Source organism: Herbaspirillum sp. ST 5-3 (assembly GCF_004804275.1).
GTDB lineage: Bacteria > Pseudomonadota > Gammaproteobacteria > Burkholderiales > Burkholderiaceae_D > Noviherbaspirillum.
In genome coordinates this window covers 1-191,123 of sequence record NZ_STGI01000012.1, presented here as the reverse complement: position 1 = coordinate 191,123, position 191,123 = coordinate 1, and the positions used below count along the sequence as shown (strand labels likewise).

Below are 191,123 nucleotides of genomic sequence, written 5' to 3'. Positions count from 1 at the left end.
GAGCCGGCGCGCTTGCGCGTGGCGCAGTATTCGGGCAGGTAGCGTCCTGCCTGGCGCATGAGCCACAGCGGCGTGTAGTCGGTCGGCTGGCGCAGCAGGGCGCGCAGGAAGGTGTCGTTCTTCAGGGGGGCGAATTTGGATGACATGGATTGGCTTTCGTTAAGCGCTCATTATCGCCGATGCGATGCTTCCGATGAAACCGGTTGCGGAGATGAACGCCATAAATTTTCCGTTTGGCAATGCCATCGAGTTCCGCTTCCGGTCATCGCCGGCAAGATCGGCACCGGAAAATGTCGGGCTGCCCGGCGGAAAGAATGGGCTGGCATTGCGGCCATCGCAGTTCGCCCTGCGCAATGAAGAAACAGAACAATCGTGACAGCCTAAGCTCTGCCCCCCAACCGGCCCTCGATCAGGAATTGCAACGGGACAGATAGGCGTCCGCCAGCAGCTCCGCCCAGGCCTTGCAGCCCTTCTCGGATGGATGGTAACCGTCGGACGCCATCATGCTTCTGTCCCGTGTATCGAGCAGCAGCGGCACATACAGCGCGTGTGGCAAGGCATGCGCGAGTTCGCGTGCCGCGCCGTCAAGCGTTTGCGCCTTCAGGCCCATCACCCAGCGCAGGGGCTGCGGCAGTGCCGGAAAATGGGCCATCGGAGGAACGCCGGAGACAATCACGCACTGCGGCGAGCATCGCGCCTGGACTGCCGTGAGCACATTGCCCAGATCTCGCAGCCAGGACGACAGCGGGCGAAATGCCGTGGTGTCGTTCACACCGAAGGCGACCAGTGCCACATCGACCGCTTCCACCGGGATCTCCGGAACGAGCTGTGCGAGCGCCTCCCGCGCGGTCAAGCCGTTTTTCCCGCAGGCGCGCCATGCGACAGGACGATGCAGTCGCTGCGCCAAGGCATCGGCGAGCTGGCCCGTGATCGCCTGCTCATGGGAATCCACGCCGACCCCGGCGATGGGGGATTCGCCAACGGTCAACAAAGACAGCAGTGCGCCGGAATGCGCAGGCCCCGCGACCCCGGCCGTCGGCCCGGCCGCTTCCGGCAGACGCGGAGTCACCTTGCGTGTATGCCGGCCCTGCGCAATCAGGAAAGGCAGCAAAGGCAAGGCGATCAATTCAGGCAGAAAGCGGCGCATGGAATATCGACAATATCGGCGTTGGCGCGGCGTTAGTGATTAAGGTTGTGTTCGACCTTGATGCATTTGTCCATCACCACTTTCAGTCCGGCGACCTCGGCCTTGTCGGCGGCAGCCTGGTTGATCACGCCGAGCTGCATCCAGACGCATGGCGCCTTGATGGCAATCGCGTCGTCGACGACCGGCATGATGTGCTCCGACTTGCGGAAACAATCGACGATATCGATCCGCCCCCCCTCCTTCTCGACTGCGGCGGCAGCATCGTGCAAGCTTGAATAGCAATACTCCCCGAGAATGTGAGTGCCCGCATACGTCGGATTGACCGGGACGATCCGATAGCCGTGCGATTGCATGTAGTGCGCCACTTCGTAGCTCGGCCGGTCCTCATGCGAGGACAAGCCGACGACGGCGATGGTGTGGCTGGCCGCGAGAAGTGCCGGAATGAAGTCTTCGTTTTGGTCCATGGAAATCCTGCTTCTGGAAATAAAAAAGGCAGCCGAAGCTGCCTTTTCATTCTACTGCCAACATCATTAGCGTTTTTGACGCAGCTTCTGAATTGCCGCCAACTGAGCGACGGCGGCAGCCAGTTCCGCCTGTGCCTTCGCGTAATCGATTTCCGATTCGCGATTCGCCAGTGCTTCCTCCGCCAGTTTCTTCGCTTCGTTTGCCTTCGCCTCGTCCAGGTCGTGACCGCGGATAGCAGTATCGGCCAGCACGGTGACGTTGTTCGGTTGCACTTCGAGGATGCCGCCGGCGACGAAGACGAATTCCTCGTCCGCGCGACCCGGCACCTTGATGCGCACCGCACCCGGACGAATGCGCGTAATCAACGGCGTGTGCATCGGATAGATGCCCAGCTCGCCCGCTTCGCCCGGCAACGCGACGAATTCGGCTTCGCCGGCGAAGATTTCTTCTTCGGCGGAGACGACGTCTACGTGAATAGTGTGTGCCATGTTAGAACCTTTTTTGTTCGTCTGAAGAACAGACCGTTTGCGCGCCCCTGTGCACCAGTCAGATACCGTAGCGCTCCGGTATCCGGGCTGGCGCGCATTGCGCGCTCCCGATTACTGGATCTTCTTGGCTTTTTCGATTGCTTCCTCGATCGTGCCGACCATGTAGAACGCTTGCTCCGGCAGGTGATCGAGTTCGCCGCTGGCGATCATCTTGAAGCCCTTGATCGTGTCCTTCAGCGAAACGTACTTGCCCGGCGAGCCGGTAAACACTTCAGCGACGTGGAACGGCTGCGACAGGAAACGCTGCATCTTGCGAGCGCGTGCCACGACCAGCTTGTCTTCCGGTGCGAGTTCGTCCATGCCCAGAATCGCGATAATGTCGCGCAGTTCCTTGTAGCGCTGCAGCGTGCCCTGAACGGCGCGTGCCGTCTCGTAGTGCTCCGCACCCACGACGTTCGGGTCGAGCTGACGCGACGTGGAGTCGAGCGGATCAACTGCGGGGTAAATACCCAGAGCGGCGATGTCACGCGACAACACGACGGTGGAGTCCAAGTGCGCAAAGGTGGTTGCCGGGGACGGATCGGTCAAGTCGTCGGCTGGCACATACACGGCCTGGATCGACGTAATCGAACCGGTCTTGGTCGAGGTAATACGCTCTTGCAGACGGCCCATTTCCTCGGCCAGCGTCGGCTGGTAACCCACGGCGGAAGGCATACGGCCCAGCAGCGCGGACACTTCGGTACCGGCCAGCGTGTAACGGTAGATGTTGTCGACGAAGAACAGAACGTCACGGCCCTCGTCACGGAAGGATTCCGCAATCGTCAGACCGGTCAGTGCCACGCGCAGACGGTTGCCCGGCGGTTCGTTCATCTGGCCGTACACCATCGCTACCTTCGAATTGGCCAGGTTGTCGAGGTCAACGACCTTCGAATCCGCCATTTCGTGGTAGAAGTCGTTACCCTCACGAGTACGCTCACCCACACCGGCAAACACGGACAGACCCGAGTGCGCCTTTGCGATGTTGTTGATCAGTTCCATCATGTTCACGGTCTTGCCCACACCTGCACCGCCGAACAGACCGACCTTACCGCCCTTGGCGAACGGGCAAACCAGGTCGATAACCTTGATGCCGGTTTCCAGCAATTCCTGCGACGGCGACAGTTCGTCGTAGGCAGGAGCCTTGCGGTGGATCGAAGCGGTACGCTCGGATGACACCGGACCGCGCTCGTCGATCGGGTTACCCAGCACGTCCATGATGCGGCCCAGAGTTGCCGGACCAACCGGCACCGAGATCGGTGCGCCGGTGTTCTGGATCACCATGCCACGACGCAGACCGTCGGAAGAGCCCAGCGCAATGGTACGGACAATGCCGTCGCCAAGCTGCTGCTGCACTTCCAGGGTCAGCGCGGAGCCTTCCATTTTCAAGGCATCGTACACCTTGGGCATAGCATTACGCGGGAACTCCACGTCCACCACGGCGCCGATACACTGAACGATTTTGCCTTCAGCCATTTTCGTTCCTTCAATATAAATAAATTCTTCTAGTTAAACCGCAGCCGCACCGGCGACGATCTCGGACAGTTCCTTGGTAATCGCAGCTTGACGGGTCTTGTTGTAAACCAGTTTCAGCTCGCCGATCACATTGCCTGCGTTGTCGGACGCCGCCTTCATCGCGACCATGCGCGCCGATTGCTCGGACGCCATGTTTTCCGCAACGGACTGATAAATCAGTGCTTCGACATAACGTACCAACAGTTCGTCGATCACGCTTTGTGCATCCGGCTCATAGAGGTAATCCCACGAGTGGGAGTTCTTGTCAGCCTCCATGCGTTCCGACGACAACGGCAGCAACTGATCCATCATTGGTTCCTGCTTCATCGTGTTGATGAACTTGGTATAGAACAGGTAAACCGCGTCGAGCCTGCCTTCCTGGTATTCGTCGAGCAGCACCTTGACCGGGCCGATCAGCTTGTCCAGGTGCGGCGTATCGCCGAGCTGGATGGCTTGCGACACGACTTTGGCACCGATGCGGTTCAGGAAACCGAGACCTTTGTTACCGATTGCGACTGCTTCGGTCTTGATGCCTTGACCTTCGAGTTCGCGCACCTTGTTGGTCACCTGACGCAGCACGTTGGTGTTCATGCCGCCGCACAGACCCTTGTCGGTCGTGACAACGATGATGCCCACCTTCTTCGCTGCGTCCTGCTTGACCAGGAACGGATGCGTGTACTCCGGATTGGCTTGCGACAAGTGAGCGGCGATATTACGAATCTTGTCACTGTAGGGACGGGCCGCGCGCATCCGATCCTGCGCCTTGCGCATTTTGGATGCGGCGACCATTTCCATCGCCTTGGTGATCTTCTTCGTGTTTTCGACGCTCTTGATCTTGCCGCGTATCTCTTTGCCTGCAGCCATGAGTAATTACTCCTTTAGCTCCAGTGATCAGAAGGTTTTCTTGAAGTCGGCGATCGCGGCGGCCAGTGCTGCTTCGCCATCCTTGTCGAGTGCCTTGCTATCTTCAATCTTCTGCAGGAGAGCGCCATGGCTGGTCTTCATGAAGTTGTGCAGGCCCGATTCAAATGCCAGCACCTTCTTCACATCGACGTCGTCCAGGTAGCCCTTGTTCACGGCGAACAGCGACACGGCCATCAGCGAGATCGGCAGCGGCGAGTACTGCGGCTGCTTCAGCAATTCGGTCACGCGTGCGCCGCGGTCGAGCTGCTTGCGGGTGGCTTCGTCCAGATCCGATGCGAACTGCGCGAACGCGGCCAGCTCACGGTACTGTGCCAGGTCGGTACGGATACCGCCGGACAGGCCCTTGATGACTTTGGTCTGGGCTGCACCACCGACGCGCGACACGGAAATACCGGCGTTAATCGCAGGACGGATACCGGCGTTGAACAGCGAGGTTTCCAGGAAGATCTGGCCGTCGGTAATCGAAATCACGTTGGTCGGAACGAACGCGGAAACGTCACCTGCCTGGGTTTCGATGATCGGCAGTGCGGTCAGCGAGCCGGTCTTGCCCTTGACTTCACCGTTGGTGAACTTCTCGACGTAGTCGGGGTTCACGCGAGCGGCACGCTCGAGCAGACGGGAGTGCAGGTAGAACACGTCGCCCGGATACGCTTCGCGGCCCGGCGGACGGCGCAGCAGCAGCGAAACCTGACGGTATGCAACCGCCTGCTTGGACAGATCGTCATAAATGATCAGTGCGTCTTGACCACGATCGCGGAAGTATTCGCCCATTGCGCAACCGGAGTAGGCCGACACGTATTGCATCGCGGCGGATTCGGAAGCGTTGGCGGCAACGACGATGGTGTATTCCATCGCGCCATGCTGTTCCAGCGCGCGCACGATGTTCTTGACGGTCGATGCCTTCTGGCCGATCGCGACGTAGATACACGTCATGTCCTGGCCTTTTTGGTTGATGATGGTATCAACCGCGACAGCAGACTTACCGGTTTGGCGGTCGCCGATGATCAGCTCGCGCTGGCCACGGCCGATCGGCACCATCGAGTCAATTGCCTTCAGGCCGGTTTGCATCGGCTGGGACACGGACTGACGTGCGATAACGCCCGGAGCGATCTTCTCGATCGGAGCGGTCAGCTTGGTGTTGATCGGGCCCTTGCCGTCGATCGGCTGACCCAGTGCGTTGACCACGCGGCCCTTCAGTTCCGGACCGATCGGCACCTCCAGGATGCGGCCCGTGCACTTGACGGTATCGCCTTCGGAAATGTGCTCGTACTCGCCCAGAATAACGGCGCCGACGGAGTCGCGCTCGAGGTTCAGTGCGAGGCCATAAGTGTTGCCCGGGAATTCCAGCATCTCGCCTTGCATGGCGTCGGAAAGACCATGGATGCGGCAGATACCGTCGGTCACGGAAATCACCGTGCCTTGATTGCGAATCTCAGCGGTTTCGCCAAGGCCTTGGATCCGGCTCTTGATCAGTTCGCTGATTTCAGACGGGTTGAGTTGCATGTTAACTCCTAAAATTTTGTATCTCTTACGCTAGCGCTTGGGCCATCAATGAGCCGGCAATCACGACGCGAGGGCTGTATACATCTTCTGCAGCTTGGCGCGTACGGAGGTGTCGAGCACTTCGTCGCCAACTGTCACGCGCACGCCACCGATCAATGAATTGTCCACGGTCACCGACGGCTTGAGCTTGCGGCCGAATTTCTTTTCCAGGGTCGCTACCAGGTCCTTCACTTGGGCGTCGGTCAACTCGAACGCGCTCGTGATTTCCGCATCGGCGGCGCCTTCCGCGGCGTTTTTCAACGCGTGGAATTGCGTACCGATTTCCGGCAACAACGTCAGGCGGCCATTTTCGACCAGCATGCCGATGAAGTTTTTCGCTTCGGGACTGACATTGGACTTCAATAGCGACAGGAACGTTTCGACCACTTGCTGATCCGAATGCTTCGGATTGCCGGCAAATGCCTTCACGTCGGGATGACTGGCAACGACCGCCATTTCCGACACGAGGTCGGACCAGGCGGCGAGATTGCCGGACTTGGCTACACGGAACAGTGCTTCTGCGTAAGGACGAGCAATCGTTGCGAGTTCGGCCATGATTACAGCTCGTTCTTCAGTTGGCTCAGCAGATCGGCATGCGCCGCTGCATTCACCTCACGCTTCAGAATCTGCTCGGCGCCCTTGACCGCGAGACTCGCGACCTGGGCACGCAGTTCGTCACGTGCACGAGTTACTTGCTGGTCTGCATCGGCTTTGGCGGCGGCGACAATGCGCGCAGCTTCTTCGGATGCAGCTTTCTTGGCTTCTTCGATAATCGCCTGGGCACGCTTTTCGGCATCGCCGATGCGCTTCTGACCTTCGTCGCGGGCGGTAGCGAGTTCAGCCTGCGCGCGCTTTTCTGCGGCAGCCATTTCTGCTTTGCCCCGGTCGGCGGCAGCCAGACCATTCGCGATCTTCTCGGCGCGTTCGTCGAGCGCCTTCATCAGCGGCGGCCACACGAATTTCATCGTGAACCACGCGAGGACGAAGAAGACCACGAACTGCGCAAACAAAGTTGCATTTAAGTTCACGGTATTTTCCTTCTCAGAATAACGAGAGCCGAACCGGTTACCGGTCCGGCTGCTGGAAATCAGCTATAGGCTAATTACTTCGCGATGAACGGGTTTGCGAACGCGAACAGCATGGCGATACCGACACCGATCAGGAACGCCGCGTCGATCAGACCAGCCAGCAGGAACATCTTGGTTTGCAGGGTGTTCATCAATTCAGGCTGACGTGCCGATGCTTCCAGGTATTTGCCACCCATGATTGCGATACCGATACACGCGCCGATTGCACCCAGGCCGATGATCAAGCCGCAAGCCAAAGCAACAAAAGAGATGTCAGTCATGAGAATTCCTTCAATAAGTTAAGGTTAAAAACAAAATACAAAAACAAACTTCTTTGCGTACTACTATCTTTCGATTCTTTAGTGAGCCTCGTGCGCCTGGCCGATGTACACCAGGGTCAGCATCATGAAAATGAAGGCTTGCAGGAAAACGATCAGGATGTGGAAGATGGCCCACATCGAGCCGGCGATCACGTGGCCGATGAAGCCGAACGCGGTCGCCATCGAACCCAGCAATGCGATCAGCAGGAACAGCAGTTCGCCTGCGTACATGTTGCCGAAAAGTCGCATGCCGAGGGAAATGGTGCGCGCAAGGTATTCGATCAGGTTCAGCAGCACGTTGAACGGTGCCATGTAGATGCCGAACGGCGCAGCCAGCCACTCGTGCAGCCACCCGCCGACGCCCTTGATCTTGAGGTTGTAATAGATCACCACGGCCAGGACGCCGAGCGCCATGCCGAGCGTGCCGTTCAGGTCGGCGGTCGGCACCACGCGGTGATGAATATCAATGCCGATCAGGCGGAAGATGCTCGAAAATAGATCCACCGGCAGGAAGTCGAGCGAGTTCATCAGGGCGACCCAGACGAACACGGTCAGTGCCAGCGGGGCGATGAAGGTACGGTCACCGTGGACGATGGACTTGGACTGGTCTTCCACCATTTCGACGACCATTTCGACGAAAGCCTGGAAGCGTCCCGGTACGCCGGAGGTGGCACGGCGAGCAGCCATCCACATCAGCAGACAGCCAAACACGCCGGCCGCAAGCGACCAGAAGATGGTGTCCATGTTGATGATCGAAAAATCGACAATCTTTTCCTGGTGATGGGTGGAGAGGTGTCCGAGGTGATGGACGATGTATTCGGACGCAGTGGGTGCGTGTTCTGCTACTTCGCTCGCTGGAGATGACATGTCAGTGCCTAAATAATAAGATGATGTAACTTTTCAGCGCCACGATGAAAGCGGCGATCAGCGCCAGCCAGTTCAAATCGCGGTACAGCCAGACCACCGCGCCCAATAGCGCGATCGTCAATGCAATCTTGATAAATTCGCCGATGAAAAACGTCATCGGATTGACAGCACCCGGCTTGCGCGCGTTAATGAACAAACGCAAGGCAAACAAACCGTTTGGCACCACACAGCACAAGCCACCAAGGAGCGCAGATATTAGCGCGTGTCTCCCGCCAAGCACACCGGCAATCAGTCCGGTGATGACCGTAGTCGACAATTGCAGCAGGACAATGCGTAGCATATCGGTCCGAAGTCATGCAATCCGTCGAGCCTCGAAGGGCTCGGCTACGGGCCGCGGTGTTCCAAGGTGGTGCGTTTTGTGAAACCACGGGATTATAAGTGTTTTCCACAGTCACCGTCAAACCTTTGCTGGCGCGCACTCCCGCGAGAACGCTACGGTAAAACTACGATTGACAAGACTGCAGCTCCTCCAGCCAGGCCCTGCCTTCGGTCCATGTGCCGAGTCCGCTGTCAGCATTGATATGCCCGCGCGGACCGATGTCGTGAAAGCGGGCACCCCAGTCGGCCGCCCAGTTTTGTGCTTTTGATAACGCGCACCACGGATCGTTCGAGGATGCGGCGACTATCGTCCGGAACGGCAAAGCCGTGCGCGGCATCGGTGCAAAGCCCGCGACGAAGTCGGGAAAATCGGCACGTTCGACATCCGGCGGCGCAACAAGCAAGGCACCCTTCACTTTGGACGCATGCGGCTGGTCCCGACATTGGACGGACCACCAGGCGGTCAACGCGCATCCGAGGCTGTGCGCGATCAGGAACACAGGACCGTCGCTTGAGCGGATTGCCGCGTCCAGCACCGCAAGCCAGTCCTCTCGCTTCGGCGCATTCCAGTCTTGCTGCTGCACGCGTCGTGCGTTGGGAAGCATCGCTTCCCATCGTGTTTGCCAATGCCCGGCGTCGGAGTTGTACAGGCCGGGCAGGATGAGCAGAGTGTGCATGGTTAGGTAATGAGCTTGAGAGTAGCTTAGTGAGCGGCTGGCAGCATGCCAATTACCAGCGAGGTAATTGTTTTCGTACAACGCGGGAATACGCCGTTGCGCCGGCGCCGATGTCAGGCGCGCAGTTTCGCGATCAGATCGTCGAGCGCATCGAGATCAGCGAAATCGATGATGAGCTGCCCTTTGTTTTTTGCACCGACCTTGATCAGCACCTGCGTGGCCAGGGCGTCCGACAACTCTTCTTCCAGGCGTGCGATGTCGCGCGACTTTTCTTTCGCGGAGCGCGGCTTGTTCGCGGCGGCTTGTTCGGTCGTGGTTTTGGCGACGAGCTTTTCCGCTTCGCGCACTGACATGCGTTTGGCGACGATCTGGTTGGCGAGCGTGATCTGCGTTGCGGCGTCGACCGAGAGCAAGGCCCGGGCATGGCCCATGTCGATGTCGCCGGCCATGAGCATGGTTTGCACCGGCTTGGCGAGATTGAGCAGGCGCAGCAGATTGGACACCGCGCTGCGCGAGCGGCCGACCGCGCCGGCCGCCTGTTCGTGGGTGAAATCGAAATCGGTGATCAGGCGATGGATGCCCTGCGCTTCTTCCAGAGGGTTGAGATCTTCGCGCTGAATGTTTTCGATCAGTGCCATTGCCGCCGCGGCCTGGTCGTCGACGTCCTTGACCAGCACCGGTACTTCGTTCAGGCCGGCGATCTGTGCCGCGCGAAAACGTCGCTCGCCGGCGATGATCTCGTATCTGTCGCTGCCGTTATGCGCAACCGGCCGCACCAGGATGGGTTGCATCAAGCCCTGCGCCTTGATCGACGCGGCAAGCTCGTTCAATGCACCCTCGTCCATGCGCGTGCGCGGTTGGTACTTGCCGGCTTGCAATTGCGCAACATTCAAGGTCGAGGGCGCGCCCGCGACGTTGGGCACCGCTTCGGTGATGTCGGACGAGCCGCCAAGCAATGCGTCGAGACCGCGACCGAGCCCTTTGGATTTTTTCGTGACCATGTTCTGTGAGCGCTTACAGTGATTTGATGCGTTGGACCATTTCGGCGCCGAAGGCGATATAGGCTTGTGCGCCTTTCGAGGCGGGATCGAAGGACACGCCGGGCATGCCGTAGGACGGCGCTTCGGCCAGGCGTACGTTGCGCGGGATGATGGTCTTGAACACCTTGTCGCCGAAGTGCTGTTCGAGTTGCGCGGAAACCTGCTGCGACAGCGTCATGCGCGGGTCGAACATGACGCGCAGCAGGCCGATGATCTTCAGGTCGGTATTGAGCTTGGCATGCACCTTCTTGATCGTGTTGACAAGGTCGGACAGGCCTTCCAGTGCATAGTATTCGCATTGCATGGGGATGATCACGCCGTGCGCGGCGCACAGGCCGTTCAGGGTCAGCATCGACAAGGCCGGCGGGCAGTCGATCAACACGAAATCGTAGTCGGCATCGACCAGGGCGATGGCATCCTTGAGGCGCTTCTCACGGTTTTCGAGTTCGACCATTTCGACTTCTGCGCCGGCCAGTTCGCGATTCGCGGGCAGCACATCGAACTTGCCCGTCTCGGAATGTTTGCGCGCGGTCTGAATGTCGGACAGGCCGAGCAGCACTTCGTAGACGGAAGCCGTGAGTTCGGACTTGTTGATGCCGGCGCCCATGGTAGCGTTGCCTTGCGGGTCGAGGTCGACCAGCAGCACGCGTTGATCGAGTTGTGCCAGACCGGCGGCGAGATTGACAGCGGTGGTGGTTTTGCCGACGCCGCCTTTCTGGTTGGCGACGCAGAAGATTTTGGCCATAGCTTAATTAGTAGTGAGTTTGATGCCGAAGCCGATCAGGAACATGCCCGCTGCTCTCGATGCGAACGCGGCGATGCGTCGGTTGCGCGCGAGACGCTTGGCGGCCGCGTTGCCGACGAGAACCAGCATGCTGCCATAGAACAGAGTGCAACTGGAAATCACTGCGCCCATCGCCGCAAAGGTCGTGCTGCCCTGATGGGTAGCCGGATCGATGAAAAGCGGGAAGAAGGCCATGTAAAAGACGATGGCCTTCGGATTGATGATGGTAACGAGAAAGCCGCGACGGAAATCGGCGCTATTCGAGAACGGCACGACTGCCCCGCCCTGCTCTTTCTTCGCGGTCAGCAGTTTGATGCCGAGGTAGGCAAGGTAGACCGCGCCGAGATATTGCAAACCCTTGAACAGCAGCGGGTTCGCCTGAAGCAAGGCAGCGACGCCAATGGCGGCGAGAAACATCAATGCAGCGTCGCCCAGCATCAAGCCGAACAGGGAAGCGAAACCGCCGCGCAAGCCGCGCTGACCGGTGCAAGTAAGCACGCAAAAGGTGCCGGGGCCGGGCAGCATCAGAAACACCATGGTGGCGGCAATAAGTTGCCAGACGTCGGTGATGCCGAGAGTATGAAACAGCGCGCTCATACTTGTTCTCCTGCTTCGATGAAAATCAGATGGCGTTCAGCGTTCAGGCCGGGGACTTGTAGCGGCTGCACCTGGGTGACATGCCAGCCTGCCGGCAGGCGTGCCATTTCTTCCGTGGGCACGACACCCTTCATCGCGATGAAGCGGCCGCCCGCCTTCAGCAAGTGACCGGACCAATTGACGAAGTCGGACAGTTCGGCAAACGCCCGCGAAGTGATCACATCGAATTCTTCCGGCGCCTGCAGTTGCTCGACGCGCATGGTGTGCACCGTGACGTTGGCGAGACCGAGTTCCGCCTTCACCTGCGTGAGAAAGGCTGTCTTCTTGTGCACGGTGTCGATCATCGAGACGCGCAGGTCCGGTCGCGCGATGGCCAGTACGATGCCTGGCAAGCCGCCGCCGGCGCCGACATCCAGGACATTTCTTGCGCCAGTGAAAGCGGGTACCGCAGCCAGCGAATCGAGCAGATGCTGGGTCACCATTTGCGCCGGATCCCGCACGGCGGTCAGGTTGTACACCGCGTTCCATTTGGACAGCAGTGCAAGATAATCCATCAGCTGCCCGATCTGGGCATCGCTCAAGTCGAGCGAAAGCGCCCGCGCGCCTTCAGTGAGCGTGCGCGTCAATTCGTCGCGGTGGAATGCGGCCATCGTGCGGTGATCCTCAGGCCGCCACTTGGGCGTTGGCGAAATCTTTGAAACCGCCTTTTTTCAGGTGCACCAGCAGCAGCGAAATGGCGGCGGGAGTCACCCCGGAAATACGCGAAGCCTGGCCGAGCGTTTCCGGGCGGTGCTTGTTCAACTTTTGCCGCACCTCAACCGACAGGCCGCGCACTTCCATGTAGTCAATCTCGGTGGGCAGCTTCAGGTTCTCGTAATAATCATGGCGCTCGACTTCGCGCGCCTGGCGATCGATATAGCCGGCGTACTTGACCTGGATTTCGACCTGTTCCATGACCGCCTCGTCCGCTACACCGGGGCCGGCCAAGTCCTGACCATCCACACCTTTCAGGCTCATCAGGCTTTCATAGCTCACGTTGGGGCGGCGAAGCAGATCAGTAAGCGCATACTCGCGCTCTATCGCTTTACCGAGCACACGTTCGGCTTCCGCGTCAGGAAGCAGGCGGGGATTGACCCAGGTGGATTTCAGGCGCTCCAGCTCGCGCGCAACCGCTTCGCGCTTCGTCTCGAAGGCCGCCCATTGTGCGTCAGACACACAGCCGAGCTGGCGGCCGATTTCGGTCAGGCGCATGTCGGCATTGTCCTCGCGTAGGCTCAGGCGGTATTCGGCACGGCTGGTGAACATGCGGTACGGTTCCTGCACGCCCTTGGTGATCAGGTCATCGACGAGCACGCCAAGGTAGGCTTCGTCACGGCGCGGAGTCCAGGCATCGCGGCCTTGGGTCAGCAGAGCGGCGTTGAGGCCGGCCAGCATGCCTTGTGCGGCGGCTTCTTCATAGCCGGTGGTACCGTTGATCTGTCCGGCGAAGAACAGCCCCTGGATCACCTTGGTCTCGAGCGAGGCTTTCAGGCCGCGCGGGTCGAAGTAGTCGTATTCGATGGCATAGCCGGGACGCAAGATGTGTGCGTTTTCCAGGCCGCGCATCGAGTGCACCAGATCCAATTGCACGTCGAACGGCAAACTCGTCGAAATCCCGTTCGGATAGAACTCGTTCGTTGTCAGCCCCTCCGGTTCGAGAAAAATCTGATGCGAAGACTTGTCGGCGAAACGATGGATCTTGTCCTCGATCGATGGGCAGTAACGCGGGCCGACGCCTTCGATCACGCCTGTGTACATGGGGCTGCGGTCGAGACCGGCGCGAATGATGTCGTGGGTACGCTCGTTGGTATGCGTGATCCAGCATGGAAGTTGCTGCGGATGCAGATCGACCGAGCCCATGACGGAAAAGACTGGGATCGGATCGAGGTCGCCCGGCTGCTCTTCCATGACCGAGAAATCGATGGTGCGTCCATCTATACGCGGCGGCGTGCCCGTCTTCAGGCGGCCCTGCGGCAGCTTCAATTCTTTCAGGCGCGCCGACAGCGAGATCGCAGGCGGGTCGCCGGCACGTCCGGCGGCATAGTTGTTCAGGCCGACGTGGATTTTTCCATCGAGGAAGGTTCCGGCGGTGAGGACGACCGCGCGACTCCGAAAACGGATTCCCACTTGGGTGACGGCGCCGACGACACGATCGCCTTCGACCATCAGGTCGTCAACAGCCTGCTGGAACAGCCACAGGTTTTCCTGGTTTTCCAGGCGACCGCGGATCGCTTTCTTGTACAGAATACGGTCGGCCTGCGCGCGTGTCGCGCGCACTGCCGGACCTTTGGAGGAATTCAGGATGCGAAACTGGATGCCAGCCTCGTCGGTCGCAATCGCCATTGCGCCGCCCATGGCATCAACTTCCTTGACCAGGTGGCCTTTACCGATTCCACCGATGGAAGGATTGCAGGACATCTGACCGAGGGTTTCGATATTATGGGTCAGCAACAAGGTTTTCTGCCCCATGCGGGCGGATGCGAGAGCTGCCTCGGTGCCGGCGTGGCCGCCGCCGACGACAATGACATCGAATTCTGTAGGAAAGAGCATAGTGCGCCTCGGTGAGACGAGTAAGACGGAGGCCGGCGTTACGTGCGCTGAGACACAGTGAAGTGAACGCCGGAGGCGAGATTATAAGGTGTTTTTCGCCTGACCCGCTCGTATCGGCGAGGATTCGCCTGATTTTGTTTCACGTGAAACAAAATCAGGCCGTTTCTCAATGTATCAGGTGGGAGAGTAAAAAACTTCCGATGAAGGCGACGCCAAGACCGATCATCCAATACCCCCAATGGAGGCCTCGCAAGGGGGAGTGGTGCTCCGGCTCAAGTGCGTGCTTCATGCTGATGACCGGATGCCCCACCTTCTCCGTCGCAAGCACGGGACGAAAGACACGGTCCTGGTTGCGTGCCCTCACCTCTCTCTCGACCGTACTGGCCAGTTCGGCAAGTTCAGCGAGTTCATCGAATGTCGTATCGATACCGCTTGTCGGATCTGCAGTCGATTCCGCAATTGCATTAACCGTCGGCCCCTCCTGCTCGAAGGACACGCTGGTGGGCGGCGGCGGGGGCGACGGTTCGGCAGACTTGGAGGCGGGCTTGGATGCGGGAATGCAATTCAGCAAGCCGAGTTGATCTTCAGGATCAACAAAGATAATCGTTACCGGATCCAGAGGATCTTGTTGCAGGAACCGATCAACAACCTCGGTCTCAATCTCGTCGGCGGCTTGCCCCTCGATCGGCATGAAGACCTCGCTTACCAACTCCTTATTGTGCAGGGTGAGCATGGCGCGCTCGAAGCGCTCGTCGGTCAAGGAGGTCAGTTTCTCACGGACTTTCTGGTGGGCGGTGACGCCATCAATCATGATAAGGACAAGACGCTCGCTCTGCGTTAGCCCATGGCTCTTGTTATAGATTTCATCACGGCCACTTTGGGTCCGCTGGAAGATAGTGGTGGGATCGATCATAGGAGCACCCTTTCCGCATGTTTCACGTGAAACATTTGGTGTGTCGATGAACTGGAATAAAACCATCCTAGTCGATTTGCCTTACGGCATGAATTCCCGTTACATTCGGCTACATCTACTTGTCCCACTTTTGCCACAAGTTGTCCGTATTCAGGCCCGTCGCCCGCAGCCACGCTCCTCACTTCAGCTTGCTACAATGCGTTATTACCAAGGAGAGACGATGACCACTTCTGCCATTTCCAACGCTTTCAGCTTCAGTACCGTCCCGCATATCGTGTCCGAGCCGGGTGCCGCCAAGCGCATCGGCGTCTATGTGTCACAACATTTTCCGACTGCTCGCCGGGCGCTGGTTGTCACTGACGCGGGTTTCCTGAAAACCGGCCTGGTTGACGCGCCCATTGCTGCCCTGCAGGACGCTGGATTGACTGTGAACATCTTCTCTGATGTGCTTGCCGACCCGCCAGAGGCCGTGGTGTTACAAGCGGTCGACAATGCGCGCAAGAATGAAATCGACCTGGTGATCGGATTCGGCGGCGGAAGTTCGATGGACGTAGCGAAACTGATTGCTGTGCTGACCGACAGCGAGCAAGAACTGAAAACCATGTACGGCATTGGTAATGTGAAAGGCGTCCGACTGCCGCTGATCCAGGTTCCGACGACCGCCGGCACCGGATCGGAAGTCACGCCGATCTCCATCGTCACGACAGGCGCGACGACCAAGATGGGGGTTGTGTCGCCACAACTATATGCAGACCTGGCCATTCTCGACGCGGAGCTGACCGTCGGACTCCCGCCCAAGGTCACGGCAGCGACCGGAATTGATGCAATGGTGCATGCGATTGAAGCCTATACCACCAAGCTCAAGAAGAACCCGCTGTCCGACATGCTCGCGTCCCAGGCACTGACCTTACTCTCAAACAATATCGTTGCCGCATGTGAAGACGGGAAAAATCTTGCAGTCCGGCAAGCGATGCTGCTCGGCGCCATGCTTGCGGGTCAATCCTTCGCGAATGCACCTTGTGCCGCCGTCCATGCCCTCGCCTATCCGATCGGCGGGATTTTCCATGTGCCGCACGGCCTGTCGAACTCGCTCGTATTGCCGCATGTTCTCCGCTTCAATGCAGCGAGCGCGGCGACACAGTATGCGGAGCTGGCGGAAATCGTGACGCCTGGTGTCACCGGCAGCATCGAAGCGCGCACGCAAGCCTTGATCGACAGAATGGATGAAATCGCCCGGCGCACCGGGATCGAAACCCGGCTGCAGCAAGTTGGCATCAGTGAAGCGGATCTCGATCGGCTCGCCGATGATGCGATGCTGCAGACGCGGCTGCTCACCAACAACCCGCGCGAAGTCACGCGCGCCGATGCGCGTGCGATCTACGCGGCGGCTTTGTAATCGCGGGGAAACCGACTGGCAGGAAAAGCCTGCTGGTCCAGGAAAAGTACGAAAGGCACGAAAAATTCCAAGTGAATTTTCGTGCCTTTCACGTTTTTCGTGGACAACAGCTATTCAGGCTTAATGCGACGCGGATGACCCCGCGCCCGGTCGTTTGAATAGCGCGAGAAACTCGCCAACGATGCCTCGGCGGAATGCCAGTACGCAAACAATAAAGATGAATCCAGTGACGATCGTGACCGACTCGCCGATGGAGCGGAACCATTCGATACTGGTCAGCGTGGCCAGCCAGTTGCCCAGATCACCCAGTTTGTTTTCCAGTGCAATGATCAGGATCGCGCCGACGATCGGACCGATCAGCGTACCGAGGCCGCCGACCAGCGTCATCAGTACCACCAAGCCCGACATTGTCCAGTGCGCATCGGTCAGGGTTTCAAAGCCGAGCACTACGGTTTTAGTAGCACCTGCCAGACCCGAAAGCGCCGCCGACAGCACGAATGCGAGAAGCTTGTAGCGGTCGGTGTCGTAACCGAGCGAGATCGCGCGCGGCTCGTTCTCCTTTACCGCCTTCAACACCTGTCCAAACGGCGAATGCACGGTGCGAACGATCAACGCGAAACCGGCAACAAAGATCGCCAGCACCACGTAGTACAGCGTCATGTCGTTCGACAGATCCACCATACCCAGCAGCTTCCCGCGCGGCACGCCCTGCAGTCCATCCTCGCCGCCTGTGAACGGCGCCTGCAGGCAGACGAAGAACAGCATCTGCGCCAGCGCCAACGTGATCATGGTGAAGTAGATGCCCTGGCGGCGTATGGCAAGCATGCCCATGACCAGTCCGATCAATGACGCAGCGGCAACGCCCGCCACAAGACCGAGCTCGAACGGCAGATCCATGGACTTGATCGCGTAGCCGGCCACATAGCCCGCGCCGCCGAAGAACGCCGCATGGCCGAACGACAGCAGCCCGGTAAAACCGATCAGCAGGTTGAAGGCGCAGGCAAACAAGGCGAAGCACAGTACCTTCATCAGGAACACCGGGTACATGACAAAGGGCGCTGCCAGCGCCACTGCCAGTGCGATTGCATATCCGACTTTGCTATTCATGCGATACCCTCTCTTACTTCTCTTTACCGAACAAGCCCGCAGGGCGAATCATCAGGACGATCGCCATGATGATGAACACCACGGTTGCCGATGCTTCCGGATAGAACACACGGGTCAAGCCCTCGATCACGCCCAGTCCGAGACCGGTGAGGATGGAACCCATGATGGAACCCATGCCGCCGATCACGACCACCGCGAACACCACGATAATCAGGTTGGAACCCATCAGTGGCGACACCTGGATCACCGGCGCGGCCAGCACGCCGGCGAAGGCGGCGAGCGCGACGCCGAAACCATAGGTAAGCGTCACCATCAGCGGCACATTGATGCCGAAGGCTTCCACCAGCTTCGGATTCTCGGTGCCTGCGCGCAGGTAGGCGCCGAGCTTGGTCTTCTCGATGATGAACCAGGTCGCGAAGCACACCACCAGCGATGCCAGCACCACCCATGCGCGGTATTTCGGCAGGATCATGAAGCCCAGGTTGAAGGCGCCGGACAAGGCTTCCGGCACCGAATACGGCTGCCCCGACACACCATAAAACGAGCGGAACAAGCCTTCGACCATGAGCGTGATGCCGAAGGTCAGCAGCAGACCGTACAGGTGATCCAGCTTGTACAGCCAGCGCAGCATGGTCTTTTCAATGATGATGCCGAAGATGCCCACGAGGACCGGGGCGGCGATCAGCATCACCCAGTAATTGATCTCGAAATAGTTCATCCCCATCCACGCGAGGAAGGCGCCCATCATGTACAAAGCGCCGTGCGCGAAGTTGATCACGTTGAGCAGGCCGAAGATGACCGCGAGGCCGAGCGACAGCATCGCGTAGAACGAACCGTTGACCAGGCCAAGCAATAGCTGGCTCAGCATTGCTTGCAAAGGGATGCCGAATATTTCCATAAGCGGAATAAGAAAAATTGCTGCTGAACGAGCGGCGCGGAAACGCTACGCCACCGCCATGAGCGCCCGAATGCGGGGCGGGCTGCGCGAGGGCTGATGCAGGAATGGGCTTCCATGTCCTGACACGCGCCCTCAACTCCTGCCCCTCTCACTTGCCGGAGAGGGGCGTGTACTGCGATTACGTCATGCCTGGATTTCCTGCGGCGAAGCCGCCTTCAGGCTACTTCCACATCGCGCACTTGGATTCGGCCTTGGTAGTAAAGGCCTGGTCGCCCGGAATCGTCTGTGCGACTTTGTAGTAGTCCCACGGATACTTCGATTCCGACGGCTTCTTCACTTCCATCAGGAACATGTCGTGCACCATGCGTCCGTCCGGACGGATCACGCCATTCTTGGCAAACATGTCGTTGACCTTGGTCTTCTTGAACTGGGCAAGGACCTTGTCCGGATCATCGGTGCCGGCGGCCTTCACGGCTTGCAGGTAATGCGAAGCGGACGAGTAGTCGGCCGCCTGCAGCGACGACGGTTCCTTCTTCATCTTTTCAAAGTAGCGCTTGGACCAGGCGCGGGTATCGTTATTCAGATCCCAGTACCAGCTGTCGGTCAGGTACATGCCCTGTGTTAGGTTCAGGCCGAGGGAATGCACGTCGTTGATGAACATCAGCAGGCCGGCCAGCTTCATCGTTTTGGTGATGCCGAATTCGTTGGCTGCCTTGATCGAGTTAATGGTGTCGCCGCCCGCATTGGCCAGGCCCAGGATCTGTGCCTTGGAAGCCTGCGCCTGCAGCAGGAAGGACGAGAAGTCGGATGCCGACAGCGGATGCTTGACACTGCCCAGCACCTTTCCGCCGTTGGCCTTCACGACCGCGGCCGTGTCGTTCTCCAGCGATGCGCCGAACGCGTAGTCCGCGGTCAGGAAGAACCAGCTCTTGCCGCCCTGCTTCACGACCGCCGAGCCGGTGCCCTTCGCGAGCGCGACCGTATCGTAGGCATAGTGCACGGTGTAAGGCGAGCACTCTTCATTGGTCAGGCGGGCCGTGCCGGCGCCGATGGCGATGAAGGGCTTTTTCTTTTCGGCCGCGATCTTGGCCATGGACAGGCTGGTGGCGGAATTGGTGCCGGCAATCAGCACATCGACGCCGTCACGGTCGAACCATTCACGCGCCCGGGATGCGGCGATGTCGGCCTTGTTCTGGTGATCGGCGGTGAGAAGTTCGATTTTCTTGCCGTTGATCGATCCGCCTGCATCGGCGATGGCCATCTTGATCGCTTCGGCGCCGCCCGGACCGTCGATGTCCGCGTACAGGCCCGACATGTCGGTGATGAAGCCGATCTTGATTGTGTCACCGGAAATCTGTGCGGACGCCGATCCTGCCAAGCCCATTGCGAACGTAGCCGATACAGCAACTGCCATAGCTTTCAGTTTCATTACCATCTCCTTGAGTGAATATCCACGTTGGTGTTATACGCCGAGCAGCGAATGCAGCACGGGCATTTTGGAATCCAGTTCTGATGCGGCGAAGGTCTCGACGATCTGACCATGCTCCATCACGAAAAACCGGTCCGCCAGGGGTGCGGCGAAACGGAAGTTCTGCTCCACCATCACGATGGTGTAGCCTTTTGCTTTCAAGGTTGTGATCATGCGCGCGAGGGCCTGCACGATGACGGGTGCCAGGCCTTCGGAAATTTCGTCCAGCAGCAGGAGGCGCGCACCGGTGCGCAGGATGCGCGCCACGGCCAGCATCTGCTGCTCGCCGCCCGACAAGCGCGTGCCCTGGCTCGATTTGCGTTCCTTCAGGTTGGGGAACATCTGGTAGATCTCGTCGATCGACATGCCCTTGTCGGTCTTCGATACGGAAGGCGGCAGCAGCAGGTTTTCTTCGGTCGACAGGGATGAAAAGATGCCGCGTTCTTCCGGGCAATAGCCGACGCCGAGGTGCGCGATCTTGTGGGTCGGCAAGCTGATCGCTTCGACGCCGTCGATCTTGATCGAGCCCTTGCGCGCGCCGGTCAGTCCCATGATGGCGCGCAAGGTCGTGGTGCGGCCGGCGCCATTGCGGCCCAGCAGGGTCACGACCTCGCCGTGGTTCACCGAGAAATTGACGTCATGCAGAATGTGCGATTCGCCGTACCAGGCGTGCAGGTTGGTGATTTCCAATGCCGCTGATCCAGCCATTCAATGCGCTCCTTCCAATGCGCCGGAGGTGGTGCCCATATACGCTTCCATCACCTGCGGATTCTTCGAAACTTCATCGTACGTGCCTTCGGCCAGCATGGCGCCGCGCTGCAGGACCGAGATGCGGTCACTGATGCCGGCGATCACGCTCATGTTGTGCTCCACCATCAGGATAGTGCGTCCCTGCGAGACTTTCTTGATCAGTTCCGTGACGCGATGCACGTCTTCATGACCCATGCCCTGCGTCGGTTCATCGAGCAGCATCAGCTCGGGTACCATGCCGAGCGTGGTGGCGATTTCGAGCGCGCGCTTGCGGCCGTACGGCAGGTCGACTGTCATGGTGTCGGCGAATTGTTCGAGATCGACTTGCGCCAGCAAAGCCATGGCGCGGTCGTTGAGCGCGTTGAGCTTCTTTTCGCTTTGCCAGAAAGCGAAAGAATTGCCGAGCGGCCTTTGCAAACCGATGCGCACATTTTCGAGCACGCTCAGGTGCGGAAACACTGCCGAAATCTGGAATGAACGGATGATGCCTTGACGCGCGATCTGCGCAGGCCGGGCCATCGTGATATCGCGGCCGTTGAACAGAATCTGTCCCGAAGTGGGCACCAGGAATTTGGTAAGCAGGTTGAAGCAGGTCGTCTTGCCGGCGCCGTTGGGCCCGATCAATGCATGGATATGTCCACGCTGAACCTGCAGGCTCACATTATTGACCGCAGTGAATCCTTTGAATTCCTTGGTCAGTTGTCTCGTCTCCAAAACCACGTCCGCCATGGGCTCTCCCTACTGACTATCATCAATGTCCGAATGATTCCGACATCGGAGCGTGTCATGCATAACGATGATGCACAGTACACAGTACGACTGGGGGGGTGGCAATACAAGCGACAACTCATCTGTCGATTGTTTGGCCTGTATCAATCTTGTACATGTCGCTTTATCAGGCAGGGCTGATCTTAGCATGAAGAAAAAATACTTGCTTGTAGTCAAGTCAACCAATTCACAATCGACAGATCAACTGCAAAAAACTATTACATCGCAGGCTCCGCGACGCGAATAACAGGACGGCTTTGCGCACCCTCTTCCTTGCGCGCCGCACGTATCCACTCGGCTGCTTTCTCGGCAATCATGATGGTCGGCGAATTCGTATTCCCCGACGTAATCGTCGGCATCACGGAAGCATCGACCACGCGCAAGCCCTTCACGCCACGCACGCGCAACTGGCTGTCGACGACCGACATCGGATCGTCGGCGCGTCCCATCTTGCAGGTGCCGATCGGATGGAAGATCGTCGTGCCGATATCGCCGGCGGCTTTCGCGAGTTCTTCTTCAGTGCGGTAATGCACACCCGGCTTGAATTCTTCCGGCGCATATTTCTTCAGCGCCGGCGCCTGGACGATGGTGCGCGTCAGCTTGAGCGAATCGGCGGCGACCTTGCGGTCTTCCGGCGTGCTCAGGTAATTCGGCGTGATCTTCGGCGCAGCGAAGGGATCGGCCGAGGCGATGCGGATGTGGCCGCGCGAGGTCGGTCTCAGGTTGCATACGCTGGCGGTGAAGGCCGGAAAGGGATGCAGCGGCTCGCCGAATTTTTCCAGCGACAAGGGTTGCACATGGTATTCGAGGTTGGCCGATGGCTGCGAGGGATCCGAGCGCGTGAACGCGCCGAGCTGCGACGGCGCCATCGACATCGGGCCGCTGCGCGAGATCGCATATTGCATGCCGATCTGCATCTTGCCGAACAGACTGTTGGCCATGGTGTTGAGCGTCTTGACGCCCTGGATCTTGAAAGCCATGCGCAGTTGCAGATGGTCTTGCAGGTTCTCCCCCACGCCGGGCAGGTCGAGCGCAACCGGCACGCCGCTTTTCTGCAGCAGAGAGGCAGGGCCGATACCCGACAGTTGCAGGATTTGCGGCGAACCGACCGCGCCCGCGGTTGAAATCGTTTCGCGCGCGGCTTCCGCATACCATTCGGTGCCGCCGCCGGTGAATTCCACGCCAGTGCAGACCGTGCCTTCCGCCGTTGCCTGCAGGCGCAGGCGTTTGACGTGACAACCGGTCATGATGTCGAGCTTGCCCTTGCGGCTTCCGTTCGATTTCAGAAAGGCTTGCGCGGTGTTCCAGCGCCAGCCTTTTTTCTGGTTCACTTCGAAGTAACTGCTGCCTTCGTTGTCGCCGCGATTGAAGTCGTCCACCTTGGGAATGCCGACCTGTTCGGCAGCATCGCGGAAGGCATCGAGGATCTCCCAGGACAGGCGCTGCTTCTCGACGCGCCATTCGCCGCCCGCGCCATGGAATGGATCGGCGCCCTTGTGGTAATCCTCGCTCTTCTTGAACACCGGCAGCACGTTTTCCCAGCGCCAGCTATCGTCGCCGCACAGTTCCGCCCACAGGTTGTAGTCGCGCGCCTGGCCGCGCATGTAGATCATGCCGTTGATCGAGGAACATCCGCCCATCACTTTGCCGCGCGGATAAATCAGGCTGCGTCCGTTGAGTCCGGCATCGGCCTCGGTGCGGAAGCGCCAGTCGGTGCGCGGGTTGTCGATGCAATAGAGGTAGCCGACCGGAATGTGAATCCAGATGTAGTCGTCCTTGCGGCCGGCTTCCAGCAGCAGCACCGACACATCGGCGTCCTGTGCGAGGCGATTGGCGAGCACGCAACCGGCACTGCCGGCGCCGATGATGATGTAGTCGTATTTTCCTGCGGATTCCACGATGGTCTCCCGATGAATGGTGTGCTGCGATCATCAACCCGCGGGCTGACGGTCGGCTTACGCTGGCAAGAATCTTTTCGTCAAAGGATGTTGTCCGATCGCGCGGGGCGATCGGGCATGCACATCACTTCGCCACAGGCATCGTGAACTCGGCGCCCTTGGCAATCGAATCCGGCCAGCGCTGCATCACCGACTTGTAGCGCGTGTAGAAGCGGATGCCTTCTTCGCCATAGGCGTGCGTGTCGCCGAACAGCGAACGCTTCCAGCCGCCGAAGGAATGCCATGCCATCGGCACCGGAATCGGCACATTGATTCCGACCATGCCAACCTCGATGCGACGCGAAAACTCGCGCGCGGTATTGCCGTCCGAAGTGAACAGCGCAACGCCGTTGCCGAACTCGTGCGCATTGATCAATTTGACGGCCGACGCGAAGTCCGGCACGCGCACCACGCACAACACCGGTCCGAAGATTTCTTCCTTGTAGATCTTCATGTCAGGCGTCACATGGTCGAACAAGGTGCCGCCGATGAAGAAGCCGTTCTCGAGACCCGGCACCTTCAGGCCGCGGCCATCGACCAGCAGCCTGGCGCCAGCCTGCACACCGTCTTCGATATAGCCCTCGATTTTCGCCTTGTGCTGCGCCGTCACCACCGGACCCATTTCGGCATCGGCTTCCATGCCGTTCTTCACCTTCAGCGCTTTCACGCGCGGGATCAGGGCTTCGATCAGCTTGTCGGCAACACCGCCGACGGCAACCGCCACCGAGATTGCCATGCAGCGCTCGCCAGCCGACCCATAGGCCGCGCCGATCAAGGCATCAACCGCCTGATCGAGATTTGCGTCCGGCATCACCACCATGTGGTTCTTCGCGCCGCCCAGGGCCTGCACGCGCAGCGGATAGGCGCCTTTGCGCTTGGTGCCCTCGGTGTAGATGTATTCGGCGATGGGCGTGGAGCCGACGAAGGACACGGCATTCACATCCGGATGATGCAGCAGCGTATCGACAGCGACCTTGTCGCCCTGCACGACGTTGAACACGCCGTCGGGCAGGCCTGCGCGCTTGAGCAGGTCAGCCATCATCAGCGAAGGCGAAGGATCGCGCTCGGAAGGTTTGAGGATGAAGCTGTTGCCGGTGGCGATGGCCATCGGTGCCATCCACATCGGCACCATGAAGGGAAAATTGAAGGGTGTGATGCCGGCGGTCACGCCGAGCGGCTGGCGCAACTGCCAGTTGTCGATGCCACCACCGATGTTGTCGGTGAACTGGGTCTTCAGCAATTGCGGAATGCCGCAAGCGAATTCGACCACTTCCAACCCGCGCGTGACTTCGCCCTTGGCATCGGAAAATACCTTGCCGTGCTCGCGCGTAATCGCTGCGGCAAAGTCGTCATGATGCTTCTCGATCAGCTCCTTGAATTTCGACAAGACGCGGGCACGCTTCAAGGGCGCGGTATCGGCCCAGCCGGGTGCGGCTGCGCGTGCCGCATCAACGGCAGCATTGACTTCTTCGACGCTGGCCAGCACCACCTGCGCGCTCGCTTCACCCGTTGCGGGGTTGAAGACATCCTGTTTGCGGCCACTGGTCGATTCAACCACACGGCCACCGATGTAATGCTGGATCAAAGCTTGCGTCATAAGGATTCCTTTTAGGGATGAGCGGATTTTGACAGCATATCCCGGCCTTCGTGGGGAATCCAATGAGTTGTTATCAAGTCGGATATAAAAGACTCTTATAATGACGGTGATACGGGAGAGCATTCATGGACCTGACCCAGCTTCGCGCCTTCGTGACCGTCGCACGGGAAGGCAACCTGACGCGCGCCGCCGAGCGCCTGCATTTGACGCAACCTGCCGTCAGCCTGCAGATCAAGGCCTTGCAGGCCAGTCTCGACCTGCAATTATTTACGCGCACGCCGTCCGGGATGAGTCTGACGGACGACGGCGCCAAATTGCTGCCTTTTGCGGAACGCGTGATGGAGAGCGTGGCCGAATTCCGCCAGGGCGCCGCCTCCCTGCACTCCACGCTGTCCGGCACGCTCTCGATCGGCACCATCCTCGACCCGGAATTCATCCGCCTCGGCGCCTTCCTGAAGCGCCTGGTGGAAACCTATCCCCAGATCTCGACCCGGCTGCAACACGGCATGTCCGGCTGGGTCATGCAGCAAATCAAGAGCGGCGAACTCGACGTCGGCTACTTCCTCGGCACGCCGGGCAAGGAATTCCATTACCAGACGCTGACTTCCTTTACCTACAACGTGGTCGCTCCCCAGGGCTGGAAAAACCGTGTCGCCGGGCGCGACTGGCCGGCGCTCGCGAAACTGCCCTGGATCTGGACTCCGCCCGAATCCGCGCACAACCGCCTGCTGAGCAAGACCTTCGCGCAATACAAGGTCACGCCGAACAAGGTGGCGCTGGTTGATCAGGAGCCATCCATGCTCGACCTGGTGAAATCCGGCGTCGGGCTCTCGCTGGTGCGCGAATCGGTGGCGCTGGGCGAAGCCCACGCCCACGGGCTGGTGATTGCGGACGCCGTCAGTCTGTCCACCGAACTGTCCTTCATTACGCTGGCCAAGCGCAAGAGCGAACCGGCGATCGCCGCGGTATTTTCTTTATTGCAATCTCTTTGGCGAACCTGATCCGGCCTGTGGGTAATTCCCTGCATATCCGGTGGGTAGTTTGAGGACAAGCGCGGTAAAGCTGCCTTCAGTCATTTTTATCCAAGAAGTTTCCTTCGGTCATACAGGCATTGTTCAGGCCTTATCCATTCTGCAGTGCCTTGATTTCATTGCGCTTAATGCGCTTATCCCCAGATTTGGCACTGCGTTAACTACTATCACTATTCGTATATATCAATCTTTAAGTTAAAACCCGCTGCGCTTTATTTGCCCGGGAGCGCGAAGAAAAAACGCTTTCGCAAACCAGACGGAACCATGGACTGCTAGACAGAAATACAACATCTGAAACCTGTCTTTTATGCAGCATGCCGACAATCGACGATGGATTGCAGAACTGACTGTGGATAAGTCTTTGGAAAAAAGCTTGAGGAGATGGGGACAAGCCGGGAAATCTGAATACGCGTTTTTTTATTCAGAATCTGTCCTTTTGCGATACACCGATTATTCAGCACTTATGCCGAACGTAAACAATTGATCCGATTTTGGTTTACCGGGTTATCCACAGTTTTTGAGGCGCGTTAACACTACTACTATTTATATATATCAACTACAAAGTAAAAGAACCGCAAAAACATCAGTCGTCGGCGCTTGCGCAAAAGCAGCCGGAAGCAATACGCTACGTTATTGCCGTCCCGACTCCAGTCTTTCGATTCTCACCGAGAAAAGTTGCCAATGACATCACAAATTCCCCGCCTTGGATTGATCAGCGCCCTGCACCAGGAACAAGCCGGCCTGATCGAGACCATGCAAGACACCGAAAAGACCAATCGCGGCATGCGTGATTACACGTCCGGCAAGTTATGGGGGATCGATACGGTCTGCGTTTTGTCTCGCATGGGGAAGGTTGCCGCCGCAGCGACCGCAGCAACCCTCATAGAACGCTTTGCAGTCACGCATATCGTCTTCACTGGTGTGGCGGGTGCTGCGGGGAACGAGCTGCGCGTAGGCGACATCGTGGTGGCAGATGAGCTGGTTCAGCACGACATGAACACCACACCGCTGTTTCCGCAATATGAAGTCCCGCTGCTCGGTCAATCACATTTCTCTTCTGACAAGAATCTGACCGATCGCCTGGCTCGTGCCGCATCGGATTTCGCGGCACATGATGCGCAGGGAGCGATTTCAGAACAAGACCGGGAAAGTTTTCACCTTGGCTTGCCGCGCGTGCATCGTGGCCTGATTGCCAGCGGGGATGAATTCGTTCACCGGCAGGAAAGGCGCGATGCACTGAAAGCGGCTTTTCCGCCGCTCCTGGCGCTGGAGATGGAAGGCGCAGCCGTGGCCCAGGTCTGTTTCGAATTCGGCGTGCCCTTTGCCGTGATCCGGACGATCTCCGATAGCGCCAATGAAGAAGCGCCGCACGACTTCATGCAATTCATCGACCGGATTGCTTCGCGTTATGCGTTTGGCATTGTGAAGAGGCTGTGTACACAGGCTTGACAAGTCTTGCGCCAGGACGAAGGCCGTCAAACACTTCTTTCATTTGCCGCTGGTATTCTCAACCTTGCCGCCTGCCGTCGGTGCAACCGGTTTTTCGGTTGCCTGCGCCAGCAAGGCTCCGCATTCACTCTTTTCGCCCGGTCCTACGTTCACCAGCGGGATCAAGGCCGCGGCGACCGGTGCCAAGGCGCCGAGCGCGAGCGCGCTGCCCGCCTTGAGCGCGACCACGCCCTTGTCGACGCCGACCTTGGGTTTCTTGAACGGTCCGCTCACGTACAGCGGGGAACGCAGGGAAATCATGCGCAGGCCTTTGGTATCCGGATAAATGGTCAGGGCCAACAACTCTTTCGCCAGATTGACTTTTCCGTCAACATGAATCGTTGCATCGGCGGTGTCGACGACAAACGCGCGGGTCTGCATCACGCCTTTGCTGATGATGAAATCGGTCGCCGCGCAGTTGAGCTGGATCTGCTTGTCGCCGAACATCTGCGTGACAATGACGCTGCCGATATTCAAACCCATCTTTTCCAGCAACAGCTTGCTGATGGTTCCCTGGTTGATCACGGCCTTGATCTCGCCGCTGGATGAGCCGAGCAGTTCGGCAATCGAGTTGCCGCTGGCCGTCAGTGCGGCATCGCTGTTGATTTCACCCAGGCTGGCCTGCATTCGCTCGAGTGTCGGGAACAATTGCTTGAGCTTCATGTGGCGCGCGGATAATTTCATCTCGGCTTTCACCGGTTTGGTCTTGCCGTTGAGCGTGATATTCGAAACCAGATTGCCGCCTGCGATACCGAACTTGAGCGGCGCGAGCGAAATCACGCCGTCGCGCAGGTGAACACGGGTCACCAGATTGTCGATCGGCAGTTCTTCCTTGCGCACGATGCGGCGGCCGGTGAACTGCACATCCGCGTCGATGCTGTTCCATCGCTCTGTCCGGAAGTTTTCCACCGGCAGCACCTTGTCGGGTGGCTGCTCGCCTTTGGCACCGCGCCGGGCGCGACTCGCCTCCGAGTCGGCGCCGATCAATGGCGACAAGTCGGTGAAATTCAGGAAATCGGATGAGACCGTGCCTTCCAGTAAGGAGCGCGGTTCGCCGCCGCGATAATGCAGGGTGCCGGCCAGGTCGCTCGCTCCCATCTTGCCGCTGAATTTTTCATAGGTCCAGTTGCCGCCGTGCTGTCCTGGACTGCCGTGCAGCCTGCCTTCGGTCACGAAGGGACGCGTCTCCGGAAGCACGACGCCGATCAGCGGATAAAGTTGCGCCATGCTCACGCTGGCGATCTTCAGCTGCAGATCGAGCGCGGCGAGCCGGCGCGGATCGGTCAGGCTTCCCTTGGCATCGATGCTGGTCTTGCCCACACGCACGGTGGCATCGATCGGATACTGCGTATTTTTTTGCTGCAGCGACAGAATGCCGCCGGCGCGCCCCTGCCCGCTGACTTCTTCGCCATTGTAAGTGCCGGCGACACGCCAGCCGAGGCGCAGGTTTTCATCATTGCCATTGCCCAGGGTATCGATTTCGGCTTTCAGATTGGCGTGCTTGATGGCGTCCTTCAGCTGAACCTCGCCCTTGGTCAGGATCAAGCGTTGCAATTCGAATTGCCATTCCGACTTGCCGCCGGATCCGAAGGTCCAGTTGTTGCGTCCGTCTTGCAGACGCTCAAGCGACAATTCGGGTGTACTGAGCGCGAGTGAAGGGATGACGATTTTCTTGCTGAGAAGCGGAAGAGGACTGATCGAGAAGCTGACCTCGCGCGCTTTGGCCATGAAGGGCTTTTCCGTCCAGTCGGGATTGCCGAAACTGACGTCGCGTGCGGCCAGGCGCGGCCACGGCACCCATGCGCGCCAGCCTTGTTCGCCTTGCGGTGCATGCCAGGTCAGGCTCAGATTGCCGCCGATGTTGAATGCGCGCCCTGTCGCCTCAGCGACGCGCGAACTGATCCATGGCTTGGTGCGGTTCCAGTTGAAGTTGAGCAGCGCTGCGACACAGAATGCGAGCACGACAATCAGGCCGCCGGCACTGTAGAGAGCAATTTTTCCTGCGCGGGACATGCCGATAAGACTTGACCGGCATGCAAGAGTTCATTGCGGGCAGTTTGCTCTGCCTTCAGTGCAGTTCAGCCGGCGCTTCGTCCCTGCAAAAATCGCAGGCGCGCTGCGTTGTCTGCGGAAACATGCCGGCGCCGCTGATCTTCACGCGGTCAAGCGAGAAGCGGCGCAGATAGTTGAAAATGTGCTGATGGATGCCGACGGTGGCCTGCATCAGCAAGAGTTCCACGTCATTTGTTCCGGCAGAAATCTTTGTCTGCGAAGAATTTTTCTTGTCGCAGGTCGGCGAGTCCGTCAGTACTGCGCGGAACACATCTTCCAGCGTGATCTCCGACGGCGCACCGGCCAGCAGCCAGCGATCCGAGTCGTCCGGCTGCAACAGTCCGGCGCGGCACAAGTGACGGCAATTCTTTTCCAGCACCTGCGTCGGATAGCCTGTGGCGTTTTCCAAAGCGGAAATGCCGACCGCACGCGGCGCGCAGCGCACCAGCTCCGCAAGGATGCCGGTGCCGACCGCGAGCCGCTGATGCAAGTCCGCATCGCCGAGAAAGTAGTGATCGATATCAGTCATCTTCTTTCCCGGTCGCGCTTACGCACCCATGGTCATCAGGCTTGCATTGCCGCCCGCCGCAGTCGTGTTGACGCACAGTGCGCGTTCGGCAACCAGGCGCCACAAGGGCACCATTTCCGCTTCGCAGGTCTCTATGCAAGGCAACAGTGCGCCGTCGCGTGCAGCAAGCTCCGGCAGAAGACTGCGCATCTTCGGTGCGTCGAGCAGTGCGACGTTGAGCGCTTGTCGGGAAAGTGCATCTTCTTCGACAACCGTTACCGCATTGCGCACAGCCTGCGGCAAACCGGACGGCAAGAGCAGCGAGGATGCGGCATCCATGACGACGCGATTGCCTGTCGCAAGCGCAGCGGCAAGCTGATTCAGCAATCCGCTCACGCTTGTTGCCGCACACAATACCGTGCCGCGCGGAGCAAAGCTGAGCGTGTTGCGCTCGCCGGTCGGTCCCGGAAGCACCAGTGATGTATTCAGCGGCGTTGCATGCGCATAGGATTCGCCGAGGCTGGCGACACGTTCGTGGCCGTGCGTGTCCGCCCATGCGAGCAATTGTTCGAAAGCGGATTGCGCGGATGCCGGTGCCTGTTTCTGATGAATGGTGTGACCGCCGATGGCGACAACCGGGTTGCGTTGCAGGCGCTTCAGGTACAGCGGCCCGCCCGCCTTCGGACCGGTGCCGGATTTTCCTTCACCACCGAAAGGTTGCACACCGACGACCGCGCCGACGATGTTGCGATTGACGTAAATGTTGCCGACGTGCGCACGCGCGGTGATGAAGTCAATAGTTTCATCGATGCGTGAATGAATGCCGAGCGTCAAGCCGTAACCGCTTGCGTTGATGTCTTCGATCAGTTTCGGCAATTGGTCGCGCTGATAACGAATGACGTGCAGCACCGGTCCGAAGACTTCACGCTGCAACTCCGACAGCGATGAAATTTCGATCACGGTCGGCGGAACGAATGTGCCTTGCCGGCAATCCTCCGGCAGCGTCAGTTGATAAAAATCGCGCGCGTGGGTCTTGATGCGTTCGATGTGCAGCAGCAATCCTTTTTGCGCATCCGCATCGATCACCGGACCGATGTCGGTGGCAAGGCGGTCCGGATTCCCGACGCGCAATTCCTGCATCGCACCCTTCAGCATCTTGATGGTCTTGTCCGCGATGTCCGCTTGCAGGCAGAGCACACGCAAGGCGGAGCAGCGCTGGCCGGCGCTGTCGAAGGCGGAACTGATGACGTCCTGCACCACCTGCTCCGGCAGTGCACTGGAGTCGACGATCATCGCATTCTGGCCACCGGTTTCCGCGATCAGCGGAATCTCGCGTGCTTCCTTGACGGACCGCTGTGCAAGCGTGCGATTGATCAACTGCGCCACTTCGGTCGAACCGGTGAAGATCACGCCGCAGACGCGCGCATCGGCAACCAGTTTTGCGCCGACGGTTTCGCCGCGGCCCAGCAGGAGTTGCAACGCGCCGCGCGGCACACCGGCTTCATGCAGCAATTGCACGGCGCGATGGGCGATCAGCGGGGTTTGTTCCGCCGGCTTGGCCAGCACCACATTCCCTGCCGCCAATGCGGCGCTCACTTCGCCGATAAAAATCGCGAGCGGAAAATTCCAGGGGCTGATGCACACCACGGGGCCGAGCGCAAAGGTATTCGGTCCGGTCTGCACCTGTGCGGCGTAATAGCGCAGGAAGTCGACCGCTTCGCGCACTTCCGCAATGGCGTTCGGCAGCGACTTGCCGGCTTCACGAATTGCCAGCGCCATCAGTTCGAGCTGATGCTCTTCCAGCAAATCGGCGGCACGCACCAGTGCTGCAGCGCGCAGCGCAGGCGGCAAGGTTTGCCAGTCCGTCGCATAGGCTTGTGCAGCGTTGAGCGCGCTTTCCACTTCTTCGGCGCCGGCTTCGATCACCTGGCCGACGATGTCGCGATGATCGGCGGGATTGATCACGTTCTGCGGCTGATTCCTGCTTTCCGATAGCGAGGCGAGCAGAGGTGCGGCTTGCCATTGCTTGTTCCCGAAATCCGCGAAGACGGCGTCGACATCGCGCAACACGTTTTCATTGCTCAAGTCCACGCCGGCGGAATTCTTGCGTTCCATGCCATACAAATCGACCGGCAAGGAAATGCCCGGATGCGGTTCACCGCCCAGCGTCTTCGCGACTTCGACGGGATCGGCGATCAGGCTGTCAACGGCGACGCTCTCATCGACGATCTGATTGACGAAGGAAGAATTCGAGCCGTTTTCCAGCAGGCGACGCACCAGGTAGGCCAGCAGCGTCTCATGCGAGCCGACCGGCGCGTAAATGCGGCAGGGCTTGTTCAGCTTGTCATCGCCTACGACCTGGTCGTACAGCGTTTCGCCCATGCCGTGCAGGCACTGGAACTCGTAATCGGTCACGCCAAATTCCTGCGCCCAGATATAAATGGAGGCAAGCGTCTGCGCATTGTGCGTGGCGAATTGCGGATAGATCACGTCGGTGGAGGCGAGCAGCTTTTGCGCGCAGACCAGGTAGCACACGTCGGAATACACCTTGCGCGTGTACACCGGATAACCCGGCATGCCATCGACTTGCGCGCGTTTCACTTCGGCATCCCAGTACGCGCCCTTCACCAGGCGAATCATGAACTTGCGCTGGCTGCGGCGCGCTAGGTCGGCGAGATACTCAATCACGAAGGGACCGCGCTTTTGATACGCCTGCACCACGAAGCCGATGCCGTCGAAACCGGCCAGTTCAGGGTCGAATGCCAATGCATCCATCAAGTCGAGCGACAATTCCAGTCGGTCGGCTTCTTCCGCATCGATGTTCAGGCCGATGTTGTATTGCTTCGCGAGCAGGATGAGTTTCTTCAGGCTGCCCAATAATTCCTGCATGGTGCGATCACGTTGCGCGCGCGAATAGCGCGGGTGCAAGGCGGACAGCTTGACCGAGATGCCGGGACCGTCCTTGATGCCGCGGCCGTTGGAGGCCTTGCCGATCGCATGGATGGCGCTTTCATAGGAACGGAAATAGCGCTCCGCGTCTTCCATCGTCAGCGCCGCTTCGCCCAGCATGTCATAGGAATAGCGGTAGCCGCGCGCTTCATTGTCGCGGCTGTTGGCGAGCGCTTCGGCAATGGTCTGGCCGGTCACGAACTGGTTGCCCAGCATGCGCATGGCGAGATCGACGCCTTTGCGGATCAGCGGCTCGCCGCCCTTGGCGATCAGTTTCGTCAGCGCCGAGCCGAGGCCCTGTTCGCTGCTGGTGCCGACCAGCTTGCCGGTAATCAGCAAGCCCCAGGTCGCGGCATTCACGAACAGCGAGGGCGACTCGCCGAGGTGCTTGCGCCAGTCGCCCTTGCTGATCTTGTCGGCGATCAGGCGGTCGGCGGTCTGGTGGTCGGGAATGCGCAGAAGGGCTTCGGCCAGGCACATCAGGGCCACGCCTTCTTCGGAAGACAGGGAAAATTCGTGCATCAGCGCATCGACGCCGGATGAACGGGTGCGCCTTTCGCGCACGGCTTCGACCAACTCGCGCGCCAGCGACTGCGTGCGTTCTTGCGCGGTCGGATTGACCTTGGCCTGCGCCAGCAGCCATTGCACGGCTTCGCGCTCGTCGCGGCGATAGGCGGCAGTGATGGCCGCGCGCAAGGGTGTCGTTTCATGGGAAACTTCCGCGTGCAGTGCAGCAAATGGAGTCAGAACGGGTGTTACTTCACGGGAGGAAATCAACATAAAAATCCGTACAAAAGAGAAATCGGTCACAAAAAATGATGATTCGATTGTAGTAAGCTTTAGTAAGGATTAATTCTGGAAATCCGGTTCACTATCGAAATTTTGTATTTTGTGGGACAATCGCGCCGAACAAAATTCTTACGAGACGAATGCCATGCTCGACAAAATCAGCAAGAAAATTCTTTCTGAATTGCAGAACGACGGCCGCATCAGCAATGTGGAGCTGGCGTCTCGCGTCAACCTGTCGCCGGCCGCTTGTCTCGAGCGCGTTCGCAAGCTGCAGGAAGCCGGTTACATCATGAGTTACACCGCGCAGCTCAATCCGCAATTGCTCGATGTGTCGCTGCTGGTGTTCATTGAAGTGGTGCTCGACCGCACCACACCGGAAGTGTTCGAAGCCTTCAAGCGCAGCGTTCAGGTGATTCCTGAAGTGCAGGAATGCCACATGGTCGCCGGTGGTTTTGACTATCTGGTAAAGGCACGCGTAAAAGACATGAATGCGTACCGCGAATTCCTCGGCAAGTCACTGCTGCAACTGAAAGGCGTGCGCGAGACGCACACCTACGCAGTGATGGAAGAAGTGAAGAACACTACCAAGCTGCCGATCCGATAAGACTCTCAGTCCCCATCTGTCATTCCGACGGGCGGCATCAAGCCATGTCTGCGTCGGAAAAGAAATGCCGGTTCGCCATCTGCCGCATCAGCTCCATGGTGTCCGCTTCGCTCGCGCTGATCGCGCGCGTTTCGATTTCATCGACCATGCGTTCGAAGATGTCCAGCAGCCCCGGATCGAAATGCTGTTCCCTGCCTTCGCGCATGATCGCCATCGCCTTGTCGCGATGGAACGGCTCCTTGTAGGGACGCCTGGCGCGCAGCGCGTCGTACACATCCGCGATGCAGAAGATGCGCGCGGCGAGCGGAATGGCCGTGCCGGCGAGCTTTTTCGGATAGCCCGAGCCGTCCCACTTCTCATGATGGCCTTCGATCACTTCGCGCGCATTGACCAGGAAGCCGGCCTCCCCCGCAATCTGCCCGCCGAGGTCAACATGCTGCTGCATGATCGCAAACTCCTCCGCGTCGAGCTTGCCCGGCTTGAGCAGGATCGCATCCGGAATGCCGATCTTGCCCACATCGTGCAGGAAGGAGCCGGCGATCAGGTTGCGCATCTGCGCCGGATTCAGTCCGGCTTCCTCGCCCAGCCGCGCGGCAATCCACGCCACGCGGTAGTTGTGCGCGCCGGTGTCGGAATCGCGCTTGGCAATCGCGCGCCCGAGCGCTTCGAGGATGCCGATGTGCGCTTCCAGCAGCGATTGCGCGCGGCGGAAGTTCTTCACCGCCAGATCGGTCAGCAGGGGCGCCAGCACCAGCGCGCATACCAGCACCGATACCGCAGCCAGCAGCGCCGACACGATGGCCGAGTGGCGGATGTTCGACAATTCCACCTCGTCCAGCACGCGCACGCCTTCCAGATGGCCAATCACCAGGCCTGTCGATGAAATCAACGGCGTGAAGACGCGCAATACCTGCTGGCCCAGCACCTGCGCGGAATCGTAACCGCCTCCCGCCGGCGGCGCGCCATGCGGCAGCTTCTTCAGTGCCTCTTCGATGTCGTCGAATCCCGGCTGAACGGCTTCGGCAACCTTCCTGCCATCGGCCGAATACACCTCCGCGACGGCGAAGATGCCGCCCACCATGCTTTCGATCGCCTTTGCCAGCGCCTGCTCGCGTTGCGGCGAGGGCAATTCCAGGATGGCGGCCGGCACCACGCGCCGCGTTTCGATGCCGAGCATGCGCACCGACGCGTCTTCCGCCGATTCACGCGCATGCAGATAACCGAGAACGGCAGCCGCGGCCGCCACGGTGAAGGAAACGGCAAGCACCCGGATGAGCGCGTTTTTCAGCAGACCCCGCAATTTCATGGAAATACCCCTGTTGTTCCAAGGGGCAATAATAACGCTTCTTGATGGCGCGGGGGATGCCGCCGGGGAGCAAAGCGATTGCGGCAAATGACGACGGGTTCTTCGTAATGCGATTCCTGCTGCTTTTACTCTTTCGGCGTCACCGCTCTGCTTCTTGTGGCGATGATGGCCTTACGATTTTCTGGGGCAAGTTACTGCTGCAACTGAAAGGCGTGCGCGAGACTCACACCTATGCAGTGATGGAAGAAATGAAGAACACCACCAACCTGCCGATTTGCTTGCCTATTCATTTTCTGAGCGGAGACCCCTAATACGCGAGGCGCTCCTCTCTGTCGGCATTCAAGCCACGAATCATCTCGTTCTTTTGGCGGAGATTTTTCAGCGCAAAATCCATCGGCTATTCTTGTTTGCTTTTTCGGCGCTGCCTTGGATCGACGCAGGTGGGCTTTCCCCATGCTGGAATATGTCTCAATCCGCGATGGCATTGGTTATTGGATTTCTTTCATTTGCATTGCATGACGACCGCAATGCGCTCGTGACAGCTCGCCATACTCAAACCAAGAGATTCCTCAACATTTCTCAAATCCGCGTTTTCTCCCATAAGCTGGGGATGGATTGAGGTCGGTGATGCGTTACATTTGCCGATCGCAAAGGCAATCTCGTTGCCAAACCAAATCGACTTGCTTTGAAATGCTGTGCAAACAATTCGTCAGTCCCATCCTTTCAACGGGAGCGCAATGATGCATCGATGGATCCCGTCCGCCATGATGGAAATCCTGCCCGAATGAACGGCAATACACAACCACGTCACTCCAATTTCCTCAAGGAGACAGCACCATGACTTCTATATCGAGTACACGCTTTTTATTGTGCGGACTTCTGCTATGCACACTCAGTCATTTATCGTTCGCCGAATCGGTGCTGACTGAAGCGGAAATCAAATCGAAATATCAAAACTGTTCCGATGGTTACTACAGCGGCCCGCGTCCAGGAAAAACGCATTACACCAAGGACGATTACCTCTGGGTTGTTTCGCCAGAATTCGCAAGCAAGTACTGCATGCCACCCGAATTTGTCGATGCAAATCTCAAGGGTGCGGAAGCCGTGGCGTTTCATCTCCTGCAGGAAGGCGCAGAACAATGCGGCTATGGCGGCAACAAGGAAAACTGCTCGCGTCGCATCGCACTGGGATTTGAGATTTATTACAAAAAGGATCTGACGCTGCCCGCGATCAGTGACACGAAATACTCGGTAGGTGCGCTATACATGCTTCCCGTTTCCAAACACCTTCTCTCCAATAACCTGCCTTACAGCGTTACTCGAAAAGACACCGGTTCCACCTGGTCGAATGAGCGGCCTGGGTTTCAAACCAAATTCAAACAATCTTCGTTTGGTCTCGTAGGGGTCAAGGGTGACCGCGTTGTTTGGCCAATTACGGCGCTGGGAGAATTCATGTACATCGAAGAGCTGCTGCCGGGTTACAACTTCATCAGCTTGGAAGGGAACATCGGCTTCTTCACGAATCCACGCATGGAAAAGCAGGGTGTGAATAAATTTGTATTGGTTCTAAGGAAGCCAGAAGTGCAAGGCAGTAATGGGAGGTTGCTTTCAGAGTTTGCCCACGTCATCGAATTGCCGGAGTGGTTCACCGAAAAAGTGCGTGCTGCCGACAAATTGAAGTCTTCCGGGTGGAAACAGTTAATTCAACACACGCTGCCCACGCAATCCAAATAATTTTATCTGCCCAACAGGGAATGAATAATGACAACAACATTTTCGACGTATGGCATTTTTTCGGAAGCCGCGTACAGCACGAATAATAGCGCTAGCGGACAGATCGTTCTCGGCTGGCAACCTGTACTTATCGAAGACTTCCATGCCACCAATTCCAGCTTCGCCGCGCAGTTATACACCGATGGCAATGGCAATTACCGGATCGCATTCCGCGGTTCCGACAACCTAGCCGACTTTACCGGCGCCGACGCTCAATTCGCCGATGGCAATTGGCATGCTCAGATGGCGGACGCGGTGAACTTTGCTGGCGCGGCAATCCTGCAAATCAAGCGTGCCAATCAAACTCTTTCACTGGATGAAATTCGTGCAAGCCTCGACGTCACCGGGCACTCGCTCGGTGGCGGGCTTGCTGAGGTGACTTCAAAATTTTACGGCCTGAATGGCATGAGTATTGACGGTCCCGGGGCGTCGGGACCCACCCAAAGCAACGATTTTGCGACACTCAAACAGTACTGGAAAAGTAACGGCCTCAACGAATTGCAGGACAACTATCAGTTGAGTGCTGGGGCATTCGAGGCCCGTCAGTACACCGTGGTCGGCACTGCTGGGCAGCACTTAAACGATGTCGCGGTCTATACCGCGCCCCCTCTGCAAACCTATCTGCAAAACGTGCACGATACTCCGCCTGCGCTCTACGCACTTGATATCGGAGGTCTAAGCGCCGCGCAATCCGGTCAGGGTATTTTTACGCTTTTTTCACATCCGATGGCACCGATCTTTGCGCAGGAGGGCGTGCCTTCTCTATCCCAGATAAGGGCCTTGGAAGCGCAAAATGCATTCCGCCTGGGCGAAATCACCTTCATGAACACGCACGCCCCCGATGGGTCTGTGCTCAACGAGGTCAACACCACTGTTTACGCTACCGCCACAGCACAACAGATTTGGACACGAGATAGTACAACTGGTCACTATCAACGCGTAGAGACTGTGACCATGACCAATACTGCCGGCGCGCTTACCAACAGCCTGACCGCCATTACTGAATATGACAGCCATGGACACAAGTTAAGTTTCAAGAATTATCTGTTCGACGCAAATGGACAACTTGTTAGCAGCACCAGCGACATACTCAACAACTTCATCACTTCCCTCCAAACATCCTTTCACACCGCCAAGGTCACCGTCAGCCCGCTCATCCTCGACCTCGACGGCAACGGTGTTGAAACCATCGGCAAGTCCGCCGGGATCCACTTCGATCACGACGGTAACCATTTTGCCGAAACTACTGGCTGGGCTGGTAAGGACGACGGTCTACTTGTACTGGACAGGAACGGCAACGGCCAGATCGATAACGGCGGCGAACTATTTGGAAACAACACCTTGCTCGCGAATGGCAGCAAGGCTGCGAACGGGTTCGCCGCACTGGCTGAGCTCGACAACAACCATGACGGCAAGATCGACGCCAGCGACGCTATTTTTTCCGAACTACGCGTGTGGAAAGACGGCGACGGTAACGCCCAAGTATCGAATGGTGAACTGCTGGGACTGGAGGCGGCTGGCGTAACAAGCATCAATCTGACCTATTCAGCGCAGAGTCAAACCGATGCACAGGGAAATCAGCACCTACAGGCTGGGCAATATACGCGGACCGACGGCAGTGTACACGCGGTGGATGATGTGTGGTTTGACGTCGACCTTGTGCGTACGGTGGAGGAGGATTTGGTACCGGTAAGCGACACTATCGCAGCGCTACCGGATTTACAAGGGTTTGGTAACGTGCATAGCCTGCATCAGGCGATGGCGCGGGACACTAGTGGCCAATTGAAAATACTAGTTGAAAATTTCGTTAATGCCGACAGCAGCACTGCGCGTCACGCAGTGCTCGACCAGCTACTGTTTGCCTGGACAGGAAGCGACCAATATGCCGCGAATAGCAGAGGGGATTATATCGATGATGGACGAAAGTTATATACCCTAGAGAAGTTTTTGACCGAAAGCTTTGTGCAAGGAAGTGGCACCAATGAAGGAACCGCAAATCCTGGGCCGAGCGCAGCTGCGGTAATCATGCAGGATTACCAAAATTTAGCGGAGTTTATGTATGGAAAATTGCTAGAGCAAACGCCTCAAATCCAGAGTTTGTATAGCAAAATAGGACTAACGTGGAATTCGACAACTGGTGCGTTTGACTTCGATGTTACTGCCGTTGTTTCTGATTTACAGTCACACTACGTGGCCGACCCGACCAAAGGCGCCAAATTAATCGATGACTTGGCCACAACTCTTTCAAGCGAGGGGTCTGCCGCAAATCAATTGCGGCATGCCCTTAGCCAATACGGGAACGTGGCAGGGCAGGGCTTTGAGTTTTACTTGGCAACAATGGACTACGAGCACACGAGCGGTTCTGCATCCGCCGATACGCTGCAAGGTCTCGGTGGCTATTCGAACAGCATCAATGGCCTGGACGGCAATGACAGCATCTCTGGCGCGGAAAAGAGCGATGTGCTCGACGGCGGGTCTGGCAACGACAATATCAGCGGCGGCGCGGGCAATGATCTGCTGACGGGCGGTACTGGCAACGATACGCTCTATGGCGGCGCCGGCAACGACACCTACATGTTCAACCTGGGTGACGGTGCCGACACGATCAACGACTACGACACTGTTGCCGTCAACGCCGACAAGCTGCAGTTCGGTGCGGGCATCAATGCCAGCGACATTCAGCTCACCCGCAGCGGCAATGACCTGACCCTGAATGTAAACGAGACCGACAAGGTCACGCTGAGCAACTACTTTTATTCAAGTTACGGCGCCAACTACCGGATCGAGACGATCGCGTTTGCAGACGGCACGACCTGGGATGTGGCGACAGTGGCGGGCAAGGGAGCGAATGGCACGGTGGGGGCGGATACCCTGTACGGCATCAGCGGCGTTGCCAACCGCATCAATGGTCTGGGAGGCAATGACAGTCTCTACGGCCAGGACAAGGACGATGTGCTCGACGGCGGGGCTGGCAACGACAATGTCAGCGGTGGTGGGGGCAATGATCTGCTGATGGGCGGTACTGGCAACGACACAATCGACGGCGGCTACGGCAACGACACCTACATGTTCAACCTGGGTGACGGTGCCGACACGATCAACGACTACGACACTGTTGCCGTCAACGCCGACAAGCTGCAGTTCGGTGCGGGCATCAATGCCAGCGACATTCAGCTCACCCGCAGCGGCAATGACCTGACCCTGAATGTAAACGAGACCGACAAGGTCACGCTGAGCAACTACTTTTATTCAAGTTACGGCGCCAACTACCGGATCGAGACGATCGCGTTTGCAGACGGCACGACCTGGGATGTGGCGACAGTGGCGGGCAAGGGAGCGAATGGCACGGTGGGGGCGGATACCCTGTACGGCATCAGCGGCGTTGCCAACCGCATCAATGGTCTGGGAGGCAATGACAGTCTCTACGGCCAGGACAAGGACGATGTGCTCGACGGCGGGGCTGGCAACGACAATGTCAGCGGTGGTGGGGGCAATGATCTGCTGACGGGCGGTACTGGCAACGACACAATCGACGGCGGCGCCGGCAATGACATCTACATGTTCAACCTGGGTGATGGAGTCGACACGATTGGCGACTACGACACTGTTGTCGGCAACGTTGACAAGCTGCAGTTTGGTGCCGGCATCAATGCCAGCGATATCCAGGTCAACCGCAGCGGCAACGATCTGATATTGAACGTCAACACCAGCGACAAGGTGACCTTGTCCGGTTACTTTTATTCTTCGGCCAACCGGATTGAAACGATCGCGTTTGCTGATGGCACGACCTGGGATGTGGCGACGGTGGCGGGCAAGCAGAATGGTACGGCGGGAGCGGACACCATATCTGGTCTTGGCGGCTATTCGAACAGCATCAATGGCCTGGAGGGTAACGACAGCATCTATGGCCAGGAAAAGAGCGATGTATTAAGCGGTGGCGCGGGTAACGACTACCTCAACGGCGGGGCTGGCAATGACATCTACATGTTCAACCTGGGTGATGGAGTCGACACGATTGGCGACTACGACACTGTTGTCGGCAACGTTGACAAGCTGCAGTTTGGTGCCGGCATCAATGCCAGCGATATCCAGGTCAACCGCAGCGGCAACGATCTGATATTGAACGTCAACACCAGCGACAAGGTGACCTTGTCCGGTTACTTTTATTCTTCGGCCAACCGGATTGAAACGATCGCGTTTGCTGATGGCACGACCTGGGATGTGGCGACGGTGGCGGGCAAGCAGAATGGTACGGCGGGAGCGGACACCATATCTGGTCTTGGCGGCTATTCGAACAGCATCAATGGCCTGGAGGGTAACGACAGCATCTACGGACAGGACAAGGACGATGTGCTCGACGGCGGGGCTGGCAACGACAATGTCAGCGGCGGTGGGGGCAATGATCTGCTGACGGGTGGTACTGGCAACGACACCCTGTCTGGCGGCGCCGGCAACGATATCTTCAAATTCGTCACCCCAAGCGAAGGCACAGACACCATTTCGGATTTCACCTCAGGCGCCGACGTCATCCAGGTCATCGGCGGCAACTTCGGGTTGACGCCTGGCGCAGCGGTCACACTGCTCTCGGGTGCATCCACACCGGTCGCATCGGGAACCTCTGCGCAATTCCTTTACAACACTACGACCGGCGCCCTGTATTTCGATCAGGATGGTGAGGGCGCTAACTACGGCGCTATACAAATCGCTACTCTGACGGGGCAGAAAACCCTTCTGGCGTCCGATTTTGTGGTTGCGAGTGCGTAGCTTGCATCAACATAGGCGAGCCTGGCCGGCTCGCCTACCCAATTGTCACAGGCTCTTCCCTACTCCTCCGGCGCTACCTTGTACTGGCTCGCGAGCCGCTGCTGCACCGCCGGCGGCACCGGGTCGTAATGGCTGAACTCGACCGTGTAGCTGCCGCGCCCGCCGGTGGTCGAATGCAGTCGCGACTGATAGCCGTTCAGCTCCGACAGCGGCACCTGTCCGGTCACGACGACTGTGCCGGCTTGCGCGGTTTGCATGCCGCTGACCTGGCCGCGCTTGGATGACAGGTCGCCGGTGATGTCACCCATGTTTTCTTCCGGCGTGACGATCTCGACGTTGACGATCGGTTCCAGCACCATCGGCCGCGCCTTGAGCACGGCGTCGATGAAGGCCTTGCGGCCGGCGGTGGAAAACGCGACTTCCTTGGAGTCGACCGGGTGACTCTTGCCGTCGTAGACGGTGACGCGTACATCCTGCATCGGGAATCCGGCCAGCGGTCCGGCATCCAGCACTTGCCGAACGCCCTTCTCCACTGCCGGGATGAATTGACCGGGAATCACGCCGCCCTTGACCGCATCGACGAATTCGAAGCCCTCGCCGCGCGGTAGCGGTTCGACGCGCAGGAACACTTCGCCGAACTGGCCGGCGCCGCCGCTCTGCTTCTTGTGACGATGATGGCCTTCCGATTTGCCGGCGATGGTTTCGCGATAGGCGATCTTCGGCGGATGGGTGGAGACTTCGATCTTGTACACGTCCATCATGCGCTCGAGCGCCGTGCGCAAGTGCAGTTCGCCGAGGCCGCGCAGGACGGTTTCATTGGTGCTGATCTGGTGCTCGACTTTCAGGCAAGGATCTTCCGCGGTGAGCTTGCCCAGGATTTCCCACATGCGTTGTTCGTCGCCGCGCTTTTTCGGCTCGATGGTCAGGCCGAAGATCGGCAGCGGGAAAGGCAGCGGCTTGAGATGGATGTGATCGTCTTCGGCTGCGTCATGCAGCACGGCGTCGAAAGCGATGTCCTCGATCTTTGCCACCGCGCAGATGTCGCCCGGCACACCTTGCTGGACTTCGATCTGCTCCTTGCCTTGCAACATGTAGAGGTGCGCGACCTTGAAAGGCTTGCGCGCGTCGCCGATATACAGCTGGCTGTCGCGCCGCACCGTGCCCTGATGGATGCGGAACACCGAGAGCTTGCCGACGTAGGGATCGACCGCGATCTTGAACACATGCGCGAGCACGTGTTTTTCCGGATCGGTGACCGCGTGGATTTCGCTGCGCTGGCCGGGCGCGTTGACGTCGTCGCGATAGAACATCGGCGGATTGCCTTCGGACGGATTGGGCATCAGCTTGACGAACACATCCAGCAGCTCGGCAATGCCCGCGCCATTGCGCGCCGAGACGAAGCAGATCGGCACCAGATGTCCTTCGCGCAAGGCTTGTTCAAAAGGGGCGTGCAATTGCTCCGGTTCGATCTCGCCCTGTTCCAGGTAGAGCGCCATCAGATCGGCATCGACTTCGACCACCTGATCGACCAGCGCGCGATGCGCTTCCGCGACCGAGGAAAAATCGGATTCGCCGGACGGATTGAAGAAGCAGTCCACCACCTTGGTGGCGCCGGCCGCAGGCAGGTTGATCGGCAGGCATTCCTTGCCGAATGTTTCCTGGATGCGCAAGACCAGGCCGGGCAGATCGATATTTTCCGCGTCGATCTTGTTGACGATGATCATGCGGCACATGTTGCGCTGCTGCGCCAGCTCCATCATGCGCGTCGTCATCATTTCGATGCCGGATTGCGCATTGATCACCACCGCTGCCGTCTCGACGGCCGGCAACGCGCTGATCGCCTGCCCCGCGAAATCCGGATAGCCGGGCGTGTCGATCAGATGGATGCGCGTATCGCGATGATGCAGGTGGACAACGGAAGAGCTGAGCGAATGCTGGTACTTGCGTTCCAGCGGGTCGTAGTCGCAGACCGTACTGCCGCGTTCGAGGTTGCCCTGGCTGGAGATCATGCCTGCCTGATGCAACAGCGCTTCGGCCGCACTCGTCTTGCCGCAGGCAGTATGCCCGAGCAGGGCGATGGTTCGGATGGCTTCGGTACTGTATGGCATAGCGATTCCCTTTCGAAAGCTAGACAATCCCGCGTTAATCCTGTCGGTTCATTATCGCACCAAGCCTGCGCGCTGCGTCGATGGAACGGTGCTCAAAACGATTGGATAACACTCTCCAGGGATGCTACGGAGCGCCAAAGAAAAATTGATTGACGGACATCAAGGATTGCAAGAAGCGCCAGCCTGAATCGCGCGTGCTTGAATCAGGCCGACATCAATACCGGAATCGTCATGGACTGCAGGACAGTGCGGGTCACGCCGCCAAGCAACAATTCGCGGAAACGGGAATGGCCGTAGCCGCCCATCACCAGCAGGTCGGAGCCGCGACTGTCGGCCAGCGAGAGCAATGCATCGCCCACGCCGCCCTGCGTCGATTGCGGGATCACGTTGACCCGCACGCCGTGACGCGCCAGGTATAAGGCGATGTCGGCGCCCGGTTGATCGCCGTGCCGGCCTTCATTCGCCTCTGCATTGAACACGACGAGATCGACCGCTTGCGCGCGCCGCAGCAGGGGCAGTGCGTTAACCACTGCGCGCGTTGCGCCGATGCTCGCATCCCAGGCGACAAGGATTTGCCTACCCAGCGTGTCGACACGGCGCGCATAGGGCTGGATCAGCACCGGGCGTCCCGAATTCATCACCACGTATTCGGGGAAGTCGGGCATCACGATCGGCGACAACTCATCCGGATCGAATTGTCCGATCACCACCAGGTCGCAGTAGCGTGCCCGCAGGCTGATGCCGGCGCTCGCCTCGTCGTCGATCAATGCGCGCTCAAACGATGCGATGCCCAGGCCGCGCGCCTGTTCCTCGAATGCCTGCAGTGCCTTTTGCGCGCGCTCGCGCAGGGCGTTCACGTGCAGCGCGAGATGCTGCGCGGCGTTGGGAGCGGCTTCATCGATCAGGCCGGTCTGATAGATGTATCTCGACACGCCGCTCGTGGCGGCACCGACCAGGTGCGCCTCCTCCTGCGCGGCAATGCCGGCGGCAAGTCGGATGCGTGCAAGCGCGTGCTTCGATACATCGACATGCACGAGTATCGTCCGGTAAGACATATCAGGCTTTCTTCAGGCGGAACACGAATACCGGAATGTCGCACAGCGCGAGTACCTTGGTGGTGACACTGCCGAGCAATAATTGCCCGAGGCCGCTGCGCCCGTGCGAGCCGATGAAAATCAGATCGCATTGCTGCTGCTGCGCGATCTCCACGATCTTCAATGCGGTCTGTTCCGAGTAGGCGATGACTGAGCTGTATTTCAGTCCGGCGGCTGTCGCCGCTTCCCGCACACCTGCAAGGTAGGCTTCGCCGGTGCGCGCGATCGACACCTTGTACTCCTCTTCGCTCGGATAGCTGGGCGGGATGATTTCCACGCCGATCGGATAGTGGTAGTCCGGCGCAATGAACACGCCGACCACCTCGGCTCCGCACTGCCTGGCGAATTCCACGCCGGCCTGCGCTGCTGTCGTGGCCAGCGCCGAGCCGTCGGTGGGGATCAGGATTTTCTTGAACATGATCGTCTCTTCAGGGTTGATGCAACAGGGTTGATAAGGTGCGCTGCATCGCGGTCACATATTCTGGCGAATGACCAGTACCGGAATGGTCGAGTGCGCCAGCACCTTTTGTGTTTCGCTGCCGAGCAGAAGTTCGCTCAGCCCCTTGCGGCCATGCGAAGCCATGAAGATCACATCGCAGCTCATGTTGCGCGCGGTATCGATGATCTTCTCGTACGGCGAGAAGGATTGCTCGACTACGGTCTCGCACGGCACCTTCATGGCCTTTGCCGCATCGGCCACCTTCTGCACGTTCTGCCGCGCCCGCGCCAGCATCTGGTCTTCGTAGTGCACGCATTCCTCGGTCATCGCGCTTTCGGACAGCGGAGAGAACGGATAGGGCTCCGCCACCGAGAGCCCGACCACGTAGCCATCGCTTTCCTTCGCAAACTCGACGGCTGCGTGGATTGCTTCATCGGCCAGCGTTGAACCGTCGGTCGGCACCAGAATCGTCTTGAACATGATGTTCTCCTTCACTGCGTGAAATGGCGGCAGGCGCGCCCACTGCGTGGAACGAATCGCACCCGCCTAACTCATGTACTGTCCTCCATTCACAGAAAATGTCGCGCCGTTGATGAAGCCCGCCTGCTCGCTCGCCAGAAAGGCGACCACGCGTGCCACGTCGTCCGGCGCGCCCAGCCGCCCGACCGGGATGCCTGCGATGATCGTCTTGAGTATGTCCTGCGGAACGGCGGCCACCATCTCGGTATCGCAATAGCCCGGCGCCACCGCATTCACCGTGATGTTCTTGCGCGCGCCTTCCAGCGCGAGCGCCCTGGTGAATCCGAGGATGCCCGCCTTGGCCGACGCATAATTGGTCTGGCCGGCCTGGCCCCTTTGTCCGTTGACCGAACTGATGTTGATGATGCGTCCGAAGCTGCGTTCGCGCATGCCTTCGATGACGTTGCGGCACATGTTGAAGACCGAGCCGAGATCGTTGTCGATCACGCGCGCCCACTGCTCCGCCCTCATGCGATGCAGCATCGCGTCGCCGGTGACGCCGGCATTGTTGACCAGGATATCGACCGGCCCGAGGTCTTTTTCCACCGCCGAGACGCCCTCGCGGCAGGCGTCGAAATCGGACACGTCCCACTTGTACGAACGCATGCCGGTCGCCGTGCTGAAGGCCTGTGCCGCGCCGACGTTGCTGCAATAGATTGCGGCCACCTCCACCCCTTGCGACTGAAGCGCAATGGAGATTGCCTTGCCGAGGCCGCGTGTGCCTCCGGTGACAATTGCGGTACGTCTCATCGTCGATCCCCCGCATGCGGCCGGAACAAGGCTGTCGTGCGATGCGACAGGCTCCAGCGCTTAGAGCCCATTTCGGCAGGCACCGCCCGCAGCTTCAGACCAGGAACGACGGATACGGCGTTGCTCGTCGTTGCCATAGCACCGCTATGTCGCCTCCGCGCGCCTTGTCTGCGCCGTTCCTGGTCTGCAATCCGCAGGCCCTGCCTGCCGAAATGGACTCCTATTCAGAGTAGACGAAGACCCAATGGACTGCACCCGTTCACGTTGATCTGAGTCAACGAAATCCGGAAAAGTCATGCGTCGCCCGAACAGCGTGTGATGACGCCGTTGATGCGCGTCAAGCACTTATCGACTGGAAATATTCTCCTCGTCATCATCGCGCTGCCGGCAAGAACCAAGTTGCACGGCGCCGGTCGAAAAACAACATTGCACTTCTTTGGCATCGCATTGCAGGGACTCGTGCCTTCTTCGCGTTATCGCCGGATCGCTGTGCGAGGAGGCATGGTGCAGTCAATTATCGATACCAACAGGATCATTGCAGATCATGCGGTCGATCCTATCTTCTTTACCGACGCCCAGGGCTGCGTCATCTATGCTAATCCTGCCGCCGAAAAAGCATTCGGCTACGCCGCCGCGGAATTCGCCGCAAAAAACCTGCATGACCTGATTCATCATCATCGCCCCGACGGCACATCCTGTTCCGCCACCGACTGTCCGTTCCATCGAAGCTATACCAGCGGCGAAGTCATCGAAGATTGGACCGACACCTTTATCCGCAAGGATGGCACCGGCCTCATCATGTCCGGGTCTTCGGCTCCGGTCGAGATCGATGGCAATCGCGTCGGCCAGGTGGTGCTCATGCGCGACATCAGCCGCCGCGTGGCAGCGGAGAACGCGTTGGCCGAAAGCGAGCGGCGCTTTCGCCTGATCACCGATTCCATGCCGCAACTGGTGTGGGCGCTGGCGCCGGATGGCAGCATCGGCTACGCCAATGCGCGCTTCCGCCAATATTTTGGCACTGACCTGCACACCACCAGCGAGTCGCTCCTGCTCGTGCATCCCGATGACGTGGCGCGCACCAGGGCCGCGCTTGAGGAGGCGCTGCGTACAGGCATAGAATATCGCGTCGAGCAGCGCCTGAAGGCGCCCGATGGCGGCTATCGCTGGTTTCTGTCGCACGGCATTCCGCTCAAGGATGGCGACGGCAAGATGCTTGCCATGTACGGTTCCTCCACCGACATCGATGACATGCGGCGCGCCAGCGACGCATTGCGCCGCAGCCAGGAGACATTGCGGCTGGCGGCGCAGGCGACCCATCTCGGCTTGTGGGAATACACCGAATCCGGCGATCTGATCTGGGATGAGACCAACCGCCGCATCTACGGCCTGCCGCCGGATATTCCGATGACTTACGAGATGTTCGCGGAGCGTATCCACCCGGAAGACCGGGCGCGCATCGACGGCAGGGCCAGAAGGATCGCCCTGAATGGCGCAGCCGAGCATTTCAATGTCGAGTTCCGCATCATCCGTTGCGGCGACGGCGCGGAGCGCTGGATAAGCGTCAACGGCCAGTCGCTGGTCGACCCCGACGGGCACTTTCGTTTCGTCGGCACCACACTCGACGTCACCGATAGCAAGCTCACCGAGCAGCACATCCGTGAAGCCTCTCAGCGCGACGCGCTGACCGGCCTGCCCAATCGCGCGCTGTTGTTCGAATACTGCGAGCATCTGCTGGCCATCGCGCAACGCACCCACAGCAGCGGTGCGCTGCTCTTCATCGACCTCGATCATTTCAAGCCCATCAACGACACCCAGGGGCATGACATCGGCGACCAGGTGTTGAAGCAGGTCGCCAAGAGGCTGCTTGACTGCACCCGGCAGGAAGACATCGTAGGCCGCCTCGGCGGCGATGAATTCGTGATCGCCCTGCCGCATCCGGACGATGCGCACGGCCCGACCACCGTGGCGCAGAACATCGTCGAACGCATCAGTGCGCCCTATTACATAGGGTCCTTGCAACTGCATGTCTCGCCATCGATCGGCATCAGCATGTATCCGCGCCACGGCGACAACCTGGACGCCTTGATCAAGTGTGCCGACATCGCGATGTATGAAGCGAAGAAGGCCGGACGCAAGTGCTACCGCTTCTACACGCCCTTGCTGGAGCATGCGTCGGACCGCCATCTCGCGATCGAGATGCGCTTGCGGCATGCCCTCGAACATGGCGAGTTGCTGCTGTACTACCAGCCGGTCATGGAGCTGGAAAGCGGCAGTGCAATCGGCGTCGAAGCGTTGCTGCGACTGCCGATGCCGGGCAGCGAACCGCTCGGCCCGCCGCAGTTCCTGCCCGTCGCGGAAGCGGCCGGACTGATCAACCAGATCGGCGACTGGGTAGCGCACGAGGCGTGCCGGCAGCATCGGCAATGGCGCGAGGCAGGGCTGCCGAACATCAGCATCGCCATCAATGTCGCCCGGCAAGAGTTCCGGCAACGCTCCTTCGTCAGCAACCTGGCGAGCTGCGTGGCGCAGAGCGGCATGGACCCGGGCAGCCTGCAGATAGAGCTGAAGGAAAGCACGGTGCATGAAGACCTGCACGAGACCATCGCCGCGCTGCAGGAGCTGCGCTCCCTCGGCATTCGCATCGCGCTCGACGATTTTGGCGTTGGTTACTCCAGTGTCGGCCTGTTGACCAGCCTGCCGCTCGACAAGCTCAAGATCGACCAGTCCTTCATCAATCGCATCGGGCGCGATGCGAAAAGCCGCGCCATCACCGATACCGTGCTGGCGCTCGGCCGTTCGCTCAAGCTGGAAGTCGTCGGCGAAGGCATCGAGTCGGAAGACGAAGTCGACTATCTGCGCGGACACGGTTGCGACCAGGCGCAGGGTTTCTATTTCAGCAAACCGCTGACCGCCATGGAATTCGAGCACTGGTTCCGCCACGCCTTTTCGGCGCGTTGCACCGTGCATTGATTATTCGATCCCCCTGGCGCTCGGATCGCACAAGAGGAAGACGTGTGAAGGGCTCGCTGTGTTTCACCATGCGATATTGACCAAACGCAAAAAGTGTTTGGAAATTGGTCATCACGCATTGCTGAAATCGGCCGGTTTGCGAGAATACCTGCCGCCAACCTCAACCACCTGAAAAGTCAGCTCCCATGCCGTTCTTCAAACCGCGAACCCGCAATGCTCCCGCCCACGCCGAGGCTGCATTCGCCGCCGACACTGCCGCCGGTTCTCCGGCATGACGACGACATCGTTTCAGGTTCTTGTCGTCGAGGACAACAGCGACTTTCTGCAGATCTTGTGCGAGATGCTGGAGACGCTCGGCCATCGGCCGCACGGCGTGTCCAACGCCGAGGACGCCGTCGCCTGGCTCGGCACGCAGCCCTTCGACGTATTGATCGCGGACGTGCAACTGCCCGGCATGTCCGGCATCGACCTGGCCAAGATCGTCGCCAGGAAGGCGCCGGAAGTAAGAATCGTTTTTTCCTCCGGCTTCGGCTACCTGCTGACGGACAAGCTGGATTTCAACTTCGTCGTGCTGCACAAGCCGTATTTTCTTAACCAGCTCAAGCACGCGGTGGAGCACAACGACAGCGAGCGGCGGACAGTCCGGCAGCAGTAATGTCCGTGCGGCCGCCGTGTCCGCCCGCAGTGTGCGCGCTGCCGCCATGCAGGACACGCTTTCCGCTCGGCAGTGAGCGTTCTTGATTATTCTGCGATGCTTGTCTGATCCTTGACCTGAGTCAAAGGGCCTCCCTTCCCAAATAAGGTAAAACAGAATACACGCTGCCAGCACTGGCGGCGAACATCCCGGGAGGTCTCGCGATGATGTGGCATCATGGAATAGGCTGGCACTGGCTGGGAACGCTTGCAATGATCCTGTTCTGGACCTTGATCATCGTGCTGGCGCTGGCCCCGATCAAATACCTGCGCGCGCAGCTCGATTCGCCCGAACTGGGCGATGCCGGGCGCGACGAAGTCCAGGCGGACGGCAAGCGCAAGCCTGCCGCCGAAACGCCGCGCCGCTGAGACCGGCCGCAGTCTTTCATCAAAGCTTCATGCACGCGTCATGTCCGTGTCACATGCGGCGCGTAGCATGCCGCGCATGGAGAACAAGCTCATTCCCGATATCGTGATTGTCCGCGACGGCGAAGCCTATCGCCTGCTGCACGGTCATCTGCGCCTGGCCAATGTGCTGCGCACCGCCGATGCCGTGTCGGTTGAAGTCAGGGGCGAAGGAAGCATCACCGTGATCAAGACGGCTGCCGGACTGTGCGTCGGCAAGGACGGACAGCAGCTGCCGCTTCACCGGCATTGATCGCCTGCGCAGGGCCAACTCTGTCAGCGTGCGATGCCCGTTTTCGCAAAGGTGTCGCGCGTGGTTCCGCTCAGGTGTTCGCGCAGCCATTTGTGGGCCGGATTGCGCGTGTCGCGCTCATGCCACAGCATGTCCACGTGCACATTCGGCAGCGCAAACGGCAGCTCCTTGGTGATCAGCGCGCCGGTGATGCCGGTGGACGCGATCAGATGGCGCGGCAGCACCGTGATGAGGTCGGAGGTGGCCACCACCCGGCCGGCGGTAAAGAATTGATTCACGGTCAGGAGAATGCGGCGCTCGCGCCCTATCTTGGCCAGTGCTTCGTCCACCAGGCCGTTGGCACGGCCGGAGAAGCTGACCAGCACATGATTCGCTGCGCAGTAGTCGTCGATCGTCAGCTCCGTCTTTGCCAGCGGGTGATGCTTGCGCATCACGCATACGTAACGGCCTGAGTAGAGCTGCTCGTGGCGAATCGGCGTCACCGACGCCTGTCCGCCCGCCAGCTGCGCCACCACGCCCGGAAAGAACCCGACCGCCAGATCGATGTCGCCGCGAAGCAGCATCGGTCGCGGCTCGCGTGTCGTCAAGGGAACCATGCGAATCGTCAGGCCCGGCGCATCGCGCTCGATCGAGCGCACCAGGGCCGGCAGCCACAAGGCGGCTGTGGCATCGGCCATGGCCATGCGGAAAGTACTCTGCGCGGTGGAAATATCAAAGTGTTCTTCCGGCGCAATCGCTTCTTCCAGTCCCGACAGCGCGCGCCGCACCGTCGGCCACAGGCTTTCGGCGCGCGGCGTCGGCTTCACGCCATGCGCGGTGCGAATCAGCAACTCGTCCCCGAGCGCATCGCGCAGCCGGCGCAGCGCATTCGACACGGCGGGTTGTGTCATTGCCAATCTGTTGGCTGCACGCGTCAGATTTTGCTCCGTCATCACGGCGTCAAAGACGCGCAAGAGATTCAGATCCAGGGTCAGGAAGCTCATGTTTTAGGGCGGAAGCGGGTGGTGGGAATGGCAAACAGGAAAGACCCTGTTATTCACATGGAGTATAGCTGATATGTAAAACGGAAATTGGTTTTATAACTGTGAGCAACTTATACTGCAATGCAGCAAAAGCGAAAAATCGAATCGAGTGAATCTTGTTTTGGAGTAAATCATGTCTATCTTAACTATCGCCATCCCTGCAGAATCCGCCCTCCCCGCGTTACAGGTGCTCGTCGCCAACGCGCTGAATGTCATCCGCCCGCTGCTTGGCGTCGGCGTACTGGCCGCCGTGCTGGTCGCTTTCAAGCCCTTGCTGATCGGACTGCTGCGCGCTGCATTGCTGGTCGTCAAGCCGCGCCGCTCGCTGGCAGAGCGTGAGGAGCGCCGCCAGCTGAAGAGCATCATGCAGATCAACCGCATGGCGCGTGAAGTGGAAAGCCTGCATCCGAGCCTGGCCGCCGAGCTGCGCTCGATCGCATCACGCGGCAACTAGGACGCCAAACACTTTCGACGAGGTGCCATCATGAGCGCAGTCAGCCATTCCTTCCACCCCAATCTCCTGGATCAGGTCGCGTCCTATGTGCGCCGTTCGCGCAGCCTGGCGTCGATGCTGCCATCCCTGGTGCTGAGCGGTTTGATCACGCTGGTGATCACCGCGGTCATGCATGCGATGTGGTCGGGAGCGACCGAAGGTTTCTTCGGCGCGTGGCTGGAAAGCTGGCTGACCGCGTGGCCGATCGCCTTCCCGGTGACCTATCTGGTCGGTCCGACACTGTTCCGCCTGGCCGCACGTGCGCCGGCGGTTGCCGTGCCGATGCCGGTCCGGCGTCACCCCGGGCTCGCGTTCGACGACATTCTCAAGGCCTCGGAACGCGTCACTGCGCGAAACGGACTTACCGCCCTGCGCGGACTGAAGCCGAATCCCGACTTCAGCGCCGTGTAAGGCCTGCCCGTTGTCTCCTCCTCCCTGCTAAGGAAGGATTTATGCCCCGCAAGCTTCGGCTTGGCGGGGCTTTTTTATGATGCACTCTCTGACCGCTGCCGCAAAGGTTTGAGCAGGGACGACAGGCCGTTGTGATCGATCTCGTGCATCAGCTCGAGCAGACGGCCGATCTCGCCCGGAGGAAAACCTTCGCGCGCGAACCAGTTCAGGTAATGACCGGGCAGGTCGGCAATCAGGCGGCCCTTGTATTTGCCGAAGGGCATGGTGCGGTTGACGAGCAGTTCCAGGTCGGCGGGGTTCATGGTGCGGGCAGGTCTCTCAGTGCAGGGATAGCGCGCAATTTTATTCCGACGGAGGAATGCTGCGCTCGATGGCCTGCCGGATTTCGTCCTTGTTCGCGGCGTCCTGCCCCAAGCCATCGGGAGCCTGCCCCACGCGCCGCGCCTGGTCGGACTGCGCGTCGAAGTTCTGCTCTTCGGCGACGGAAAAGCGTTCATCACCGCTGCGCTCGGCGGAGGCTTGCGACAGCGAAGCCTCGGACTGCGTGCTGCGCGCGGCCTCCCCGAGCGCAGCGGCCGGCGCACCATTTCCCACGTCGCGGCCTTCGACATAGGCTTTGAAGCAAGCCAGATCCTGCTCCAGCCTGTGCGTCATCACGGCCTCCGTGTCGCCGTCGGGCGCAACCAGGATCTCATTCGGCTCGCATTCCATGGTCAGGGTGACGCGCGCCTTGTCTGCGCCGACCGCCTGCAGCTCTAGCCGGCCGGCATTGGTCGGGCCGCTGGTGTTGCGCCAGGCAATGCAGCGGTCCGGCTGCTGCTCGGTGATCTCCGCATCCCACTCCATGGTCTGGTACGACAGCTTGCTCGACCAGTGCAGGTGGGTGTCGTCGAGCTGCCGCACCGTGTCGACATCCTGCATGAAACGCGGATAGTCCTCGAAGCGGGTGAGCTGGTGGTAGGCGGCATGCAGCGGCACGCCAACTTCAATCGACTGCTGGATTCTTGTCATGATGCATCTCCGTCTCTCGTGTGCTGGACTGCAGGTCCGCTGGCCACAGGGGCAAGCGGACCTGCATTGAGAGCTCAGAGTGCAAGGCGGATAACAAGTTGCGGCGATTTGCGCGTCGCGCCGACGCTACTTCGTGACGCGCAGGTCTTCGCGTTCCGGCTGGTCGTTCCCAGCGGCGATCCCGGGCACGACGAAATCGAAGTCGAGCGGCGCGATATCGGGCTCCGCGCTGTGCGGCTTTGCGGGCTCTTCCGGGATCGGGATACTGGGCAGGACGAAATCGAAGTCGATGGGGCCGGTTTCCGCCACCGGTTCCTCCGCTTTTTCCGCGGCGGGCAGTTCCGGCAGCGCGAAGTCGATCGGACCGGCTGCGGCTTGCGCTTCTTCCTCGGCCTTGTTCGGCTGCATGCCGTCGAGGTCGAAGTCCAGGTCATTTGATGTGAGCTGCGCGGCGGCTGGCGCTTCTTGTGCCGGCATAACGGCGGGCAATGGTGCCGCCTGCGTCGCGTCCACTTCATCGGAGGCTGCAGACAGCGTTTTCTCCTCGGTACCGTCTTCCAGCGCCGGCAAGGCATCGTCCAGATCGTGCGCTTCGGTCGATGCCATGATGATTTCCGGCTGCGCGAGCGTCTTGCCTTGTGCGTACAGGGGATTGCCCGGATCCATCTCGATGCCCATTGCGGCCGCGTGCATCCAGTCCTCGCCTTCGCCCTTCGTCATCCGGTACAGCTCGCGCGCCAGCGATTCGTAGGCATGACGGTCCTTGCGGCCGGCGTAGATGCTGAGCAGCTTGACGCGCAGCGCATGCCGCTCGGGCTGCTTGAGCAGCGCATCCTTTAGCACTTCCTCTGCCTGCACGTCGCGACCGTAGGCGATGTAGACATCCGCCTCCGACATGGCGTCGACCTCGCCGTCGCCGCCATGGGAGGGCGTGCCGAGCAGCGTATAGCCGGAATTGAGCGTGCCGGTATCCAGGCCCTGGGTGCTGGTGTTTTCCACCGTGTTTGTCATGGCGTACGTCGCCGCGTCGAACGGCTTCTGCTCCCTCCTGCGCCGCAGGTAAAGGCCGGCTGCGCCCAGCGCCACGAGCAGCAGCCCGGCGCCGGGCAACAGCAGCGAATCGTCGAACCAGCCCGGCTCGGGTGGCGGCGGGGGCGCTGCCGGCTTGGGGCGGGCGGGCGCTGCGACGGCCGGCTTGACTGGCACTGCAGGCGTATCGTTCTTGAACTCGGCGGGTTTCGCCTCTGCGCTGGCGGACGGTGCGGCGGCACTCGCGGCAAGCGGGGCGGATGCCGTCGTGGCCGCTTTGGTCAGTGCGTTCTGTTTCTGCAATTCCGCCAGCAGGCTGTTGGTCACTTCCAGCAGCTTCTGCAATTCGCCGACCTTGACCTCCAGCGCCTTGACGCGCGTGTTGGCGTCGGCCAGCGCCTTTTCCATCGAGGCGTACTCTTCCCGATCGACCATCGCGGCGGCATCGGGGGAGGACACCGCGTTGACGCTCGACAGATGCAGGCGAGGCTTTCCGCCGGTGGCGGCGTTGGCGGCCGGCCTGACTGCGGATTCATGCGGCACGCTGGCTTTCGCTGGTGCCGGCACTGCGCTCCTTGATGCCGGCTGGGCGGGCGGAGATGGCGGGGCCTTTGCGGCTGCGTGCGCGCCGGCGGTCGCAGCCTGCGCGACCACGCTTGCGCCGGACTTCGGCGCGGCCTTGCTGTCCACGGGCGCGGCGGCGGTCTGCACCGGTTGCAGACTCGTCGGGTCGAGCAGGAAGACATATTCGCGCACCATGCGTCCGCTGCTGGCCGTGACTTCCAGCAAGAGATCGATGAACGGTTCGTTCATCGCCTGCGACGACGCGACGCGGATGATCTGCCGGTTGTCGCGCTGTTCGATCGCAAAACGCAGCGAGAGCAGGGCCGGATTGAACTCGATATTGGCCTGGCGATAAGCGTCGAAGGATGCGAGTTTGACGCGCAGCGCGCCCTCGTCGTCTTTCGCGGGACCGACCAGTTCGATTTCGGCGCGCAATGGCTGTCCAAGGGAAGACTGCACGCTGAGGTCGCCGAGCCCGACGGCATGAGCGTGGGCAAAACAGAGTGTCGAAAGAACCGCTGCGCTCACGGTTTTCAGGCGGAGCGCAGTCCATCGGAAGGGCAAATTGGAAGACATTGTCGATTGCTGCAGTGAGGCGGTGAAAGCCCATGCTATGACGCAACTTGCACTACGTCAATTTTCTTGTTGATTGTGAACAATATTGCTTGACGCATTGGCAAGGGTCGGGCGCCGACTGCATTCGGTGCATGAACTTGCGCAGGCAATCATCAGCTTGCTCTCGTGTCGGTGGAACACGATGCGGCGAATCGTGTCTACCTGACATGGACAAAATCATAATCGCATGAAAGACAGCGTATGAGATGGCGCGATCCAACCGCATCGATGTGGGATGAAGCACTGGAATTGCTGGAGCATGCCGACAGGCTGCATCGCCAGTTCTTTCAGCTTGAAAACCGCCGCAGCCAGCCGCCGGCCTGGCAACCGCCGGTCGATATTTTCGAGACGGAATGGGAAGTCGTGGTGTTTGTCGCCCTGCCCGGGGTCGCGGCCGAACAGCTCGAGGTCTCCGTGGACGGGACCGCGGTGATCGTGCGAGGCCAGCGCGCGATGCCGGGCATTTGCCGCAGCGGAGCGATACGCCGGCTGGAGATTCCCTACGGCCGCTTCGAGCGACGGATCGAGTTTCCTGCGCAGCGTTTCCAGCTCGGACAACGCCTGCTGAAGGACGGCTGCCTCATGCTCACCTTGCAGAAGACCGGATGACCCATCATGACTGCGAACGCTGAACAAGGCGGGCACCGCGAGCTGCCTGCGCACGACGACAATGCCGCCATCATCGAAGCCACGCAACCGGCGCTGCCTCAGGCGCAGGTCCTGCCCGACGATGCCTTGATCATCATCCCGGTGCGCAACCTCGTGCTGTTTCCCGGCCTGGTGGTGCCGATCAACATCGGGCGCGAGAAGACGGTCGCCGCCGCGCAGGAAGCCGCGCGCAGCGAGCGCCCGGTCGGCATTCTCCTGCAACGCGAGGCCGAGACGGAGGCGCCGCAGGCGGAGCATCTGCATCAGATCGGCACCACCGCCAGCGTGCTGCGCTACGTCACGCAAAACAACGATCACTTCATCGTCTGCCAGGGCCATCAGCGTTTTCGCATCGTCGAATTCCTGCAGGGATATCCGTTCTATGCCGCCCGCGTGCAGATCCTGCCGGAAGCCGAGGAGAGCAGCGCCGAAGTGCAGGCGCGCCTGTTGCAGCTGAAGGAGCGCTCGGCGGAAATCCTCGGCATGCTGCCCAATGTCTCGAAGGAAGTCGTGGCCGCCGCGCAGAACATCACCTCGGCATCGGCCTACGCCGATTTCGTCGCCGGCCTGATGGATATCACGGTGCAGGAAAAGCAGGACATCCTCGAAACCATCGATCTCCCGCAGCGCCTCGACAAGGTCCTGAACTTCCTGGTGCGCCGCATTGAAATCCTGCGCCTGTCGCAGAAGATCAACCAGGAAACCAAGGAGCGCATGGATGAACGCCAGCGCGAATTTCTGCTGCGCGAGCAACTGAAGACGATCCAGAAGGAACTCGGCGAAACCGATGAGGCCAATCCCGAGCTCGAGGATCTGGCGGAAGCGATCGTCAGGGCCAAGCTGCCGCCCGAGGTGGATGTGCATGCGAAGAAGGAACTCAGACGGCTGGAAAAGATGCCCGAGGCCGCGGCCGAGTATTCCATGCTGCGCACCTATCTCGAATGGTTGTCCGAGCTGCCGTGGTCGGCCATGACCGAGGACAAGATCGACCTGGACGAGGCCAGCCGCATTCTCGACCAGGACCACTTCGGCCTGGAAAAGATCAAGCGCCGCATCCTCGAATACCTCGCCGTGCGCAAGCTCAACCCGCAGGGCAAGAGCCCGATCCTGTGCTTCGTCGGGCCGCCCGGCGTGGGCAAGACCTCGCTCGGCCAGAGCATCGCGAAAGCGACCGGCCGCAAGTTCGCGCGTGTCAGCCTGGGCGGCGTGCACGACGAGGCGGAGATCCGCGGCCATCGGCGCACCTATATCGGCGCGCTGCCCGGCAACATCATCCAGGCCCTGCGCAAGGCAGGCGCGCGCAACTGCGTGATGATGCTCGATGAAGTCGACAAGCTGGGCGCCGGCATGCACGGCGACCCGGCCGCCGCCTTGCTCGAGGTGCTCGATCCGGAACAGAACGCCACCTTCCGCGACAACTACCTCGGCGTGCCCTTCGACCTGTCGAAAGTCCTGTTCATCTGCACCGCCAACATGCTCGACACCATTCCCGGCCCGCTGCGCGACCGCATGGAAGTCATCTCCTTGCCCGGCTATACCGAACAGGAAAAGGCGCAGATCGCACGGCGCTATCTGGTGCAGCGCCAACGCGAGGCCAACGGCCTCACGCCGCAGCAATGCGACATCAGCGACGAAGCATTGCACACCATCATCCACGATTACACGCGCGAAGCCGGCGTACGCAATCTCGAGCGCGAGATCGGCAGCGCGTTCCGCCATGCCGCGATGCAGATCGCGAAAGGCAGCGTGCAGCAGGTGCACATCGAAGCGGCCGATCTGCACGCCATCCTCGGCCCGAAAAGATTCGAGAGCGAACTCGCGATGCGCACCAGCCTGCCAGGCGTCGCCACCGGGCTGGCGTGGACGCCGGTGGGCGGCGACATCCTGTTCGTCGAGGCCAGCCGCACGCCGGGCAACGGCCGGCTCATCCTCACCGGCCAGCTCGGCGACGTGATGAAGGAAAGCGCGCAGGCCGCGCTCACTCTCGTCAAGGCGCGCTCGGAGGACCTGCACCTCGCGCCGGAGATTTTCGAGAAGAGCGACATCCATGTCCATGTGCCGGCCGGCGCGGTGCCCAAGGACGGCCCCAGCGCGGGTGTCGCCATGTTCGTCGCGCTCGCCTCGCTGATGATGAACCGGCCGGTGCGCCACGATCGTGCCATGACCGGCGAGATCAGCCTGCGCGGACTGGTGTTGCCGGTGGGCGGCATCAAGGAAAAAGTGCTGGCCGCGCTGCGTGCTGGCATCGCCACCGTGCTGCTGCCTGCACGCAATGAAAAGGAACTCGAAGAGATTCCGGAAGAGGCGCGCCGTCAGCTCCAGTTCGTGTGGCTGGAAACGGTGGACGATGCCGTGCGCGAGGCGATCGGCGAGACGCCGCAGCCGGCCGCGCCGAATTCCGTCGCCTAGACATGCATGTGTCGTGCTCGGACGAACACCTGCGTCAACAGTGTTGTGTGAACTCCGGCACTACGCATGCGCGCGGCCGCTTGAAACGCCGCTTCCCCCCTGTATTGTCGCGTCGTCGGCGACTTTCCACGACTGGCACGCTCCCTGCAATGCGATAGACGAGCGCAAGCATCTGCACTCCATCGAACCCACCTCATACCGCAAGGAGAATTGCCATGAAAACCCTGAGCATCAAGGATTTGTCGAAGACCGAAGAACTGGACCGCGAAGCGATGGCGGACGTGCACGGCGGCCGCATGAAGCTGCCCCTCCAGCACGCATCCACCGGAGGCCTGCTGACCTCACCGGACGGCGAGCCGGTGTCGGTCTATGTGGACGGTGTGCTCGTCAACTCGGTGACCGACGGCTACGTGCACGTCTGAGGCGTCGCCGCGCCGATTTGGAAAAAGCCGTTCACCGGCTTAAAATTCAGCGATCCACAGGCGCGGCCCCGGTCGCGCCTGTCTTTCCATCCATCGGCCGCCGCTTCTCCCATGCAAATCGACAGTATTCGCCAGCGCCTGCGCGCGCTCGGCGCCAAACCGGAACACGAACAGCGCGTGCTGCGGGACTGGATACAAGGCCGTTCCCACGATCAGGGGCGGCGGCGCGCGCAAGACTATTTGCCGTTGAGCCTGCGCGAGGCCTTGCCCGCGCTCGATGCCGAGCTGCGCGGCATGGCGCGCCTGATCGCCTCGCATCCGGCCGAGGAGGGATCGGCGCGGCTGCTGGTCGGCTTGAACGACGGCCAGACGGTCGAGAGCGTGCTGCTGCCGCGCGGCGGATTGTGCATTTCCAGCCAGGTCGGTTGCGCGGTCGGTTGCCAGTTCTGCATGACCGGGCGCAGCGGCCTGATCCGCCAGCTGACGAGCGGCGAAATGCTTGCCCAGGTTGCGCTGGCGCGCACGCAACGCGCGGTGAAGAAAGTCGTCTTCATGGGCATGGGCGAGCCCTCGCACAATTTCAACAACGTCATGGACGCCATCGAAGTGCTCGGCACCGAGGGCAACATCGGCCACAAGAGCCTGGTGTTCTCGACCGTCGGCGATACGCGCGTGTTCGAGCGCCTGCCGCAAGGCGTGGTCAAGCCCGCGCTCGCCTTGTCCCTGCACACCACCAAGGCCGACTTGCGCGAGACGTTGCTGCCGCGCGCGCCGCGCCTGACGCCGCGCGAACTGGTGGAGCTGGCCGAAGAATACGGCCGCGCCACCGCCTATCCGGTGCAATACCAGTGGACCCTGCTCGAAGGCATCAACGACGGCGACGACGAAATCGAAGGCATCGTCGAACTGTTCAAGGGCAAGTACGGCGTGCTTAACCTGATCCCGTACAACAGCGTTCCCGACCTGCCGTTCAGCCGGCCGCAGGTGGAGCGCGCACGCGAAATGGTGCGCATACTGCATCGTCGCGGCATCCTCGCCAAGCTGCGCGATTCCGCTGCGCAGGAAGTGGATGGCGGCTGCGGACAGCTAAGGGCGCGCAGCATCAAGATTCACGCGGCGTGACCACGCCAACAGGACCGACTGGAGCATCAGGCATGAAAAGCTACCGCAAGGAACTCTGGTTCAACACGCCCACGCGCCGCGCCTTCATCAACATCACGCCGCAGGTCGAAGCCTGCCTGGCCGAGAGCGGCATCAGGGAAGGCATGGCGCTGGTCAATGCGATGCACATCTCCGCCTCGGTCTTCATCAACGACGACGAGCCGGGGCTGCATCATGATTTCGAGGTGTGGCTGGAAAAGCTCGTGCCGCACGCACCGATCAAGCAGTACCGCCACAACGACACCGGCGAAGACAATGCCGACGCGCATATCAAGCGCCAGGTGATGGGACGCGAAGTGGTGGTGGCCATCACCAACGGCCGGCTCGACTTCGGCCCCTGGGAACAGATCTTCTATGGCGAGTTCGACGGTATGCGCAGGAAGCGCGTGCTGGTGAAGATGATTGGGGAATGAGGCGGGCGGTTTGTTCAGCGCGGTCCTAATTCTTGTCGTATCGAATGACCGTGCCGGAAAATGTACTTGTCGGTGAAAACCATATGCTTGTATTGGCGCTATTAAAACCGGCAAATTTGAAATCAGCTTGACCGATATCCGGTAGTTCATCTGCATTTCCACTGAACCGGGAGTTTGATTGTTGCGCGATACTTATTGCCTTGATCAAGCCTATGCGTAGCGGAACAATAGGTGTCACACCTGCCGATTGACCAGGAATAGATTGTGTACATGCCGCATCCGAAAAGGCGCCGACGATACCAATCGCGGGAGTGAACAGCAAGTCCGTACCAGACAAGGAAAACGAAATGTTATTCCGGATGAATTGACCATTGGCTTGCGCAGTGCAAGAGGACCAGGAGCCTAGGTATTTGGTCTGAACGCCGTTGGAACTTGCAAGTTCTTGCATGAGTATCTGCGAACCGGCACTCGCACTACTGCCACCTCCGCATGCGCCGAGCAATAGACTTGCGCACAAAATGCTTATTTTACGAATCACGACGACTCACTTTCAATTTAACGCTGCCCGTGTTGAGCGGCGAGTTAAACATCATTTGCGCCTTAAAAATTATTCGAATACCGGCCGGAAGAAACTGCGCTCATAGCTCATGATGCAGCGTGTCTCTTCCGCATACTTGAACGCAGCCTGGCAATCGGGATCATTGAGAGACTTTGTCCGGTATTCCTCATAACTGGCAAGACTCGGAAACGTGAACAGCGCAAGCGCAATATTGTTTGCCCCTTCAGAAGGCAAATAATATCCATGGTGCTTGCCGCCAAACTTCTCTACCAGCGGAATCCAAAGCTTCCCATAGTGCTCAAATTCCTTGAGCTTGAATGGATCAACAACATATTTCAGATAGCAAGTGATCATGTGTGCCTTTATGTTTGACGATTAGGTTGACCGGCGCGTAGCGTCGGTGTCGACCTGGGAGTTATGGACTGCATTACTGACGCATCTCCAAACTGGCCACTTGCATTGAGGCCTCATCCACAAAAACAGTGGGTGTACCGCTAAGCATGTTATCGGTGAGATACCGACCTTAGAACGCGAAGCCAGTGCAGGAGGTTCTCGTAAAGAACCATTCCAGCGAATCGCGTTTCGCGTCATTGGCACCACTGGCGTCTTCAGGGAAAGCTACGCGAAAAAGCCCTGCCTTCTTGTCGATCACGTATGTCCTCGCAAACTTCTTTTCGCGAACAATCATCAGCCCACATACACCCTTACCCAAAGGAATAATCGACACCTCACGTTCTCCTGCTGTTGGCGTGACCTCGACAACAGAAGAGGTTTCGTCTCTGACGATTTCTTTGAAGGTCGCCTTTTGCTGCACTCCGGCTTGGTCGAAGTAGTTGCCGAACTCCTGGCGATATAACTCTTCTGCCGTAACGGGCACGCATAGAAATAAAAAAATACAAGTAAAGAAACGCTTCATAGCTCGATACACTGAATGAAATCATGAGACATAACGGCTAAGCTGAACGGCGCGTAGCGCCCGAGTCCATATACGACGAGTTAGCGACATCAAATGTGCCCGCCGGATGGCTGATCCTTCCATCCCCGTACGTACGAATGACCTCCGACACGATGACTTGATACCCATCTAGCCACTTCCCCTGCGCTCGCTTCTCCTCAACGTGCTTCGGATGCTTCATTAAGGCCTGCAACGATTCAAGCGACTCCAAGTAGTACACATTCGAGATCAGACCTGTTGTTTGATTCTCCCAAGTCTCCTCGCCAAGATAGCCCGGAATTTTCTTTGCTGCTTCGGCAATGGCTTCATCGAGTCGGAAAAATTCGTCGTCGTATTGCCCTTTGGCGAAAATGAAGGTCGATGAGTACATAAGTTCCTAAAAATATTTTTATCGAGGCTGCTAACTGAATATTTATCAGACTCGGCCTGTCCGTTATGCGCACCAGCGAGCCGTTATGCACGGACGCATGAACGCATGCCAAGCCGCATGCAGCGTGGCTTTCGGCGGGCCAGCCGATTTAACAGGAAACATAAAAAACCGGGAAAGACGGACTCCACTGGAGTCCGATCATTTGGCACTCAGTGTAGGTGAAGATTGTAATATCGGCAACAAACGGGAGGCTCGAAGAATTCACATGGCCGCTGAGGGCAACGCTAGGCGGCAGTGCACAGCCCACAGTTGCGCACAAGGCGCACACCACACCCGTCCATTTCCAATTCCCGAGAAAACTCCTTTCCATTTCGAGGAAAAAATCACCCTCGACGGCTTCGCGCATATCCGATAGCGCGCCATTGCGGCCGTTAGCGCTGGCTCCGCGCCGCGTCGCCGCTTTTCCAACAAGCATTGCGACATGGCACCGCTTTTGCTCTACAGCATATGAACACCTCCCGACATTCGCGCAGCTTGAGCGGCGTGCGTTGCGGCGAGCGAAGCAGCACCCGATCTTAATTGGAAGGAAATGTCATGGACACCTGGATGATCAATGGGGCCTTTGCCCTGTTCATTGCTTTGAGTTTTACTGCCCTGTTCTTTTTTGTCTTCACGCGCGGCGCACTGGTCGTGCGCGGGCTCGTCCCCGCATGGCAGAACGAGACCTCACATGTGTATCCGGTGTATTCGAACATGCGGCTTATCCGGGCCATCGATTTCCAGCCGATCATCTCGGCTATCCTGTTGTTCCAGTATCGCCGCCTGGTCTCGAAGATCGTTGCTGAAATCCGGCAGATGGATCTGCGCAACAAGAAGCTGCTGATCACTTCCTGCGCCTTCGGCAATGTGATGCCGCGCGTGGTGAAGGCGGCGTTGCAAGCCGGCGCCGAGCGCGTGCTGATTGCCGACATTATTCCCAATGAACTGGAACACGCCAAGGAGAAGCTCGCCGGCTTTGGCGACAAGGTGGAGTTCATTCGGGAGAATGCTACCCGCATGCAGCAAGAGGATGGCGTGGTGAATGCCAACGTCATCTTCTTCCTGCTGCATGAGCTGCCGCATCACTTGAAGGGGCAAGCCCTGAGCGAAGCAGGTCGCTTGATTGCGCCCGGCGGCAAGCTGTTCCTCGCCGAGTTTCATCGTCCCAGCCTGCGTGTGCTGCGGGCGCTGAGCTGGGCTTATTTCAAGGTGTTCGAGCCGCTCGGCCTTGCGCTCTGGGATACGCATGACCCGATCAGCTATCTGGAAGAGACCGGCCACTGGACGTGCGAGCGCACCACCTGCTTCTTCGGAAACTTCCAGGTCATCACCGCAACGAAACAATAGGGAGGCTTGATCCGTCCGGCGCGTTTCTGTCATTGCGCCGGACGACGATCGAGATGCCGCTAGCGACAAAAGAGGGCGGGCGCCCGTTGCCGGACGCCCGCCCTTTGCTTGCGCGTCAATCAGACTTTAATGACGTCGGCTTCCGCCCACGCGCTCGGCACCGTAGCGCACCGCGTCCTTCACCTTGTCCCAGGTGCTTTCCGGATGCTGGCGCTCCCAGTCGCTGCGCATGTCGGGCTCGACATCTTCCCAGCGATAGTTCTTGAAACGCTCGCTGCCCGCCATGGTGGAGCCGTAGCGATAAGCGGCATCGTAGTCTTCGTAGCGCCCGCCTGAACTGCCATAGGCGGTCTGCCAGTGACGGCGGAATGCGTCGTCATCGCCCTTCACCATGCCGGTCGTGCCGCGGCCGGTATCCGATGCGCCGAGCTGCTCGACTTCGACATCCGTCTTGCGCACGGTGTCGTTGATTTCCTCGGTCTTCTGGCTCACTTCCTTGCCGATGGTGACTTCCTCGATCACATGCGCGGTCTTGGACACCACCGGCTCTTCCGCCATCTCGCGCAGCTCCACCGAGCCTTCCTTGAAGGCGGCGAGATCGGCTTCGCTGGCCGGCTGGTCGACGGCGTGCCGCTCGACCTTCACATGCTCTTGGCGCAGTTGTACCGATTCATGCACCGGCTTTTCCGTCACGTGGCGGAAGATGCGGATGCCGCCGCGCTGCACCAGCCGCTTGCCGACCTTGAATTCTTCCTCGATGACGGGAAAGGTCGATTGCTCCGTGGTGCCGGCCTGCGTCGTCGCCGGACGGTAGCTGCTGCGTTCCTTTTCAATTTCCTTTTGCGACAGCTTCGGCGCGGCAGCTTCATAGCCAGACCAGCCTTGCTGCTTCCATGCGCCGGCGCGTTCATCGATATTGACCGGATTGAAGCGATTCATGATGTCGGACGCGCGCTCGGCCTCCCGATGGTCTTGCGCTTCGAACGTCAGCACGTAACTGCCGCGGCGCACCGATTCCGCGTACACATCGTGATGCTCCTTGTGCTCTTCCGTGCCGAACAGGGAGCGGAAGAAACCGCTGATGCCCGCCGCGCCATGCTCTGCTTCCGCTTTTGCCACTTTTGCGGCCTTCGCAGTCTTCCCGCTTGCAGGGATTTCCGACTCGGGCTGCAGATGGATGCGCGAGCGTTGAATGCCGTCCGCCGTCAGCGCCTGCACCGCGCCTTCGGCATCCGCATAATCGTCATACACGCCGATCACGCTGGTGCGACCGCTGTCGGCTGTCTGCGCCATGCGGCCCGGCCGGTAGACGTCCTGTGCATTGAGGCTGCGCCAGCGTTGTTCGATGTAATCGGCATCCTCCTCGGAACGCGGCCTGACGCCGATCATGATGCCGCCGCCTTTCAGGCCGCTCTCGTAGCGCTTGACGTTCTCTTCCGGAATGCCCCAGCCGACCAGCGCGCCGAGCAGTCCGCCGGTGGCGGCACCTGCGCCCGCACCCGCCGCAGCATCAGCCAGAGGGCCGGCCACCACCAGGCCGATGCCGGGCAGCGCAATGCTCGCGCCGGTGGCCATCGCGGCAGCGATCACCGCGCCCAGCGTGCCGCCGATCGCGCCGCCGACACCGGCGCCTTCCGCCGCCTTGCTGCCAAGCTCCGTCTGCGCCGTGCCTTGCTGCGCAAAATGTTTCTTGCGTGTGTCATCCGACATGACCACATTGATGTCGTCCTTCGTATAGCCGCGCTCGGAAAGGACTTGATACGCTTGCTCGGCGCTGGCGTGATCATTGAAAAGCGCGGTCAGCATGCCGGAATCATTTCTTGAAACTGAAGCCATGATGCATCTCCTTGTTCGTTCCATGCGAAAAGCGTCAACACAATGCAGCGAGCTTCTTCATCGCGATGCAGTCAACCATGCGGGGAGTTGATGTGCGGCGGCGCCTCGCAGGAGGCAGAATTGAAGGTGAGCCGGGGTTGCTGCACTGTTGCGTAGGAAGGGGGCTTGAGCGCTTTTCAGCATATTAATAAAACCGCAATAGGCTTGTAAGAAGCCTGTGCGCGCGATTAGTTCCATGCGTGGAAGCGCAGCATTTCAAGCGGTAAATCACGGCCGGAAGCCGCGTGAACGCAAGGCCGATGGAAATCACTCACGAACTTAATGACAAGCTTCGTTGTCAGTGAATCACGATCTGCATGAATCACTTTGCGCGATGCGCAAGACAACTTTGCTCCACGAACAAGCCTTACTCGAAAGGAGATGCACATGAACATGAACAGAATCCTCGCCGTTGCCGCGCTCGCCGCGGGCGGAGTTATCCTGTCGAAACAGCTGAAGAAGACCGGCGTCATGCGAAAGACGTCGTCGTCCACGCAGGAATCCATCGACGTGGATGTCCCGGTCAGCGCCGCGTACAACCAATGGACGCAGTTTGAAGATTTTCCGAAGTTCATGGACAGCGTGCGCGAAGTGCGCCAGCTTGACGATACGCATCTGCACTGGCGCGCCGAGGTGGCCGGCAAGGAACAGGAATGGGATGCCGAGATCACCGAGCAGATTCCCGACAAGCGCATCGCATGGCGCAGCATCGGCGGCGTCCGCAATGCCGGCGTGGTCACCTTCCACAAGCTCTCGGACGGAAAGACGCGCATCATGCTGCAAATGGATTACGATCCGCGCACCATGGATGAAAAAATCGGCGATGCGCTGGGTGTCGTCAAGCTGCAGACGAAAGCCAATCTCAAGCGCTTCAAGGACATGCTTGAAACCCGCGGCAGGGAAACCGGGGCTTGGCGCGGATCGGTTGCGCCGCATTAGGTTGTGGAACTGATCCTTCTCAAGCGCAACTCGAATATTCTTCCCGCGTAGCGCCCTCTATCAGAACGTCGCGGTAAAATCGGACGAGTGATGCCCGGTCCTATCTGATAGAGGAGGAATGCTATGCCTTCCGGAAAAATCCTGGTGGCGCAAGGGGGCGGTCCGACCGCTGTGATCAATCAGTCGCTGGTCGGTGTGGTGCTGGAGGCGCGACGATTTCGCAACGTCGAACTGGTCTACGGCGCGCGTCACGGCGTGCGCGGCATCGTGAATGAAGATTTCCTGGATCTGACGCAGGAGACCAGCCACAACCTGGAACTGGTGGCCAACACGCCTGCGTCGGCGCTGGGTTCCACGCGCGACAAGCCGGACGTCAAGTATTGCCAGGAAATCTTCAACGTACTGCGCGCGCACCAGATCGAGCAGTTCTTCTACATCGGCGGCAACGACTCGGCCGATACCGTGCACATCGTCAGCCAGGAAGCGCAAAAGGCGAACTATCCCTTGCGCAGCATTCACATCCCGAAGACCATCGACAACGACCTGGTCGGCAACGATCACACGCCCGGATTTCCATCGGCCGCGCGCTTCGTCGCGCAAGCCTTCGCCGGTGCCAATCTCGATAACGCGGCGCTGCCGGGCGTCTATGTCGGCGTCGTGATGGGACGTCACGCCGGCTTCCTGACTGCGGCGTCCGCGCTCGGCAAGAAATTCCCCGACGACGGACCGCATCTGATCTACCTGCCCGAACGCACCTTTGTCATCGACAAATTCCTGTCCGATGTGAAGCGCGTCTTCGATCGCTACGGACGCTGCGTGATTGCCGTGTCCGAAGGCGTGCATGACCTGTCGGGCGCGCCCATCGCGAGCCTCCTGGCCAAGGAAGTGGAGCGCGACGCGCACGGCAACGTGCAGCTTTCCGGCAGCGGCGCGCTGGCCGATCTGCTGTGCGATGAAATCAAGTCCAAGCTGAAGATCAAGCGCGTGCGCGGCGACACCTTCGGCTATCTGCAGCGTTCCTTCATCGGCTGCGTCTCCGATGTCGATCAGCGCGAAGCGCGCGAGGTCGGCGAAAAAGCGGTGCAGTACGCGATGTGGGGCAATCGCGACGGATCAGTGGCGATCAATCGCACCGGCTTCTACTCGGTCGATTATGAATTGCTCGACCTCGAAGTGGTGGCCGGCAAGACGCGCGTGATGGACGACGAATTCATCGCCGAAAGCGGCACCGACATCACCGATGCCTTCCGGCTGTATTTGCGCCCCTTGCTCGGCTCGGGCATGCCCGATGCATTCCGCCTGCGCTACTATCCGGTGCCGAAGGTGAAGAACGCGACGCGCTAGCAAGTAGCGAGTGTCCATGGAAAACACGGAAGGCACGGAAAAAAGCATTTGTTATTCCGTGTTTTCCGTACCTTCCGTGGACAAGGTTTCCTCTTTATCCCGCCTCTTTCTCCATCTCTCGTGCATAAGCGCCTGCGCGTGCCAGCCCGTTCAGCCGGCAACGCAAGAGGAAGGCCTGCTGCGCCTTTTCCACCCGGCTTTCCTGCCCCTGCCATGCGGCGAGGACCGGCGCCTGCAGCGCGCGGCCGTAGGAGAAGCTGAGCTGCCACGGATGCGGGCCCATGTTGTTCATCGCGTTCAAATGGTCGGTTGCATCTTCCGCGCTCTGCCCGCCTGACAGGAACACGATGCCTGGCACGGCGGCGGGAACGTAGCGCTTGAGGCAGCGCACCGTCGCCTCGGCAACCTGTTGCACACTGGCCTGTTGCGGGCACTTCATGCCGGGGATGATCATGTTGGGCTTGAGCAGCAGGCCTTCGAATGCCACGCCATGCGCGTCCAGTTCCCTGAACAATTTGCCCAGCACGCGTGAACTCACTTCCTCGCAGCGCGCGATGCCGTGCGCGCCGTCCATCAGCACTTCCGGTTCCACGATGGGCACGATGCCCTCTTCCTGGCATAGCGCGGCGTAACGCGCCAGCGCATGCATATTGGTCCGTATGCCGCAGCCACTTGGTATCGTGTGCTCGTCGATCTCGATCACCGCGCGCCACTTCGCGAAGCGCGCGCCCATCTGCCGGTATTCGACGAGGCGTTCGCGCAAGCCGTCCAGGCCTTCGGTGATCTTCTCGCCGGGATGCAGGGCCAGCGCCTTGCTGCCCTTGTCCACCTTGATGCCGGGAATGATGCCACGACGCGACAGCAGTTCGGCAAAGGGTATGCCGTCCTTGCTGGATTGACGCAGGGTTTCTTCGTACAAAATCACACCGCCGAGATACTGTTCGACGTCCTCGGTGGTGAACAGGATATCGCGATAGCGCCGCCGGCTTTCTTCGCTGGACGCCAGCTGGATCGCGTCGAAGCGTTTCTTGATGGTGGGACCGCTTTCATCCGCCGCCAGGATGCCTTTCCGGTCGGCGACGATGGCGCGCGCCACCTTGTTGAGCTCGTCGATGTTCATGGTCGATCACTCCCATTCAGGACAATGGCTGAAATCATGCTGGCATCAATGCACCGCGACCGCAATGGCGAACTGACATGATTGCTGTAAGGCTAATCGCCGGTAGGCGAAATCTGAAAGCACTTCACCTGCTCCAGCGACAGCAAATGCGTCGACAGCACGGACATGTTCCTCACGTCGGAGGTGCGAATCACCATGCGGTATTCAAAATGCTGGCCATCCTCGGTAATGCGATAGCTCATGTTGGCGATATTGAAGCCGTGGTTCGCCATGATCTTCCTGACCTCGGCTTCCGAAAGCACCTGGTCGCGCTCGAAGCGCAGCGCGTGGTGCGCATAGGACTGCGACGGCATCCTCGCCTCGATGCGGCGGAACAGCGACAGGATGCCCAGCGTCAGCGCGGTCGCCAGAATGGCCGGGTAATAGAATCCCACGCCGATCAGGATGCCGATGGCCGCCGTGATCCAGATCGATGCCGCCGTGGTCAGGCCGCGCACGCTCAGCCCTTCCTTGAAAATCACGCCCGCACCGAGAAAACCGATGCCGGTCATGATGCCCTGCGCCATGCGGGTCGGATCGGTCCTGACGGTGTCGTTTGCCGCGCCCGGAAGCCATTTCCATTGGTACAGCATCACCAGCATGAGCAGACTGGAGGCAACACACACCAGCGCATGCGTCCTGAAACCCGCCGGGCGGCCGTGAAAACTGCGCTCCAGCCCAATGATCCCGCCGGCGCAAAGCGCGCCGAACAGGTGCAGGGTGATCACCACATAATCGGCATCCATCGTGAAGTCCATTGAGCAACCGGTGCGTCGGGCGGTACCGTGTCATGCCTGGCATGCAACAAGTTTGACCGGAGCGCATATCGTCTGTTGCCGGAAATATCAAGAACTGTCCATGCCGGCAACACATGGTTTGCTTCAGGTCAGGAAACCTGCGTGCGTCCGGCTCTGGCGCTTCTTTTGCTGACCGGCAACTGATAAACTTGGAAGCATGAAACGTATCCTCTCCCTGTTACTGCTCTGCCTCGCCGGCGCGGCATCCTCCGCGTTCTCGAAGACACCCGGCGAAGTCGAGATCGGCAGCGTGCTGCGCGAAGCGCAAATGCAGGGCCTGTCCGGTCCCGCCAAAAAGCTGTCGGCCTATCGGGGCAAGCCGCTGGTCATCAATGTCTGGGCCAGTTGGTGCGGCCCCTGCCGCGCGGAAATGGGATCGCTGGAACGCCTCGCGAAGCGCTATGGCGGCAAGCAGTTCAACGTGATCGGCGTCTCCACCGACGACTACCGCGACCGCGCGCTGGCCTTCCTGCAGCAATCGAAAACCAGCTTCAGCAATTACATCGACAGTGAGCTGTTCCTGGAAAACATGCTGGGCGCCGACCGCATTCCCCTGACGCTGCTGGTCGATGCGCAGGGCCGCGTGGTCGCCAAGTTCTATGGCGCCAAGCAATGGGACAGTCCGGAAGCGGTGGATGTGATCGGCAAGGCGTTTCGCGTCAAGATGTAGACGCTATACCAGCCCGATATCGCGGTCTTTCACGCCAGTAAAGACGCGCTCCAGCTGCGCCGAGCGCAAGCCATACATGCGCGCAAACAAGCCGCCCAGCACTGCGCGGTATTCGTTGAGTATCGGATAATCCCGATCCTGGAACAGCGTCGTTTGTTCCACCCGCACTTGCTCGCCGGCGATGCGCCCGCCGCGCACGCTGCCGCCCAGCACCCAGTACACCGTGCCGTGCCCGTGATCGGTGCCGCGATTGCCGTTTTCGCGGAAGGTGCGGCCGAATTCGCTGATGACCACCGTCACCGTGTCGCGCCACGCGCCGCCCATTTCCTGCGCGAAGGCGGCCAGCCCGCGCCCCAGCGCATCGAGGCGCCCGGCGAGCAGGCCGCTCGCACCGCCCTCGCCCACATGCGTGTCCCAGCCGCCGACATCGACGAAGCCGATGTTGTACCTGTCGCGCATCAGCGTGGCGATGCGGCGCGCAACCGACTCGAAACCCCTGGTTGAAATCGCATTGCGATTGGCGGCCTCCATTTCACGGCCCATGATGCCGCCCATCTCCTGCATGAGTTCGTCGCGCAGATGAAAACCGTCGTTGACCTGCTGCTCCAGTTCCGTGCCCCGATACATCGACGCGATCAGGCTGCTCTGGCGCGCGTCCACATTCGTCCTTGCCGCCGCGCGCAAGGACGCATTCGGCACCTGCGCGCGGCCCTGCAGGATCAGCGGCAGGCGATCGGTGAAGGCGATGGCATCCTTGCCGTTCAGTTCCATCACCAGCCGGTTCAGAAAACCCGACTGGAAATCGCGCCCGCGTCCCGCCGGCTGGCCCAACTCGATCGCGTCCTGTGTCTCGAAATGGCTGCGCGAGGTGTCCTCGGTGCCCGCGAACGGAATGAAGGCCGCCTGCCCCGCGCTGAACAAGGGATGCACCGAATCGCGCAGCACCGGATGCAGGCCCCAGTCGGCGTCGAGCGGCAGCGCCGCATTCAGATCCGGACCGGGACGCGCAATCGCGATGTTGGGCCGCGCCTCGTAGTAGAACTGGCTGGAGACCGGCACCAGCAGATTGGCCGCATCGTATCCGCCGCGCAGGAACACCAGCAGCAGCTTGCTCCTGGCAGCGGGTGCGGCAAACAGGCTGCCCGCGGAGCCGGCGAGCGGCAGGGAAGCCAGAACCTTGAGCACGTCACGACGTTTCATTTCTGCTCCTAACGATGCATCATTTCGGGAGACGCCAGCAGCAGCATGTTCCACTCCTGGGGCGATGCCGCCTGCTCCAGCGCGGCGCGCGTGGCAGGGTTCAGGCCCGCTTGCAGCGACTGGTAATACAAGGCATTGGCGAGTTGCGGAAAGGCCGGCCGTTCCTGCGGCAGCATGTCATCCGTCCTGAACAGGCCGGCGCTGCCCGCACCGATGGCCTTGGCGATCTCGAAGCGCGTCGTCATCTGCCCCGCGCTGTTCCAGGCCGATTGCGTCAGGGGATAGCCGTCGGGCGTCTGGCGGCCGTACAAGGGCTCGCCCATGCGATTGAGCCAGTTCAGCATCGGGCCGGCATTCAGGATGGGCTTGTCTTCATAGGCCAGCCGCACCGCCGACACCACATAGTGCACCGGGTCCTTGAACTTGCGGCCGAGCGACTGCGCGAATTCGGGCGAATCGAACAGGGTTCTGAGCGTGACCGCGATATCGCCGTCGCTGCGCAGGAAGCTCTGCGCCATGCGTTCGACCAGTGCGGCGGGCGGATCGTCCGACACGAAATACAGCGCCAGCTTGCGACTGATGAAGTGCGCCGTCGCCGGTTGGCGGCTCAGCAGATCGAGCGCCTCGTCCAGTTCGGCCAGGCCGCGCCCGCGTATCGTCCTGCCGAGCAATTGCTTGTCGCCGTAATCGTGCCGCCTCGGATTGAATTCGAACAAGCCCTGCCGCACATACTGTTGCTGCAACGCGGGCCGCCCGAACCGCATCTGTTCGCCGCGATGGATGCCGACGCCGGTCAGCACGCGCGCCAGCTCCTGCACATCGCGCTGGCTGTAGCCGGCATCGACGCCGAGCGTATGCAGTTCCATCAGCTCGCGCGCATAGTTCTCGTTGATGCGGTCGGCCGCGTTGTGCTCATTGTCGAGGTAGCGCAGCATCGCCGGATGGTGCGCGGTGGCGGCCAGCAGGTCGCGGAATTTGCCGAGCGCGTAGGGCCGTATCGCGTGCTCTTCGTAATCGCCTATCATCGCGCGCAGATCGTGCTTGCCCTGGTGCACATTGAAGTGATTCATCCAGAACCAGGTCATCTGCTCCTGCAACTGGTTGGGCGAATACAGCGCGCGCAATAGCGACCGGCTCGCCGCCTCGCGTGCAAGACGGTTCAGGTCCTGCTGATAGGCTTGCTTCGCGGCCTGCTTCTGCGCATCGCTCATGCCTTGCGCATCGCGGCGGCGCTGTTCGAAATCGTGCTCCAGCTGTTCCAGCGGACGCTGCGAGATGGTCATCGCGTCGATCTGCGCTTGCACTTGCACAGGCAAGTTCGCGGGGCCGGGGTGCAGCTGCTGTTCGAGGTAACGGCCCAGGCCAAGGGCATTGGCCTGGCGCAGCGCCTCGCTGTTCGCGCCCCAGGTGATGCGGTTAAGTACGGGCAAAGTGAGCAAGGGATCGGTTCGCGGGGCAGCAGTCGCGGTGCAGACGATGAACAGCGCCGCAAGTGGAATCCGTGCAAATAGGAAATTAGCCATGCCGCCGCGCCTCCGGACTTGTTCTTGATTGTGCAGGTTAACGTCCGCTTGGCGGCAGAAGAGGACAAGGGCAATCACTGGAAATGGTAACAGCGTGTAAGAACCCAAGTCGTGGCTATAATGCTTGCCAAAAATACAAAACCAAGAATCTGCGGACGCACAGCATGAAACACAACAAGACGGGCAAGATCGGCGCGATGTGCGCCATCGGCGGCAGCATCCTGCTGCTCGCCGGCACACTTTTGCATCCGATGGAAGCAGACCCGGCCGACGCGCTGGCCGCCTTCACTGAGTATGCTGCCGACCACCACTGGATCGCCAGCCATTTGACGCAACTGGCCGGCGTGACGCTCATGGTGTTCGCACTGATATCGCTCTCGCAACTCTTGCGCGAGTCGCAAGGCGAAATCTGGTCTCGTCTCGGTTACGGCGCGGCGATCGCCGGCCTGGGTGTTGCCGCCGCCTTGCAGGCAGTCGACGGCATCGCGTTGAAATCCATGGTGAACGCATGGGTCGCTGCACCGCCTGCGCAAAGGGACGCGGTTTTTCAGGCCGCCTTTGCCGTTCGCCAGATCGAGATCGGGCTGGCCGCCATGCTCAGCCTGGTGCTGGGTCTTGCTGCGAGCCTCTACGGAATCGCCATCTCGAAAGCAAAGAAATATCCGGCGTGGCTCGCTTTCCTCGCCTGCCTGGGCGGCCCGTCCACCATGGTCGCGGGCGTCGTGATCGCCTATACCGGCTTCTCCGAAACAGCCATGACAGTGAACATGCCGGCGAATATTCTGCTGCTGGTCTGGATGGCCTTGCTCGGTGTCTTCATGTGGCGCAGGGGGTAAGAACCTGTTTAGTGTCTTTTTGGCAGGCGCGTTCTACCGGGAAGGGATGCAGGGCAAGGCGCGCCGCGCTGCTCAGACTGGCCGTCTGTGCAAGCGGCGCAACGCCGCAATGCGCCCTTCCCGGCAGAACCCTTTGGGCAGCGTTCTGATCCGGCCGCCTACGTTGTTACGGCTCCTTGCCGTAGCACCGCTACGTCGCGTCGCCGCGCCTAGTATCCGGCCGGATCAGAACGCTGCGCGCCTGCCAAAAAGACACTAAACAGGTTCTAAGCCACTCGCCCGCGCCGCCGCCGCAGGATCGAATTCTGCGCCTGCAAAATCGCATCGACCCGCTCGGACGCCTCGCGCGCCAGTTCCTGCGCCAGCTCGCCGCTGGGGAAGAATTCCGGACAGCGATAGCCGAGCCAGGCATAGGCGGAATACATCCTGCACATGTCTTCCACCTCCTGCAGATTGTGACGCGATAGAGAGACCAACTCGTGACGCAGCGCGCTGACCTTGTGCTTGGCGAGCGCACGCGCCCAGTCCTGCCATGCAATATGCAGCGACGGCACGCGCGATGAAATCGGCACCAGCGAGAGCGTGAACTTGTCGGCTATGGACAGTGCGAGCGTATCGAGCCACAGCGCGCGTTCGGCTTGTTCATCGGTGATGCGCGGGAAGAAGAAGCCATCCGGCACGTCGATGTTGTGCACGAAGCGCTTGAACAGTCTGGTCAGCGATTGCTCGCCGGTGACCGCTGCGATCCGATGCAGATGCTCCAGCGTGGGCGCCACCGAAAAGCCCGCTGCCGCCACCGGCGGAACCTTCTCCTTCAGCAGCGAGCGCATCACATGATGGGTTTCTTCGTCATAGCCGGCGACGAAGCCTTCCTCGTGCACGCCGAAGCGGCCCGCGCGGCCGGCGATCTGCCGCGCCAGCGCCGCCGGCACTTCTTCCTCCTCGATGCCGTTGTACTTGGTCGAGGTGGTCATCACCACGCGTTCGATCGGCAGGTTCAGCCCCATCGCGATGGCATCGGTGCCGACCACGATATCGGCCTCGCCATTGCGAAAGCGCGCCGCTTGCGCACGGCGCACTTCCGGCGACAGGTTGCCATACACCGTCGCCACCGAGAATCCGCTCTCGGTGATCATGTCGCGCCACATCAGCACCTCGCGCCGCGAGAAGGCAATCACCGCATCGCCGCGCCGCAGGTTGCGCAGTTTGCGCACCGCCTTGGCTTCCATCGACAGCGGTGCCTTGCGCTTGAGCACATGCACTTCGAGCGGACATTCCAGCCGTTCGGCCAGCGCTTCGACCGCTCGACGCGCCTCCAGCGCACCGACCAGGTACACCACCGATGCCGGTGCGCCGCATACTGCGGCGGTCCACGCGGCGCCACGGTCGCGATCGCCCAGCATCTGGATTTCATCGATCACCGCCACATCCACCCGCGTGCTGGTGTCGAGCATTTCCACCGTGCTGGCCACATGCGTGGCGCCCTCGACGATGCGGCGCTCCTCGCCGGTCACCAGGCTGACCAGCAGTTCCTTGCCGTGCGGCCGGGCCTCCAGCAAGCGTTCGTAGTTTTCCAGCGCAAGCAGGCGCAGTGGCGCGAGGTAGACGCCGCTCTTCGCCCGGGCCAGCGCTTCCATCGCCTGATGCGTCTTGCCGGAATTGGTCGGCCCCAGCAAGGCGATGAAGCGGCGCGGCATGCGCCAGGCGACCTCGAACGATGCCGGATATTCCGCGAGATTGATGCTCTCCTTCGTCAGCGCCGCGTGCCGCTCTTCGTTCTGGCGCTCGATCGCATGCTGCAGGCGCTGCTCGATGCGCTCGAACACATACTCCGCAGGATCGGACATGTCGCGCCCTTCCAGCGCGTGCAGGAAAACCATCGCATCGAGTCCGACATCGTCGGCACGCGCATGCAGTCCGGCAACAAAGGCGGTCACTTCGCGATGCAGTTCTTCCTTCACGCCGGAATGGGCGCGCTGCGTGATCAGCTGCAATTGTTCTTCCGGCGCCATCTTGCGCCACTTGCTCGGCTTGGCCAGCACGCCCTGACTCGGAACGAGGCTGTAGGGAATGTGCAGCCCGGCCACCTCGGCAAGGCCGGAAAAGCGCAGGAATACGCGGCCCTCCGATTTGACCAGATCGGCGCCCAGTGCCTGCGCGTGCAGTTCCGGGGCCATGCTGTCGTCGGTGGCAGGGATGGTCGCGGGAGAGTCGGGGGAGGGGGACGCGCTTGTCATGAACCGGAAAGAGTCACTGTGAAACAGATGGAAAACGATGGCGTGCGGGAGAATCTCACAACCGCGCCAGCGTAGCAGGATCGGGCTCGCCACCGAAGTATTTCCGCAGGCATGCCTCGAACACTGCATTGTCCTCGCCGGCCCGTGCAAACAGCGTCATCGAGGACCGGAATTTCATGTCATCGGGATAGCCGAAAATTTCTTCCACCGTGCGGCCTTCGATCGCCGCCACGATGCGCGCGCATTCGCGCAACCTCGTGCCGAGCACCGGATGCGCGAGGTAAGCCCGCGCTTCCTCAATCGAGGAGATCGCGTACCTGCGCGCCATCTCGCTTTGCCCCAGTCCCTGTATCTGCGGGAAGATGAACCACATCCAGTGGCTGCGCTTGCGGCCCGCACGCAGTTCGGCGCAGGCGGTCTCGTAAGTCGAGCGCTGCGCATCCACGAAGCGTTGCAACCGGAAGGGATCGTCCATGGCTCAGCTCGACAATCGTCCCTTGCCCAGCACGTGCATCAGCGCATCCTTGCCGTGGATGCTCAATTGCCGTTCCAGCTGCGCGCGCGCCATGTCTTCGCTGCCGGCCGGTCCGCTTGCGATGCGTTTGCCCGATGAGCGTTCGGTAATGGCCCAGCCGCCGTGCTTGTCGTAAAGCCACGTGTGCAGGATGAACTGAAGCTCTTCAAAGCCCGGCACGACAATTTCCTCGCCCAGCAATTCCTGCGGCTGGCCGAATTCGTTCTGTATCAGGAATTTTTCCATCGGAATGCGGTCTCCATCTGTTCTCCATATTAGGCGAAGGTCGCCGGCGCGCGGCCACTGTTTCCTTTCCGTCCTTTGTGTCGCGTCAAGTCCCGCGACCGGGAAGTTCCTAACCTATAAATGCGTCTGCAGCGGCCCTCGCTCCGCAACCCCGCCAACATCCGACCGCATATCCGCAATGGAACAGCCCAAGCAAGCGAAGGAAAAAGTCCGCGAATATCTGGAGCGGCGACAGATCGAGCGCCGTCAGAATTCCCGTTCGCCCCTGCACGATCCCGAGCAGATACGCCGAGAGATCGGCTGGGACCTTGTCGAACGCCGGCAGACGGACCGCCGCAACAAGAAATGACAAGCGCGCACGCTGCTTCACGCATTAGCCGGGATTCACGCCGCATGTTTGCCCGCAAGACAGGGCAGTAATAGATTTAGTCTATGGTTTCGATCCAAACTATCGAATTCTCATTTCCATAGATCGGCACTATGATTCACCCATGACGTTTTTTCTTCAACCAACAACACGGGAGTCACCATGTCTCTGATCAATACCCAAGTCAAGCCTTTCTCAGCAACCGCCTTTCATAACGGCAAGTTCGTTCCGGTTACCGAAGCCGACCTGAAGGGCAAGTGGTCCGTCGTGTTCTTCTACCCGGCCGACTTCACCTTCGTCTGCCCGACCGAGCTGGGCGACCTGGCCGACAACTACGACACCTTCAAGTCGCTGGGCGTGGAAGTCTACGGCGTGTCCACCGACACCCACTTCACCCACAAGGCATGGCATGACACTTCGGATACCATCCGCAAGATCAAGTATCCGCTGATCGGCGATCCGACCGGCGCGATCACCCGCAACTTCGACGTGATGATCGAAGAAGAAGGCCTGGCACTGCGCGGCACCTTCGTGATCAATCCGGAAGGCCAGATCAAGCTGTGCGAAATCCATGACAACGGCATCGGCCGCGACGCCAAGGAACTGCTGCGCAAGGTGCAGGCAGCGCAGTATGTGGCATCGCACCCGGGCGAAGTCTGCCCTGCCAAGTGGACCCCGGGCGAGAAGACCTTGTCTCCGTCGCTGGATCTCGTCGGCAAGATCTAAATCTTCATGGCGCGCCGCCTTCGCGCGGTGCGCCGACCGGACGCGGCAACCCGCGTCCGCAGCACCACTCCCCGATCACCCTGATTGTTCCGCTGGCACGAGCCTGATCCGGAAGTGGCACTGCACATCCCGACATTCCACCATCCTCACAAGGGAATCATCATGCTGGACAACAACCTCAAAACCCAATTGAAGGCTTACCTCGAGAAAGTCACCCAACCGATCGAGATTGTCGCGTCGCTGGACAGCAGCGAAAGCGCGCATGAAATGTCTTCACTCCTGAACGACATCGCCAATCTGTCTTCGCAGATCACGCTGACCGAGCAACGCGGTGCAGACGAACGCACGCCATCGTTCTCGCTCAATCGCGCGGGCAGCAACATGGGCATCCGCTTCGCCGGCGTTCCCATGGGCCATGAATTCACCTCGCTGGTGCTGGCGCTGCTGCAGGTCGGCGGCCATCCGCCCAAGGCGGATGCCGACGTGCTGGAGCAGATCCGCGCGCTCGAGGGCGAGTTCGTGTTCGAAACCTATATCTCCCTGTCTTGCCAGAATTGCCCGGACGTGGTGCAGGCACTGAACCTGATGGCGGTGATCAACCCCAACATCCGCCACACGATGATCGACGGCGCGCTGTTCCAGGATGAAGTCGCCGCACGCCAGATCATGGCCGTGCCGACTGTTTTCCTGAATGGCGAAAGCTTCGGCCAGGGCCGCATGTCGCTCGAAGAGATCCTCGCGAAACTCGATTCCGGCGCCGCGCAGCGCGAAGCCGCGAAGATCGCGCAGAAAGACGTGTTCGACATGCTCATCGTCGGCGGCGGACCCGCAGGCGCATCGGCTGCGATCTATGCGGCACGCAAGGGCATCCGCACCGGCGTCGTCGCCGAGCGCTTCGGCGGTCAGGTGCTCGACACCATGGGCATCGAGAATTTCATCTCCGTGAAGGAAACCGAAGGGCCGAAAATGGCCGCCGCGCTGGAACAGCACGTGAAGTCCTACGATGTGGACATCATGAATCTGCAGCGCGCCGAAGCGCTGATCCCCGGCGAGAACATCGAGATCCGGCTGGCCGGCGGCGCGAGCCTCAAGGCGAAGACCGTGGTGCTGGCGACCGGCGCGCGCTGGCGCGAGATGAACGTGCCCGGCGAAAAGGAATACCGCAATCGCGGCGTGGCCTACTGCCCGCACTGCGACGGCCCGCTGTTCAAGGGCAAGCGCGTGGCGGTGATCGGTGGCGGCAATTCCGGTGTGGAAGCGGCGATCGACCTGGCCGGTATCGTGTCGCATGTCACGCTGCTGGAATTCGATGGCCAGCTGCGTGCCGACGCGGTCCTGCAGCGCAAGCTCTTCAGCCTGCCGAACGTCAGCGTGATCACCAGCGCGCAAACCACGGAAGTCACGGGCGACGGCAACAAGGTCAACGGCCTGCGCTATACCGACCGCAAGAGCGGTGCGGCGCACCACGTCGAACTGGAAGGCATCTTCGTGCAGATCGGCCTGCTGCCCAATACCGATTGGCTGAAGGGCACGATCGCCCTGAGCAATCGCGGCGAAATCGAAGTCGATGCGCACGGCCGCACCTCGGTGCCGGGCGTATTCGCCGCCGGCGATGCCACCACCACGCCCTACAAGCAGATCATCATCGCCATGGGCGAAGGATCGAAAGCGGCCCTGAGCGCCTTCGATCACCTGATCCGCAGCTCGGCGCCGCAAGAAAGCAAGGTGGCGATCGCGGCCTGACCGCCGGGGCAGAACAGCTCACTGCAATGATCGTCTTCCTCGACTTCGACGGTGTCTTGCACCCGTTTCACCGGCCGGCCGGGGTGTTCACCCTGCTGGCCGAGTTCGAGCGCGTGATGCGCGACTACGCGGACGTCGACATCGTCATCTCCAGCACCTGGCGCGAGGCGCATCCCTTGCCGCAACTACGGGCGCTCTTCTCGCCGGACATCGGCGATCGCATCATCGACGTCACTCCGATTGCCGGCGGCCTCCATCATCCTTTTGTCCGCGAGGCCGAAATCCGTATGTGGCTGCGAGAAGCCGGGCGCGCGGCCGAACAGTGGGTGGCGATCGACGATACCGCATGGTTTTTCTCGCCGGATTGTCCCAATCTCATTCTGGTGGACACCGAAACCGGATTCAACCTGACAACCGAGCGCGAACTGCGCCGCCGCCTGTCCGCGTCATCATTCGCCTGAATCATTCGTGCGCCGCGCGCGCTCCGTGATACGTCGTCTGAATCCAGACCGCCCATCCGCCCAGACCGAGCACGACCGCAGCGATCATCACGATGCCGCCGAGGAAAGGAATCGCCGCGGCGATGCTCAGCACGATCAGCGCCAGCAGGAGAAACAACGCATAGCGCTTCAGGCTCGCCGGTTCCGGCTGCTTCGCGGCGGTGGCAACCTGTCGGCCGATCAGGAAGGCCGTCGCCAGATAGCCCAGCATCAGGCTCAAGGGATAGAGCAGCAGCAGCGCAAAACCGATAGGCAGGCCGATCACCGTGACCATGAACAGGATCGCCACCGGAGGAATCGTGAACACCAATGCGAGGCCGAGCAACAGGCTGCGCAGCGGATACTGGCGAATCGCGCGCTGCGGCCCGAGCGCGGCGGCAGGAAAGAGCACATACAGCAGCATGCCCGCCGCCAGCATGCTCAGCACGAAGAAAGGATGGAACCACGACATTGCGCGGCGCGGGCCGTGCTCCTTGCTCCATTCCGGCGGCGTCGGTTCGTGCGTGAGCGCGCCCAGCACCTGGGCTGACGGATCGCGGATCAGCTCATTCGGACTGGCGTAAAAAAGACCGCCGCGAATGATCGCACCCGGCAGCAACTTGATCTGCTGTCCGTAGAGATGCGCGTCGCCGTCGATCTCGCCGGAAATCGCGATGTTGCCGGCGTAAATCCGGGCACCTTTTCCAATCTTCCCGGCCACCGTCACATCGCCTCCCGCCAGCCAGGCCGAACCCGCCACCACCGCCGCTTCGCCCACACGCACATTGCCGCCGGCCGCGACCAGTTCGCCGTCGGTATTGCCCTCGATATCGACATGCCCGCCGGCGGCGCGCAAGTCCTGCCGCACCGGCGCGCGAATCGTGACCGAGCCGCCGGCCACTGCCGCGTCGGCACCGACTTCGCGTTCCACGCTCACCCGTCCGCCGGCGGCGAACAGATCCGCCGCGACAGGCGTGGCGATCACGAGATCGCTGCCGCTGATGTAGGTGTTTCCCGCTTCGCTGGTTTGTAGTTGTGACGAGGCAGAATAGGCCGGTGATATCGACAAGCAGAACGACAAGCAGACAAGCAGCATGCCGATGCGCATCTTGCTGATAGTGGTGTGTAGGGAGAGCATCAGAATCCTCCTTTCCAGGTGGATTACGCCATCATGCCGCTCACAGCCCGGACCGGCTTGAGGCAGGTCACGCAACATGCAACAGCCCTCGTTTTCGCATGTCTTGCATGCAAACATGCGCGATGCAAGAAGCGGCGATCTGTTTGCCGGAGTTGTCTGTTCCTGTCCACAAAATCACGGTCTGAAAAATGTAGCGCCACGCAACGCACATCAGGCGCGCATTTTCGGGCATCATATCGAGCGCCCTGCCTCATCGAAACAAGCTGTTACAGCACGCGCAGGGCGCACTCCGTAGAATCGCTTCATGAAACTGTTTGCACTTCTTTTCGCGCTGGCGCCGCTCGTGCCGGCCTATGCCCACAAGGTCATCGGTGTCGCCGATGGCGCCAATCTGACACTCCTCGTTGACGAGCAGCCTTTCAAGATCCGGCTCGCCAACATCGACGCACCCGACAAGGCCCAGCCCTTCGGCGCGCAGTCGCGGCAATCCCTCGCCGAGCTCTGCCTCGGCAAGGATGCCAGCTACCAGGAGCAGGCCATCGATCATCGCGGCCGCACGGTGGCGATCGTGACCTGCGAGGGCGTGGAAGCCAATCGCGCGCAGGTCGAGCGCGGCATGGTCTGGGTCTACCCCAAGACCAACCAGGATCTGACGCTGCCGGGGCTGGAAGCCATGGCGCGGCAGCGCCGCGTGGGTTTGTGGATGGACGCAGAGCCGGTCGCGCCATGGATATTCCGTCATCCGAAAACCAGGAAGATCGCGAAAGTGCCGACGGAGAATACGGACGGCGGAATCTGCTTCACCGACCGACACGGCGAGTACCGCTTCGTCGACGGCATGAAGCGCTATGGATGCTAGCGCCTAGGCCTGGTTTTGTTCCTCGACTGCATGAAGGAACTCCGGCCGTTCGGCCAGGAGATCGCGCGCACGGAAGCCGGAAACCAGAAAAGGAGATGTTTCAACGATGGGCTTTGTCTGTCGCATCGGCGCGAGTGCGGCTTTCAGGATATCGCGCATGAGCAAGCGCGCTTCGGTGATGTCTTCCCGCAATGACCGACGGGGAAGAAGGCCCGCTTCGACGGCTTTGGTGATGGCAGCCGTCAACATTTCATCGGTAATGTTCATGTCTCGCTGCGTATTGGTCTTATTGGTGCATGATGCCGCGTTGCGCAGGAGAATTGTTTCAAATTTACATCTTCTTACAGACCGGATCCGCGCTGAATCCACGCATTTTCAGAGGCCGGGCAAGGTCTCCTGCGCCGCCGTCTTGCCTGGCCTCGGCGCTGGCCGCGCGACCAGGCGCTCAGCCGGATAGCGCATGAAGAAGCGCTCCGCCTCCTCGACCGGACAATGCAGCCACTCGTCGTAGCGCTCCGGGTCGAGTATTACCATCATGCGCTTTTCGTCGCCCGGTTTGTGGAATCGCTGCATCACCGCATGCCCGTCCGCATTGATGGTCAGCATGGAGAATGACAGCAGCGGCAGACCGTTGCCGCCGTCCTGCTTGTACTCCCAGATACCGGCCACGCCGAGCGGCGCGCCGTCCGCATCGGCGATTTCGTAGCGCACCACTTTTCCCGATTCATAGCTCGGTTCATAAAAGGAACGCAGCGGAATCACGCAAAACTGATGATGCTTGTAGGCATGCCGAAAGCTCGGTTTGCTCGCCACGGTTTCGGTGCGCGCGTTATAGGTCTGCCGCGCCAGCTTGCTGTCGGCCCAACCCGGCACCAGGCCGAACATGCCCAGCGCGCACGCGCGGTCACCCGGCATGGCATCTGCGCGCGGCAGGCGGATCATCGGCGCCATGTAGCCGGGAAATGCCTCGGCCGGATAATCGGAATCGGGTGGCGCAACACCAAAGAACTGCTGCAGCTGGTGATGCGTGGAGGGAAGGTAGTTAGCGCACATGAGTTCATTCTAGCGCGCGTTCGCGGCGAGCGTACATGCCTTCCTCAAGGCGATTTGCGGCGGAAGAATGCGCGCTGCTCGTGCACCATTTATCATGCTGGGAACCCACTCGATCGGAAGGCGCACGATGAAAGCCATTCTCACCGGACATACACGCGGCCTCGGTGCCGCCATTGCAGAAAAGCTGCTGTCGCGGAACATCGCCGTTCTCGGCTTGTCGCGGCACGGCAATCCGCAACTCGGCGCGCAGTACCCTGCCCTGCTAGAGCAAGTCGCGCTCGATTTGTCGGATACCGATGCATTGGCACGATGGCTCGCCGGTGACAGCTTGCGGCGCTTCCTCGCCGGCGACCAGAACGTCCTCCTCATCAACAATGCAGGCGTGCTGCAGCCGATCGGGCCGATCCGGCTGCAAGACCCTGCCGCCATCGCGCGTGCCGTCAGTCTCAATGTCGCTGCACCGCTGATGCTGGCCGGCGCGTTCGCCTTCGCAAGCCCGGATGCCGGCGATCGCCGCGTCATGCACATCTCCAGCGGTGCGGGACGCAGCGCTTATCCCGGCTGGAGCGTCTACTGCGCGACCAAGGCCGCGCTCGATCATCACGCGCGTGCCGTCGTGCTGGACCAGACGCCCGGCCTGCGCATCTGCAGCCTTGCTCCCGGCGTGATCGATACCGACATGCAGGCCGAAATCCGCAAGGCCACGCTGGAGCAGTTTCCGCTGCGCGAACGATTTGAAGCCTTGAAGCGCGACGGCAATCTGGCCGACCCGAAGGAATGCGCAAGGCGTCTGGTGGACTATCTTGTGAGCGAAAGTTTCGGGCAGATGCCTGTCGCCGACCTGCGTGAGATCGGTGAATAAAGTCAGCCTGCTTCCGCCTGCGTGGCTTGTGCCGTGGCCGCTGCAAGCCGGCTCCGGTTGCGGCCGTCTTCCTTCGCCTGGTACAAGGCTTCATCGGCACGCTTGAAGGTCAAGGCCACGTCCGCTCCCTTCGCATGCTCCGCAATGCCGATCGAGATCGTGACCGTCAACGCCGGATCGATCTCAGGAAAGCGCAGCTGCTCGATCATTTGCCGCACCCTCTCGGCTGAAGCGAGCGCTCCCGCGGCGACCGTATCGGTCAATACCATGACGAACTCTTCGCCGCCGAAGCGGCCGAAAACATCGGTCAGGCGCAGCGTGCCGGAAGCCGTCGCCGCGATGCGCCGCAACACGGTATCGCCGGCCATGTGTCCATGGACGTCGTTGATCCTCTTGAAGAAGTCGATGTCGACCATGCATACGCAGAACGCCGCGCCGTTGCGCGCGCAGCGCTGTCTTTCTTCCTCGACCCGATCCATCACATAACGCCGGTTGTAGACGCCGGTCAGCTCGTCGCGAATCGCCATTTCGCTGATGTGCCGCACTGCCGTTTCGAGGTCCGCGTTGCGCTTTTCCAGCTCCTGGTTATTGATGCGCAGCTTGCGGCGCAGATTGCCGATGTAGCCGGCAAGGAAACTGAACTCCACCAGTGCCACGAATAGCGCCAGCCATTGCACCACCTCGACCTTCAGCTTGATTTCGCTCGGACGGTACACCTGGAGCAAGGCGATCAGGATCGCATAACCGACCAGCATGAATGCGCCGAAGGCGGCGAAATCGCGCGTCTTGAAGCGGAACATGCCGAACACCAGCATCGATACACCGAGCAGCAGGAAGGTGGCCCGGAAATCATCCGCGTAGTACATCAGATACAAGCCGGAAAACGTGGCGATGGCCATCTGCGGCTTGGTCAGGCTCGGATCGGCAAAGCGCTTGTTCAGGCCGGAGCGGATCAGCGCATATACGCCGAGGTGGATGGACAGGACGAAGCTGACGTAGATGGCGAGGGTCTGCGTTGTGAAATAGTTCATCCACCAGCAGGCAAGGACAAACGTGAAATTCATCGCGTAGGCGCCCGTGGCGAACACAAAGCGCTTGATCCTGAGCCGCTGCTCGGGCTCGTCAGGGAGAAGGGCAAAACGCTTTGCTGTCATTTTTCACCCGTTCAATCTCGATTCGATACTTGCCGTGCTTGCTACATGGTAACTGAAGGTTACCAATTTTGCCGAATCTTCGTGCTTGCAGGAAATATTGGTGCTGGCGTATCGTATGGATGAGCAGGGAGGATGCAATGAGCTCCAGACAAAGGAGAGTTTTCGCGCCGGCGCAGCAATTCATGTTGTGCATGGCGCTCTGCGCGGCGGGCATGGCGCAGGCGGAAGAGTCGAAGATCTATCGGTCGTACGATCCGTCCGGCAGGACGCCGACGTTCTCGGATCGGCCGATCAACAGGACGTCGCGCATTTACGCCGTGTTCGACGGCAACCAGCTATGGCCGCGCTCGGGTGCCGGCCCGGTCTCCCTGCCGCAGCTTGCCGCCCGGCGCAACGCGATCGAACCTCTCGTCCAGCGAGTTGCAGGCATGCACGGCGTGCATGCCGCCTTGCTCAAGGCGATCATTGAAGTCGAGTCCGGTTTCGACGCCGGCGCGCGTTCGCCCAAGGGTGCGATCGGCCTGATGCAACTCATGCCGGCGACCGCAGCACGCTACGGCCAGTTCAATCTGTATTCGCCGGAGCAAAACGTCGACGTCGGTGCGCGCTATTTGCGCGACCTGCTCACCATGTTCAACGGGAACGTGCGGCTGGCCGTTGCCGCCTATAACGCCGGCGAAAATGCCGTGATCCGCCACGGCCGTCGCGTGCCGCCCTACCAGGAGACGATGCGGTATGTGCCGATGGTGCTGGAGCGGTATGACCGTTTCCGGCTGCATGCCGCACCTTGAATTTGCCGCGGCGAGGTGTAGGCTTGATGGGTATCCAAGGCGCGCGTCAAGGGCGATCCCCGGGCGCGTGGAGCGAAGGAAAGGAGTCCAACGTGGACCAGCATCAAAAATGCGAGCTGCATGACCTCGACCGACCCGGCGACGCACGACATGCCGAAGCCCCCGATCCGAATCCGGCGCTGCCCGCGGAGCGGCCCAGGATTCCCTTCTCCTGGATGGTCAGCTACGACGGCAGGAAAGCGCGGCGCAACATCGCCTACTTCGAACACGGCGCGCGCAATTGCCGGCACGCGTATCCGGTTCATGTGTTCATGAGCGCGCTGACGCCGGCGGTGGTCATCTCCTTCGTGCCGCTGAACGGCGTGCGGGAACCGCATGTGCGCGAGTGGTTCGCCAGCTATCATGAAATCCCGGTCGAGGAAGCGAAACGCCGCCTCGACGCCTATCCCGAATGGCCGTATGACGGACGCGACGCGGATATCGTGCGCGCGGAACAGCTGAACGATCCGCATTACCACCACCACGCGATGCTGGAGCGTGCGCGGGAAAAACAGGTGGGGATGGGCGGGTAGCGAAGCTGGCGGTACGGGAATCGCGGACCACGAACGTCAAGGCCCGGGACTTGCGCATCAAGCTTGTCCCGTATAATTCTTCCTTGTCAACGGACAGTGCGCTGCTGCGAATGGCGAGCGCATGGAAACATGTCCGTGCATTGATCGACTCCACGACTCTTCAATTCCATGCACCCTTCCCGCGCCAATCCAAGCAGCACCGACCAGCCCGTCAAACTTGCGATCAACGGCTACGGCCGTATCGGCCGCTGTTTCCTGCGCGCGCTGTACGAGTCGCCGCTCAAGGAGCAATTCCGGGTGGTGGCGATCAACGAGCCGGCCGATCTGGCGACCATCGCTTATCTGTCGCGCTTTGACTCGACGCATGGCGTTTTTCCGGGCAAGGTGGAAGTCGGCGCCGATCAGTTGACGATCGATGGCCGCGCGATTCACGTCAGTCATGCGACCACGCCGGAGGCGGTGGACTGGGCAGGACTGGGCGTCGATCTGCTGGTCGAGTGTTCCGGCCAGTACGCGCACCGCCACGAACTGGTGCGCTTTCTCGAAGCGGGCTGCCCGCGCCTGTTGCTGTCGCATCCGGGAAATAGCGCGCAGGATGTGGATCGCACCATTGTGTACGGCGTCAATCAGGGCGATCTCGTCGGCGACGAGCGCATCGTGTCCAACGCGTCATGCACGACCAATGCGATCGTGCCGGTACTCGCCATGCTGGACCGCGTATTCGGCGTCGAGCATGCGCTGATGACGACGCTGCATTCGGTGATGAACGATCAGCCGCTGATCGACAGTTATCATCACAGCGACCTGCGCCGCACGCGCTCGGCCATGCAGTCGATCATTCCGGTATCCACCGGGCTGGCGAAAGGTGTGGAGCGGCTGATGCCGCAACTGGCCGGACGGGTGCAGGCAAAGGCGATGCGCGTACCGGTCATCAATGTATCGGCCATCGATCTGGTAGTCAGCTTCGCGCGCGATGTCAGCATCGCGCAGATCAACGCGCTGTTTTCCGACGCCTCGTCGGAACACGCCGGCCTGTTTGCCTATTCCGACGATCCGCATGCGTCGGTCGACTTCAATCACAACCCGCATTCGGCCATCGTTGACGGCAGCCAGACGCGCACCATCGGGCCGCGCATCGCCAATCTGCTGGTATGGTTCGACAATGAATGGGGATTTGCGAACCGTCTGCTGGACGTGGCGCACGTCTGGCAGCAGCGGTTCGCGGCGCTCAGGTAGGTTGCTGGCCGAACATCGCCATCGCGCGCCGGTCCAGTTCGTCGGCCGGCACGTCTTCGATATGTGTCGCAATCCACCATTTGTGGCCGAAGGGATCGACCACCATGCCGCCGCGGTCGCCGTAGAACTGGTCGGCCACCGGCCGTTCCAGCTTCGCGCCGGCCTTGACCGCGCGCTCGACCAGCGCGTCGACGTTTTCCACATAGAGATGAATCATCACCGGCGTGCCGCCGAGCGTGTCCGGACTCTTGCCGCCCATCTCCGGATATTCGTCGCTCAGCATGATGGGGGAATTGCCGACGCGGATCTCCGCGTGCCCCACCTTGTTGCCCGCCGGATCGGTCATGCGGAACACTTCATCCGCGCCGAAGGCTTTCTTGTAGAAATCGAGCGCCGCTGCCGCATTCTTGATGGTCAGATAGGGCGTGACGGTGTGGAAGCCGTCGGGAATCGGTTTTACCTTTGCTGTCATTGCACAGTCTCCTTGTCTGCAAGCTACAAACCGCGCAACAGCATCTCCGTATTGACGACGCGTACGCTGCTGCGCACCAGTATTCCGTTTTCAACAAACCAGCGTTGCGCGACGAAGGGGCCGAAGCCGGTCTCCTCGCGTATGGCGAACTGAAACACCGCATCCCAATCCATGTCGCGCGGCATTACCCACAGCACCTGGTGTCCGTTGTAGGCGCGAATGCCCGCGTGTCGCAAATTCGCGCGCACGCCCTCGGCGCGCTGTTCGCGGCCGGCTGCATACATGCCGTCGAGATCCGGCACCGGCAGCACGCCCGGCACTCGCCGCTGCTCGATGGCCGTGGCGCCGGTGCGGAACTTGGCCCAGTGGCCGACCAGGGTATTGGTGACAAATTGCAATTCGCTCTCGCTGAGCGGTTCATCCAGGTAAAAGCAAGGCAGGATCAATGGCATGGGCTCCGGAGAAATTCGGCGTCGATACCGCAGGATAAACCCTCTGTACCGATTTAAACAGAACCCGCCTGTCGCGCGCTGATATCGGCCAAGCTCCCTGTCGCATTGCAGTGTGCGTGAAGACTCCTGACAGCCTTGTGTCAGGAGTCTTGCACGGCGCTTTCCGCAAGGCGATGAACACTTTTCAGAAATTGCAAAACCAAACAGGCATGCGCTTGTCCAATTTTCAATTCAAGGTCAGGAAAAAGGATATCGATGGTGGACGACGAGAATCCGCAACAGCAAGACCTGCAACATTCTTCCGGAGACAACAGACCTTCCCGCAGCCGTACGTTCCTTCGCTACACCCTCAGGGTGGTGGCTGCATTCATTGTCGTGATGATTGCCGCGGCCATCGTCGCCGGCGGCTACGTCGCGAAGACCGTTCCGCAGACGCCCGACGTCGAAGGCATGCTCGACATGCAGAGCGCAATGCCCAGCACCTTGCTGTCGGCCAAGGGCACGCATCTCGCCACCTTCGGGCGCCCGCAGCAGGAACTGGTTCCGCTCGACCATGTATCGCCCTATGTGATCAAGGCCCTTATCGCGACGGAAGACCATCGCTTCTACGATCATCAGGGCATCGACATCAGCCGCACCTTGTCGGCGGTGCTGCACACCGTGCTCGGCCAGGCGCAGGGCGGATCGACCATCACGCAGCAACTGGTGCGCAACATGTTTCCGGAGGAAATCGGCCGCGCACGCACCATCGATCGCAAATTGCGCGAGATCATTACCGCGATCAAGGTCGAGAAGCGGTACAGCAAGGACCAGATTCTGGAAACCTATCTGAATACCGTTCCCTTTCTCTACAACGTGACCGGCATCGAGATGGCGGCGCGTACCTATTACAGCAAGCCGGCGGCCGAACTGGATCTCCTCGAAAGCGCGATGCTGGTGGGAATGCTCAAGGGCACCAGTTATTACAATCCGATCATCAATCCGGAACGCGCACGCACACGACGCAACGTCGTGCTCAATCAAATGGTCAAGCACGGCATGCTGCCGGCGCAGCAATTCGAAGCGCTGCGTGACGCCCCATTGCAGGCCAGGCTGAACCGCCCGACCGAACCGGTCGATGTCGCACCGCATTTCACCGAGTATGTGCGTCGGCAATTGCTGGAATGGACGGAACAGCATGGATACGATCTGAACACCGATGGGCTCGTCATCTACAGCACGCTCGACGACGAATTGCAGGACGCCGCCACCGAGGCGGTCGAACGGCAATCGGAATTGTTGCAGGCGATTGCCGATGTCGAATGGGGACGCAGCACGTCGCGCGTCGCGTCGCACACGCCGAAGGCCTACAAGGCGATGCGCAAGAAGGTCGAACCGTTCCAGCATTTCTGGAGCGAGCATGTTGCCCTTGTCGATGCCTTCATCCGCGAGAGTCCCGAATACAGAAAAGCCGTCAGCAGCGGCCAGGCGCCGAAAACCGCGCTGGCGAAGCTCAAGGACGACAGCGCGTTCATGCGCCGCCTGCGCGAGAACAAGACGCGGCTGGAAGCCGGTTTCGTTGCGATGGATCCGGCCAGCGGCGAGGTCAAGGCCTGGGTCGGCAGCCGCGACTTCGAACGAGACCAGTTCGACCATGTCGCGCAGGCAGAGCGTCAGCCCGGCTCCACCTTCAAGCCCATCGTGTATGGCGCCGCGCTGGAACAGGGCTTCCGCCCGGACCGCATCTATCCGGACGGCCAGGTGGAAATCCGCGCCAACGACGGCAGCATCTGGCGACCGACCGACATGTCCGGCTATTCCGGCCGCATGATGAGCATGCGCGACGGGCTGATCTATTCGAAGAACACGATCACCGCGCAGGTGATGCAGGATGTCGGTCTGCCCACCGTCATCGGCATGGCGCGCGCGATGGGCGTCACCCAAAGCCGCCTTGACCCGGTCCCTTCGCTGTCGCTTGGTACCAGTCCGGTGACCCTGCTGGAAATGGTGTCGACCTACGCCACCATCGCGCAGGTCGGCGAATACCGCAAGCCGGTGGTCATCAGGAAAATCACCGACCGCGACGGCAAGGTGCTGGCCGAGTTCAATGCCGAGCCGCAGCGCGCCATGTCGGAAGACACCGCGATCGAACTGATCGACATGCTGCGCGGCGTGGTGCGACAAGGCACCGGCACCGAAGTGCGCAGCCGCTTCAACATCGTGGCCGACATCGCCGGCAAGACGGGCACCACGCAAAACAACACCGACGGCTGGTTCATCCTGATGCATCCGAACCTCGTGGCCGGCGCGTGGATAGGCTTCAACGATCCGCGCGTGACCATGCGCAGCGACTACTGGGGCCAGGGCGGCCACAATGCCATCCTGCTGGTCGGCGATTTTTTCCGCGACACGCTCAAGACCAAATTGATCGACGTGAAGGCAAAATTCCCGCAGCCCAAGCGACCTCCGCCATTGATGGTCAAGGCGCCGGACAAGGACTGGATCGACCAGCTCAATGAGGAAGACATGATCCCGCCGGGTTACGGCGTGGTGACGCGACGTAACAGCGACACTGCGGTCGTGGTCGGCCCCGACGGCGTGCAGACGGTGGAGCGAAGCGACGGCGGCAACCGTGGCAACAGCCGCGTCTTCTCGCCCGACGAACTGGACCGCTTCCTGAGCGGACTGGACCGCGACCCGGCGACCGGCAAGCGCACCGAACGCAGCAGCGGCGGATCGGTCAGCCGCGGCAGCGGCAATGCCGGCGGCGACACGATGTTTCCGGGACCGATCCAGTAATGCGCCTCCGGCAAACCTGCGCTACCAGGCCTTGAGGATTTCGCTGCGCTTGGCCTGATACTCCTGCTCGTCGATCAGATTCTGCTCTCGCAGACGCTTCAAACCTTTCAGCCGCGCCTCCTGCGCCAGGTAATAGCGCTCGTCACGCTCGACCGCTTGCGGAGCAAGAGCAGGCGCACGGCTTTCCGGAGCGGCCGCTGCCGCCAGCGGAAAAATCAGCCAATCCTTGCGACGGCGAACCGCGTGGTCGGCCGCCAGCGTCACCGTCGACGCCTTGTCGCGGATGCCGAAATCGAACGGCCGCTCCATGCGCGTGGCGCGGTACCGCCCGACGAATTCCACATGCGCTTCGCCGAAGATCAGGTTCAGGCCGTGCTCATCGACGAAGGCGCGGCCGCTGTTTCCGAGGCGCGTGCCTAGCAATCCGCCGCCCGGCTTGCTGGTCATCAGGAACACCGCGTCCTGCCGCGGATCGGCCTTTGCCAGCGCCTTGCTCAGTCCTTGCGCGAGGCTGGCCGCGGCATTCTCGTCAAGCAAAGGGACGGTGTCGTTGCCCAGCCGTAGTCCGGCCACGGCCTGACTCAACCAGTCGACCGGCAATGCCTGCGGATGCCGGTTACGCGCGTCTCCCGGTGCGGTAACCAGAAGCACCTGATCGAATTCTCCCTCCCCCCAGACCAGATCCTTTGGCGAGCAACTCGCGCACGCGGTGTACCGGGAGCCGGGCGCCGCCTGCACGGGCTGCCCGGCAACAAAAAGCAGGCACAGCGCGGCTCCCGCGATGACCTTTGCTCTTGTGCAGCTTTCCTGCTGAATGCTCTTTTTCATGTCTTTCCTTTGAATTGGGGTGAACGTCATGCTGCAGTGCATGAATTCATCATGTAGTAATAGTACAACATCACCGGGGTACGCCTTGATTTCACGGTTCTCGACCGAAAAATCCGCTTTCAGCTTGAAAAATCAAAATATTTCTCCCGCCGAATATAGAAATTATAGAAATTATGTGTAAAAATTGCTTCACAAATCTAGCAAAACTACATCTTAAGCAAAGAAATTAGGTAATTTTCCTGCGGTTGCTGGTGGGGATCAGCAGCAGGAAACGCCGCAACGCCATGTAGTTTGACTAGATTTCACTCGGGTGACAGCAGCATTGCTTGGACGCTGAAGGCTGGAAAAAGCTTCGCGGCCGGCGGGCGGCAAGCCAGGACTCGGGGGCAATGGCAAGACTTGACGCTACACAATTTCAAAAATCATTAAGGAGAGAACATGAGGAGTCGCACCCTGAAAACACTGCCGGCGGCGTTGGCACTGGCATTTTTCGCATCCGCCGCGCACGCCGGCTTGCCGATCGATTTCGGCGGCTATTTCCGCTCGGGCTTCGGTACCAGCAGCCAAGGTGGCAAGGAAGCCTGCTTCGGACTGGCGGGCGCCGGATCCAAATTCCGTCTCGGTAACGAATGCGAAACCTACGGCGAGCTGGCCTTCGGCGGCGAAGCCTACAAGGGCCAGAACGGCCTGGGCATCCGCATCAACACGCGCCTGGCGTTCGCCGTCAACCAGGACCAGGATTGGGAGCAGTTCAGCCCCGCGTGGCGCGAAATGAACGTGGTCGCCGAAAACATCGGAACCGGCGCGTTCTCGAAGGCCAAGGCCTGGGTCGGCAAGCGCTTCTACGATCGCCAGGACGTGCATATCAGCGACTACTACTTCTGGAATAACAGCGGCCCCGGCGCCGGCCTGGAAAACATCGACCTCGGCCCCGCCAAGCTGGCGTACGCCATTGTGCGCAATGCCGATACCGGCAACAGCGGACGCACGGCGCTGGCGCACGACATTCGCCTCTCCGGCATCAAGGTCAATCCGGACGGCGAGCTGACGCTGGGCGCGCAAATCAATCAGAAGCGCGTCGTCACCGGCGCGCCGACCGTCGCCGGCGGCCATCTGCTGAACATCATGCATACCCAGAACAATCTGATGGGCGGCTTCAACAAGCTCGATCTGCAATACGGCAAGGGCAGCGGCGTCGGCACCGGCGGCATCAACTTCGGCGCTACCAGCGACGACACCGTGATGCGCGTGGTCGAGCAGGTCATGGTGCAGCCCTCCGGCACCAAGTGGTCCGGCATGGGCACCGTCGTCTACCAGGACACCAAGAGCGCCGGCGTGCATACCAAGTGGACCTCGATCGGCGTGCGCCCGATCTATCATTTCCACGAGAACTACAACCTGGCGGTCGAAGTTGGCCACGACACGGTCAAGCCGGATGGCGCCGCATCGCGCAGCCTGACCAAGTTCACCATTGCGCCGCAACTGGCGGCGGGCGGCAGCTTCTGGTCGCGCCCGGTGCTGCGCGCCTACTACACCTACGCCAAGTGGAACAGTGCGGCGCAGGCAGCGGCGGCGGCCGGCACTCCGCTATCGGCAACCGGCGTGTTCGGCGCCAACACCAGTGGCAGCACCGTCGGTTTCCAGGTCGAGACCTGGTGGTAATACGCAAGGACCGCTTGCCCGAGCCCGGGTGAGCGAGATTGCGAGCAGCGATTTTTTTACCTTTGGCGCGGATACCAGTCTGGCTCCTCCCGGGCCGGCGATGGATGAAAGTGGCATTCGTCGCGGTATCCGCGCGGTTTTTTTCTCCGCGCAGCGGCAAGATGGCGCACGGGAGCGCCGCGCCTGCAAGATCAACATGCCTGCAATATCAACGGGCCTGTCGCAACGCAAGAGTCGGCACGGTGCTTCCTCTATAATCGTGCATCCCCTTCCGCGTTCCCTATGAACCTCAAGAATCTCGCCAAGACACTGGGCATTTCCGAGACCACGGTCAGTCGCGCGCTCAACGGCTATCCCGAGGTCAGCGAGCGCACGCGCCAGCGCGTGCTGGAGGCCGCCCACGCGGCCGGCTATCGTCCGAATCCGATGGCACGCAGCCTCGCCGTCGGCCGCAGCAACATGGTTGGCATCATTTCGCCGCTGTCCGCGAGCGACATGTTCGACCCCATGTTCGCGGACATCATCAACGGCATGTCGACAGCACTGGAAGCGCGTCAGATGGATCTGGTGATCGTGCCGGTGTCGCCGGCCAATGAACTGCGCGCCTACGAGCACCTGCTGCAAGGCCGCCGTGTCGATGGCCTGGTCGTCAGCCGCACCCGCATCCACGACGAGCGCATCGCCCTTCTCGCCGCGCGCGGCCTGCCGTTTGTCGCGCACGGCCGCACGCGGCACAATGCGCCGCACGCCTGGTTCGACTATGACAATGAAGCCGGCATGCGCCTGGCGGTGGAACGGCTGCTTGCGCTCGGACATCAACGCATCGGTCTGATCAGCGCCGACCTCGACATGAATTTCGCGCGGCAGCGCCACGACAGTTTCGTCACCACGATCGAGGCAGCCGGCATCCCTGTCGATCCCGCCTGCCTGATCGATAACGTGCCCGATCGCCGCGCCGCATACCAGGCGATGAAGCGTCTGCTGGCCTGTTCCCCGCGCCCGACCGCAGTGGTGGTCGACAATCAGATGTCGGGCGTCGGTGCGGTGCGCGCGCTGCTCGATTCGGACATCCGCATCGGCAAGGACATATCGCTGATCGTCTGGGGCGTGATGGAAGACTCGCTGGCGGGATACAACGTCACCACGGTCGATCAGCCGCATCCCGATCGCGCCGGCGCGAAAATGGTCGAGATGCTGCTGGCCATCCTCGACGGCACGCCGCCGCAGCAATTGCAGGAGCTGTGGCAGCCGGTATTGCTGGCCGGAGAAACCGTCGGACCCTGTCCACGATAGCGACCAGCATGGGCAAGCCTGCGCAAGACTTTGCCGCCTGCATCTTCGACTGCGACGGCGTCGTGCTCGACTCCGAACCCTTGCACGCCGAAGCGAAGCGCCGCACGCTCGAACACTTCGGCGTGCCGCATTCCGCCAGCATCTTTTTCGATTTCAAGGGGCGCACGGATCAGGATTTTTTCGCCTATGCCGCGCAGACGCTGGCGCAGGGGCGCGTATCCGCCGATGCGATGGATGACTTCAAGCGCGAGCAGTATCGGCAACTGTTCGCGCAGGTGCGCCTCATCGAGGGCGTGGAGGCCTTCATCGCAGGACTACGCGCGGTGGTGCCGCGCATCGGCCTGGCGACATCGGCCACGCGCTGGGACCTGGAACTGGCGACGCAACGCTATGGCTTGCTCGACTGGTTCGACGCTATCGTCAGCCGCGAAGACACGCAGCGCCACAAACCGGACCCCGAACCTTACCAGTGCGCGCTGTCCTTGCTGGGCGCCGCGCCGCAACAGGCACTCGTCATCGAAGACGCGCCGAACGGCATACGCAGCGCCAAGGCCGCGGGCTGTTTCGTCGCCGGCCTCACCACGACATTCGCGGCCGAGGCGCTCCGCGCTGCCGGTGCCGACCTGGTGGCGGCGGATTATGCGGCCTTGCGGGCGGCGCTTTGCCTGCCCGCAAGGCCCCTCGGTCCGGCTGAGTCCTAGTTCTCCCCGTGATTTCCCTCGGCCAAATTATCTGTTTTTCATTTCCTTGTTTACTTTTCAAAGCGCTTTGAATATACTTTTTCTAAATTTAAAACGCTTTGGATTGTGTAGTTTTGCGACAAAGCCAAATATACGGAGCACCCGGGCCGCCTTTCGGCGCGTTCCTGCCCTGCGGCAGCTCCGAAGCCAACAAGAACCAAGAACAACTGGCTGGCGCCACTTCGCCGCCTCTGAAGAGACGAGAACGAACATGCTTAAACGCATCGTCGGCGATACCAGCCGTGCCTATTCCCTCAAATGCGACCGCGCGCCCGACTGGTGGCGCAAGGCGGTGATCTACCAGGTTTATCCGCGCAGCTTTTGCGACAGCAATGGCGACGGTATCGGCGATCTGCCCGGCATTACCGGGGCGCTCGATTACATCGCCCGCCTCGGCGCGGACATCGTCTGGATCTCGCCCTTCTTCACCTCGCCGATGAAGGACTTCGGCTATGACGTGTCGGACTACTGCGATGTCGACCCGATGTTCGGTACGCTGGCCGACTTCGACCGCCTGATCGAGCGCGCGCATGCGCTCGGGCTGTGCGTGATGGTCGATCAGGTCTTGTCACATACATCGGACCAGCATCCGTGGTTCATCGAAAGCCGCAGCAGCCGCGACAATCCGAAGGCCGACTGGTATGTGTGGGCCGATCCGAAGGAGGACGGCACGCCGCCGAACAACTGGCTCTCCGTGTTCGGCGGCTCTTCCTGGCAGTGGGACACGCGGCGCCGCCAGTTCTATCTCCACAACTTCCTGAGCAGTCAGCCGGATCTCAATTTCCATCATCCCGAAGTGCGGCAGGCCCACCTGGACAACCTGCGCTTCTGGCTCGAACGCGGTGTCGACGGCTTCCGGCTCGATGCCTGCAACTTCCATTTCCACGATCTTGAACTGCGCGACAATCCGGCGGCGCAAGTGCGCGACAGCACCGTGGTCTGCGAGGTCAATCCCTACGGCATGCAGTCGCACCTGTACGACAAGACGCGTCCGGAAAACATCGCCTTTCTCGCCAGCGTGCGCACACTGCTGGACGAATACGGCGCCATCTCCATCGGTGAGGTCGGCGCGGAAGACGCGCTGGGCGTCATGGCCGACTACACCGGCAGCGACCGCCTGCACATGGCCTACAGCTTCAACCTGCTGACCACCGAATTCTCCGCGGCGCACATACGCACCCAGGTCGAACAGTTTGAACAACGCGTGCGCGGCGGCTGGGCCTCGTGGTCGGTCGGCAATCACGACAGTGTGCGTGTCGCCACCCGCTGGGGCGGCGCGCAGCCCTCCGAACAGCTGGCCAAGCTGGTGCTGGCGATGCAGCTCTCGCTCAAAGGCACACCCTGCCTCTACCAGGGCGACGAACTGGCGATGACCGAGGCCGACCTGCCGCTGGAAGCCTTGCGCGACCCGTACGGCATCGCATTCTGGCCCGAGTTCAAGGGACGCGACGGCTGCCGCACGCCCATGCCATGGCAGGCCGAATGGGCCAAGGCCGGCTTCACCACCGGCGAGCCCTGGCTGCCCATTCCGCCCGAGCATGCGCAACGCGCGGTCGACGTGCAGCTCGCCGACCCGACTTCGCCCTTGTCTTTCGCGCGCAACATGCTGGCCTGGCGGCGCAACTTCCCGCAGCTGTCGGTTGGCGACATCTTCTTTTTCGACGCCCCCGAATCGGTGCTGGCTTTCCGTCGCGAGCTGCAGGACATGCCCGGCCTGCTCGCGGCCTTCAACCTGAGCGACCGCAATATCAGTTTCGAGTGGCCGCAGGCAGCCGACGCTGCCGCACTGGACGGACACGGTCTGCCTGGAACGGCAAGGGGCGCAACCGTTACACTGCCGCCATACGGGGCATGGTACGGTTTGGTGCACAACATCACGCGATAAAAAATCCGCCACAGGAGCGGAGAGCGAGGAGACTATGGCAGGACTCAAGTTAGCGGGCATCAAGAAGGCCTATGGCGAGGTGCAGACCTTGCACGGCATCGACCTGCATATCGAGGATGGCGAATTCGTGGTGTTCGTCGGCCCCTCGGGCTGCGGCAAGTCGACGCTGCTGCGCGTCATCTGCGGCCTGGAGGAAATCAGTGCAGGCGACTTGTATATCGGCCCGACGCGCATGAACGATGTGCCGCCGGCCGAGCGCGGCATCGCGATGGTATTCCAGAGCTATGCGCTGTATCCGCACATGAGCGTGTACGACAACATGGCCTTCGGACTCAAGCTTGCCGGCGCCGGCAAATTTGCGATCCGCGACGCCGTCATGCGCGCCGCGCAGATCCTGCGCATCGAATCCCTGCTCGAACGCAAGCCGAAGGAATTGTCCGGCGGGCAGCGCCAGCGCGTGGCGATCGGCCGCGCCATCGTGCGCAAGCCGGATGTGTTCCTGTTCGACGAGCCGCTTTCCAATCTCGACGCTTCGCTGCGCGTGCAGATGCGCATCGAACTGGCCAACCTGCACCGCGAATTGCGCACCACCATGATCTACGTCACGCACGATCAGGTCGAAGCGATGACGCTGGCCGACCGCATCGTGGTGCTCAATGCCGGGCGCGTCGAGCAGGTCGGCTCGCCGCTCGATCTTTATCATCGCCCGGACAACCTGTTCGTCGCCGGCTTTCTCGGCTCGCCGACCATGAACTTCATCGCCGGCACCGTGCACGGCAGCGAGGATGACAGGCTGACTGTCGCCACCGCCTCGCAGGCCGTATTGCATACCGACGCGCCGGCCCGGCTTGCGCCCGGCACGCCGGTCACCATCGGGGTGCGCCCCGAGCATGTCTGCCTGTGCGATGCCGGCGAAGGCATTCCCGCGCGCGTGCATGCGGTCGAACGCCTCGGGGACATCAGCTATGTCTATCTCCATGCGGATGCCAGCGACGAAGCGCTTGTCGTGCGCGCCGACCCGGAACGCGAGTACGCGATCGGGCAGCACCTGCATCTGAAAGCGACGCCTGCGCGCCTGCATGTGTTCGACGAAAACGGAATGGCCTGCAGGCACGCCTGACGAATCCCCACGCGAATTGCGCGCCACGAGCGCCGCGCAATTCGTTGTCCTCCTTGCCTCGTAACAAACAAGATTTGGAGAAGACGATGCATCAATCAAATACCAGGAGAAAGCTGATCAAGGCAGGGCTCATGCTGGCCGCGCTGGGCGGACTGGCAGGCGCGGCGCACGCGGCCGAGCCGGGCAAGCTGCTGATCTGGATCAACGGCGACAAGGGTTACAAGGGCCTGGCGAAGGTCGGCGAGGAATTCACGAAAAAGACCGGCGTGAAAGTCGTGGTCGAACATCCCGAAGATGCGCCCGCCAAGTTCCAGCAGGCCGCCGCCGCGGGCAAGGGGCCGGATATCTGGATCTGGCCGCACGACCGCCTCGGCGAATGGATGAACAGCGGCCTGCTGCAACCGATCACGCCGGGCAAGGAAGCGCGTGCCGCGATTGCGCCGCTGGCATGGAACGCCTTCACCGTCGGCGGCAAGACCTGGGGTTATCCGATCTCGATCGAAGCGGTTTCGCTGGTCTACAACAAGGACCTCGTGCCGACGCCGCCGAAGACTTTCGACGAGGTGCTGGCGCTCGACAAGAAACTGTCTGCGCAAGGAAAGAAAGCCATTCTGTGGGACTACACGAACACCTATTTCACCTGGCCTTTGCTGGCAGCCGGCGGCGCCTATCCGTTCGCCATGAAATCCGACGGCACCTTTGATCCGACCAGCACTGGCGTCAATAATGCGGGCGCGGTGGCCGGCGTGGAAACCATCATGAAGCTGATCAATGCCGGCGCCATGGCGAAGGGCGCGGGCTACTCCGAGATGGAAGCCGGCTTCAACCAGGGCAAGATCGCGATGATGATCAACGGTCCCTGGTCCTGGGACAATGCGCGCAAGTCGAAGATCAACTTCGGCGTGGCGGCAATCCCGACGGTCAACGGCAAGACGGCGTCGCCCTTCATCGGCGTGCTGGGCGCGATGATCTCCAAGGCGAGTCCTAACAAGGACATCGCCACCGAGTTCCTTGAAAACCACATGCTGACCGTCGATGGCCTGAAGACCATCAATGCCGACGTGCCGCTCGGCACGCCGGCCAACAAGGTGCTGTTCGGCGAGCTGCAAGCCAATCCGAACATCAAGGCGACCATGGAGAGCGCGCAGGCAGGCCGGCCGATGCCCAACAATCCCGAGATGGGCCGCTTCTGGTCATCCATGAAGTCGGCGCTGGAAAACATCACGCAAGGTCGCCAGGGCGTGAAGGAAGGCCTGGACGCGGCGGCCAAACGCATCGTTTCCGGCGGCGGCGCCTGACGCCGTTTTCGACGGAAGGAAGGGTGGCGGTCACCGTCTCCCCGCCGACCTTTCCTTCCGTCCCCCGCGAGGGGGATGTCTGACCGACTCAAACGGACAATGCAACATGACTGGCAAACCGCACGCCCTCAAATTCATCGGCCCCGCCACTCTCGCGCTCAGCGCGGGCGCAGGGCTGTATTTCGTCTTCGTTCTCTATCATGCCGGGCAGGTGATGCTGGCACTGACCTTCCTCGCACTGCTGGCGCTTGGCACGTACATTTACAGCGCGTCGGCGGCCTACGCCTATCGCTACCTGTTCCCCGGCATCGCCGGCGCAGTCGTGTTCGTGCTGTTTCCACTGATTTACACGGTGTCCATCGGCTTCACCAATTTCAGCTCGAAGAACCTGCTGCCGTACGAGCGCGCCAGGCAATACCTGCTCGATGAAGCCGACCGTGCCAGCGACATCGGCTATGCCATGAGCCTGCACGCCGAGGGCCGCGCCTTCCGCATCCGGCTGGAGCACCCGGAGACGCACAAGGCCTACGTCAGCGAGCCGCTGGCGCTGCGCAAGAGCGCCTCGCTCGACGTGCCCATCGCACAGCTGAAAGACAGCGCCTCGTCCTTGCCGGGCGATGCCTTGCCCTTGAAGGACATCATCGCGCATCAGACAGCCCTGAAGGCGCTGACGCTGGTGCTGCCCGACAAGACGGCGCTGCGCATGACCGGGCTGCGGGAATACGCGGCGGTCGAGCGTGTCTATGAAGAGCGTCCGGATGGCGCGCTGCGCAAGGTGAAAACGGGCGAGCTGATCAAGCCGAATTTCAAGACCGGTTTCTTCGAGACGCCGGACGGGAGATCCCTGCAGCCCGGCTTCAAGGTCACCGTCGGCCTGGCCAATTTCATCCAGATCTTTTCCGATCAAGCCTTCCGCGAACCCTTCTTCCGCATCTTCATCTGGACGGTGGTGTTTTCGACGATCACCGTGCTCGCCACCACCAGCCTCGGCATGGTGCTGGCGGTGCTGCTGAACTGGGATGCGCTGCGCTTTCGCGGCGTGTACCGCACGCTCCTGTTCCTGCCCTATGCGGTACCGGGCTTCATCTCCATCCTGGTGTTCAAGGGCCTGTTCAACAACAATTTCGGCGAGATCAACCTGGTGCTCGACGCGCTGTTCGGCATCCGGCCGGCATGGTTCTCCGATCCCGCGCTGGCCAAGCTCATGATCCTGCTGGTCAATACCTGGCTCGGCTATCCCTACATGATGGTCGTCTGCATGGGCTTGATCAAGGCGATTCCCTCCGACCTTTACGAAGCCTCGGCACTGGCCGGCGCCGGACCGATCACCAATTTCTTCAGGATCACGCTGCCGCTGATCATCAAGCCGCTGACACCGCTGATGATTGCCTCCTTCGCCTTCAACTTCAACAACTTCGTGCTGATCAACCTGCTGACCGCCGGCCGTCCCGACTTCCTCGACACGCGCCTGCCGGCCGGCACCACGGATCTGCTGGTGTCCTACACCTATCGCATCGCCTTCGAGGATTCCGGACAGAACTTCGGTCTCGCTGCCGCGATCTCGACACTGATCTTCATTCTGGTCGCGATGCTGTCGGTGGTGAACATGCGCCTGACACGCGTGAACAAGGCTTAGGAGGAGCAATGGCAATCGTTACCGACAAATCCAAACGCTGGCGCGTCATCGCCGCCCACCTGTCGCTGATCGCGCTGCTGGTGGTGACACTGTTTCCCTTCCTCGTGATCCTGTCGATCTCGCTGCGGCCGGGCAACTTTGCCTCCGGCAGCTTGATCCCGCCGGAGATCAGTTTCGAGCACTGGCGGCTCGCGCTCGGCATGTCTTACCAGGGACCCAGCGGCGAATTGATCGAACCGGACTTCCCGGTGCTGCGCTGGCTGTGGAATTCGGTCAAGGTGGCACTCATGACGGCTGGCGTCACGCTGCTGCTGTCGACTACGGCGGCGTACGCATTCTCGCGCATGAAGTTTCGCTTCAAGTCGCAGGCGCTGACGGCGCTGATGCTGCTGCAGATGTTCCCCGCCGTACTTGCGTTGGTGGCGATCTACGCGATCTTCGATGTGATCGGCACTTATGTTCCCTGGCTCGGCATCGACAGCCACTTCAGTCTGGTGCTTGCCTACGCCGGCGGCATCGCGCTGCATGTGTGGACCATCAAGGGTTACTACGACACGATACCCGTCGAGATCGAGGAAGCGGCCAAGGTCGATGGCGCCACTCCCTGGCAATCCTTCCTCTACGTGCTGCTGCCGATGGCGGTGCCGATCCTGATGGTGGTGTTCCTGCTCGCCTTCATCGGCGCGATCATCGAATATCCGGTGGCATCGATCCTGCTCAAGGAGCAGAACAACCTGACGCTAGCAGTGGGATCGAAACTCTTCCTGTATGAGCAGAAATATCTGTGGGGCGACTTTGCGGCAGCGGCGATTCTGTCCGGCCTGCCGATCACGGTGGTGTTCCTGCTTGCACAGAAATGGATGATTTCCGGCCTGACGTCGGGAGGCGTCAAGGGCTGATCGACGCACGCCCACGGCGCGGCGCCAAATCGCGTCGTGCCGGTTTCAAGATCAACAAGAACAACGGAGACAAGCATGACGGTGACAACGACCGGAGGCAGGCTGCTGCTTGCCGCGGCCCTGCTTTGCCTGTTCGCGGCGCGCGCGCCTGCTGCCGAACCAGGCACGCTGCTCATCTGGATCAACGGCGACAAGGGTTACAAGGGACTGGCGAAGGTCGGCGAGGCATACACCAGGAAGACCGGTGTGCCGGTGATCGTCGAGACGCCGGAAGACGCGCCGACGGCATTCCAGCAGGCCGCCTCCGCCGGCAAGGGGCCGGATATCTGGATCTGGGCGCATGACCGCATCGGCGACTGGATCTCCTCCGGGCTGATCCAGCCGATCCGTCCGAGCCGCGCCTTCCGCGCCACCATCGCGCCGCTGGCCTGGGATGCCTTCATGGTGGGCGCGCGGACATGGGGCTATCCGCTCTCCATCGAGGCGGTCGCGCTCGTCTATAACAAGGATCTCGCGCCCATCCCGCCGGCACGCATCGAGGACATCCCCGCTCTCGACAAAAAGCTCTCCGCGCAGGGCAGGAAGGCCATCCTGTGGGATTACACCAACACCTATTTCTCCTGGCCGCTGCTGGCCGCCGGCGGCGCATATGCGTTCGGCCCGTGGGACTCCGGCCGTTATGACAAGACCAATACCGGCGTCAATACCGCCGGCGGGATCGCGGGAACGGAAGCAGTCGTGAAGCTGGTGAAGGAAGGCATCCTGCCGAAAGGCGCCGGCTATGCCGAGATGGAAGCCGGTTTCCATCAAGGCAAGGTCGCGATGATGATCAACGGGCCGTGGTCGTGGGAAGGTGCGAAGAAGGCGAAGATCAATTTCGGCGTCGCGCCAATTCCGAGCATCGGCGGCAAGCCGGCGGTGCCCTTTGTCGGCGTGCTCGGCGCGATGATTTCCAGCGCGAGTCCGAACAAGGCGCTCGCCACTGAATTCCTCGAAACGCACATGCTCAGCCTGCAGAGCCTGAAGACCATCGATGCCGACCGTCCGCTCGGGGTGCCGGCCAACATCGCGTTCTACGAAGAGCTCAAAAGCAATCCGCATATCCGCGCCACGATGGAGAGCGCGGAAGCCGGCAAGCCGATGCCGAACAATCCGGAGATGAGCCGTTTCTGGTCGTCGATGAAAGTCGCGCTGGAGAACGCAACGCAAGGCAGGCAAACCCCTCGCGAGGCGCTCGACCAGGCGTCGAAGCGCATCCTTGGCGCAAAGTGAGCGCCGCATCCGACAAAGGAATTCCGCCATGCGCATGAACAAACGCTGGCTTGCGCTGCTGCTGTCACTGCTGGCAGCGCAGGCCTTTTCCGCGCCGCCGTCTCCCGGCTTTTCCAGCTTTCCCGGCTTCGCGGACAATCCGATTGTCTATTTCGTGATGACGGACCGCTTCGTCAACGGCAACCCGTCCAACGACCGCTCCTACGGACGCACGCCGGACAAGGCTGGTGAAATCGGCACCTTCCACGGCGGCGACCTCGCGGGCATCACGCAGAAGCTGAAGGAGGGCTATTTCCGGTCGCTGGGCGTCAACGCGCTCTGGATCACTTCGCCGGTCGAACAGATCCACGGCTGGGTGGTCGGCGGCAACCGGAGCTTCAAGCACTACGCGTATCACGGCTACTGGGCGCTGGACTACACGAAGCTGGATGCGAACATGGGCACGCGCGAGGAGCTGCGCGAGATGATCAACACCGCCCATGCGCAGGGCATCCGCGTGCTGTTCGACGTGGTAATGAACCATCCCGGCTATGCGGACATTCGCACGCTCGCCGAATACAAGGTGCCGGTGCTGTGGCCGGGGCATGAAGACGCCAGCCTGCGCGACTATCACAGCTTCATCGACTACAACAATTTCGACTTCGGCACATGGTGGGGGCCGGACTGGGTCCGCGCCGGCCTGCCCGGCTATCGCGACGGCGGACGCGACGATTTCACGATGCAGCTTGCCTACCTGCCCGATTTCAAGACCGAGCAGGACAAGCCGGTGGATCTGCCACCCATCCTCAGGAACAAGCCCGATACCGGGGCGCGCTTCATGCCGGATACCGGCGTGCGCGGCTATCTCGTCAAATGGCTGAGCGACTGGGTGCGCGAGTTCGGTGTCGATGGCTTCCGTTGCGACACGGTCAAGCATGTGGAACCGGCAAGCTGGCTGGCGCTCAAGCGCGCGGCAAGCGCCGCCCTGGCGGAGTGGAAGAACAACAATCCGGACAAGAAGATCGACGATGCGCCCTTCTGGATGACCGGCGAAGTCTGGGCGCACGGACCGGAGCGCAGCAGCTGGCATGATGCGGGATTCGATTCGATGATCAATTTCGCGTTCCAGGCGCGCGCAGGCGAGGATTGGAATAGCCTCGATGCGGTGTACCGGCAATATGCGGGTTTGCAGTCGCAGGGCAAACCGCATGATGTGCTGTCCTATATCTCCTCGCATGACACCTATCTCTTTCCCCGCGACCGCTTGTGGCATGGGCTGAGTGCGCTGCTGCTCGCGCCCGGCGGTGTGGATCTCTTCTATGGCGACGAGAGCGCACGCCCGCCCGGCGCCGCCCCGGACGGCGATCCGCAGCAGGCGACGCGCTCGCCGATGAACTGGGCGAGCATGGATGCGGCATTGCTGGAGCATGTGCGCAGGCTTGGGCGGTTCCGTGCGAAACATGTGGCGCTGGCGCGAGGATCGCACCTGAGGCTGAGCGAGAAGCCGTATGTGTTCGCACGTGTGGATGAGGCCCACGCTGACCGGGTTGTGGTTGCGCCGGACGTCAATGGCAATGTCGTGATTCCGGTGCGTGGCGTGTTTGCGAATGGTGCGCGGGTACGGGATGCGTACAGCGGGCGGCAATTCACTGTGCAGCATGGCGCGGTCGCCGCGTCGTCGATCGGAACCGTCTTGCTTGAGGCGGATACGAAGTAGTCAAATCGGGAGAGTCACATGCCTCAATACGATGTCCTGGTGGTCGGCGGCGTCGGCATCGACACCATCGTGCGGGTGCCGTCGCTGTCCCTGCCCTGCGTCGATTCCATCCAGGTTCCGCCGGTGCGCGACTATGTCGGCCATACGGGTAATGGCGTCGCGCTCGGCTGCCATGCGCTCGGACTGAGGACCAAGTTCATCGATTTCATCGGTGAGGACCCGCAGGCGGCCCTGATTCTCGCGCGCTATCGGCAGACCGGCCTCGACTTCAGCCATCTGGTCCACGCCAGCGGAACGCGTCGCGCGGTGAACCTGGTCGATCCGCAAGGCAGGCGCCTGTCCTTGTACGATCGCCGCCATCCCGACAGCCTGCGCATGCCGCGCGACTTCCATCTGCCCTTTCTGCGGGCCGCGCGCCATGCGCATTTCTCCATCATGAACTGGACGCGCGAGCTGTATGACGATGCGTTCGCGCTGGGCGTCACCGTGTCGACCGATCTGCACAACTGGAACGGAACCGATGACTATCACCGCGATTTTGCGCTGCGCTCCGATCTCGTCTTCATGAGCACCGCCGCGCTGCAAGGGCGACATGAACAGATCATGTGCGAGGTCCTGCAGCAAGGCCGCGCGCAAGCGGTGATCGCCATGGCCGGAGAACACGGCAGCTACCTGCTCGCGCACGACGATCCGACAGTGCGCCACTTTGCCTGCGCCGAGCTGCAGCGTCCGGTCGTCGACAGCAACGGCGCGGGCGACTCCTTCGTCGCGGCATTCCTGTTCGCGCACTTCCAGGGCCAGCCGCTCGAAGCCTGCATGCGGGCCGGCGCGGTGGCAGGCGCCTATGCCTGCGGCTGCCACGGCACGCATGAGGAATTCATCACACGGGAACTGCTCGAACGCTATTGCGCCGCCTGAGGCGGGCCAGCTTTACCAAGGCAAAAACACAAAGGCCGATTGCATGGTTCTCATGCAATCGGCCTTTGATATTGGCGCTTTGTCTGCGCTACTTGGTATGGTAGATCACCGGCGCCACGTGCGCGGCCTCGCTGTCCGCGTCCTGCTCGGCGTCGGAAGGCGCGATGCCGCTCGGCGGCGGGCCGGAATGCGTGAGGATGCCGCGCTTGGCCTGCCGCTGGAGTTCGGCAAACGGACTGGAGCGCTTGAGCGAAACGCCGACCGCCAGCATGTCCACCAGCAGCAGCAACAGGATGCGCGAGATCATCGGAATGTGCGATGGATTGCCCTCGTCATGTTCGGCCGCCAGCGTCAGGTGCGCACGCTTGGCAAGCTGCGAATTGCCCGGCGCGAGCGCAATGATGGTCGCGCCGGAACTGGCGGCGGCGTCGACCGCCGACGCGAGATGACGCAGGCGGCCGGTGTTGGAAATGACGACGGCCACATCGCCCGGCTTGAGCATCGCGGCGGCTTGTTCCTGCAGTTGCGGATCGGTATAGGCGGCGGCCGGGATGCCGAGCCGGAACAATTTCTGTTGCGCATCCTCGGCTACCAGGCCGCAGCTGCCGAAACCGTAGAAGTCGACCTTGCTTGCCTGCGACAACACGTCGATGGCGCGCGAGAGCACTTCGGAATTGAGGCTGTCGCGCACCTCGAGCATCGCAGAAACCGTGTTGTCGACGACCTTCACCCCGACGTCGAGCGAGGAATCGCCCACATGCACCTGGCTGTGGGCCACGGGCACCGTGCCGGTGACGCCGGAGGCCAGTTTCAGCTTGAAGTCCGCGAGGCCCTGGCAGCCCATGGTGCGGCAGAAGCGGATCACGGTCGGCTGGCTGACTTCCGCGCGACGTGCGATGTCGGAGATCGGATCGTTCATCACGGAACGTGGATGCGCAAGGATCAGGCTCGCGACTTTCTGTTCCGCCGGCGACAGCTGCGGCATGGTCTTGCGGATGCGTTCCAGGATGGGGACGGCATTGCCGCCGCCGAGATGCTCGGCCAGAATCGCGGCGACGCCGACAAAGGACGGATAGGGCGCAGTGATGACATAGGTCGGCATGTGCGTCATGTAGTCCGTGAAGCGCCCCTTGTTTTCAAAACGGGCGCGGAACGGCGAACGCGCGAAATACTCGCCTAGGCGCGGCACCACGCCGCCGCCGATGTAGATGCCGCCGATGGTGCCGAGCGTGAGCGCGACATTGGAGGCCACGGTGCCGAGCATCGCGCAAAAGGTTTCCACCGCTTCCACGCAGAGCGCATCGCTTGCCGACAGCGCGCGCTGCACGATCTCGGGCGTGCCGAGTTTCTCCGCCTTGACGCCGTGATTGGCGGCCAGCGCTTCATGAATCAGCTCGATGCCGGGGCCGGACACGAGGCGTTCGGCGGACAGGTGCGGATGCTTTTTCCAGCAGTATTGCAGTATCGCGATTTCGCGCTCGTCCATCGGCGAAAAGGAAACATGGCCGCCTTCGCTGCCCAGCGCGATCCAGCGCCCCTCCGAAGGAATCAGGCCGCCGACGCCGAGCCCGGTGCCGGCACCGACCAGACCGATGACGCCGCCCGGGCGCGCCTTGCCACCGCCGATCTGGCGACAGTGCGATTGTTCCAGGTGCGGCAGGGACATCGCCAGCGCGGTGAAATCGTTCACGACCAGCAAGGTATCGAGGTTGAAGCGGCGACGCGTGGCTTCGATCGAAAATGCCCAATTGTGATTGGTCATCCGGACTTCGTCGCCCTGCACCGGATTGGCGATATCGATCGCGGCATGGCGCACGGGCGGGTTGCCGCATTCGGCGAGATAGCTTGCGGCGGCGTCGGCGAATTCGGCGAATTCGGAGCAGCGCAGCACGCGTATCGCGTCGATTTTTCCCGGCGAGCGCTCCAGTGCGAAGCGGGCAAAAGTGCCCCCGACATCTGCCAGGAGGCGCGGCCCGTCCAGATATTCGTTGGTTTGCGCGTCGTGCGGATTAATTGTTGGAATGGAAGACATAGAGTGAGATTTTCGGATAAGCAATCAATATGGCAAGCGGTCCGGCTCGAACAAACAATACATATCACGCCGACGGCGGGCAACTTCGTCGGACAAATCCTGGGTGTGTTTCATGGCTTCGGGCTTTGCAATTCTGCCAGACCATACATAACAGATTTTCGGCCCGATCGATGCGTTCAGGGACAAACTTATGCGTGCATGCGGTGTCATCAACGCTCCTCGTGCCAGGCAAAGCCGGCGCGCGACAGCAAGGTGCTGGACGAGGCCGGACCCCAGGTGCCGGCCGGATAGGATTTCGGCGGCAGGGGGCTGTTGCTCCACATGTCGAGTATCGGTTCGACCCAGTGCCAGGCAGCCTCCTGTTCGTCGCGCCGCACGAACAAGGCGAGATTGCCGCGGATGGCATCCACCAGCAGGCGCTCGTAGGCATCCTCGCGGCGTTGCGCAAAGGCCTTGTCGAAGGCGAGGTCGAGCACCACCGGCTGCAGATTCATGCCGTCGCCTGGCTGTTTCGCCAAGCAGTGCAGCTTGATCGATTCCTCCGGTTGCAGGCGGATCACGAGCCGGTTGGACACTTCGCCGGACAGGCCGGGCGGAATCGGCAGGATCGGATAGGGTACCGGCTTGAAGGTCACCACGATTTCCGCCATGCGCTGCTGCAGGCGCTTGCCGGTGCGCAGGAAGAAGGGCACGCCGGCCCAGCGCCAGTTGTTGATTTCGGCATGCAGGGCGACGAAGGTCTCGGTACGGGAATCGGCCGGGATGTCCGGCTCGTCCAGGTAAGCGGGCACCGGCTGGCCGCGCACCGCGCCGACCGCATACTGGCCGCGCACCACATTGCGCTCCAGTTCGTCGCGCGACAGCGGCCTGAGCGCGCGCAGCACGCGCAGCTTCTCATCGCGCACCGCGTCGGCGTTGAGCGAGGTCGGCGGCTCCATCGCCACCATGCACAATAATTGCAGCAGATGGTTTTGCACCATGTCGCGCAAGGCGCCGGTGGCATCGTAGAACTCGCCGCGCCGCTCCACGCCCAGCTCTTCCGCGATCGTCAATTGCACATGCGCGATCGCTTCGCGCCGCCACAGCGGCTCGAACAGGGAATTGGCGAAGCGCAGCGCGAGCAGGTTTTGCACCGATTCCTTGCCGAGGTAGTGGTCGATCCGGTAGATCTGGTTTTCCGCGAACACGCGGGCGACGGCATCATTGATCGCGCGCGAGGAAGCGAGGTCGGTGCCGAGCGGCTTTTCCAGCACCACGCGTGCGCGCGCCAGATCGATGCCGCAGGCGGCGAGGTTGGCGCAGATCGGCTCGAACAGCACCGGGGCCGTTGCCAGGTAATACACATGCACGCCGGCCGCCGTTTCCAGCCGAGCCGCGAGGGCTCGGTAGCTGTCCGGCACCAGCGCGTCCAGTTCCAGATAGTCCAGCCGCTGCAGAAAACTTTCGCTGGCGGCTTCGTCCGTTTCTCCAGCCCGCTGCCAGCGCTCCAGATGTGAGCGCACGCTCTCGCGATAAACGTCACCGCTCATGGACTCCCTGGATACGCACAGGATTTTTCCTTGCGGATGCAACTTGTCATGGCAATGCGCGGCGAACAGCGCCGGGAGAATCTTGCGCATGGACAAGTCACCGTTGGCACCAAACAAGATGAATGTGAACCCAGGGTTGGCGGGCATTTAATTATTTTCATTAGATTAAAACGGATGTTGCAATATTAATGTAGCTTTACTACAATTGCAACGCGCCGGATGAATCTTGAGTAAAATTTATTGGAAATTTCACACGGCGATGTAGTTTTACTAGTTTATCAGCCCGTAACAAGAACATTTGCATGACCGGCATTTCTGCCGACAGCCCGCCGGCGCCATTCGCCGAGCCGCTTTTTCATACGAGGAGACGTAATGAAATTCAAACAATCAATCAAGACCCTGTTCATCGCCGGTGCCCTGCTCGGCGCAGCCGCAAGCCAGGCCGCCGAAGTCGAGGTGCTGCATTACTGGACATCCGGCGGCGAGGCCAAGTCGGTGGCGGAACTGAAGAAGATGATGGAAGCCAAGGGCATCGCCTGGAAGGATTTCGCGGTGGCAGGCGGCGGTGGTGAAAACGCGATGACCGCGTTGAAGGCGCGTGTGATGGCGGGCAGCGCGCCCACGGCGGCACAGATCAAGGGACCGTCGATCCAGGAATGGGGTCAGGAAGGCGTGCTGGCCAACATCGACTCCGCCGCAGCGGAAGGCAAGTGGGATGCGTCGCTGCCGAAGGTCGTGTCGGCCGTGATGAAATACAAGGGACATTACGTGGCCGCGCCGGTCAACGTGCACCGCGTGAACTGGCTCTGGGTCAATCCGGAGGTCCTGAAGAAGGCGGGCGCCAAGGTGCCGACCAACTGGGATGAATTCTTCGCGGCCGCCGAAAAGATCAAGAACGCCGGCATGATCGCCGTCGCACACGGCGGCCAGCCATGGCAGGACGCGACCGTGTTCGAGTCGGTCGCGCTGGGCGTGGGCGGCGCGGATTTCTACAAGAAGGCTTTCGTGCAGCTGGACCAGGCAACGCTGACCAGCCCGACCATGGTCAAGGCCTTCGACACGCTGGGCAAGATCAAGACCTATATTGACAAGGACGCCGCCGGCCGCGACTGGAATCTGGCGACCGCGATGGTCATCAACGGCAAGGCCGGCATGCAGTTCATGGGCGACTGGGCCAAGGGTGAATTTACCGCCGCCGGCAAGAAGCCCGGAACCGACTTCCTGTGCCTGGCCGCGCCGGGAACCGACAAGGCATTCACCTTCAATATCGACTCGATGGCGATGTTCAAGGTCAAGGGCGACGAGCAGCAGAAGGCGCAGCTCACGCTGGCATCGCGCATCATGAGCCCGGAATTCCAGGAAGTCTTCAACCTCAACAAAGGCTCGATCCCGGCCCGCGCCGGCGTGTCGCGCGCGAAGTTCGACAGCTGCGCGACCCGGTCGATGGATGACATGGACGCCTCCAGCAAGAACGGCGGCCTGGTGCCGAGCTGGGCGCACGGCATGGCCATGATGTCGGCCACCCAGGGCGCGATGGTCGACGTGATCGCGAAGTTCATGAATTCCAACATGAGCTCGCAAGACGCCGTGCGGGCGCTGGCAAAAGCGGCAAAGACGAAGTAACTTGTCCCGGAAGGCAGGCGGTTTGCCCTCCTGCCTGACTCCGCGCGCCGCCCGGCACCTGCCCCTCGCACGGGGAGATTGCCGGGCGGCGCGGGTTCCGCTGTATCCGGGCTGCGCGCCCGGCTAGCATTCCGGCGCGGACATCGCATCCGCCGCCATTCTCTGACCCAGGAGACGCATATGTCAGATCATCCCGCTTCCACCGCCGCGCCGCCGTGCGCGTTCACCTCCCCCCCAAGGGGCAGGGCGACTTCCCGCAGCAGGCTTGCCGTCTGGGCCGACGCCTGGCTGCCGCGCATCGTGCTCTCGCCCACCATCATCGCATCGCTGGTGTTCGTGTACGGCTTCATCGGCCTGACTGCCTACCTGTCCCTGACCGAATCGCGTCTGATGCCGAATTTCGAATTCGCCGGGCTGGTGCAGTACGAGCGCCTGTTCGAAATTGACCGCTGGTGGACCGCCGCTGCCAATCTCGGCATCTTCGGCGGCCTGTTCATCCTGTTCTGCCTCGCCATCGGCCTGTTCCTCGCCGTGCTTCTCGACCAGCGCATCCGCGCCGAGGGCGCACTGCGCCAGATCTACCTGTACCCGATGGCGCTGTCCTTCATCGTCACCGGCACCGCCTGGAAGTGGATTCTCAATCCCGGCCTCGGCCTCGAAAAGCTGATGCACGACTGGGGCTTCGCCCACTTCAGCTTCGACTGGCTGGTCGATCCGGACATGTCCATCTACACCGTGGTGATCGCCGGCGTGTGGCAGTCGTCCGGTTTCGTGATGGCGCTGTTCCTCGCCGGATTGCGCGGCATCGACGACAGCATCATCAAGGCGGCGATGGTGGACGGTGCCGGCCTGCCGACCATTTACTGGAAAATCGTGATTCCCGCCTTGCGCCCGGTGTTCTTCAGCGTGCTGCTGGTGCTTGCGCATATCGCCATCAAGAGCTTCGACCTGGTGATGGCACTGACCGCCGGCGGTCCCGGCAATGCATCCGACGTGCCGGCGATCTTCATGTACCAGTTCTCGTTTACGCGTGGCCAGCTTGGTCTGGGCGCGGCGTCCGCCATGATGATGCTGATGACCATCCTTGCGGTGCTGGTGCCCCTGATGTACATGGAAACGAAAGGAAGCCGCAATGCACACTGAAGAAAAACGTTCATTGTCGCTCGGGCGCATGGTGATCTACGCCCTGCTGGCCCTGGTCGCGATCTATTACCTGATCCCGCTCTACGTCATGCTGACCACGTCCTTCAAGACGCTGGACGAAGTCCGCGCCGGCAATCTGCTCGCCATTCCGGTATCGCCCACCACGGCCGCCTGGGCCAAGGCATGGGGCAGCGCCTGCACCGGCGTGCGCTGCGACGGACTGGCTCCCTTCTTCTGGAACTCGGTCTACATGGCAGTGCCCGCGGTGCTGATCTCGACCATGATCGGCTCGCTCAACGGCTACGTCCTGTCGCACTGGCGCTTCCGGGGTTCCGAGATCGTGTTCACCGCATTGATGGTGGGCTGCTTCATCCCCTTCCAGGTCGTCATCCTGCCGATGGCGCGCATGCTCGGCGCGGTCGAAATGGCCAACACCACCACCGGCCTGGTGATCGTGCACGTCATCTACGGCATTGCCTTCACCACCCTGTTCTTCCGCAACTACTATATTTCCGTTCCCGATGAACTGGTGCGGGCGGCACGTATCGACGGCGCAGGCTTCTTCATGATCTATCGCAAGATCATCTTCCCGCTGTCGCTGCCGATCTTCATGGTGTGCTTCATCTGGCAGTTTACGCAGATCTGGAACGACTTCCTGTTCGGCGTGGTGTTCGGCGGTTCGGACGCGCAGCCGATCACGGTCGCATTGAACAACCTGGTCAACACCTCGACCGGGGTCAAGGAATACAACGTCAACATGGCGGCCGCGATCATCGCGGCGCTGCCCACGCTCCTGATCTACCTGGTCGCGGGCAAGTACTTCGTGCGCGGGCTGACCGCCGGCGCCGTCAAAGGTTAGAGGAGACAAGACGAATGGCCAACTTATCGATACGCAATGTGCGCAAGGTTTACCCGAACGGCAACGAGGTCCTCAAGGGCATCAACATGGACATCGATCATGGACAGTTCCTGATCCTGGTCGGCGGTTCCGGTTGCGGCAAGTCCACGCTGCTGAACATGATCGCCGGGCTGGAATCGGTCTCGCACGGCGAGATCATGATCGGCGATCGCGTGGTCAACAATGTGCCGCCGAAGTCGCGCGACATCGCCATGGTCTTCCAGTCGTACGCGCTGTATCCGACCATGACGGTGCGCGAGAACATCTCCTTCGGCCTGAACATCCGCAAGGTGCCGAAGAAGGAACAGGACATCATCGTCGACCGCGTCGCCGAGACGCTGCAGATGAAGCATCTGCTCGACCGCAAGCCGGCCATGCTGTCCGGCGGTCAGCGCCAGCGCGTGGCGATGGGCCGCGCCATCGCGCGCGATCCGGCGCTGTTCCTGTTCGACGAGCCGCTGTCCAATCTCGACGCCAAGCTGCGCGTCGAAATGCGCGCCGAAATCAAGCTGCTGCACCAGCGCCTCGGCTCGACCATCGTGTACGTGACGCATGACCAGATTGAAGCAATGACGCTGGGCGATCGCATCGCCGTGATGAAGGACGGCGTCGTGCAGCAGTTCGGCAGTCCGCAGGAAATTTACGACAGTCCGAGCAACCTGTTCGTTGCCGGCTTCATCGGTTCGCCGTCCATGAACTTCCTGCGCGGGAAGCTGCATGCGCATGGCGCCGGCGCGGCCTTCGCGCTGGAGCACGCAGGCGAGACCACGCTGCTGCCTTTGCCGTCGAATATCGCCGGTGCCGTGGCCGGGCGGATCGGGACCGAGATCATCCTCGGCATTCGCCCCGAGCATGTCACCGACACGGCCAGTGCTCGCGCCGGCGAAGGCCACGACGGCTACCGTCCGACCGAAGTCGCCTGCACCGTCGAGCTGACCGAACCCACCGGGCCCGACACCCTGGTCTTCGTCAACTGCAATCGCGCGCGCGTCACCTGCCGCACGCACCCGCGCTCGGCAGCCACGCCGGGTAAGCGCATGACAATCGCCTTCGATCTGTCCAAGGCCGTCCTGTTCGATCCGGAAGACGAGCAGCGCGTCGCATAGCGCCAGCATCGTCGCCCCGCTGCATGCCGGCCGGGGCGACGCGCATTGCCCTCCCCCTTCGGCCATGGCAAGATAGCCGCATGCAGGCAATACTGCGACGGTTCAAATCCTGAGCGAAGCGATGAGCGCTTCCACACCCGTCCGCCGCAGCGCCCATCCACTCCAGCAAGGTCGAATTTGGACACTCTCACCAGCATGAAGGTGTTTGCCGCCGTGGTCGACACCGGCAGCTTCGCGGCGGCGGCCGACCGCCTCGACATATCGCGCGCGATGGCGTCGAAATATGTCGCGCACCTCGAAGAACATCTCGGCACGCGCCTGCTCCAGCGCACCACGCGCAAGCTGACACTCACCGAATCGGGCACCAGCTATTACGATCGCTGCACGCAGATCCTGGCCGACATCAGCGAAGCGGAAGAAGGCGCGGTGCGCCACACCGAAGCGCCGCACGGCACCTTGCGGCTGACCATGCCGGTATCCTTCGGCATCCTGCACATGGGCCCGATCGTGTCGGACTACATGAAGCAGTACCCGGACGTGAAGGTCGATCTGCTGCTGAACGATCGCCGCGTCGATCTGATCGAGGAAGGACTGGACCTGGCGGTGCGCATCGGCTTGATGCCGGAGTCGGGCCTCATTGCCAAGAAACTTGCCTCCGACCGCATCGCCATTTGCGGTGCGCCCGAGTACCTGAAGCGCCACGGCATGCCCGGCACGCCTGCCGACCTGGCGCATCACAACTGCCTGATGTACAGCTATGCGGCGACCGGCGACGACTGGAAGATGAGCGGGCCGGGCGGCACGCACACGGTCAAGGTGGCAGGCAGCCTGCGCGCGACCAACGGCGACATGATTCGGTTGGCGGCACTGGGCGGCGTCGGCCTGATCCGGCAACCGCTGTTTCTGGTGGGAGAAGATATTCGCGCGGGGCGACTGGTGGAAGTGCTCGGCGAGTACAGCTCGGGCGAGCTCGGCATCTACGCCGTGTACCCGAGCCGCAAGCACTTGTCGGCGAAGGTGCGCACCTTCGTCGACTTCGTGGCTGCGGCGCTGGCGCTCAAGAGCGAGTGGTGAAATGCATATTAAAGCTGCTTGTGCGCGCCGTCGCACAGCGGCGAACTGGCGCTCTGCTTGCAGCCGCAAAAATACACGGTCTTGCTTTCCGCGGCAGTGTGCTTCACCGGCGTAAATGTCGTGCCCTGATGGCTGCCGTCGCAGAAGGGCTGCGCCTTGCTGCGGCCACAGCTGCACCAATAGTAATCTTTTCCGGCTTCCACATCCACGGCATGCGGCGTCTTGCTCGCAACGATTGCTTGACTGCTCATAGGAACCTTTCGTTAAACAAAATTGCTGTACCTGCGCGGACGCGCCGCCCGCGCGCTGTCCGAAACCTTCGTTTCGAATTCAATATTCAATAGCCGCCCGCGTCCTGCGCCGCCTTGATCGCCAGCCCTATCGTGCACAGCACCGGAATGGCTGCCAGTACCGTGGCGGTGAACCACGAACCCGCACCGCCGCAACGCGCACGCCAGCGATTGAACGCATGCACCAGCGGATCGGCAAGCAGGCCGGCGACCAGCAGGGCGACGTAAGCCAGCGAAAAACCGGCATACAGATACGCGTTCATCAGCAGCACGCCAAGCAGCAGCACCGCGACGCCGGCCGCCGCGTCGGAAAACGTCGCACGCACGCGCCGGACATTGAACGCGAGACCCGCCGCCAGGCAGGATGCGAGCGCGCCGCTCAACTGGCCGATGGCCTGGCTTGAATCGAGCAGCAACACCAGCCCGGCGCCGCCCGCCACAACCATCATCGACAGCGATGGTGCGGGCCGGTACTGTGCGGCGTCGCCCAGATAGGTCCACGCGGCGCAGACCAGCGCGGCGCTCAGTACTGCAGCGAGCGCCACTTTCGCCAGGCCCAGTCCTTCCAGTCCGAACCAGCCCACCGCGGCGGCAGCCAGCAGCGACAAGGCAAAGCGCGCCATCACCCGTATTCCGGCATGCCTGCTGCGTTCAATGGCCACCGCGCCCAGTGTGCCGAGCAGTGCGATCGCCGGCACCCAGTCGAGCGACTGATGCGGCACTGCCGACCACTGCGCGTGCAGGATCGCGAAATAGGCGGCGATGAAACCCGCGCACAAGGCAATCACCGAGACCGCTGCGTAACGACGCAATGCGAACAACAGCGCGAGCGTCACGCCGAAGGGAAGCACGGCGCTTTGCAAGAACAGGGGAATGACAAAGGACGGGTTGGGCATGGCGGAACTCCTTGCTGCAAGAATGGGCAGGCGCCGGCCTCATCATGAAGCCGGCGCGCAAGCATTACTGCTTGATCGCTTCGATGTTGATGTGCAGATCGACTTCATCGGTGGCTGCGCCCGGCACGCCATAGTTCATGCCGAAGTCGGTGCGCTTGATGGTACCGGTGGCGACGTAGCCGACGCGTGTCTCGCCCTTCATGCCCTTGCCCGAACCGATCTGCTTGAGCTTGAGGGTGACCGGCTTGGTCACGCCATGCAGATTCAGGTTGCCGGCCAGCGTACCTTCGCCCGCTGCGTTGAGCGTCACGGCAGACGAGGTGAAGCTCATCGTCGGAAACTGCACCGCATTGAAGAAGTCGGGGCTCTTCAAATGCTTTTCCAGCGGCTCATGCTTGGTGTCGATGCTGTCGGTCTTGATCTCGACCTTGATCTTGCTCTTTTCGGGCGTATCGACGACCAGGTCGCCGGACATGTCATTGAAGCGGCCCATGAAACGGCTGACGCCGCCGAGATGGCCGATTTCAAAGTAGGCGACCGAGTGGACCGGATCGATCTTGTAGTTGCCGGCTGGTGCCGGGTTGGCTGCGAAAGCGGATGCCGACAGCACGAGGCTGGCAACAGCGATAACGGAGGACAGGGAGCGAAGTGCGGAGTGAGACATGTTGCTGATTCCTTTAGTGACGCGAAGCTTGGTTGAAAAATTCCCGAAAGCGGCGGAAGCTGGCTTCGAAGCTGGTGAGGTCTTCGTGATCGAATCCGGCAAACGCCTCCTGCAAATAGGCGAAATGATGATTGGCTACCCGCTCGAAGGTCACCCGGCCTTCGTCGGTGAGGTTCACGACGCTGGAGCGGCGGTCCTGCTGCGAGGTGCTGCGCCGCGCCAGTCCCTTTTGCTCCAACCTGTCCACGATACCGGTCAGCGTGCCCTTGGTAATGCCCGCCTGCTGACCGAGTGCCTTGCACGAAATATCCACGTCCTTCGCGAGCACCGACATCACCGAAAACTGCCCCGGCGTCAGCCCGAGTTCACGCAGGTGGCGCGATGCAAATACCTCGAACGCGTGATAGGTCAGGCTCAGCTCGCGTGCCGCGGACGGCATGCGCGCAGCAGTATCTGGACGGCTCGACAGTGACGGGCAAATGGCTTTGATCGGTTGGTTCATTGCTCTGGGCCGGGACGGTACGTGTTAGGACGAAGACATTCTATTGCTGCGAGGATGGTAGATAAACAGCCTGAATGGAACGACACTGTTTCTTGTTTGTTGACAATTAAGCGAGGTGACTTGTCGGGGGATGCTGCGGGCGAGGCAATCCTGCAATTCAGGCAATGTTATATTTGTTGTAATGCACGCTATGAACGTGGACAACGATTCGATCACATGAGGAGATTTGGATGCCGGATTTGGAAAACGATCAAGCTGCGGCTTTACCCGCTGCCCTTGCGAAACTCAAGGACTATCTTGCAGATGCTTTGGCGAAAAGGTATGACCCCTCGAGCCGATATGTCTTTGTGCCTACGTCGGATCTGTCCGGGTCGGCTCCGCTGTACGGCCCGAGCCTGGATTACGTGGTCTGGCAGTTGGCCCTGTATCTCGTCGGCGGGCCGGTAACTGGAAACGAATCGTCACAGGACGCTGCACGCGCCGCTTTGAAACAGAAATTCCCGATCGTTTATTCGAACTACATAAAGAGCAGCATCAAGAATGTGAATGACTTTCTGCAGTTCGACACGACACAAAGCCTTTTGATTTACGGCTACACCGATTGGGCGGAGCGGATCAAGATCATGTTCCTGGATGAATACATCCAAAGACTGAAAGACAGAATGCAGCAAGAAGGTATTGCACCTGATTGAAACCTGACCCCGCAAAACTGAACGAAGGATTGAACATGAACATCGCCGCCGACATCGTTGTGGGTCTCGTCGCCCTGCTGCACCTGTATTTTCTTGTGCTGGAAATGGTCCTCTGGGACAAGCCCGCCGGACTCAAGGCGTTTGGCCAGACGCTGGAGCAAGCCAAGGCATCCAAGGTGCTGGCCGCCAACCAGGGGCTCTACAACGGCTTTTTGGCAGCTGGACTGATCTGGGGGCTTTGGTCAGGTGCGGGCGGCGCAAGCATCAAGATTTTTTTCTTGTCTTGCGTGTTGGTCGCCGGCGTGTACGGCGCCGCCACCGCGAGCCGCAAGATTCTCTTTGTCCAGGCGCTTCCCGCTGCAATCGGCCTGGCCCTTGTCGCCCTTTCGATGCGCTCCGTCACATGAACACATCGATAAACACGAACCCCTATCTCACATTCAGCGAATATATCGACGGTGACCACCCGCAGGTAAAAAGGAAGGCCGCCGATCTGGCGCAAGGCTGCGGCTCCGAGGAAGACATCGTCCGCAACTGCTTTGAATTCGTTCGCGATGCGATCAAGCATAGCGGGGATTTCCAGCTCGACCCGGTCACTTGCCGCGCATCCGAGGTGCTCAAGCATGGCACCGGCTATTGCTACGCCAAGAGCCATTTGCTGGCCGCGCTGCTGCGCGCGAACGGCATTCCGACAGCCCTGTGCTACCAGCGACTGGCCGTCGGTACCGAAGGCCCGCCGTTCTGCCTACACGGCTTGAACGCCGTCCATCTGAAAAATCACGGCTGGTATCGCATCGATGCGCGAGGCAACAAGCCCGGCGTGAATGCGCAATTCTGTCCGCCATTGGAGAGCTTGGCTTTCCCTGTGCTAAGTCCACAGGAGCGGGATCTGCCGGAGTTATGGTCTGCGCCCTTGCCACAAGTCGTGGAGGTATTGCGGAAACACGCCTCGGTGAAGGATGTGGCGGAAAATCTGCCGGACATCGCGCTGCTTCCCGTCAAACTTGCAGCAGGCGCCCGCGTCGCGTGAACGAGCAAGCCGCACGTTTCGCCTGAGGCCCTGTCCAAACGGAACTCAACTTCACGAGCACAGACATGAATACCTCCGCGCCCAACTGGTATGAGCGTCACCTGCTTCCCTATCTCCTCGACTTTGCTTGCGGCCTCAGGCCGGTATGGCGCCAGCGCCACAAGCTGATTCCTCTGGCGAAAGGCCGCGTGCTGGAGATCGGGATCGGCACAGGACTGAATCTGGAACACTATGACAGCGCGCAAGTGGAAACCATTGTAGGCCTCGACCCAGGCGTGGAGATGCATCCGCTGGCACGCAAGCGGGCGCTGAAGTCGGGTATATCGGTCGAGCTCGTCGGCTTGTCGGCCGAACGGATTCCCTTTGACGACGGCAGCTTTGATACCGTGCTGGTCACCTACTCCCTGTGCACCATTCCCGATCCGGTGGCGGCGCTCAAGGAAATGCGCCGCGTCCTCAAGCGTGGCGGCAAGCTTGTCTTTTGCGAACATGGCCTGGCTCCCGAATCCTCGGTCCAGGCATGGCAACATCGCCTCACGCCGCTATGGTCAAAGATCGCGGGCGGATGCCACCTGGACAGAGACATCCCGGCGCTGCTGCGCGAAGCCGGATTTCAATCGCGTGACATGCAGACCATGTACTTGCCGGGACCGCGCCCCCTGACCTACAACTACTGGGGCACCGCAGAAGCGGTATGAGCTGAGCGTTGCACGCCTCGAGGCGGCGGCATGTCAGTCCGTTTGCCTGCATGTCGCGGCGCAAGCGCAAGGAAATTACGGAGCTTCTTCGCCTGCATCAAGTCCATGCGCGAACCCCGGTAGCGGACGACTGTCATATCGATAGATCAATCGCTCAGGAGAGGCTCATCATGCAAATCGACATCGGTATTTCCGAACAGGACAGGCGCGCCATCGTCGATGGCTTGTCGCGCTTGCTGGCCGATACCTACACGCTCTATCTGAAAACGCATAACTTTCACTGGAACGTCACCGGCCCCATGTTCCAGACCCTGCATCTGATGTTCGAAACGCAGTACACCGAGCTGGCGCAGGCGGTCGATTTGATTGCCGAGCGGATTCGCGCGCTCGGCAGCCCGGCGCCGGGCACCTATGGCGATTTTTCGCGCTTGAGCACCGTCAACGAGCCGGACGGCGTGCCGAATGCGCAGGAGATGATCCGGCAACTGGTGCAGGATCAGGAAATCGTGGTGCGTACCGCACGCACGATGTTCAAGGCAGTCGACCAGGCCGGCGACGAGCCGACCGCGGACTTGCTGACGCAGCGCATGCAGGTGCATGAGAAGACGGCGTGGATGCTGCGTTCGCTGCTGGAGACCTAGCATCCCGCCTGACGGTCAGAACTTGTAGTTGATGCCCACCCGCAGCACCGGGTAGAGCTTGAGCTTGCCCACTTCATCGCGCAGCGCGGCGTTCTCCTTTGCCACGTCATTGGCGAACTGATTGCACATCGCCGCCGGCGCGGTGCAGCCGCTATTGGTCAGCGTCGTCTTCGGCGAACCCTGGAACAGCACGCCGATATCGGTCGCGAACGACCAGCCCTTGTCTTTTTGTGACGGCCGGCCCCAGCCGATGCCGAGATAGGGCGCGACTTTGTTGAAATCGACTTTTCCGGTCACTTTTCCGAAGCTCGTTGCGTCATAGGTGTTACCCTGAATCGTGTAACGTCCGCTCGCATTCGAGCGTCCCTGCACGTCGATGCGGTTGCCGTTGTAGGCAAGACCGGTGGTGATGCGGAAGCTGCTGTCCTTTTGCGGATACCAGTCAAGCAAGGCGTCATAGGTCTTGGCCTTGAGGTTCAGGTCATAATCCATGTCGCTGGTGCGGCCGCTGTAGGAATAGCCGAGATAACCGAGGCCGAGGCGCGCATTGAGGTTGGGGGTCAGCGGGATGGTCGCATGGAAGCCGAAGCCGGTGGTGCCGACTTCGCCGGCGACGCCGATGTCGGCACGGGTATTGGCGGCGGCGAATGTTGCGGCGATGACACCGAGAGCTGCGAGGGTTTTCTTCACTAATTGATTCCTGTCATGAGTGATAAATGGTCAAGCCAATTTTTCATCCATGCAAATTTGCCTGACGTACAGGGGCTTCTGACAGGCACCTTTCCGACCGGTTCCACGATTTTCCGAACGAATTGCCCGATACAGGAAGAAAGAATTTCCATGAAAAAAGAGCGCCATATTCACTTGTCCGATCTCCGCGCGCTCGTCAGTCTTGCCACCGAAGCGACGCTCGGCGTCACCGACCTGGTGGAAGCGATGCACGGCTCGGTCGTGCGCATGCCCGGAGCGCAGCCGAAGGAGCGCACGAGCGGCCTTTCCGGTCTCATCTATAACGCGGTTCGCGGCCTGGCACGCATCGCCGGCGGCGGTATCAACACCGCGCTTGCGAAGCTGAATCCCTATTTCGGCGAACACGCCTCAACGCCGGAGCGTGAAGCGGTGCTCGCTGCATTGAACGGTGTGCTCGGGGATTACATGGCGCGAGGCAACAATCCGCTGGCCATTCCCATGCAGTTTCGCCAAGCCGGTCAGCCATTGCTGCTGGAACGGCAGTCCCTGCGCACGACGTTTCCGAAAGCAGGCCGCAAGCTGATGGTGCTCGCGCATGGCCTGTGCATGAACGATCTGCAATGGCTGCGCAAGGGGCACGACCACGGCGCGGCGCTGGCGCGCGATCTGGGCTACACGCCGCTTTATCTGCATTACAACAGCGGCCTGCACGTCTCGGCCAACGGCCATGCACTGGCCGCGCTCTTGAAGAAGCTGGTAAAGGAATGGCCGTACCCGATCGAGGAGCTTACCCTCGTTTGCCACAGCATGGGCGGACTGGTGGCGCGCAGCGCCTGCTACTACGCGGCGCAGGAGCGGACTGCCTGGCTGCCGTTGCTGCGCAAGCTGGTGTTCCTCGGCACGCCGCATCATGGCGCACCGCTGGAGCGTGCCGGCAACTGGGTCGACATCCTGCTCGAAGCCTCGCCTTATGCAGCACCGTTCGCGCGCCTCGGAAAAATTCGCAGTGCCGGAATCACCGACCTGCGTCACGGCAACGTGCTCGATGAAGATTGGGAAGGACGCGACCGCTTCGCCCGTGCTCCCGACTCGCGGCGGCCGCTGCCCTTGCCGGACGGCGTGCTCTGCTATGCGCTGGCCGCGGTGCTCAGCAAGAAAAGCAGCGAATTCACTGAGCGCGTGCTGGGCGACGGACTGGTGCCGCTCGACAGCGCACTCGGGCGGCATGCCGACCCGGTGCGCTGCCTGGAGTTCCCACCCGACCGGCAATGGACCGGCTTCGGCCTCGGCCACCTGGACCTGCTCAGCAACGCGGAGGTGTATGCGCAGGTCCGTGCCTGGCTGGCTTAGAACGAAGCCATCACCTGTATTGCGCGCTCCACATCGCCGGCCGTCACATCCAGATGCGTGACCCAGCGGATGCGTTTCATCGTCTGGTTCTTCAAGCGTTGCATGCTGGATGTCACTTTCACATTATTGTCGGCGAGGTGCTGCAGCAGCGCATCGGCAAGACCGGATTCGACATCGAAGAATACGATATTGGTTTGCGCTTCGTGCGCAACGGCCTTGCCTGCCAGCCTGGCATTGGATTGAACGACTCGCGACAAGCCATCCGCCAGCGTACGTGCATTGATGTGATCATCCGCCATCCGATGCACGTGTTGCTGAAGGGCATGAATGCCTGCGGCCGCGATGAGGCCGGCCTGGCGCATGCCGCCGCCCAGCATCTTGCGCACGCGCCGCGCCTGCTGGATGAACTCCTTTGAACCCAGCAGCAGCGATCCGATCGGCGCGCCGAGTCCCTTGGAAAGACAAACGGAAACCGAATCGTAGCCGCGGCAGATCTCGCGCGCCTGCTGCACCGGATCGCCGCCCTCTGCCTGCGCAAGCGCGACTGCCGCATTGAACAGGCGCGCGCCGTCGATATGCGTGCGCAGGCCGCGGCGGGTGGCAAGCGCTTGTACCTCGCGCATGTAGGACAGCGGCAACACCTTGCCGCCGGTGGTGTTTTCCAAAGCGATCAGACGCGTTCTCGCGAAATGCGGATCGTCCGGCTTGATCGCCGCTTCGATATCGGCCAGCGCGATGCTGCCATCGGCCTGGTGTTCCAGCGGCTGCGGCTGGATCGAGCCCAGCACCGCCATGCCGCCCGCTTCCCAGCGGTAGGTATGCCATTGCTGCCCGACGATCGCTTCGTCGCCGCGCTGGCAGTGCGTCATCAGCGCGATCAGGTTCGATTGCGTGCCGCTCGGCGCCAGCAGGGCCGCCTCGAACCCGAGCATCCCGGCCGCCAGTTCCTGCAGCCGGTTGACGGTCGGATCTTCGCCGAATACATCGTCGCCCAATGGCGCATCCAGCATCGCCTGCGTCATCGCGGCGGTGGGTTGTGTCACGGTGTCGCTGCGAAAGTCGCTCATGTCTGTCCCATCCACTTTTCGAGGCCACCATTATCGGTTTTTTTCATGCAGCCGGCTGTGGACACGATTCCTGGTTCGGATAACCCCAAAAAAGAGGAGTGAATTTTGACTTGTGTTATCATTTCTGCAACGATGCGCTAGTCGCATGGCGACGAACCTATTCACCGCGCACGGCGACGAACCCTTTCACAGGCCGCTACCCATCATGAACCTCGCACTCCAATCTGAGGCTGTTCAAACCGGCACCCGCCGTTTCGTGCTTGAGATGCTCGGCTTCTCCGCCGCGGAAAAGACCATGCTGTCATCCACCTTCCGACTCACCGGGCGCCGCAGCTGCTGTTACGCCGAGCCGTCCGCGCCGAATGAGCGCGCCGATATTTACCTCGTCAACGCCGACAATCCGGATGCCGTCAGGTTGCTGCAGCAGCGTTCGCCCAGCATGCTCGCACCGGCGGTATTGATCGGGCGCGCATCCTCCGAAAGCGCATGGCCGGTGGTGGAAAAGCCGATCCACTGGATGCGCCTGTTCGAGCAGCTCGACCGCCAGATGCAGGAGGCCTTGCAGCGGCGCGCGCAGCGCGACGAGGAGGGGCAGTGGGATGGACGCACCTTCCGCCGTGCGACCGACAAGATCGTGGTGCCGCCTCCGGTCTTTCTCGAAACCAATCCGATGGAATCGGTGCTGGTGGTCGACGACAGCGCGACCGTGCGCGCCTTCATGCGGACCCGACTCGCGCCCTTTCGTTTCGACGTCGACTATGCCGAGAACGGCGAGATGGCCATCGACATGGCGCAGGCCAAGCGCTATACCTGCATCTTCCTCGATATCCTGATGCCCGGCATGGACGGCTACCAGGTGTGCAAGCGCATCAAGGCCAGCCCGGCGACGAAAGAAGCGGCGGTGGTGATGCTGAGCAGTAAATCGTCCGCGTTCGACAAGTTCCGCGGCACGTGGGCGGGATGCGATGCCTATCTCGGCAAGCCGGTGGGAGAGGATGAACTGCTGGCGACCATCGCGCGCTTTTTGCCGAGCGCGCGCCGCGTCGCGCAATCGATCCTGACAAGAACATCCTGATTCGGAAAGCGGGACTTCCCACCCGCTTTCCGAGGTGCTTCAGTCCGCCAGATTGGCGAACAAAGGCGTGCTCAGATAACGCTCGCCGAAGGACGGAATGATCGTCACGATCAGCTTGCCCTTGTTTTCCGGGCGGCGCGCCACCTGCACCGCGGCCCACAGCGCCGCGCCCGATGAAATACCGACCAGCAGGCCTTCCTCGCGCGCCGCGCGGCGTGCGAAATCGAACGCATCGTCGTTCTTCACGCGCACCACTTCATCGTAAATCTTCGTGTTCAGCACATCCGGCACAAAGCCCGCGCCCAGACCCTGAATCGGGTGCGGACCCTTGGCTCCGCCCGACAGCACAGGCGATGCGTCCGGTTCCACTGCGATGCACTGGAAGGACGGCTTGCGCGCCTTGATCACCTCGCCCACGCCGGTGATGGTGCCGCCGGTGCCGACGCCGGAAATCACGATATCAACCTTGCCGTCGGTGTCGCGCCAGATTTCCTCGGCAGTGGTCTTGCGGTGGATTTCCGGGTTGGCCGGATTCTTGAACTGCTGCGGCATCACGTAGCGCGGATCGGACGCAACCAGCTCCTCGGCCTTCTTGATCGCACCGTTCATGCCTTCCGGTCCCGGCGTGAGAATCAGCTCCGCCCCGTAGGCGCGCAACAGCATGCGGCGTTCCTTGCTCATGGTCTCGGGCATGGTGAGCACGCACTTGTAGCCGCGCGCCGCGCACACCATCGCCAGCGCGATGCCGGTATTGCCGCTGGTCGGCTCGACGAAGATGGTGTCCGGCTTGATCTGGCCGGCCGCCTCGGCGGCGTCGATCATCGCCAGGCCGATGCGGTCTTTCACACTGTGGGCGGGATTGTAAAACTCCAGCTTCGCGACCACGTCGGCCACGCAGTCCTTGGTCAATTTGCGGATACGGACGAGCGGCGTGTTACCGATGAGTTGCGTTACGTCATTTGCGATGTTCATGGGGCTCCTTTTCTTCTTGCCTGTTCGGGATGAATGCAGTGCATAGCATACACCGTATGACCGCCTATTTTGCCTCGGTGATAGTAGGGGCAACGAGCAGGTCGGCAATGCGGCGTTCGCGTTCGAGCTGGATCGTGTGCGCGGCGGCGCCTTCTTCCACGCCCAGCGTTTGCAGCACGAAGGCAGATAGTTGCAGCCCGGTTTCGAGCGTCTCCGGAATCACGAAAGTGGCGCCCGCCTGCTTCAGCGCCTGCGCATGCTTTTCGTCGCGCGAACGCGCCAGCAGCGGCAGCCTCGGATACAGGCGGCGGATTGCCTTGACCGCATGCAATGCCGAGGCGGGATGGTCCATGGTCAACACGATCGCCGCCGCCGAATCCGCATGCACCTTGCGCAGCAGTTCGATACGCGCCGCGTCGCCGAAAAATACCGGTACGCCGAGCGGATGCAGCTTCGCCACCAGGCGCGGATTCGACTCCACCGCGACAAAGGCGATGCCTTGCGCCGACAGCAATTGCGCGACCAATTGGCCGACGCGCCCGTATCCCGCGAGGATGACATGCCCGCCGGCAGGTTCCAGTCCCGCGCCCTCCGGATGGGGCATCTCGTCAGGGTGGCGTTTCTCCCACCAATCGCCGAATGCGCGTCCGGCCTTGGCCACGAAGGGTGTGGCGAACAGGCTCAAGCTGACGACCAGCAGGATGAACTTGCCGGTCGCCGGATTCAGCAATTGCAAAGCGGTGGCAGTGCCGACGACGATAAAGGTGAACTCGCCGCCCTGTCCGAGCAGCGTCCCGCCTTCGACCGCGCGCCCCCAACTGAAGCCGCCGATGCGGAAAATCACGGCGAGCACCAGCGACTTGATGAGAAACAGGCCGACTACCGACAGCGGCAGCAGCACCGGCGTCTTCAGCACTTCGCGCACGTCGATTTCCATGCCGACCGACATGAAGAACAAGCCCATCAGCAAACCCTTGAAGGGCTCGATGGTCACTTCCACTTCATGCTTGAATTCGGTTTCCGCCAGCAACAGGCCGGCCAGGAATGCGCCGAGGGCCATCGACAGACCGGCGGCCGCGGTCAGACCGGCGATGCCGAGCGAGCTCAGCAGGGTCAGCGCCATGAAGACATCCGGCTGGCGTTGCTGGATGAAGGAATGGAACAGCGGACGGATCACGCGGCGGCCGAGGAAATAGATCAAGACGATGGCGCCGACCGATTTCAGCATGGTGAAACCGGCCAGGCTGAACACGCCGGTGCTGTCGCCCCTGGCCAGGACATCCGTCAGCATCAGCAGCGGGACCACGGCCAGATCCTGCAGCATCAGGATCGAGAATCCCGCCTGGCCAAGCGGCGTGCCGAGCGTGCGCCGCTCGGTCATCAATTGCATCACCACTGCGGTGGACGAGAGCGACAGCACGCAGCCGAGGACGACCGCCGCTTCGACCGGATTGCCGAATGCATAGGCCAGGCCGCCGATGATCGCGGCACTGAACACCACCTGCACGCTGCCCGCGCCGAATACCCAGCGGCGCAAGGCCCACAGCCGCTCGGCCGACAGTTCCAGGCCGATCATGAACATCAGGAAAAGGACGCCGAGGTCGGCCAGGACATTGATGCCTTCGCGTTGCGGGAAGGTGAAGTAGGCGAGCCAGGGCACTCCTTTCGCGAGCAGGCCGAGGCCGAAGGGGCCGACCACGGTGCCGACTGCGAGAAAACCCAGCACCTGGTTGACGCGCCAGCGCTGCAACAGCGGAATCAGAATGCCGGTGAGCACGAGAAACATGAGCGTCTCGCGCAAATAGGGTAAGGCTTGATGTGCTTCCACGAGTAAAGACCTGTTTTGATGCGTGCCGCGCAGGAACGCACGATTGTCGTGGATTTTGCTGAAAAAAACGACACTGCCGGCAGAAAATTGCGGCGTGGTGTTATCTGGATCAAGTCGGGAAGGCGCTTATTTTCGGCGCTTCTTCCAGCTGTAATCCGGATGCGGTTCGGCGACACCGGGAAAACCCACCGAGTCGGGATGCTCGGAACACATGGTGATGAAGCAGACCGGCTCGCCGGCGCGTTGCCGCGTGCGCAGGGCTTCCATGAATTTCAGCGCGCCGCTCATGTCCTCGGAAGGAAAACCCTGGCTGTGCGGCATGGTCTGCTCGTTTTCAACTTGCGTCCAATACACCATGTACATGGCATTCTCCCGCTGCAATCCGCAATCCGTGTTCGACCCTTGCCGCGGCAAGCGATTCCAATCAGAACACCAGCCAGCCCTTCTGCCACGCATAGCGTCCCAGCATCACGCAGCAGACCGTCACGATCATCGGCCGGATCAACCTGGTGCCGCCGCGCACCATCGCGTGCGAGCCGCCCCATGATCCGATCACCTGCCCGCCGATCATGGTGGCGCCGACTGCCCACATGACCTTGCCGCCGGCAATGAACACCGCGAGCGAGGCGATGTTACTTGCGAAGTTGAGCACCTTGGCCTGCGCGGTTGCGGTCACCAGGTTGTGTCCCCGCAATGCGACGCCGGCCATCGAGAAGAACGAGCCGGTGCCGGGGCCGAACATGCCGTCGTAAAAACCGATGCCCGGCACCACCACGCCCTGATAGGCGGCGCTGTTCATGCGCGGCTGGCCGTCGATGTTGCCAGCACCCGGCGCCAGCATGAAATACAAGCCTATGCCGAGCAGCACCACCGGAATGATGACATCGAGCGCCTTGGCGTTGACGAATTGCACTGCATACGCGCCGAGACCGGCGCCGATCAGTGACGCGGCAAACAGGACGCGCATGTCGGACCAGGTCACCAGTCCCCGGCGCAGCGCCATCAGCGAAGCGGTCAGCGAGCCGAAGCTGCCTTGCAGCTTGTTGGTGGCCAGCGTGTGCAGCGGCGGAACCTGCGCCAGCAGCAGTGCCGGAATCGTGATCAGCCCGCCGCCGCCGGCGATCGCGTCGATGAAACCGGCGACCATGGCCGCGGCAAACAGCATCGCCAGCACTTCCGGCGACAAGACAACATCCATGTTGAATCCAGTAATGAAGAGAAAAAGGCGCAAGCGCGCAATATTATGACTTCGTTTTTTCGCGCAGCCGGATCAGGCCCTCCTGCGCCAGCGTCGCCACCAGCGTGCCGTCGCGCTGGTACACATGGGCCAGGCACAATCCGCGTCCGCCGGACGCATTCGGACTTTCCATCGCGAACAGCAGCCATTCGTCCATGCGGAACGGCCGGTGGAACCAGATGGTGTGATCGAGGCTGGCAATCTGCAGGCGCGGGTCGCCCATGGAAACATGATGCGGCTGCAAGGAAGTCCACAACAGCCCGTAATCCGACACATAGGCGAACAACGTTTCATGCACCAGCACGTCGTCGGGCAGCGCAACCGGCGAACGGGTCCACACCTGCTTGCTCGGCTTGCCCTGATGGCCGCTGTAGATGTCGCCCGCATGGTCGGCGCGGAAATCGACCGGTACCGGGCGGAACGGACGCTTCGCATTGACTGCATGCTTTTTCCAGATCTCGATGCTCGACGCCAGCGACTCCGGCGCATCATGCGGCGGCGCGTCTTTCTGATGCGACAAGCCCTCTTCCACGGTCTGGAACGAAGTCGACATCACGAAGATGCGGCGCCCTTCCTGGTAAGCGACCACGCGGCGCGTGCTGAACGAACCGCCGTCGCGCACGCGCTCGACCTCGTAATCGATCGGGAGACCGTGGTTGCCGGGCAGGATGAACATCGAATGCAGCGAGTGCGGCCGTCGTCCCTCCACGGTCATGGAGGCGGCATACAGTGACTGTCCCAGCACCTGGCCGCCAAAGACGTTCGGGCTGCCCATGAAATGGCTCTGCCCGCGAAAGCGGTCGACGCCGGTCTGCTCCGGTTTCAGCAGACCCAGGATCTCGTCGGTATTGAAAAGTGAATCGTCCAGCATGTTTGTTGACTGTCCCTAAAAACGTGAATGTCGTCCCTGCGATTACAGCGGGCCGAGCGTGGCGGCGAGACTGTCGCGCAGCTCGCGCTTCAATACCTTGCCGATCGCGCTGCGCGGCAGCACCGACGCGATGCGCACAGCGGCCAGCCGCTGCGTCTTGCCGAGGCGCTCGTTGGCCCAGTCGAGCAGTTCCTGTTCCTGCAGCGCCGCACCCTTCTTCGGCACCACGACCGCAACCGGCGTTTCGCCCCAGCGCGTGGAGGGCGCGCCCACCACCGCCGCTTCGGCCACGTCCGGATGCTGCATCAGCACGGCTTCCAGATCGCTCGGATACACATTGAAGCCGCCCGAAATGATCATGTCCTTCTTGCGGTCCATCAGCGTCAGGAAGCCGTCCTCGTCGAAGCGGCCGACGTCGCCGGTGCGGATGAAGCGCTTGCCGCTCGGGTCGTACCACTCGGCCTCGGCGGTCTTTTCGGGCTGCTTGTGATAGCCCGCCATCATCGCCGGTGAGTGACCGACCACCTCGCCCAGTTCGCCCGGCGCGACTTCCTTGCCGGCGTCGTCGATCAGGCGGATGTCATGTCCCGGCGCCGGCTTGCCGACGGTATGCAGCTTGTCCGGGAACTCGTGCGCGGCCAGCATGCAGGTGCCGCCGCCTTCGGTCATGCCGTAATACTCGATCAGGCCGCCCGGCCAGCGTTGCAGGATGTCGGCCTTGAGCGCCGCCGAAAAAGGCGCGCTGGTGCAGAACTTCATCCGGAAGGACGACAGGTCATGGGAGCCGAAATCCTCGCGCGCCATGATGCGCTGGTATTGTACCGGCACCAGCATGGCATGCGTGACGCGATGCTGTTGCGCCAGCGCGAGGAAGGCGCCGGCATCGAACTTGGCCATCATGACCGTGGTGCCGCCCAGTCCGACGGTCGGCAGGAAGCTCACCAGCGTGGTATTCGAATACAGGGGCGTCGACACCAGCGTGACGGCCGTCGCGTCGTAGCTGTTGACCCGCGCGCGCTGGATGTGCGTCCAGCGCATGGAGTGCGGCTGCACGATGCCCTTGGGCGCGCCGGTGGTGCCGGAGGAATAGATGATGTTGAACGGCCAGTCCGGCTGGATGTCGACCGGTTTGGGCTGCGCGCTGGGTGCGGCCAGCCAGTCGCGGAACGGGATGCCCGCCGCGCTGTCGTCCAATGCGACGATCGTCGCCGGGAGGCTGTCGCGCACCGGCTCCAGCGCCTGGGCGACGGCCTGGTCGACGAACAGCACGCGCGCGTCCGCATCCCTGGCCATGGAGGCCAGGCTTTGCGGCGAAGACGAAGGCGCCAGCGGGGCGACCGCGACGCCGGCGCGCAGGCCGCCGAGGAACACTGCGGCATAGGGAATCGATGTGCTGGCACAAATCGCGATGGCGTCGCGCGGCTGCAATCCGTCGCGTTGCAAGGCTGCCGCGATCCGGTCCATCAGGGTGTCGAGTTGCGCGAAGCTCAGGCGCTGGCCGTCCTGGATGAAGGCGTCGCGCGCCGGATTGGCAGCCGCGTGCAGGTGGACCAAGTGCGGAAGTGTGTTGAAGTTCTCTTCAAGTACGGTATCGATAGTCGATTGAGTGGTCATACTGAATTGTCGGAATAATCGGAAAAACGGCAGGATAAGCGGCCTGAATTGGCATACCAATTCCCTCAATACTATTCCACTTTCGATTTTTTCGCGGAAAGGCGCATTCGCCTGATTTTGCAGCTTCGGCATTGGCGCGCTAGACTGTCCTTGTCAATCCTGCAAGGACATCGCGTCGTTATCCATTTCCTGCCAACGGGAGGCCGCATCATGAGCAACGAGGTTTATCTCCACCTGCAACACAGCGAGTCGGTCGTGGCCGGCATGGCGGCCACCATCTTTGTCGGGTATCTGCAGAGCCGGCAGATCAGCGAAAACAATGAAGAAGCCTACATCCGGAAATCGGTCGAGGTCGCCATCAAGCTCGCCGGCCAGGTCGACGAGGCGGTCAGGAGCGATGATGAATGGCTGAGGAAAGAAAGCCGGACATCGTTCCCATGATCGAAACCCCAGCATCGATCCGCCAATTCTGGTTCGGCGACAGCGCGGATGACGCGGTCGTCGCGCAGCAGCGCGCCGCCCTGTGGTGGCGCAAGGATCCGCGCACCGACGAGCAGATCCGCCAACGCTTCGAACCGAGCGTGCTGTCGGCGGCCGGCAGGCAACTGGACGCGTGGTTGTCGAGCGCAACTGGATGCCTGGCGCTCATCATTCTCACCGATCAATTTCCGCGCAATATGTATCGCGACACGCCGCAAGCCTTTGCCTTCGATACGCTGGCGCAGGCCTGGTGCAGGCAGGGCTTGCAGGAAGGATTGCACCACGCGCTGCGCCCGATCGAGAGGGTGTTCTTCTATCTGCCGCTGGAGCACTCCGAATCCTTGCAGGACCAGGAGCGGTGCGTGGCATTGTTTCAGGAATTGGCGGCGGCGGATGCCGCTGCGTTTTCCGGCTTCCTGGACTTCGCGCTGCGGCATCGCGAGGTCATTGCCCGCTTCGGCCGATTCCCGCATCGCAACCGCATCCTCGGCCGCGCCTCCACGCCGGAGGAACTCGCCTTCCTGCAGCAGCCCGGTTCGTCGTTCTGATACTCCGAGCGCCCAAAAAGAAACGGCCCGCCGACTTGCGGTCAGCGGGCCAAAAGCTCGTTTGGAGAATTCATGTTACGGCTCAAATATATGTCGCTTGCACGATACGAAATGTGACAGATGTCACAAATAGACACATTTAAATCGGAATGACGGATGCCGTGTCTTTTGCGCAATGCTTGATCAACACCAAGCCGCGTCCGGCCACCGGGGATTAAATAGAACCTCGATCATTCTGGACAGTGGAGACCGGTATTGCGCTTGCTGAAATCATTTCTTGCCCGCTCGGCGATCTACTTTTTACTGGCATCGCCGCTCGCGCATGCCGCCGCGCTGCCGGCCGGCAGTGGTCACTTTCTGTTCGCCGATGATGCCGTCAGTCCCGGCAGGCCGATTTCAGTCTGGTACTACAAGCCGGCTTCGCTCGACAACAGGGTGAAGATCATGATCGTGATGCCCGGCGCCGACCGCAAGGGCGACCAGTATCGCGACCAATGGATCGGTCATGCGGAGAAAAACAAATTACTGGTGGTCGTGCCGGAGTTCGCGGACAAGTATTTTTCGATCGACGAATACCAGTTCGGCAATGTGACCGATCCGCGCCGGGAACACTGGCTGTTCCGGACCATCGAGCATTTGTTCGACGATCTGCAGCGGCGCGACGGACTGGCTGTCGGAAAGTATTATCTGTTCGGCCACTCGGCCGGTGCGCAGTTCGTGCATCGCTTCATGCTGTTCATGCCAACCTCGCGCGTCGATATCGCGTTTGCTGCCAATGCCGGCGCCTACACCATGCCGGTTTATGCGTCATCGCCGGCATCGGCGTTCCCGATGCGCCTGGATCCGGCGCTGGTGAGCGAACAGCAGCGGGATGCGGTGTTTGCGCGCCGCCTCGTGGTGATGCTCGGCGAAGATGACATCGACCCCGAGAGCGAAGGATTGCCGCGCTCGCCGGAGGCCATGGAGCAAGGGAAAAACCGCTATGAGCGCGGGCAAGCCTTCTTCCGGCTTGCACAGCGCCAGGCCGCAGCGCGCCGGGTTCCGTTCCGCTGGAAACTGCTCAGCGTTCCTCGGGTTGGACACAGCAATGCCGAGATGTCGGATGCAGCGATACGCTATTTGTTCGAATGAAGGCTGATGCCGCTTGTCCGCAATCCCGGGCAAGCTCAATCCGGCATACTTTTGAGAACGGAACGCGCCATCTTCACGTTGCTGCGGCCGCTGTTCTTGGCGTCGTACATCGCGAGGTCGGCGCTTTTCATCAGGGATTTGGCGTCAAGGCCGTTGTTGGGGTAGAGGGCTGCGCCGATGCTGGCGGAGATGTCGAAGGTGTGGCCGGCGATTTCATAGGGTTCGGTCAGCCGTTCCAGAATCTTGTCGGCGACCGTTTGCACGGCATGTGCGCCTTCGGTGTCCGACAGCAAGGCGACGAACTCGTCGCCGCCCAGGCGCGAGGCGGTATCCGATTCGCGCACGCAACTTCGCAAGCGCAGGGCGACTTCCTTGAGCAGCAGGTCGCCGTAGGCATGGCCATAGTGGTCGTTGACCGGCTTGAAGCGGTCGAGGTCGATGAAGAGCAGTGCGACGTGGCTCTTGCTGCGCTTGGCCTTGACCAGCGCCTGCTCGATGCGCTCGTCCAGCAGCTTGCGGTTGGGCAGACCGGTCAGCGTATCGTACAGCGCCAGTTGCATTGCCTGTTCGGCCGCCTGCAGCGCGCGGGCGCGATCATCCAGGAAAAGCCAGATCAGCAAGGTGATCAGCAGGCTGATACTGATGCCCGCCTGCAAAATGATCATCGGCCGGTCCGATTGCATTTTTCCCTCGAAAACCGGCAAGGCGCTAATGACGACCGTCCAGGTGCGGTTGCCCGCTTCGATGCGGTTGATGCTCCTGAACCCGTGCTGTGGGCTAAGCGCATTGTTCGACTTGACGGAGTCGTGCATCCTTGCCTGTTCTACCAGGTTGGTATTGTCGTAAATTTCGATATCAAGGTCATCGGATTGTTCACCGTTCAGGCTCTGCATCAAATCGTCCATGCGAAACGGGGCATACACCCAACCGAACAGATTCGCGCGCCGCTGTTCGAGCGTGTCTATCCGCGCGCCGGGCCGAAAGATCGGCAAGTACATCAGAAAACCGGACTGCACATTGCCTCCCGCCTCCTGCACCAGGATGACCTTGCCCGACACAGCTGCTGAGCCACTGTCGCGCGCCTGCACCATCGCCGCGTGGCGGGCTGGGTCGGAAAACATGTCGTAACCGAAGGCTCGCAGATTCCTGCCGCTGAAAGGTTCAAGAAACACGATCGCCGTATAGATTTCCCGATTTCCCTGCGGCCAGACGGTGTAATTCGGAAAGCCTTCCTTGCGCACCGACGCGATGTGCCGTTCCATTTCGCCGGGCCGTATCACTTCGGCAAAGCCGATTCCCTGTATTCCCGGAAAGTTGTCCGCGAGTTGCAGCGTATTGACGAAGATGCGAAAGCTTCTGCGCGTGACAGGCTGCGTCGCATTGAACAGGCCCGCTGTCGAGCGCAGTACTTGCTCATATATTCTGACACGTTGCCGAATCCGCTCATTCGATTCGCGCACCCGATAATCGAAGCTCGTTCGCAGTGCTTGGGAGGCAACATGACTCGCTGTTGTCCAAAGGTTATAAGTGATGACAAGAGAAACAATCAGCGCAATGGCAGTGAGCAATTCGCGCGCGCGAAACAGGTCCGACACCTCTTGTTTTCGTTCTTCAATTTGTCTCATGCCGCATTCCGATGCACGTTGATGGGAATCCTCTGTCCTGGCAGAAATCCGGTTCCCTCCGGCAAACCTGTTGGCGTCCCAGCGAATTAAGACCAGCAAAACCGCCGGGGGTTTAAAGAAGGGGAAGAAAGGACGCGGGCAGGCTCGACCTGGATCAATTATCCTGACACTTCTTCACAAGGATGAATGATGCCGACAACGCCTCTTGATGAAATCGATCGCACGCTCAGTGCGAAGATGCCCTGCCTCTGGCTGAATCCCGCGCGGCAGCCGGCAGCCGACGCACTGCACGCGATGCCGATCGGCTTCGACGCAATCGAGGCCGCCGAAGCGCGCTGGCATCGGTTTGCGCCGCTGCTGCTCAAACTCTTTCCCGAAACCGCTGCAAGCGCCGGCTTGGTCGAATCCAGTCTGATCCCGGTTCCGCATCTGCAGCGCGCCATGATGAACACGACCACCGCCGGCAAGTGGTTCATCAAGGGTGATCACGCGCTGCCGATCGCCGGATCGATCAAGGCGCGCGGCGGCATCCACGAAGTGCTGGAGTTCGCCGAACGCATCGCGCTGGAACACGGCCTGATCGACATGGCGGGCGATTACGCCGTGCTGGCGGAGCCGCCCGCGCGTCAGGTCTTCGCACGTTACACCGTGGCGGTCGGCTCCACCGGCAATCTCGGCCTGAGCATCGGCGTGATCGCTTCCGCGCTCGGCTTTCGGGCGCAGGTGCACATGTCGGCAGATGCCAAGCAGTGGAAGAAGGAACGCCTGCGGCAGCGCGGTGTCGAAGTAGTCGAACATGCGGGCGACTACGGCGAAGCGGTCGAGGCAGGACGCCGCGCGGCGCAAGGCGATACCTTCAGCTACTTCGTGGACGACGAGCGCTCGCTGTCACTGTTTCTTGGCTATAGCGTGGCCGCGCTGCGCTTGCGCCAACAGTTGCATCAGGCCGGTATCGCTGTCGGTCGCGATACGCCCTTGTTCGTGTACCTGCCCTGCGGCGTGGGCGGCGCGCCTTCCGGTATCAGCTTCGGGCTCAAGCATGTGTTCGGCGACGATGTGCATTGCTTCTTTGCCGAGCCGACGGCCTCGCCCTGTGTGCTGGCGCAGATGAGCCATCCCGAACGTCCCGGCATCACCGTCTATGATCTCGGCCTCGACAATCGCACTGATGCGGATGGACTGGCAGTGGCGAAGGCATCGGAACTGGCGGTGCAGATGATGACGCCGCTCCTGTCCGGCATTTTCACGGTCGACGATGACAGCCTGTACCGTCAGCTTGCCCTGCTGCACGACAGCGAAGGCATGCGCATCGAACCGTCGGCCGCCGCCGGTATCGGCGGACCGGGGATGTTGCTGAACACCGAGGCCGGCCGGCACTACCTGCAGCAGAACAAGCTGGAACACCGGATGGCGCAGGCGGTGCATCTGTTGTGGACCACCGGCGGATTGTTTGTGCCCGACGAAGAGTATCGGCGCTTCCTCGCACGCGGAAGGCAGCTTGCCGGCACGTGATCAGACGTCGATCATGCCGTGGCGGCGCGCGATGAACACCGCTTCGCTGCGATTGCGCGCGTCGAGTTTTTCCAGAATGCGGCGGATATGCCATTTGACGGTGTTGACCGACAGGAAGACGCTTTTCGCCACTTGCTCATTGCCCATGCCGACCGCGAGCAGACGCAGGATGGCCAGCTCGCGATCGCTCAGGTTCGCCTGTAGCAAGGCATGCGCGCTTCCCGTTGCACCGACGTCGCCGCGCAGGTCGCGCCAGTAGCGAAGGAGGTTCTCGGCGTCGGGCAGGCTTGCCAGTTCTTGCGCCGGGAGTTCGCGCAGCAGTGCGTCGATTCGTTTTCCCTCGTCGACGAAACTGCGCCGCGCGCCAATTTGCGCACCGAGCTGCAAGGCATGCACCAGCGTCGCCTGCGCTTCCCTGCGCGCACCTCGCGCATCGAGCGCAAGTGTCTGCAGCAGCGTCAGCTTGAGCTGGCGCCAGCGCCGGCCGCTGGCTGAGGCGCGTGCGATTTCCGGCGCCAGCCGCGCCAGCGCATCCTCATGGCGGCCGGCCGCGATCGCGCAGCGCATGGCCTCGATGCCGCGTCCGAACAATTCTTCCACGTAGCTGGCGCCCTGCTGCGCGGGCTGCTCCGCCTCGGCGCGCTCGGCGATGACGGCGCGCGACAAGGCGCGTTCGCTGCGCCCGGTGAGCAAATCGATGCGGATGCGCTCCCATTCGATGATGCGGCGCGAAGGGCCGAGCCGCCAGCTCGCGCTGCAATTGCGCTCGGCCAGTTGCAGCGTTTCGAGCGCCGCATCGACGTCGCCTTGGGCCATCTTGATGCGCGTGCGCACCACATGACTGAGCAGCAGCATGTCGATCGATGGCTGGCGCGCGACCAGCGGAAAATAGCGCTGCAACAGTTCGTCCGCCTCGTCCAGCCGGTCCTTCTCGTACAGCACGCTGGCGATCAGTCCGACCGAGGCCACGCTCATGTGAGTCGGCTCGAACCAGGGATGGCGCAGCTTGATTGCCGCCACGCGGTCGACTTCGCGGAACTGCTGCAGCGCCTGATCCAGCTTGCCCTGGCTGGCTTCGATCAGGCCGGACATCGACAAGGCATAGCCGAGTCCGAGCGCGCTGCCGACCTCTTCATTGCACAGGCGTGCCTCGTCGGAAAATTGGCGCGCGCGGGCAAACTCGCCCTGCAGCATCAGGCAATAGGAAACGACATTGGCCAGCGCGCCGGCCGCGAAGCCGCGTCGCGCGCCGGCCTTGTCCCAATGCAGAAGGCCCAGCGCCAGCGCGGAACGTACCTCGCCGCGCAATGCCAGGAGCGCCGCTTCCAGGGCGACCACTTCCTGCTGCAAGGGCGAGTCCGCACCATCTGCCGGCACCGCCTGCCGCAGCGATTCCAGCCACTGCGTTGCCGCCTCCGGCTCGCCGGCGAAACCGTAGGCCCAGGCGACCGCGAGCGCCAGTTGCGGGCCGGCCGCGGCCAGCGCCGCATCATCGAGCCGTTCGATCCAGCGCAGGATGGTGCTGAATTGCGCCTGCATCACGAGCTCGTAGGCGCAGGCACTCATCTCGCGGATCGCTGCCGCACTGTCGCCGGCCAGCAGCCACAGGTCGACCGCTTCGATCGCCATACCGTGACGCGAGAACCAGCGCGCCGCGCCGCGATGGATCGCCACGATCTGCTCGGCCGCCAGCGCATGCGCCTGCTGGTTCTGCAGGAAAGCGGAAAACAGGGGATGGTAGCGATACCAGGTGCCGCCGGTGTCGAGCGGCGCCGTGAACAGGCCGTGCCGCTCCAGGTAGCGCAGCATGCGCTGGCTGTCGCTGCGCCCGGTTGCGGCATCGCACACCGCCGCGCTCAGGCGCGGAAAGCAGCAGGTCTCCAGCAAGAAATTCCGGATGTCCTCGGCCTGCGCATGCAGCACATCCTCGGCGAGGTAATCGGCGATATTCGCGAGGCTGCCGGACAAGTCGCTGGCGTAGCGCTCGACGTCGTCGCGCGTGCGCGCCGCCAGGGCCGTCAGCTGCAATGCGGCGGGCCAGCCGTTGGTGACCGACTGCATCTTGTCGATCACCCAGTTGCCCAGCGGCTCGGCGATGCGGCTGCTGAAGAAGCGCTGGGTTTCGGCGGCGTCGAAGCTGAGCGTCGCGGCAGTCAGTTCGAGCAACTCGCCGCGCAGGCGGAAACGCTCCAGCCCGGGCGGCTTGTCGCGGCTGGAAATCACCAGCCGCACGCGGCGCGGCAGGCGCTCGGCCAGCAGGCGCACCATGCGCTGTGTCGGCCCGGCGTTCAGGTGTTCGAACTCATCGATAAACAGGGTGAGCTGCGGCGCATCCGGGCCGATGCGGTCCAGCAGCGACATCCAGTCGGCAGACGCGGCGTGCGCCGACTCGTCCGCGCCGAGCGCGAGCGTCATCCATTCACGCAGGGCGCCCTGCAGATAGCACAGCAGGCGGGCCGGGTCGTTGTCGGCGGCATCCAGCGTCAGCCAGCTCGCCTGCCCGCCGTTGCGCAGAATGCGCTCCATCCATTGACCCATCAGCGTGGTCTTGCCATAGCCGGCCGGCGCCAGCAGCAGGACCAGATGCACATTCGCCGCCTGCTCCAGCTGTGCCAGCAGGCGTGCGCGCGGCACGCCTGTCCCGCTCGGCGGAGGCGGATGGAACTTGGTCGGGTTCAGGTGCGTGGCGGGAGCCGGCTCGCTCATGGGTAACACGCGCGCAATGTTGGTGGTGACGCGAAGAGCATATCACCACCCTTCCTCTCAATGGGATGTGCGCATGCGGGAAATCACGGCTTCCGTTTCCTGTATTTGCAGCGATGCAAGGCTCTCGCGGGTGACTGTCTTGCGCGCCTGCTTGATCATGTCGCTCGCCTTTTCCGCGATCATCATCGTCGGCGCATTGGTATTGCCCCCGATCAAAAGCGGCATGATCGACGCATCCACCACGCGCAGCCCTTGCATGCCGTGCACGCGCAGTTCGGCATCCACCACCGACATCGGATCATCGCCCATCTTGCAGGTGCCGACCGGGTGGTAGATGGTTTCCGCACGGCGCCGGATGAAGTCGCGTATATCGTCATCGCTTGCCAAGGGTGCATCCGGAATCAGTTCGACGCCGCGAAAGTGGTCGAAGGCGGGCGCGGCAAGAATCTTGCGCGCGAGTTTCACGCCTTTCACCATGTGTTCCATGTCTTCCGGATCGGACAGGTAGTTGGCGACGATATCCGGCTTGGCCAGCGGGTCGCTGCCGGCGAGGCGAATCTCGCCGCGACTCTTCGGACGCAGATTGCAGACATGCAGCGAATAGCCTTCGCCCAGCAGAAAGCGGAAATCGCGGCCATGCTGCGACAGGCGTGCCGGCGTGAAATGGAACTGCAGGTCGGGGATCGCTTCCTGCGGCGAGCTCCTGGCAAAGGCGCATCCCTCGGCGCCGTTGGTGGTGTACATGCCGCGGCCCGCGACCAGGTAACGCAGCGCGTCCCATGCGCCGCGCAGACTGTTGCGCAAGGTGATGCCCCAGGACACCGCCTTGGTGCAGGTATGAACGACGATCACGTCGAGATGATCCTGCAGATTCTTGCCGACGCCGGGCAAATGCTTGCGCACCGTGATGCCGGCCGATGCCAGATCCGCGGCATCGCCGATGCCCGACAGCATGAGCAGCTTCGGGCTCTGGATCGCGCCGGCGCTCAGGATCACTTCGCGCCTGGCATGCACCTGCTTGAGCTGTCCGTGCCGGCGATATTCGACGCCGATGGCGGTGGCGCCGCGAAACAACACGCGACAGGCGTGCGCCTCGGTGATCACGCTCAGGTTGGGACGGTTGCGGGCGGGGCGCAGATAGGCGCGCGCGGCGCTGCAGCGGCGGCCCTTGATTTGCGTTAACTGGTACAGGCCGATGCCTTCCTGTTCCTTGCCGTTGAAATCCTCGTTGTAGGGAATGCCGGCCTGGATGCCCGCCTGGATGAAGGTGCGCGACAACACGTTCGGCGTGCGGACGTCCGCCACATTCAGCGGGCCGCCGACCCCGTGCAGTTCGGAAGCGCCGCGCTCCTGATTCTGCGCGCGCTTGAAGTAAGGCAGGACCTCCTTGAATGACCAGCCGGGATTGCCCAGCGCCGCCCACGCATCATAGTCGCTCGGATGCCCGCGCATGTAGATCATCGCGTTGCTGGAACTGCTGCCGCCCAGTGTACGGCCCGACGGCCAGTACAGCGCGCGGCCGGCCAGCGCCGGTTCGTTGCGGGTGCGGTAATGCCAGTTCAGCACCTTGCTGCGCATCATCCAGAGTATGCCGAGCGGCATATGAATCATGGGATGCGTATCGCGCGGACCGGCTTCCAGCAGGCATACGCTGACCTCCGGGTCTTCGCTCAGGCGCGACGCCAGCACGCAGCCGGCCGAGCCTCCACCGACGATGATGTAATCGAACATGGTTGTTGTCTCCTCTTGTTGATGTAATGCGCATGCAGCGTCGATCCCATACTAGAAACAGCAGGGCCGATCGTCACCATCAAAAAGGATGGAATCGCCGAGAGGATGCATGCGGCGTTTGTTTGACATTTGTCAAACGCAAGGCGCCATGCGGGATTGCGGCCGGTGGAAGGTTCATTTGCTGGCTTATCAAGCCAAGCATTTGGCCTCGGTAGTCAGAGCATCGGCCCGGCGCTTGCCACATTGTCGTTTTAATATCAGGCAACGACTCAACGACAACCATTTCAATCATGCGCCAATACCTCATTCCCTTTTTCGTCACCGCCCTGTTCTCCGTCTCGGCCCACGCCGGGTTTTCCGAGGGTCTCGCCGCCTACAACAAGAACGATTTCAATACCGCCGCCGGCGAGTGGAAGTCGCTCGCCGAGCAGGGCGATCCGCGCGCGCAATATCACCTCGCCTGGATGTACGAGCGCGGCGAGGGCGTGAACCAGGATTACGCGCAGGCGGCGAAGTTGTATCGCAAGTCGGCCGAGCAAGGACATCCGATTGCGCAGATCAACCTCGGCAACCTGTACACGCTGGGGCAAGGCGTGTCGCACAACCAGAAGCTGGCGGTGTACTGGTACCGCAAGGCGGCGGACCAGGGCTATACCAGCGCGCCGGTCAACCAGGGAATTCGTTACGACAACGGCGAAGGCACGGCGCAGGACGACGAGCAGGAATTGCCGCCGTATCGCCGCACCGCCGAGCCGGATTACGCGGTGCTGCAGTTCAACCTCGCCAACCTGCTCTACAACAAGGGCCAGGGCGTGGCGCAAGACTACAGCCAGGCGCTGCAGTGGTATGCGCGGGCGGCCGAGCAAGGCCATGCGCTGGCGCAGATCAATCTTGGCAACATGTATACCTACGGCCAGGGCGTGCCGCAGAACTACCGGCAGGCGCTTTACTGGTACCGCAAGGCGGCCGAGCAGGGCAACGCCTATGCGCAGAACAACATGGGCAACATGTACAAGGATGGCCGCGGCGTGAAGCAGGATTACGCGCAGGCGGTGCAGTGGTACCGCAAGGCCGCCGAGCAGGGCGACGCCGGCGCGCAGGTCAATCTCGGCCTGCTGTATGCCAGCGGCGAAGGCGTGAAGCAGGATTTCGATGAAGCGCTGCACTGGTATCTCAGGGCCGCCGAGCAGGGCGATGCCGGCGCGCAGTATCACCTCGGCCTGATGTACGGCAACGGCGAAGGCGTGCTGAAGGATGACGAGCGCGCGGTCGAGTGGTTCCGCAAGGCCGCCGAGCAGGGACACACGCTGGCGCAGCACACGCTGGGCAACATGTACATCAGCGGCCTGGGCGTCGAACAGGATGTCGAGAAGGCGATCTACTGGCACCGCAAGGCCGGCTACCAGGGCGATGCCTACGCGGAAAATCACATGGCCAACCTGCTGATTGCGCAAGGGCATGGCGTGCCCAAGGATTATGCGCAGGCCATCCAGTGGTATCGCAAGGCAGCCGAGCAAGGCTATCCGAGCGCACAGGTCAATCTTGCCAACATGTATCGGCGCGGCGTCGGCGTGAAACAGGATCTGGCGCAGGCGGCCCACTGGTACCAGATGGCCGCCGAGCAGGGTGACACCAACGCGCAGTTCAACCTCGGCCTGATGTACCACGCCGGCGAAGGTGTGAAGCAGGATCCGGTGCAAGCGGCGAAGTGGTACAAGAAGGCCGCCGAAGCCGGGCACGCCGGTGCGCAGTACAAGCTGGGCCTGATGTACACGCGCGGCCCGACGGCGGTCACCATGCTGGATCGCTGAAGCGGCGGACCCGGGCCGGCTGCGGAAATCGCAGGCCGGCTTGCCATGCGTACGCCGCTATTCCGCGTTCACATGAAATAGCCGGATTGGTGCGACTGCCGCGCGCGGCGGCAGATGTGAAGCGTGCGCGGTACGATGCGCCTCCTGCTTCAGCTTGAACGTGCTGATCGCGACCTCCAGTTGCGCCGCCTGATTCTGCATCGACTCCGCGGCCGAGGCGGCTTCTTCCACCAGCGCGGCATTCTGCTGCGTGACCTGGTCAATCTGCATCAAGGCCAGGTTGATCTGTTCGATGCCGGTGCTCTGCTCCCGGCTCGCGGCGTCGATCTCGGCCATGATGTCGGTGACCCGTGCCACGCTCCTCACCACTTCTTCCATGGTGGCGCCGGCCTCGCTGGCCAGCGCGTTGCCCGCGCCGACCTTGTCGACCGAGTCCTCGATCAGGGTCTTGATCTCCTTTGCCGCAACCGCACTCCGCTGCGCGAGGTTGCGCACTTCCGCCGCAACCACCGCGAAGCCTCGTCCCTGCTCGCCGGCGCGCGCTGCTTCTACCGCGGCATTCAGCGCGAGGATGTTGGTCTGGAATGCGATGGCGTCGATCACGCCGATGATGTCGGCAATCTTTTGCGCCGATGCACTGATGGAGCCCATCGTGCTGACGACACGTGCCACGACCTTGCCGCCCTCGATGGCCGTGCCGGAGGCGGCATGGGTCAACTGGTTGGCCTGCTGCGCATACTCCGCATTCTGCTTCACGGTGGACGTCAGTTCTTCCATGGAGGCGGCAGTCTGCTGGAGCGAGCTGGCCTGCTCTTCGGTACGGGCGGACAGCTCCTGGTTGCCGGCGGCGACCTGGCTGGACGCGGTGGCGATGGTGTGCGTGCCGATGCGTACATTGGCGACCAGCGTCGCCAGGCTGTCCTGCATTGTCTTCATGGCGAAGAGCAGACTGGCTTGGTCCTTGTCCTCCAGCCGGATGGGCGCGCTCAGGTCGCCCGCTGCGATGGCGGTCGCCACGCGCACTGCATAGTCCGGCTCGCCGCCGAGCTGCATCATGACATTGCGGGTCAGCCAGAGCGCGATGCCGCAGCCCGCAGCCAGCGCGATGGCGGCCAGCGCGAGGCTGTACAGGAGACGGTTGCGCGTCGTCTCCGCGAGGCGAGTTTTGGCGTTGCTGACATCGGCATTTTTCGCTTTGAGCAAGGCAATCAGGTCCGCCCGCATCGTGCGCCACAGCGGCGTATCGTCCTTGTTGAGGGAGGCGATCGCCGCGGCGGCATCCGTCTTTGCCAGGTTGACGATGTGCTGATGCACCCTGGCTTGCTGTTCACGCAATTGGCCGATGCTGTTCAGCGCCTGCATGGCATCGGGATCGCCGGCCGCGATGTCGCGCGCCGCCCGCAATGCATCGCTGAAGCCTTGCGACGCGTCGTCGAGATTCTTGTAGGCTCGCGTGTTTGCGGGATCGAGAACGATGTTGCGCAGCGCCTGGCCCATCTGCAGACCCTGCGCATACAAGGTATTGCTGCTGCTCAGGAATGCCTGGTCTTTCGTGATGAAGGTATCGAACTTCTCTGCGGTGTCCTTCATGCCGCTGAGCGCCACTGCCAGCGCGGTGGCGAACAGGGCACAGACCACTCCCATGGAGATGAACATCTTCTTTTTCAGTTTCATGGGTGTTGCTTGCCTCGTTGATAACGATTTTCCCCGGAGTGCTGTCTCCCAAAGCCGACGGCTGCAGATGATTATATTACTGCTTGGTTATAAACAGAAATTCATTCTTTGATTGCTCGTGGCGTCTATGGATGTCCACGGAAAACACGGAAAACAACCATGCTTTTTTTTGGCTTTTGTGGACATCCATAATTCCCCTGCCATAGAGCCGAAACTCTTGTCCACAAACGACCCAAAAGACATTCGGCGTGCCCGCAACAAGCACACATTCCAAGGATTTATTCCGTGCTTTCCGTGTATTCCGTGGACATCCATGGCGTTCGGATGAAATATCCGGGCTAGCAGCAGCGGTGCCGGACGATCCCCATTTTTTCAGAGGGCTTTGATCATCCGCAAGCAGGATGCAAGGGATTGTCGGCGGCATGACTGCGCGAGGCGCTGTTTCGGCTAGAGTACGTGCTCGTTTAACGCTTCACGCACGGAGAACACTATGCCGAATATGTACGAGGTCGGCCTCGACCGCAATCCCGCCAATTACACCCCGGTTTCGCCGCTGAACTTCATCGAGCGCGCGGCCGACATTTACCCGGAACGGCTTGCCGTCATTCATGGCGGCATCCGCCGCACCTGGGGCCAGACCTATCGCCGCTGCCGGCAGCTGGCATCGGCGCTCGCCGCGCGCGGCATCGGCCTGGGCGATACCGTTGCCGCCATGCTGCCCAATATTCCGGCGATGGTGGAAGCGCACTTCGGCGTGCCGATGACCGGCGCCGTACTCAATACGCTCAATACCCGTCTCGACGCCGAATCGATCGCCTTCATGCTCGACCATGGCGAGGCGAAAGCCGTGATCGTCGACCGCGAATTCGCGTTCGTGATGAAAGCCGCGCTCGCACTGTCGAGCCGCAAGCCGCTGGTCATCGATGCCGACGATTCCGAATACACCGGCCCGGGCGAACGCATCGGCAGCATCGAGTATGAAGACTTCGTCGCCGCCGGCGATCCCGGTTATGCGTGGCAACTGCCGGCCGATGAATGGCAGGCGATCTGCCTGAACTACACCTCGGGCACCACCGGCAATCCGAAGGGCGTGGTCTATCACCATCGCGGCGCCTTCCTCAACAGCATCTCCAACATCCTCGAATGGGATCTGCCCAAGCATGCGGTCTACCTCTGGACGCTGCCCATGTTCCACTGCAACGGCTGGTGCTTTCCCTGGACCATTGCCGCGCGCGCCGGCATCAACGTCTGCCTGCGCAAGGTCGACGCGCAAGCGATCTTCAGCGCCATCAAGGAGCACAAGGTGTCGCATTACTGCGGCGCACCTATCGTGCACAGCCTGCTGATCAATGCGCCGGAGGAAATGAAGGCCGGCATCCAGCACCGGGTCAACGCAATGGTCGCCGGCGCTGCGCCGCCTGCCGCCATGATCGAAGGCATGGAAAAGCTCGGCTTCGACATCACCCACGTGTACGGCCTGACCGAGGTGTACGGCCCGGCGGCCGTGTGCGTCAAGCATGAAGCCTGGGATGCGCTCGACATCGGCGAACGCGCGCGGCTGAATGCGCGACAGGGCGTGCGCTACCATCTGCAGCAGGCGGTGACGGTGATGAATCCGGAAACCATGCAGCCGGTGCCGGCGGATGGCGAAACCATGGGCGAGATCATGTTCCGCGGCAATATCACCATGAAGGGTTACCTGAAGAATGAAAAAGCCACCGAGGAAGCCTTCGCCGGCGGCTGGTTCCATACCGGCGACTTGGCGGTGCTCAACCCCGACGGCTACGTGAAGATCAAGGACCGCAGCAAGGACATCATCATTTCCGGCGGCGAAAACATTTCCAGCATCGAAGTCGAAGATGTGCTGTACCGCCATCCGGCGATCGTTGCCGCCGCCGTGGTGGCCAAGCCGGATCCGAAGTGGGGCGAAACGCCCTGCGCCTTCATCGAACTCAAACCGGGCGCGCAAGTGTCGGCCGACGACATCATCGCGCACTGCAAGCAGCACTTGGCGGGATTCAAGGTGCCGCGCACCGTGATCTTCGCCGAAGTGCCGAAGACCTCCACCGGCAAGATCCAGAAATTCGCCTTGCGCCAGCAAGTCAAGTCAGTCGACGCGCTCAAGTAAGCACACGCGCCATCCGCGACCGGTTTCCGCTCATGCGGAAACCGCCCTCCTCGTTGTTCAGTGCAGCATGAACTCATCCCTTTGGACGATTGCGGAGCGGGTTTGTCATCCTATGATGCGATAACAAAAAATCAACGCGCTTGCCCGCGGGACGACCAAGGGAGGTGGCAAGCGGTGTGGATTTTTTGTCAAACGAGGTGCACAAAAAAGGATTCGGTCGGGCAGGATTTCGCGCCGCCGACGGACCGGACCATTCCTGGGAAGGAGGAGACAACCATGTCCTATGCCTGGCAACAACTTCAATGCGCGGTAAAGGCGCTCGCAGGTAGCAACGAGCAGCGCGATCGCCTGGTCACCGCATACAACAAACTGGTCAAGCTCAAGCCGAAGGATCTGCCATCGGAAGTGGCGGCCGATTTCGACCGCCTGGTCGGAAACATTCCGCGCTATCCGGCGAAGAACATTCCGCGTGAAGTAAAGACCGAGGTGCTTTCGCTCAGCGACACGCAGGTGTCGCAGGCGATTGCCGTCATTTCCGCGATGCATGAGGCGGTCGCGGTCTATCAGCCGCGTCGCTTGCATCTTGCCAGCGCGCGACGCGCCGTCAAGGAGGAGCAGCCGGTGCAATGCACGGAATATCCCGCCTACCGCGTCGCGGCGGGGTGAGCTTGGCGCTATCGGAAGGCCGGTCGGGCACGCTCGTGCGGCCCGACTATCCTTTTCCCGCAGGAACGATCTTGCGAAACATGCCGTTTCGCCTACGCCATTGGCTTGTCCGGCCAAGGATTTGGCTTCGCACGTCAGCTGAAAGAGTCCGCCGCCCGCCTTGCGGCCGCTTACCATTTTCATCATGATGTGCCGGATATCGCGCAAGCGGTTTCCGGTCCTGTCCTTCAGCCTATCCAGTCGTTGAAAGCGTGTTCATGATCTTCCGTTTGCGATGGCATCTTCTGCTTCTCGTCCTGCTGTTCAACCTGGCCGGCTGCGCCGGCATGTTCCAGCGGACTGCGCAGCTTGCGCTCAATGCCGAGCGCGAGCGCGCCGGACTGGAGCGCAAGGAAATCGATCTGCCGCACGGCCTGCATTATGTCTATCTGGAAGGTGGACAAGGCGAACCGCTGATGCTGCTGCACGGCTTCGGCGGCAACAAGGACAACTTCGTGCGCGTCGCACGCGCGCTAACGCCGCATTACCGCGTCATCATTCCCGATCATATCGGCTTCGGCGAATCGGCGCATCCGCCGCAGGCCGATTACACGCCGGCTGCGCAGGTGGCGAACCTGCGCGAACTGGCACGGGCGCTGGGCGTGCCAAGGCTGCATCTCGGCGGCAATTCGATGGGCGGACAGATTGCGCTGGCCTATGCCGCGCTGCATCCGGACGAAGTCGCCAGCCTCTGGCTGATCGACGCGGCCGGCGTCTGGAGCGGCCCGAAAAGCGAACTCGCTGAAACCATTCTGGGCGGCGGACGCAACCGGCTGATCGTGCGCAATGAAGACCAATTCGCCGACCTGTTCAGCTTCGCGATGAGCGATCCGCCCTTCGTGCCGCGACCGTTCCTCAACGTGCTGGCGCAGGAACGCATCCGCAACGCCGACCTGGAGGAGCGCATCTTCCAGCAGATCGCAGGCACTTCCGTCGAGCAGCAGATCAAGGGGCTCCGCATTCCCTCGCTGGTCGTGTGGGGCGCCGAGGATCGCGTGATTCATCCCGGCACCGCCGAAGTCATGCACACCTTGCTGCCGCATTCCGAAGTGATCGTCATGCCCGGAACGGGCCACATGCCGATGCTGGAAAAGCCGCAGCAAAGCGGGCAGGATTACCTGCGGTTCCGCGCGTCCCTGGCGGGTAATCAGTGATGAACTCTGAAGAAAGGGCCGATGCGATGGCATGGTTGCAACAACACCGCGAGAAGTCGCTGCTGGGCCAACTGCTGCTCAAGCATGGCCTGATCTCCGAAGAACAACTGGCGAGGGCGATCGAGCATCAGCGCAAGACCGGCCAGCGCCTCGGCGACATCGTCGCCGAATGGAACCTGGTGACGCACCGGCATGTGCAGGACGTGCTGCGCAAGCAGCGCAACCTGCGCCTGGCGGCCGCCATCGCGGCAGTCCTGATGGGGCCGCTGCGGGCCTATGCGATGGACCCGGTGCCGCCGGTCCGGGTGACGGCAAGCGCCTCGGTGCACGACACGCACACCGGCTTGCGTCCGATGACGGAAGACGACCTCGACCGCGTCTCGGCGCAAGGACTGACGGACCAGCTGATCGAACATGCGACCAGGCGCGGGACGCGCGACAACGGCATCCGGGTGCTGGGCGACATGGCGGTGATGCTCAATCCCCTGCTCGGCTTTCTGCAGGCCGACACCACGATCAAGGATGTCGTCTACGACCCGGCCAATGCCGCCGCGACGATCACTCAGGATGGCGCGATCATGCTGAGCCTGCCGAGCTCGATCGGTGAAATCAATTTCGAGAACATCCGCATCCGCGGCACATCGGGGGCGAGTTTCGGCAGCATCCACATCCGTGACATCGACCTCACCGGCACCACCATTGTGCTGCGGCCCCTGCATCACTGACACGGGGCCGGATTTTCCGCTCAGCTCGCCACGCGATTGCGTCCGTTGTTTTTGGCGCGGTAGAGCGCCGCGTCGGCATTGCACAGCAAGGCGTCGGCATCCTCGTCGCCCTTCAGCTCCGCCACGCCGGCCGAGAAGGTCGTGGTGAAATCTTCCAGTTCCGAGTGGTGACGGATATGCGAAAACGATGCGCGAATCTGGTCCACCACCACCGCTGCCGTGGAAGCCGGCGTGGTGGGCATGATCAGCGCGAACTCTTCGCCGCCGTAACGGCCGATGATGTCGCCGCGCCGCAGGCGTTGCTGCAACAGGCGGGACACCGCGCGGATCACCTGGTCCCCGACCGGATGGCCGTAGGTGTCGTTGACGCGCTTGAAATGATCCAGGTCGAGCATGGCCAGCGTCAGCGGGGCGCCGCTGCGCCGTGCGCGCGCTACCTCGCGCATCAGGTGTTCCTTCAGCGCGGAATGGTTGAGCAGGCCGGTCAGGCTGTCGCGCATGATCAGGCCGCGCAGCTCGCGATAGCGCTGCGCGCGGCTCGACAATGCGGACACCAGATGGACCGGCTTGATCGGCTTGGTCAGGAAATCGTCCGCGCCGGATTCAATCGCATGGAGCTGCTTGTCGACGTCCGCCTCGCTCGACAGGAACACGATCGGCACGTCGAGATACATGTTGTCCTGCCGGATCAGTTTCGCCAGTTCGATGCCGCTGCAAGTCGACATGTACAAATCCATCAGGATCAGTTCCGGACGATATTCACCGAGCGCGTGCAGGGTTTCGTCCGCTCTTTCCAGTACCCGCGTTTCCATGCCCGCGCCGCGCAGGATGGTGGCATGGTAGTTGGCCGTTTCCGGATCTTCGTCGATGACCAGTACCCGGTAAGGCCGCGATTCATCGCGTGCCAGAAGGCGATCCAGCCTGTCGATCAGCGCCACGATGTCGAGCGGCTTGGCGAAATAACCGTCGGCGCCGGCGCGCACCGTCGCCAGCCGCGCCGCGAAGTTGCTGCGGGTGGAAATGAAGATCAACGAAAAATGCCGTTCGCCGCGCTGGCGGATGCGCGCGGCCTCCGCCGCGCCGGCCAGGATCCCGGCGGGAAAGCCGAGGTCCATCACGACCGCGGCCGGCACGCGTTGCGCGATCGCCGCTTCCAGGCTGGATAGATCGCTGATGATGGTCACCGGATAGCCGAAGGCCCGCAGCTGGCCGGCGATATCGCGTGCGAGTTCGGCGTTGTCATGCACCAGGTAGATCAGCCTGTCCTCGCTGTCCTTGCTGTCCGGGTGCGGCGCGGCAGGCGCGTGCGGCAACAAGCGCACCGGTCTGTCTCCCTTCGGATTGGCGGCGGCCCAGCGCAGCAATTCCTTCAAACGCACGGCGACCGGCACAAAATCCTTGCCGCCGGGCGCGGTGCCGGCGATGAAGCTGCCCAGCAGCAGCTCCAGTTCCGTCGCGCGCAGGCCCATTTCGGAAAAACCGAAGGTGCCCGCCGACCCGGCCAGGCTGTGCAGCTTCACCAGCAATTGCTGCACATGGCTGCTGTCGCCCGGCTCCTCCAGGCAATGCTGGAGACAGTCGCCGAGCTCGCGCAAGCGCTCCGGCAGCCGCGCGCTGTAGGCCTGCTCGATGGCGCGCAGCGCTTCGCTCAGTTCGGGGTCGTCCTTATTCGGCATCGGCCTGCTCCCACAGGCGCCGTACCTGCTGCGCCAGTTGCATAGGATCGAAAGGCTTGGCGACCACGCCGATGGCGCCAAGCGATTGGTATTGCGCGATTTCGCCGGCTTGCACCTTGGCGGTCATGAAGATGACCGGGGTGGCGGCCACCGGCGGCAGCGCGCGCAGTCTTGCCAGCGTGGCCGGGCCGTCCATGTCCGGCATCATCACGTCCAGCAGGATCAGGTCCGGTACCAGGCCGCCCGCCACCGCGTCCAGCGCTTCGCGGCCGGACGTGCATTCGGTCACCTTGAATCCGCCCACGAGTTCGAGCGCGATCCCGGCCACGACTCGGATGTCCGGGTCGTCTTCGACGTAAAGAATCTGGTTGAGCGATCCACGCGGCATTGATCGTCCTTTATTCCCCGCGCGACTGACGAATCAGTTCGTGCAGGATGGCAAGCAGTTGTTCATTGGAGGTGCGCGACTTTACCAGTGCGGCATGCACATTGTCGATGGTTGGCTGATCGACATCCTCGGCTGCGAACACCACGACCGGCGTCGCCGCGTTCAGCGGCGGCAGCGTGCCGAGCAATTCGGAACCGTGCCCGTCAGGCAGTTGCAGGTCGAGCAGGATCGCCTTGAAGCACTCCGCCGCGAGATGGTCGCGCGCGTCGGCCAGCGTGCGCGCATGCCGGACCGCGACGTCGGGATGCAGCAGGGCGGTCACCACCTTCACCAGGTCATGGTCGTCTTCCACATGCAGCACCGCCGGCGCATCGCTCCTGGAGTTGTGCATCACGCTCTGCAAGGCCGCGATCAGGCGCGCCTGGTCGATCGGCTTGGGAATCCAGTCGACAATGCCGATCGCGCCGCCGGTCAGCCTGCGGCGCCCCTCTTCCGCGCGCGCCGATACCACCACCACAGGCAGATGGCGCGTGCTTTCCTGCTTGCGCATCCAGCGCAGCAGCGCAACGCCGTCCTCGCCCGGCAAGGCCAGGTCCAGCGTCATCGCTTCGTAGCTTCCTTCCGCCAGCAGGCGCCGCGCATGTGCCGCGTCATACGCGATATCGCTGCTGAGGCCGGCTTGCGCCAGCATCATGCCGAGCAGCCGGGCCACGTCCGGATCGTCTTCGCAAATGAGGACACGCCCTTGGCCAGCGGGCATGGCGGAGTATGTGCCCTCGCCGGCGATCAGCGGCAATTCCACATAGAATTCGGTGCCTCCGTCCGGCGCGACGTCGAAGTCGATGCGGCCGTGGTGCCTTTCCACGATGGCGCGCGAAATGCTCAGGCCGAGGCCGGTGCCGCCCTTCTGGCGCGAATCCGAGGAATCGGCCTGCGCGAATTTCTGGAAGATGCGTTCGCGGAATTCCCGCGCGATGCCCGGTCCCTGGTCGATCACCGACAGGCGCATGCAATTAGGCAGACGCGTCAGACGCACCTGCACATGGCTGCCCTGCGGCGAAAACTTGGCGGCATTGGACAGCAGGTTGATCATCACCTGCACCATGCGGTCGGCGTCCACCGCCACCTGCACGTCCGTCGCCTGCGCCTGCAGATCGAAGCTGACCTGATACTGCGCGGCGTAATCCTGCATCGCATCGAGTGCCTGCTCGATCAGCGGCAGGATGGGCTGCGGCACGATGTCGAAACGCATATTGCCCGACTCGATCTTTTCGACGTCGAGGATGTCGTTGATCAGCCGCACCAGGCGTTCGCAATTGTTGTTCGCGATCTGCAGCAGATGCCGCGCGCGCTCAGGGATGTCGCCCGCCACGCCGCCGGTCAGGAGTCCCAGCGAGCCGCGGATCGAGGTCAGCGGCGTGCGCAATTCATGCGACACGGTGGAGATGAATTCATCCTTGATGTGCTCGGCCCGCTTGCGTTCGGTCAGGTCGTAGGCGATGCCGAGAAAGCCAGTGATGCGCTGGTGTTCATCGCGCACCGCCGTGACCGACAGCATCACCGGCAGGCGGCTGCCGTCCTTGCGGATATAGGTCCACTCATGCTCGTCGGCGAGGCCGCGCCGGGTGAGCGCGACCAGCGCTTCGAAGCCGGGCGCGACATGCCGGCCGGTCTCGATGCTCAGCAGATGCGCGCGTGCGATGATTTCTTCCGGATCGTGGAAGACCTCCGGCGTGTCCTTGCCGATCAGTTCGTCCGGACCGTAGCCGAGCATGCGCTGTGCGCCGATGTTGAACAGCCGGATCGTGCCATGCACGTCGGTGGCGATGATCGAGAAGTTGGCGCTGTTGAGGATGGCCTGCTGCAGCCCGGTGGTCTCGGCCAATTGCCGGTTCAGCGCGGCCATGGCCTCTTCCGCCGCCTTGCGCTGGCTGATGTCGGTGCCGACGCCGCACACGCCGTACACCTCGCCCTTCTCGTTGATCAGCGGCGAACGCACCACCAGGAAGATCGGCCCGTCTCCGTTGACCTGCACTTCGTCTTCCAGCCGCGTGCCGGGGCCGCCTTGCAGCACTGCTTGATCCTTCTCGCGGTTGTAGCGGGCCAGGTCGGGCGGATAGACATCCTCGACGGACTTGCCCACCAGTTGGCCGGGCACGAAGCCGAACACCTTCTTGTATTCCTTGTTGGCGAACAGGAAGCGGCCATGCATGTCGCGCCCGTACACGAAGGACGAGGTGCTGCTCATCACCGTCTGCAGCAGCGCGCTGCTTTCGCGCAGCTTTCGCTCGTTGTCGCGGCGCACGGTGATGTCACGGATGATGCCGGCAAAGCCGCGCCGTCCGCCCAGCCACATTTCGTTGACCGTCAGTTCCATCGCGAACAGCGAGCCGTCCTTGCGGCGTCCGGTCACTTCGCGGTCCTGGCCGATGATGCGGGTCTTGCCGGTGTCGCGGAAGTTCTGCAGGTAGCCGTCGTGCGCGTGGTGATAGTTGGTCGGCATCAGCACCTTGATGTTCTGCCCGATCACTTCCTCCGGCTGGTAGCCGAAGATGCGCACGGCGGCCGGATTGATCGATTCGATCTTGCCGAACTGGTCGAGCGTGATGATGCCGTCGGCCACGCTGTCGACCACCGCATGCAGGCGCGATTCGCTCTCTTCCGCAACCGTCAGCGCACGCAGCAGAGCGCGATTGTTCATTTCCGATTCGGCCCACTGCGCCAGGTCGCGCAAGGCGTCGACATCGCCAGCATCCAGCCGGCGCGGAGCACGGTCGAACAGACCGAGCGTGCCGATCCGCTTGCCGGCGCGGTTCTGCAGCGCCCATCCGGCATAGAACCGGACCTGGGTCGGACCTGTTACCAGCGGATTGGTCGCGAAGCACGGATCGGCGGCGGCATCTTCGATCACGCCGGGCGCGCCGGCCGCAGCGCTGCTCTCGCAAAACGGCAGGCAATAAGGCAAGTCGTCGGCCGCCAATCCCTGGCACGACTGGAACCGTCGCTGGCCGGCGTCATCCAGCAGCACGAAGGCTATCGACGCGTTGAATGCGCGCTGCGTGAGGCGCGTGATGCGGCTGAACCGCTCTTCGATCTCTTCGATCTCTTCGATCCCGGTGATGGGGGCCGCTGTCGCGTGCGCCGTCTTGTCCGTCGGTCTGTGTTGTTCGAGCATGCTGGGTCCTGGCACATGCATTGCGCCGGCAAAGCGGCGCAATGCATTCGGATTCAATTCAATTATTCGAGTGTCGGCTGCTGCACGCCGTCATGCCGTCTCTGCCTGCGCCGGTCCAGCCACCAGGCCAGCAACGGCAACGCCAGAAATCCGCCCGGCGAGACGAACAGCAGCATGTAGGGACTGAGCGACGCCAGCTTGCGCAACTGTGTGCGGATCGTGCGGCGGTCCGTGTCGTCCCATCGATAGCCATTCCGCTGCTTCATCAGCAGGTGCATCAAGCCCCGCACCTGGGACATTTCTGCCCAAAGGCGCATGCGTTCCCGGTTCTGCAATGCCCACAGGCCGCGGACGGAGCGGCGCGTGAGGTGCGCGGGAGAGCGCAGTGCTGTGCGTAGGCGGCGGATCAATTTGTTCTTCTGATTGGAGGCGATGACGAATGCTGTTCTTTTGGTCAGATTCTACGCGACTCTTCGATGCGCTGGATTAACCCCTACAGTGGATGTGGTTTTTCGCTGCCGGAAGGGACAAAGACCCGATTCCCGCATGGAAAATGGACGGGCTTCGACCATCACGGGGGCAGAAAGCAGGCGGCGTTGAGTACGCGCTTGCCTGATGGTCCGATAGCAGCGGCGTGTGCGGGCAATTCCAATAAATATAGGAGCGGGAATTCCGTCGATTGCGGATTCCGTCCTCACTTTTGCGCTCACACAAACAAGCGCATTGCAATCGGCAAGCGCGATGAACTCTTCCTCCCCTGACCGTCCAATCTAGGCGAGCCCTGCCCAAGCCTACTGCGATGGATTGCATGAAGGCGTGACGGCAGGCATGTGCGCCGCGGTATTGCCCAGCAAGCACAACACATTCAATAAATGACGAACAACGAATCGCCACAAGAAAACGGAGACAAGAAGATGAGCGCACGCGGTTCCATTGCTACGGCCATCGACGCCGACCAGGCTCGCGTCGCCCTCGGGATGGTGACGGAGCACGGCATTACCATTCAATGCCACGAAGGCCAGGTTCCACCCTTTGCGGAAGCGGCGCTGCTGCGCCTGTACGGCAACCTGTTCTCGTCGTTGTCGCACCTGAGGGTGTATGGCCGCACCAGCAATATCAGCACCTACGCCGTGTTCGACGATGGCGTGCTGGTCACCGTCTGGCTGTTCCGCCGGGAAAAAAACCATGTGCAGGTGCTGAACGAAGGCATTCTGCTCGATGATCACGAGGTCAGCCGGTTTGCGCGCCACATTCTTGCCACCTATCCTGAAGTCGACGTCATCGCCTTCCATGCGGTGCAGGCCATGATACGCCGCCTGCCCTTGCCCTTCGAGCGCTTCAACTGCCTGGAAGACATGGTGATCACGCTGCCGCGCAGCACCGAGGACTACCTTGCCGGCATGGGCAAGGCGACCCGCAGCTACATCCACCGCTACCTGAACAAGCTCAAGCGCGACTTCCCCACATTCCACTTTCAGGTGTCCGAAGGCCGTCACATCGACCCCGACCATATTCGCGCCATCGTCGAGTTCAATCGCAGCCGCATGGCGGGAAAAGGCAAGGTGTCGATCAACGACGACGACGCGACGCGGCGCATCATCCAGCTGGCCATGGAGTGCGGCATGGTGGCCGTCATCACCATCAACGGCCGCGTTTGCGCAGGCACCATCAATTACCGCGCCGGCGAGAACTACTTCCTTGAAGTGCTGGCCCATGATCCGGCTTACAACGATTACCGGCTCGGCACCCTGTGCTGTTACCTGACCGCCTGCGAATGCATCCTGAAGGGCGGCAATGAGTACCACCTGCTGTGGGGACAGGACGAGTACAAGGCACGCTTGCAGGCAACGCAGCGAAACCTCGACGACCTCATCCTGTATCGTTCGCGTCTGCGCATGTTCGGCCATCCCGACACCCTGCTACGCAATGCCCTTGCCCGCGCTTTGCGGCGGGCAAGGTTATGGGCACGCAGGGTGCGGCGCAACGGCAATCCCGGCTCCAGGCTGGCCGTCGCCTTGTTGCGCGGCGTGCGCCGCCTGCTGCCGGTGCGCTCCTGAGGGCGACCCCCTTACTCTGCGTCTTGCTGTTGCGATGGATGTGCCGCCGCGAAGGCTTTCAGCGCGCTGCAGCGGGTATGGATGGCCATGACGGTCGGGTAGGCCGACATGTCGACCTGAAAGCGTTGCGCATTGAATACCTGCGGTACCAGGCAGCAATCGGCCATCGTCGGCGTGTCGCCGTGGCAAAAGGCACCGGTTTCCGCTTCGCCCGAATTGCGCGCCAGATGCGCTTCGAGCGTGCGCAAACCCTGTTCCGTCCAGTGCCGGTACCACTGCGTCTTGGCTTCTTCGGTCAGCTGCAAGGTACCCGTCAGGTATTTCAGCACGCGCAGGTTGTTGAGTGGATGGATTTCGCACGCGATGGTTTGCGCCAACGCCCGGATCCTGGCGCGCGCGAACGGATCGCGCGGCAGCAGTGGCACTTCCGGATAGGCTTCGTCCAGGTATTCAAGGATGGCCAGCGACTGTGTCAGGATGTGCCCGCCATCCTGCAGGCTGGGAACCAGGCCGGCCGGGTTGATCGCGCGATAGGATTCCTGCAACTGCTCGCCGCCGTTTTTCAGCAGATGCACCGGGATCGATTCATAGGCCAGGCCCTTCAGGTTCAGCGCAATACGCACGCGGTAGGCGGCGGAGCTGCGGAAGTAGGTATGGAGTTTCAGCATTGTTGAGATCATTCAAAGTGATGATGCGAAATATCGCGATGCGATAAACAGCGTTGGCTATTTCGGCTTTGGATATTTCACGACTGTCTGCTCGATCGCCCCGAAAATGCTGTTGCCTTGCGCATCCTTCATGTCGATGCGCACCGTGTCGCCGAACCGCAGAAAACCGGTTTTCGGCGCACCGCTTTCAATCGTCTCGACCATGCGGACTTCAGCAATGCAGCAATAGCCGACGCCGCCCTTGTCGATACTCGACCCGTGCAGGCTGTCGTGCTTGTTCGACACCGTACCGGAACCGACGATCGAACCGGCTTCGACTTCGCGCGTTTTCGCGAGATGGGCGATGAGCTGACTGAAGTTGAAGGTCATGTCGACGCCGGCATTCGGTTTGCCGAAGGGCTGAGCATTCACCTGCACCAGCAGCGGCAGATGCAGCTTGGTGTCGCGCCAGGCATCTCCGAGCTCGTCCGAGGTGACCGCCACCGGAGAAAACGCACTCGCCGGCTTCGACTGGAAGAAGCCGAAACCCTTCGCCAGCTCCGCCGGGATCAGGTTGCGCAAGGACACATCGTTGACCAGCATGACCAGCCGGATCGCGGTGGCGCACTGCTCGGGCGTCGCGCCCATCGGCACATCGCCGGTAATGACCGCGACTTCCGCTTCCAGGTCGATGCCCCATTCCTCGCTCAGCGCATACATCGGATCGCGCGGACCGACGAAGGAATCGGAGCCGCCCTGATACATCAGCGGATCGGTCCAGAACGAGGCCGGCACTTCGCTGTTGCGCGCCCTGCGTACCAGCTCCACGTGATTCAGATAGGCCGAACCGTCAGCCCATTGATAAGCGCGCGGCAGCGGCGAATGACATTGCGTCTCATCGAAGGGCTGCGCGTGGCGGGCGGCGCCGTTGTTCAGTGCAAGATAGACCTCCCGCAATTGCGGCGCGGTGCGTTCCCAATCGTCGAGCGCGGCCTGCAGGGTGCGCGCGATGTCCGGCACGGGCTGGCATTGCGTGAGGTCGCGGCTGACCACCACCAGCGTGCCGTCGCGGCCGCCGGTCTTGAGCGTGGCGAGTTTCATGGTTCCTTGTCTTTCCTGTTCAGGTGGAGAGGCGTATCACTTCGTATCGAGCTGACGGGTCACTTCCGCGAACATGTCCTGTCCGACTTCCTTCGAGAACATGTCCCACACCGGCTTGACCTTGTCGCGCATGCGCGCGCGCTCGGCCGGCGCGACCTCGTTGACCAGGAGGCCCTTCGCAGCCATCTGCGCCTGTGCGGAAGCGGCTTGGTCGCGCGCCACCTTGCGCTGGTAAGTGCGCGCCTCCAGCGCGGCGTCGCGCAGGATGTTGCGGTCGGCATCGGACAGCTTGTCCCAGAACTTCTTCGACACCAGCGGCACGAATGCACCGTACGCATGCCGGGTCAGCGACAGGTACTTCTGCACCTCGTTCAGCTTCAGTGCTGCAATCACTGCGGTCGGTGTGCCCTGTCCATCGACCGTGCGTGTTTCCAGCGCGGTGTACAGTTCGGGCACTGCGAGCGGCACCGGATTGGCGCCCAGCGCCTTGATGGTTTCCTGCGAAATCTTGGCCTGGATCGCGCGGAACTTCAGGCCCTGGAAGTCCTCCACCTTGGCGATCGGATGCTTGCTGTTGGTGGCATTGAAGAAGCCGTTTTCCCAGTAGGCGAGGCCGACCAGGCCCTTGGCCGGCAGCTTGTCGAGCAGTTTCTGCCCGGTTGCGCCGTCCAGCACCTTCTCCGCTTCCTGCTCGTTGCTGAAGAGGAAGGGGAAATCGAGAATCTCGAATTCCTTCACCATGCCGGTCAGCGTGGTGGTCTGCGGCACGGTGAATTCGATGGTGCCCCCCTGCAGCGCGGACGTGACCTGCACGTCGTTGCCGAGCGCGCCGTTATAGAACGGCTTGATCTTGATCTTGCCCTTGCTCTTGGCTTCCACCAGTTCGACAAACTTGGCCACGCCCTGCCCCTGATGTGATTTTTCGGGCAGCGTCACGGCGAACTTGGCGGTCGTCTGCGCCAGCGCCGAGCCGGCCAGCAGGCTTGCAATTGCGAACGCCATCAGAGTGTGCATTGGTTTCATGACTTGTTTCTCCTTCTCTCGTTTATTTTCAATGCCACCACGATGCCGGCACCGTCACCAGCGACGGCGCGACAATCAGGGCAACCAGTACTACCGTTTCAGCGATCAGGAAGGGCAGGACGCCGCGCACCGCTTCGGACATCGACACCTTCCCGATCGAACTCACGACATTCAGCACCACGCCGACCGGCGGCGTGATCATGCCGATCGAGCAATTCATCACGAACACCACGCCGAAATACACCGGATCGATGCCGGCCTGCTGCACGATCGGCAGGAATACCGGCGTGAAGATCAGCACGATGGGGATGAAGTCGAGCACCATGCCGGCGAAGAACACCACCATCATCATCGCGATCACCAGCAGCAACTGGCTGCCGGCGAAGACCTGCATCCATGCGCCGACTTGGCCGGGGATGTCGGCGACGGTGATCATGTAGGACGCCACCATCGCCAGCGCCGCCAGCAGCAGCACCACCGCCGTGGTGCGCGCGGTGACCAGCAGGCAGTGGTAGACCGTGGCAAGCGTCAGCTCGCGGTAGACCACGAGGCCGACGAAGAGCGCATAGACGGCGGCGACCACGGCGGCTTCGGTCGGCGTGAAGATGCCGAACTTCAAGCCGCCGATGATGATCACCGGCAGCATCAGCGCCCAGAAGCCCTTGCCCAGCAGGGCCAGGCGTTCGCGCAGCGGCATCTTCGGCGCCAGCTTGGTGTTCGCCTTGCGCGAAACCAGCCACCAGGCGAACACCAGCGCCAGCCCCATCATCACGCCCGGCATGATCCCCGCCAGGAACAGGCGGGTGATCGAAATGTTGGCCACCACGCCGAACAGCAGGAATCCGATGGACGGCGGAATCACCGGCGCGATGATGCCGCCGGCCGCCATCAGCCCGCATGCGCGCGCCGGGTCGTAACCGGCCTGGCGCATCATCGGCACCAGGATCGCCGCCAGCGCCGCGGTGTCGGCCACCGCCGAGCCGGACAGGCTGGCCAGCAGCACCGCTGCGAAGATCGCCACATAACCGAGCCCGCCGCGCAGGTGGCCGACGAAGGCGCCAGCCAGGTCGACGATGCGCTTGGACAAGCCGCCGGCATTCATGAACTCGCCGGCAAGAATGAAGAAGGGCACGGCCATCAGGACGAAATTGTCGGCGCCGCCGATCGCGTTCTGCACCACGATCTGCGAATCGAACTGGTCGAGTTGCAGCATGATGCCGATGCCCGCGAACAGCAAGGCAAAGGCAATCGGCATGCCGATGGTAATCAGCGCCAGCAGGATGCCGAGAAAGATGAACGCGCTCATTCGGGCTTCTCCTGCGTGTCGCGCGTGGCCACGTCGCCCATCTTTTCCTCGATGCGCGTGCCGATGTCCTTGATCAGGACCAGATCGTCATCGCTGTCGCGGTGCGCCAGCGCCTTCCAGAGATTGGCGCCGATGGTCAGGACCATGCCGGCACCGAATGCAATCGCCACCGCATACAGCCACGCATACGAAATGCCGAGCACCGGGTACGTGTTGTCGAGATTGATCACCGCCTGTTGCCAGCCGCCGACGATGAAGATCACGCATGCGATCAGCATCAGGGACCCGGTGGCGACGATCAGGATCTTTTTCCAGGCGGTCGGCAGCTTGGTGACCAGCGTGTCGAAGCCGATGTGCGCATGCTGCGCCGACGCGAGAATTGCGCCGAGAAAGATCAGCCAGACGAACAGCAGCCTCGCCAGCTCTTCCGATACCGCAATGCCGGAATTGAAGGCATAACGCAACACGACGTTGCCGAATACCAGAATGGCCATGATGGACAAACACGCGACGATCGCGATTTCGAGTCCGCGTGACGCCCATCTTCCGAGGCGGCTGAACATGTCTCCTGCTCCTTTGCTTGTTATGCTTGTGCGCCTTTCCTTGCCCATGCGGGAAGGAAAGGCCGTGCTCTTACTGCTTGGCAGCGTAGCTGCCGTCATGCATCCACGCGGCGTGCTTGGGCGCCTTCTTGGTGCGATCCCATTCCTCGATCATGGCCCACTTCACCTCGTCGAGTTTCTTCATCATCTCCGGCGTGCCGGTATTGACGGCGAGTTCCAGGCGGTGGCCGCTGGGGTCGAAGAAATAGATCGACTTGAAGATGGTGTGGTCAGTCGGCCCGATGACTTCGATGCCGCCGGCTTCGAGACGTTTCTTGGCTTCCAGCATTTCTTCCATCGTGTCGACTTCCATCGCCAGATGCTGGGTCCAGATCGGCGTATTCGCGTCGCGGCCCATCGGCGCCTGGTTCGGCAGTTCGAAGAAGGCGAGGATGTTGCCGTTGCCCGCGTCGAGGAAGATGTGCATGTAGGGATCGGGCGCACCGGTCGAGGGCACCTGGTCTTCGGCGATGGCGAGCACCAGTTCCATGTTGAGGTATTTGCGATACCACTCGATGGTCTGCTTGGTGTCCTTGCAACGGTATGCGACGTGGTGAATCTTCTTGACCTTCATTCCTGTCTCCTTTGAGTGGTTTGCGGAAGCACTGCGGTGCAGTGCCGCGTTGAAAGCAACATGTACAAGGAGCATTAAAGTCCAAACCGGTTTATCATTCAAACGGGATTTTCTACTGGATTTATCAGCAAATCTGATGAGTGTGACCCTACGCCAATTGCGGGCATTTATCGCCGTCGTCCGGACCGGCAGCTTTACCAGCGCCGCCGACAGCCTGCACGTGACCCAATCCGCGCTCAGCGGCCTGATCAAGGAACTCGAGCAGACGCTCGGCGTGCAGGTCTTCGACCGCACCACGCGCCGCCTCGGACTGTCGGACGTCGGCAAGGAGTTCTATCCGCTGGTCGACAAGCTGGTGCTGGACCTCGACGGCGCGCTGGGCGAAATCAACAACCTCAAGGCCCTGAAGAAAGGCCTGGTGCGCGTGGCCGTGCCGCAACTGATGGCCTGCACGCTGCTGCCCGAGGTGATCAAGGCCTACCGGCTGCAGTATCCGAACGTGCAGGTGAAGCTGGTCGATTGCGGCGTGGAAAGCGTGGTGTCGCGCGTGCTGAGCGGCGAGGTGGATATCGGCGTCGGACCGGAGCGCGACCTGGTGTCGGGCGTCGACGCCATGCCCCTGTTCGAAATGCCCTTCATGCTGGTTTTCCCGAAGACGCATCCGCTGGAAAAGAAGCGACGCGTGAGTTGGGCGGACGCCATGCGCTATCCCTTCATCGCCCTGCAGGGCCAATTCTCCGAGAAGCTCGCGCTCGACCTGCACGCATCGTTCCGCGACCTGACGCTCAATCCGAGCAATGAAGTGACTTTCATGACGACGGCGCTTTCGATGGTGAGCGCCGATCTGGGCGTCGCGGCCTGTCTTCCCTATGCGGAATCGCTGGTGAAGCTGTACCAGTTGCAGATGCGCCGCCTGCATGAACCGGAAGTGACGCGCAAGTTCTTCGTGTTCTCGCGCCATGGCCGTTCGCCCTTGCCGGCGGCGGAAAGCTTCGTGGAGTTTCTGCTGGCGTTCGTGGAGCGGGAAGGCATGGCGAAATACAAATAGCGCCGGGCAAGGCTTCTTGACGCACTATGCCTTCTGGTAAACGCAAACCTTGTTGCGACCGGTATTCTTCGCTTCGTAGAGCGCGGCGTCGGCGCACGCCAGCAAGGTATCCATACTGTCGATCGTGTCGACCCGGCTTGCCAGCCCGATCGATACGGTGAAGCGGATCGATCGCCCATCCTCGAGGCGCACCTCGGCGGCGGAGACGATTTCCAGCAGGCGTGTCGCCACTTCCAATGCGTGTTCCCCATCGGTCTGCGGCAATACGGCCGCGAACTCCTCGCCGCCAAGGCGACCGGTAATATCGACGGTCCTCATGGTGTCATGAAACAGCGTGGCAAAGGTTTGAAGAACAATATCGCCGCACTTGTGGCCATAGGTATCATTGATCTTCTTGAAGTGGTCGATGTCCATCATCAGCACCGACAGCGGGCCGCCATAGCGTGCGGCGTGGGACAACTCTTGCCCCGCCAGTAACAGGAACTGGCGGCGGTTGGCAAGGCCGGTCAGGAAATCGGTTTGGGCCAGCCTCTCCAGCTCCTGTTCCGCTTTCTTGCGGTCGCTAATGTCACGGATCACCCACAGCGATCCATTGATGCTGCCGTCCTTGTCCCGCATCGGCACCGCATGCGCTTCGAGCCAGCGATGCGTCCCCTTGCGTCCGACCAGCTCGAAAGCGAGTCGACCGCGCTCGCCGCTGACGACACTCGTATTCAGTTCGCGCAATGCGGACTGATATTGCGGAACAGCCATGTCGCATAGCCGCGATCCCGCAATCTGCTCCTCGGCATCGACGCCGATCATGTCGAGCCCGGCACGGTTCATCTGCTGCACGGTGCCATCGAGCGACAGGAGCGTGACGCACTCCGGTTCGGTTTCGATGATGGTCTTCAGTTTCGACTCGCTTTCGGCCAGCGCGAATTCGACTTGCTTGAGTTTCGTGACATCCGATACCAGCACCACGAAACCCTTCACCGTGTCGCCCTCCTTGTCCGGAATATATTGCGCCCAGGTATAACCGACACTGCCGTCGGGTTTGGTCAGCGTACGCTCGAACAACTGCGGCTCGCCGCGTAGCGCGGCACGCATGTACGGCTCGTTCTTCGCAAACAGCTCAGGACCCATCAGGTCCTGGATGCGGATGTTGCGCATTTGCTCCGGCGTCTTGCCGAACCATTCCAGATAGGCCGCATTGGAGAAGCGGCAACGCAATTCATTGTTCCAGTAGGCGACCATGCCCGGTAAATGATCCGCGATCATCTTCATGAAACGTTCGCTCTCTTCCACCATCCTGAATGCTTCCGCTTCCCTGGCCGCGGATTCCCGATGCTCGCGCTGATACGCATACAGGCCGGCGATGGAGAGCATCGAGATCAGCGCGTAAATCGCAGCCAGGATCTCGATGTCTCGATACACGGTGGCGTAGATGCGATCGAGCTTGCGGCTCACGGCAACCACCAGCGGCTGGTCCATCTTCAGGCCGGCGGGCATGATCGTGCGCTGCGCAATCATGCGCTCCTCGCCACTGGCGTACACCTTGCCGGAAAACACGGAAGTCTCCCGAGCGCTCTCGCGATGGCGGTAAAAAAATGTTCCGGGCTGCAGGAGATTTATTGCGGGCGCGCTACCCTGGTCCGGCCGGACCAGAAAGCGCGTGCCGCTCCAATGCACGATGGAAGTCATGGTGTCCGGGGTGTAGCGGATCGATTCGAGCAAGGGAGCGAAGTAATTCGGATCCAGCGTGGCAGTCACGACGCCGGCAAAGTTTCCGCGAGCATCGAGCAATGCCTTCGTCAGCGTGACCGAATACACGCCGAGCGATGTCTCAAAAGGCGGCGAAACAAAGAGCATTTCCGGATCCGGGTTCCGCAGTGCTTCCTGGAAATACTCCCGTTGACTGAAATTGCGGCCCTTCAATTCCGCGCGGCTTGCGCCTGTCACGTCGCCCTGCGCATCGAGAACGATCAGGGTACGGATTGCCGGCATCGCATCGGCCAGCGTCTTGAGATAGAAATCGAACTCCTGCGCTGCGCGAAGCGCCGAAATCCGGGTGCGGACATCAAGCAGCGTCTGGTTCACCGCCAGCAGGTTCTGGCTCACGTTTTCCTGGATGACACGGGACTGTGCCAGCAAGCGTTCCGTTTCGCGTTGCTGCGTGCGGTGTTGTCCCTGAAGGAAATAGAAGACACCGGCCGCACCAAGGACCAGCAGTGCGGCACTCAGGATGAGCCAGTGTGCGAACAATGGCGTTGATTTTGTGCGGGTTTGCATCGTTGATAGAAAGGAGGGATTGCACAATCCTTCATCGATCCATTGATGACAGCCACTGGGTTCATTATGGACTCTTTGTTTTGGATTTGCATTGACTGGCGGTATGAGTTTGCAAATTGTTATCTGTTTGGGGCGGCGAAGGCGGGGTGACCATGCAGGTCGATGTCTTTGCAAGGGGCAAGCCAGAACACCTGATGCCTCCCATGGACCGGATATTGTGACAGCAGCCCGGCCATGGCAAGATGCGGAGGACAGGCTCGCAAACTGCCGCCCGCCTCGAGCCAACAACCCTGCCAAACCGCATGCGTACCTTCACCCGCTTCCCAACGCCGCTGCTCAGTCGGTATATTGACCGGTTCTGGGGTTGGGAATCCGACGAGCGCGAGGTCATCTCATTGCCCTCGCTCCTTCCCGGTACCGGCGCCGAAATGTTCTTTCACTATCGCACGCCGTTCCGGCAAATCGAAGGCAGGCACAGTCACGCTCTGCCAAGTGCGCATCTGCTCTGCATCCGCCGACGTCCGGTCGCGCTCGCCGAGATGGGCGGGCTGGGATTCGTGGCCGTCCGGTTCCGCGCCGGGGCACTGCATCACTTCACCAGGGTGCCCGGCAATGAATTGATTGACCAGCAACCGGCTGCGGAAGACTTGTGGGGCAGGGCGGGACATACGCTTGCCGGTCGCGTGGCCGACGCCGGGTCCAATGATGCGCGCGTCCAATTGCTGCAGCACTTCTTCGTTCGACAACTGGAGCAGACGGCAAGCGATGCACTGGTCAGCGTCGCGGCTGCGCATCTCTATCGTCATTGCGACGCGCTATCCATCGAGCAACTGGCATCGCACCTGAATCTCGGCAGACGCCAGCTGGAGCGACGTTTCCTGCAGGTCACCGGGCAGACACCGGTTGAAGCCAAACGCCTGGGCCGATTCCAGAAGACCGCGCGGACGCTTGTGCTCGATCCGTCCGCCAGCTGCGCGGATTCCGCTCTCGCGCACGGCTATTTCGATCAATCGCATTTCATCCGCGAATTCAAGTCCCTCACTTCCCTCTCGCCGCTGGCCTACTTGCAGCAGGCGCGCCTGAAGACGCATTTTTACAATACGCCGCGTCTCGTTCCTGAAAAAATCCACGGCACGCTTTCCAGTGATTGAAAGCGGGTTTGGTGATGCTTCGGCGTGAAGCATTCGGGTTATTTCAGTGAAAGGATAGGTACATGAAGGTTCGCGCACTATTACAGTTGTCGGCGCTCGGCATGGGTATGCTTGCAAATGGCATTGCCATTGCCGCATCGGCTTCGCTGCTCGATGTGCAGGAACGTGTCGTCATCGCGGCAGCGCCTGACGCCGTGTGGAAGGCCGTCAAGGACTTCGACAACATGAGTTGGCATCCCGCCGTCGCCGCAACGCGGTTGACGGAAGGTCGCAACAACGAACGGCAGGCGGTTCGTCTGCTCACGCTCAAGGATGGCGCACGGATGACGGAGCAGTTGCGCGAGCATGACGATGCGCGCAAGGTCCAGCGCTACACCTTGCTCGATTCTCCGTTGCCTGTGACCGACTATGGCGCATCGATTGCGGTTGCGCCCGCCGGCGACGGCGGCTCCACGGTGACATGGCAGGCGCAGTTCCGCCGCAAGCAGGATGCGCCGGTGGATGACGCAGCGATCAAGACGACGATTCGTGGCATATTCGCGGCCGGCTTGGGTCACCTGAAACAGTTGTTGGAAGCTGCGCAGTGACGCGTGATTTTTTCGGCGTGGCAGATCAGCGTGCAGCGAATCTGCCAATCATCTCGGCCGTGATCACGCCCGAATACGCGGTCTTTTCTCCGCGTGCGTTGAACCAGTAACTGCGCGGTTTTTCGCCATGCCAGCGGGGATCGATGGCGTAGCGTAACTGCTCCGGCGGCGCCATGCCGAAGGCCCAGGCATGGCGCGTCATGCCGAGCGCGTCGAGGCGCTTTTGCATGAGAGCGACCGCTTCCGGGTCATTCACGGCGTCGGTGGAAATCGTCACCACGGTCAAGTCCTTGTGCTTGCGTTTTTCTTGCGCGAGCGCTTTCAGACTCGCCTGGCAATAGACGCAATCAAGCGACCATACAACGAGGATGAATGGATTGCCCTTCTGCGTACCAATGATGTGGGCGAGGCTGTCCGGTTCAAATGCCTGAAGCATCTGTCCCGCATTCGCCAAGCAGGGGACAAGGGCACACAGCGCGACCAGAAGCGATGCAATCAACTTGCGCATGATTATTTCTCTCCTTGCACGTGCACGATGCGGATGCCCTCGGCCTGCGTGCGCCACGCGAGCAGGATGCCTGATGGCGTGTTCAACAGGTGCGGATGGTCGGATGCGCCCTCGGTGCGCGCGAGTTCCTGATCGCGCCAGGTCGTGCCGCCATCATTGGATAGCTTGCCGAAGATGGCGGTCGATTTTCCATCGAATTGCTTCCAGGCGAGCACCACGCGCTTGCCATCCACGGCCACTTCTGCATGTTCAGCATTGGGCGCGCCGAGCTTGATCGGCGTGCTCAGCTTTCCGGCCGGCGTCGCGTGGGCATAGAAGATGCCGCCATCGTCATCCTTCATGCTGAACCAGACCTGATGGCGCGTACCGTCATCGCCGAACGCCAGCGACGGGCCGTGATGCGGGCAGGCGTCGATGCGCCAGTTGTCGAAGGATGCGCGCGACAGAGGCATGGCCTTGCCCTCGTGCGTCAACTCGGCCATCGCATGATCGCGCACATTGGGTGAGAAGACATGGCGCCACATCGCAACCGGCCGCCCCTCCTGATTGAGGGCCAGCGCGATGCGGCAGCATTCGCAGGAGTGGTCCGCGATCTTGATGTCGCCCTTGAAGCTTGCGCCGCCATCTTCCGACACGGCATAGTACAGCGCGGCTCCCCTGTACTTCTCCTTGCGCGCCGCGGCGGCGATGCCATCGCGCTTGTCGATCCATGCGACATAAATGCGGCCGCTGCGATCGACGACGAGAGAATCGAAGCGATGCGTGATCTCGTCGCGGTTCGCATGCACGGTGATCGGTGGCAGGAAGGTTTTTCCGCCATCCAGCGAGCGCACGAAGCGGATCTCGCCGGTGTACGGTTTGGCGAGCGGCTTGGTGTAGGTGATGAAAATCTCACCCTGCTTGCCGATCGTGACCTTCGGCCTGTTTTCTCCATCGGCCGCGATCGCTTCAGGCTCCTTCTGGATGCGCACGGGCGATGACCATGTCCTGCCGCCATCGTCGGATGATTGAAGCACCACGAACTGCGCGTCGCCGGCACTCTCCTTGCTGACCGCCCAGAAGCGCCCGGCTGCATCAAGGGCGACAGTCGTGCCCAGTTCGATTCGCTTTCCAGTCGCCACGTTGTGATGCGCATGCCCCGCCTGTGCGCGGGCATCGAGCGACAAAGCGCTCGCAATCAAAATGCAGACTGCCGCGACGGTACGATAAAGAGTGGAGAAATTAGTGGCGCGCATGGTCTTCTCCCCCGGTCACGAAGGCAATCTTGCTGATCCCGTTCTTCTGCGCCACGGCCATGACTGCCGTGACCCGCTCATAGCGCGTGCCGCGATCGGCACGCAACTGCATTTCCGGCGCGGGCATGCCCGAGCTTGTGCTGGCGCGCAGTCGCTCATCCAGCGATTCGAATGCCACCTCTGCGCCATCGACGAAGACCTTGCCTTCCGCGTCCAGCGCTACTTGCACCGTGCGCGGCTTGTCGTCCATGCGACTGGCATCGACCCTCGGCAGGTCGATCGGCACCGCCTGATTGAAGAGTGGTGCGGTGATGATGAAGATCACCAGCAGTACCAGCATCACGTCCACCAGCGGCGTGGTGTTGATTTCCGCCATCGGCTGCGTCATGCCGCCGTTGTTGTGCTTGTAGTTGAATGCCACGCTTGCTCCTCAGTGCGATTGCGCTGCACGCAGCGCGGTGACGGTTGCGGCACGTGCCTGCCCGTCGAGCCGCACGCCGGCGGCCAGCCAGGCGTGCAGGCTGTGGGCGAAGCCGTCGAGCTGCGCCAGCACCAGCCGGTTGGCGCGCGTGAAGGCGTTATAGGCAAGCACGGCGGGGATCGCCACAAACAGGCCGGCGGCCGTCATGATCAGCGCTTCGCCCACCGGGCCGGCCACCTTGTCCAGCACCACTTGCGTGGCGCCGGATAGACCGATCAGCGCGTGATAGATGCCCCACACGGTGCCGAACAATCCCACGAAGGGCGCGGTCGATCCCACCGAAGCGAGAAAGGTCAGGCCGCGCTCCACGCGCGCCTGTGCGAGCAGGGTCGATTGCTGCAGCGTGCGTCCGATGAACTCGCTGGCATCGACGCCCGTGGTCGCCTTTTCTTCCCAGGCTTGCGCAGCCAGCACCGCATCGGTCGCGACCATGGCAAACACGCCGCTGCGGTCTTCCTTGCGGATGGTGTCGAGCGCCTGCGTGCGCGAGGGCGCATTCCAGAACGACTGCATGGCGGCGATGGTCGAGGTGCGAGTGCGCAGGTGCGCAACGAGCTTGCCGATCACGATGGTCCAGCTGAGGGCCGACATCAACAGCAATGCAATGGCGACGGTGTGCGATACCGCATCACCTTGTGCCCAGAAGTGGGCGACTCCGAGTTTTTCATTCATGATGAACTCCTTGTGTGCATGTAACTAGCGGGCATCGAAGGTGTAGGCCAGGCCGACCATGATGCTGCGCGGTGCGCCGGGCGTGTACTGGTTTTGCGTGTTCGGCGAATAGGTGCCGACGCCGGAATAGGAACTCGACGCGGAATCCGCATACTGCTTGTCCGTCAAGTTGCGCGCCTGCAGCCATGCCTCCCAGCCCTTGGCGAACTGGTACCGGGCGCGCAGGTTCAGCAGCGTGTGGCCGGGATATTTCACGGTGTTGGCGTTGTCCATCCAGTATTCGCCCTGATGCACCAGTTCCAGCGCGATGCGCGCGCCCTGCACCGGCTTGTAGCCGATCTCCGCGGTCGTGATGTCGCGCGGCGCCTGCGGCATGTCCTTGCCGCTGTAATCCAGCGTGCCGGACACCTGGTACTTGCGGAAGCGATGCGAGGCGATCGTGGTGCCGAAGCGCATGTCGATTGCGCCCGCGTCATAGCTCAGGCCGAGTTCCAGCCCCTGGCTGCGCGTGCGGCCGGCATTGCGGTACTCGGTGTTTCCCGGCGCAACGGTGTAGTTCACGAGGGTGTCGCGACCATCGAGGCGGTACAGCGCCGAATCGAGCTTGAGCGCGCCGTTCAGGAAAGCCATGCGCAAGCCGATCTCGTAGTTGTCGTAGGTCGATGGCTTCAGATTCGGAATGCCGGTCTTGCCATACAACTGGAGCACCTCGGGCGGCGTGAAGCCTTCGCTGAGATTGGTGTAGACGCTGGCATCCTTGTTGAGCGCATAGGTAGCGCCGACTTTCGGGCTGAAGTGCGAGAAGCTGCGCGATTCGTCCGGCGCGCCGAAATTGATGCTGCCTGCCGGCGAGAGCTTGTTGTGATAGTCGTAGCGGATAGTGTCGATGCGCCCGCCCGCCACCACGCGCGTCTTCGCCAGCGGCGTGAACTCCCATTGTGCGAAGGCCGCGACGTTGTCGATGTCCGCCTGGAAGTCGCGCACGCCCTTCGGATCGGCAGCGTTGGACATCGTGTAGCTGACATATTTTCCGCTCGCCGGATCGCGCGTGATGCTCAGGTTGTCGCTGACGTAAGGGTTGTCGCTCTTGTCGATATACACACCGGCGATCAGGCGTGAGGACAGCCAGTCGAATTCCTGCTGATGCTTCACATCGACACCGAGCGAATCGACATGGTTGTTGTTGATGCTGCCCTTGCAGGTGGTCCCGACGCAGCTGCCGATCGTGTAGCTCGGTATCTGCCCATGGTCGTTCCTGCGGCTGAACAGCGTGATCGTGGTCAATCCATTCTGCGTCGTTTCGCCTTCCCATGCCAGGTTGGCGCGCGTGGTCTTGTCCTTGCGATAGGTGAAGGTGTTGAGGCTCTTGCCGGGATTCGTGCGGTAGTCGTTTTCAAACAGGCTGCCGGTCATCGCGGCATCCAGGTCGGTATGCACCAGCGTCGCGCGCAGCTGGGAGGCGGTGCTCAAGGCATAGTCGCCGCGCAGCGAGAAGGAATCCTTTCTCCCGTTGCTGTACTCCTGCCAATTGTCGCGCGTGCGGCGCGAGCTGTAATGCGAGAAGCGCAGGCCCAGCTTGTCCCAGGTATTGCTCGCCGCGCTGTCATAGCGCGTGAAACCCGCAGTATCGTCATGCCGCACGCCGATGCTTGCCGTCGGTGTGCGCGACGGTGCGGCGGTCAGGAAATTGATCGCCCCGCCGACCGCATTGCTGCCATACAGCGAGGACGCCGGCCCTTTCACCACTTCCACGCTTTCGGTGCCGGCGAGGTTCATTTCGTTCAGCGAGTTGTGGTTGAACACGCCGAGCGGGCGGATCGGAATGCCGTCTTCGAGATACTGATACACCGCATTGGTGCTGATCGGCTGGCGAATTCCCATGCTGTGCTGCTCGTTGCCGAGATCGTTCCAGTAGACGCCAGGAATGCGGTTGATGACCTCGCCCATCGTCTTGGGTTTGTCACGCTTGAGGGCATCGTCCTTCACGACGCCGATGGCCTGTGGAGTCTCGACGAGTTTGGTCGCGGCCCGCGAGCCGCTGACGACGACCTCGTCGAGAACGGGTGCGTCAGCCGCTGCAAGCGCGGCATGGCCCGATTCCGCGAATGCGGCAATCAGGGCGATACAGAGTGGTTGGTAGCTGGATTTCATTGTTGTGATCCCTGGTTTGAATTCATTGCATTAGTTATCGAGGCGGAACACGATAGGCACGACGACGCTGCTGGCGACCGGCTCGCTGCTGCGCCGCGCCGGGATGAATCGCCATTTGCGCACCGCGTTGACGGCGGCTTCGTCGAGGCGGATATAGCCGCTGCTCTGCTTGATCTGCACGTTCTCCGCCTCGCCCTTGGCAGACACTTGTACCAGCAGCAGCACCTTTCCCTCTTCATGCATCCTGCGCGACAGGGCCGGAAAAACGGGGGCGGGATTTTGCAGGTAGTCGGCATCGAAACGTGCCGCCGTCACTGCCACGGGCGCAGGCATCGGCGGCGCTTCTTCCTTTGCCGGTACCGAGGGCTGCGATGCGATCGCCGGTGCTTGTTCGGCATGGGGTACCGCAGCTGACACCGATGGCGCTGTTGCTGGCGCGGTAGGCCGCACAACGGGCCGTTCGGCTTGCGGAAGTGGTTTCGCTTGCTGAACAACTGGCTTGGGAATTTCCTGCGGCTTCTGCGCGGGCAGCGCAACGGTGCGCACCGCCATCCTGATCGGAACCGGTTCGGACGGCGTGCCGAGTGGTGCACGCGACACCCATGCGACGAGCGCGACATGCAGGCCCAGGACGAGCAGGAAAGTGGCCGTTCGTGGGCCACTCGTCGTGGCCGATGCCACGACGGACGTGTAGGACAGGTGCTTCAAGGCAGTGCCTTTGAAAGTCGTTGGATGGACTGGATCAGTCCGCACGCATCAGTGACCCGGACTCCGCGGCGAGCGGGCGCACGCCGGTGGACTCGGACAAGCTGATGCAACAAGCGATAGCCGCCGCATGCGCGGTGCTATCGGCAAGGGCAAAAATCAGGCTATGGCAGGAGGAGCGCGCGACTGCGCGGCGGCCCAGATGAACAGCGGGCGCGGAGACTGGTAGTAGAGGGAAGGTTTTGCCTGAGTGGCAATCAGCAGCGGCAGCGCAAAGCCGGCAACGGGCGGAAGGCCGACCGAGCCGGCATGCGTGTAGCAGAACGGGCAGTGTTCGAAGTGCAGGCCAGGCTTGGCAGGATCGGGCGAGCTATGCTCATGCGCATTGTTTGCCTGCGCCGGCTTGAATCCGGTCTGGGAACAAATGTCGCCCCAGCCCGCATTGCCATCTCTTGCTGCGGAGACGGCATGGGAAATCGACGGCGCAAGCGCAGCCAGCAGAACCGCAAAACATGCGATCCAGGCAGCAAGACGGCGCGTGAAAAGATTCATTCCCATTGCATCATATTAACATTCGGCGCTGGCCATCAGCAACATGATGGCCAGCGCCGCGTTTTCTGAACAATGAGATAGATCGAATTTGCGGGGTTCGTGATGCTTGCCCGCCACAGGCATGCCCCGCTAGCCCGGGCCTGCCTGTTTTTCCCGCACCGGCTCTCCTTATTTGACCATCGCGGTAAAGGGCCAGACATAGGCCTGCAAGGTAACGAACAGTCCGACCAGCGCCGCCAGCGCGATCGAGTGGAAGAACACATAGCGCAGGATGTCGCCTTCATGGTTGAACCAGCGGGTGGCGGTCGATGCCACGACGATGGATTGCGCGTCGATCATCTTGCCCATCACGCCGCCGGAGCTATTGGCCGCGCCCATCAGGTTGGGCGACAGGCCGAGCTGCTCGGCCGCCACGCGCTGCATGCCGCCAAACAGCACGTTCGATGCGGTGTCAGAGCCGGTCATGCTCACGCCCAGCCATCCCATCAGCGTACCGAAGAAGGGATACAGCACGCCGCTGTTGGCGAACGCCAGGCCGAGCGTGGTGTCGGTGCCGGAGAAGCGCGTCAGCGTGCCCAGCGCCAGCATCAGCACGATGGTGACCAGCGAATAGCGCACCAGCCAGAAGGTGCGGAAGAAGGTGTGCACGATTTCCGTCGGACGGTATTTCATGACCAGCGCGCCGACGATGGCTGCCAGCAGGATGCCGGTGCCGGTCGCGGAAAGCAGGTTGAGCACGTAGACCGCGGCCTCCGGATGCGCCTTCGTCACGACCGGCGGCATCTTCATGACCAGATTGTGCAGTCCCTCGATCGGAAACTTGGCGACGAAGAGCTTGTCGAGGAAGACCTTCACCGGCGGCAGGCCCCAGACGAATACGAAGCCGGTCAAAATCGCCCAGGGTGTCCAGGCGCGCACCAGTTCGGCGCGCGAGTAATGTTCCACCGGCCGGGGTTCAGGCACGCGGCCGCCGTCGTGTTCATGGCCTTTCAGGTTGGGCGAGAGCCAGATCTTTTTCGGCTGCCACACGCGCAGGAACAGGATCAGCGACACCATCGACACGATCGCCGCAATGATGTCCACCAGTTCCGGGCCGATGAAGTTGGACACCAGGTACTGCGGAATGGCGAACGACAGGCCGGTGACCAGGAGCGCCGGCCAGATCTCCATCATTGCCTTGCGCCCGGCGAACGCCCAGATCAACCAGAACGGCACCAGCAGCGAGAAGAACGGCAGCTGGCGGCCGATCATCGCGGTCACGTCCATCAGGTCGTAGCCGTGCACCTTGGCCAGCGTGATGACCGGCGTGCCCAGCGCGCCGAATGCCACCGGCGCAGTGTTGGCGATCAGGCTCAGGCCCGATGCGGCCAGCGGCGAGAAGCCCAGGCCGATCAGGATGCCGGCAGTGACGGCCACCGGCGTGCCGAAGCCGGCCGCGCCCTCGAAGAACGCGCCGAAGCAAAATGCGATGAGCAGCAGTTGCAGGCGGCGGTCATCGGTGATGCCCGACAGCGACGATTGCAGGACCTTGAAGCTGCCGTTCTGTTCCGACAGCTGCTGCAGGAAGATGATGTTGAGCACGATCCAGCCGATCGGCAGCAGGCCGGTGAAGCCGCCGAGCATGGCCGCCTTGCCCGCCATCGCGGCCGGCATGCCGTAAGCGAACACGGCGACGATCAGCGCCGCCAGCAAGCCGAGGCCGGCGGCAAGATGCGCCTTGATATGCAGAAAACCCAGCGACACCAGCATGACTACTACCGGTATCGCTGCCAGCAAGGTCGATATGACCATGTTCCCGAATGGGTCGTAAACCTGTTGCCAAACCATAATGCTCTCCTCCAACAAATCAATCAGTAAATCGGTACGGTGCGGCGTGCTTGCCAGGGAATTGTGCGAATGTGCGCTGTCGCCGATCGCGTCGGTACGGCGGCTCAGCCAATTGGCAAGGCGCGGCGGGGGTGATGGTGTTCCGTGAATCGTCTCCTGGGAACCTCGGCGCAGGGCGCGGGCCGAGGCGTGTCTTTGCGTATTTCTTGTTGTGCCCGCATAATCCCAGCAGACGGCCGGACGGCGCAAATTGGTCGGACCAGTCGGCATATGACAGGCGCAGGAGACAGCAATGGGCAGCAGGCAGGCGGGTGGTCGGGTGGAGGAAGTGATGCGCCGCTTGGAAACGGCGATGCTGAATGGAAGCTTCCCGGCCAACGCGCGACTTCCCTCGGAACGGGAAATGGCGGAACGCTATGGGGTGTCGCGCAATACCGTGCGCGAAGCGATTCAGCGGCTGGCGGCCCGCGGCCTGCTACGGAGCCGGCGGGGCGCCGGCGTGTTCGTGTCGGACCAGCTGCGCACCGGCATTGCTTCACCGTGGGGGCAACTGATCACCGACCATCCGACCGTGCGGGAAGACATGCTTGAATTCCGTCGGGTGCTGGAAGGAGCGACCGCTTACTTCGCCGCCTTGCGCGGCAGCGCCGAGGATATCGAACGCATCAGCGGTCTGATGCATGCGCTGGAGTGCGCCCGCAACAGCGACGACAAGGAGACTGAATCCAGCATCGACGCCATGCTGCACGACGCCATCGCGCTGGCTTCGCACAACAGCATGTTCCTGCACCTGCACAGCAGCATCATGAGCATGCTGCGCGAACACATCACGCTCAACGTCGCCGGCTTGCGCGAGCTGGAAGTGTCGGTCCCGGAACAGCTATTGCAGCAGCATCGCAGCGTATGCGACGCCATCTGCGCGCGCCGGCCCGAAGAGGCGCGAACCGCCATGCAGGCCCATATCGACTACGTTCGCACCCGCCTGGTGCCTGTGACGGGCAAGGGCTGAATTGGTCCTGCCAGTAGCAGGCTGCCAACTTTTCCTGCCGCCCTTCACCTTCCCCAGGGCACTGCCAGTACGCCGAACAACTGGCGATGAAACGCCATCACAATCAGCGCCAGCACCACGCCGGATACGACCGCCATCACATCCTGGCGCGCCACCGGCGTGAAGGCCTTGGTCGCATGGCGCGCCATGGCGGAGATCAGATCGACCACCGCATACGCCAGAAACGCGCCGAACAACACGGTCGCTTTCAGTTCACCGTTGGCCAGCAAATGGACAGCCGACCAGATGCCGACACCGATCAGCATCGGATGCTTGATCGCGCGGCGGATGTGCGTGCGCATATTGGCCGCGGCCAGCAGAATGAAGCTGACGATCATCGCCAGCGGCGCGATCCTGATTGCGGCAGGAAACGGATCGAACAGCTTCGGCTCGCTCGGCGCGCGGCCGTAGCCGACCACGATGAGCACCAGGCCGATCGCGGACAGGAGCGAGAACAAGCCCTTGTACTTCTTCTCGCCAAGGGACTTGAACAGCGCATTGCGCAAGCCCGGCAAGGCGGGCAGCAAGTGAATGCCGAGAAACAATACGAGTCCTGCGATCAAGATTTCCATGGGTCGCTCCTTGTTATTGGTGTTGGCTAGGTCTGGTCATGAAGTCGCATGATCGTTCCTGTTTTGCGCCAAGTCCAGCGCTGCCGTTTGCGCAGCCTCAATGATGAGGCTCGGCCTTCTCAAGCGGCGCCGCTCGACCAGTTCGGCCACCAGCGTCATGTAGCGCATCCGCGTTCATCCGGGCGACAGAAGCGCGACATCAGCGCGGCAGCAGGCATCTCCCATAATTCAGATATTGCTTTGGCAACTTTTGCATGTCAGCATGTGTCGCTTCCGCGGGCGGTCCGCAATAACATTCACAACATTCACTGAAAATTCGAGCATGAATCATTCAAAACTGACTTGTACCGCGCTGGCTGTTGTTCTTGCTGTCTTCCTTGGCGGCTGTGCCACGTCGACGCAATCAAGCATTGGCAATGCCGCAACGACTCCATTGAGCGACCTGAACATCGTCCGCGCGGACATCCCGGAGATACTGACGACCGCCCAGAGGCAACCCTACGACATGCCCGCGGACCGCAGCTGTGCAGCTATTTCGTTGCAAGTGCACGACCTCGATGCAGTCCTTGGAGCCGACCTCGATTCCCCGTCGGACGACGGCAATCCGAGCGCCGCGGATCGCAGCACGGAAGTGGTGAAGAAATCCGCGATCGGCGCACTCCAGCGCACCGCCGAAGGCGTCGTTCCATTCCGGGGGTGGGTCAGAAAACTGACTGGAGCTGAGCGGCATTCGCAACACGTCGCCGCCGCGATCGCTGCCGGATCCGCTCGTCGTGCATTCTTGAAAGGTGTGGGTGCTTCACAGGGATGCACATTCCACGCTCCCAGTGAGGTCGCCGCTTCAGCGCAATGAGAGAAGCTGGGCGTCGACAAGGTCTTTCCAGCCAAGGCGTAACGGTGCGTTGAAAACGCCAAGCTGGACGGCAACCGGAACGCGTGCCGCATTGGGGAGGTTTGTGCCGTCACTCATTCTCGGGCGCCTCATCGGAGACGACAAACGGTCGCTTTCAGTTCGCGGTTGGCCAGCAAATGGACCGCGCCCTCAATGAGGCTGCCCGACCTCCTCAACCTGCGCCGCGCTCGACCAGTTCGGCAAAGCGTGCCGGGTCGATATTCGAGCCGCACACGATAACGCCGATGCGCTTGCCGCGCAGTCTGTCGCGCAAGGGGCCGAACAGCGCCGCACTCGCGGTGGCGGCGGCCGGTTCGGCCACCAGCTTCATGTCGCGGTACAGATAGAACATGGCGCGGCAGATTTCATCGTCGCTGACGCGCACCACATCGTCCACGAAGCGTTGACACACCTGGAAGCTGTAGTCCAGTGCATACGGCGCGCCGAGGCTGTCGGCCACCGTGTCGACGCGCTCCAGGCGCTCCGGCCGGCCTGACCGAAAGCTGCGATACAACGCATCCGCGCCCATCGGTTCGACGCCGATCACCGAGCAATGCGGCGCAGTCTGCTTGACCGCCGAAGCGATGCCTGCGCACAGTCCGCCTCCGCCCATTGGAACGACAACCGCGTCGAGCCGCGGGACCTGTTCCATCAATTCCATGCCGACTGTCGCCGTGCCTTGCGCGATCATCGGGCCGTCGAAGGGATGGATCATTGCGCGCCCTTCGTCCATCTCGATTTGCCGTCCGTGGCTGAAGGCGGCATGCACGTCCGGCATCAGGATCACCTGCGCGCCCAGCGCCTTGCAGGCGGCGATGCGCGCGGGACTGGCATGTTCGGGCATCACGACTTTCGCATCGACGTTGCAGGCGCGAGCGCTGTACGCCGCCGCGATCGCGTGGTTGCCAGCGCTGACCGCGACCACGCCGCGCTGCCTGGCCGGCGCGTCGAGTGCCAACAGCGCATTGAGCGCGCCGCGCAACTTGAAGCTGCCGGTCGCCTGGAACAGTTCCAGCTTGAGCCAGACTTCCGTGTCGGTGCCGAGCAGTTCGTCGGCGGCACCGGTTTGCCAGCGCCATACAGGCGTGCGCAGGATCTTGCCGGACAAGCGTCCGGCGGTGGCTGCGATGTCGCGCAGGGACGGATAGGAGCCTGCCTGGCTCGGCATGGGATAGGACATGGGATTCTCCAGTGAATGTCGAAAAGGGATGCGTTCGCAAATGTTCGCAAACGCAGCGATCTCGTTGAGGGACGCCAAGCACCGGCAATTGCCGCAGCTTAACGACCCTGGATAATTCGAATAATGGAGAGGGAGAGAGGAGCGCTGATGCGCGAATGACGGCCACCGACATCCGCGCACGTGCTCGCACGCCGGGCGGCGTGACGGGAACGGGCTGGAATGGAATGGCGCAGAGAGGTCATGCAAGGATGATGCCGAAACTTTGCGCATTTGACAAGGACTGCGCAGCGCACGTGCACATCGCCTTCATGCCTTTCAGTTTCTATTGCGGAAGCCGCCGCGTTCGGGGCAGGGCCCCTCGGGCCAGTTTTCTTCGGCGGGAAACAGATCCTCGACCGGCACGGCGGCGCCGAATTCATTTACGCCGGCATGGTACAAGGCACCGCCGATCTGGATGAAGCGATCGACTTCCTGTGCGCTCAGCTTGTCGCTCACCCTGGCCAGTTGCTCGGCGAGCAAGGCGGCGATGCTGTAGAGGTCGGCGTTGAGGCGCTGGTTCTCGCCGCGCATCATCAGGGACATGATTTCGTACTTGTTCATTCCGCACGCTCCGCAAACATCCAGTATAGGGACTGTGCGCAGAGAGGGAAGAAGCGATTTGCGCGGCGCACGGTCCGCGCATTTCCACCGCCCAATTCAGGAGCGTGCCTTCGGGCGCGAATTCGGCAGGTTGAAGTAATAGCTCATGCGCTTGCGTGGATTCAAATAAGCATGCGCTTCGCGCGATAACTGCATCGGCTTGAGGCTTTCGCTGATGTTGATGTCCGGCTCGTGTTCCAGGTCGAGGATGATGGCTTCGCTGCTCGGCACTTCCGGATCGTAGATCAGTACGGACGGACGCAACGGCCGGGCCGAGTTGACCGCCACCACCATGCCGGGCGTGCCGTCCGACAGGCGCACAATGGTTCCCGGCGGGTACACGCCGAGGCAACGGATGAAGATGCCGAGCGGATCGCCGTCGAGCTGGGTGCGCTGCCGCGCGAACATGTGCGCCAGCGCGGCATACGGCGACAGCGAGTCGGCGGGGTTCGGGCGGTTGCACAGATTGTCGTAGGTGTTGACCACGGCCACGATGCGCGCCAGCGGCGAGATATGGTCGCCCTTGAGGCGGTTCGGATAGCCGCTGCCGTCCATGCATTCATGATGCTCGAGAATGATATCGGTCGCCGCGCGCGACAATCCGAGTTTCTTCGCGATCGGCTCGCCATAGGCGCAGTGCAGCTCGAAAAGATTCTGCTCGGCACGCGTCAGCGGCGTGGTCTTGTGCAGCACCCGATCGGGAATGTCGAGCTTGCCGATATCGTGGAACAGGCTGCCGAAGCCAAGTTCCTTCACGGCTTCCTTCGGCAGCTTCATCTGCTTGGCGAGCATCATCGCCAGCACCGATACGTTCAGCGAGTGGAAGTACATTTCCTCGCCGCCGATCTTGTCCTTCATCAGGTGGATCGCGATATCGCGATCGGTCAGTACGGAATCGACCAGGTGATCAACCAGTTCGTTGGCGCGCTGATAGGCTTCCTGCGGCCGGGCGAAGAGATTGTTGTTGATGTGCTTGAGCGTGGCCGCGGTGCGCACGAACTGCGACTCGCATTCGACCACCGCCGCGCGCTGCTGGTTGATGCGTTCGATGCGCGCGCGCTTGGCCTTGGCCATCGGACTTTCCGGCAGGTCGACGGCTTCGGTCGCGCGATCCTCCGCGGAAATGGTTTCGCCCGGCGCCAGCGGTTCCGGCACACTGTCGCTGCGCAGTGGATCGATGCGGATACGCTTGAGTCCGAGCGCGCGGATCTTGGCCAGCTGCTCTTCGTTTTTTATCTTGAAGCTGTTGCGCGGAAAATCATGCTGCAGCCAACTCAGGTCGAGAATGACGAACATTCCGACACGCAGCTGCTCGATGATGATTTGATAAGACTTGGCGGTAACGTTCATGTCTGACGCCCAAAACGTAAGGAAACATTCTAGCACCCGGGCTTGCACAACAGTTAACCAATAGCTCGTTTCACAATTTCCTGAAATCCTGCGCGCGCAGCAGCGGCGCGGCGAAGTCGATGAAGGCGCGCACCCGTGCCGACATCAGCTTCGAGTGCGGATACAGCATCGTGATTGGCAACGGTTCAGCTTCGAACTTGCGCAGGATGGGCTTGAGCTCGCCTGCCCTGACCGGCGCCTGCACCATGTAGGACAGGAAGGCGCCGATACCCATGCCCTCGCGGCAGGCATTCAGCGCGGCGTCGACCGAGTTGGTCGTGATGCGCGGCGCGATGCGAACGCTCAGGTCATGTCCATCCTCGCGGAACTGCCATTCGCTCAGCACGCTGCGACCGGTGAAGCGGATCGCCGCATGTTCAGTCAGTTGCGACGGATGCCTCGGCGTGCCATGTTCTTTCAGGTAGGCGGGACTGGCGCAGATCACGCGGTGCAGAAAGCCGGCCGGCACCGCATGCAAGGTGGAATCGGCCAAGTGGCCGATGCGCACCGCGATGTCGACGCCTTCCTCGATCAGGTCGATGCTGCGATCGAGCAGCAGCAAGTCGACGTTCAGTTCGGGATGCATACGCAAAAAGCGCATCACCAGCGGCGCCACATGCAGGCGGCCGAACAGCACCGGCGCGGTGACCACCAGCTTGCCGGACGGCCTGGCCTTGGCTTCAAACAGCGCTTCTTCCGCCTCCTCCAGTTGTGCGAGCGCAGTCTTGCAGATCGTCAGGTAGCGATGCCCTTCATCAGTCAGATGAATGCGCCGCGTGGTGCGGTTGAACAGGCGCACGCCGAGATTGCTTTCCAGTTCGGCGAGCTTGCGCACCACCGTGGGCAGCGACGTATCGAGCGCGTCGGCGGCGGCAGTCAGACTGCCGCGCTCGGCGATTTCGACAAAGGTTTGAATGCTGCGCAACTTGTCCATGGGCCAGACTCCATGCGATTTGATTACTCCGGATTATGAAGTAATTTGCTTTGTTTATTGCTATTTATTCAGCAATGCGGCTGACGCAGAATCGAACTTCCCCAATCAAGAAGGAGAACCGACATGCAGCCACCATCGCCCATCAAGCTCTACCGCAGCATCGTCTCCGGTCATGCACACCGCGCCGAACTTTTTCTCTCCCTGCTCGGCCTGCCCTTTGATGCAGTCGATATTGACCTGCGTGCCGGCCAGCAAAAGAGCGCGGAATTTCTCAAGCTCAATCCCTTCGGCCAGGTGCCGGTGATCGACGACAACGGCACCGTGGTGGCCGACTCGAACGCCATCCTGGTCTACCTTGCATTGCGTTACGGAGACGAGCACTGGATGCCGCGCGATGCGCTCGGCGCGTCGCAGCTGCAGCGCTGGCTGTCGGTGGCCGCCGGCGAGATCGCCTTCGGCCCTGCCCTGGCGCGGGTCGGCAAGCGTTTCGGCAGGCCGGTGGACATCGACGCCGCGCAACAGCGCGCGCAGCGCCTGTTCGCCATCATGGACACGGAACTGCAGGCGCGCAGCTTTCTGTTGGGCGACACGCCGACCATCGCCGACATCGCCTGCTACAGCTATATCGCCCGCGCACCGGAAGGCGACATTTCGCTGACGCCTTATCCGGCATTGCGCGCGTGGCTCGCGCGCGTCGAGGCCTTGCCGCGCTTCGTGCCGATGATCGAATTGCCGCCCGCCGGCGCGAAAGCGGCATAGGAGCTCGCATGGAAGCCGATCGTCTGCCTTCTTCCGAAACTGGACAGCCGTTTCACGCCGGCGAGATCGCCGCGCAGGAACGTGTCGGCGTGCGCAGCCAGATGGAAAAGGTCGGCAGAGTCGCGCTGCGCGATTACATGCCGCAGCAGCACCGCGACTTCTTCCCCTTGCTGCCGACCTTCTTCGTCGGCGGCAGCGATGATGACGGTCGACTGTGGGCGTCGCTGCTGTGGGGCGAGCCGGGATTTATGCAGTCGCCGGACCCGGTCAGCTTGCGCATAGCCGCATCCCTGCAGCAAGACGATCCGCTGACCGCAGCGATGCAGCCGGGCTATGCACTCGGCGGCCTCGGCCTGCAGTTCGAGACGCGCCGTCGCAATCGCGTCAACGGCGTGGTCAGCAACACGGATGCACAGGGTTTCACACTCGGCGTACAGCAGAGTTTCGGCAATTGCGCGAAATACATCCAGACGCGCGAGCGGCTGCCATTAACCGAGGAACGAGCGACGTCGTTGACGGCGGGCGGCGCTACTCTGCCCAATGCGGCAAGGGCCTTGATCCGGCAATGCGATACCTTCTTCATCGCGAGCGCGGCGGGGCAAGCAGTCGATGTATCGCATCGCGGCGGACGGCCCGGCTTCGTGCAGGTCGATGCGCAAGGCGGATTGATGTGGCCGGATTTTCAGGGCAACAACCTCTTCAACACCATCGGCAATCTGCTCGCCGACGGGCGCGCGGGCTTGTTGTTCATCGATTTCGAGCAAGGAGATTTGCTGCATCTGAGCGGCCGTGCCGACGTCGTGTGGGAAGGGCCGCAGGTCGAAGGCTTCGCGGGCGCGAAGCGCATGCTGCGTTTTTCTCCCGAGCGATTTGTGTTCAGGCAGGGTGCGCTGCCCATGCGCTGGGTCTTGCGCGAGTCGTCGCCGCATCTGCAAGCGACGGCAAGCTTTGCGTGATGTTATCGCGGAATGCGCGCCGTTCCCTGGATGGTGAGACCCGGCTCAAGCACGACGGGTGGCGGCGCCGGCGCATAAATCACCGCCGGTTCGCCATCATCCTTGCACTTGCGCTTTTCCTTGTACTCGCCGTTCTTCTTGAACTTGCGCTCCACCATGCAATGGCCGTCCCAATACTTTTCCTTGTATTCGCGGCCATGTCCGCCTTCGTCTTTCCATGAGTCGGCCAGCGCGACCAGCGGCAAGGTGAACAGCACAACGGTCGGCCATAGCAATCTGCAAACGTTCTTCATCGCTTTTTTCCGGGGGAGTTTGCAATAGCTTAGCGGCCGGGTTTCGAGCCTTGCAGTCTTATTACTGATTGAAACAGATTTGCGCGACCGGAGAAACATTTCCACACATAAACAGGCATAATATTTCGGCTGCTACGAGAACACCATGGCCGAACATTATCTGACTGTCCGCTCCGTCTCCTCCTCCTTGCAACGCTTCGCGGTCCGGGCACTGGCCCTGTTCGGCTGGCGCGTGAATTTCGCGCCGCTGCCCGGGCCGCGCGGCGTCGTGATCGTGTATCCGCATACCTCCAACTGGGATTTTGTCATCGGGCTGTTTGCGAAATGGGGTGTCGGCGTGCCGTTCCGCTGGCTTGGCAAGGAGGCCCTGTTTCGCGGCGCGTGCGGTGCGCTGCTCGGACCCTTGTTCCGTGCATGGGGCGGCGAGCCGATCGAGCGCGGCGCTTCCACCGGCGCTATCGAGCGGCTGGCGGTGCGCATCAAGCAGGCCGACCATTACTGGCTCGCGCTGGCACCGGAAGGCACGCGCAAATATCGCGATACCTGGCGCAGCGGTTTTTATCACATCGCGCTGAGCGCCGGCGTGCCGCTCGGCATCGCCTGCATCGACTATCAGAAGAAGGAAGTGCGCCTGGTGGACTACATCACGCTGACCGGCGATCTGGAGTCCGATCTCGCACGCATCCGCGATGTGTACAGCAGCGTGCGCGGCTTGCGACCTGAATACGCATCGCCCATCAAGTTCGGCCAGCCCGACCCGCGCAAGGGCCGGCGCCAATAGGACCAGAAGGCCTGGCATGAAGCCGCAGGGTAGTCCTGCCGGCCGCCGTTCGGAACCATTCTGTCAGGACCATTGATATTTCCCCGAATCCCGTTCGCGCGGGAACGATAGCATTACCTGGCAGCTCGAAGTTTGTCCAGACAGCAATCGCAAGCGCCGGGAGACCTGATGCATGTTCTTTGAAATTCCGGGCCGGCTGATGCCGGGCCTGCCCTATCCGCTTGGCGCAAGCTATGACGGCTCGGGCGTCAACTTCGCCGTGTTTTCGGCGAGTGCGGAGAAGATCGAGCTGTGCGTGTTCGACGCAGCCGGCCGCAAGGAACTGGCGCGGTTGCCTCTGCCCGAATGCACCGACGAAGTCTGGCACGGCTACCTGCCCGAAGCCAACCCCGGTCTGCTCTACGGCTATCGCGCCCACGGGCCGTACGAGCCGCAGCGCGGTTACCGCTTCAATCATCACAAGCTGCTGCTCGATCCGTACGCGCGGCAACTATCCGGCCCGCTGCGCTGGACCGACGCGCTGTTCGGCTACCGCATCGGCTCGTCGCGCGCCGACCTCAGTTTCGACCGGCGCGACAGCGCGGCGGCGATGCCGAAAGCGGTCGTGGTCGAAGACGCATTCAATTGGGGCGACGACCGGCGGCCAGTCGTTCCATGGTCAAAGACTGTGATTTATGAAGCGCACGTGCGCGGCATCTCGATGCTGCGCGAGGACTTGCGTGCCGATCTGCGCGGCACCTTCACCGCGTTGGCCAATCCGCGCTTCATCGATCATCTGCACAAGCTCGGCGTGACCACCGTCGAACTGATGCCGGTGCAGGCCTTCCTGCAGGATCATTTCCTGCTGGGACGCGGGTTGCGCAATTACTGGGGCTACAGTCCGCTGTCCTTCTTTGCGCCGGAACCGAGCTACCTGTCCACCGGCGGACTGCACGACATGCGCTTCGCGATCCGCCGCCTGCACGCGGCGGGCATCGAAGTGATTCTCGACGTGGTCTACAACCATACCGCCAGCGGCAGCGAACTGGGGCCGACCATCTGCTTTCGCGGCCTCGACAACGGCAGCTATTTCCGCCTCGTGCCCGGCAACGAACGCTACTACATCGACGAAACCGGCTGCGGCAACACGCTCAACATCTCGCATCCGCGCGTGCTGCAGATGGTGCTCGACTCCCTGCGCTACTGGGCCGACTCGTTTCATATCGATGGTTTTCGCTTCGACCTCGGCGCGACGCTCGGGCGCGAAGGCACCGGCTTCGATCCGGGCGCCGGGTTCTTCGACGCGATTCTGCAAGACCCCGTGCTATCGCGCCTGAAGCTGATTTCCGAGCCTTGGGACGTCGGCCTCGGCGGCTACCAGCTCGGCAACCACCCGCCGCGCTTCGCCGAATGGAACGACAAGTTCCGCGACTGCGTCCGGCAGTTCTGGCGCGGCGACGCCGGACAGCGGCCCGAACTCGCCAAGCGCCTCAGCGGTTCGGCCGACATGTTCGACCGGCGCCATCGCAAGCCCTGGGCATCCATCAACTTCGTGACCTCGCATGACGGCTTCACGCTGCAGGATCTGGTCAGCTATGCGCAGAAGCACAACGAAGCCAACGGCGAAGACAACAACGACGGGCATAGCGAAAACCACAGCGCGAACTGGGGCACGGAAGGCGCGAGCGACGATCCCGCAGTCCGGGATCTGCGCGAAAAGGTGAAGCGCGCCATGCTGGCCACCCTCCTGTTCGCGCAAGGCACGCCGATGCTTCTCGCTGGTGACGAATTCGGCCGCACACAAGGCGGCAACAACAATGCCTATTGCCAGGACAATGAAATTTCATGGGTGGACTGGAAGGCGGCGCACACGCCGGAAGGGCAATCGCTGATCGACTACGTGGGCCGGCTGGCGGCGCTACGCCACAGCTTCGCCTTGCTGCAATCACGACGCTTCCTGCACGGCCAGGAAGTCGCGCCCGGCGTACCGGACATCGCCTGGTTCGACGAACAGGGCAATGGCCTGTCGGAAGAGGCATGGCAGAACTCCGAAGCGTGGGCGCTGTCGGTGCGGCGGGCAGGCGTCGCCGTCGATGGAGAGCTGGAGCTAGTGCTGATGTTCATCAACGGCGGGCCTGAACCGATTCGATTCAGTTTTCCGCCGGGGCAGGTGAGATGGTATTTGCTGATTGATAGTGCGGTACCGGGCGCCGAGATGCGTGTTGTCGAGGAGCCTGCCGTTGAGGTGCAGGGGCACAGTGCGGTGTTGTTTGCGAATCGGGTGCCGGGAGGAGTGAAGGGGGATTAAGTATGTATCCTCAGTTCGCCTCTCTCAAACCAAGGAAGTTGATTGCTTCAGTGAGATGCCTGTCCCATTCATCGGGAACCACCTTGATCGTCTTTGCCGGCATTGATGTCTTTGCTATCAAATCATCGCAAAGTGCTGTGTACTCGGCCCAAAACTGATGCATCCCATGGGCACCGCTTAATCCGCGCGAAACAGAGTAATGCGTGCGCTCCAGATATTCGCCTACCTTCGCTGTCCAAGCCGCGCCTCGAAATCTGGAAACATAAGCTGCGTATTGCGCCGCGTCCCGTGGTCGCAAGTAGACCATGCGAGGGCTCAGCGGGCGAATTATGTCCTCAAAGCGTCGATAATAATCCTCAATGCCAGCTTGCTTATGCTCCATCATAAAGCGGACGGTCGACTGGAAGGCGCTGCCTTCCAGAATATGCAAGATGTTCCGCTTCTGGTACTGCTCGACAAAGTTTGACCAGGACCGCAGGCACTCTTCGGCAAAGCTCGGCTGAGATTTCAATATGCGCCAGGTTGCCGGATGTACCGGGTGATTTTTTGACTCCTCTAAATACCATTTGGCGTCATATCCTACCCGAGCAGCCGCGGCACAGATCTTCTCTGCTAATGTGCTCTTTCCCGAGCCTGGGATTCCTTCGATAAATATGAGGTGCATATCTCGGGTATGAGCTCTTTTCGTTTGGGCGCCATCTTCTCAAATTTCTTGTGGTCCAAAAATCCCAAGACAGGTCACAAGAAATTTGTGTATCGTCAAGTTGAGGCAGATATTGCATTCCAACATTTGAGTGATTACAAGGCCTGACCGCGGGAGCCGATCCATCGTCAACGCTTTCCCCAGTCCGCGACGAATGCCGGCAAATCGTATTCAGTTTTAAGAGGCAGTTTTTCTACTGGTGTAACGCCATCAATCTCTTCGTTAATTGGGGGGAGGTCCTTAACTGCCCAGTTCCCATTTCCGACTTTAGAAATCTGGAAATTCCGAGTGATTACTGTTTGCTCCTTGTTTCCAATCAGCCTGAATTTCCAACGAAGCCTGTACGCCCCGTCTTTGTAGGTGACCTTTGGCTTTTCATAGTCGCTAAGAGTCGCGCTGTATATCCAGTACAAGCCACGACTCGCATAATCATACAAATAGAGTGAATGCTCTGTTGATCCATCTGCGACGGCGCACATTTCCTGGTACAACACGAAAGGTGCCGCGACTAATTCAGCCGAAATCGATTCGCCTTCGCAGTTGCCTTGAAATGGACGGAATCGACCCGTAAGCTTGCTTTTCTTATGCATACGAATCTCAAATATTTTTGTATTGTTCTTGTCATCGAAAGATTCAAATATGCCGAACCGCTCCCCCGTTGATTGCCGCAACAGAATGGATTCGTTCGAGCGGCCATATAGCCAACGATCTGCATCTGGCAACTCGTCTGATGTATCCGGCGTCCGGTTTCGCCAATCCAGGTTCTTCTCGATATCTTTTTGAATTCGTGCCTCTTCCGCTTGGCGCTCTTTCTGGCTGTAGATTTTTTCGGCGTGAACGTTCGGGGTGGCGGAAAAAATGAACGTAGCGACAAAGGCTATAAAAAATTTTTGCGAATTCTCTAACATAGTTTTTACTCTGGCTAAGAACTTGTCCGTAAATTGAAAGTCGCATCCGAATTGCCGGTGACGGCAATCGGAGGTGATGAAGATGAGCAAG

At 61.3% G+C, this 191,123-nt stretch carries 180 protein-coding genes; 76 read left to right on the top strand and 104 right to left on the bottom strand.

What is annotated here, in order from left to right; all coding sequences use genetic code 11:
- The 19 genes from E6W33_RS20985 to E6W33_RS20895 form a co-directional block, all read right to left on the bottom strand.
- Window positions 1–146 (bottom strand): uroporphyrinogen decarboxylase family protein (locus E6W33_RS20985; RefSeq protein ID WP_282183688.1); only part of this gene is annotated, 146 nt, incomplete at its 3' end.
- 263 nt (window positions 147–409) lie between these two features.
- Window positions 410–1,147 (bottom strand): SGNH/GDSL hydrolase family protein, encoded by a 738-nt coding sequence (locus E6W33_RS20980; RefSeq protein ID WP_136419277.1) that lies wholly within the window; start codon window positions 1,145–1,147, stop codon window positions 410–412.
- Window positions 1,148–1,179: 32 nt separating this feature from the next.
- Complete coding sequence (locus E6W33_RS20975) at window positions 1,180–1,611, bottom strand: CoA-binding protein (protein ID WP_136419276.1); 432 nt, start codon at window positions 1,609–1,611, stop codon at window positions 1,180–1,182.
- A gap of 66 nt (window positions 1,612–1,677) precedes the next feature.
- The gene (locus E6W33_RS20970; RefSeq protein ID WP_136419275.1) at window positions 1,678–2,100 is read right to left on the bottom strand and encodes a F0F1 ATP synthase subunit epsilon; all 423 of its coding nucleotides are present in this window, start codon (window positions 2,098–2,100) and stop codon (window positions 1,678–1,680) included.
- Window positions 2,101–2,211: 111 nt separating this feature from the next.
- Window positions 2,212–3,612, bottom strand: a complete 1,401-nt coding sequence (gene atpD, locus E6W33_RS20965) for a F0F1 ATP synthase subunit beta (protein WP_136419274.1) — start codon at window positions 3,610–3,612, stop codon at window positions 2,212–2,214.
- 33 nt (window positions 3,613–3,645) lie between these two features.
- Entirely contained in the window at window positions 3,646–4,515 is an 870-nt protein-coding gene (gene atpG, locus E6W33_RS20960) for a F0F1 ATP synthase subunit gamma (protein WP_136419273.1), read from the bottom strand.
- A 27-nt stretch (window positions 4,516–4,542) separates the two neighbouring features.
- On the bottom strand, window positions 4,543–6,078 hold the full coding sequence (atpA, locus tag E6W33_RS20955) for a F0F1 ATP synthase subunit alpha (protein WP_136419272.1): 1,536 nt from the start codon (window positions 6,076–6,078) through the stop codon (window positions 4,543–4,545).
- A gap of 60 nt (window positions 6,079–6,138) precedes the next feature.
- Window positions 6,139–6,672: a F0F1 ATP synthase subunit delta gene (locus E6W33_RS20950; protein WP_136419271.1), complete on the bottom strand. Its 534-nt coding sequence runs from the start codon at window positions 6,670–6,672 to the stop codon at window positions 6,139–6,141.
- Window positions 6,673–6,674: 2 nt separating this feature from the next.
- On the bottom strand, window positions 6,675–7,145 hold the full coding sequence (locus E6W33_RS20945) for a F0F1 ATP synthase subunit B (protein WP_136419270.1): 471 nt from the start codon (window positions 7,143–7,145) through the stop codon (window positions 6,675–6,677).
- Between the two features lie 74 nt (window positions 7,146–7,219).
- Window positions 7,220–7,465, bottom strand: a complete 246-nt coding sequence (atpE, locus tag E6W33_RS20940; RefSeq protein ID WP_088710626.1) for a F0F1 ATP synthase subunit C — start codon at window positions 7,463–7,465, stop codon at window positions 7,220–7,222.
- Between the two features lie 78 nt (window positions 7,466–7,543).
- Complete coding sequence (gene atpB, locus E6W33_RS20935) at window positions 7,544–8,371, bottom strand: F0F1 ATP synthase subunit A (RefSeq protein ID WP_136419269.1); 828 nt, start codon at window positions 8,369–8,371, stop codon at window positions 7,544–7,546.
- 1 nt (window position 8,372) lies between these two features.
- Complete coding sequence (locus E6W33_RS20930) at window positions 8,373–8,711, bottom strand: ATP synthase subunit I (protein WP_136419268.1); 339 nt, start codon at window positions 8,709–8,711, stop codon at window positions 8,373–8,375.
- Window positions 8,712–8,874: 163 nt separating this feature from the next.
- Window positions 8,875–9,426 (bottom strand): alpha/beta hydrolase, encoded by a 552-nt coding sequence (locus E6W33_RS20925; protein WP_136419267.1) that lies wholly within the window; start codon window positions 9,424–9,426, stop codon window positions 8,875–8,877.
- 113 nt (window positions 9,427–9,539) lie between these two features.
- Entirely contained in the window at window positions 9,540–10,427 is an 888-nt protein-coding gene (locus E6W33_RS20920; RefSeq protein ID WP_136419266.1) for a ParB/RepB/Spo0J family partition protein, read from the bottom strand.
- A gap of 13 nt (window positions 10,428–10,440) precedes the next feature.
- Window positions 10,441–11,211: an AAA family ATPase gene (locus tag E6W33_RS20915; RefSeq protein ID WP_136419265.1), complete on the bottom strand. Its 771-nt coding sequence runs from the start codon at window positions 11,209–11,211 to the stop codon at window positions 10,441–10,443.
- Window positions 11,212–11,214: 3 nt separating this feature from the next.
- The gene (gene leuE / locus E6W33_RS20910) at window positions 11,215–11,847 is read right to left on the bottom strand and encodes a leucine efflux protein LeuE (RefSeq protein ID WP_136419264.1); all 633 of its coding nucleotides are present in this window, start codon (window positions 11,845–11,847) and stop codon (window positions 11,215–11,217) included.
- Window positions 11,844–12,497: a 16S rRNA (guanine(527)-N(7))-methyltransferase RsmG gene (gene rsmG, locus E6W33_RS20905; RefSeq protein WP_136419263.1), complete on the bottom strand. Its 654-nt coding sequence runs from the start codon at window positions 12,495–12,497 to the stop codon at window positions 11,844–11,846. The genes leuE and rsmG overlap by 4 nt, the downstream gene beginning before the upstream one ends.
- A gap of 13 nt (window positions 12,498–12,510) precedes the next feature.
- The gene (mnmG, locus tag E6W33_RS20900) at window positions 12,511–14,436 is read right to left on the bottom strand and encodes a tRNA uridine-5-carboxymethylaminomethyl(34) synthesis enzyme MnmG (RefSeq protein ID WP_136419262.1); all 1,926 of its coding nucleotides are present in this window, start codon (window positions 14,434–14,436) and stop codon (window positions 12,511–12,513) included.
- Window positions 14,437–14,602: 166 nt separating this feature from the next.
- Window positions 14,603–15,349, bottom strand: a complete 747-nt coding sequence (locus tag E6W33_RS20895) for a hypothetical protein (protein WP_136419261.1) — start codon at window positions 15,347–15,349, stop codon at window positions 14,603–14,605.
- 220 nt (window positions 15,350–15,569) lie between these two features.
- Between E6W33_RS20895 and E6W33_RS20890 the strand changes: the two genes are divergently transcribed.
- Window positions 15,570–16,745 (top strand): iron-containing alcohol dehydrogenase, encoded by a 1,176-nt coding sequence (locus tag E6W33_RS20890; RefSeq protein WP_136419260.1) that lies wholly within the window; start codon window positions 15,570–15,572, stop codon window positions 16,743–16,745.
- Between the two features lie 120 nt (window positions 16,746–16,865).
- Here E6W33_RS20890 and E6W33_RS20885 read toward each other — a convergent pair whose 3' ends face one another.
- From E6W33_RS20885 to E6W33_RS20855, 7 genes are all read right to left on the bottom strand, one after another.
- Entirely contained in the window at window positions 16,866–17,852 is a 987-nt protein-coding gene (locus E6W33_RS20885; RefSeq protein WP_136419259.1) for a branched-chain amino acid ABC transporter permease, read from the bottom strand.
- 13 nt (window positions 17,853–17,865) lie between these two features.
- The gene (locus E6W33_RS20880) at window positions 17,866–18,750 is read right to left on the bottom strand and encodes a branched-chain amino acid ABC transporter permease (RefSeq protein ID WP_136419258.1); all 885 of its coding nucleotides are present in this window, start codon (window positions 18,748–18,750) and stop codon (window positions 17,866–17,868) included.
- A gap of 220 nt (window positions 18,751–18,970) precedes the next feature.
- Window positions 18,971–20,179, bottom strand: a complete 1,209-nt coding sequence (locus E6W33_RS20875) for an ABC transporter substrate-binding protein (RefSeq protein WP_136419257.1) — start codon at window positions 20,177–20,179, stop codon at window positions 18,971–18,973.
- Between the two features lie 33 nt (window positions 20,180–20,212).
- Window positions 20,213–20,926 carry an ABC transporter ATP-binding protein gene (locus E6W33_RS20870; protein WP_136419256.1) on the bottom strand — a complete coding sequence of 238 codons (714 nt, stop codon included), beginning with the start codon at window positions 20,924–20,926 and terminating at the stop codon, window positions 20,213–20,215.
- On the bottom strand, window positions 20,927–21,697 hold the full coding sequence (locus tag E6W33_RS20865; protein ID WP_136419255.1) for an ABC transporter ATP-binding protein: 771 nt from the start codon (window positions 21,695–21,697) through the stop codon (window positions 20,927–20,929). It abuts the gene before it with no gap.
- 257 nt (window positions 21,698–21,954) lie between these two features.
- Complete coding sequence (locus E6W33_RS20860) at window positions 21,955–23,634, bottom strand: GMC family oxidoreductase N-terminal domain-containing protein (protein ID WP_136419254.1); 1,680 nt, start codon at window positions 23,632–23,634, stop codon at window positions 21,955–21,957.
- 124 nt (window positions 23,635–23,758) lie between these two features.
- A complete protein-coding gene (locus E6W33_RS20855) occupies window positions 23,759–25,270 on the bottom strand; it encodes a CoA-acylating methylmalonate-semialdehyde dehydrogenase (protein ID WP_136419253.1) in 1,512 nt (503 codons plus the stop codon).
- Window positions 25,271–25,395: 125 nt separating this feature from the next.
- On the opposite strand from E6W33_RS20855, the gene E6W33_RS20850 reads away from it, so the two are divergent.
- The gene (locus tag E6W33_RS20850; RefSeq protein ID WP_136419252.1) at window positions 25,396–26,271 is read left to right on the top strand and encodes a LysR family transcriptional regulator; all 876 of its coding nucleotides are present in this window, start codon (window positions 25,396–25,398) and stop codon (window positions 26,269–26,271) included.
- A 711-nt stretch (window positions 26,272–26,982) separates the two neighbouring features.
- Complete coding sequence (locus E6W33_RS20845; protein ID WP_136419251.1) at window positions 26,983–27,750, top strand: 5'-methylthioadenosine/adenosylhomocysteine nucleosidase; 768 nt, start codon at window positions 26,983–26,985, stop codon at window positions 27,748–27,750.
- A gap of 39 nt (window positions 27,751–27,789) precedes the next feature.
- Here the strand turns inward: E6W33_RS20845 and E6W33_RS20840 are convergent, their stop codons facing one another.
- Genes E6W33_RS20840 through putA form a run of 3 tightly spaced genes read right to left on the bottom strand, consistent with a single transcriptional unit; the run spans window position 27,790 to window position 34,078 of the window.
- Window positions 27,790–29,802 carry an AsmA family protein gene (locus E6W33_RS20840; RefSeq protein WP_136419250.1) on the bottom strand — a complete coding sequence of 671 codons (2,013 nt, stop codon included), beginning with the start codon at window positions 29,800–29,802 and terminating at the stop codon, window positions 27,790–27,792.
- 55 nt (window positions 29,803–29,857) lie between these two features.
- Window positions 29,858–30,370, bottom strand: a complete 513-nt coding sequence (locus E6W33_RS20835; RefSeq protein ID WP_136419249.1) for an Rrf2 family transcriptional regulator — start codon at window positions 30,368–30,370, stop codon at window positions 29,858–29,860.
- A gap of 18 nt (window positions 30,371–30,388) precedes the next feature.
- Complete coding sequence (gene putA / locus E6W33_RS20830) at window positions 30,389–34,078, bottom strand: trifunctional transcriptional regulator/proline dehydrogenase/L-glutamate gamma-semialdehyde dehydrogenase (RefSeq protein WP_136419248.1); 3,690 nt, start codon at window positions 34,076–34,078, stop codon at window positions 30,389–30,391.
- A gap of 154 nt (window positions 34,079–34,232) precedes the next feature.
- Here putA and E6W33_RS20825 point away from each other — a divergent pair, with 154 nt between their 5' ends.
- Window positions 34,233–34,691: an Lrp/AsnC ligand binding domain-containing protein gene (locus E6W33_RS20825; protein WP_136419247.1), complete on the top strand. Its 459-nt coding sequence runs from the start codon at window positions 34,233–34,235 to the stop codon at window positions 34,689–34,691.
- A 37-nt stretch (window positions 34,692–34,728) separates the two neighbouring features.
- Here E6W33_RS20825 and E6W33_RS20820 read toward each other — a convergent pair whose 3' ends face one another.
- Window positions 34,729–35,997, bottom strand: coding sequence for an HD domain-containing phosphohydrolase (locus E6W33_RS20820; protein ID WP_136419246.1), 1,269 nt, complete (start codon window positions 35,995–35,997; stop codon window positions 34,729–34,731).
- A gap of 56 nt (window positions 35,998–36,053) precedes the next feature.
- On the opposite strand from E6W33_RS20820, the gene E6W33_RS20815 reads away from it, so the two are divergent.
- From E6W33_RS20815 to E6W33_RS27895, 3 genes are all read left to right on the top strand, one after another.
- Window positions 36,054–36,308, top strand: coding sequence for a hypothetical protein (locus tag E6W33_RS20815; protein WP_136419245.1), 255 nt, complete (start codon window positions 36,054–36,056; stop codon window positions 36,306–36,308).
- Between the two features lie 526 nt (window positions 36,309–36,834).
- Window positions 36,835–37,731, top strand: coding sequence for a hypothetical protein (locus E6W33_RS20810; RefSeq protein WP_136419244.1), 897 nt, complete (start codon window positions 36,835–36,837; stop codon window positions 37,729–37,731).
- 27 nt (window positions 37,732–37,758) lie between these two features.
- Window positions 37,759–42,534 carry a calcium-binding protein gene (locus E6W33_RS27895; protein WP_136419243.1) on the top strand — a complete coding sequence of 1,592 codons (4,776 nt, stop codon included), beginning with the start codon at window positions 37,759–37,761 and terminating at the stop codon, window positions 42,532–42,534.
- 59 nt (window positions 42,535–42,593) lie between these two features.
- On the opposite strand, the gene fusA is transcribed toward E6W33_RS27895, so the two are convergent.
- From fusA to phbB, 5 genes are all read right to left on the bottom strand, one after another.
- Window positions 42,594–44,642, bottom strand: coding sequence for an elongation factor G (fusA, locus tag E6W33_RS20800; protein ID WP_136419242.1), 2,049 nt, complete (start codon window positions 44,640–44,642; stop codon window positions 42,594–42,596).
- Between the two features lie 203 nt (window positions 44,643–44,845).
- A complete protein-coding gene (locus E6W33_RS20795; protein WP_136419241.1) occupies window positions 44,846–45,697 on the bottom strand; it encodes a universal stress protein in 852 nt (283 codons plus the stop codon).
- A 1-nt stretch (window position 45,698) separates the two neighbouring features.
- A complete protein-coding gene (locus tag E6W33_RS20790) occupies window positions 45,699–46,154 on the bottom strand; it encodes a universal stress protein (RefSeq protein ID WP_136419240.1) in 456 nt (151 codons plus the stop codon).
- A gap of 54 nt (window positions 46,155–46,208) precedes the next feature.
- Window positions 46,209–46,655 carry a universal stress protein gene (locus E6W33_RS20785; RefSeq protein WP_136419239.1) on the bottom strand — a complete coding sequence of 149 codons (447 nt, stop codon included), beginning with the start codon at window positions 46,653–46,655 and terminating at the stop codon, window positions 46,209–46,211.
- A gap of 66 nt (window positions 46,656–46,721) precedes the next feature.
- The gene (gene phbB, locus E6W33_RS20780; protein WP_136419238.1) at window positions 46,722–47,444 is read right to left on the bottom strand and encodes an acetoacetyl-CoA reductase; all 723 of its coding nucleotides are present in this window, start codon (window positions 47,442–47,444) and stop codon (window positions 46,722–46,724) included.
- 501 nt (window positions 47,445–47,945) lie between these two features.
- On the opposite strand from phbB, the gene E6W33_RS20775 reads away from it, so the two are divergent.
- The 4 genes from E6W33_RS20775 (at window position 47,946) to E6W33_RS20760 (ending at window position 51,765) form a co-directional block, all read left to right on the top strand.
- A complete protein-coding gene (locus tag E6W33_RS20775) occupies window positions 47,946–50,414 on the top strand; it encodes an EAL domain-containing protein (RefSeq protein ID WP_168798709.1) in 2,469 nt (822 codons plus the stop codon).
- Window positions 50,415–50,685: 271 nt separating this feature from the next.
- Window positions 50,686–51,069 carry a response regulator gene (locus E6W33_RS20770; protein WP_136419236.1) on the top strand — a complete coding sequence of 128 codons (384 nt, stop codon included), beginning with the start codon at window positions 50,686–50,688 and terminating at the stop codon, window positions 51,067–51,069.
- A 203-nt stretch (window positions 51,070–51,272) separates the two neighbouring features.
- Complete coding sequence (locus tag E6W33_RS20765) at window positions 51,273–51,476, top strand: hypothetical protein (RefSeq protein WP_136419235.1); 204 nt, start codon at window positions 51,273–51,275, stop codon at window positions 51,474–51,476.
- Between the two features lie 76 nt (window positions 51,477–51,552).
- Window positions 51,553–51,765 (top strand): hypothetical protein, encoded by a 213-nt coding sequence (locus E6W33_RS20760; RefSeq protein WP_136419234.1) that lies wholly within the window; start codon window positions 51,553–51,555, stop codon window positions 51,763–51,765.
- 23 nt (window positions 51,766–51,788) lie between these two features.
- Here the strand turns inward: E6W33_RS20760 and E6W33_RS20755 are convergent, their stop codons facing one another.
- Window positions 51,789–52,748 carry a LysR family transcriptional regulator gene (locus E6W33_RS20755; RefSeq protein ID WP_136419233.1) on the bottom strand — a complete coding sequence of 320 codons (960 nt, stop codon included), beginning with the start codon at window positions 52,746–52,748 and terminating at the stop codon, window positions 51,789–51,791.
- A gap of 172 nt (window positions 52,749–52,920) precedes the next feature.
- On the opposite strand from E6W33_RS20755, the gene E6W33_RS20750 reads away from it, so the two are divergent.
- The gene (locus tag E6W33_RS20750; RefSeq protein WP_136419232.1) at window positions 52,921–53,241 is read left to right on the top strand and encodes a hypothetical protein; all 321 of its coding nucleotides are present in this window, start codon (window positions 52,921–52,923) and stop codon (window positions 53,239–53,241) included.
- 30 nt (window positions 53,242–53,271) lie between these two features.
- A complete protein-coding gene (locus tag E6W33_RS20745; RefSeq protein WP_136419231.1) occupies window positions 53,272–53,691 on the top strand; it encodes a DUF2798 domain-containing protein in 420 nt (139 codons plus the stop codon).
- A gap of 74 nt (window positions 53,692–53,765) precedes the next feature.
- Here E6W33_RS20745 and E6W33_RS20740 read toward each other — a convergent pair whose 3' ends face one another.
- From E6W33_RS20740 to E6W33_RS20730, 3 genes are all read right to left on the bottom strand, one after another.
- Window positions 53,766–53,993, bottom strand: coding sequence for a DUF3820 family protein (locus tag E6W33_RS20740; RefSeq protein ID WP_136419230.1), 228 nt, complete (start codon window positions 53,991–53,993; stop codon window positions 53,766–53,768).
- A 40-nt stretch (window positions 53,994–54,033) separates the two neighbouring features.
- A complete protein-coding gene (locus E6W33_RS20735; protein ID WP_136419229.1) occupies window positions 54,034–54,702 on the bottom strand; it encodes an SRPBCC family protein in 669 nt (222 codons plus the stop codon).
- Window positions 54,703–54,828: 126 nt separating this feature from the next.
- On the bottom strand, window positions 54,829–56,871 hold the full coding sequence (locus E6W33_RS20730; protein ID WP_136419228.1) for a hypothetical protein: 2,043 nt from the start codon (window positions 56,869–56,871) through the stop codon (window positions 54,829–54,831).
- A gap of 240 nt (window positions 56,872–57,111) precedes the next feature.
- On the opposite strand from E6W33_RS20730, the gene E6W33_RS20725 reads away from it, so the two are divergent.
- From E6W33_RS20725 to E6W33_RS20705, 5 genes are all read left to right on the top strand, one after another.
- Window positions 57,112–57,519, top strand: a complete 408-nt coding sequence (locus tag E6W33_RS20725; protein WP_136419227.1) for an Hsp20/alpha crystallin family protein — start codon at window positions 57,112–57,114, stop codon at window positions 57,517–57,519.
- A gap of 6 nt (window positions 57,520–57,525) precedes the next feature.
- Window positions 57,526–59,967, top strand: coding sequence for an endopeptidase La (gene lon / locus E6W33_RS20720; RefSeq protein WP_136419226.1), 2,442 nt, complete (start codon window positions 57,526–57,528; stop codon window positions 59,965–59,967).
- A gap of 215 nt (window positions 59,968–60,182) precedes the next feature.
- Window positions 60,183–60,389: a hypothetical protein gene (locus E6W33_RS20715; RefSeq protein ID WP_136419225.1), complete on the top strand. Its 207-nt coding sequence runs from the start codon at window positions 60,183–60,185 to the stop codon at window positions 60,387–60,389.
- Window positions 60,390–60,500: 111 nt separating this feature from the next.
- Entirely contained in the window at window positions 60,501–61,511 is a 1,011-nt protein-coding gene (locus tag E6W33_RS20710) for an RNA methyltransferase (RefSeq protein WP_136419224.1), read from the top strand.
- Between the two features lie 32 nt (window positions 61,512–61,543).
- Complete coding sequence (locus E6W33_RS20705; protein WP_136419223.1) at window positions 61,544–61,963, top strand: secondary thiamine-phosphate synthase enzyme YjbQ; 420 nt, start codon at window positions 61,544–61,546, stop codon at window positions 61,961–61,963.
- Window positions 61,964–61,988: 25 nt separating this feature from the next.
- Here the strand turns inward: E6W33_RS20705 and E6W33_RS20700 are convergent, their stop codons facing one another.
- From E6W33_RS20700 to E6W33_RS20685, 4 genes are all read right to left on the bottom strand, one after another.
- Window positions 61,989–62,411, bottom strand: a complete 423-nt coding sequence (locus E6W33_RS20700) for a hypothetical protein (protein WP_136419222.1) — start codon at window positions 62,409–62,411, stop codon at window positions 61,989–61,991.
- 159 nt (window positions 62,412–62,570) lie between these two features.
- Window positions 62,571–62,876 carry an NIPSNAP family protein gene (locus E6W33_RS20695; protein ID WP_136419221.1) on the bottom strand — a complete coding sequence of 102 codons (306 nt, stop codon included), beginning with the start codon at window positions 62,874–62,876 and terminating at the stop codon, window positions 62,571–62,573.
- Between the two features lie 169 nt (window positions 62,877–63,045).
- Entirely contained in the window at window positions 63,046–63,438 is a 393-nt protein-coding gene (locus E6W33_RS20690) for a hypothetical protein (protein ID WP_136419220.1), read from the bottom strand.
- A 37-nt stretch (window positions 63,439–63,475) separates the two neighbouring features.
- The gene (locus tag E6W33_RS20685) at window positions 63,476–63,847 is read right to left on the bottom strand and encodes an antibiotic biosynthesis monooxygenase (RefSeq protein ID WP_136419219.1); all 372 of its coding nucleotides are present in this window, start codon (window positions 63,845–63,847) and stop codon (window positions 63,476–63,478) included.
- Window positions 63,848–64,441: 594 nt separating this feature from the next.
- Here E6W33_RS20685 and E6W33_RS20680 point away from each other — a divergent pair.
- The gene (locus tag E6W33_RS20680; RefSeq protein ID WP_136419218.1) at window positions 64,442–65,233 is read left to right on the top strand and encodes a class I SAM-dependent methyltransferase; all 792 of its coding nucleotides are present in this window, start codon (window positions 64,442–64,444) and stop codon (window positions 65,231–65,233) included.
- Between the two features lie 126 nt (window positions 65,234–65,359).
- Here E6W33_RS20680 and E6W33_RS27110 read toward each other — a convergent pair whose 3' ends face one another.
- Window positions 65,360–67,069, bottom strand: coding sequence for a YsnF/AvaK domain-containing protein (locus E6W33_RS27110; RefSeq protein ID WP_168798708.1), 1,710 nt, complete (start codon window positions 67,067–67,069; stop codon window positions 65,360–65,362).
- 426 nt (window positions 67,070–67,495) lie between these two features.
- On the opposite strand from E6W33_RS27110, the gene E6W33_RS20670 reads away from it, so the two are divergent.
- Together E6W33_RS20670 and E6W33_RS20665 are read left to right on the top strand one after the other, a co-directional pair.
- Window positions 67,496–68,047 carry an SRPBCC family protein gene (locus E6W33_RS20670; RefSeq protein ID WP_247869723.1) on the top strand — a complete coding sequence of 184 codons (552 nt, stop codon included), beginning with the start codon at window positions 67,496–67,498 and terminating at the stop codon, window positions 68,045–68,047.
- 123 nt (window positions 68,048–68,170) lie between these two features.
- Window positions 68,171–69,391: a 6-phosphofructokinase gene (locus E6W33_RS20665; RefSeq protein ID WP_136419217.1), complete on the top strand. Its 1,221-nt coding sequence runs from the start codon at window positions 68,171–68,173 to the stop codon at window positions 69,389–69,391.
- A 94-nt stretch (window positions 69,392–69,485) separates the two neighbouring features.
- Here the strand turns inward: E6W33_RS20665 and E6W33_RS20660 are convergent, their stop codons facing one another.
- Complete coding sequence (locus E6W33_RS20660) at window positions 69,486–70,511, bottom strand: class I fructose-bisphosphate aldolase (RefSeq protein ID WP_136419216.1); 1,026 nt, start codon at window positions 70,509–70,511, stop codon at window positions 69,486–69,488.
- Window positions 70,512–70,603: 92 nt separating this feature from the next.
- The gene (locus tag E6W33_RS20655) at window positions 70,604–71,296 is read right to left on the bottom strand and encodes an MgtC/SapB family protein (protein WP_136419215.1); all 693 of its coding nucleotides are present in this window, start codon (window positions 71,294–71,296) and stop codon (window positions 70,604–70,606) included.
- 208 nt (window positions 71,297–71,504) lie between these two features.
- Between E6W33_RS20655 and E6W33_RS20650 the strand changes: the two genes are divergently transcribed.
- Window positions 71,505–72,017 carry a TlpA disulfide reductase family protein gene (locus E6W33_RS20650; RefSeq protein ID WP_136419214.1) on the top strand — a complete coding sequence of 171 codons (513 nt, stop codon included), beginning with the start codon at window positions 71,505–71,507 and terminating at the stop codon, window positions 72,015–72,017.
- 3 nt (window positions 72,018–72,020) lie between these two features.
- Here E6W33_RS20650 and E6W33_RS20645 read toward each other — a convergent pair whose 3' ends face one another.
- Together E6W33_RS20645 and E6W33_RS20640 are read right to left on the bottom strand one after the other, a co-directional pair.
- Window positions 72,021–73,217: a DUF1501 domain-containing protein gene (locus E6W33_RS20645; RefSeq protein ID WP_136419213.1), complete on the bottom strand. Its 1,197-nt coding sequence runs from the start codon at window positions 73,215–73,217 to the stop codon at window positions 72,021–72,023.
- Between the two features lie 8 nt (window positions 73,218–73,225).
- Window positions 73,226–74,740 (bottom strand): DUF1800 domain-containing protein, encoded by a 1,515-nt coding sequence (locus E6W33_RS20640; RefSeq protein ID WP_136419212.1) that lies wholly within the window; start codon window positions 74,738–74,740, stop codon window positions 73,226–73,228.
- Between the two features lie 164 nt (window positions 74,741–74,904).
- Here E6W33_RS20640 and E6W33_RS20635 point away from each other — a divergent pair, with 164 nt between their 5' ends.
- Window positions 74,905–75,576, top strand: coding sequence for a hypothetical protein (locus E6W33_RS20635; RefSeq protein WP_136419211.1), 672 nt, complete (start codon window positions 74,905–74,907; stop codon window positions 75,574–75,576).
- Between the two features lie 266 nt (window positions 75,577–75,842).
- On the opposite strand, the gene E6W33_RS20630 is transcribed toward E6W33_RS20635, so the two are convergent.
- The 3 genes from E6W33_RS20630 to E6W33_RS20620 form a co-directional block, all read right to left on the bottom strand.
- The gene (locus E6W33_RS20630) at window positions 75,843–77,753 is read right to left on the bottom strand and encodes a helicase-related protein (protein WP_247869724.1); all 1,911 of its coding nucleotides are present in this window, start codon (window positions 77,751–77,753) and stop codon (window positions 75,843–75,845) included.
- A 115-nt stretch (window positions 77,754–77,868) separates the two neighbouring features.
- Window positions 77,869–78,288 (bottom strand): DUF1810 domain-containing protein, encoded by a 420-nt coding sequence (locus tag E6W33_RS20625; protein ID WP_136419209.1) that lies wholly within the window; start codon window positions 78,286–78,288, stop codon window positions 77,869–77,871.
- Window positions 78,289–78,291: 3 nt separating this feature from the next.
- Window positions 78,292–78,573 (bottom strand): hypothetical protein, encoded by a 282-nt coding sequence (locus E6W33_RS20620; protein WP_136419208.1) that lies wholly within the window; start codon window positions 78,571–78,573, stop codon window positions 78,292–78,294.
- A gap of 178 nt (window positions 78,574–78,751) precedes the next feature.
- Between E6W33_RS20620 and E6W33_RS27105 the strand changes: the two genes are divergently transcribed.
- From E6W33_RS27105 to E6W33_RS20605, 4 genes are all read left to right on the top strand, one after another.
- The gene (locus E6W33_RS27105; RefSeq protein WP_168798707.1) at window positions 78,752–78,922 is read left to right on the top strand and encodes a hypothetical protein; all 171 of its coding nucleotides are present in this window, start codon (window positions 78,752–78,754) and stop codon (window positions 78,920–78,922) included.
- A 180-nt stretch (window positions 78,923–79,102) separates the two neighbouring features.
- Entirely contained in the window at window positions 79,103–79,666 is a 564-nt protein-coding gene (gene ahpC / locus E6W33_RS20615; protein ID WP_136419207.1) for an alkyl hydroperoxide reductase subunit C, read from the top strand.
- 162 nt (window positions 79,667–79,828) lie between these two features.
- A complete protein-coding gene (gene ahpF / locus E6W33_RS20610) occupies window positions 79,829–81,409 on the top strand; it encodes an alkyl hydroperoxide reductase subunit F (RefSeq protein WP_136419206.1) in 1,581 nt (526 codons plus the stop codon).
- 26 nt (window positions 81,410–81,435) lie between these two features.
- Window positions 81,436–81,870, top strand: a complete 435-nt coding sequence (locus tag E6W33_RS20605; protein ID WP_136419205.1) for an HAD domain-containing protein — start codon at window positions 81,436–81,438, stop codon at window positions 81,868–81,870.
- Between the two features lies 1 nt (window position 81,871).
- Here E6W33_RS20605 and E6W33_RS20600 read toward each other — a convergent pair whose 3' ends face one another.
- The gene (locus tag E6W33_RS20600; RefSeq protein ID WP_136419204.1) at window positions 81,872–83,026 is read right to left on the bottom strand and encodes a polymer-forming cytoskeletal protein; all 1,155 of its coding nucleotides are present in this window, start codon (window positions 83,024–83,026) and stop codon (window positions 81,872–81,874) included.
- 304 nt (window positions 83,027–83,330) lie between these two features.
- Between E6W33_RS20600 and E6W33_RS20595 the strand changes: the two genes are divergently transcribed.
- Complete coding sequence (locus E6W33_RS20595; RefSeq protein ID WP_136419203.1) at window positions 83,331–83,885, top strand: thermonuclease family protein; 555 nt, start codon at window positions 83,331–83,333, stop codon at window positions 83,883–83,885.
- A gap of 3 nt (window positions 83,886–83,888) precedes the next feature.
- Here E6W33_RS20595 and E6W33_RS20590 read toward each other — a convergent pair whose 3' ends face one another.
- Both E6W33_RS20590 and E6W33_RS20585 read right to left on the bottom strand, forming a co-directional pair.
- Entirely contained in the window at window positions 83,889–84,152 is a 264-nt protein-coding gene (locus tag E6W33_RS20590) for a hypothetical protein (protein WP_136419202.1), read from the bottom strand.
- Between the two features lie 108 nt (window positions 84,153–84,260).
- Entirely contained in the window at window positions 84,261–84,938 is a 678-nt protein-coding gene (locus E6W33_RS20585; protein WP_136419201.1) for an SOS response-associated peptidase family protein, read from the bottom strand.
- A gap of 127 nt (window positions 84,939–85,065) precedes the next feature.
- Between E6W33_RS20585 and E6W33_RS20580 the strand changes: the two genes are divergently transcribed.
- Window positions 85,066–85,800 (top strand): SDR family oxidoreductase, encoded by a 735-nt coding sequence (locus E6W33_RS20580; protein ID WP_136419200.1) that lies wholly within the window; start codon window positions 85,066–85,068, stop codon window positions 85,798–85,800.
- 2 nt (window positions 85,801–85,802) lie between these two features.
- Here E6W33_RS20580 and E6W33_RS20575 read toward each other — a convergent pair whose 3' ends face one another.
- Window positions 85,803–86,954, bottom strand: coding sequence for a diguanylate cyclase (locus tag E6W33_RS20575; protein ID WP_136419199.1), 1,152 nt, complete (start codon window positions 86,952–86,954; stop codon window positions 85,803–85,805).
- 137 nt (window positions 86,955–87,091) lie between these two features.
- Here E6W33_RS20575 and E6W33_RS20570 point away from each other — a divergent pair, with 137 nt between their 5' ends.
- The 3 genes from E6W33_RS20570 to E6W33_RS20560 all read left to right on the top strand — a co-directional run bounded on the left by E6W33_RS20570 (window position 87,092) and on the right by E6W33_RS20560 (window position 89,553).
- Window positions 87,092–87,745 carry a lytic transglycosylase domain-containing protein gene (locus E6W33_RS20570; protein ID WP_168798706.1) on the top strand — a complete coding sequence of 218 codons (654 nt, stop codon included), beginning with the start codon at window positions 87,092–87,094 and terminating at the stop codon, window positions 87,743–87,745.
- 92 nt (window positions 87,746–87,837) lie between these two features.
- The gene (locus E6W33_RS20565) at window positions 87,838–88,317 is read left to right on the top strand and encodes a hypothetical protein (RefSeq protein ID WP_136419197.1); all 480 of its coding nucleotides are present in this window, start codon (window positions 87,838–87,840) and stop codon (window positions 88,315–88,317) included.
- 168 nt (window positions 88,318–88,485) lie between these two features.
- Complete coding sequence (locus tag E6W33_RS20560; RefSeq protein ID WP_136419196.1) at window positions 88,486–89,553, top strand: glyceraldehyde 3-phosphate dehydrogenase NAD-binding domain-containing protein; 1,068 nt, start codon at window positions 88,486–88,488, stop codon at window positions 89,551–89,553.
- Here the strand turns inward: E6W33_RS20560 and E6W33_RS20555 are convergent.
- Window positions 89,546–90,025, bottom strand: coding sequence for a VOC family protein (locus tag E6W33_RS20555; protein WP_136419195.1), 480 nt, complete (start codon window positions 90,023–90,025; stop codon window positions 89,546–89,548). The genes E6W33_RS20560 and E6W33_RS20555 overlap by 8 nt on opposite strands.
- Window positions 90,026–90,048: 23 nt before the next feature.
- Window positions 90,049–90,477: a hypothetical protein gene (locus E6W33_RS20550; protein WP_136419194.1), complete on the bottom strand. Its 429-nt coding sequence runs from the start codon at window positions 90,475–90,477 to the stop codon at window positions 90,049–90,051.
- A 255-nt stretch (window positions 90,478–90,732) separates the two neighbouring features.
- On the opposite strand from E6W33_RS20550, the gene E6W33_RS20545 reads away from it, so the two are divergent.
- Window positions 90,733–93,255, top strand: coding sequence for a PBP1A family penicillin-binding protein (locus E6W33_RS20545; RefSeq protein ID WP_136419193.1), 2,523 nt, complete (start codon window positions 90,733–90,735; stop codon window positions 93,253–93,255).
- 21 nt (window positions 93,256–93,276) lie between these two features.
- Here the strand turns inward: E6W33_RS20545 and E6W33_RS20540 are convergent, their stop codons facing one another.
- Window positions 93,277–94,083, bottom strand: coding sequence for an SHOCT domain-containing protein (locus tag E6W33_RS20540; protein ID WP_136419192.1), 807 nt, complete (start codon window positions 94,081–94,083; stop codon window positions 93,277–93,279).
- Between the two features lie 438 nt (window positions 94,084–94,521).
- Between E6W33_RS20540 and E6W33_RS20535 the strand changes: the two genes are divergently transcribed.
- From E6W33_RS20535 to E6W33_RS20485, 11 genes are all read left to right on the top strand, one after another.
- Window positions 94,522–95,745, top strand: a complete 1,224-nt coding sequence (locus E6W33_RS20535) for a carbohydrate porin (RefSeq protein WP_136419191.1) — start codon at window positions 94,522–94,524, stop codon at window positions 95,743–95,745.
- A gap of 282 nt (window positions 95,746–96,027) precedes the next feature.
- A complete protein-coding gene (locus E6W33_RS20530) occupies window positions 96,028–97,038 on the top strand; it encodes a substrate-binding domain-containing protein (RefSeq protein WP_136419190.1) in 1,011 nt (336 codons plus the stop codon).
- Between the two features lie 8 nt (window positions 97,039–97,046).
- Entirely contained in the window at window positions 97,047–97,739 is a 693-nt protein-coding gene (locus tag E6W33_RS20525; RefSeq protein WP_136419189.1) for an HAD family phosphatase, read from the top strand.
- Between the two features lie 250 nt (window positions 97,740–97,989).
- Window positions 97,990–99,663: an alpha-glucosidase gene (locus E6W33_RS20520; protein WP_136419188.1), complete on the top strand. Its 1,674-nt coding sequence runs from the start codon at window positions 97,990–97,992 to the stop codon at window positions 99,661–99,663.
- Window positions 99,664–99,697: 34 nt separating this feature from the next.
- Window positions 99,698–100,783 (top strand): sn-glycerol-3-phosphate ABC transporter ATP-binding protein UgpC, encoded by a 1,086-nt coding sequence (ugpC, locus tag E6W33_RS20515; RefSeq protein WP_136419187.1) that lies wholly within the window; start codon window positions 99,698–99,700, stop codon window positions 100,781–100,783.
- Window positions 100,784–100,869: 86 nt separating this feature from the next.
- Window positions 100,870–102,081, top strand: a complete 1,212-nt coding sequence (gene malE, locus E6W33_RS20510) for a maltose/maltodextrin ABC transporter substrate-binding protein MalE (RefSeq protein ID WP_136419186.1) — start codon at window positions 100,870–100,872, stop codon at window positions 102,079–102,081.
- Between the two features lie 106 nt (window positions 102,082–102,187).
- A complete protein-coding gene (gene malF, locus E6W33_RS20505) occupies window positions 102,188–103,717 on the top strand; it encodes a maltose ABC transporter permease MalF (protein WP_136419185.1) in 1,530 nt (509 codons plus the stop codon).
- A gap of 8 nt (window positions 103,718–103,725) precedes the next feature.
- Window positions 103,726–104,616, top strand: a complete 891-nt coding sequence (gene malG / locus E6W33_RS20500) for a maltose ABC transporter permease MalG (RefSeq protein WP_136419184.1) — start codon at window positions 103,726–103,728, stop codon at window positions 104,614–104,616.
- A 75-nt stretch (window positions 104,617–104,691) separates the two neighbouring features.
- The gene (gene malE, locus E6W33_RS20495) at window positions 104,692–105,888 is read left to right on the top strand and encodes a maltose/maltodextrin ABC transporter substrate-binding protein MalE (RefSeq protein WP_211097399.1); all 1,197 of its coding nucleotides are present in this window, start codon (window positions 104,692–104,694) and stop codon (window positions 105,886–105,888) included.
- Between the two features lie 28 nt (window positions 105,889–105,916).
- The gene (locus E6W33_RS20490) at window positions 105,917–107,584 is read left to right on the top strand and encodes an alpha-amylase family glycosyl hydrolase (protein WP_247869722.1); all 1,668 of its coding nucleotides are present in this window, start codon (window positions 105,917–105,919) and stop codon (window positions 107,582–107,584) included.
- Between the two features lie 18 nt (window positions 107,585–107,602).
- Window positions 107,603–108,502 (top strand): carbohydrate kinase family protein, encoded by a 900-nt coding sequence (locus E6W33_RS20485; protein WP_136419183.1) that lies wholly within the window; start codon window positions 107,603–107,605, stop codon window positions 108,500–108,502.
- Window positions 108,503–108,590: 88 nt separating this feature from the next.
- On the opposite strand, the gene E6W33_RS20480 is transcribed toward E6W33_RS20485, so the two are convergent.
- Complete coding sequence (locus tag E6W33_RS20480; protein ID WP_136419182.1) at window positions 108,591–110,534, bottom strand: glucokinase; 1,944 nt, start codon at window positions 110,532–110,534, stop codon at window positions 108,591–108,593.
- 209 nt (window positions 110,535–110,743) lie between these two features.
- Complete coding sequence (gene zwf / locus E6W33_RS20475; protein WP_136419181.1) at window positions 110,744–112,210, bottom strand: glucose-6-phosphate dehydrogenase; 1,467 nt, start codon at window positions 112,208–112,210, stop codon at window positions 110,744–110,746.
- Between the two features lie 225 nt (window positions 112,211–112,435).
- On the opposite strand from zwf, the gene E6W33_RS20470 reads away from it, so the two are divergent.
- From E6W33_RS20470 to E6W33_RS20450, 5 genes are all read left to right on the top strand, one after another.
- Window positions 112,436–113,686, top strand: a complete 1,251-nt coding sequence (locus E6W33_RS20470; RefSeq protein ID WP_136419180.1) for an ABC transporter substrate-binding protein — start codon at window positions 112,436–112,438, stop codon at window positions 113,684–113,686.
- Window positions 113,687–113,866: 180 nt separating this feature from the next.
- On the top strand, window positions 113,867–114,829 hold the full coding sequence (locus E6W33_RS20465) for a sugar ABC transporter permease (RefSeq protein WP_136419179.1): 963 nt from the start codon (window positions 113,867–113,869) through the stop codon (window positions 114,827–114,829).
- 13 nt (window positions 114,830–114,842) lie between these two features.
- On the top strand, window positions 114,843–115,688 hold the full coding sequence (locus E6W33_RS20460) for a carbohydrate ABC transporter permease (RefSeq protein ID WP_168798710.1): 846 nt from the start codon (window positions 114,843–114,845) through the stop codon (window positions 115,686–115,688).
- Between the two features lie 14 nt (window positions 115,689–115,702).
- Window positions 115,703–116,833, top strand: a complete 1,131-nt coding sequence (ugpC, locus tag E6W33_RS20455; RefSeq protein ID WP_136419177.1) for a sn-glycerol-3-phosphate ABC transporter ATP-binding protein UgpC — start codon at window positions 115,703–115,705, stop codon at window positions 116,831–116,833.
- 177 nt (window positions 116,834–117,010) lie between these two features.
- A complete protein-coding gene (locus E6W33_RS20450; RefSeq protein WP_168798705.1) occupies window positions 117,011–117,907 on the top strand; it encodes a LysR family transcriptional regulator in 897 nt (298 codons plus the stop codon).
- 8 nt (window positions 117,908–117,915) lie between these two features.
- On the opposite strand, the gene E6W33_RS20445 is transcribed toward E6W33_RS20450, so the two are convergent.
- The 4 genes from E6W33_RS20445 to E6W33_RS20430 all read right to left on the bottom strand — a co-directional run bounded on the left by E6W33_RS20445 (window position 117,916) and on the right by E6W33_RS20430 (window position 120,259).
- Window positions 117,916–118,158 (bottom strand): CDGSH iron-sulfur domain-containing protein, encoded by a 243-nt coding sequence (locus E6W33_RS20445; RefSeq protein WP_136419176.1) that lies wholly within the window; start codon window positions 118,156–118,158, stop codon window positions 117,916–117,918.
- A gap of 86 nt (window positions 118,159–118,244) precedes the next feature.
- Window positions 118,245–119,093, bottom strand: coding sequence for a hypothetical protein (locus tag E6W33_RS20440; RefSeq protein WP_136419175.1), 849 nt, complete (start codon window positions 119,091–119,093; stop codon window positions 118,245–118,247).
- Between the two features lie 64 nt (window positions 119,094–119,157).
- A complete protein-coding gene (locus E6W33_RS20435) occupies window positions 119,158–119,757 on the bottom strand; it encodes a YceI family protein (RefSeq protein WP_136419174.1) in 600 nt (199 codons plus the stop codon).
- Between the two features lie 13 nt (window positions 119,758–119,770).
- Window positions 119,771–120,259: a MarR family transcriptional regulator gene (locus E6W33_RS20430; protein ID WP_136419173.1), complete on the bottom strand. Its 489-nt coding sequence runs from the start codon at window positions 120,257–120,259 to the stop codon at window positions 119,771–119,773.
- Between the two features lie 230 nt (window positions 120,260–120,489).
- Here E6W33_RS20430 and E6W33_RS20425 point away from each other — a divergent pair, with 230 nt between their 5' ends.
- The 5 genes from E6W33_RS20425 (at window position 120,490) to E6W33_RS20405 (ending at window position 123,320) form a co-directional block, all read left to right on the top strand.
- On the top strand, window positions 120,490–120,951 hold the full coding sequence (locus E6W33_RS20425; RefSeq protein WP_136419172.1) for a hypothetical protein: 462 nt from the start codon (window positions 120,490–120,492) through the stop codon (window positions 120,949–120,951).
- 35 nt (window positions 120,952–120,986) lie between these two features.
- Window positions 120,987–121,358: a DUF1304 domain-containing protein gene (locus E6W33_RS20420; protein ID WP_136419171.1), complete on the top strand. Its 372-nt coding sequence runs from the start codon at window positions 120,987–120,989 to the stop codon at window positions 121,356–121,358.
- Window positions 121,355–121,981, top strand: a complete 627-nt coding sequence (locus tag E6W33_RS20415; RefSeq protein WP_136419170.1) for a transglutaminase family protein — start codon at window positions 121,355–121,357, stop codon at window positions 121,979–121,981. The genes E6W33_RS20420 and E6W33_RS20415 overlap by 4 nt, the downstream gene beginning before the upstream one ends.
- 65 nt (window positions 121,982–122,046) lie before the next feature.
- Window positions 122,047–122,679 (top strand): class I SAM-dependent methyltransferase, encoded by a 633-nt coding sequence (locus tag E6W33_RS20410; protein WP_136419169.1) that lies wholly within the window; start codon window positions 122,047–122,049, stop codon window positions 122,677–122,679.
- Between the two features lie 170 nt (window positions 122,680–122,849).
- Window positions 122,850–123,320, top strand: a complete 471-nt coding sequence (locus tag E6W33_RS20405; RefSeq protein WP_136419168.1) for a Dps family protein — start codon at window positions 122,850–122,852, stop codon at window positions 123,318–123,320.
- Between the two features lie 15 nt (window positions 123,321–123,335).
- Here E6W33_RS20405 and E6W33_RS20400 read toward each other — a convergent pair whose 3' ends face one another.
- Complete coding sequence (locus tag E6W33_RS20400) at window positions 123,336–124,010, bottom strand: hypothetical protein (protein WP_247869721.1); 675 nt, start codon at window positions 124,008–124,010, stop codon at window positions 123,336–123,338.
- Window positions 124,011–124,160: 150 nt separating this feature from the next.
- Between E6W33_RS20400 and E6W33_RS20395 the strand changes: the two genes are divergently transcribed.
- Entirely contained in the window at window positions 124,161–125,360 is a 1,200-nt protein-coding gene (locus E6W33_RS20395; protein ID WP_136419167.1) for an alpha/beta hydrolase, read from the top strand.
- Here E6W33_RS20395 and ltaE read toward each other — a convergent pair.
- Complete coding sequence (gene ltaE / locus E6W33_RS20390) at window positions 125,357–126,427, bottom strand: low-specificity L-threonine aldolase (protein WP_136419166.1); 1,071 nt, start codon at window positions 126,425–126,427, stop codon at window positions 125,357–125,359. The two genes, E6W33_RS20395 and ltaE, sit on opposite strands and share 4 nt — an antisense overlap.
- Before the next feature lie 145 nt (window positions 126,428–126,572).
- Here ltaE and E6W33_RS20385 point away from each other — a divergent pair, with 145 nt between their 5' ends.
- Window positions 126,573–127,502 carry a response regulator gene (locus E6W33_RS20385; RefSeq protein ID WP_136419165.1) on the top strand — a complete coding sequence of 310 codons (930 nt, stop codon included), beginning with the start codon at window positions 126,573–126,575 and terminating at the stop codon, window positions 127,500–127,502.
- Window positions 127,503–127,541: 39 nt separating this feature from the next.
- Here the strand turns inward: E6W33_RS20385 and cysK are convergent, their stop codons facing one another.
- From cysK to E6W33_RS20355, 6 genes are all read right to left on the bottom strand, one after another.
- A complete protein-coding gene (gene cysK / locus E6W33_RS20380; RefSeq protein WP_136419164.1) occupies window positions 127,542–128,474 on the bottom strand; it encodes a cysteine synthase A in 933 nt (310 codons plus the stop codon).
- Between the two features lie 64 nt (window positions 128,475–128,538).
- Entirely contained in the window at window positions 128,539–130,260 is a 1,722-nt protein-coding gene (locus E6W33_RS20375) for a cation:proton antiporter (protein WP_247869720.1), read from the bottom strand.
- Window positions 130,261–130,428: 168 nt separating this feature from the next.
- Window positions 130,429–130,665 (bottom strand): hypothetical protein, encoded by a 237-nt coding sequence (locus tag E6W33_RS20370; protein WP_136419162.1) that lies wholly within the window; start codon window positions 130,663–130,665, stop codon window positions 130,429–130,431.
- 61 nt (window positions 130,666–130,726) lie between these two features.
- Window positions 130,727–131,500, bottom strand: a complete 774-nt coding sequence (locus tag E6W33_RS20365; protein ID WP_136419161.1) for a TSUP family transporter — start codon at window positions 131,498–131,500, stop codon at window positions 130,727–130,729.
- A gap of 43 nt (window positions 131,501–131,543) precedes the next feature.
- Window positions 131,544–132,410 carry an acyl-CoA thioesterase II gene (locus E6W33_RS20360; RefSeq protein ID WP_136419160.1) on the bottom strand — a complete coding sequence of 289 codons (867 nt, stop codon included), beginning with the start codon at window positions 132,408–132,410 and terminating at the stop codon, window positions 131,544–131,546.
- Window positions 132,411–132,452: 42 nt separating this feature from the next.
- Window positions 132,453–134,024 (bottom strand): class I adenylate-forming enzyme family protein, encoded by a 1,572-nt coding sequence (locus tag E6W33_RS20355; protein WP_136419159.1) that lies wholly within the window; start codon window positions 134,022–134,024, stop codon window positions 132,453–132,455.
- 210 nt (window positions 134,025–134,234) lie between these two features.
- Between E6W33_RS20355 and E6W33_RS20350 the strand changes: the two genes are divergently transcribed.
- The 3 genes from E6W33_RS20350 (at window position 134,235) to E6W33_RS20340 (ending at window position 136,183) form a co-directional block, all read left to right on the top strand.
- Window positions 134,235–134,465 (top strand): hypothetical protein, encoded by a 231-nt coding sequence (locus E6W33_RS20350; protein ID WP_136419158.1) that lies wholly within the window; start codon window positions 134,235–134,237, stop codon window positions 134,463–134,465.
- Entirely contained in the window at window positions 134,429–135,052 is a 624-nt protein-coding gene (locus E6W33_RS20345) for a DUF924 family protein (RefSeq protein ID WP_247869719.1), read from the top strand. Before E6W33_RS20350 ends, E6W33_RS20345 begins: the two co-directional genes overlap by 37 nt.
- 261 nt (window positions 135,053–135,313) lie before the next feature.
- Entirely contained in the window at window positions 135,314–136,183 is an 870-nt protein-coding gene (locus tag E6W33_RS20340; protein WP_136419157.1) for a hypothetical protein, read from the top strand.
- Window positions 136,184–136,218: 35 nt separating this feature from the next.
- Here the strand turns inward: E6W33_RS20340 and E6W33_RS20335 are convergent, their stop codons facing one another.
- Entirely contained in the window at window positions 136,219–137,808 is a 1,590-nt protein-coding gene (locus E6W33_RS20335) for a CHASE domain-containing protein (RefSeq protein ID WP_136419156.1), read from the bottom strand.
- A 189-nt stretch (window positions 137,809–137,997) separates the two neighbouring features.
- Between E6W33_RS20335 and E6W33_RS20330 the strand changes: the two genes are divergently transcribed.
- The gene (locus E6W33_RS20330) at window positions 137,998–139,320 is read left to right on the top strand and encodes a D-serine ammonia-lyase (RefSeq protein ID WP_136419285.1); all 1,323 of its coding nucleotides are present in this window, start codon (window positions 137,998–138,000) and stop codon (window positions 139,318–139,320) included.
- Here the strand turns inward: E6W33_RS20330 and E6W33_RS20325 are convergent, their stop codons facing one another.
- Window positions 139,321–142,026: a LuxR C-terminal-related transcriptional regulator gene (locus tag E6W33_RS20325; RefSeq protein WP_136419155.1), complete on the bottom strand. Its 2,706-nt coding sequence runs from the start codon at window positions 142,024–142,026 to the stop codon at window positions 139,321–139,323.
- A gap of 57 nt (window positions 142,027–142,083) precedes the next feature.
- Entirely contained in the window at window positions 142,084–143,757 is a 1,674-nt protein-coding gene (locus tag E6W33_RS20320; protein WP_136419154.1) for a choline dehydrogenase, read from the bottom strand.
- Between the two features lie 290 nt (window positions 143,758–144,047).
- On the opposite strand from E6W33_RS20320, the gene E6W33_RS20315 reads away from it, so the two are divergent.
- Window positions 144,048–145,568 carry a tetratricopeptide repeat protein gene (locus E6W33_RS20315; RefSeq protein ID WP_136419153.1) on the top strand — a complete coding sequence of 507 codons (1,521 nt, stop codon included), beginning with the start codon at window positions 144,048–144,050 and terminating at the stop codon, window positions 145,566–145,568.
- 57 nt (window positions 145,569–145,625) lie between these two features.
- On the opposite strand, the gene E6W33_RS27890 is transcribed toward E6W33_RS20315, so the two are convergent.
- Entirely contained in the window at window positions 145,626–147,242 is a 1,617-nt protein-coding gene (locus E6W33_RS27890; protein WP_136419152.1) for a methyl-accepting chemotaxis protein, read from the bottom strand.
- 490 nt (window positions 147,243–147,732) lie between these two features.
- On the opposite strand from E6W33_RS27890, the gene E6W33_RS20305 reads away from it, so the two are divergent.
- The 4 genes from E6W33_RS20305 to E6W33_RS20290 all read left to right on the top strand — a co-directional run bounded on the left by E6W33_RS20305 (window position 147,733) and on the right by E6W33_RS20290 (window position 151,954).
- Window positions 147,733–149,370: an acyl-CoA synthetase gene (locus E6W33_RS20305; protein ID WP_136419151.1), complete on the top strand. Its 1,638-nt coding sequence runs from the start codon at window positions 147,733–147,735 to the stop codon at window positions 149,368–149,370.
- A gap of 276 nt (window positions 149,371–149,646) precedes the next feature.
- Window positions 149,647–150,036: a hypothetical protein gene (locus E6W33_RS20300; RefSeq protein WP_136419150.1), complete on the top strand. Its 390-nt coding sequence runs from the start codon at window positions 149,647–149,649 to the stop codon at window positions 150,034–150,036.
- Between the two features lie 257 nt (window positions 150,037–150,293).
- Window positions 150,294–151,229 (top strand): alpha/beta hydrolase, encoded by a 936-nt coding sequence (locus tag E6W33_RS20295; RefSeq protein ID WP_136419149.1) that lies wholly within the window; start codon window positions 150,294–150,296, stop codon window positions 151,227–151,229.
- Complete coding sequence (locus tag E6W33_RS20290) at window positions 151,229–151,954, top strand: hypothetical protein (protein ID WP_247869718.1); 726 nt, start codon at window positions 151,229–151,231, stop codon at window positions 151,952–151,954. The genes E6W33_RS20295 and E6W33_RS20290 overlap by 1 nt, the downstream gene beginning before the upstream one ends.
- Before the next feature lie 20 nt (window positions 151,955–151,974).
- On the opposite strand, the gene E6W33_RS20285 is transcribed toward E6W33_RS20290, so the two are convergent.
- The 4 genes from E6W33_RS20285 to E6W33_RS20270 all read right to left on the bottom strand — a co-directional run bounded on the left by E6W33_RS20285 (window position 151,975) and on the right by E6W33_RS20270 (window position 157,603).
- Entirely contained in the window at window positions 151,975–153,630 is a 1,656-nt protein-coding gene (locus E6W33_RS20285) for a diguanylate cyclase (protein WP_136419148.1), read from the bottom strand.
- The gene (locus E6W33_RS20280; protein WP_136419147.1) at window positions 153,620–154,018 is read right to left on the bottom strand and encodes a response regulator; all 399 of its coding nucleotides are present in this window, start codon (window positions 154,016–154,018) and stop codon (window positions 153,620–153,622) included. Before E6W33_RS20280 ends, E6W33_RS20285 begins: the two co-directional genes overlap by 11 nt.
- Before the next feature lie 10 nt (window positions 154,019–154,028).
- Window positions 154,029–157,193: a PAS domain S-box protein gene (locus E6W33_RS20275; RefSeq protein ID WP_168798704.1), complete on the bottom strand. Its 3,165-nt coding sequence runs from the start codon at window positions 157,191–157,193 to the stop codon at window positions 154,029–154,031.
- A 62-nt stretch (window positions 157,194–157,255) separates the two neighbouring features.
- Window positions 157,256–157,603 carry a hypothetical protein gene (locus E6W33_RS20270; RefSeq protein ID WP_211097398.1) on the bottom strand — a complete coding sequence of 116 codons (348 nt, stop codon included), beginning with the start codon at window positions 157,601–157,603 and terminating at the stop codon, window positions 157,256–157,258.
- A 504-nt stretch (window positions 157,604–158,107) separates the two neighbouring features.
- Between E6W33_RS20270 and E6W33_RS20265 the strand changes: the two genes are divergently transcribed.
- The gene (locus tag E6W33_RS20265) at window positions 158,108–159,250 is read left to right on the top strand and encodes a GNAT family N-acetyltransferase (protein WP_168798703.1); all 1,143 of its coding nucleotides are present in this window, start codon (window positions 158,108–158,110) and stop codon (window positions 159,248–159,250) included.
- An 11-nt stretch (window positions 159,251–159,261) separates the two neighbouring features.
- Here E6W33_RS20265 and maiA read toward each other — a convergent pair whose 3' ends face one another.
- From maiA to E6W33_RS20235, 6 genes are all read right to left on the bottom strand, one after another.
- A complete protein-coding gene (gene maiA / locus E6W33_RS20260) occupies window positions 159,262–159,915 on the bottom strand; it encodes a maleylacetoacetate isomerase (protein WP_136419282.1) in 654 nt (217 codons plus the stop codon).
- A 60-nt stretch (window positions 159,916–159,975) separates the two neighbouring features.
- The gene (locus E6W33_RS20255; protein WP_136419144.1) at window positions 159,976–160,998 is read right to left on the bottom strand and encodes a fumarylacetoacetate hydrolase family protein; all 1,023 of its coding nucleotides are present in this window, start codon (window positions 160,996–160,998) and stop codon (window positions 159,976–159,978) included.
- Window positions 160,999–161,034: 36 nt separating this feature from the next.
- Window positions 161,035–162,021 (bottom strand): TRAP transporter substrate-binding protein, encoded by a 987-nt coding sequence (locus tag E6W33_RS20250; RefSeq protein WP_136419143.1) that lies wholly within the window; start codon window positions 162,019–162,021, stop codon window positions 161,035–161,037.
- Window positions 162,022–162,049: 28 nt separating this feature from the next.
- The gene (locus E6W33_RS20245; RefSeq protein WP_136419142.1) at window positions 162,050–163,327 is read right to left on the bottom strand and encodes a TRAP transporter large permease subunit; all 1,278 of its coding nucleotides are present in this window, start codon (window positions 163,325–163,327) and stop codon (window positions 162,050–162,052) included.
- A complete protein-coding gene (locus E6W33_RS20240; RefSeq protein ID WP_136419141.1) occupies window positions 163,324–163,890 on the bottom strand; it encodes a TRAP transporter small permease in 567 nt (188 codons plus the stop codon). Before E6W33_RS20240 ends, E6W33_RS20245 begins: the two co-directional genes overlap by 4 nt.
- A 70-nt stretch (window positions 163,891–163,960) precedes the next feature.
- Window positions 163,961–164,503: a VOC family protein gene (locus E6W33_RS20235; protein WP_136419140.1), complete on the bottom strand. Its 543-nt coding sequence runs from the start codon at window positions 164,501–164,503 to the stop codon at window positions 163,961–163,963.
- 136 nt (window positions 164,504–164,639) lie between these two features.
- Between E6W33_RS20235 and E6W33_RS20230 the strand changes: the two genes are divergently transcribed.
- The gene (locus tag E6W33_RS20230) at window positions 164,640–165,551 is read left to right on the top strand and encodes a LysR family transcriptional regulator (protein WP_136419139.1); all 912 of its coding nucleotides are present in this window, start codon (window positions 164,640–164,642) and stop codon (window positions 165,549–165,551) included.
- 24 nt (window positions 165,552–165,575) lie between these two features.
- On the opposite strand, the gene E6W33_RS20225 is transcribed toward E6W33_RS20230, so the two are convergent.
- The gene (locus tag E6W33_RS20225) at window positions 165,576–167,822 is read right to left on the bottom strand and encodes a diguanylate cyclase (protein WP_136419138.1); all 2,247 of its coding nucleotides are present in this window, start codon (window positions 167,820–167,822) and stop codon (window positions 165,576–165,578) included.
- 302 nt (window positions 167,823–168,124) lie between these two features.
- Between E6W33_RS20225 and E6W33_RS20220 the strand changes: the two genes are divergently transcribed.
- A complete protein-coding gene (locus tag E6W33_RS20220; RefSeq protein ID WP_168798702.1) occupies window positions 168,125–168,973 on the top strand; it encodes a helix-turn-helix transcriptional regulator in 849 nt (282 codons plus the stop codon).
- 62 nt (window positions 168,974–169,035) lie between these two features.
- On the top strand, window positions 169,036–169,560 hold the full coding sequence (locus tag E6W33_RS20215; protein WP_136419136.1) for an SRPBCC family protein: 525 nt from the start codon (window positions 169,036–169,038) through the stop codon (window positions 169,558–169,560).
- A gap of 25 nt (window positions 169,561–169,585) precedes the next feature.
- On the opposite strand, the gene E6W33_RS20210 is transcribed toward E6W33_RS20215, so the two are convergent.
- The 8 genes from E6W33_RS20210 to E6W33_RS20175 all read right to left on the bottom strand — a co-directional run bounded on the left by E6W33_RS20210 (window position 169,586) and on the right by E6W33_RS20175 (window position 177,691).
- Window positions 169,586–170,068 (bottom strand): redoxin domain-containing protein, encoded by a 483-nt coding sequence (locus tag E6W33_RS20210; protein ID WP_136419135.1) that lies wholly within the window; start codon window positions 170,066–170,068, stop codon window positions 169,586–169,588.
- A gap of 2 nt (window positions 170,069–170,070) precedes the next feature.
- Window positions 170,071–171,303, bottom strand: a complete 1,233-nt coding sequence (locus E6W33_RS20205) for a sialidase family protein (protein ID WP_211097397.1) — start codon at window positions 171,301–171,303, stop codon at window positions 170,071–170,073.
- The gene (locus tag E6W33_RS20200) at window positions 171,290–171,724 is read right to left on the bottom strand and encodes a biopolymer transporter ExbD (protein ID WP_247869717.1); all 435 of its coding nucleotides are present in this window, start codon (window positions 171,722–171,724) and stop codon (window positions 171,290–171,292) included. The genes E6W33_RS20205 and E6W33_RS20200 overlap by 14 nt, the downstream gene beginning before the upstream one ends.
- Window positions 171,725–171,733: 9 nt before the next feature.
- Entirely contained in the window at window positions 171,734–172,456 is a 723-nt protein-coding gene (locus E6W33_RS20195) for a MotA/TolQ/ExbB proton channel family protein (RefSeq protein WP_136419134.1), read from the bottom strand.
- Window positions 172,457–172,480: 24 nt separating this feature from the next.
- Complete coding sequence (locus E6W33_RS20190; RefSeq protein WP_136419133.1) at window positions 172,481–174,607, bottom strand: TonB-dependent receptor; 2,127 nt, start codon at window positions 174,605–174,607, stop codon at window positions 172,481–172,483.
- Between the two features lie 30 nt (window positions 174,608–174,637).
- Complete coding sequence (locus E6W33_RS20185; protein ID WP_211097396.1) at window positions 174,638–175,315, bottom strand: energy transducer TonB; 678 nt, start codon at window positions 175,313–175,315, stop codon at window positions 174,638–174,640.
- Between the two features lie 156 nt (window positions 175,316–175,471).
- Window positions 175,472–175,864 (bottom strand): DUF2946 domain-containing protein, encoded by a 393-nt coding sequence (locus E6W33_RS20180; protein WP_136419132.1) that lies wholly within the window; start codon window positions 175,862–175,864, stop codon window positions 175,472–175,474.
- A 168-nt stretch (window positions 175,865–176,032) separates the two neighbouring features.
- Complete coding sequence (locus E6W33_RS20175; RefSeq protein WP_136419131.1) at window positions 176,033–177,691, bottom strand: L-lactate permease; 1,659 nt, start codon at window positions 177,689–177,691, stop codon at window positions 176,033–176,035.
- A gap of 292 nt (window positions 177,692–177,983) precedes the next feature.
- Between E6W33_RS20175 and E6W33_RS20170 the strand changes: the two genes are divergently transcribed.
- Window positions 177,984–178,700 carry a FadR/GntR family transcriptional regulator gene (locus tag E6W33_RS20170; protein WP_136419130.1) on the top strand — a complete coding sequence of 239 codons (717 nt, stop codon included), beginning with the start codon at window positions 177,984–177,986 and terminating at the stop codon, window positions 178,698–178,700.
- A gap of 44 nt (window positions 178,701–178,744) precedes the next feature.
- On the opposite strand, the gene E6W33_RS20165 is transcribed toward E6W33_RS20170, so the two are convergent.
- Complete coding sequence (locus tag E6W33_RS20165; protein WP_136419129.1) at window positions 178,745–179,311, bottom strand: NnrU family protein; 567 nt, start codon at window positions 179,309–179,311, stop codon at window positions 178,745–178,747.
- Between the two features lie 48 nt (window positions 179,312–179,359).
- Here E6W33_RS20165 and E6W33_RS20160 point away from each other — a divergent pair, with 48 nt between their 5' ends.
- Both E6W33_RS20160 and E6W33_RS20155 read left to right on the top strand, forming a co-directional pair.
- Window positions 179,360–179,623, top strand: a complete 264-nt coding sequence (locus E6W33_RS20160) for a hypothetical protein (protein WP_136419128.1) — start codon at window positions 179,360–179,362, stop codon at window positions 179,621–179,623.
- Window positions 179,624–179,633: 10 nt separating this feature from the next.
- On the top strand, window positions 179,634–180,164 hold the full coding sequence (locus E6W33_RS20155) for a hypothetical protein (protein WP_136419127.1): 531 nt from the start codon (window positions 179,634–179,636) through the stop codon (window positions 180,162–180,164).
- On the opposite strand, the gene E6W33_RS27885 is transcribed toward E6W33_RS20155, so the two are convergent.
- The 5 genes from E6W33_RS27885 to E6W33_RS20135 all read right to left on the bottom strand — a co-directional run bounded on the left by E6W33_RS27885 (window position 180,153) and on the right by E6W33_RS20135 (window position 184,345).
- Complete coding sequence (locus E6W33_RS27885; protein WP_282183707.1) at window positions 180,153–180,281, bottom strand: hypothetical protein; 129 nt, start codon at window positions 180,279–180,281, stop codon at window positions 180,153–180,155. The two genes, E6W33_RS20155 and E6W33_RS27885, sit on opposite strands and share 12 nt — an antisense overlap.
- 94 nt (window positions 180,282–180,375) lie before the next feature.
- On the bottom strand, window positions 180,376–181,383 hold the full coding sequence (locus E6W33_RS20150; protein ID WP_211097395.1) for a pyridoxal-phosphate dependent enzyme: 1,008 nt from the start codon (window positions 181,381–181,383) through the stop codon (window positions 180,376–180,378).
- 315 nt (window positions 181,384–181,698) lie between these two features.
- Entirely contained in the window at window positions 181,699–181,983 is a 285-nt protein-coding gene (locus E6W33_RS20145; RefSeq protein WP_136419126.1) for a hypothetical protein, read from the bottom strand.
- A gap of 96 nt (window positions 181,984–182,079) precedes the next feature.
- Window positions 182,080–183,372 (bottom strand): HD-GYP domain-containing protein, encoded by a 1,293-nt coding sequence (locus E6W33_RS20140; protein WP_136419125.1) that lies wholly within the window; start codon window positions 183,370–183,372, stop codon window positions 182,080–182,082.
- Between the two features lie 70 nt (window positions 183,373–183,442).
- On the bottom strand, window positions 183,443–184,345 hold the full coding sequence (locus E6W33_RS20135) for a LysR family transcriptional regulator (RefSeq protein ID WP_136419124.1): 903 nt from the start codon (window positions 184,343–184,345) through the stop codon (window positions 183,443–183,445).
- 123 nt (window positions 184,346–184,468) lie between these two features.
- On the opposite strand from E6W33_RS20135, the gene E6W33_RS20130 reads away from it, so the two are divergent.
- Window positions 184,469–185,104 (top strand): glutathione S-transferase, encoded by a 636-nt coding sequence (locus tag E6W33_RS20130; RefSeq protein ID WP_136419123.1) that lies wholly within the window; start codon window positions 184,469–184,471, stop codon window positions 185,102–185,104.
- Window positions 185,105–185,112: 8 nt separating this feature from the next.
- Window positions 185,113–186,060 (top strand): pyridoxamine 5'-phosphate oxidase family protein, encoded by a 948-nt coding sequence (locus E6W33_RS20125; RefSeq protein WP_136419122.1) that lies wholly within the window; start codon window positions 185,113–185,115, stop codon window positions 186,058–186,060.
- A gap of 2 nt (window positions 186,061–186,062) precedes the next feature.
- On the opposite strand, the gene E6W33_RS20120 is transcribed toward E6W33_RS20125, so the two are convergent.
- On the bottom strand, window positions 186,063–186,353 hold the full coding sequence (locus tag E6W33_RS20120) for a hypothetical protein (protein ID WP_136419121.1): 291 nt from the start codon (window positions 186,351–186,353) through the stop codon (window positions 186,063–186,065).
- 145 nt (window positions 186,354–186,498) lie between these two features.
- On the opposite strand from E6W33_RS20120, the gene E6W33_RS20115 reads away from it, so the two are divergent.
- A complete protein-coding gene (locus E6W33_RS20115; RefSeq protein WP_136419120.1) occupies window positions 186,499–187,134 on the top strand; it encodes a 1-acyl-sn-glycerol-3-phosphate acyltransferase in 636 nt (211 codons plus the stop codon).
- Between the two features lie 172 nt (window positions 187,135–187,306).
- Window positions 187,307–189,421 carry a glycogen debranching protein GlgX gene (gene glgX / locus E6W33_RS20110; protein WP_136419119.1) on the top strand — a complete coding sequence of 705 codons (2,115 nt, stop codon included), beginning with the start codon at window positions 187,307–187,309 and terminating at the stop codon, window positions 189,419–189,421.
- Window positions 189,422–189,431: 10 nt separating this feature from the next.
- Here glgX and E6W33_RS20105 read toward each other — a convergent pair whose 3' ends face one another.
- Window positions 189,432–190,085, bottom strand: coding sequence for a hypothetical protein (locus tag E6W33_RS20105; RefSeq protein ID WP_136419118.1), 654 nt, complete (start codon window positions 190,083–190,085; stop codon window positions 189,432–189,434).
- A 167-nt stretch (window positions 190,086–190,252) separates the two neighbouring features.
- Window positions 190,253–191,123, bottom strand: an 871-nt coding sequence (locus tag E6W33_RS20100; RefSeq protein ID WP_211097394.1) for a hypothetical protein, incomplete at its 5' end; no start/stop codon positions are given.

Coding starts and splice junctions, on each gene's coding strand:
- E6W33_RS20320 (WP_136419154.1), bottom strand. CDS start 143,757: ATGTTCGATTACATCATCGTCGGTGGAGGCTCGGCCGGCTGCGTGCTG.
- E6W33_RS20520 (WP_136419188.1), top strand. CDS start 97,990: ATGCTTAAACGCATCGTCGGCGATACCAGCCGTGCCTATTCCCTCAAA.
- E6W33_RS20975 (WP_136419276.1), bottom strand. CDS start 1,611: ATGGACCAAAACGAAGACTTCATTCCGGCACTTCTCGCGGCCAGCCAC.
- E6W33_RS20440 (WP_136419175.1), bottom strand. CDS start 119,093: ATGCCCAACCCGTCCTTTGTCATTCCCCTGTTCTTGCAAAGCGCCGTG.
- E6W33_RS20790 (WP_136419240.1), bottom strand. CDS start 46,154: ATGTTCAAGAAAATCCTGATCCCCACCGACGGCTCGGCGCTGGCCACG.
- E6W33_RS20155 (WP_136419127.1), top strand. CDS start 179,634: ATGAATCATTCAAAACTGACTTGTACCGCGCTGGCTGTTGTTCTTGCT.
- E6W33_RS20285 (WP_136419148.1), bottom strand. CDS start 153,630: ATGCCGAATAAGGACGACCCCGAACTGAGCGAAGCGCTGCGCGCCATC.
- E6W33_RS20370 (WP_136419162.1), bottom strand. CDS start 130,665: ATGTACATGGTGTATTGGACGCAAGTTGAAAACGAGCAGACCATGCCG.
- E6W33_RS20665 (WP_136419217.1), top strand. CDS start 68,171: ATGCCTTCCGGAAAAATCCTGGTGGCGCAAGGGGGCGGTCCGACCGCT.
- rsmG (WP_136419263.1), bottom strand. CDS start 12,497: ATGGCCGCATTCCACCGCGACGAATTGACGCGCACGCTCACTGAAGGC.
- E6W33_RS20175 (WP_136419131.1), bottom strand. CDS start 177,691: ATGGTTTGGCAACAGGTTTACGACCCATTCGGGAACATGGTCATATCG.
- E6W33_RS20670 (WP_247869723.1), top strand. CDS start 67,496: ATGAACATGAACAGAATCCTCGCCGTTGCCGCGCTCGCCGCGGGCGGA.
- E6W33_RS20555 (WP_136419195.1), bottom strand. CDS start 90,025: ATGACAGCAAAGGTAAAACCGATTCCCGACGGCTTCCACACCGTCACG.
- E6W33_RS20220 (WP_168798702.1), top strand. CDS start 168,125: ATGCGTACCTTCACCCGCTTCCCAACGCCGCTGCTCAGTCGGTATATT.
- E6W33_RS20470 (WP_136419180.1), top strand. CDS start 112,436: ATGAAATTCAAACAATCAATCAAGACCCTGTTCATCGCCGGTGCCCTG.
- E6W33_RS27105 (WP_168798707.1), top strand. CDS start 78,752: ATGGAACAGCCCAAGCAAGCGAAGGAAAAAGTCCGCGAATATCTGGAG.
- E6W33_RS20715 (WP_136419225.1), top strand. CDS start 60,183: ATGAAAACCCTGAGCATCAAGGATTTGTCGAAGACCGAAGAACTGGAC.
- E6W33_RS27885 (WP_282183707.1), bottom strand. CDS start 180,281: ATGAGTGACGGCACAAACCTCCCCAATGCGGCACGCGTTCCGGTTGCC.
- E6W33_RS20825 (WP_136419247.1), top strand. CDS start 34,233: ATGCTCGACAAAATCAGCAAGAAAATTCTTTCTGAATTGCAGAACGAC.
- E6W33_RS20190 (WP_136419133.1), bottom strand. CDS start 174,607: ATGAAATCCAGCTACCAACCACTCTGTATCGCCCTGATTGCCGCATTC.
- E6W33_RS20405 (WP_136419168.1), top strand. CDS start 122,850: ATGCAAATCGACATCGGTATTTCCGAACAGGACAGGCGCGCCATCGTC.
- E6W33_RS20920 (WP_136419266.1), bottom strand. CDS start 10,427: ATGGTCACGAAAAAATCCAAAGGGCTCGGTCGCGGTCTCGACGCATTG.
- E6W33_RS20925 (WP_136419267.1), bottom strand. CDS start 9,426: ATGCACACTCTGCTCATCCTGCCCGGCCTGTACAACTCCGACGCCGGG.
- E6W33_RS27110 (WP_168798708.1), bottom strand. CDS start 67,069: ATGGCTTCAGTTTCAAGAAATGATTCCGGCATGCTGACCGCGCTTTTC.
- E6W33_RS20315 (WP_136419153.1), top strand. CDS start 144,048: ATGCGCCAATACCTCATTCCCTTTTTCGTCACCGCCCTGTTCTCCGTC.
- E6W33_RS20595 (WP_136419203.1), top strand. CDS start 83,331: ATGAAACTGTTTGCACTTCTTTTCGCGCTGGCGCCGCTCGTGCCGGCC.
- E6W33_RS20120 (WP_136419121.1), bottom strand. CDS start 186,353: ATGAAGAACGTTTGCAGATTGCTATGGCCGACCGTTGTGCTGTTCACC.
- E6W33_RS20240 (WP_136419141.1), bottom strand. CDS start 163,890: ATGTTCAGCCGCCTCGGAAGATGGGCGTCACGCGGACTCGAAATCGCG.
- E6W33_RS20225 (WP_136419138.1), bottom strand. CDS start 167,822: ATGCAAACCCGCACAAAATCAACGCCATTGTTCGCACACTGGCTCATC.
- E6W33_RS20700 (WP_136419222.1), bottom strand. CDS start 62,411: ATGCAAGAACTTGCAAGTTCCAACGGCGTTCAGACCAAATACCTAGGC.
- phbB (WP_136419238.1), bottom strand. CDS start 47,444: ATGAGACGTACCGCAATTGTCACCGGAGGCACACGCGGCCTCGGCAAG.
- E6W33_RS20395 (WP_136419167.1), top strand. CDS start 124,161: ATGAAAAAAGAGCGCCATATTCACTTGTCCGATCTCCGCGCGCTCGTC.
- E6W33_RS20590 (WP_136419202.1), bottom strand. CDS start 84,152: ATGAACATTACCGATGAAATGTTGACGGCTGCCATCACCAAAGCCGTC.
- E6W33_RS20570 (WP_168798706.1), top strand. CDS start 87,092: ATGAGCTCCAGACAAAGGAGAGTTTTCGCGCCGGCGCAGCAATTCATG.
- E6W33_RS20585 (WP_136419201.1), bottom strand. CDS start 84,938: ATGTGCGCTAACTACCTTCCCTCCACGCATCACCAGCTGCAGCAGTTC.
- E6W33_RS20575 (WP_136419199.1), bottom strand. CDS start 86,954: ATGACAGCAAAGCGTTTTGCCCTTCTCCCTGACGAGCCCGAGCAGCGG.
- E6W33_RS20750 (WP_136419232.1), top strand. CDS start 52,921: ATGTCTATCTTAACTATCGCCATCCCTGCAGAATCCGCCCTCCCCGCG.
- E6W33_RS20710 (WP_136419224.1), top strand. CDS start 60,501: ATGCAAATCGACAGTATTCGCCAGCGCCTGCGCGCGCTCGGCGCCAAA.
- E6W33_RS20695 (WP_136419221.1), bottom strand. CDS start 62,876: ATGATCACTTGCTATCTGAAATATGTTGTTGATCCATTCAAGCTCAAG.
- E6W33_RS20145 (WP_136419126.1), bottom strand. CDS start 181,983: ATGAACAAGTACGAAATCATGTCCCTGATGATGCGCGGCGAGAACCAG.
- E6W33_RS20540 (WP_136419192.1), bottom strand. CDS start 94,083: ATGAAAAAGAGCATTCAGCAGGAAAGCTGCACAAGAGCAAAGGTCATC.
- ltaE (WP_136419166.1), bottom strand. CDS start 126,427: ATGAGCGACTTTCGCAGCGACACCGTGACACAACCCACCGCCGCGATG.
- E6W33_RS20525 (WP_136419189.1), top strand. CDS start 97,047: ATGGGCAAGCCTGCGCAAGACTTTGCCGCCTGCATCTTCGACTGCGAC.
- E6W33_RS20650 (WP_136419214.1), top strand. CDS start 71,505: ATGAAACGTATCCTCTCCCTGTTACTGCTCTGCCTCGCCGGCGCGGCA.
- E6W33_RS20115 (WP_136419120.1), top strand. CDS start 186,499: ATGGCCGAACATTATCTGACTGTCCGCTCCGTCTCCTCCTCCTTGCAA.
- E6W33_RS20295 (WP_136419149.1), top strand. CDS start 150,294: ATGATCTTCCGTTTGCGATGGCATCTTCTGCTTCTCGTCCTGCTGTTC.
- E6W33_RS20970 (WP_136419275.1), bottom strand. CDS start 2,100: ATGGCACACACTATTCACGTAGACGTCGTCTCCGCCGAAGAAGAAATC.
- E6W33_RS20930 (WP_136419268.1), bottom strand. CDS start 8,711: ATGCTACGCATTGTCCTGCTGCAATTGTCGACTACGGTCATCACCGGA.
- E6W33_RS20730 (WP_136419228.1), bottom strand. CDS start 56,871: ATGTCTTCCAATTTGCCCTTCCGATGGACTGCGCTCCGCCTGAAAACC.
- E6W33_RS20820 (WP_136419246.1), bottom strand. CDS start 35,997: ATGAAATTGCGGGGTCTGCTGAAAAACGCGCTCATCCGGGTGCTTGCC.
- E6W33_RS20760 (WP_136419234.1), top strand. CDS start 51,553: ATGGAGAACAAGCTCATTCCCGATATCGTGATTGTCCGCGACGGCGAA.
- E6W33_RS20630 (WP_247869724.1), bottom strand. CDS start 77,753: ATGGCCCCGGAACTGCACGCGCAGGCACTGGGCGCCGATCTGGTCAAA.
- E6W33_RS20255 (WP_136419144.1), bottom strand. CDS start 160,998: ATGAAACTCGCCACGCTCAAGACCGGCGGCCGCGACGGCACGCTGGTG.
- E6W33_RS20845 (WP_136419251.1), top strand. CDS start 26,983: ATGACATCACAAATTCCCCGCCTTGGATTGATCAGCGCCCTGCACCAG.
- E6W33_RS20545 (WP_136419193.1), top strand. CDS start 90,733: ATGGTGGACGACGAGAATCCGCAACAGCAAGACCTGCAACATTCTTCC.
- E6W33_RS20640 (WP_136419212.1), bottom strand. CDS start 74,740: ATGGCTAATTTCCTATTTGCACGGATTCCACTTGCGGCGCTGTTCATC.
- lon (WP_136419226.1), top strand. CDS start 57,526: ATGACTGCGAACGCTGAACAAGGCGGGCACCGCGAGCTGCCTGCGCAC.
- E6W33_RS20375 (WP_247869720.1), bottom strand. CDS start 130,260: ATGTTTCTCGTGCTCACCGGCATTCTGATTCCGCTGTTGCAGCGCTGG.
- malF (WP_136419185.1), top strand. CDS start 102,188: ATGACTGGCAAACCGCACGCCCTCAAATTCATCGGCCCCGCCACTCTC.
- E6W33_RS20885 (WP_136419259.1), bottom strand. CDS start 17,852: ATGAATAGCAAAGTCGGATATGCAATCGCACTGGCAGTGGCGCTGGCA.
- E6W33_RS20485 (WP_136419183.1), top strand. CDS start 107,603: ATGCCTCAATACGATGTCCTGGTGGTCGGCGGCGTCGGCATCGACACC.
- atpE (WP_088710626.1), bottom strand. CDS start 7,465: ATGACTGACATCTCTTTTGTTGCTTTGGCTTGCGGCTTGATCATCGGC.
- atpG (WP_136419273.1), bottom strand. CDS start 4,515: ATGGCTGCAGGCAAAGAGATACGCGGCAAGATCAAGAGCGTCGAAAAC.
- ugpC (WP_136419177.1), top strand. CDS start 115,703: ATGGCCAACTTATCGATACGCAATGTGCGCAAGGTTTACCCGAACGGC.
- E6W33_RS20490 (WP_247869722.1), top strand. CDS start 105,917: ATGCGCATGAACAAACGCTGGCTTGCGCTGCTGCTGTCACTGCTGGCA.
- E6W33_RS20600 (WP_136419204.1), bottom strand. CDS start 83,026: ATGCTCTCCCTACACACCACTATCAGCAAGATGCGCATCGGCATGCTG.
- E6W33_RS20275 (WP_168798704.1), bottom strand. CDS start 157,193: ATGCTCGAACAACACAGACCGACGGACAAGACGGCGCACGCGACAGCG.
- malE (WP_136419186.1), top strand. CDS start 100,870: ATGCATCAATCAAATACCAGGAGAAAGCTGATCAAGGCAGGGCTCATG.
- atpD (WP_136419274.1), bottom strand. CDS start 3,612: ATGGCTGAAGGCAAAATCGTTCAGTGTATCGGCGCCGTGGTGGACGTG.
- E6W33_RS20705 (WP_136419223.1), top strand. CDS start 61,544: ATGAAAAGCTACCGCAAGGAACTCTGGTTCAACACGCCCACGCGCCGC.
- E6W33_RS20620 (WP_136419208.1), bottom strand. CDS start 78,573: ATGGAAAAATTCCTGATACAGAACGAATTCGGCCAGCCGCAGGAATTG.
- E6W33_RS20280 (WP_136419147.1), bottom strand. CDS start 154,018: ATGCCGCGTGGATCGCTCAACCAGATTCTTTACGTCGAAGACGACCCG.
- E6W33_RS20435 (WP_136419174.1), bottom strand. CDS start 119,757: ATGTCTCACTCCGCACTTCGCTCCCTGTCCTCCGTTATCGCTGTTGCC.
- E6W33_RS20915 (WP_136419265.1), bottom strand. CDS start 11,211: ATGGCCAAAATCTTCTGCGTCGCCAACCAGAAAGGCGGCGTCGGCAAA.
- E6W33_RS20785 (WP_136419239.1), bottom strand. CDS start 46,655: ATGTTCAAGACGATTCTGGTGCCGACCGACGGTTCAACGCTGGCCGAT.
- E6W33_RS20165 (WP_136419129.1), bottom strand. CDS start 179,311: ATGGAAATCTTGATCGCAGGACTCGTATTGTTTCTCGGCATTCACTTG.
- E6W33_RS20180 (WP_136419132.1), bottom strand. CDS start 175,864: ATGAATCTTTTCACGCGCCGTCTTGCTGCCTGGATCGCATGTTTTGCG.
- E6W33_RS20530 (WP_136419190.1), top strand. CDS start 96,028: ATGAACCTCAAGAATCTCGCCAAGACACTGGGCATTTCCGAGACCACG.
- E6W33_RS20655 (WP_136419215.1), bottom strand. CDS start 71,296: ATGGATGCCGATTATGTGGTGATCACCCTGCACCTGTTCGGCGCGCTT.
- ahpF (WP_136419206.1), top strand. CDS start 79,829: ATGCTGGACAACAACCTCAAAACCCAATTGAAGGCTTACCTCGAGAAA.
- E6W33_RS20125 (WP_136419122.1), top strand. CDS start 185,113: ATGGAAGCCGATCGTCTGCCTTCTTCCGAAACTGGACAGCCGTTTCAC.
- E6W33_RS20880 (WP_136419258.1), bottom strand. CDS start 18,750: ATGGAAATATTCGGCATCCCTTTGCAAGCAATGCTGAGCCAGCTATTG.
- malG (WP_136419184.1), top strand. CDS start 103,726: ATGGCAATCGTTACCGACAAATCCAAACGCTGGCGCGTCATCGCCGCC.
- E6W33_RS20835 (WP_136419249.1), bottom strand. CDS start 30,370: ATGACTGATATCGATCACTACTTTCTCGGCGATGCGGACTTGCATCAG.
- E6W33_RS20140 (WP_136419125.1), bottom strand. CDS start 183,372: ATGAACGTTACCGCCAAGTCTTATCAAATCATCATCGAGCAGCTGCGT.
- ahpC (WP_136419207.1), top strand. CDS start 79,103: ATGTCTCTGATCAATACCCAAGTCAAGCCTTTCTCAGCAACCGCCTTT.
- mnmG (WP_136419262.1), bottom strand. CDS start 14,436: ATGCTCTTTCCTACAGAATTCGATGTCATTGTCGTCGGCGGCGGCCAC.
- E6W33_RS20795 (WP_136419241.1), bottom strand. CDS start 45,697: ATGTCTTACCGGACGATACTCGTGCATGTCGATGTATCGAAGCACGCG.
- E6W33_RS20420 (WP_136419171.1), top strand. CDS start 120,987: ATGAACATCGCCGCCGACATCGTTGTGGGTCTCGTCGCCCTGCTGCAC.
- E6W33_RS20410 (WP_136419169.1), top strand. CDS start 122,047: ATGAATACCTCCGCGCCCAACTGGTATGAGCGTCACCTGCTTCCCTAT.
- E6W33_RS20350 (WP_136419158.1), top strand. CDS start 134,235: ATGAGCAACGAGGTTTATCTCCACCTGCAACACAGCGAGTCGGTCGTG.
- E6W33_RS20385 (WP_136419165.1), top strand. CDS start 126,573: ATGGCGACGAACCTATTCACCGCGCACGGCGACGAACCCTTTCACAGG.
- E6W33_RS20195 (WP_136419134.1), bottom strand. CDS start 172,456: ATGAATGAAAAACTCGGAGTCGCCCACTTCTGGGCACAAGGTGATGCG.
- E6W33_RS20635 (WP_136419211.1), top strand. CDS start 74,905: ATGAAACACAACAAGACGGGCAAGATCGGCGCGATGTGCGCCATCGGC.
- atpA (WP_136419272.1), bottom strand. CDS start 6,078: ATGCAACTCAACCCGTCTGAAATCAGCGAACTGATCAAGAGCCGGATC.
- putA (WP_136419248.1), bottom strand. CDS start 34,078: ATGTTGATTTCCTCCCGTGAAGTAACACCCGTTCTGACTCCATTTGCT.
- E6W33_RS20660 (WP_136419216.1), bottom strand. CDS start 70,511: ATGAACATCGACGAGCTCAACAAGGTGGCGCGCGCCATCGTCGCCGAC.
- E6W33_RS20325 (WP_136419155.1), bottom strand. CDS start 142,026: ATGAGCGAGCCGGCTCCCGCCACGCACCTGAACCCGACCAAGTTCCAT.
- E6W33_RS20415 (WP_136419170.1), top strand. CDS start 121,355: ATGAACACATCGATAAACACGAACCCCTATCTCACATTCAGCGAATAT.
- E6W33_RS20875 (WP_136419257.1), bottom strand. CDS start 20,179: ATGAAACTGAAAGCTATGGCAGTTGCTGTATCGGCTACGTTCGCAATG.
- E6W33_RS20425 (WP_136419172.1), top strand. CDS start 120,490: ATGCCGGATTTGGAAAACGATCAAGCTGCGGCTTTACCCGCTGCCCTT.
- E6W33_RS20305 (WP_136419151.1), top strand. CDS start 147,733: ATGCCGAATATGTACGAGGTCGGCCTCGACCGCAATCCCGCCAATTAC.
- E6W33_RS20765 (WP_136419235.1), top strand. CDS start 51,273: ATGATGTGGCATCATGGAATAGGCTGGCACTGGCTGGGAACGCTTGCA.
- E6W33_RS20355 (WP_136419159.1), bottom strand. CDS start 134,024: ATGACCACTCAATCGACTATCGATACCGTACTTGAAGAGAACTTCAAC.
- leuE (WP_136419264.1), bottom strand. CDS start 11,847: ATGAGCGCGCTGTTTCATACTCTCGGCATCACCGACGTCTGGCAACTT.
- E6W33_RS20735 (WP_136419229.1), bottom strand. CDS start 54,702: ATGACAAGAATCCAGCAGTCGATTGAAGTTGGCGTGCCGCTGCATGCC.
- E6W33_RS20580 (WP_136419200.1), top strand. CDS start 85,066: ATGAAAGCCATTCTCACCGGACATACACGCGGCCTCGGTGCCGCCATT.
- E6W33_RS20550 (WP_136419194.1), bottom strand. CDS start 90,477: ATGCCATTGATCCTGCCTTGCTTTTACCTGGATGAACCGCTCAGCGAG.
- E6W33_RS20150 (WP_211097395.1), bottom strand. CDS start 181,383: ATGTCCTATCCCATGCCGAGCCAGGCAGGCTCCTATCCGTCCCTGCGC.
- E6W33_RS20210 (WP_136419135.1), bottom strand. CDS start 170,068: ATGCGCAAGTTGATTGCATCGCTTCTGGTCGCGCTGTGTGCCCTTGTC.
- E6W33_RS20855 (WP_136419253.1), bottom strand. CDS start 25,270: ATGACGCAAGCTTTGATCCAGCATTACATCGGTGGCCGTGTGGTTGAA.
- E6W33_RS20950 (WP_136419271.1), bottom strand. CDS start 6,672: ATGGCCGAACTCGCAACGATTGCTCGTCCTTACGCAGAAGCACTGTTC.
- E6W33_RS20230 (WP_136419139.1), top strand. CDS start 164,640: ATGAGTGTGACCCTACGCCAATTGCGGGCATTTATCGCCGTCGTCCGG.
- E6W33_RS27890 (WP_136419152.1), bottom strand. CDS start 147,242: ATGAAACTGAAAAAGAAGATGTTCATCTCCATGGGAGTGGTCTGTGCC.
- E6W33_RS20430 (WP_136419173.1), bottom strand. CDS start 120,259: ATGAACCAACCGATCAAAGCCATTTGCCCGTCACTGTCGAGCCGTCCA.
- E6W33_RS20870 (WP_136419256.1), bottom strand. CDS start 20,926: ATGGCTGGATCAGCGGCATTGGAAATCACCAACCTGCACGCCTGGTAC.
- malE (WP_211097399.1), top strand. CDS start 104,692: ATGACGGTGACAACGACCGGAGGCAGGCTGCTGCTTGCCGCGGCCCTG.
- E6W33_RS20235 (WP_136419140.1), bottom strand. CDS start 164,503: ATGAAGGTCAAGAAGATTCACCACGTCGCATACCGTTGCAAGGACACC.
- E6W33_RS20170 (WP_136419130.1), top strand. CDS start 177,984: ATGGGCAGCAGGCAGGCGGGTGGTCGGGTGGAGGAAGTGATGCGCCGC.
- E6W33_RS20130 (WP_136419123.1), top strand. CDS start 184,469: ATGCAGCCACCATCGCCCATCAAGCTCTACCGCAGCATCGTCTCCGGT.
- E6W33_RS20725 (WP_136419227.1), top strand. CDS start 57,112: ATGAGATGGCGCGATCCAACCGCATCGATGTGGGATGAAGCACTGGAA.
- cysK (WP_136419164.1), bottom strand. CDS start 128,474: ATGAACATCGCAAATGACGTAACGCAACTCATCGGTAACACGCCGCTC.
- E6W33_RS20680 (WP_136419218.1), top strand. CDS start 64,442: ATGGACACCTGGATGATCAATGGGGCCTTTGCCCTGTTCATTGCTTTG.
- zwf (WP_136419181.1), bottom strand. CDS start 112,210: ATGCCCGCCAACCCTGGGTTCACATTCATCTTGTTTGGTGCCAACGGT.
- E6W33_RS20265 (WP_168798703.1), top strand. CDS start 158,108: ATGAGCGCACGCGGTTCCATTGCTACGGCCATCGACGCCGACCAGGCT.
- E6W33_RS20850 (WP_136419252.1), top strand. CDS start 25,396: ATGGACCTGACCCAGCTTCGCGCCTTCGTGACCGTCGCACGGGAAGGC.
- E6W33_RS20160 (WP_136419128.1), top strand. CDS start 179,360: ATGATCGTTCCTGTTTTGCGCCAAGTCCAGCGCTGCCGTTTGCGCAGC.
- E6W33_RS20205 (WP_211097397.1), bottom strand. CDS start 171,303: ATGCGCGCCACTAATTTCTCCACTCTTTATCGTACCGTCGCGGCAGTC.
- atpB (WP_136419269.1), bottom strand. CDS start 8,371: ATGTCATCTCCAGCGAGCGAAGTAGCAGAACACGCACCCACTGCGTCC.
- E6W33_RS20360 (WP_136419160.1), bottom strand. CDS start 132,410: ATGCTGGACGATTCACTTTTCAATACCGACGAGATCCTGGGTCTGCTG.
- E6W33_RS20810 (WP_136419244.1), top strand. CDS start 36,835: ATGACTTCTATATCGAGTACACGCTTTTTATTGTGCGGACTTCTGCTA.
- E6W33_RS20770 (WP_136419236.1), top strand. CDS start 50,686: ATGACGACGACATCGTTTCAGGTTCTTGTCGTCGAGGACAACAGCGAC.
- E6W33_RS20840 (WP_136419250.1), bottom strand. CDS start 29,802: ATGTCCCGCGCAGGAAAAATTGCTCTCTACAGTGCCGGCGGCCTGATT.
- E6W33_RS20480 (WP_136419182.1), bottom strand. CDS start 110,534: ATGTCTTCCATTCCAACAATTAATCCGCACGACGCGCAAACCAACGAA.
- E6W33_RS20290 (WP_247869718.1), top strand. CDS start 151,229: ATGAACTCTGAAGAAAGGGCCGATGCGATGGCATGGTTGCAACAACAC.
- E6W33_RS20745 (WP_136419231.1), top strand. CDS start 53,272: ATGAGCGCAGTCAGCCATTCCTTCCACCCCAATCTCCTGGATCAGGTC.
- ugpC (WP_136419187.1), top strand. CDS start 99,698: ATGGCAGGACTCAAGTTAGCGGGCATCAAGAAGGCCTATGGCGAGGTG.
- E6W33_RS20345 (WP_247869719.1), top strand. CDS start 134,429: ATGGCTGAGGAAAGAAAGCCGGACATCGTTCCCATGATCGAAACCCCA.
- E6W33_RS20445 (WP_136419176.1), bottom strand. CDS start 118,158: ATGAGCAGTCAAGCAATCGTTGCGAGCAAGACGCCGCATGCCGTGGAT.
- fusA (WP_136419242.1), bottom strand. CDS start 44,642: ATGCCATACAGTACCGAAGCCATCCGAACCATCGCCCTGCTCGGGCAT.
- E6W33_RS20330 (WP_136419285.1), top strand. CDS start 137,998: ATGCCGACAACGCCTCTTGATGAAATCGATCGCACGCTCAGTGCGAAG.
- E6W33_RS20755 (WP_136419233.1), bottom strand. CDS start 52,748: ATGAGCTTCCTGACCCTGGATCTGAATCTCTTGCGCGTCTTTGACGCC.
- E6W33_RS20465 (WP_136419179.1), top strand. CDS start 113,867: ATGTCAGATCATCCCGCTTCCACCGCCGCGCCGCCGTGCGCGTTCACC.
- E6W33_RS20865 (WP_136419255.1), bottom strand. CDS start 21,697: ATGGCGGACGTGGTTTTGGAGACGAGACAACTGACCAAGGAATTCAAA.
- E6W33_RS20605 (WP_136419205.1), top strand. CDS start 81,436: ATGATCGTCTTCCTCGACTTCGACGGTGTCTTGCACCCGTTTCACCGG.
- E6W33_RS20740 (WP_136419230.1), bottom strand. CDS start 53,993: ATGAACCCCGCCGACCTGGAACTGCTCGTCAACCGCACCATGCCCTTC.
- E6W33_RS20890 (WP_136419260.1), top strand. CDS start 15,570: ATGACCACTTCTGCCATTTCCAACGCTTTCAGCTTCAGTACCGTCCCG.
- E6W33_RS20685 (WP_136419219.1), bottom strand. CDS start 63,847: ATGTACTCATCGACCTTCATTTTCGCCAAAGGGCAATACGACGACGAA.
- E6W33_RS20815 (WP_136419245.1), top strand. CDS start 36,054: ATGCCGCCGGGGAGCAAAGCGATTGCGGCAAATGACGACGGGTTCTTC.
- E6W33_RS20690 (WP_136419220.1), bottom strand. CDS start 63,438: ATGAAGCGTTTCTTTACTTGTATTTTTTTATTTCTATGCGTGCCCGTT.
- E6W33_RS20775 (WP_168798709.1), top strand. CDS start 47,946: ATGGTGCAGTCAATTATCGATACCAACAGGATCATTGCAGATCATGCG.
- E6W33_RS20105 (WP_136419118.1), bottom strand. CDS start 190,085: ATGCACCTCATATTTATCGAAGGAATCCCAGGCTCGGGAAAGAGCACA.
- E6W33_RS20895 (WP_136419261.1), bottom strand. CDS start 15,349: ATGATCGATCCCACCACTATCTTCCAGCGGACCCAAAGTGGCCGTGAT.
- E6W33_RS20250 (WP_136419143.1), bottom strand. CDS start 162,021: ATGAAACCAATGCACACTCTGATGGCGTTCGCAATTGCAAGCCTGCTG.
- E6W33_RS20535 (WP_136419191.1), top strand. CDS start 94,522: ATGAGGAGTCGCACCCTGAAAACACTGCCGGCGGCGTTGGCACTGGCA.
- E6W33_RS27895 (WP_136419243.1), top strand. CDS start 37,759: ATGACAACAACATTTTCGACGTATGGCATTTTTTCGGAAGCCGCGTAC.
- E6W33_RS20335 (WP_136419156.1), bottom strand. CDS start 137,808: ATGAGACAAATTGAAGAACGAAAACAAGAGGTGTCGGACCTGTTTCGC.
- E6W33_RS20365 (WP_136419161.1), bottom strand. CDS start 131,500: ATGGATGTTGTCTTGTCGCCGGAAGTGCTGGCGATGCTGTTTGCCGCG.
- glgX (WP_136419119.1), top strand. CDS start 187,307: ATGTTCTTTGAAATTCCGGGCCGGCTGATGCCGGGCCTGCCCTATCCG.
- E6W33_RS20625 (WP_136419209.1), bottom strand. CDS start 78,288: ATGGACGATCCCTTCCGGTTGCAACGCTTCGTGGATGCGCAGCGCTCG.
- E6W33_RS20560 (WP_136419196.1), top strand. CDS start 88,486: ATGCACCCTTCCCGCGCCAATCCAAGCAGCACCGACCAGCCCGTCAAA.
- E6W33_RS20215 (WP_136419136.1), top strand. CDS start 169,036: ATGAAGGTTCGCGCACTATTACAGTTGTCGGCGCTCGGCATGGGTATG.
- E6W33_RS20135 (WP_136419124.1), bottom strand. CDS start 184,345: ATGGACAAGTTGCGCAGCATTCAAACCTTTGTCGAAATCGCCGAGCGC.
- E6W33_RS20980 (WP_136419277.1), bottom strand. CDS start 1,147: ATGCGCCGCTTTCTGCCTGAATTGATCGCCTTGCCTTTGCTGCCTTTC.
- E6W33_RS20245 (WP_136419142.1), bottom strand. CDS start 163,327: ATGAGCGCGTTCATCTTTCTCGGCATCCTGCTGGCGCTGATTACCATC.
- E6W33_RS20300 (WP_136419150.1), top strand. CDS start 149,647: ATGTCCTATGCCTGGCAACAACTTCAATGCGCGGTAAAGGCGCTCGCA.
- E6W33_RS20645 (WP_136419213.1), bottom strand. CDS start 73,217: ATGAAACGTCGTGACGTGCTCAAGGTTCTGGCTTCCCTGCCGCTCGCC.